The sequence below is a fragment of the Corynebacterium sp. Z-1 genome (genome assembly GCF_031844665.1).
Taxonomy (GTDB): domain Bacteria; phylum Actinomycetota; class Actinomycetes; order Mycobacteriales; family Mycobacteriaceae; genus Corynebacterium; species Corynebacterium sanguinis.
Genome location: NZ_CP134621.1, coordinates 568976 through 794371 on the forward strand (window position 1 = coordinate 568976; position 225396 = coordinate 794371).

Sequence of the window (225396 nt, forward strand, 5' to 3'; positions counted from 1 at the left end):
CGCAAGGCGGCCAAATATTTCGCGGAAGAGACGAACTGGTGAACCGCTTTCAGTTCGTTGATGACCACCGAGACTTCTACGAGGTCAAGCGGTTATGTGAGGTCCTGAAGGTCAACCGGTCCTCGTATTACAAATGGAAATCTGCTGCTCCTGCCCGCCGGCGACGCCTCGTCGCTGACGCGGCGCTGGGAGCGAGGATCAAGGCCGTGTTCAAGGCCGAGAACGGCTGTTACGGGGCGAAACGTGTAACTGCGACCATCAACGCCGATCCCGCCAACGACCGGGGCAAGGGCGGCCGTCTCAATCACAAGCGCACCGCCCGGCTGATGCGGCAGATGGGCCTTTTCGGCTACACCAGGAAACGCCGGGTGAAGACCACCGTGTCCGCGAAACGTGCGCCTAAATTCCCTGACCTTCTGAAACGCCGGTTCACCGCGGAGAAACCGAACAAGGTCTACGTCGGCGATATCACGTACCTGCCGATCGCGGACGGGTCGAATATGTACCTGGCCACGGTCATCGACTGCTATTCGCGGCAGTTGACCGGTTTCGCGATCGCCGACCACATGCGCACCGAGTTGGTCGAAGAAGCCCTCACGATGGCTCACGGGGTCCGAGGTAGCCTTGACGGGGCGATTTTTCACTCGGACCTGACCCCTTGGCGGTGGACACGCTGAAACCAGCATCTCGCTGGGAAAGTGAGGTACCTTTCCACCATGCCACGCAAGACCTACACCGAGCAGTTCAAGCGTGACGCAGTGTCGTTGTACGAGTCGACCCCCGGAGCCACGATCAACGCGATCGCCTCCGATCTCGGGGTCAACCGCAACTCCCTGCGCACCTGGCTCGACGCCTTCGGCACCGGCACCAAAACTAACGCCAACGGTGAAAAAGTCGCCAGCCCGATCGCCGCAGCCAACAGCGAACGCTCCCCGGTTGAAGGACTCTCCGATGCCGAGCGGATCCGCGTGTTGGAACGCGAGAACGTCAAGCTCCGGGAGGAACGAGAGATCCTGCGCAAGGCGGCCAAATATTTCGCGGAAGAGACGAACTGGTGAACCGCTTTCAGTTCGTTGATGACCACCGAGACTTCTACGAGGTCAAGCGGTTATGTGAGGTCCTGAAGGTCAACCGGTCCTCGTATTACAAATGGAAATCTGCTGCTCCTGCCCGCCGGCGACGCCTCGTCGCTGACGCGGCGCTGGGAGCGAGGATCAAGGCCGTGTTCAAGGCCGAGAACGGCTGTTACGGGGCGAAACGTGTAACTGCGACCATCAACGCCGATCCCGCCAACGACCGGGGCAAGGGCGGCCGTCTCAATCACAAGCGCACCGCCCGGCTGATGCGGCAGATGGGCCTTTTCGGCTACACCAGGAAACGCCGGGTGAAGACCACCGTGTCCGCGAAACGTGCGCCTAAATTCCCTGACCTTCTGAAACGCCGGTTCACCGCGGAGAAACCGAACAAGGTCTACGTCGGCGATATCACGTACCTGCCGATCGCGGACGGGTCGAATATGTACCTGGCCACGGTCATCGACTGCTATTCGCGGCAGTTGACCGGTTTCGCGATCGCCGACCACATGCGCACCGAGTTGGTCGAAGAAGCCCTCACGATGGCTCACGGGGTCCGAGGTAGCCTTGACGGGGCGATTTTTCACTCGGATCACGGCAGTGTCTATACCTCTGAGCAGTACCGGAGGTTATGTGAGCGGTTCGGTGTCACCCAGTCGATGGGTACGATCGGGACGAGCGCGGACAACTCGTTGGCGGAGTCGTTCAACGCCTCGTTGAAGCGGGAAGTCCTGAAGGACGAGCCTGTTTTCGCCAGTCAGCTGGTGTGTCGCCGGGACGTGTTCCAGTGGTGCATCCGGTACAACACCCAACGGTTGCACTCGTGGTGTGGCTACCGCTCGCCGAACGCCTTTGAAGCCGCCGAATCAGCTACACTTACTATCGCATCTTGATTAAATCCCCGTGTCCACTTTCCAGGGGTCGGGCCCCTGGGATCACGGCAGTGTCTATACCTCTGAGCAGTACCGGAGGTTATGTGAGCGGTTCGGTGTCACCCAGTCGATGGGTACGATCGGGACGAGCGCGGACAACTCGTTGGCGGAGTCGTTCAACGCCTCGTTGAAGCGGGAAGTCCTGAAGGACGAGCCTGTTTTCGCCAGTCAGCTGGTGTGTCGCCGGGACGTGTTCCAGTGGTGCATCCGGTACAACACCCAACGGTTGCACTCGTGGTGTGGCTACCGCTCGCCGAACGCCTTTGAAGCCGCCGAATCAGCTACACTTACTATCGCATCTTGATTAAATCCCCGTGTCCACTTTCCAGGGGTCGGGCCCAGGGTCGTTCGCCCGACGCCCAGTCGACGGGCCACTTCCGCTTTAGGCACGCCATCGGCCACCCACTGCTTAGCCTGCGCTACTTGAACACCGGTTAGCACCTTCGCCCGCCCCTTGTACACGCCGCGGGCTTTCGCCCGAGCGATCCCCTCTGCCTGGCGCTCTTTAATAATGGAGCGCTCAAACTCGGCGACACTGCCCATAAGGCCCAGCATCAGTTTGGCGATCGGGTCGGCCTTCGCTGAATAGGTCTGCCCCTCACGTAGGAACCTCACCGAGACACCGCGCCCCACCAAATCTTCGACAATCGTGTGCAGGTCCACCAGTGAACGGGCGAGACGATCCATGCTCGTAACAATGAGCTGATCCCCCTTACGCAGATACCGCAGTACCTCCTCTAACTGGGGACGATGCAGAGTCGAGCCACTGATCTTCTCTTTGTAGATTTGCGGCGCGCCCGCCGCACGGGGTCAAGTCCCGTGTAGTGGTGTAGCCGTCTAGCTTTCGGCTCGGTATGTAGTTCGGGGTTGTGGTTAGGCGGTTAGCTGGTGATGGTCACCATGGTCGTCTCCTGTGGGGTGCATGAGTTGTTTGGTGTGTTCGAGTGCGGACAGTGACATGTAGCGTTTTTGCTGGATCCAATCGTCGTGTTGCTCGGCAAGAACCGCCCCGACAAGCCGGATGATGGATTCGCGGTTCGGGAAGATGCCCACGACATCGGTGCGCCGGCGGATTTCCCGGTTTAACCGCTCGGTGGGGTTGTTCGACCACACCTTCGTCCACACTGGTTTCGGCGCTGCGGTAAACGCCAACACCTCATCGAGTGATTCCTCTAGATAGGCAGCGACCTGCGGGAATTTCGGTTCCAACAGGTCAACTACCTCACGGGCTTGTCCCCAGGTGGATTGGGCGTCGGGTTGCTGGAAGATGGTCTGGAACATCGCAGAGACCATCGGCCATTGTGTTTTCGGGACTTTCTCGTAGAGGTTCTTCGCGAAATGAGTGCGGCACCGCTGCCACGACGCATCAGGCAGCACTTCGGAGATAGCGTGCTGAATACCTTCATGGGCGTCACTGGTGACTAAGAAGACGCCGCGAAGCCCGCGGGCTTTTAGATCTTGGAAGAAGCCTTTCCACGACGCGTTGGATTCCGCGGTGGCGACATGCATGCCGAGCATTTCGCGGTAGCCGTCGGCGTTGACCCCGGTGGCAAGCAGTACGGAGCATTTGACCACACGCCCGCCTTCACGGACTTTGATCGTCAACGCGTCACACGACAGGTAGGCGTAGCCGCCGGGATCAAGCGGGCGGTTTTTGAAATCTGTGACCATCTCGTCGAGTTCTTCCGACATGCGCGAGACTTGAGATTTCGACATATTGACAATCCCAAGTGTTGCCACCAGGTCATTCATCCTGCGGGTGGAAACCCCTTTGAGGTAGCAGGTCGCGATCACAGTCGATAAGGCGCGTTCGGCCCGTGAGCGGCGCTCTAACAGCCAGTCCGGGAAGAACGCTCCGTGGCGCAGTTTCGGCACCGCCACATCGATCGTGCCCACACGGGTATCAAGGTCGCGGTGACGGTACCCGTTGCGGTGGTTGACCCGCTCGGCAGAAGCGACACCATATTCAGCCCCGCAAACGGTGTCAGCTTGGGCGGAGAGGATCTGGTTGATAAACCCTTGCAGCATCTGCCGCATCAGATCCGGGGAAGCCTGTGCCAGCAGATCGTCCAGATAGGTTGCAGGGTCGATAGAATGCGGAGCAGCGGTCATCGTCATGTGCCTTTCGGTGAGATGTGGTAGTTGAGTCGAAAGGTTACTGACGATGGCCGCCCCTATATCTGCCAGGGCCCACCATCAGCAAGCGTTACACCACGCTAAAGGACACTGATAATGGGAGTGCGGGACAAGAACCATCCGGAATGACCCACTAACGGACTGGCCACAATCTGATTGTGTGCCTTCGTTGCGATCTGTCTTCCGGGCTGGTTCTCGCCCCGCACCGCGATCCGGCGATTCGGTCATGACCTCATAGGAGCGTGACCTCTCACCGTGACCACCCCGGCAGGTGCCATAGTAGTAGTCCCATCAGTGTCCTGTCTGCTCGAACCCTCGGATCAGCGGCTACCTTTCATCACTTCCCTATGCGAAAGCGTTGACAGCCATGACCACAGACATCGACCTCTCCGCAAGCCCCGTCGCCGGGGTCGACACCCACACCGACACCCACACCGTCGCCGCGGTGACCCCAACCGGCCGGCACCTGGCCACCGAAACCTTCCCCACCACCAGGCCCGGTTACACACACCTCGCCGAGTTCCTCAGCAAGCACGGTGTCGGTGCCGTCGGAGTAGAAGGAACCAACTCCTTCGGTGCCGGATTAACCCGGCACCTCATAGACCGTGGCTACACGGTCGTTGAAGTCCTGCGCCCGGCCCGCAGCATTCGACGCCGGGACGGGAAATCAGATCCGGTGGATGCTTTGGCCGCCGCGCGACAGGTCCTGACCGGGGAAGGGCTGAGCACGCCTAAAGATTCCACGGGCCCGGTGGAGTCGTTACGAGCGTTACAGATCACCCGGAAACAGCTGGTGTCCACCACCGCGAAACTCATCACAACGATGAAGTCGTTGCTGGTCACAGCCCCTGATGACATCCGCACCCGCTACGCCACGATGACCAACCACGCTCTGGTCAACGCGTTGGTGTACTGCCGACCGTCGTCGGATGTTACTGATCCGCGAAATGGTGTGCTGACCAGCCTGAAGATTCTGGCCACGACCTACCGCGCATTGCGGGTGCAGTGCGATGAGCTGGAAACCCGGATCGCTGCCCTGGTGTCAGTGATCAATCCCCATGTCATCAACATCGTGGGATGTGGGGCTCTTGTTTCCGCTGATCTGCTGATCAGCATCGGCGATAATCCGGAGCGCATCCACTCCGAAGCAGCGCTGGCGCACTTATGTGGAGTGGCTCCACTGCCGGCAAGCTCTGGGCGAACCAACCGGCACCGGCTCAATCGTGGTGGTGACCGGCGGGCGAACTCAGCGTTGTACCGAATCGCTATGGTGAGGATGAAGTGTGACCAGCGCACCAGGGAGTACGTCGCCCGGCGTACCGAGGAGGGGTTGTCGAAAAGGGAGATTATTCGCTGCCTGAAGCGCGCGATCGTCCGGGAGATCTACCGGGTCATATGCACCAGGCGCAGTACGCCACAGCCCAGGGATCTTCGTCGGGATGAGTTGAAAGAACTGCGTATCGCGAAGCATCTCACCCAGGTGGTTGTAGCGAAGCATTTGGGGTGTGCCCCGGCGAGGATCAGTAACATCGAGACTGGAAAACGTCCATTGACGGAATTAGCATCGGCCTACGAAAAATTTCTGAAAAGCGCTTGACACAATATAGGAGCATCGCAACCCCGCACGGAGTTGATCAAGTTGTCGGTCCAGGTTCTGTTCCATAGAACTCACCCGGGCATAACCGACTTTTTGTCCCACAACAACGTCCTGGTGTTCATCAATCTCTAGAGGTAATGACGGTGGGCCCGACCCCTGGAAAGTGGACACGGGGATTTAATCAAGATGCGATAGTAAGTGTAGCTGATTCGGCGGCTTCAAAGGCGTTCGGCGAGCGGTAGCCACACCACGAGTGCAACCGTTGGGTGTTGTACCGGATGCACCACTGGAACACGTCCCGGCGACACACCAGCTGACTGGCGAAAACAGGCTCGTCCTTCAGGACTTCCCGCTTCAACGAGGCGTTGAACGACTCCGCCAACGAGTTGTCCGCGCTCGTCCCGATCGTACCCATCGACTGGGTGACACCGAACCGCTCACATAACCTCCGGTACTGCTCAGAGGTATAGACACTGCCGTGATCCGAGTGAAAAATCGCCCCGTCAAGGCTACCTCGGACCCCGTGAGCCATCGTGAGGGCTTCTTCGACCAACTCGGTGCGCATGTGGTCGGCGATCGCGAAACCGGTCAACTGCCGCGAATAGCAGTCGATGACCGTGGCCAGGTACATATTCGACCCGTCCGCGATCGGCAGGTACGTGATATCGCCGACGTAGACCTTGTTCGGTTTCTCCGCGGTGAACCGGCGTTTCAGAAGGTCAGGGAATTTAGGCGCACGTTTCGCGGACACGGTGGTCTTCACCCGGCGTTTCCTGGTGTAGCCGAAAAGGCCCATCTGCCGCATCAGCCGGGCGGTGCGCTTGTGATTGAGACGGCCGCCCTTGCCCCGGTCGTTGGCGGGATCGGCGTTGATGGTCGCAGTTACACGTTTCGCCCCGTAACAGCCGTTCTCGGCCTTGAACACGGCCTTGATCCTCGCTCCCAGCGCCGCGTCAGCGACGAGGCGTCGCCGGCGGGCAGGAGCAGCAGATTTCCATTTGTAATACGAGGACCGGTTGACCTTCAGGACCTCACATAACCGCTTGACCTCGTAGAAGTCTCGGTGGTCATCAACGAACTGAAAGCGGTTCACCAGTTCGTCTCTTCCGCGAAATATTTGGCCGCCTTGCGCAGGATCTCTCGTTCCTCCCGGAGCTTGACGTTCTCGCGTTCCAACACGCGGATCCGCTCGGCATCGGAGAGTCCTTCAACCGGGGAGCGTTCGCTGTTGGCTGCGGCGATCGGGCTGGCGACTTTTTCACCGTTGGCGTTAGTTTTGGTGCCGGTGCCGAAGGCGTCGAGCCAGGTGCGCAGGGAGTTGCGGTTGACCCCGAGATCGGAGGCGATCGCGTTGATCGTGGCTCCGGGGGTCGACTCGTACAACGACACTGCGTCACGCTTGAACTGCTCGGTGTAGGTCTTGCGTGGCATGGTGGAAAGGTACCTCACTTTCCCAGCGAGATGCTGGTTTCAGCGTGTCCACCGCCAAGGGGTCAGGTCCGGTTCTGTTCCACTAGCCATAAAGCAACCCTACCGAACAGCTAAAACTTGTAATTCAGATCTGTCCATTTAGGGTGTACCCTAAAAATCCATGTAGGGCTCATGTCTTGGATGTTATGGATCGCCATAGCCCGTGGTCGAGGTCTCGATTCTTCCTGCGTTAAGCTGACTTGCATGATGGAATCAAGCTTTCCGCTTCCCGAATACCGACCCTTTCCCAGTTTTGATGAGTGGGAACAGGTTGAGGTCTCACTGCAAGATGTTATTCAATCAGCGGAGAGATTGGCCCAAGTAAAAAAAGGCACCTCTAGTTCGTCCTTGGAGGCTGCATTAGAGAGAACTAGGCGTGCGGCAGCGGTTGATACCAATGCGATTGAAGGGATCTTCCAAACTGATCGAGGTTTCACTCGAACTGTGGCGTTTCAGCTCGAAGCCTGGGAAAGGCAAATGGAGGAGAAAGGCCAGCACGTCCGGCCAGCCTTTGAGGATACCCTCGAAGGGTTTGAGTATGTCCTTGACGCGGTTACAGGACAAGTTCCTATAACCCAGAAGTGGATCCGAGAACTGCATGCAGTCATACTGCGTAGTCAAGACAGCCACGAAGTCCACACCGCTGTTGGGGTTCAGAAGCAAGCTCTACGCAAGGGGGAGTATAAAACTCAGCCGAATAGCCCCACGCGTCCTGACGGGACTATTCACGCTTACGCCCCAGTCGAAGATACTCCGGCTGAGATGGCAAGATTTATATCTGAACTTGAGTCGGAGAATTTTCAAAAGGCCGATACGGTTATTCAGGCAGCCTATGCCCATTATGCTTTTGTATGCATTCATCCGTTCGCAGATGGAAACGGGAGGGTGGCTCGTACTTTAGCGAGCACTTTTCTCTACCGAGATCCTGGAGTTCCCCTCCTTATCTATCAGGATCAACGGGGAGACTATATCCAAGCTCTGGAAATGGCTGATGATGGTGATCCACGGCGACTCATCCGTTTTATTGCTGAACGAGTGACTGACACCATCAACTTGGTAATCACAGATCTCACTCGCCCTACTAGTGCGAAATCCGCAGCAGACAAGCTCGCAGAAGCATTGCGACCCACGCGTGTGCTGCCGGAATTGCACGATGCAGCTCTTCGGCTTCAGGAAACTCTTTATACAGAGATTCGATCCCCCCTAGACGAGCAGGCTAAAAAGCTGGATATGGAGTTTGACCTCTTTAGGTCCCTCAATGGCCGCCCCCCGGCTCCGCCAACGGGTTATACGGCCTTTGCGGATAAATATTGCCTATATCTATCTTTCGTGAGTAATTCTCCGAAGAGAATTGTCGAGGTCCTCCCTCTCGTGTTGGCAGCTAGAAGCGCTGAAGAGGCCACTAGTGATCTTGTGGTGGTGACTTCTGCTGACTATCGCTTCGATGCGTTTGGGCGGGAGCTTGAGCCAGTTATTACTGAAAGCTTGCGTAGCAGAGCGAAAGTTTTTGCGGATGGGGTAGTGGATCTCTTCTTGGCACAGCTAGCGGAGGCGTTTAAGCGCTAATCGGGGCGCACATTTTTGGGGATAGTCCTAGTATTCGGTTCCCTTTGCTCCCAGGCTAAAACGGCCCTTCCGGTTTTAGAGTGCGTTGATCGGTGCTGTTGCAAAGTTGGGGGGGAGAGCAGCGAAGACTCAGTTTCTCATTCTCTGATGGCCGCTGCGTGCCGGCGTTCTCAGGCCGTCTCGAAGACCCGGTTGACGATCACCGCGTCCGGGTTCGGTTGCCCGTAGGCAAACATGGTGCCTTGCCCTTTCCGCAATGAGTGCATCGCCTCCATCCCTTTCAACGTCCGATATGCAGATGTCTAAGTTCTTAAACGCGCCTTTCGGCCCGAGGATCCGCTTCAGCCGACCATGGTCGCCTTCCAGGATGTTGTTGAGGTATTTCACCTGACGGTGCTCCACCGTCTGAGGGCAGATGCCTTCTTCCTTGAGCTCGGATATTGCCTTGGCTAGGGAGGGTGCCTTATCTGTATTAATTACCCGCGGGGACCCGGCTGTCGTATTCGATCGCAGGGTCTTGGCCAGGAAATGTTTGGGACGTGCTTCCAGTAGCAGCGTTCTGACGATCCGATAGCACCCGGATGAGCACCGGATAGCGGTGCTTGGTCCGGGTGCCGGCGGGGCTATTGCGCGTCGGCGAGGTGTCGGCGCATGTTCGGCCCGTCGAGTGGGAGGATCTCGGCGCCTGCCACAATCCGGTTGAGGATCGATTCGGCGATCACCGCGTCATGCAGGGATTTGTACCAGTCCTGCGGCTCGAACTGGGAGGTGACCAGGGTCGAGCCACGGCCGTCCCGGGCCGCGAGGATGTTGAGCAGCTCCGCGGCGGTGTGCTGGTTGATGGGCGTGGTCAGGAAGTCATCGATGACCAGCAGGTCGCAGTTGTGCAGGTCGGTGAGGAAGTCCAGCCGTTTCTGCGACGCGGGGTCCATGACCGCGAGCTGGTTGGCCAGATCATCGAGTCTGAAGAACCGGGCGGTGTAGAACTTCCGGCAGGCGGCGTTGAGCAGCGCCAACGCGAGGTAGGTCTTGCCGACACTGGATTTCCCCAGGATGACCAGGTTGTGGGTCTGATCGATCCATTGACAGCTGGACAGCCGTGCAATTAGCTCACGATTGAGGTTGCGGTCGGGAAGGTAGCGGATTTCTTCTACGCAGGCATCAGGGTTTGGCGATCTGGATGCCTTGAGTAGTTTCTGGGTCCGACGTTGCTCCCTGGCCGTGATCTCCTTATCCAGGGCGTGGAAGATCTTCTGCGAGAACGTCCACTCATCGCAGGCGGGGTCGTTGGCCAGGTCGATGACGGTTTTCCCGAAGGCGGTCATCCGCAGCTGGGTGAACAACGTCATGTCGGCGTCGGTGAGGTGTCGATCCATCACGCCTGACCTCCTTCATCGTGGGCAGGATCCGTCTTTCCCAGTAGAGCGTCGAGGCTGAAGTGCTCAGGGCCAGCCAGGTGCGCACCGCGGGTGTCCCGTGAGCCCGGGGCCGGGTCGATGCGTGGGGCCGGCGGCGGCGGAGCATCTGTGGTGGTGGGCCGGGCGTGGACCTGGGCCCGCAAGGCCGCCAGGCGTTGCTTGACCGCGGTGTAGCTGACCGCCCGCGGGGAATCAGCGTCAACCAGTTGCCGGCAGGCCTGTTCCAGCAGTGCCTTGTTGTCGCCCTTGCCCAGGGCGAGGATGTTCAGGACCTGACCCCTTGGCGGTGGACACGCTGAAACCAGCATCTCGCTGGGAAAGTGAGGTACCTTTCCACCATGCCACGCAAGACCTACACCGAGCAGTTCAAGCGTGACGCAGTGTCGTTGTACGAGTCGACCCCCGGAGCCACGATCAACGCGATCGCCTCCGATCTCGGGGTCAACCGCAACTCCCTGCGCACCTGGCTCGACGCCTTCGGCACCGGCACCAAAACTAACGCCAACGGTGAAAAAGTCGCCAGCCCGATCGCCGCAGCCAACAGCGAACGCTCCCCGGTTGAAGGACTCTCCGATGCCGAGCGGATCCGCGTGTTGGAACGCGAGAACGTCAAGCTCCGGGAGGAACGAGAGATCCTGCGCAAGGCGGCCAAATATTTCGCGGAAGAGACGAACTGGTGAACCGCTTTCAGTTCGTTGATGACCACCGAGACTTCTACGAGGTCAAGCGGTTATGTGAGGTCCTGAAGGTCAACCGGTCCTCGTATTACAAATGGAAATCTGCTGCTCCTGCCCGCCGGCGACGCCTCGTCGCTGACGCGGCGCTGGGAGCGAGGATCAAGGCCGTGTTCAAGGCCGAGAACGGCTGTTACGGGGCGAAACGTGTAACTGCGACCATCAACGCCGATCCCGCCAACGACCGGGGCAAGGGCGGCCGTCTCAATCACAAGCGCACCGCCCGGCTGATGCGGCAGATGGGCCTTTTCGGCTACACCAGGAAACGCCGGGTGAAGACCACCGTGTCCGCGAAACGTGCGCCTAAATTCCCTGACCTTCTGAAACGCCGGTTCACCGCGGAGAAACCGAACAAGGTCTACGTCGGCGATATCACGTACCTGCCGATCGCGGACGGGTCGAATATGTACCTGGCCACGGTCATCGACTGCTATTCGCGGCAGTTGACCGGTTTCGCGATCGCCGACCACATGCGCACCGAGTTGGTCGAAGAAGCCCTCACGATGGCTCACGGGGTCCGAGGTAGCCTTGACGGGGCGATTTTTCACTCGGATCACGGCAGTGTCTATACCTCTGAGCAGTACCGGAGGTTATGTGAGCGGTTCGGTGTCACCCAGTCGATGGGTACGATCGGGACGAGCGCGGACAACTCGTTGGCGGAGTCGTTCAACGCCTCGTTGAAGCGGGAAGTCCTGAAGGACGAGCCTGTTTTCGCCAGTCAGCTGGTGTGTCGCCGGGACGTGTTCCAGTGGTGCATCCGGTACAACACCCAACGGTTGCACTCGTGGTGTGGCTACCGCTCGCCGAACGCCTTTGAAGCCGCCGAATCAGCTACACTTACTATCGCATCTTGATTAAATCCCCGTGTCCACTTTCCAGGGGTCGGGCCCTCAGGCAGGTGCGATACCCCTGGGCTTCGATCGGGCGGGCATCGAGCACGCTGGTGATCGCGGCGACGGTGTGGGGACCGACCTTGTGGGCCTGACGCAGGAAATACGCCCTGGACCACAGGTCCGAGGACTGCTGATGCTGATCGGGGACATGATCGGGGTCGGTGACGTAGACATGCTGGCGCGGGGAGACGGTATGGGTGGCGATGATGTCCCCGTCGCACATGACCGTCAGACGGTCGCCGGTGATCTTCACATCAACGTGGCGTCCGGCGAAGGTGTGGGGCACCGAGTACTTCACCGTGGCGATTTCGATGTGGTAATCACGGTTGACCTTGGATTTCCGCCAGGTCACCGGCTGCCAGCGGGACTCCGGCAGCCCAAGCAGTTCCGGCCGCTCATACTCATCGAACAGATCCTTGCGGCTGATCTGCTGTCCGCGGAACGGTGTTCTGGTGTTGATCGCGGTGACCTGGTCGGCCACAGCAGTATTGAGGTCATCCAGGCTGGCGAATCGCTGGCCCGCGAGCCGGCCGATCACCCAGTTGGTCACGACCTTGACCCCGGCTTCGACATTGCCTTTGTCCTGTGGTTTTACGGGACGGGTCGGTACCGCAGCGGTGCGGTGGTGCTCGAGGAAATCCCGGTAGGCGCGGTTGACGTCCCGGGCCCGGTCCCCACGAGCGATCTGGTTGGATGCGGTGGAGGCGTTGTCCGGGATGACGACCTGCGGGATACCGCCGAAGAACTCGAAGGCCTGCTGGTGGGCGTCCAACCAGTTCGGGGACTTCTCATCGAGATAACCGCGGGCGAAGACCATCCCGGAGTACGGCAACGAGGCCACGAATACCGACACCTTGGTCTTGCGCCCGGTGATGGGGTCAAAGACGGCCATCTTCGTGCCCGCCCAGTCGACCTGCATCGTGTGACCGGGAACGTGGGTGATCCGCATGGTCAGGTCGTTGACATCGACGTACTCGCCGATGATCTGGCAGAACCGCTGATAGCTGTAGTGCCGCTGGCCAGGGACGCCGTCCGTGTCGAGGTAGCCGGCCCACAACACGCGCAGCGGGAGCTTCTTCTTGCCCGAGCGTTTGGTGACCATCGCGGCCACGTCGAAGGCGACGAACTCATCCGAGGGCGCCTTGCGCCCGTCGGTGAACAAGGCGTCGAGTTCTTCCGCGGTGAGGTCTTCCACCTGGGAGGTGGAGGTAAAGCCCTGGTCCCGGCAGATTCTCTTCGCTTTGGCGATGGTGGTGTGTGAGCATCCCGCCAGGGCTTCGATCTGTCGGTAGGACAGATTCTGGATCAATAGTGACATCACCAATCGGTAGTCAGTCACGGTGTCTCCTCTTCGAGGTCCACACGCAGCCGAATTACTGCGTGTAGACCTGAGATCACCACAGACCACCAGATGCTGCTATCCGAAGCTCATACCCGCGCTATCCGATCGTCAGAACCGCGCTACTAAAAGCACGTCCCTAACACAGGAAACGCTTGGCCGCCGCGACATTGCGCTTCGGAGAGAGGTAAAAGTCCAGGGTCTGCCCACCGGCGGTGATCGCCAGATCAGAGGTAGCACCATCTGCCGCCGACCCGAATATAGGTCTCATCCACCCGCCAGGACCGGGCCTGCCAGTCGGGTACTTGCCGGTACCACCGAGTGTGCTTGTCCAGCTCAGGGGCGTATTTCTGCACCCAGCGGTGAGAATCGTGGTGTGATCGACTGGCACACCCCGCTCGGTCATCATCTCTTCGAGGTCGCGGTAGCTCACCCCGTAGCGGCAGTACCACCGCACTGCCCCCAGGATGATTTCACGGGGGAAATGCCGACCGGAGAAGATGCCCATGGCCGTGATTATTTCACGTCGATCTTCCTACTGCCCCAACTTTGCAACAGCACCTTCGTCACCGTCTTGGTGGACCTGACCCCGGTCGTGGACGGCACCGGCCCGTCCCGCCTGTTGGACATGGTCGCCGGCCGTTCGGCGAAAGTCCTCACTGACTGGCTCGACGCCCGTGACCAGGTGTTTCGGGACCGCATCAAGGTGGTCACGATGGACGGGTTTGCCGGCTACCACTCCGCGGCCGCCAGCGCGGTGCCCGCTGCCCGGACGGTGATGGACCCCTTCCACGTCGTGCGCCTGGCCGCCGACAAGCTCACCGTGTGCCGCCAACGCATCCAGCAGGCCACCACCGGGAACCGGGGCCGCACGGGCGATCCGCTGTACGGCATCCGCCGGACCTTGAACACCCGAGCCGAGCTGCTCACCGACAAGCAGAAGGTCCGCCTGTTCAAGGCGTTCACCGCCCATGATGCACACGCGGCGGTGGAGGTCACCTACGGCGTCTACCAGCGACTCATCGCCGCCTAGGAGGCCGCCGGCAAGCGGGAGGGCAAGATCGCGATGTACAAGCTCCTGCGCTCCATCCGGGCCGGTGTACCGAAAGAACTCCCCGAGCTGGCCCAACTTGGCCGGTCACTGTGGAAGCGGCACCGCGAGATCCTCGCCTACTTCGACGTGAATGCCTCCAACGGACCCGTCGAAGCCATCAACGGCCGCCTCGAGCACCTCCGCGGAATCGCCCTGGGCTCCCGCAACCTCAAGCACTACATCCTGCGGTCACTGATCCACTCCGGACAGCTCCAGAACCGGATCAACGCACTCTGATTCCGGAAGAGCCCCATAACTGTGTGGTGACCCGCGAGAGAGTGGGCCACCACACAGTTATGGGAAACACGCCCTAGCTTGGCGTCTGCGCACGCATGGCGAGCGCCAAGTCCTGTGGCCGCCGCGGGCGGCCGCTTGCTCTATGCGGGCTGCTTCTCCGCAACGACATCGAGCTGCTCGATCACGGGCTCCTCGAAGAGCTCACCCGTTTTCTCACCGAGCGCTTTCGCGACCTCACCCGACAGGTGCGCCTGGCGCCCGTCGTCGTCGGCAAATGCGTCAAAGATCCCGAACGACGAGGGTCCGAACTGTATCGCGAACCACCGGACGGTCTTGGGCTCACCCTCTACGATTGACAGCCCCTGGTTCAAGAAGTCGCGGACTTCTTCCTCCCTGCCGGGCAGTGCTTCGAGGCGCACCAGAAGCGCTTTACTGACCTTTGTTGTTGCCATCTTGGATCTATCCTTTGCTCGGTTTTGCGTTCTCTGGAATGGATTAAAACGCCGCTACAGCTGCCTCGGCGACCGTCTGATCCTGCTCGCCGCTACCCCCGCTCACTCCTACCGCCCCGACGACCAGGCCGTCGCGGCGCAGCGGGATGCCGCCAGCGAAGACCATGACCCTGCCAGGGTTCGAGTTCTGGATGCCGTAGAACTGCTCGCCGGGCTGAGCATTTTCGGCCAGGTCCTTGGTGGCGATGTCGAAGGCGCGCGCCGTAAAGGCCTTGTTGATCGAGATGTCGACGCTGCCCACCCACGCGTTGTCCATGCGAATGTGGGAAACCAAGTTAGCACCCGCGTCGACCACCGCAATGTTGCTCGGCGACCCGATCTCTTCCGCCTTAGCCTGAGCGGCGGCGATCACGCGCTGAGCGTCCTCGAGCGATACGGATTCGAGCCTGATGGTCATGAGTGCCTCCTGGTTGTGTGCCAAATGTCAATCGGGTCGACCGATGGGCTAGGGCTGTCACGCCTGAGTTCGACGTCATGCCGGCGCCTTGGCCGAGCGTACCATATCGGCTCTGGCTCGCTTGCGGAGAACGTCGACGAGTTGCTGCCTGCTCTTCAGGGGTCGCTCCCAAGCCGCTCCCGGGGGGTCGAACACATCGGGTACGTCAACAACGCCCGCCCCCGCATCACCCTGCACGCGGTGTCGACCGATGAGCGCAACAGGCAACCCGACGGCTAGGTCCGAACCCCGCACTGCGACGCGGCTTCAGCATCCCTCGCCGGGTCGCACCGCGAACGGATCCCGCTGCGGCACCTCCGCCCAACTTTGCAACAGCACCAAGAGAAGTATGACCCCTAGTATCCAGAGCATCCCCTAGTAAGGACATCCAAAAGGAGCTACCCGAATCTCCATCAAAATAGACCAGAGCTTCTTTTTGGGTGCTGCGCCGCAGTTCAAGTGGGGTTAAAATACGCCTGAAGCGGCACCTGATACTAGATGCGGGTGCCGCTTTTGTGCTGGGTAGGTAGATTGAGGTTCATGCCGACCTACACCGTCTTATCCACCGCCGGGACAATCGGACCGGGGCAGCGCCCGAAACTCGCTGAGCTGATCACCGACCTCCACCACGAAGTCACGTACGCCCCGCGCTATCTGGTTCAGGTGATCTTCAACGATCTTGCACCCGGTGAGTTATTCCTCGCCGGCCGGGAAGTTTCTCAGGACCACGTCTGGATCCGGGCGGATATCCGTTCCGGGCGCACCGAACAGCAGAAAACCGGGCTATTAAAACAGCTCACCGCCAGGGGCGCCGAGACACTGGGAATACCGGCGGCCCACCTCTGGGTCTACGTCAATGAGATCCCCGGTGCGAACATGACCGAATACGGCCAGCTCTTGCCCGAGCCCGGCGGGGAAGCTGAGTGGTTTAGCTCCCTGCCGCCACAGGTTCGCGATGTGCTGACAGGTCTGTGACCAGCGGGCCGCTAAATCTATTTGCTGCCTGTATTTGCCCACCGGACCAGGTCACCCTGGCCGAAGCGGTGCTGTTGCAAAGTTGGGGCAGTAGGAAGACCTGCGTGAAATAATCACAGCCATGGGCATCTTCTCCGGTCGTCATTCCCCCGTGAAATCATCCTGGGGGCGGTCCGGTGGTACTGCCGCTACGGGCTCAGCTACCGAGACTTGGAGGAAATGATGACCGAACGCGGCGTGCCGGTCGATCACACCACGATTCTCACCGCTGGGTCCAGAAATACGCCCCTGAGCTGGACAAGCAAACACGGTGGTACCGGCAGGTACCTGACTGGCAGGCCAGTTCCTGGCGGGTGGATGAGACCTATATCCGGGTCGGGGGAAAGTGGTGCTACCTCTACCGGGCTATTACCGCCGGTGGCCAGACCCTGGACTTTTACCTCTCTCCGAAGCGGAACGTGGCCGCAGCGAAGCGTTTCCTGGCCAAGGCACTCAGATCCAATGCGTCAGCCGGGTATCCCAGAGTGATCAACACCGATAAAGCACCCTCCCTAGCCAGGGCAATCGCCGAGTTGAAGTCAGAGGGAATCTGCCCGCCAACAGTGGAACACCGGCAGGTGAAATACCTCAACAACATCCTGGAAGGCGACCATGGTCGGCTGAAGCGGATCCTCGGGCCGAAAGGCGCGTTTAAGAACTTAGACATCTGCATATCGGACGTTGAAAGGGATGGAGGCGATGCACTCATTGCGGAAAGGGCAAGGCACCATGTTTGCCTACGGGCAACCGAACCCGGACGCGGTGATCGTCAACCGGGTCTTCGAGACGGCCTGAGAACGCCCACACGCAGCGGCGATCAGGGAATGAGAAACTGAGTTTTTGCGGCTCTCCCCCCAACTTTGCAACAGCACCTTGTTGGGCATCGTGACGACGCCGCCAGAGCGGACCTGGCACCCATGCGGCACCGCGCACCCCACTTTGGCGGAGTGCGCGGTGCGGTGGAGAACCACCCAGACTGAGCCTGACGAAACAGGCGGCGTCGCTCAGCGGGCGATCATCCCGTGGGGGTCGATGACGAACTTCTCCACGGAGCCCTGGTCGAACTCCGCGTAGGCCTGGGGTGCCTCGTCCAGGCTGATCACGCGCGGGTTGACCATCTCCGTCAGGTACGGCATCCGGTCCCACAGGATCGACATCATCAGCTGGCGGTTGTAGCGCATGATGGGCGCCTGGCCGCCGATGATGTGGGGCGACTTGATCCAGGCCTTGCCGAAGTCCACCGGGAAGGTGCCCTCCTGCTCGGCCTTCGTCTCCGCGATCGGGTCCGGCCCGTAGATGCCGATGATTCCCGTGGCTCCGCCCGGACGGGTGATGTCCAGGACCTGGTTCACGGCGGCGATCGGCTGCATCTCATCGGCCGCGGAGCCCAGGCCGTGGGCCTCGGAGCCGACGCAGTCCACCGCGCAGTCCACCATCGGCTCGCCGAGGATGTCGTTCACGGCGTCCTGCAGGTTCTCCGTGGCGGAGAGGTCGATAGTCTCGCAGCCGTGCTTGCGTACCAGCTCCAGCCGCGAGGCGTCCTGGTCGCCCACAATGATGCACGAGGCGCCCAGCAGCCGAGCGGCAGCCGCGGCGCACCGGCCCACGGGGCCGGCACCGGCGATGTAGACGGTGGAGCCGGGCTTGGCGCCGGCCTCCATGAGACCGTGGAACGCCGTGGGGAGGATGTCCGAGAGCACGGCCAGATCCAGGATCTTCTCCATAGCCTGCTCCTGGTCCGGGAAGCGCAGCAGCTGGAAGTCGGCGTACGGCACGAACAGGTACTCGGCCTGTCCGCCCTGGAAATCGCCCAGATTGAAGCCGTAGGCGGCGCACGCCTGCTCCGGGTTGGCGGTCTCACACACCTCGGTGCGGCCGGCGCGGCAGTTGCGGCAGCGGCCGCAGGCCACGTTGAACGGCACGGAGACGAGGTCACCCTCCTTCAGGAACTGGACGTCGCTGCCGACCTCCAGCACCTGGCCGGTCATCTCGTGACCCAGCACCATGCCCTCGGGCACGGGGAAGGACCCGCGGTAGATGTGCAGGTCGCTGCCGCAGATGTTGGTGGCGACGATCTTGAGGATGACGCCGTGCGGGGCGGCGGAGCCGTCGGGCATCTCCAGCTTGGGGAAGTCCAGCTCGTCGACGCGCACGTCCTTGATGCCGTGGAATACCACGGCGCGGTTCTTGGTGGTCATGGAAACTGTTGCCTTTCTGTAGGTAGGTGTCGAGGTCTTCCGAAGATGGAGGTTCCTACACGCAGCCATCCGAAAGACCTCGACGTGCCCGATGCTACCTTCACGCCCCCCGACCTGACCACCTTCACCCGTCTGGACGTCCTCGGCCTGGAGGTCACCGCCCAGCTGCTCGAGCCCGACCGCACCGTGCTCGCCTGCCGGGTCGTCGAGCCGGACGACTGGTGCCGGCGGTGCGGCTGCCAGGGCGTCCCGCGCGACACCGTGACACGGGAGCTGGCGCACGAGCCGTTCGGGTGGCGCCCACCACGCTGCTGCTGACCGTGCGCCGGTACCGGTGCACCGAGTGCGCGCACGGCTCTCCGCCTGAAGTTTGCAACAGCACCGTCTTCGGTCTCTTCCATTTCTTTCTTGATGATTCTGAATAAATCGTTACGCAACGTGGATCTTAAAAATCTTGCTGTTGACGTTGTTGTTGATGTCGATTGTGTAGCCGCCTGACTTGCTGGCTGTTCGAAAATCAAGTCGGGTTCCGTCGTCTAAGAATACTGTAGAAGGGTTTACCACCGGTTCTTGTCCCTGGGTGGTTTTCATAAAGGCCCGTGAATGTGTGGCTGTGCACCAAAGCGTCCATACTTCAGGGGGTAAGGGGACCTTTAATCCCTTTAGCTAAAGCGTTTTGTGGGGGTACCGTCGCGTTACGGTACACCTCGGGGACATGCTCGCTATTGGGAAAGATGCGGCGCAGCAGGTCGTTGGCGGGGGAAGTGTTGGCCTGCGCATTGAACTCGCGGAGAAGTTCCCACGTCGCCTGGTGCTGGGCGCTCGCCTCTGAGTCGTCGGGCAGGTACCAGCTACCGGGTGGGGTACACCCTCAGCGCCGCGCGAAGATCGCGAGCGCCGATGCCGCAAGCACCACCAATGGGGCAGCCCACGTGCCCTCGGAGAGGATGTACGCCGCAACCACGACGGCGACGACAACTGCGGCGACAACGGCAACGTTGAAATCTCTGGCCATACGGCTCACGCTACCAGCAGGGGTAGGTTGAGGGCATGCTTATCGACGCCTCCAGCCTGCCCCGGCCCCCGCAGCGCATCATACCCGGTGTCGTGCGCCTGCCGAACTTTTTGCCGCTACGCCAGCAGGCAGATCTGGTGGCTCAAGCGCGCGAGATCGCGCGTAGCGTCGCCGGTACCCCGGTGGCGATGCGCCGCCCGCTCGTGGGTAAGGGCCAGATGAAGGCGCACCTGCTCTCGCTCGGGTGGTTCTGGGCGACGAACCCCTACCGCCTGGTGAAGGAGGTTGACGGCTATCCGGTGCCGCCGGTTCCGGACAATTTCCAGGGCATCGCCAACCGAGTTCTCGCCGCCGCCCGCGAGCTGGACGAGGCGGTGGGGCAGTCGATCCGCGTGGAGACGGCTCTGGTGAACTTCTACCCGCCGGGTGCGGGCATGGGAGAACACGTCGATGCCGAGGAAGAGGCTGAAAACCCAGTGGTGAGCCTGTCCATCGGCGACGACACCCTGTTTCGGATCGAGGGCCACGAGGTGCTGCTCATGTCTGGCGACGCGCTGGTCTTCGGCGGTCCGGCGCGCCGGGCCCGCCACGGCGTTGCCGGGGCGCGAGCAGGCACCGGTCCGAACGAAACGGGCCTGGCGGAGGGAAGGATCAACATCACGATGCGTCAGGTGCGCCGTTAATGTTGGGTGGTATGAAAAAGATTGCGGTTGTCACCGGCGGTTCCGCGGGCATCGGCGAGGCGAGCGCCCGCGCGCTGGCGGCGGACGGGTGGAAGGTCTACGTCGCGGCGCGGCGGGTGCAGCGCTGCCAGCGCATCGCCGAGGAGATCGGGGGTGTGGCGGTTGAGTTGGACGTGACTGATCAGGGCAGCGTCGACAAGCTGGCGGCGAAGCTGGAGCGCGTTGACCTGCTGGTCAACAACGCGGGCGGCGCGAAGGGGGTCGACTACCTGCGCGACGCCGACGAAGAGCGCTGGCGCTGGATGTACGAAACCAACGTCTACGGCACCGTGCGGGTGATCAAGGCGCTCTACCCGGCGCTGCTCGAGGCCAGCGGACTGATCATCAACATTGGCTCGGTTGCCGGCACCGACGCCTACAAGGGAGGCTCCGGCTACAACGCCGCCAAGTTCGGGCTGCGCGGCCTCACCCGTGCCCTGCGCCGCGAGGAGGCGGACAACCTGATCCGTGTCACCGAAATAGACCCCGGCCGGGTGGAGACGGACTTCGCGCTCAACCGGCTCGAGGATGAAGAGCGCGCCGCCGCCGTCTACGAGGGCAAGCTCAACCTCACGGCCGAGGACATCGCGGAGACGGTGCGCTGGGTCGCCAGTATGCCGGCGCACGTCAACATCGACACGCTCAGCATCATGCCGCTGGACCAGGCAGAGCGCTAGTGCTCGCACTGGTTGGAGTATGGCTGGCGGCGATCGCCAGCCCGGGGCCCGACCTGTTCCAGATCATCCGGCTGGGCTCGAAGTCACGCGCTGCGGGCGTGGCGTGCGCCATCGGCATCATGATCGGCAACGCAATCTGGATCATCGCTTCATTGGTCGGCCTGAGCGCGCTGCTGCAGGCGGTGCCCGATATCCTGGCCGTGTTGCAGATCGTCGGCGGCGCCTACCTCGTGTGGATGGGCCTCGGGGGCGCGACGCTACCGCACCGGGAGGTCAACACCTCCGGGGCGCTGCGCACGGGGATACTCACCAATCTGTCCAACCCCAAGGCCGTGCTGTTCTTCGGTGCGGTCTTCGCCCAGTTCGTGCGCCCCGGCATGGGGGCTGGGGCGATGGTCGCCATCGCGCTCACGCTGATCCTCATCGGGCTTGCGTGGTTCGTGTTCTTCGCGCTCGCTGTGCGATGGCTGGTGCGGCCCATTGAAAAGTACGGCCACATCATCGACATCGTCAGCGGCATCATCTTCGTCGCGCTGGGCGTATGGATGCTGTGGGAGGGATTTGTCGGATTGAGCAGCTAAGCTACATGCTCATGGACGTCGACATCAGTTCGGACTCGATCAAGCTCGGGCAATTCCTCAAGCTAGCCAACCTCGCGGAATCGGGCGGGCAGGCCAAGGAGCTCATCGCCTCCGGCGAGGTCGCGGTCAACGGTGAGGTCGTCACGTCACGGGGGCATTCGCTTGGCGACGCCGACGTGGTCTCCGTCGCCGGCACCACCGCCACAGTCATCGCCGGCGGCGGTGGCGACGACTACTTCGACGAGCGCACCGCCAACGACGATTTCGACCCGGAGAAGTGGAGGAACCTGTAGATGCCCGCTTTCCAGGCGCTCGAGGGAATGCCGTACTGGCAGGACCTGCTCACCTCTGATCTGCGCAAATCCAGCTACTTTTACTCAAAGCTGCTCGACTGGGAGGTCTCGCACGACTCCTACGCCGTAGCACGCATGCAGGGCCTGCCCATCGCGGGTTTCGTGCCCCAGGACGAAAACGGCTGGGTGGTGTACTTCCTCACCCGAGACGTCGACGGGATCACTCGCGCGGTGCAGCAACGCGGCGGGACCGTGCTCGCCACCGCTGAGGTTTCCTTGGGCCGGATGGCGCTGTGCGCGGACCCCGCGGGCGCGGTGTTCGGCGTGATCCACCCGGCCGGCGAGGACCAGTTCGTCGCCGCCGGCGAGCCCGGCACCCCGGTCTGGTACGAGTACATCGGCGCGGAGGAAAGCCTCATCGACTTCTACGCGGACCTGTTTGATTGGCAGGTCAACCGCTCCGAGGGCTACTACACGGCCACGGTAGAGGGCGCCGCCGTGCTCGGCATGCGCGTCGACGACATCGAGCAGGGCTTTTGGGGTGTCTACCTCGGGGTGGACAACGTTGCCCGCGCCAGCCGCGGCGTTGCCGAGCTCGGCGGCGAGGTACTTATCGCGCCGCACATGTCCCCGTTTGGCCCGCTGACGGTGATCGCCGATTCCACCGGCGCCACCGTGACCCTGTGCGAGATCGATCCGCCGGTTGCCGACGACGAGGTGGGCGAGGCCGACTCCGTTCTGGACCTCTAGTCAAGGAAAAATGCACGTGAAAAAGCTTGTGGCGGCGCTGGTCGTGATGTGCCTCGCCGCGGCGCCGGCCCACGCCTATCAGGTCGACCCGAGCTACTCCAGCGACCGCACCGCCCTGGCGGTGGTGCGCCCGGACGGGAGTTGGTCGGGCTCCGACAACGCGCTCGAGGAGCGCCCGGCACTGTCGCTGTCGAAGCTCTACCTGGGGTATTGGGTGCTCTACAACGGCACGGAGGAGGACAAGGAGCTGGTCCAGGACATGATTGCTGTCTCCCACGACGGCTACGCCCAGCGTCTGGACCGGAAGTACCCAGAGGCGATCGATGAGATCGCGGAGGACTTTGATCTGACCGAAACCGCCCGCTACGGGTCGTGGGGCCGGACGGTGACCTCGGCCTACGACGTGGCAAAGTTCGTCACCGACATCCTCTGGGACCCGCGCGCCAAGCCGCTTCTCTACGGCATGACCGACAAACCGGAGACAGCCCGCGACGGTTTCGAGCAGCTCTTCGGCGTGGCCAATCTGGATGACGTGGAGGGGATTAAGTCGGGGTGGTCCGACGACAGGGTATCGCAAACCGGCAGCGTCGGCTTCGGTGAAACCGACGGTGACGTCTGGGTGGTCGCCGCCTTGACCTGGGGCGACGCCAGCGACAACACCGAGGACGTCCACGCAGGAATAATCGAGCGCGAAGAGCCGGAGCCGGAGTCGCAGTTCCAGCTCACACGGGAGAGCTGGACTCCCGGCGAGCCGGCACCGGTGGAAATTACGAAGCTGGACCTGACGTAAGGAATTCGGCGACGTCGCTGATCCTGCGCCGCGCCTCGGCAGGTGTGGAGATCTCGCCGGTGGAAAAGTACTCGCGGCCCGGCCCGGTTCCCCTGGGCACCTGCACCAGTGCGCCCTCGGGTGCGTGCGACGAATCTCGCGGGAAGCTGACAATCGTGCGATCCGCGCTGGTGGCGAACACGTCGAGGTGCAGCCACGCCACCACCTCGGCCGCGCCCTGGCTCCGTGCGAACTCGATGGCCGGCTCGACGAGCTCGCGGCTATCGACGTCCACGATTACCGCCCCGGACAGCTCTGCCGCGCCAGCGACCTCCGGCTGCCACGCAAACTCGCGGGCGCGCGGCCCGAGCGCGGTGCACGCGACAACCCACACGCCCGACGAGTGACTCGGGCGCAGCAGCGGCCCGAATTCGGTGCTCTCGAGGCCCACCTCGCCGGCAAAGGCGACGCCCGGCATCGCATGGTCGACGGCGGAGCCCAGCATCAGCATCGCGGCGTGGGTCAACCGGTCGGGAAGAAGCGCGAGGTAGCGGTCCAGCTCTCCCGCATCCGAGGGGCGCGGGTACGTCGCGTCCATGTAGGAGACGATCTGCTCGAGCTGCAGCTCATCTGGAAGGGTGCGCTTGACACCGCCGACGTTGAAGTCGGGGTTGGACTGGTCGTTGATGGGGTAGTCGTCATCAAGCGAGCCCTGCTCTAGCTTCGATGTCACCAAATCTGCACCCGATCATTCGGCGCCACCCACACCGCAGAATCCTGCGGCACGTCGAAGGCCTCGTAGAACTCGGCGATGTTGCCGGCAATGACGTTGCAGCGGAACTCGTTGGGCGAGTGCGGGTCGATGGCGAGCAGCTGGGCGGCCATCTCCGGGCGCACCTTCGAGCGCCACACGCGCGCCCACGCCAAGAAAAGGCGCTGGAAGCCGGTGTACTCACCGTCGAGGTCGTCGAAGGCGAGCGCGGGGCCGTCGTCAAGCCCGTGCTCGGCAAGGTACATCTTGTAGGCCACCACCGCGATGCCGAGACCGCCGAGGTCGCCGATGTTCTCACCGAGGGTGAAGTCGCCCTTGACCCCCGAGACGCCCTCGCGGCCCTGCAGAACGGACGGCACGAGCCCGTCGAACTGTTTGACCAGCTTCGACGTGAGCTCCTCGAAGCGCTCGCGGTCGGCGTCGGTCCACCAGGAGTTGAGGTTGCCCAGGCCGTCGTAGCGCGAACCCTGGTCGTCGAAGCCGTGGCCGATCTCGTGGCCGATCACCGCACCAATCGCGCCGAAGTTCTCCGCCGCGTCGGCCTTCGGGTCGAAGAACGGGGGTTGCAGAATCGCCGCAGGGAAGGTGATGTCGTTGACAACCGGGTTGTAGAACGCGTTGACCGTTTGCGGAGTGGTCACCCACTGGTCGCGGTTGGCGGGCTTGCCCAGCTTGGCCACGTGGAAATCGTGCTCGAAAGCCGCGCCCGTGCGCACGTTGTCCACGAGGGCAGCGCCCGAGGGGTCAAACTCGAGCTCCTCAAAGCTGCGCCACTTGTCCGGGTAGCCGATCTTGGAGGAAAACTGCGCGAGCTTCTCCAGCGCGCGCGTGCGCGTCTCCTCACCCATCCACTCGAGCTGGCTAATCCGATCGCGGTACGCCTGAATCAGGTAGTTAACCAGCTCCAGCATCATCTCCTTCGACTCGGGCGGGAAATGCTTGGCGACGTACTTTTGACCGATCTCCTCACCCACGAGCGACTCTGCGAGGCTGACCCCGCGCTTCCAGCGGTCGCGTTGCTCCGGCGCGCCGGAGAGCTTCGTGCCGTAGAAAGCGAAGTTCGTCTCCCCGATCTCTTCCGTGAGCACACCAGCGCGGGAGCGCAGAATAGTCCACGCGCCCCACAACTGCCAATCCGCCAGCGTCTCCGGGCGCAGCATTCCGGCCAACGCCTCGGTGTAGGAGGGCATCATGTTGATGATGGTGCCGCCGTCGACACGCGCGCCGCGCAGAATCTCCTGGATCAGCGGCGGCAAGTCCGCGAAATCGACCGGGTTGTAGGTGGCGATTGCGTCGCGCGAGCGCACCACATCCCAGTGGCTCGCCGCGATCTGGATCTCCATGTTGACGATCCGCTCCGCCGCCACCGCAGCCGGCAACCCGAGCAGGTGGGCGGGGCCGAGAAACTCGAGCATGGTGGCCACGTGCTTGCGGTACTGCGTGAGCAGCTCCGCGTGCTGGGGCTCGCGGTAGTACGCCTCATCCGGAAGCCCGAGACCGCTTTGCACCAGGTAAGCCACTGACTCTTCGCTGCGCGAGTCCTTCTCCACCCAGAACGAGATCGGGCCGCCGGTGCCCTCGCGCTCAAGCGCGCCGAAATTGCGCGCCAGTTCCGCGATGTCCGCGACCTCGAGGCGCTCGAGATCCCGGTTCAGCGGTTCGATGCCGGCCGCGTTGACCGCGGCGGTGTCCATGAAGGACTGAAAGATGCCGCCGCCGCGGCCGGCGCCGTCGCTCAGCAACGCACACACGTCTTCTTCAGCCTTGTCGCGCAGGGCGTAGAAGGCGCCGTCGATGCCACGGTCCGCAGGGATCTCGTGGTCTTTCACCCACTGGCCGTTGACTAGCTCAAAGAGGTCGTTCATACCACCACTCTATTCCTTCTCCTCCTCGGTATCACGGATCTTCATCTCTCCCGGGCTCCACCAGCCCCACCGCGAGTGCACGCTGTAGTCGATATCGGCTTCTTCCGGCGCCTCACCCTGCGAATTCGTCCGCAGCTCGTACTTGGCAATGGAACCCCAGTCGCGGGCCCAATCGTTGGCCAGGTAGCCGGGGATCTCGTAGGAGTAGTTCACCGCCTCCGCGGTGGCCAGGGCACCGCCGCCGAGGAAGTCCATGAACCCGGAGAGCTGCTGCTTGCCCGGCGCGTCCGGCATGACGCGGAACTCGGGGATCTCGGTCACGCCCGCGTAGTGGTTGAACGTGCGCTGGCAGGGGTACTGCAGGGCCACCGACCAGTCCAACAGGCCCGGGGTATCGGCGTCGAACACGTCACCGAGCGGAGCGAGAGTCGGCACGCGCAGCGGGGTGACCGCCATCCAGTCGCGCTCGGCCAGCGAGTCGTCCTCGCCGACGAGACGGACCACGTCGGCGTCCTCCGGCAGATCCTCAATGGGGTAGCGCAGGTTGCGCCACGCGAGCTTCGGGCCCTGGTCGAGCATGACCACATCGCCGAGCTTCTCGACGCCCCCATCAGCGCGGCTCTTTCCGTACTCGAGAACCAGGTCGGTGCCCTCCTGCTCGACCCCGTTGATGTCCTTGTGCGCGATACGCCCCGCCACCGAGGTGACCAGAAGCGGTGCGCTATCGGTCGCCTCCGGCAGCTCGAACCAGGCGGATTCGAGATACGCCGAGCCAGTGGCATCTTCGGCGTAGGAACCCATCACGGGAACCTGGTTGTAGTCCAAGTTGAAGGGCAGGCGCACGGTCGAATCGTTCACCCCGCGCAGCTCGTCCGCGCGGTTGCCCTGCGTGTTTGTTCGGCTGGTTGACTGCTCCCTGTCCGCTTGGTCGTTTTGCGTGTTCTGGGTTCCGGTCTGCGTGTCGATGGAAGCCGCCGTGGCGTTGTCATTGGCGTCGGTGCGCGCGTCCGTATTCGCCGCGATCGAGTTCTCGGGCACGATAGATGACGGCACGCCGTCGGGGTAAAAACCGCGGTTGTCGTCGGAATCGAGCGATTCAGCAAGCGGCACGCCCAGCGGGGTGAGGAAGGAATCGTTCGTATCGGTCTCCAGCAACACATCCGCGCCGAGCGCGCAGTGGTTGCCGCCGAACGTGCGCACGTTGCCCATCCCCACCGAGTAGGCGGGCGCCTGGTCCACGAAGGCCTTGATAAACGTCAGGCAAGAAAACGCAACCATCAGCACCGAGAAGACAGCGATCGGTGCGGACACCACCCCGGCGAAGCGCCCGCCGTCGACACGTTGCTGGTTGCGGGTAAAGGACTGGAAGATGCCGATCACGAACAGCAGCAGGGTGATCAGCAGCATGATCGTATTCGCCTCGACGCCCTTGAGCTGCACCGTCTTGTCCCACCACGGCACGCCGAAGGAGGACACGTACCACCAGGCGTTCCAGCCGGCGAGCGTGAGCGACATGATGAACGCCACCGCCGCGAGCGCCAGCGTGCGGTTGCGCGCCGAGCGCAGCGCAATCTGCGACAGCACGACCGCCCCGAGCGCCGCCGCGGCGGCGCCCAGGCCCGCGTAGATACCGAAGTGGTGGGTCCACTTCGTCGGGGTGAACATGAGGAAGAACGTCGACAAGCCGACGATGAGCAGAAGCCGCTGGGTCGGGCCGGGTGCCGCGCCGGGGATCTTGTTGAAGCGGAACAGCGCCCACAGGATCAGGCCGATGCTGAACAGGAAGATGAAGGTGGGGAAACGGCGCGTCATCGAGCCGTCGACAGTCTGCTCGAACAAGGTGCCGTAGCGCACCCACTCCGAATACCACTCCAGCGCCGGGCCCACCGCCGAGCGCACCGAGGTGGCCTCGAGCACGGTTGCCAGGGTCTGGTCATGAAACACCGGCACCATCACGGCGAAGCCCGCGCCCAGGAAGGGGGCGATGTACGCCAGGCGCGGCGCGGCATCGAGGCGGCTGTGCATGATGCGCAGCATCGACGGCAGCGAGACCAGGAACACGCCCACCGCCGAGAGGCCCGTCGGGCCGCAGGCCAGCGTAAACGCGGCGAAAATCGTGCCGATCGCCGCGGGGAACAGGCGATTCGTGGCAATCGCGCGCTCGAACGATGCCCACGTGGCGATCAGTCCAAGGGCGATGATCGGCTCGGGGCGGGTGCCGTTGTTGTAGGGCAGCCAGAACGCGAGGAAGACAAACGCCGCTGTCCAGAAGCTCACGCGCCGGGACTGGCCCAGGCGAGGCAGGATCTCGCGCGAGAGGATCCACCACGTCAGCACTCCGGCGATCAGCGTCGGCAGGCGCATCCACATCGACGCGGTCGAGACCAGGGAAAGCCACGACAAGATGTCGTAGAAAGGCGAGCCGAACGGTGATTCCGGCACGCCGTACCAGCGGTAGTAGTTGGCCATGTAGTCCGACTCGTTGGCCACCCGCGCCATCGTGAGCAGGTAACCGTCGTCGGAGGTGTTCGCGCCGAAGACGTGCCAGAAACCAAGGATGGCCAGCACCAAGGCGTCGAGCGGCTTGAACGTGCGCCACTCGCGGCTAAAGAAGGGGAAGCGCTTGCCGTCGAGGCCGTCGAGGCGCCACAGCGCCCACAGCGCGACCGCGGTCGAGGCCAGGCCGATCAGCATCGCCGCGAGCTTTGCTACCGACGGCGTGGAGGTGAAGCGGGAGTTGATGTCTACCTGGGCGCCCAGGCCGGCGTCGACAAGCGCCTGCGTATCGCCCTCGAGCTCGGTGTAGAGCCCGGTTACCTGGGGGCGCAGGTCGTCCTCGGTGTCTTCCGCGAACTTTGTGCCGGGGATCTCCGCGGCCGTGCCGTCGGGTGTTGCGCGCACCACGAGTTGCGCGCCCGCCGGCAGGTCTGCGACCTGCTCCGGCGTGAGCTCTAAGATCACCTCGTTGACCGAGGTGACCACAATCCCGCCCTCCGGCGAGGTGACAAACAGGCCCCTGTCCGTCGCCTTCGTCGAGGAGGTCGGCAGCGTGCCCACGATCAGTGACTCGCCCTCGCGCAGGGCATCGATGGACTCGGCGACCGGGACGGTCACCTCTAGCTGATCCGGCGCCAGCGAAATCAGCGGGGCGTTGACCGAGGACAACGAGGCGTTCTGCGGCCAGTTCAACTGCGACTGCACCTGGTTGACCGGCAGGAACGGCGTGAGCAGGAAGCTCACGAACGCGAGCAGGCCGGACACGATCGCAATGCGGGAGTAAACGGGGGCAGAGGTTTTCACGTCGTTGGACCTTACTGTGCTAGTCATCGGTTGCGGACCACCACCACAAAGGGGCCGATCTGTTCCGAGTCCCACGCGGGGGAATCAAATGACGCCGGGTTGAAGTACAGTCGCTCGTAAACCATGTTCGGTTCGTTGGGGAAAATGTCGTGCCCGACGTGGGTCTTGAGTGGTTCTTCCGGGTCGTCGAGGTTGCCGCGGAAGACGAACACGTCGGGGGCGCGCCACCGGGCGGAATCGAGGGCCTCGAGCATGGCGTCCGGGTCTTCGAGGTCGTCGTAGGAGCCCTCCGCCCAGCGCGTAAGCTCGTCGACGCGCAGGTCGTACTCGCCAAGTGGGTTGGCGTAGTGGCTGGTAAAAGCGTTGAACCCGTAGTAGGGGTTCATGGCCATGAAGTTAATCTCGTCGGTTTGCACCACCGCGTCCTCAGGCTCGTAGCCGTGCTCGGCGATGTAGGCACTGATGTCGGCGTAGTAGCGGCCCGCATCCGGCGGGAAGCGGTCGGCGCGCTCGCCGTTGCCGTCGGTGTCGGCGTACGCTTGGTCGATGTGGGCCTGGTTCTGCCCCGGGATCTGCTGGACATAAGCCAGCCCAGCAGCCACAGCCAAGATGGTCGCGGCTGCCGCCGCGCCCGGCGACGGCATCTCAAGCAAGTGCAACGCGAGAATGCCGGCGGTAGCGAACAACAGCACAATAAGCACCTCGAGGCGGAACCCCAGCAGCGTCGTTCCCACCAGGGGCGTCACCATCGAGGCCAGCGCCCACGCGTAGCACACGGCGATGGTCACTGTGAGGCCGGTGGCGAAGAAGGTGCGGATCTTGATGCACAGGTAGAAAAGGCCCAGCAGGCTGAGCAGCCCGATGAGGGAGAAAGTGAAAAACGGCAGTGGGAACGCAGTGCCCCAGACGGGCAAAAAGTGGTTCGCCGTGGAACGGGCCTGGTAGTCGCCGAAAACGAGGGCGTACAAGTACGGGCCCCACGCGATCAGCGCGATGAGGATCGAGCCAACGCCCATCACCACCAGGTGCTTGATCGGCTCCCACGAGCGCTTGTTTACCACGAAGTACACCACCGCCAGCACCACGACGGACAACGCGGTAATCGCGGTGAACAGCGTGTAGAACGTCGCCGACAGGCCGAGGTACACGGAAAGCGCCGCCGTGGTTGCCCACGAACCGTTCAGCGCCGTGCCCGCGGCGACCGCGGCTGCCGGCACAAACATGGCGACGATCGCCGCGTACGGCTCATCTGGTGTTTCGGTCAGCACGATCGCCGTGGTGGCCAGCGCGATCGCGGCAGCGACGGGAAGCGAGCCAGTCAGCGCGCGCCACACAGGGGTTAGCGCCGCCGCAGCCGCGGCCAGCGACACCAACGCCCACGGCTGGTACACCTCCCAGCCATCCACGCCCAGTATGTTCCCCATTCGTCCACCCAGCCAAAACCACCCGATGGGGTAGAAGGTGGGCAATCCGAAGTAGTTCATGTCCTGGTTGGACATGGTTTCGGTCATCCGCGACAAGAACTGTGTGCGAAATCCCTGGTCAACCTGGATGCCGTCGAGATAGAGACGCGTGGCCGCGAGCGGGATACCGAGGGAGGTGACCACGAGGCCTGCCGGTGCGAGCGTGGCGACGGCTTCTGTCAGCACCGTCCGCCAACGGGGGCGCACGCGTGACGACGCTCCGTCCCGCCACCAGGCCCACAGCAACACCGCCGTGATGGCGAGGAGCACCATTGAAGATGCGGTGGCCAGAGCCCGGGTGACCATGGAGGTGTTAAACGCGGGCAGCGACATCCTGTGGAGCGCTACCCACGCGAGAAAGGTGGCCAGTGCCCCGGCGACCACCGCTGCCGCCACCCGCCACGTCGCCGCGGGTGCTGGCAGTGCGTCGGGCCGGTGGCCTGCACCTACACTGCGAGTGTCTGTCATGGGTAACAGTGTGTCATACCCACGCGACGCTTTAGCTCAGGGCGAACGCTCCCACTCCTGTGAGCGACCGGCCCAGCGTCAGCTGGTGCACTTCGTCAGTGCCCTCGTAAGTGCGCACAGCCTCGAGGTTGGCGGCGTGGCGGAAGGGGGAATAGTCCAGGGTCGCGCCGTTGCCGCCGAGCATGGCGCGGGCGCCGCGGGCGACGTCGATGGCCATGCGAGTGTTGTCGAGCTTGCCCGCGGAGATGATTTCCGGGGTGAGCTTGCCCTGATCCGCGAGACGGCCGATGTGGATGGCCGTGTGAAATCCCTTGTTGATGCCCACGGCCATGTCGGCGAGCTTGACCTGGGTGATCTGAGAGTGGGTCAGGGGCGCGCCGAACTGGGTGCGCTCGGAGGTGTAGTCGAGGGCTGCGTTGAAGCTGTCGCGTGCGGCGCCCAGCACACCCCAGGCGATTCCATAGCGTGCCTCGTTAAGGCACTTCAGCGGGCCCTTCAGTCCCACCGCGGAGTCGGCCGGAAGGAGCGCGGACTCCGGAAGGCGGACGTTGTTAAGGTCAATGTCACACTGGACGGACGCGCGCATGGCAAGCTTTTGCGTGATCGGGGTCGCGACAAAACCCGGGGTATCGGTGGGAACGACAAAACCGCGCACTCCGCGTGCGTCGCCCACTTCGCCCGTCTGCGCCCAGATGATGGCCACGTCGGCGAGGTTGGCTAGGCCAATCCACCGCTTCATGCCGTTGAGCACCCAGTCCCCGCCGGGTTCCTGGATGGCGCGGGTGGTCATGCGCGCCGGGTCAGAACCGGCGGTCGGCTCAGTCAGTCCGAAGCAACCGACTGCTTCACCGGAGGCGAGGCGCGGCAGCCACTCGCTCTTCTGTTCCTCGGAACCGTGCTTGTCAATCGCGCTCATGGCGAGAGAGCCCTGAACCGAAACAAAGGTGCGCAGCCCGGAGTCACCGGCCTCGAGCTCCTGAGCGGCCAGGCCGTACTCGACCCGCGAGCGCCCCGGGCAGCCATGGCCCTTGATGTACATCCCCAGCACACCGAGTTTGCCGAGCTCGTCAATGATCTCGCGCGGGAAGTGCGCGCTGTCGAACCATTCGGCAATGTTCGGCCGGATCTCGGAGTCAACGAACGCACGCACCTTCAGGGCGGTCTGTTTTTCTTCCTCGCTAAATGAGCTGTGAAGGTTGGTCACGTCCACTCGCCCGAGAAAAGAATCCGAGGTGCGGGATAGTCCCTCGAGGTAGGCAACGGATCCGGGTGTGTTTGCTGCAGACAAGGGAAATGCCATCCTTTCGCACTCGAAAACAATTGGGTTAGAAGCTAAGCCTACGCATTATCGGCGCGGGGATGTGCTGCAGCACGAACGAGATCGGACCGAAGGCCTTGTGCACGAAGACGCTACGCTGCCCTTCGAGCGCGGCGGACACCGCCGCTTGGGCGACGTCCTCCTTGTTCACGGTTAGCGGGGCCTCGCCTAAGCCCTCGGTCATCTTGGTGCGCACTTGGCCCGGGCGCACGACAGTGACGCGCACTCCGGAGTCGCGTAGTGCCTCGCCGAGCTGGAGGTAGAAGTTGTCCATCCCGGCCTTGGAGGCGCCGTAGACGAAGTTCGAGCGGCGCACCTTCTGTCCCGCCACCGAGCTCAGCGCGATGATCGTGCCATGGCCCTGAGCCTTGAGGTGCTGGCCGAGCAGCACGCCGACGGACAGGGCCGCGGTGTAATTGATCTGGGCGGACTCCACGGCTGCGGCGTGGTCCTGCCACAGCTGCTCCTGGTCGCCGAGGGTGCCGAAGGCGACGACGGCCACATCCACGTCTCCGTCCTGGAAGGCGGCGTCGATGACGTCCGGGTGCGAGGAGACATCAAGCGCGTCGAAGTCGACCAGGCGCACCTGGCCCGCGCCGGCGGCCGTGACGTCGGCCACGGCGGCGTCGATACGCGGCGAATCTTGGCGCGCGGCGAGGGTGACGGTGGGGCTGCCGCCGCGGGAGGCGAGCTCTGCCACGATCGCTAGGCCGATCTCCGAGGTGCCGCCGAGAAGAAGAATGTGCTGTGCTTGTCCTACTGCGTTGAGCATGAAAGTGACTCCTTTAATTGAGCTCGAGGCGGCGCGACATGTCGGACGCGAAGACGCCGTTCGGGTCGATGTTGCGGCGGGTCTCAAGCCAGCCGGCCATGCCCGGGTACATCGCGTGGAACTTCTCGGCCGAAGTGCGCGACTCCTTGGCCAGGTAAAGGCGGCCGCCGAACTCCATGACCTGCTCATCCAAGCGGTCGAGGAAGTCGCCCAAGCCGGAACGGATGGGGAAGTCCACGCACACATTCCAGCCCTTCATCGGGTACGACAGCGGTGCGCGGTTGCCCTCGCCGAACAGCTTGAACACGTTGAGTGCGGTGTAGTGGCCGGAGGACTGGATCTGGTAGATGATGTCCTTGAACGGCTCGACGGCGTCGGTGGGCACCACGAACTGGTACTGCAGGAAGCCCTTGGAGCCATAGCCGCGGTTCCACTCACCGATCAGGTCCAGCGGCTGGTAGAACTGCGTCAGGTTCTTGACCTGGTTTTTCGCCGGCGCGCCCATGCGGTAGTAGGCCTCGCCGATGGCCATCAGGGACAGCTTGTTCATCGTCCACGAGGGGAAGATGTCCGGCACCGTCATTAGCTGCGGCGCGTTGAACTTCAACGGGTCCTTCGCCAGCTTCGGGGCGTACTCCTCGAGCTGCGCCAGGGTGGCCAGCGAGCCGCGGGAAATAGTAGAGCGGCCCGTCTTCGGCGGCGCGGAGATCGCGTCGAACCACGCGGAGGAGTAGGTGTAGTTGACCTCGGAGCCGTCGGAGTGCGCCGCGATCGTCTCGTCCAGGGTGTCGGTTCGCTCGGTGTCGGCGATGAAGTAGGCCGTCTCCGTGCGCGTCATCAGGATCCGCGCGCGCAGGATGATGCCGGTCAGGCCCATCCCGCCGACGGTGGCCCAGAACAGGGTGCCGTCCGGGTCGTCGGTGCTGCCGTGCGGCTCGAGGTGCAGCACGCGCCCGTCGGCGACGAGCAGCTCCATGGAGACGACGTGGTTGCCGAAGGAGCCCGCGGAGTGGTGGTTCTTGCCGTGGATGTCCGGCCCGATCGCGCCGCCGATGGTGACCTGACGGGTGCCCGGCAAAACGGGGACCCACAGGCCGTACGGCAGGGCGGCCTTCATGAGCTGGTCGAGGGTCACGCCCGCGTCGACGTCGACAATCCCGGTCGACGGGTCGATGGAGTGGATGCGGTTCAGCGGCTGCATGTCAATCACGAGGCCGCCGCCGTTTTGGGCGGGGTCGCCGTAGGAGCGGCCCATGCCGCGCGCGATGATGCCGCGGCTCGCGGCGGCCTTGTCGTCAGCGACCTGCGCAACGGCGCGCTTGATCACCTCGACGTCGGGGGTGGACAGCACATGGGCGGTCGACGGTGCGGTGCGCCCCCACCCGTAGAGCGATTCAACGTCTGTGTGTAGTTGCATGCGCTCAAGCCTAGTCGCCCGCTAGAGGTCCATGAGTTCACGAATCTCCGCGGGAAGCTCCTCCTGGGACGAGATCACACCGCGGCCCGCCGCCTTGTGCTCGCGCAGGATGTCGTAGACGCGGGTGCGCGAAGCGCTGTCGAGAAACGGCAGCTCTTCGGCGAAGAGGCGGACCATGAAGTCGGACAGGGGCGCCTCGACCCGCTGCGCGGCCTCGTGGATTGCGTGCGGATCATCGCCCTTGTAGTGCTTCCTCATGGTGGCCAAGTCTACGCCAGCGCTAAGCTGGGGCGACATGAGAGGCAGCGAGCACAGCGAGTACAGAGCGCCCGTGTTCGACCTCGCTCTGCTGCGCCCGCGCTCGGGCAGCCGCTCGACGTTCATGCTGCGCGTCTCCGTGCACGTCGGCGACGAGGAGGCCTACCGCTACCTTGGCATCGACGAGGCGAGCTCGCTTCACGACGTCTCCCGCGCCGTCGCCACCGCCTTCGGCCTCAGCGCGCAACCCGCGGGTTTTACCACCGAGCCAGCCGAGCCGCGGCCGGATACAGTCATCGACCCCGCCACCACGCTTAGCGACGCCCTCACCGGCGCCCGCACCACCATCTACTACCACTGGGGCCTGTGGCGCTTCGACCTCGAGCTCGTCGAGGCCTACCCGCGTGACGACGCTACCCCGCCCGCCGTGTGCATCGCCGGCTCCGGTGCCTTCGGGACGGAGGGGCTGAACATCTCCGAAATCAACCGCGACCTGATCGGCGAGGACATCGCCGCCGACGTGCTCAAGCTCACCCGCGCCGAGGTGCGCGATGCCGTCGCCCGGACCTCGATGTACGACTTCGTGCTCCTGCTCAAAGCTCTTGACTTGGGGCGCGAGACGGACCTGCCGGCGTCGGTGAGGGCGTCGATAAGCAAGCTCCCGCGCGAGCGGACCGCGGCGGGGCGCGACGCGTTTTGGGCCGTGGTGCTGGCGCTGGCTTGCTTCGCCGATGCCGAGACGACCGATAGCATCATCACCAGCACATATGCCTCGCTCGGCCACCCCAAGCTGCCCGCGCGGAAGGTGCGCCACAAATGCGCCGGATCGCTCGTGCGTCTCGCCGCGATCGGGGCCTATGGGGCGTCCGAAGTGGCGCCGGTGGAACGGCTGGATACCTTCCGCGCGCTGCTTCGTGGGTAGGATTGTTGCCCGTGTCTATGGAAGAAGCCCCGGCCAGTTACCTGACTTCAGTGAGAAGGCAGCTCGTGCCGTTTCTCATCATTGGCGTCGGTTGCGCCGTGGTCGACTTCGGCATTACCTACGGGCTGACCGAGCTCTCGCCGCTGTCGCGCGACTTGTCCAAGGTGGTGGGCTGGTGTTTTGGCACGCTGATCGCGTACGTGCTCAACTCGCGCTTCGCCTTCCAGGCCGCGGTGACGGTGAAGAAGGCGGGGGCTGTTCTGCTTCTCTACGCCTCCACGTTCGCGGTGCAGGTGCTGCTCTACAACATCACTGAGGGCCCGCTGATCGCGCTCGGTTTTGTCAACCCGTGGAAGGACGCGACCTCGTTTGTCATTGCCCAGGGCGTAGCGACGGTGACCAACTTCGTGCTCCAGCGCCGGGTGATTTTCAAGGAGGAGACGAAGATCGTCGCCTCCGCCGAGCCGCGCCGGTTTACGGACGACGGAAATCCTCCCGTGCCCCCATCCGCAGTAACCTAAGCCACTGGGCAAACTCGCGCGGGTTCTTGCGCTGCAGCAGGAAGAACCAGCCGAAACGCACCACTTCCTGCAGCTTCATCTTCCGCATCCCGCGCTGGTTGATGATGTATCCGCGGTTGCGGAACGTGAAGTAGCGCTTCGTCGGGTTGTCCGGCCACTGCGCGTGGGCCCTGCCGCCCATGATCGGGTGGAACTCGCCCGAGCCGTCCGGGTGCAGGTAGGACGCGGTCAGCGCGGTGCCGTAGCGCAGCCCCGACTGGGCCAGCCTGCGGTGGTACTCCACCTCGTCGCCGCGGATGAATAGGCGGTAGTCGGGCACGCCGATGCGCTCCATTGCTTGCGAGCTGATCAGCGCGCCGTTGAACAGCGAGGCGTACTGGGGGAGGAAATCGCCCTCCAGCTCGCTTGTGTGTCGCTTCCAGCTCAGGCCCTGGCGCAGCGGGAACGCTAGTTTTTCGGGGTCGCCCAGGTTGGCGACGATCGGGCTGACTTGGTGCAGGTCGTGGGTGGCCGCGACGCGGTAGAGCTCGGCGAGGACGTTTTCGTCGGCTGGGCGGCCGTCGTCGTCCGCGCACCACACGGCGTCCGCGCCCAGCGCCAGGGCGTGCAGGAAGCCGTAGGCGAACCCGCCGGCGCCGCCGAGGTTGGTGCGCGACGGCAGGTATACGCCCTTGTCGGGGCTGACCTCGTGCAATAACTCCTCCACGGCGGGCTCGGCCCCGTTGTCGACCACGATGATCCACTCCACCGGATGGGTCTGCGCGGCGACCTGGCGCAGCGAATGGCGCAGCAGGTCGACGCGCTTATGCGTCACGATCACAGCCGCAGTCGTTCCATCCGCGCTCAAGCTCGAAGTCATAGATTCTATTGTGCACCAGGGAACCCGCGCCGGGCCCGTCGGACTCTAATAGGGCATGACGCTTTTCGACGGCATGACCAACGCCACCCCCTGGCCCATCAAGAGCGCACCCGACCCAGGCTGCGAGCAGATCTCGGCGCGCCACTTCCTACCTACCAGCGCGCTTCGCCCGACGTGGGCAGTGCTTGCCGACGCCCGCACCCACCCGCGCTCGATCGAGTACGGCGCGCCCGCCGCCGCCCGCGCCTTGGCGCTGGCGGAGGAGCACCCGGAGTCCATCATCGTGGGCCACAGCGCGCTCGCCGTCTACGGCCTGCCGCACCTCGTGGAGGGCTGGGACACCACGCTCGTGCTTCCCCGGGCGGGGAACGCGACGGGCGACGCGCTGAGCGCGACCATCACACGGCGCGGCTGCCGCGACAGCGAGGCGTGGGCGCTGATCTTTAACGGCTACCCCTTCCGCGTCGCAAACCCAGCCGTCACCACCTGCGGCGCGCTCAAAGTTATCGGTGGCGATGAGCTGGAGAGCATTCAGCTTGTCGACGCCGCCATGCGCCACCTCTCGGTGACCGCAGGCGAACTCCGCGACGCTGCGCGCTACCGCGTCAACGGCCGGTGGCTGGAAAAGATCCTTTCCCAGTCCAGCCCTCTCGCAGACTCGCCGAAGGAGACAGAGATGCGGCTGCTCACCGTGCAGATTGCTCAGCGTTTCGGCCTTAGTTTGCAGCAGCAAATGCCCCTCTACAGTGGTTCGCGCCTGGTCACGATCTTGGACCTCGCGCTTGTGGAGCCGAAGATCGGCCTCATGTACGACGGCTCACACCACTGGGAGTACGACCAGCGGTAAAAGGACTCTCTGATCAACCTCGATGCCACCGCGCTCGGGTGGACGCCGCTGCGATTCTCCTCGGGGACGTTGCCTCAACTGCCCGAGAGGCTGAGCGCGCTGCTTCGCGCGAATGGTTTTAGGGGTTAGGTTGTGGGGTTTGGGGTGGTGAGTGCCAAATGTTGCACCGATCTCGCAACATTTGTCACTACACCGCCCCAGGATGAAACCGTTCGACCAAATCGGCGACGTACTTGCCCGCCTCGGGCCCTTCGTAGGCTTCGACGACGTCGGAGACCAGCCCGGCCTGCCGAATTTCGCCCTTGTCCACCCACAAAGCGGTGGTGCACAGCTGCGCGAGGAAGTCGTTGGAGTGGGAGGCGAAGACGAGGATTCCTGACCTGGCGACGAGTTCCGCCAGACGCACACGGGCCTTGGCCATGAAGGCGGCGTCGACGGCGCCGATGCCCTCGTCGAGAAGCAAAATCTCTGGCTCAATGGAGGTGACCACGCCGAGCGCGAGGCGCACCCGCATGCCTGTGGAATAGGTGCGCAGGGGCATGTTGAGGTAGTCGCCGAGCTCGGAGAATTCGGCGATTTCGTCGATTTTGGCGCGCATTTGTTTGCGCGACTGCCCGAGGAACAACCCCCTGATGATGATGTTTTCGTACCCCGAGATTTCGGGGTCCATGCCCACGCCGAGGTCGAAGACGGGGGCGACGCGGCCGCGCACGTCGGCGACGCCGCGGGTCGGCTCGTAGATGCCGGAAAGCAGCCGCAACAGGGTGGATTTGCCCGCGCCGTTGTGGCCGACGAGGCCCACGCGGTCGCCTTCGCGCAGGTGGAGGTTGATGTCTTTGAGCGCTTCGACAACGACGGTGTTGGAGGCGTTTTTGCCGATCGCGCCGCCGGCGGAGGAGACCACGGCCTTTTTCAGGGAGCGTGATTTGGCGTCGAAGATGGGAAAGTCGACGCAGGCGTCGTAGGTGTCAATGGAAACCACGTGTTTTCTCCTTATACCCAGTAGGGGACGCGGAAGCGCCACTGCCGCATGACGAGGAGCGCAAGCAGGAGTCCGACAACGGTGCAGGCGCCGACGATGCCCCAGTGGTACAGGTCGGTCTCCTTGCCGATGAGCGGGGCGCGCACGATCTCGAGGTAGTGGTAGAGCGGGTTGAGCTCGGCAATGCGGGCGCGCTGCGCGACCTCGCCGCCCTGGTCCTTGAGTGTCTGGGTTGTCCACACGATGGGGGTGACGTAGAACAACAGCTGCATCAGGGACTCGAGAAGCGGGGCGACGTCGCGGAAGCGTGTGGCGATGATGCCGAACAGCATGGTTACCCACACACCGTTGATCACCAGCAGGGCCAGCGCGGGGATGGCCAGCAGGGTATTCCACGACAGCGGGATGCGGAACACAACCACCAGCAGCACCCAGATCACCATGTTGTGGGCCAGGAACAGCAGCTGCCGCCACACCAGGCGGTAGACGTGCACCGAGAGCGCCGAGGGCAGCTGCTTGATCAGGCCCTCGTTTTCAATGAAGATGTCCGAGCCGTCTTTGATGCATCCGGCGATGAACCCCCAGATGATAAACCCGACGGTGACGTGGGGGAGGAACTCCCTCACCGAGATCTGGAACAGCATGGAGTACAACAGCCCCAGCGCGAGCGCCATCACGCCGGTGGCGATGGTGATCCACAGCGGGCCCAGGGTGCTGCGCCGGTAGCGCTGCTTGATGTCCTGCCAGCCGAGCTGGAGCCACAGTTCGTTTTGGCGCCAACCGCGGACGAGATCGCGAAACGCCATGGACAGCGTCGTGGACTTCGACGCGGGCGGTTCGACTGAAGCGTTGGTGGTCATGCGTGAGACGTCGCTTCGCAAGCGGTCCCGCAACTTTTGGTTCTCTTGCACATCAAACACCCTAGCTGCGAGTGTGCGTTGCAAGGTCAAGGTGTGCATAATTGGTTTGGTTAATAGGCATCGATCAGGGTCGAGGAGGTGTGTGCGTGGCCTACGACATTGCCGGAGTCCGCGGCCTCTACACCTCACTGTCCGACGGCTGGATTTACCTCAACGCGCATGATTGCCCGCAGGTTCCGGAGCGGGTGTCGTCGGCCGTTGCGCGCTCATTTCGCGTGGCCACGTCGGTTTCGCGGCCCGAGCCCGCCGCCGGAACGCACTCCAAGCCGACCTCAGGCTCGCCCGAGGCGGCCACCTTGCTTAGCGACGCCTCCGTGGCCGTCGCCGACCTCGTCGGTGCCACCCCCGAGCGCGTCGTCCTCGGCCCGGGCCTTGTGTACCTTTACGCCTCTTTGGTGGCGTCGATGCGCCCGCTTCTGCGCCGCAATTCCTCCGTGGTGCTCAACAACGTCGATCGCGTCGAGTTGACCGCGGCGCTTGGGCGCACTGAAGCGGATGTGCGGTGGGCTGCGGCTGACCTGGCCACCGGGTCGCTGCCGGGCTGGCAGTACATGGATCTTGTCGACGGCGCCACGCGGCTGGTGTCGGTGCCCGCGGCGCACCCCTACTTGGGAACGGTTGCGCCGGTCGCGGAGATCGCGGAGACGGTGCGCGCCGCTTCGCGTGCCTGGGTGCTTGTCGACGCCTCTGCCTACGCCCCGTACCGCCCCATCACCTTCGACGACTGGGGCGCAGACATTGTGGCAGTGGACCTGAAAGAAATGGGTGGTCCGGAAATCGCCGCGCTGGTGCTCCGCGACGAGAGCATGTTCGGCCGCCTGGCCGCCGTGGGCGACCCGGCGGCCAACGGCGTCGCGCGCCTGGATCTGGGGGTGTCCCCGGGGTTGGCCGGCGCCGCCGCGCCGACTATCGACCACTACGCCTCGCTTGTCGACGCCCCCACGGGCCGCTCCACCCGCCGCACGCGCCTCGTGGCCTCCATGTCGGAGACCTCCGGATACCTGGAGCGGCTGCGCGACGAGCTGCACACCTTCCTGGGCACCCTGCCCGCGGTGCACATCGTGGGTGTTTCGGGCGAGGCCGCCGCCGAGTCGGACGCGGAGGTGGACCGCATCCCGCGCTTGTCCTTCGGTGTCAAGGGCGTGCCCGCGCTGACGGTGCAGCAGCGCCTCTTCGCCCACGGGATCGTGGCGTCTCTCATGCCGCAGGGGCCGTTGACCGAGGAGATGGGTGTCGGCGAGCTCGGCGGCGCGGTCACCGTGTCGCTCAGTCCGTTCAACACCACGGCCGACATCGAGCACCTGATCCGCACCGTGGCGTCGCTGGCGTAGACGGTTTAGTCGAGCGTTAAGACAACCTTGCCGGTGTGATCGCCGGAGTCGAGGTAGTCGTGGGCGGTGGCGGCGTCGGCAAGCGGGAAAGTTTTGGACACGTTCGCCTTGATGGCGCCGCTTTCGAGCAGGGGCCAGACGTTTTCCACCATGCTGCCGACGATCTCCGCCTTCATCGGGCGCGGGCGGGCGCGCAACGTGGTGGCGTGAACGGACTGGCGGCGGGTGAGCATGCGGCCCAAGTTGAGGGTGCCCTTCGGCCCGCCCTGCAACGCGATGACGATCAGGCGGCCGTCGATAGCCAGGCTCGCGACGTTGGGCTCCAAGTAGGACCCCCCCATGATGTCGAGGATGACGTCGCAGCTGCCCTTGAGATCCTCGGAAAAGTCCTGGTCGTGGTAGTTGATCGCGATGTCCGCGCCGAGGTCGCGGCAGTATTCGAGCTTCTCGGCGCTACCCGCGGTTACGGCCACCTCGCAGCCGAGCGCCTTGCACAGCTGGATGGCAAACGAACCGATCCCGCCGGCGCCGCCGTGGATGAGGACCCGGTCGCCGCGGGAGGCGTCGGCAAGCATGCCCAGGTTCGACCAAACGGTGGCGGCGACCTCCACAACACCGGCCGTGTCAACTAGGCCGAACCCCTTCGGGATCGGCGTGAGCTGGCCCTCCGGAACCGCGACGTACTCGGCGTAACCGCCGCCGGCGAGCAGGCAGCCGACCTCCTCCCCGGTGTCGGTGCGCACCCCCGCGCACTCCAAGCCGATGATCTCGGATTCGCCCTTCGGCGGCGGGTACATACCCTTGGCCTGCATCAGGTCGCCGCGGTTCACGCCGGCGGCGGCAACCTTGACCATGACCTCGCCGTCGCCCGGGGTGGGATCGGCGACGTCCACTAGTTCGAGGGAGCGGGGGTTGTCGGGGTCAGTGAGCTGGATGGCTTTCATGCCACCCCAGATTAACGGAACTACCCGGCCCGTAGGTTACAATCGCGGCACTGGAGACGTGGCAGAGCGGCCGAATGCACCGGTCTTGAAAACCGGCGAGGGTCAAACCTCCGCGGGTTCAAATCCCGCCGTCTCCGCCAAAATTTCTCCCAGGCTAGAGTTCGTCATCGTCCTGCTCAGGGCTGTCTCCCCGGTAGTCGATGTGAAGGGGATCAGTCATGTTCCTGGGCGGGGGAGAGACGCATTGGCGGATACCGTCGATGTGTTCAGCGAGGCTGTCTGTAATTGGCGCCCACATCGGATCGAGGATGAAATCGATTCCAGATCGGCGGGCATGTTTAGCGGCAGGAACGAAGTCGCTGTCGCCAGATATCATCACTATCTGGTTGACCAGACCTCGCTCAGCGAGCGACGCTATGTCTAGGCCGATTCGCATATCCACACCCTTTTGAGAGATCTCCAGAACGAAATCATGTTCTTGGAGGTCCTCGACACTGATTGCGCCTCTGCACAGTTTCTTTAGCGGGCCATCCCGAAGTGTGTAGCCACCCTGCGTCTCCAGGGTCTCTCCTCGGCGGATTGCCACTTTCCGTTTGCTGGACAAGGCCCTAAAAAAGTCGTTGGACCAGCTAAATAATTCACTCTTGGCCAGGTTCACCTGGGTTTGGAGCAGTGGATGGTAAACCACGCGCTGCGACGGAGGACAGTCGTAATAAAAGATTCGGTAGAGGCCCGCGCGGGATTTTCTAATGTGGCGGTGGCAATATTGCACCAATTCAGCTGCCCGCGCTTCTGCGGTTTTGCGCCCGAACAGCTCAGACGCTCGCTTACGGTAAAAGCCGCCGTCAACTAGGACGGCAGTCGTTATTTGGCGCAAGGGAGCGGAATCATGGCTGTTCTGTGGTTTCCTGGGCATTAATCCTCCACCGGAAAATAGGGTTAAGGGTCAAAAAGTGTGTCCGGAATCGCCGATTTTCGGTGGTTGACCTGTAGGTTTCAGGAAAGTATTCGCTCCGGAAGCATATATCCGGCCTCAGGCCGGGACATCCACGGTGTGGCAGCCGTGATGTGCTATGCGCGACGTGGTGTGGTGTCGCAATGTCAAAGAACCAACCACGCTGCCACTGCGGCGCAGTGATGAAACGCAACGGCACCACCAGCAAAGGCACCACCAGGTGGCGCTGCAAACAATGCGGCGCCTCCAGCGTCAAACGTCGAAACGACATCACCAACGCGGCAGTGTTCACCCAGTTCATCGAGCATTGCACCACCGCAATCTCACTGGACGACCTAGCCAAACGAAACGGCGTCAGCCGCGCCACAATGAAGCGGCGCTTCAAGTGGTGCTGGCTCGCTGATGTGCCTGACCCCACCGCCGGCCACGACAAGAGGATCTACGACCAGATCTTCCTCGACGGCACCTACACCGCCGGCGGCTGTCTGATCGTCGCGGCGACGATCGACCACGTGATTGCCTGGCACTGGTGTAAACACGAAACCACGCGCGACTACCAACGACTTCTCGAGCGCATCGAAGCCCCACTTATCGCCGTTATCGATGGCGGCCAGGGAGCCTACAGCGCAATCAAGAAGTGCTGGCCGACTACGAAAATTCAACGCTGCCTCGTCCACGCCCAACGCGTTGTACGCCGCTACACCACCACCAACCCACGCACCGATGCCGGACGCACCATCTATCGACTTGCGCTGAAGCTAACCCGGATCACCACCCTGGACGAGGCAGCGCAATGGGGTGCGCAACTGCACGAATTCTCCACGATCTACCGGTCATGGATGGACGAGAAAACCCTGATCAAAGACCCCAAAACCGGTGCATGGACCCGCGTGTGGACCCACCCCAACGTGCGCAAGGCCTACAACAGCCTCAACCACCTCTTCCGGTCCGAGATGCTGTTTGTCTACCTCACCCCACCAGAAGGTGTGCTGGAGAAACACCGCATTAAATCCACCACCAACAGCCTGGAGGGCGGCATCAACGCCCAGCTCAAACTGCTCGCCAGAACCCACCGGGGCAGATCCGGTGAACGACAACGCCGCATGCTGGATTGGTGGCTCTACCTCAAAACGGAACTGCCTGACGATCCAGTACGAATCGCCAGGCAGTCCGACTGGGGCCAGGGCCAACTCGCCAAAGTATCCACCCTGACCCGAAACGAGAACCAAGCCGACCACGAAACAGGACGACCAGCCCTCTACGACAACGCTATCGACACCGACTACACCCACTCAATCGGCATCCAGAAAGGCCAAATCTAACCCCCATGCGACACGCCGAGCCAGACACACTTTTTGACCCTTAACCCGCGCTCTCCCTATACTGGAGGGTCAACGGCTAGGGCTGATGTCTGAAATGTAGCGGATCATCATCGCACTGTCAACGCCGCTGACCCGTCTGCTTAACTGCGCGCCGCATCGAGGGCGTCGATAAGCTTCTGCGCCGCGGCCTGCGGATCATCCCACTTGTCCAGGCCGAACAGACCGATGCGGAACGTGGAGAAGTTCTCGCCCTCGCCGATCTTCAGCGGCACACCCGCGGCGATCTGCACCCCAAAGGGCTTCAGCGCTGCGCCGGACTGCAGCCCGGGGGCGTCGGCGTAGAGCACGACGACGCCGTTGGATTCGTAGCCCTCGGCGGCGACCGAGACGTAGCCGCGCTCGCGTGCGGCCTCGCGTACGGCGCGGCCGAGTTCGACCTGGCGCGCGGCCAGAACGTCGAGCCCGACTGCCAGGGACTCCTTCATCACCTCGAGGTTGTGCACGATCGTGTCGGTCGGCAGCGTGGCGTGGTAGGCGGCCTTGCCGTCGCGGTAGCCCTCGAAGATCTCGAGCCACTTCGCCAGGTCGAGCGTGAAGGAGGTGGATTCGCTCGTGACGACGGCCTCTCGGGCGCGCGAGTTGAGCATGACGTAGCCGGTCGCCGGCGAGCCGGACCAGGACTTCTGCGGCGCGGAAATGAGAACGTCAACCTGCGAGGCGACCATGTCGGTGAAGTCGGCGCCAGCGGCGATGCAGTCGAGGACGAACAGGGCGTCGGCCTCGCGCGCCGCCGCGCCGAGCTCGGCGATGTAGTCCGCGCCGAGTGAGGTGCCGGAGGCGGTTTCGGTGTGGGCGGTGACCACGAGGTCGGGGCCGAACTCGGCGATGGCCTCGCGCACGCTATCCAAAGCCGGCGGCGCGTACGAGGGGGTGTCGGAGTCATCGGTGGCAACCGCGTTGAGGACCTTGACCTGGTCGGTGATGGCGCCTTTCTCAATGATCTGTGTCCACCTAAACGTGAAGTTGCCCTGGCGGATGATCAGGACCTTCTTGCCGGTCGCGAGCTGGCGCGCCACGGCCTCCATCGCCGCGGTGCCGCCCCCGGGGACAAGCGCGGCGGTATCGGCGTTGTAGGTGTCGGTGAGAATGCCGAGCAGCTCCTGCGTCGAGGTAATGAACTTCTGCGACATGTGGTTCAAGGAGCGGTCGGTGAACACCACCGAGTACTCGAGCAGGCCGTTGGGGTCGATGTCAGTGCGGGGCAGTTGAGTCATGCTCTCAAGATTAGCCCTGCACCGCGTCCCAGGCGCGCATGAACTGCTCGGCCTCCTCGCGGTTGGTCACGGTGACGCGCAGGCCCTCGGGGAAGGCGCGGGTTAAGACACCGTGGGCGGCGAGCGCGGCGCTGATGCGCTGCGCGTCGACGCCTGGCAGCCAGACGAAGTTGGCCTGGGTGCGCGCCGCCTGAACGTGGTCGGCCACCTCGTCGCGCACCGCCACCGTCTCGTCGGTGCGGGCCCGCATCGCGTCGGTTGCCTCGAGCGAGGCGATCGCTCCGGCCTGGGCGACCGCGCTGACTTGGAAGGGAATCGCCACCGCGTTGAGCGCGGCGATGATCTCGCGCGGGCCGAAGGCGTAACCGACGCGAACCCCGGCCAGGCCGTAGGCCTTGGAAAACGTGCGCAGCGCCACCACGTTGGGGTAGCGGGCAATCGCGTCGGTGCCCTCCACGGCATCCTCGTCGCGGTTGTACTCGAAGTACGCCTCGTCGAGCGCAACGGTCACGTGGGCGGGCACTTTCGCCATGAACTCGTCGAATTCCGCGTTGGTGATGACCTGCCCGGAGGGGTTGTTCGGGGTGCAGAGGAACACCAGGGACGTGGAGGCGTCGATGAGCGAAGCCATGCGATCAAGGTCGTGCTTGCCGTCGCGGGTCACGGGCACGGGGCGAGGCTGGGCGCCGACGACTTGCAGGAAGATGGGGTAGGCCTCGAAGCTGCGCCACGCGTAGATGACGTTGTTGTCGGTCGTGCACGTCGCCTGCACGAGCTGCTGCAGCAGCGCCGAGGAGCCGTTACCCACTGCAATCTCCTCGCGGCTTACGCCCAGGTGCTCAGCCAGCGTCTCCCGCAGTTCGACGGCGAACATGTCGGGGTAGCGGTTGGCACCGCGCGCAGCACTCACCATCGCCTGTGCCGCAGCCGGCAGCGGCTCTTCGCTCGACTCGTTGGACGACAGCTTCAGTGCGCTGTCGTTGCGCGTGCCGGGAAGGTATGGCGGGATGGCTTCGATGTCGGGGCGAATCATGGGGCTTAGTCTATTTGGTCGTTAGAGCGATGGTTCGGTAGTATGCGAAAAGGTCTGGAGACGTGCCAGAGTGGCCGAATGGGGCTCCCTGCTAAGGAGTTGCCCTCTTGACGAGGGCCGCAGGTTCAAATCCTGTCGTCTCCGCCAAAAAGTTACCCCCATCTGAGGGTTAAGGGTCAAAAAGTGTGTCTGGCTCGGCGTGTCGCATGGGGGTTAGATTTGGCCTTTCTGGATGCCGATTGAGTGGGTGTAGTCGGTGTCGATAGCGTTGTCGTAGAGGGCTGGTCGTCCTGTTTCGTGGTCGGCTTGGTTCTCGTTTCGGGTCAGGGTGGATACTTTGGCGAGTTGGCCCTGGCCCCAGTCGGACTGCCTGGCGATTCGTACTGGATCGTCAGGCAGTTCCGTTTTGAGGTAGAGCCACCAATCCAGCATGCGGCGTTGTCGTTCACCGGATCTGCCCCGGTGGGTTCTGGCGAGCAGTTTGAGCTGGGCGTTGATGCCGCCCTCCAGGCTGTTGGTGGTGGATTTAATGCGGTGTTTCTCCAGCACACCTTCTGGTGGGGTGAGGTAGACAAACAGCATCTCGGACCGGAAGAGGTGGTTGAGGCTGTTGTAGGCCTTGCGCACGTTGGGGTGGGTCCACACGCGGGTCCATGCACCGGTTTTGGGGTCTTTGATCAGGGTTTTCTCGTCCATCCATGACCGGTAGATCGTGGAGAATTCGTGCAGTTGCGCACCCCATTGCGCTGCCTCGTCCAGGGTGGTGATCCGGGTTAGCTTCAGCGCAAGTCGATAGATGGTGCGTCCGGCATCGGTGCGTGGGTTGGTGGTGGTGTAGCGGCGTACAACGCGTTGGGCGTGGACGAGGCAGCGTTGAATTTTCGTAGTCGGCCAGCACTTCTTGATTGCGCTGTAGGCTCCCTGGCCGCCATCGATAACGGCGATAAGTGGGGCTTCGATGCGCTCGAGAAGTCGTTGGTAGTCGCGCGTGGTTTCGTGTTTACACCAGTGCCAGGCAATCACGTGGTCGATCGTCGCCGCGACGATCAGACAGCCGCCGGCGGTGTAGGTGCCGTCGAGGAAGATCTGGTCGTAGATCCTCTTGTCGTGGCCGGCGGTGGGGTCAGGCACATCAGCGAGCCAGCACCACTTGAAGCGCCGCTTCATTGTGGCGCGGCTGACGCCGTTTCGTTTGGCTAGGTCGTCCAGTGAGATTGCGGTGGTGCAATGCTCGATGAACTGGGTGAACACTGCCGCGTTGGTGATGTCGTTTCGACGTTTGACGCTGGAGGCGCCGCATTGTTTGCAGCGCCACCTGGTGGTGCCTTTGCTGGTGGTGCCGTTGCGTTTCATCACTGCGCCGCAGTGGCAGCGTGGTTGGTTCTTTGACATTGCGACACCACACCACGTCGCGCATAGCACATCACGGCTGCCACACCGTGGATGTCCCGGCCTGAGGCCGGATATATGCTTCCGGAGCATATACTTTCCTGAAACCTACAGGTCAACCACCGAAAATCGGCGATTCCGGACACACTTTTTGACCCTTAACCCCCATCTGAGGAAACTTCAGGTGGGGGTTTCTTCATTTTCCGCGCGAAACCGGGTCTAAGATATTCGCTCGTGGATAAATCCCGCCCTGTCGGCCTTTTCGAGCCTGCGCGGCTCACCGCCGTGGTCTTCCTCGCGCTCATCTTGACCGGGACCCTCCTGCTGATGATGCCCTTCTCCACCGCGGGTCCGCAGTGGGCGCCGTTTCTGCCGTCTCTGTTCACCGCGACTTCTGCAGTCTCCCTGACAGGGCTGACTGTGGTGGACACCGGTACCTACTGGACACCACTGGGTCAAGGGATCATCCTTGCGCTGATACAGCTCGGTGGCTTGGGCATCATGTCGCTCGCATCGCTGTCCGGCCTGATACTTACCGGCCGCGTGAGCTTTCGCGCGCGCCAGACGGGTGCTGCCGAAGGGCGTCCCGTCACCCAGGGTGGGATCCGCCGCACGCTAGTTTTCACCGTGGCGTTCACACTGGTCGTCGAGCTGCTCGTTGCGGTAATTCTGACGCTGCGCTTCATGGTTTCCTACGACCAATCGTTTAGCCGCGCGGTGTGGGAGGGCGTCTTCCACTCCGTGTCGGCGTTTAACAACGCGGGGTTTAGTACGAACACCGATAACCTCGTCCCGTTCGCCGCCGACGCGTGGGTGCTCATGCCGCTGGCGGCGGCGCTGATCGGCGGCGGGCTGGGTTTCCCCGTGTGGGCGGAGTTGGTGCGCCTGACGCGGCGTTCACAAGTCCGCGTTCACCGTATTTCCATTACGGCACGCATGACACTGGCAGCGACCGTGTTCCTCCTGTTCACCGGTGCGATCTTCATGGCGTTTGCCGAGTGGAACGGGGTGTTCGGCGACATGCCCGTCTGGCAGAGGGTGCTCAACGCCTTTTTCGCCTCGGCGACGTCGCGCACGGCGGGGTTCAACACCTTTGACTACGGCGAGGCACACCCGATCACCCTGATGGGCACCGACATTCTCATGTTCATTGGTGGCGGTTCTGCCGGCACCGCCGGCGGCGTCAAGGTAACCACCGCATGCGTGCTCATCGCGGCGATGGCCGCCGAATTCCTCGGGCGCGAGGACACCTCGATCGGTCACCGCACCCTGCCGCGCTCGGTGACGCGCCAGTCGCTGGCGCTGGCCTTCGCCGGGGTCGCGGTGGTCACCGCCGGCATTGGCGCGCTGCGCATCTTCGATCCGCAGTTCAGCGGCGACGAGGTGTCGTTTGAGGTGATGTCCGCCTTTGCCACGGTGGGTCTGTCGACGGGTATCACCGCCGAGCTGTCAGCACCGTCGCAGGTTATTCTGTGTCTCATCATGTACCTGGGCCGCGTCGGCCCGACAACACTGATTGCGGCGCTGGCTGCCACGGCTGTCAGCCGCCGCTTCCGGTACCCAGAGGAAAGGCCCTTCATTGGCTAACATGTTCAAGGCGTTCGGCGGATCGAAACCCACGATTGACATTCCCCCGGTCGTAGTCATTGGGTTGGGTCGCTTCGGCGCGTCTCTCGCGCACGAATTGATGGTTCACGGCGTGGAGGTTCTCGGCATTGACACCAGCGAAAAGTTGGTTCGCGAACAAGCCCCGTATCTGACTGAGGCGGTGTGCGCCGACACAACCGACCCCGAGGCGCTGCGCCAGCTGGGCGTCGATGACGTCGACCGCGTCGTGTTGGCTATCGGCAGCCACCTCGAGGCATCCATCCTCACCGCCTCGAACCTTATGGAGATGGGCACCAAGGACATCTGGGCGAAGGCAACGTCCGAGGCCCACGAGCGCATCCTGCGCCAGATCGGCGTGCACCACGTGATTCGCCCCGAGCGCGACACCGGCCGCCGCGTCGCCCACCTGCTCGGCGGCCGGTTCCGCGACTTCGCCGAGATTGCGCCCGACTATGGCATTACCCGGTTGGCCCCGCCCGCCGCGTTGGTGGGTCGCCCACTCGTGCTTGGCGACGTCTGGCGCACGCACAACGTCCAGCTCATATCGGTGCGCGTCAGCGACGGCCGCTGGATTCCCCTCGAAGACGGCGTCAGCCTCGCTTCAACTGACTACATCGTCGCCGCTGGCAGCCCCGGCGACCTCGAGAGGTTTTCAAAGTGAAGGCTCTGGAGCGGCGTTTGAGTGGGCGTCGAGAAGCAAGCCTCGAAGAGCTCGAAGAGGTGCAGAGCGAGCTCGCCACCCTGAGCCTGCGGGAACTGACAAGCCTGCTCGGGCGCACCAGCGCCTCGCGCGGGGCGAAGATTTTGCGGTTGCTGCCGCCGGAGAGATCGGCCGCGCTTTTCGACGCCCTCACCGCGGCGCACCAGGCCGACCTCATCCGCGCGCTCGGCGACGACAAAGTGGTCAACTACTTCGGCGCAATCGGCGCAGAGGACCGCGTGGCGCTGCTCGATCACCTGCCGGTGGAGATCGCGGAGCGGCTCGTGCGCCAACTCGACGAGGACGACCAGCGCGTCACCAGCGTCGTGCTCGGCTACCGCAAGGGCACTGTGGGCCGGCGCATGTCGCCGAAGGTGCCGAACGTCACCCCCGAAATGACGGTGCGCGAGGTCGTGGGGCTGCTGCACGATCACGTTGACGAGCTGGAGACGATCTACACCATCCCCGTCGTCGACGCCGACCGCTCAGTCTGTGGGGTGCTGCGCCTGCGCTCGCTGTTTCGGGCCGCCGATGACGATCGCGTCGCGGACCTGATGGAAGACGCCAGCGTGTTCCACGCCGGCGACGACCTGGAGGACTCCGCGCGATGGCTGCTTTCCTCCGGCCGGCTCGCCGTGCCCGTGGTCGACGACGACAACCGGCTGATCGGCATCTTCACCTACGACGAAGCTCACGACGTCGCTGAAGGTGCCAACAGCGAAGACTCCGCCCGCATGGGGGCCTCCGAGGCGCTTCGCACGCCCTACCTGTCCACGCCTGTGCTGCGCCTGGTGCGCAGCCGAATCGTCTGGCTGCTGGTGCTCGCGCTGTCGGCGATCCTCACCGTCCAGGTGCTCGACATCTTCCAGGCGACGCTGGAGCAGGTCGTCGTGCTTTCCCTGTTCATCCCGCTGCTCACCGGCACCGGTGGAAACACCGGCAACCAGGCGGCAACGACGGTGACGAGGGCGCTTGCCCTTAACGACGTCCGCAAGAGCGACATCCTCAGCGTCTTGTGGCGGGAGCTGCGGGTGGGCATGCTGCTCGGCACCGTCCTCGGCTCACTGGGCTTCCTTCTGGCCACAGCATTTTTCGGGCTGGGGATCGGAACGGTGATTGGCGCGACGCTGTTAATCATCTGCACCATCTCCGCCACGGTTGGCGGGATGATGCCGATCATCGCCAAGGCGGTGGGGGCGGACCCGGCGGTGTTTTCCAACCCCTTCATCTCCACCTTCTGCGACGCGACGGGGTTGGTGGTGTACTTCCTCATCGCGAAGTCCGTGCTCGGAATTTAGCCGTGAGCAGGCGTTTTGGCGCCTCTGCGCGTGCGGTGTAATGTTTGTCTTCGTTGCCAGCGCCCGTAGCTCAACGGATAGAGCATCTGACTACGGATCAGAAGGTTGGGGGTTCGAATCCCTCCGGGCGCACCACTGTCAGACCCTCGGGAACCCCCCCCGGGGGTCTCTGGTTTTTTTAAAACACCTCGACGCGCCCGCCCAACGCCTCAATCTGCTTGAGCTGGGCCACCCAGCCCGGTCCTCCGGGGTGGACGCGCATGACGGGCCGCGAGGAGATCTTCACCGGCGAGACGGACTCGCGTCGGGCGCCCGAACGCGCCCCGATGCGCACGTAGGAACGGTTGCCGGCCTCGGCGAGTTCCTGCATGGAGGGGTTTTCTCCGGAGAGCCCGTCGCGGGCCGAGGAGAGCAAGGCGATGTACTCGTCAAGAACCGGAACGAGCGCATCCGCGTTGGTTTCGCACATGTTGCGCACCAGCGATGGATCGGTTCCGGCGACACGGGTGGCTCCCTTGAAGGAGCCGGCGGCGAGTGACTGGGCGAGCGTTCCGCCGTGGTCCCCGACTATGGCCAGTGCCTCCGCAATCACGTGGGGCAGGTGCGAGACGCGCGCGACGGCCTCGTCGTGCCGCGCGACAGAGACCGGCACCGCCTCCGCACCGGTCAGCGCTGCGAGGGCGCACACGTTTGTGAACAGCCTCGACCACGACTCGGGCACAGCCTCGCCGGCGGCGTCGAGCTCGTAGGCGAAGTCGTAGGTGACGGCCCACGCGGCGCGGTGGAACAGTCCCTCGTGGGAGGCGCCCCACCCGGAGTTCTCGGTGCCCGCCATCGGATGGCCTCCGACGTAGCGCGCCTGGAACCCGTGAGCGCGCACGAGGTCGTAAACGGGCTTCTTCACGCTGACAACGTCAGTGATTCCGCAGTGTCCGGCGTGTTCGGCAATGGCGTCGAACACGCCGGACACGGCGTCCATCGGGACGGCGACGACGAGCAGGGCATCGCTTTCTGCAGCCCGCGTCAGGGTCTGCACCAGATCGGAGGAGACGTCGAAGCCGTCCTTTTGTGCGGCGCGTGTCGCCGAGCGTGAACGCGTGTATCCGAAGACCTGCTCGCCGTGACCGGCGAGGTCGCGCATGAGGGAGCCCCCGATAAGTCCGAGGCCAAGGATACAGACGGGTGGCAGCTGGTTATGTGGGATGGTCACGCTGACAAGTCTTACACAATTCGGCCCCCTCCGACTACGCTGACTACCCATGAGCCAAGGCAGAAGTAAGGACGGTTTCGCGGAGGGGTACGCGGTCACCATCGCGCAGCACAACGGAGGTTGGCTGGTCCGAGAATTCGACGATTCCTTCCGTCGCCTGGCCACCTCCGTCGGCGCGGTGCGTGCCCTGCGCGCAGAGGGCGCCGCGTTCGCGTTGCTCAACGTGGAGGAGGACTTTTTCGTCATCGTGCGCCCGGGCCCCTCGCGCATCAGGCTTTTGCTTTCCGACGCCACGATGGCCGTCGACGACGACTTCGCGGCGGAGATCGCCGAGGAGGCGGGCATCGAGATCCCCGACATCGACCCCGCTGAGCTTGACGACGTCGACGGTTACGCGGATGGGGATTTCGCGATCTTGGCCGACCTCGGCCTCGGCGAAGAGTCGCTGAGCGTTCTCGTCGACCCGGACGACGACCCGCACGCCGTGATCGAGAGCATCGCGGCGCACCTCGGATTCGCGGACGAGCTTGATGATGCCCTTGGCTGATCGGCGCATGGCGCGTGCACTCGAGGTCGCGCGCACGACTCCGCCCGGTGATGTCCCGGTAGGCGCCGTTATCTACGACGCGCTGGGCCGTGAAGTGGGGCATGGGGTGAACCGTCGAGAAGCGAGCGGCGATCCCACCGCCCACGCCGAGGTGGAGGCGCTGCGGGCCGCTGCCCGCACACTGGGCGCCTGGCGTCTCGACGGCTGCGAGCTGGTGGTCACGCTCGAGCCGTGCACCATGTGCGCGGGAGCGATTCTCGGCGCCCGGGTCAAAAGCCTCGTCTTCGGCGCGTTCGAGCCGAAGACCGGGGCGGTGGGCTCGCTTTTCGACGCCCTGCGCGACCCGCGCCACCTCCATATTGTCGAGGTGCGCGCCGGGGTGCGGGAAGCGGAGTGCGCGGCGCTTCTCACCGAATTCTTTGCGGATTTGCGGTCTCCCGAGACGCAATTGTTATCCCCGCCCGAGGCAGGCGGTGGTAGTTTGGGCACTACAAGTTTCACCGACCGAATAATTTAAAGGAGTCAACCATGGCACTTGAAGGCAAGGGCGACCAGCTCAAGGGAAACATCAAGGAAGGCCTCGGCGAGGTCACCGATAACAAGTCCTTGGAGAACGAGGGCAAGGCAGATCAGCTCGGCGGCGACATCCGCGAGAAGGCCGCCGAGGCGGGCGACGCGATCAAGGACAAGTTCAACGATGCCGCCGCCAAGATCCAGGATGCGCGCGAGAATAAGTAATTTGGTGTCGCGGACACGCACCCGTTAATCTGTTCCTCGGTAGCGTGTCCGAGCGGCCGAAGGTGCTCGCCTCGAAAGCGAGTGTGGGTAAAACCACCGCGGGTTCAAATCCCGCCGCTACCGCCACATCGTTAAAAGAAGCCTCCGACCTGCGGGTCGGGGGCTCTTTGTTGTCATGCCTATATGATGGGCGAAACCGAGATCTCAATGCGTAAGGACGCTGATAGTGGCGAAGTTTCTCTTTCAAGTGGGGCGCTGGTCGTACCTGCACAAGTGGCAGGTCATCATCGCTTGGCTGCTCATCCTGGCCGGCACCGCCGGGGCCGCGTTCACCCTGTCGAAACCCTTCACTTCAGAGTTCGCGATTTCCGGTACCCCGGCGATTGAGGCTCTGAACACGCTGGACGCGAACTTTCCCGGCACTGGTGATATCGCGAACGCCCCGACGGTCAACCTGGTCTTCGCCGCACCCGAGGGCAAGCGGCTGGACTCGCCGGAGAACATGGAGGCGATCGATGCCACAGTGGGCTACATCGCCGACAACCTCGAGGGCATCACCGCAACGGAGCGGTTCGGAAACCCGGTTGAGGTCAACGAGGAACTGACGCGCACCATCGTGGGGCAGATGACCGAGATGGGGTTGCCCGCCGAGGCCGCGAAGGCCGACGCCTACAACGTGCGCACGTTGTCCGACGACGCAAGAATCGGGTTCACCACCTTCAATTTCGGTGCGGAATCCTCGATGACGGTGACGCAGGAGGAACGCGATGTGGTCAACGCGGCCATGGACATTGGCCGCGACGCCGGCTTGCAGGTGGAGGCCGGCGGGCCAGGTTTCGGCGAACCGATTGAGATCAAGACGACCAGCGAGTTGATCGGATTGGGCGTGGCGTTCATCGTCCTGCTGCTCACTTTTGGATCTTTGGTGGCGGCATCGATGCCCGTGGTTACGGCCGTGATCGGCGTTGGCATTGGCGCGCTTCTCATCCTCGTGGCCACCCGATTTGCCGAACTCAATGAAATCACCCCGGTGCTCGCCGTCATGATCGGCCTGGCGGTGGGGATCGATTACGCGCTATTCATCCTCTCGCGCTACCGGCAGGAGCGAAAACACCTGCCAGCCGCAGACGCCGCGGGTTTGGCCACCGGCACCGCAGGTTCTTCCGTGGTGTTCGCCGGGTTAACCGTGTTTACTGCGCTGATCGCGCTGGCGCTGGCGCAGATTCAATTTCTCACGTGGATGGGTTTGGCCGCTGCGGTCACCGTCGCCATTGCCGTTCTCATCGCCCTCACCCTTATCCCGGCGCTGCTCGGCGCGTGGGGGGACCGGTCCTTCGGCGTCAAGCTCCCAGGTGTGGCGGGCAACCCCGGTCCGGGGAAGCGCCCGGCGAAAGACTTGACCGAGCGCTCCATGGGCCGCAGCTGGGTGTCACTGGTCCAGCGGTTCCCGGCGTTGGTCATGGCCGTCGTCGTCCTCGGCTTGGGTGCTCTGTCAATCCCGGTGCTCAACCTGCAGATGGCCCTGCCTTCTGATACCACTTCAAATCTCGACACCACGCAGCGCAAGTCCGCTGATTTGATCGCCGAGGGGTTCGGGCCGGGAGTCAACGGGCAGTTCCTTGTCGTTGTGGATGCGCACAACGTCAATCCGGACGCCGAGATTCTGCAACCTTTTATGGATGCGATGCCGGATGAGGTGGGCGGGGACGCGGAGAAGGCGGCGCTGGCTTCCTTCTTGTACACCGTCAGCGAGGCGAAGAGCGTCAACGGCATCCGCCACGCCCAGCTTGTCGCGGTTAACGAGGATCTCACCGCAGCGCAGATCGCGGCGACCCCGACGGCCGGTCCGGAGCAGGAGTTCACCCTTGACGTCGCCCACGGCCTGCGCGAAACCAACAACCGAGTCGAAGACGCCACCGGAGTGACTATCGGGTTGACGGGGCTGACCGCGGTGCAGATGGATATTACGGAGGAGTTGGCCAGCGCCATGCCACTCTACCTCGGCATTGTGGTGGGGTTGGCCATTATCCTCCTTATCTTGGTCTTCCGCTCCATCATGGTTCCTCTGGTCGCGGGCCTGGGTTTCTTGTTGTCGGTGGGCGCCGCGTTCGGTGTGACCATCGCGGTATTCCAAATGGGGTTCCTCGATGTGGTCAACACTGCCGCCCCGATTATTTCGTTCATGCCGATCTTCCTCATCGGCGTCACCTTCGGCCTGGCGATGGACTACCAGGTGTTCCTGGTCACCCGCATTCGTGAGCGCTACCTCAAGGAGCGTGACAACGGCCCCGGTGCGGAACTGCGCGCGGTCGAGAGCGCCACGGTGGAGGGTTTTGCGCAGGGCGCTCGCGTGGTCACTGCCGCAGCCGTGATCATGATCGCCGTCTTCGTTGCCTTCGTGGACCAACCTCTGCCATTCATCCAGATTTTCGGGTTCGCGCTGGCGGCGGCGGTGTTCTTCGACGCCTTCTTCATCCGCATGACGCTCGTCCCCGCCACCATGTTCATCCTCGGCCGCGCAACCTGGTGGATGCCGCGGTGGCTGGACCGCATCCTGCCCGAGGTCGACGTCGAGGGCACAGAGCTGGAGAAGGAGTTCGAGCGTGGATGATTTGAGCTTCGAGGTGGGCACTGAGGTGGGCACCGAGTTGGGCACAGCGCGCACCGGTGTGATTCACACACCGCACGGTGACATTGCTACGCCTGCGTTTATCCCGGTGGCCACGAAGGCGACGGTGAAGACGCTGACGCCGGAGCAGATCCGCCAGGTTGGTGCGCAGGCAATTTTGTCCAACGCCTACCACCTCTACCTTCAGCCTGGCCCCGAGATTGTGGACGAAGCAGGGGGAGTGGCCGCGTTTGAGAACTGGCATGGGCCCACCTACACCGACTCGGGCGGGTTCCAGGTGATGAGCCTGGGTGTGGGGTACAAGAAAGTACTGGCGATGGACACCGTCCACCACAACCGCAACGACATCCGCGCGGGTGAGAAGGAACGCCTCGCCAAGGTGGACGAGGACGGCGTGGACTTCAAAAGCTTCATCGACGGCTCCCTGCACCGCTTCACACCGGAAGTGTCCATGCAGATTCAACATCAGTTGGGCGCCGACATTATCTTCGCGTTCGACGAGCTGACCACCCTGGCGGATACCCGGATTTACCAGGAAAAGTCTGTGGAGCGCACCCACCGGTGGGCAAAGCGCTGCCTGGAGGAGCACGACCGGCTGTCCCGTCAGCGCGTGGACAAGCCGCCGCAATCGCTGTGGGGCGTGATTCAAGGCGCGCAGTACGAGGACCTGCGCCGCCAGGCCACGCGCGGGCTTCTGGAACTGGACCGGCAGGCGCGCGGCGAGGGCAAGCGCGGCTTCGGCGGCTTCGGCATTGGCGGCGCGTTGGAAAAGGAGAACCTGGGCACCATCGTTGGCTGGGTCACCGACGAACTTCCCGCCGACAAACCGCGCCACCTGCTGGGCATTTCAGAGCCGGACGACATCTTTGCCGCGGTTGAAGCCGGCGCAGACACCTTCGACTGCGTCGCGCCGACGCGCCTGGGCCGCCGCGGTGGTGTGTACACCCTCGACGGGCGCCTCAATTTGACCGGGGCGCGTTTCAAACGCGACTTTGCGGGCGTCGATGCGGAGTTCGGCGGATACGTTTCCGAGAATTATTCCCGCGCCTACATCCACCACCTGCTCAAGGCGAAGGAGTTCTTGGCCGGCACGCTGTGCACCATGCATAACTTGGAGTTCATGCTGCGCCTGGTGGACAACATTCGCGCGGCGCTCCGGGATGGAACGTACGCTGAATTTAAGCGAGAGTTTCTGGGGCGCTATTACGCTCCACGTTCCGCACCCACGCAATGACTTGGTAGGTCACCGGCACGAGCACCACTTCCATCAGGGTTTTCCAGAGGAAACCGACGACGACGTAGTTGATAAACTGCGCTGGTGTTTCGATGCCGATGACAGCTGCTGCGATGGCGCAGAAAATCAGCGTGTCGAAGAACTGACCGACGATGGTGGAACCGATCAGGCGCGCCCACAGGTGGCTCGGGCCGTAGCGGTCTTTCATCTTCTGCAGCACCCACGCGTTGAGCAGCTGGCCGACAACGTAGCCCGCCAACCCGGCGATGAGGATCCGGGGCAGCGTGCCCAAAATCGAGGCGAAGGTGTCTTGCGCCTCGTAGAAGGGTGCGGGAGGAAGGGTGATGGCGATGCTGAACGACGCCACCGCTAGCAGGGTGACACCAAAACCGATGAAGACGGTGCGACGCGCTGCCTTGAAGCCGTAGACCTCTGCGATGACGTCGCCGATGATGTAGGAGATCGGGAAGAGGAAGAAGGCTCCATCGGTGATCAGGGGCCCGAGCTGCACGCCTTTTTGCGCGGTGATGTTCGAGATGATGAACACCGCGCAAAACACGGCGACAAGGATGGGGTACGGGGAGCGGGTGGCGGGATGATTCACGCGTAATATCTTAAGGCCATGGCAGCCGGACGCTACGCACCGTCCCCGAGCGGGGACCTCCACTTTGGCAACCTGCGCACTGCTGTCTTGGCGTGGCTCTTCGCGCGGCACAGCGGCCGCGCCTTCTACCTGCGTGTCGAGGATATTGACTCGGAGCGGTCTTCCCCGGAGTCCGCCCGCCGCCAAATCGAGGATCTGCAGGCGATCGGTCTCGACTTCGACCCGCCCGTGGTGTACCAATCGCAGCGCACGGCGCTGTACGAGGCTGCTTTGAACAAGTTGCCTGTGTACGAATGCTATTGCACGCGCCGAGACATCCGTGAGGCGGCCGGTGCGCCCCACGCCCAGCCCGGGATGTACCCGGGGACCTGCCGAGACCTGTCGGATGAGCAGCGCGCTTATCGACGCTCCCAGCTGGCGAAGCAGGGACGACTGCCTGCGCTGCGCCTGCGCGCCGGGGTGGTCGAGTGGACGGTGCGGGATTTCTACCGCGGCGAGGTAAAGGGTGTGGTCGATGACGTCGTGCTCAAGCGTGGAGGCAACGTCCACCAGGCGCAGGCGGGCGACTGGGCTTACAACCTCGCGGTCGTTGTCGACGATGGCGCGCAGGGCGTGGATCAGATTGTGCGTGGCGACGACCTGCTCGAATCAGCGCCGGCGCAGGCGTACCTGGCGCACCTGCTGGGGTACCCCGAGGCAGAATATGTCCACGTGCCGCTCGTGGTGAACTCCGCCGGTGCGCGGCTGGCCAAGCGCGACGGGGCCGTGACACTGCGGGAGATGGGATCTGCGGATGAGGTCGTTCGCGCAATCGCTGGCTCGTTGGGGTGCGGCAGCGCGCGAAGCCTCGCGCAGCTGCGCGAGGTGTTCGACCCCCCTGAGCTATCCCGAAACCCCTGGGTCTGGGCGCATTAGCTCCAGGCGCAGTCCGCCACGGTAGGCGATGTATTTGCCTGGTCGCGGGTAAGCCCCCACATTGCCAGAGCCATCATCCGGGGGTTCGACGGCATCTCCTGATGGGTGATAGCCACCGCCGGCGAGCACACGGTTTCGGCGTTGATGTTGACCACGTTCGCGCCTGGTACGGCTGCGAATTGGGAGGCCGAGTTTGGAGTGACTGTGGTGTCGCTTGGCGAGTACATCGAGGTGTAGGTGATTCCAGGGGTTGTGTCCGGGTAGGAATTCGCCGCGTTCATCGTTGCGGAGCCAATGAGCTGCTGAATCGCCGCGGTGCTGGCGAAGAAGGCGGACAGACGGGGCAAGGCGCGGGTGAGTGTAGCGAGTATCTCGCCGAACCCATTGAGGGTGGTGCCGTGCAGGCTCGCACCCATTGTCACCACGCGGTCGACCTTGTCCGCGTTGCCATACCGGGAGATATAGTTCTTCGCGTGCAATGCGCCTTGGGAGTGTGCAACGATGTCGACCTTTTCTGCGCCGGTTCGTGCGAGCACGCTGTCAATGAACGCCGCGACCTCCTCGGAGCTGGACTCGAGGTCTGCCGTGCCGTAGAGCGAGGGGACGATCGCCTGGGCGGTGAGCAGTTCCTTGCCGTAGTTAGTGCCGTACGTACAGAAGCCTTCTTCGCTGAGGCGATGCGCGAACTTGTCGAATTCCCACATATTGGCTGAGGTGCCATGGAGGATCACGACGGGGTAGGGGTGTTCCGCCGAGGGCACGCACGAGGGATCATTGATGACGCTTCCGCTTGTCGAGCTCGACAAAGCCGAACCGAGAGGAGCCGAGCTCGGTGTGGCGGCGGCGACTGTGCTGCTCGCGAGCAGGGCGGATGCGGCAACGGTTGTCGCGAGTGCGGGGCGGGGGCGCGAAATCATCATGGTTGACGATCGTAAGGGCGAATAAAATGCGCGGGTAGTGAAAATGTGAAAGTCAGTACAAAAGTAGACCTCTTGCGGGGGTCTGGTCGACTGGTGTGCGAAGAGCAGTGTTGGAATCTGGCCATGCACAACGCTTCAGTCGCCAGCGTGAGCGTGACGGTTGAGATTCACGCCGACCTGCCGGCAGGCTTTCCCGATTCCACGATCCGGGTGATCAAGGAAAACGCGGCGCAGCTCGGGTTTAAGTTCTCGGAGTTTAGCTGAGGCTTGTAGCCTTTCGGTGCCCGATGTCAGGTTTGCAAGAATCGACCTAGAAAGTCTGCATACCTCGACCTAGAAAGTCTGCAAAAATCCGAATAGGCTGTTGGGCGTGGATACGGGAGTAGTTCTCGGGCGGGAGTACCGTCCGCGGTTCGTCGATAAGCAGGTGGAGGAAGCACTCGCCGCACACGGAGCCGTCGTGCTTGAAGGGCCGCGCGGTTGTGGGAAGACAATGACCGGTGTCGCGCATGCGGCCTCGGCTGTGTTTATGGACGATCCTGTGACGGTCACGCTTGCCGATATTGACGCCGACTACCCGTTGATAGGGGAAAGGCCGCGCTTGATTGATGAATGGCAGCTGAGGCCCGAAGTATGGAATCAGGTGCGCCGACAGGTGGACCGAGCGGAGGGCTTCGGCAACTACATCCTCACAGGCTCTGCCATTCCGAGCGATGACATTACGCGGCACAGCGGTGCCGCTCGTTTTCTTCGCATTCGGCAGCGCACCCTCACGTGGGCGGAGAAGGGGAAATCGCAGCCGCACGTCGCGCTCAATGAGCTCTTTAGCGGGGCAGATGTTCCGACCGATCCAACCCAGTTCAGCCTTGATGACAACCTCGAGGCACTCTTAACCTCCGGGTTTCCCGCTCACATTTCGCTTTCGCCCGAACAATCGCGAGGTCCACTTCGTGCTTACCTTTCTGAGACGGCGCGCACGGACGTCTACCGTCTCCACGACTTCCGGCACGATCCGATTGTCCTCGACCAGCTCCTGGCATCCCTCGCGCGTGTGACCGCCTCAGAGGTAACCCAGGCCACCATTCGCAAGGACCTCAAGTCGGTGGCGCCCTCGATAAGTGTTGAGTCGGTCGCGATGCTCGTCGATACCTTAGAAAGGATATTTGTCATCGAATCGGTCCCTGCGTGGGCCCCCCGGTTGCGCTCAAAGGCGCGACTGAGGACCAGTAGGAAATACCACCTCGCCGACGCATCCCTGGCTGCAGCCGCTCTAGGAGCGACGGCGGAGAGCCTGCGCCGCGATCCTGAAACGCTTGGCTTTTTGTTCGAGTCGGCCGTGGTTCACGACCTTTCGGTCATGGCGGAAGCCCTCGGGGGTCGCGTGTACCACTACCGCGACTCTAACGGGTATGAGATTGATGCTGTCATCGTGCTTGATGACGCCCGCTGGGGTGCCGTCGAAGTCAAGCTTGGCTACGGCCAGGTCGATGAGGGGGTCCGCCGCCTGCGAAAGGCACTCGACCAAATCGATGCCGGCACGCCCCCATCCTTCGCAACCGTTATCACCGCGACTGGGATGAGCTACACCACCGAAGACAGAATCTGCACGTTTCCCTTCCTCGCCCTGGGGCTCTAGGGTGCCGCCTGGCGACAAGAAACCCCCGGCAAGCGCCGGGGGTTGACATTGGCGGAGGATGTGGGATTTGAACCCACGAGGGTATTGCTACCCGCACGCGTTCCAGGCGTGTGACATAGGCCGCTAGTCGAATCCTCCATTAAGCGACGCGCGAAGCGTCGGGGAATTACTTTAGCCGATTGGCATGTCGGGGCCAAAACAGCAGCTTACAGTGAAGGTACGTGGGGCTTTTGAGGTTGGCGACGTCAACGGCTAGAGTGTGGCCCTAGGATCCCACGCGGTGCTTATCTTGTGAACTCCCCCAGGGCGGGAACGCAGCAAGGGTCAGCGAGCTCTGGCAGGTGCGTGGGGTCCCCTTTTTTGTGTCTAGGGGAAGACCTCAGCGTGTTACGGGTGTCACGGCAGTTACGAAAACTCGCTGAGGTCTTCCCCTGACTGTTTGGAGATGTCACGGTGAAGCGTTTGTCGACTGTGGCCACCTGCAACAATGCGGCGGCGCGGGCTTCGACTGTGACATCCCGCGCCACGGACAAACACGTATCATGGCGGCATACTGACAACTGACGGAAGTGATGCACCCATGTCCCTGCTTGACCTAGACAAGACCGAGCTCGACCAGTTCGCCGCCGATGTCCGTGCCCGCTACGAGGAGCTCAAAGCCAAGGACTTGAGGCTCGATCTGACCCGCGGCAAGCCATCCGCGGAGCAACTCGACTTCTCCAACGATCTCCTCGCGCTGCCGGGGGAGGGTGATTACACCGACAACACCGGCGCTGATGTGCGCAACTACGGCAACCTCGCCGGCATCGCGGACATTCGCGAGATCTGGGCAGAGGTCCTCGGCATCGACCACGCCAACGTGCTCGCGGGTGATTCATCCTCGCTCAACATCATGTTCGACCTCATCTCCTTTTCCTATGCTTTCGGCAACAACGACTCGCAGCGCCCGTGGAAGGACGAGGCCAACGTGAAGTGGATCTGCCCGGTGCCAGGCTACGACCGCCACTTCACCATCACCGAGCAGTTCGGCTTCGAGATGGTCCAGGTGCCCATGTTGGAGGACGGCCCGGACATAACCGCGATCGAGGAGCTGGTGAAAGATCCTTGTGTTAAGGGAATGTGGTCGGTCCCCATCTTCGGCAACCCCACTGGCATTACCTACTCCCGCGATATCGTCGAGCGACTCGCCGCGATGGAAACAGCCGCCCCGGACTTCCGCATCGTGTGGGACAACGCCTACGCGGTGCACACGTTGACGGATGAGTTCCCGGACAACCCGGACGTTATTTCCATTGCCGCGGAAAAGGGAAACCCCAACCGGTTCTGGTACATGAGCTCGACGTCCAAGATCACCTTCGCGGGTGCCGGGGTGTCCTTCTTCGCGTCGTCGAAGGAGAACCTGAACTGGTACTCCCAGATCGCAGGGACCCGCGGGATCGGCCCGAACAAGGTCAACCAGCTCGCGCACTCGCGCTACTTCGGTGACGCCGAGGGCGTGCGCGCACTGATGCGCAAGCACGCCGGCTCCCTGGCGCCGAAGTTCGCGACGGTGCTGGAGGTTCTCGACGAGCGCCTCGGCGAGTACGACGTCGCGCGGTGGACAAAGCCTGAGGGCGGTTACTTCATCTCCCTTGACGTCATCGACGGCACCGCCGATCGGGTGTGGGAGCTGGCGAAGCAGGCGGGCATCACCTTGACCAAGGCAGGTGCCTCTTTCCCGCACGGCAAGGACCCGCGTAACCGCAACATCCGCCTCGCGCCCTCGCTGCCTCCGCTCGAGGAGGTCCGGGAGGCGATGGACGGTGTGGCCACCTGCGTGCTGCTCGCGGCCGTCGAGAAGCTCGGCGCGTGACGGGCGACGAGGCAGCCGCCTGGATTGCGACGTTTCTGCCGGGCATGAGCTTGTCGCTTGCCGACGCCCGCCCTGTCGCCCTGGGCATCATCGACGGCCTCCCCACGGCTGTGACCGCCGGGTTTTCCACCGTGGACACCGGTCTTGTGATGCAGGATGACCAGGCCACGTCCGTGCGCTGCGAGCTGATCTGCCGTGCCGACGCGCAGCCGCACGCGGTAGCTGGTGCCGTGGTGGCCGCGACCCGAATGCTGGAAACGCTCGGCGTCCCCGCGCAGCCCGGTGTGCTGTTGGACGACCTGCACCCGCAGCGCGCGCTGCAGCACGGATACCTGCGGGAACCCGAGATTTTCTCCCGGGGCACCCCGCTTTACAATGAGCCGGGTGTTATGACGCTGCTGCTCGAGTTGATCCTGCTCAGCGACGAGGAGCTCGCGATTCTGCGCGAGCGCGGTTACTCGGCTCTTCAGACGCGCCTGCGCCGCCGCGGCGCGAGCGTTGGGGAGTGGGGCCGCGAGGTGGATTAAGAAGGAAGTGGGCAGATGAGTTTTCGCGCGCGGGTCAGCACCGCCGTTTGTGTGGTGCTTGCGTTGCTGTTCGGCTCCGCACCGGTGCAGGCGGCGTCGTCGCAGGATGCGCTGCCGCAGTTCGACGGCCACGCGGGTGCGGTCCAGCGCCAGGGCAGCACCATGATGGCACCGGAGGGGACCAACGACCCGCGGTGCACAGCCGACGAGATCGTCGTGCTCGTGCACGGCACCGACGCGACCTTCTACGCGGACTACGCGCTCATTGGCGAAACGCTCGCCAGGGCCGGGTGGTGCGTTTACGGAATCGACTACGGTTACGGCGAAAACTCATACGGGTGGGCCCCGCTTGTCGACTCTGCCGCGCAGATCGACAGGTTGGTGAGCAGCGCGATGGCCACCTCGGGTGCGACGCGCGTGCACATGGTGGGGTATTCCCAGGGCGCAACCGTGACACGGTACTGGGTCAACGAGATGTCTCACGGCAGGGCCGCATCCTGGTTCGGGCTCGGCTCGCCCACCAATGGTGTGAACCTGCCCGGGATTGACCAGCAGCTGCACACGAGTTCGGCGCAGCAATCCGTCATCGCCCCGGCCTTGGTCGACCACGTGGGCGGCAGTGAGTTCATGCGCTCGCTGGCGCAGACGCCAACGATCGAGGGCGTGCGCTACGCTTCCTTCGGAAGCCGATTTGACGGTGTGCTGCTTGCCATTGACCAGCGATTGCCCGGGGCGACGAACATCGTGTTGCAAGACGTCTGCCCGGCAGATCTTTCCGGGCATTTCTTCCTCCCGTACAACCCCACCGTTATCGAGGCGATTGTGCAGTGGCTTCGCGACGGCGAGATCGGGAAGTTGCCGTGCCAGCCCAGGGCTCTCGGCCACGGCGTGGCGGACCTGGCCATCGTAAGCAACTTCGGCAATAAGCAGCTCCCGCCGCCGGTGGTCTACCCGCCGTCGCCCTGATAGCTGTCACCCCACTCGGCTAAGCTGACTGCCGTGGCTTTGTACCGGAAATACCGTCCCGCGTCATTCGGCGAGGTGATCGGCCAGGAACAGGTGACCAGGCCGCTGTCAACGGCGCTGGACAACGGGCGGATCAACCATGCGTACCTGTTTTCCGGGCCGAGGGGCTGCGGCAAGACGTCGTCGGCACGTATTTTGGCGCGCTCGCTCAACTGTGTCGAGGGCCCGACGTCGACGCCGTGCGGCAAGTGCCCTTCGTGCGTGTCGCTGGCGCCGGGCGGGCCGGGCAACCTGGACGTGATGGAACTTGACGCCGCGTCGAACGGTAGCGTCGATGACATGCGCGAGCTGCGTGAGCGCGCACTGTTCGCCCCAGCCGAGTTCCGCTACCGTGTCTTCATCATCGACGAGGCGCACATGATCTCCACGCAGGGCAACAACGCCCTGCTCAAGGTGGTCGAAGAGCCGCCGGAGCACCTCATCTTCGTCTTCGCCACCACCGAGCCGGAGAAAATGCTGGGCACGATCCGCTCGCGCACCCACAACTACCCGTTCCGCCTGCTCACCCCGCAGGCAATGCGCCAGCTGCTGGAAAACGTGGTGCGCGAGGAAGGTGTGGCGGTCGAGGATGCCGTGTATCCGCTGGTCATCCAGGTCGGCGGGGGTTCGCCGCGCGATACCCTGTCCATTTTGGACCAGCTGCTCGCCGGCTCCGGGCCCGAGGGCCTGACGTACGATCTCGCGATCCCGCTGCTGGGGGTCACGGAGCTTTCGCTTATCGACGCCACCGTTGACGCCCTGGCATCCCGCGACGCGGCCGCGATGTTCGCCACGATCGACGACGTCATCGAGGCCGGCCACGAGCCGCGCCGCTTCGCTTCCGACTTGCTCGATCGCCTGCGCGACCTGATGATTATCCGCACCGTGCCCGACGCCTTTGGCCAGGGTCTAGTCAACGCGCCGACGGAGCGGGAGGCGGTGCTGCGCGGGCAGGCGGAGCGCTTCTCCGGAAACGAGCTGGCTACCCTGGCCTCCGAGGTCAACGAGCGGATGGTGTCGCTGCGCGGGGCGACCAGTCCGCGCCTGCTGCTCGAGGTGATGATGGCGCACCTGATCACCACCCCCGAGGTCTCCGCGCCCGCGCAGTTGCCGGGTCCGGACCTGCCGACCCAGCCCGTGCAGCCGGCGCCGGTGACCAAGCAAGCCTCGGGAGCGGCCGCGGCTGCGGCAGCGGCAGCCGCCGCCGGCGAGAAGCGCGCCCCGCGCACCACGTCTACCCCGGGGCCGCAGAAGCCGCCCCCGCCGCAGAAAACGGAGAAGCCGGACAAACCCGAGCCCGCTGTTGCTGCCGCTGCTGACGAGGGCGACCTCTTTGACAAGGTCCGCGCCGATTTCACGCGCATGCGCCAGGCCGTGGGCGCGCGCAACAAGGTCGCCGAGATCATGCTCGCCGAGGCCAAACCCCTCGGCATGGAGGACGACACCCTCGTTGTCGGCCACAACACCGGCGCGCTCGCCGAGCGTATCAACGCAGAGTCCAACAACACCGACATTGCCGCTGTGTTCTCCGAGCACCTGGGCACGCCGATTAAGGTGCGCTGCGTCGTGGGCACCGACCCCAGCAAGGCGGGGTTTACACCGTCGGACGCCCCAGCCGCGCAGGTGTGGAACCCGAACGCGAAAAAGGCCCCGCGCGAGCCGGAGCCTGAGGAGCCTGCACCGGCGGGCGTCGATAAGCAGGATTGGCGCGCCGCGGCCGAGGTAGCGATGCGGGCCCAGCGCGGGCGCTCCGAGGTTCCGCTGCCGCCGGAGCCGGACGACGAGGAACCGCCCTACGAGGAACCCGCGCCGCAGCCTGCCTACAGCCGTGAGGATGAGGAGCGCGACATGGCGGAGCAGGCGCGCAAGGAGGAGGGGACGCGGGATCGTCGCGACGCAACGGCGGTAGCGATGGATCTTCTCGCCACCGAGCTCGGAGCGCGCCCGCTGTAGGGCGGGTAGATCTGCCGCCCGGACAGTTTTTCTGAGCTTGAAGGCCGCTTATGCCCGAGTTAAGCGTCGGGCAGTGGCTTTTGACGGCGCCCGTGGGCACCTTGAGACCGCGGGTCACGGTCGGTAGTCATGCGACTTCCTGGAAGTTAACTAGCGGTAAAATATTCCTAAACAGTAAATTGAGTATCAGATTACTCGCAGTTTGATATAACGCCGATCTTATTGTTGACAAGGCCATAAGCGCCATTAGGATTACTAGTGTACATTGACCTCCTAATAGGAAAAGGCTTAAGAATGAAGCGCATTCTCGCAGTATCCGGGGCTATCAGTCTCGCCCTCCTCACCGCGGCGTGTGCCGAGGGCGACACCACTACCGAGGCAACCTCGTCGTCCATGGCATCGTCTGAAGCCAACACCTCAATGGCCAACACGTCAATGGAAGAGACGACCGCGGAGGCCACGTCCGCAGAGGCTGCTGCAAACGGTGACATCGTTGACACCGCAGTAGGTGCAGGATCGTTCAACACCTTAGTGTCCGCCGTCCAAGCGGCGGGCCTGGAAGATACCTTGAGGGGCGAGGGTCCGTTCACGGTTTTCGCGCCGACCGATGAAGCGTTCGACGCATTGCCGGAGGGCACCCTCAATGAGCTTCTTGCCGATCCGGAGGGTGACCTCGCGGAAATCTTGAAGTACCACGTCGTCTCCGGTGAGGTTCCCGCAGCCGACATTGCGATGATGGACGGACAGACCATCGAAACAGTTCAGGGTGGCACTCTCACCGTGGAAGTTGACGGTGACAAGGTTGCACTGGTCGACGCCGCTGGAAACCGCGTCAACGTCGTCACCACGGATGTCGAGGCGGATAACGGTGTCATCCACGTCATCGACGGTGTCCTAAGCCCGATGTAGAAGCCAAACGGGTGGGAAAGTAGATCCGCCTGGTTAGGCAAAAAGGGGGCTCTCGCATGTTTGGCGACAGCCCCCTTTCTCAAGCTCGGCCATACCGCGGCCCGACGGTGTTAAAAACCCCGAGCGCCTGCGGGGCAAAAGAATGGAACGTGAACATGGTTAACGACGTCGAGATGGTAGTTCTAGCAGACAGAAATGGAAGACCTGCTGGCTCAGCGCCAAAAGCGTCGATTCACACGTCCAACACGCCGCTTCATTTCGCTTTCTCCTGTTTTCTTCTCGACGAGCGCGGGAAACTGCTCGTGACTCGCCGCGCCCTGAGCAAGAAGACGTGGCCGGGCGTGTGGACCAACAGCTTTTGTGGCCATCCTGCGCCGGGAGAAACCACTTTTGAGGCGGTCGAACGCCGAAACTGCCAAGAGCTGGGATGCGAGCCAGGGTCACTTCACGGGATATCGGCCATCCTCCCGGATTTTAGCTACCGGGCTGTTGATTCAAGCGGAATCGTTGAGAATGAAATCTGCCCCGTCTTCGTGGCCCACTTGAAACCAGGCGCGGCGCTGGACCCTCACCCACACGAAGTTGACTCTCATGTGTGGATTGATCCGGAAGCCCTGATCGCGGCGGTGAACGCCACGCCGTTCGCGTTCAGCCCCTGGCTCGTGGAAGAACTTGCGGATACACGTCTGCAGGAAGCTATCCTCCAGAAACGCGCGTGACGCTCCCCATTCTTACCGGCTCACGCGGCAAAAGGCGTTGAGCGGGCGTCGCTCACCACGGCGCTCTCAAAATCCGCATAAGACTAGCGAGACAACGGACCGGGTTAGTCACGGCCCATTGTCGTTGCGGTTTCCCAGTGGTTTCACGATGGCGCCAGAGGTGGGCGAGAAGTAGACTGACTGACATACCAACTAACTGTGACCCGACTTCGTAAGAAGGTGCATCCTGCCGTGACCCAACCAAACCAGCCGAGCATGCCGAACGACATGCAGGAACTCATCCGCCAGGCCGCCGAGATGCAGGCTCACCTGCAGCGCGCGCAGCAGGAATTACTCAGCACCACCGTTGAAGGCACCGCGGGCGGCGGGCTGGTCACCGTCACCATGACCGGCGGCGCTGAAATCACCGACCTGTCGATTAAGCCCGAGGTTGTGGATCCGGAGGACGTCGAGACGCTGCAGGACCTCATCCTCGCCGCCTACCGCGACGCGCACACCAAGGCCGGCCGCCTCGCCGAGGATAAGATCGGCCCGCTGGCCAACCCGGGTGGCGCCCAGCAGGGCCCCGGCGAGATCCCGTTCGGCGGCCTTATCTAAGCTGAAGCGAACACGGTTTTTACATTAAGGCGCCTGGCATGACTGCCGGGCGCTTTTTGGAGCGTTGAAGGAAGGTGCGCTGATGTTTGAAGGCCCGCTGCAGGACCTTATCGACGAGCTGTCCCGCCTGCCGGGCGTCGGCCCGAAAAGTGCCCAGCGCATCGCGTTCTACCTGCTCAAGCAGGACCCGGACGACGTCGATCGCCTCGTCGGCGCGCTTAACGCTGTGCGCGACGGGGTGACCTTTTGCCGCATCTGCTCTAACGTCTCGCGCGAGGAGGTCTGCCGCATCTGCGCGGACTCGTCGCGCGACGCGGGCCTGGTGTGCGTGGTCGAGGACGCAAAAGACATCCAGGTCATCGAGCGCACCGGCGAGTTCCGCGGGCGCTACCACGTGCTCGGCGGCGCGCTCGACCCGCTGGCCAATGTCGGGCCGAAGGACCTGTCCATCGCCGCACTTCTGCAGCGCATCGGCGCGGTGCTGCCGGATGTCGAGGGCGCGGAGGCGCCCAACGTGCACGAGGTCATCATCGCCACCGATCCGGACACCGAGGGCGAAGCCACCGCCTCCTACTTGGCGCGCCTACTCAAGGACTTCCCGGACCTGGTGGTGTCCCGGCTGGCGTCGGGCATGCCGCTCGGCGGCGACTTGGAATTCGTCGACGAGCTGACGCTCTCGCGCGCTCTGACCGGCCGGCTGACGCTGTAGGAAAACCTAGCGCAGCCGCTCGAGGCGCAGCCGGTCGATCTCGGCGAGCTCCAACGGCTCCAAATCGCTCATCGGGATCCCGAGCGCGTAGGCCAACAGCAGGTCCGCCAGCTGCGGATTGCGCGCCAGCGCCGGGCCGTGCATGTAGGTCGCGATCACGCTGCCCTGCACAACGCCCTCGACGCTTGTTTCTTCGGCATTGCCCACGCCGCGCTTGACGCTACCTAGGGGCTCGGCGTCGTCGCCAAGCACCGTGCCACCCATGTGGTTTTCAAACCCGGTCAGCGTCTCCGTCAGCCCCGCGGTGATTCCAGCGCGGGAGGGGGCCGACGCGACCTCTCCGATGGCGCGGGTGCGCATGGAGGAGGTGGTGACGTCGATAAGCCCGAGGCCATCGACGGTGTCTCCGTGGGCGCTGAAGGTGCGGCCGAGGACCTGCATGCCGGCGCAGACCGCGAAGATCGGGCGGCCGTCGGCCGCGGCGGACTGCAGCCCCGGGGAGGCGGCGAGCCGCGCGGCGGCGATGACCTGGGCGGAATCCTCGCCGCCGCCGATGGTGTAGATGTCGCAGTCGTCGGGGATGGCGTCGTCAAGCCCGATCCGCTCGACCTCAGCGCTCATCCCGCGCATCCGCGCGCGCTGGCGCAGCACCAGCGCGTTGCCGTCATCGCCGTAGGTGCCCAACACGTCCGGCAGGACAAGCCCAATGCGCACGCTTCTCGACGCTCTAACCACGGTAATCCTCCTGCTTAGCCAGGTCCTTCTTCAGGTCGCGAAACGCGGTGTAGTTAGCCAGGACCTCTACTCGCCCCGGGGGGCAGGCGCGGATCGCGTCAATGGGGTCGTGGATCAGCGAATGCTCTATGCCTGCGTACAACAAACGCACCGCAAGATCCGTGCCGCGCTCGCCGGCGGCGACCACCTTGAGCCCCTCGAAGTCCTCGAACTTGACGTCCCACAGCCAGGACAGGTCCTCGCCGTCGGCGACCTGGCCGTTGGTGGCGATCACCAGCCCGTCGGCGCTGCGGTCGACCATGCTTAAGGCCTCCTGCCACCCGGCGGGGTTTTTCGCCAGCAGCAGGTGCACCTCCCGCTCGCCCAGGTGGACGCTGGAGTAGCGGCCCGCGACGTTGTCGACGGCCTCGGTGGCGCGGACCGCCTTCTCAAACGGCACGCCGAAGGCCTCGACGGCAGCGGCGATGGCCTGGGCGGCGTTGCCCAGGTTCGCGCGCCCAGGGATGCTCAACTTCAGCTCGGTTGTGCCGTGGGGGGTGTGCAGCGTGGTGCCCTCGAGCCAGTAGGTGGGGGAGGGACGGCGGAACTCGCGGCCGTCGGCAAGCTTTTCCACGCCGTACCAGTCGCCGTCGGCCTGCACGACGTGGCCGCCGGAGCGCGGGTTGGTCACCGAATCGCCCAGCCAACCGGCCCCGGCAGCAACCCACACCACGTTGGGGTGATCGTACGCCACGGACGTCATCAGGACGTCGTCGCAGTTCGCGATCACCGTCATGTCCGGGTGCTCGTTGACGGCACCGCGCAGTGTGCGCTCGATCTTGTTGATCTCGCCGACGCGGTCGAGCTGGTCGCGCGAGAGGTTGAGCAGCACCAGTGCCTTCGGATCGAGGCGCTCGGCGACCTTCGGCACGTGCAGCTCGTCGACCTCCAGCGCGATGTGGGAAGCGCGGCGGCCCGCCATGAGCGCCGAGATGATGCCGGCGTCCATGTTGTCGCCGCCGTCGTTCGTGGCCACCGTGTGGCTCACCGCGAGTGCGCCGGCGAGCATGCGCGTGGTGGTGGACTTGCCGTTGGTGCCCGTGACCAGCACCGCGGGGCGCCCGCCGGACAGGGACTGCATGATCGAGGGGTCAATCGCACCCGCGACGAGCCCGCCGATCATGCCGCCAGCACCGCGGCCGGTCGCTCTCGAGGCGGTGGTGGCCAGCGACGCCGCCGTGACCGCAGCACGCGAACGCAGCCGGGAAAGTGGACCTCTTTTCATGCGCTCCACCCTACGCCTAACGGCGGTTAACCCAGGCGCGCCACGGCGCGTTCAAACTCCTCGACCGAGAGCACCGGGATGCCCTTGCGGTCCGCGTGCATCGCTTTGCCGAGCAGCGGCGTGCCCGTGGCCTTGGCGTCCGAGACCACGAGCGAGGTCTGGCGCGAGAGCTTCTCCACGTAGCTCAGGCCGTGGTCGAGGGCAGCCGAGATAATCTCGTCCGGGTTTGCCGCGACGTCGTCGGTGACAACGATCTCCATGCCCTCTTTTAGCCCACCGGACGCGGTGTACGGGCCCGGATTCTCGGCGGTTGCTGTGTCGTTTTCGGCATCCACGCGCACGATCGAGCGCTGCAGCCCGAAGCGGTCGGCCACGAGGTCGTCCGGCACGACCTGCGCCAGCTCACCGCTTTCGCGCAGCGCGAAGAACAGGTCCTTGATCAGCAGCGTCTGCTCGCGAGAGGTATCTTCCTCCGGGCGCAGTGCGCGCTCCACCGAGGCCGCAGGGTCCTCGGCGCTCAAACCGATCAGCCGCGCCACAGCGGCGGGGCGGATATCGAGCGGGATTTCGCCTTGACGACGCGCACTCGCCAGCGTGTCCACAATCGCGGTCGGGCGCGGCACATGCCCGACGCGCTGGCGGCGCCTGCCGCCGCGCTTCGCGCGCGACCGGTTCGCCCGGGCGGCGGCGGTCATCGCGCGCCGGGCCTCGGAGACGATGAACCCCCACGCCAGGGGGGCGTCGTGAAGCACGAGCGTTCGGTCGTCGATAAGGCGATCCAGCGTCTTTAGATGCCGCGAGAAGCGCGGTGCCTGGGCGAAGTCGCTCGGCTCAAGGCCGTGGTTGTGACGCGGGCCGGGGTCGGAGCCGGTGTTCAGCACCGAATGGAACTCCTCGCCGATCGCGCCGTCGGCGTCGAAGGTGACGGCGTCGATCGTGAGCAGCCGGCCGGTCGAGGGGTGAATGCCCGTGGTGACCACACTCACCGCCACGAACGGGAAATTGTCCGGCACGGGTTTACACCCCGCCGGTCGGCGCGGAGGTCAGGCCGCGGTTGACCGCCGACACCATCGCCTTGAGCGACGCCCGCGTGGTCGAGCCGGCGATACCCACGCCCCACACGGTCGCACCGTTGACCTCGGCGCGGATGTAGCAGGCGGCGTCGGCGTCGTCACCCGCCGAGCGCGAACGCTGCGTGTAATCCTGGACCTCGAAGTCAATGCCAATGGCTTCCAGCGCCTGCGCAAACGCAGCGACGGGGCCGTTGCCGGAGCCGCGCAGCGAGTGGTTTTCGCCATTAAAGGCCACCTCGACCTCGATGGAAGAGTCCTCGTCCTCGTTAACCGCGCCGGTGACCTCGTAGCTGACCAAGTCCAGCGGCGAATCCAGGTCCAGGTAGGTCGCGGCGAAGATGTCCCACATGTTCTTGGAGTTGACCTCGCCGCCCTCGGTGTCAGTGATGGCCTGCACCACCGCGGAGAACTCCGGCTGCATCGGCTTGGGCATGTTGATGCCGTGGTCCGTCTTCATGATGTAGGCCACCCCGCCCTTGCCGGACTGGGAGTTGACGCGGATCACGGCCTCGTAGGTGCGGCCGACGTCCTTGGGGTCGATCGGCAGGTAGGGCACCTCCCACACGGTCTCGCGCAGCTCCTCCCAGCGCACGTCGGTGGACGACGCCCCGGGGCGTACCTTCTGGGCCAGCGCGTCGAGGCCCTTGTTCACCGCGTCCTGGTGCGAGCCGGAGAACGCAGTGAACACCAGGTCGCCGCCGTAGGGGTGGCGCTCGGGAACGCGCAGCTGGTTGCAGTACTCCACGATCTCGCGGATGCGGTTGATGTCGGAGAAGTCGATCTGCGGGTCAACGCCCTGGGTGAGCATGTTCAGGCCCAGGGTGACCAAGTCGACGTTGCCGGTGCGCTCGCCGTTGCCGAACAGGCAGCCCTCGATGCGGTCCGCGCCGGCGAGGTAGCCCAGCTCGGCGGCAGCCACGCCCTCGCCGCGGTCGTTGTGGGGGTGCAGCGACAAGATGATGGAGTCGCGCTTGGCCAGGTTTCGGTGCATCCACTCGATGGAGTCGGCGTAGACGTTCGGGGTGATCATCTCCACCGTGGACGGCAGGTTGATGATCATCGGGTTGTCCGGGGTCGCGCCCATGATGTCGACCACCGCGTCGCACACCTCAAGCGCGAAGTCCAGCTCGGTGCCGGTGTAGGACTCCGGCGAGTACTCCCAGCGCCAGTGGGTGTCGGGGTAGTCGGCGGCGATGGTCTTGATCAGCTCGGCGGCGTCGGTGGCGAGCTTCTTGATCGCCGCGCGATCCTTGCGGAACACCACCTCGCGCTGCAGCTTGGAGGTGGAGTTGTAGAAGTGCACGATGACGTTCTTGGCGCCCGCGCAGGCCTCGAAGGTGCGGCGGATCAGGTGCTCGCGCGCCTGCACGAGGACCTGGATGGTCACGTCCTCGGGGATCATGTCCTGCTCGATGATCTCTCGCACGAAGTCGAAGTCCGTCTGCGACGCCGAGGGGAAGCCGACCTCGATCTCCTTGTAGCCCATCTGTACGAGCAGGTTGAACATCCGGCGCTTGCGCTCGGGGCTCATCGGGTCTATCAGCGCCTGGTTGCCGTCGCGCAGGTCCACGGCGCACCACTGCGGCGCGGAGGTGATTTTCTTATCCGGCCAGGTGCGATCCGGCAGGATGATGTCCTCTACCTCTTGCGCAAACGACAGGTAGCGCGATACTGGCATGAGGGAACCACGCTGCTTGTTCCACGCGGGCTGTCCCTCGCGGCGGGGACCAGACGGGGTGCGGATGTCGTTCGGGGCGCTAAATTGCGGGTTCAGGGGGCTCATGGTGGGTCTCAAATCCTCGTTCTCGGGTGGGTTCTTCCACGGCCGGCAACGACAATCTCCGCGGCGGGGTGCCGGCCGTGCTAAATCGTGGTGGCCTGATTCCCGCCGCGGCATAGAAGGAGAAGAGCCTTCGCCGATGACATGGGCCACATCTTACACCTTTCGTGCAGTCAGGTCACCTCTATGGCGGGGCGCTCAGATTATCTGATCTAAAGGTGCTGGTGGTCGGATGTCGGGAGGGGTTAACTGGACGGTGCTCTATGGGGCCGCTAGCAGAGTGAAGTGTGGCTGGTGTGGGGCTGGTTTCGTTGAGGTGTAGCTGCTAGACCTCAACGCGCAAGGACGCTCTAAATCACAAAGCCACACACGCCTTTAAAGACGACGTGAGAAAACCGTCACACCGTGTCCATCCTTACGCCACCGGTTTGCGCGCCAACATGCCGGTCGCCACGAGCATGCCGCCTATCGACGCCCCCATGACCAGCCACCCGAAGACCGACTCAACCTGCAAGTATTCGCCCAGGATAGACAGGCCGAGGAAGAGTGCGATGAGCGGCTCCACGATCTTCATGGCGGGCAGGGAACGCGAAAGCACCCCTGCGCCGAAGGCGTACTGCTGCACCACAGTGCCAAACAGGGAGGAAACAACCATCGCCCAGAACTGCCACGTGGAAAGCATCGCGGGCAGGCCGCCAGCGGCGAACGCGTCGACCGCCACCTTGGAAAACACCGCGAGGTAGCCGAAGACGGCGCCGCAGACGATGCCGTAGAGGAGGGCCTGGGCGGCGGGGGAGCGTCGATAAGCAAGGGCGAAAATGATCGCGCACGCAACCGCCCCGACGCCGATGACCGTCGCCCACTCCCAGTCGGGCGCGGAGCGCGCACCCGGCAGCGGGCGGCCGAGGATGACCACGACACCAACGCACGCGGTGAGCACGAAGGCCCAGAGCGTCTCGGCAGGTTCCATCCGTCGGTGTTCGACGCGCGCGGCGAGAACCAGCGTAAACATCAGCGACAGGACCAGGATCGGCTGCACCACCAGCAGTGACCCGAAGGCCAGCGCGAGCGCCTGAAGGGCGTAAGCAACGAAAGCGAGCAGTATCGACAGCCACCACTGCGGGCGGCGCATCGCGCTCAATGGAGTGCTGTTGGCCTCGGTGCGGCTGAGCCCCGCCCGCAAGATGTGGTGGCGCCACACCGTGCCCACCGCAATCGTCACCGCGGACAGAAGCGCGAACGAGATGGCGAGGGCGTTGTTGTGCACGGGCATCCACAGTAGAGGGCAAATGGCACGATGGGTATTATCGGTATGCGCATTTTAAAAAACCGCGAACCGGAAGGTGACTGAAGAAGGCATGGCTCTGATTGTGCAGAAGTACGGGGGGTCCTCCCTCGAAAGTGCCGAGCGCATTCGCGCCGTCGCCGAGCGCGTCGTGGCCACCCGCAACGCGGGCAACGACGTCGTGGTCGTCTGCTCCGCAATGGGTGACACCACCGACGAGCTGCTGGATTTGGCCAGCCAGGTCAACCCCACGCCGCCGCTGCGCGAGATGGACATGCTGCTCACCGCCGGCGAGCGCATCTCCAACTCCCTTGTCGCCATGGCGGTCGCGGCCCACGGCGTGGACGTGCAGTCGTTCACCGGCTCGCAGGCGGGCGTGATCACCACCGAGCGCCACGGCAACGCCCGCATCATCGAGGTCACCCCGGGCCGCGTCCAGGAGGCGGTGCAGCAGGGCAAGATCGCGATCGTCGCCGGGTTCCAGGGGGTCAACCGCGACACCCGCGACATCACGACGCTGGGCCGCGGCGGCTCCGACACCACCGCCGTGGCGCTCGCCGCGGCGATGGGCGCGGACGAGTGCGAGATCTACTCCGATGTCGACGGCGTCTACACCGCCGACCCGCGCATCGTGCCCGACGCCCGCAAGCTGGATCAGCTCTGCTTCGAGGAGATGCTCGAGCTCGCGGCGAGTGGCTCGAAGATCTTGGTCCTGCGCAGCGTCGAGTACGCCCGCGCCTTCAACGTGCCCCTGCGGGTACGCTCGTCTTACAGCAACGACACCGGCACGCTGGTTGCCGGAGCATTGGAGGATATCCCCGTGGAAGAAGCAGTCCTGTCCGGTGTGGCCACCGACAACTCCGAGGCGAAGATAACTATCCTCGGCATCCCGGACACCCCCGGCGAGGCGGCCAAGGTGTTCCGCGCGCTCGCGGACGCCGAGATCAACATCGACATGGTGCTGCAGAACATCTCCTCGGCCGAAGACAACAAGACCGACATCACGTTCACGCTCCCGCTTGCCGACGGCCAACGCGGTGTCGAACTGCTGCGCGCTCTCGCGTCCGCCGAGGGGTGGGACGAGGTCAGCTACAACGACAACATCGGCAAGGTGTCCCTCGTCGGTGCCGGCATGAAGTCCCACCCGGGCGTTACCGCCGACTTCACCGAGGCGCTGCGCGACGCGGGCATCAACATTGAAATGATCACCACCTCCGAAATCCGCATCACCGCCGTGGTGCGCCAGGAGGACCTGCCCGAGGCCGCGCGTGCGCTGCACACCAAGTTCGAGCTTGGCGGCGACGAGCCCGCCGTGGTGTACGCCGGCACGGGCCGCTAAGACTTCGCTCAGACCTCACAGCCAAGCAGGAAGGGGTTGTTAAACCCATGACCACCATCGCAGTAGTAGGTGCCACCGGCCAGGTGGGCCGCGTGATGCGCGAGATCTTGATCGAGCGCAAGTTTCCCGCCGACAAGGTGCGGTTTTTCGCTTCCCCGCGCTCCGCTGGCAAGCGTCTGGACTTCGGCGGCGCTGACATTGAGGTCGAGGACCTCACGCAGATTACGCCCGAGTCCGTCGCCGACGTCGACGTTGCCCTGTTTTCCGCAGGTGGCTCGACCTCCAAGCAGTACGCGCCCGTCTTCGCGGCTGCCGGGGCAACCGTGGTGGACAACTCGTCTGCGTGGCGCAAGGACGACGAGGTGCCGCTGATCGTCTCCGAGGTCAACCCGGACGCGGCGGCGCAGGTGAAGAAGGGCATCATCGCCAACCCGAACTGCACGACGATGGCCGCGATGCCCGTGGCGAAGGCCCTGCACGACGCCGCCGGGCTGCGCAGCCTGCGCGTCGCGTCGTACCAGGCGGTGTCGGGCTCGGGACTGGCGGGTGTCGATACGCTGGCGCATCAGGTTGAGCAAATCGGCGAACGAGCCCCCGAACTGACCCGCGACGGATCGCTCATGCAGCCAGAAGATCTGGGGCCCTACGTCGCACCAATCGCATACAATGTGCTGCCACTGGCTGGCAATCTGGTCGACGACGGCACCAACGAGACCGACGAGGAGCAAAAGCTGCGCAACGAGTCGCGCAAGATCCTCGGCATTCCGGATCTCAAGGTGTCGGGGACGTGCGTGCGCGTGCCCGTGTTCACAGGCCACACCATGGTTGTCCTCGCCGAGTTCGCCACCCCGATCACCCCGGATCAGGCGCGCGAGGTGCTGGCCGCGGCTCCGGGCGTGAAGCTAGTCGACGTCCCCACGCCTCTGGCCGCAGCGGGTATTGATGAGTCACTCGTCGGGCGCATCCGCCAGGATCAGGCGGTCGAGGGCAACCGTGGGCTGGTCTTCGTTGTTGCCGGCGACAACCTCCGCAAAGGCGCTGCCTTGAACACCATTCAGATCGCGGAGCTGCTGGTTTCCGCTACCGGATAGTTGCATTCCGGTAAAGAAATTCTGGTATCGCTTGATTAATAGAATGATGACGCGACAATAGGCAGCATGGCTCTACAGAATCGTCTGCGTCTCGGCGCCGGGGCAGTTGTCGCGGTCGTCACTCTGTCCTGCCCTGGTGCCGCCGGGGCTGGGGAGCCCGTTCAGACGACTGAAGTCGCCGTGGCCCAGGTCGTCGAAACCGATGCCGGCTACGAGATCACCATCGCTCCTGGCCAGACGCTGCCTCTGGAGCCAGAGGCGGAATCGATCGACGCCTACATCATCGAGGAGGGCGAGGAATCGACCCTGCCGGCGGGCTGGAGCGTTCTCACCAACTCTGACGGGCTGCGCATCACGGCACCGTCGACCGCCGCCGACGGCGAATTCGCCGTCGTCGAGGCCGTCCGCGCCGACGGAACGACAGAAGAGGTTCGCGTCGTCGTTGAGCGCGAAGAAGCGTTCCCGCAGCCCACACCTTCAAGCTCCGCCGACTCGTCGAGCTGGGTCAGTGGCCTGCTGGGCAAGGTTGCCACATTCTTCGGCTCCTAGGCGCCGTCGATGAGGTCGCGCCGAGCGCGTGCGACGCGTGAGCGGATCGTGCCGATGCGCACGCCCGCGATTCGGGCCGCCTCCTCGTAGGTGTAGCCCAAGACCTGGGTGAGCACGATAGCTTCCCGACGCTCGGCGGGCAGGGCGTCGAGAAGCGTGCGCGCGTCGATGACCTCGGACCAGGTGTTGGGGTTGTCCGGGCTGGGTTTTTGCGCCGCGACATCGTCGTACTGCGTGATTGACTTCCGCGGGCGCGCCAAGTCGTGGCGAATCGAATCGATCCACACCCGTCGCGCGAGCGTGAGCAGCCACGTGCGTGCCGACGAGCGCCCGGCGAACCTGGGCAGCGCTCCCAGCACGCGCAGGTACGTTTCCTGGGTCAGGTCGTCGGCCTGCTCGCGGCCCGCGAGGTGGGCCAGAAAGCGCCACACGTCGCCCTGCGTGGCCTCGATGAACTGAGTCAGCGCGCTTTTATCCCCCCGGCCGGCCCGCAGGGCCAGCTCGGTGACGGTATCGACAGGGTCGACAGAGTCCCGGCTGCTCACAGCAGAAAACCATACCAGCAGCAGATTCGGGCCCATGATTAGGCAAAACCGCACAGAATTCTGGTCTTCGTTGCCGAGGCGGTGGACCCGACGTACCATGGCTGTGGATATAGAAAGTCCGCTTTCAATAGCTTCACCCAAACGCTAGGAGGCCAATAACAATGGCAGAGCAATCAAAGGCAGAGGACATCGTCGCACGCGGCGAGCGCCCCGCCGGTAAAGGCAAGACCACCCGCCCGAGCGGCCAGCCGGTCGCGTCCGAGAACATCTCGATCACGGCCGGCCCGCAGGGCCCGAATGTCCTCAACGACATTCACCTGATTGAGAAGCTCGCGCACTTCAACCGCGAGAACGTTCCGGAGCGCATCCCCCACGCCAAGGGCCACGGAGCTTTCGGTGAGCTCCACATCACCGAGGACGTTTCCCAGTACACTAAGGCGAAGCTGTTCCAGCCGGGCACGGTCACTCCGATGGCTGCTCGCTTCTCCACCGTTGCCGGTGAAGCCGGCTCCCCGGACACCTGGCGCGACGTCCACGGCTTCGCGCTGCGTTTCTACACCGAGGACGGCAACTACGACATCGTGGGCAACAACACCCCGACGTTCTTCCTCCGCGACGGCATGAAGTTCGCCGACTTCATCCACTCCCAGAAGCGCCAGCCCCACACCGGCCTGCGCGACGACGAGATGCAGTGGGATTTTTGGTCCCGCACCCCGGAGTCCGCTCACCAGGTGACCTACCTGATGGGTGACCGCGGCACCCCGAAGACCTCCCGCCACCAGGACGGCTTCGGCTCCCACACCTTCCAGTGGGTCAACGAAGAGGGCAAGGCCGTGTGGATCAAGTACCACTTCAAGACCCGCCAGGGTTGGGAGACCTTCACCGACGAGGAGGCCACGGAGATGGCCGGCAAGAACGCCGACCACCACCGCCAGGACCTCTTCGACGCGATTGAGCGCGGCGACTACCCGATCTGGGACGTCAAGGTTCAGATCATGCCGTTCGAGGAGGCGGAGAACTACCGCTTCAACCCGTTCGACCTCACCAAGACCTGGTCCCAGAAGGACTACCCGCTGGTCGACGTGGGCTACTTCGTGCTCAACCGCAACCCGAAGAACTTCCACGCACAGATCGAGCAGATCGCGCTGGATCCGGGAAACCTGGTGCCGGGCGTCGGCCTGTCCCCGGACCGTATGCTGCAGGCACGCGCGTGGGCGTACGCGGACCAGCACCGCTACCGCATCGGCCCGAACTACAAGGACCTGCCGGTCAACCGCCCGATCAACGAGGTCAACACCTACGCGGAGCGCGGACCGATGGCGTACTTCTTCAACAACGAGGGTGAGCACAACTACACCCCGAACAACACGGAGAAGGGTGCAGGCTACCTGGACAACAACGAGGACTCCTCCTCGAACCACACCACCTACGGGCAGGCCAGCGACCTCTACGTCAACCCGGACCCGCACGGCACCGACCTGACGCGCGCGGCCTACGTCAAGCACGCCGAGGACGACGACTTCGGCCAGGCACGCACTCTCTACACCGAGGTGTTCGACGACGCTGAGCGCGAGCGTTTCGTGCACAACGTCTCCAACAAGATGCTTCCGATCCAGAACAAGGACATCGAGGAGCGCACCTTCGCTTACTGGGGCAACGTGGACAAGGACCTGGAGCAGAAGCTCCGCTCCGAGGTTGCACGCAAGCGCCAGGAGGCCGACAAGCAGGAGAAGGAAGAGCAGTCCTCCGTCTTCTAAACCGGTTTAGCTAAACGCCCGCCACCCTCACAACACGTAAGAAGGGGGGCGGGCTTTTTGCGGTGCAGCTGCTACGATGGCAGGGTGATCTTGCCCACATACCAGCGAAATGCCACCTCAGCATGGCCGGCTGCGCCTGGGACGAACGGGTACACGACATCGTGGGGTCCGCACCTTTCCGGACCCGGCCACGGCGCGGGTAGTGTATAGTCTGTCTATTCCTATCCAACTACCGATAGGCGCGGTGGTGTAGACGTGGCTTAGTCACAAGCTGCGGCTGCTATCTACCTCGGCGTCAAACGAGGCTCCTATGTTATTTCTCCTCCTCGCAGTACTCGGCGCAACCGTCGTCTCTGCGCCCTTTGTGGGGCGCATCCTCGGCAGGAACGCGGGCTGGCTACTCTCCTTGCCCCTACTGGGCGCGGCCGTTATCGGAGCTATGGGCTACGTCTCACCGAGCGCAGGCGACGTCCATTCCGAAACGGTCGCCTGGATCCCGTCGCTGAACGTGGATTTCGCGCTGCGCATCGACGGACTCTCGATAGTCTTTCTCATGCTGGTGCTGCTTATCGGCGCAGGCGTGCTCGCCTACTCAACCCGGTACCTGCATCAAAGCAAGCCATCTTTCTACCTCCTCATGTGCGGCTTCGCCGCGGCGATGAGCACACTCGTGCTCACCGACAACCTCGTGGTGTTCTACATCGCGTGGGAGATGACCACGCTCTGTTCCTTCTTCCTCATCGCCAACGGGGGAGAAAAGGGCTACGCGCCCGCGATCCGCACGCTGCTGGTCACAGTCGGCGGCGGTCTTCTCCTGCTCACCGCGACGGTGATCATGTGCATCACGACTGGCAGCACCCAACTCTCCGTCGTGCTCGCAGATGAGACGTGGACGCAGCGGCCCGGTCTGACCACGCTCGTCGCCCTGCTGGTGGCCGGTGCCGCGTTTACAAAATCAGCCCAGTTTCCCTTCCAAGCCTGGCTGCCCGACTCGATGGTCGCCATCGCCCCAGTCTCTGCCTACCTGCACGCCGCAGCCATGGTCAAGGCCGGGATCTACTTGATCCTGCGCTACTCGCCGATGTTCGCGGGGGTTGACGCGTGGCACATCGCCTTGGTCACGGCAGGCCTTATCACCTCGCTGTTCGGCGCGATGACGGCGGTGAAGCAATCGGACCTCAAAGCACTGCTGGCGTACTCGACCATGTCCCAGCTCGGCCTCCTGGTTGCGGTCGTGGGGATCGGTACGCAGGAAGCCCTTACCGCGGCCATCGTGCACACCATCGCCCATGCCGTGTTCAAGGCGGCGCTGTTCATGTCGATCGGCATTGTCGAGCACGAAACAGGAACACGCAACTTCCACGAGCTACGTAATCTGCGCGTGCGCATGCCGGTGACGCAGGCTATCGTGGTCATCTCCGCCACTTCGATGGCGGGTCTGCCTCCGTTGGCCGGTTTCGTGTCCAAGGAAATGCTCCTCGCCGCAGGGCTCTCCGCGCCCCACAAGGAGGCGCTGGTGACCCTGGTTACCGGTGGGATCGTGGTTACCTCTATCTTCACCTTCGCCTACTCCTACCTTTACGTGCTCGGTGTGTTGGGCGACCGGCGCAACCAACTATCCGGCACGACCAAGACGGTGGGGGAGGCGTCGCCACGCTTTTTTGCGGTGCCCGCGATCCTGGCGGCTGCGACGGTCGCGATTGGCATCTACCCGCAGATGCTCAATGACGCGGTTGCCGACGCCGTGCTCGCGACCACCGGCGAATTTGAGGACCCGCACCTCGCGCTCTGGCACGGGTTAAACCTGCCGCTCGCGCTCTCGGCGCTGGTTATCGCGTGCGGGGCGGTGCTTGCGTGGCAACGTAGGGCCGTCAGCGCTTTCCTCGACGACTTCCGCGCGCCGATCACCGGAGTCGAAGTAGTCGAATCCTTCCGTACTGGCACAATCGCGCTCGGCGAGCGTTTCACCGCGGCCACCGGAACCACATCCCAGCGTCGCCACCTCGCGGCCCCACTGTTGGGACTCGTCGTCATTGGTGTCGTGGGACTGTTTACGCTCGGCGGCGTCCCGGAGGTGGTCGGCGACCGCTACGACCCGGTGGATTGGATGTTGTTGTTCCTTGTCACCATCGGCACCGCCTCGGCGATGAAGGCACGTTCGCGCGTCACCGTGGCAATCGTCGTGGGCACTGTCGGTTTCGGGGTGACGCTGTGGTTTTACCAACTCGGTGCCGCCGATGTCGCAACGACGCAGCTCATGGTCGAAATCCTCACCGCCGTGGTCATCGTGATGATCCTGAACCGGTTGCCCGACCGTTTCCACCGCGAGAAGCGCTCCAACATCCTGTCCTCTGGTGTGCTCGCCATCGCTGTAGGAGTCTTCTCCACCCTCGGTGTTCTGGCACTGACAGGGCGGCGCGAAAAATCGGAGGCAGCGGAATGGTTTCTGCGCGAAGGGCCAATCGCTACCGGTGGCGACAACATCGTCAATGTCATCCTGGTGGAGTTCCGTGCCTTCGACACCCTCGGTGAGCTCACCGTGCTCGGCGTCGCCGGCATCACCGTGGCGGTCATGTTGCGCTCCCGCCCGCTTCAGCCACGGGGCAACGCACGGCTGAACAAGCTATCGCCAGTTTCGGACCCGGAGAACAACGTGGTCTTCCTGCGCGCGGCAGCGCGTGTGATCCTGCCGCTTATCGCGATCATCTCTGTGGTGCTGTTCTTCCGCGGTCACAACTCATCGGGTGGTGGATTCGTTGCCGCACTCGTCGGGGCAGGCGGGTTCGCGCTGCTCTACCTCATGGCGCCCACTGACCAGGCCGCCAAAGTGCGGTGGCCGTACATGACCCTCATCGGCGCTGGCATTACCATCGGCGCCGCCACCGGTCTGCTCGGCTACTTCGAGGGGTCCTACCTGACCCCGTTGCACGCCTACGTCTTCGGCATCCACCTGACCACCGCGCTCATCTTCGATCTCGGTGTCTACCTCGCCGTCCTCGGTGTCATCCTTGCAGCGATCAATCTCGCTGGCATTCCCGCAGATGACCCAGGGGAACCAAATGACGGGGTTCCCGAGGCCGGCCAGGGTGACGTCGGGCTCATCGTCGATGGAGAACAACTGCCGATACCCGCCGGCGCTCACCCCGCCGCAGAGGACGAAAGGACAAACGCATGATCCTCGCACTATCAGTGGGCATACTCATGGCGGGTGCCGTGTACCTCATGATGCGGCCCGACATGTTCCGCATCACCATCGGTTTCGTCATGCTCAGCCACGCCGCCAACCTGGTGTTCATGTCGGCGGGAGGTGTGTCGTGGCGGGGCGAGCCGTTCGGCGCACACGACGACACAACCGGTGCTGCCGACCCGCTGCCCCAGGCCTTTGTGCTCACCGCGATCGTCATTTCCTTTTCCATCACCATCGTCATGCTCATCTCATCCGTGATCGGCAAACCGGGTGACGCCACCCGAGCGGACGACGACGTCTCCCGCGAATCGCCCCGGCGCCCGGATGCGGACGATGTCGATGAGCTTTACCACGAGCTCGCGCCCGACGCCCGTGCGACACCCGAGGTAGGGGAGAAGACGCGATGATGTTTACCTACGACTTCGTGAGTACTTACCTGGCTCTCTTCGTCGCCATTCCCCTCATCTGTGCCGGAGTGCTGGTTATCGCTGCACGAGTGCAGTGGCTGCAGTACGTCGTCATGTTTGCCACGCTGGCGCTGAGCCTACTGGCCTCGGGTGGGTTAATCGCCGGCACCGCAGACGGCACCACCTACGCCAAGGGCACGGGAAGCTGGCCGTTCGGTATCGCGATCCCGTTCGCTGCCGACATGTTTTCCGCGCTCATGCTGACGACAACGGGCATCCTGGCGATCGTGTGCGCCTGGTTCGCGGTCGCGAGCGGGTACGCCCGAGAGCGTTACTTCGCCCCGCTTGTGCTGGTGCTCATGACGGGTGTCAACGGCGCGATCCTGACCGCGGATATCTTCAACTTCTTCGTTTTCCTCGAAGTGATGCTCTTGCCTTCCTACGGGTTGTACGTCTACACAATTCACCGCCGTGGCGGCAACATCATGGTTGGTGGAGTGCGGCTGTTCATTACCGCCAACCTGTTGGCATCAACCATGTTCCTCACCGGCGTGGCGCTAATTTACGGGACCGCGGGGTCGGTCAACCTCGCGCAGCTGAAAGGCGCGGCGGCGCAAGATCCGGCGGTGGCGATCGCGACGAGCGTGGTCATGCTTTCGATGCTGACCAAGGCTTCGGTTGTTCCGGTCCACTCCTGGCTGGCGCGCTCCTACCCGTACACTTCGCCGGCGGTGACCGCGCTGTTCTCGGGTTTGCACACCAAGGTTGCGGTGTACATCTTGTACCGCATCTACGCGGTGCTTTTCGACGGCGATGAGCGCTTCCTCTGGATCCTTGTCGCCCTCTTTTCCCTGACCATGCTGATCGGCGTGCTCGGCGCAGTGGGTGAGAAAGACGCCCGCTCCATTTTGACCTTCCACATGGTTTCCCAGCTCGGTTACATTCTGCTGGGACTGGCCATTTTCACTGAGATCGGGCTTGCGGCAGGCATCTTCTACCTGGTGCACCACATGCTTGTGAAGGCCTCGCTGTTCATGTCTACCGGCGCCATTGAGGTGAGGTACGGGACCGGCAAGATCGGAGCCTTGGCGGGGATGGCCCGGCGCGAGCCGTGGATGGGCGTTGCGTTTTTCGCGGCCGCCTTGTCCCTTGCGGGCATCCCGCCGTTCTCCGGTTTCGTGGCGAAGTTCTCGCTAATGCTCGCGGCGTACGAAAAGGGCGAGTTCTACGCCCTGGTAGTCATGGTTGTGGTGTCGCTGATCACGCTGTTGTCGATGCTCAAGATCTGGGACGGCATGTTCTGGGGGAGGGCAGAAAAGGCTGAGGTCGCGTCAGCTGACGACGGCCGAGCTCGTGTCGGATTCTGGCTGGGTGCCCCAGCCGTTATTCTCGCGGCGCTGACGCTGGCGATCGGACTGGGTGCGCAAGTCCTCATGGGATGGTCTGAAGTAGCGGCGCAGAATCTGTTGGACACTTCCGGTTACGTGAATGCGGTGATGAACGGATGAAAGATTTTCTAACGTGGCCGTTTAGGATCCTCGGGTTCTGGGCCTGGTACGCAAAAGAGTTTGCCGTGGCGAATGTTGCGGTGATTAAGGACGTGGTCACTGTCGGCAACGACGCGACGCCCTCGATCGTGCGGCTTGAGTGCTTAAGCTTCACGGAGGGGTTCTACACCCTGTTGGCGTCGCTGATCACGATCACACCCGGCACGCTTGTGGTGGGAGCCGGTGACAATACGAGCAAGGGAGTGCGCGTGATGTACGTTCATGCGTTGTACTACACCGACATGGACGAACTACGCGCGGACCTTCGCGAAATGGAGGAGCGCATGCTCAAGGGCCTGATGCTTCGGCCCAAGCTGAACAAGGAGGCCACGTTGTGATAGCGGTTGACATCGCGATCGTGATTTTCGGGTTGTGCGCCATGCCGGCCGGGTACCGGATGCTCGTCGGCCCGTCGCGGGCGGATCGGGCGACGGCAGCGGACTTGATGGTGTTCTTGCTCATCGGCATGGTTGCCTTGATCGGTTTCCGCAACAACTCCGGCTACACCCTAGATATCGTGCTGGTTGCGGCGCTCGTGGCGTTCTTGTCCACGGTGTCGTACGCTCGCGTGCTGCTACGGGGTGATCGCTGATGGACATCATGGACGTCATTGGTGATGTGTTGGTCATCTTCGGGGCACTCAACTTCGCGATTTGCGCCATGGGCTTGATCACGTTCCACGACTTCTATGCGCGCGTCTCCGCTGTGGGCACGGCGGCTGGGTTCGGGATCTCCTTCGTCGTTCTCGGCGTGTGGTTCAAGAATCCTTCGCTGGCGAGTTTTTTCGTCGCCCTGGTTGCGATTTTGTTGCTGTTGGGAACCTCCGCGCTGGGGTCGATGTTCATTGCGAGGTCCGCGGCGCTGCGGGGAACCCAGATGACGAATCCCGTGGCCGATGAACTTGGAGTGCTCACCCCGGAGCAGTTCGAAGCGCGCATGAACGGCCGAGGTGTCCCGGCGGAGGAGTCTTAACGGCCCCCAACGGTGCGCCTGATTCGTTTTCGCTGTTCGCGGCGTTATATTGCCTTGCATGAAATGGCGTCTTCTCGTGGCCCTGATTGTCCTGATTGCGGGGGCTTTTTTGCCGATGTCTCCGGTAAGCACGTGGTCGTCGGGCGATGAGGCGACGGGCGCGCCACAGGTTACCCCTGGCCCCGATGGGCTTGCCGACGCCCGCCGAGCCGCCGGTGAGGCTGCCGCGAATGCTAGCTTGTTGACCAGCGGCACCGGCCAGCTCAAAGACGGCGTCGTCACGCTCGACGAGGGCTCGACTGCGCTTATCGACGGCATCGCCGCCGCAAGCACGGGCGCCACGGAGCTCTCCAACGGGATGGTGGAACTGCAGGCGGGCACGGGTCAGCTTGCCGCAGGTGCGACGCGGGTGGCCGATAGCGTCGGTGGCGTGGTCGACCAGGTTGTCGGGTTCGAGGCGGTCCGCGGCCAGGTGCTGTCCACGATCGACTCAACGCTGGAGCGGATGAAAGACTCCAGGGACCCCGACGTCGTCCAGGCCCGAGAGGCGCTTGAAGGGTTGCGCGAACAGGCGCAGACCGCGCAGCTGCCGGCGGACGCGGTGTCGCAGCTCACCGAGCTGAAAAACGGCTCGCGCGAAGTGGCCAACCAGCTCTCAGTGCCTGGTTACGCCTACCACGACGGTGTGTACTCGGCGACCAACGGCGCCGCGGAGTTGGCGAGCGGGTTAAGCGAGCTCAACAACGGCGCCGCCCCGGCTCAAGAGGGCATCAAGCAGCTTCGCGACGGCTCCGAAAAGCTCGACGAAATGGCGGCAAAGACGTCGGACTCCATCGACAGCGTGCGCCGGGCGATTCCAGCCCCGGCACCCGCTACGGCGTCGGCAGGCCAGGCGGAGCAGGGTGCGCCGACCTCGGCGCTGGCGCCGTTGGCGGCGATGCTGATCGCCGCGCTGGTCACCATCGGTGGGCTGGCGCTCGCCGTCGCGGTAGCTTTCCTGCCGGGGCGGAAGTGGTGGGCCATCGCCGCGGGCACCGGTTTTCTCACGCTCATCGGTCTCGTTTTGGTTGTGGTCGTGGGCGTGTCCCTGTCCCCGCTCGCGGTTGCTACCGTGGCGCTTGCGCTTGCCGTGTCCACGCTTGCTGTGGCCGGTTTGAGCTGGATGCTGATGTCGGCCTTCGGGGCTAGGGCGGGACTGGGCAGCGCTGCCGTCCTCGCCGTGGCCCAGATCGGCATTGTTGGCTGGGTGTGGAAGTCTGCCGCGGCTGGGGCAGTGTCCTCCATCGCGGCCGCGGTGTCCAGCGCGATGCCAATGCACTGGCTCACGGCCGCGCTTTCAGCGGCCGGCAACGGGGGGTCCACCACCGCCCTGTGGGTCGGCATCGGCCTGAGTACGGTACTAGCGGCGCTGGGCCTGATCGGCCTGAACCGAACCAGGGCGTAAATTCCAGCCACGCTCCCCTTGAACGTGATATACGTTACATAACAATTTCGTGTATCTAAGGAGACGGTGGTGTGGACCAGAGCCCATTTATCGAAATCGGACTGCCGATCGCCCTTTTCGTCATCATGATCGGCATCGGGCTGAGCCTCACCAGCGCCGATTTCGTCGCCCACGCACGACGCCCGCGGGCGTCGATAGTTGGGCTCATCGGCCAGCTCACACTGCCGCCGCTGTTGGCGCTGGGTATCGCGTGGGCGTTCGGCCTCACCCCGCTGATGGCGCTCGGGGTCGTGCTCGTCGCTGCCGCGCCCGGCGGAGCAACGTCCAACCTCGCGACCTACCTGGCGCGCGGCTCCGTGGCACTGTCGATCATCCTCACCGTCGCCGCCTCGCTTGCCGCGATCATCACCCTGCCACTGTGGATGGACTTTGCCACCCGCATCATCCCCGGTGTCGAGAGCCTGGATGTGCGCATGCCGCTGGGCGAGACCTTCGCACTGCTCATCGGGGTGGTGCTCGCCCCGGTCGCGATCGGTATGGTCCTGCGCGCGAAGAGGCCGCAGCTGGCGGAGAAGATGGAGCGGTTCGTCGGCCTAGTGGGAATGATCGTCCTGGTACTGCTCATCGTGTTTATCGTCATCGATGTACGCGGCCAGATCGTGGAGCTGCTCATCGCGGTCGCACCCGTCGCCGCCGTGTTCAACCTCTGCCTGATCCTCATCGGTGGGCTCATCGGCTGGCTCGGCAGACTAGACGTCACAGACCAACTCGCGATCGCCATCGAATACAGCATCCGCAACACGACACTCGCCATGGTGCTGGCGTTTGCGGTGATGCAGAAACCGGAGGTTGGCGTCGTCTCTGCGGTGTACTCGATTGTCATGTACGTGACCATGTTCCTCGTCATCGCGGCGGGAAGGCGGATGGTGGCGCGAGACGTCGCGACGCAAGCCGCGCACAGCGATACAGTGGGCGGCGAGAGGAGCCTCGCGCATGGATCAGCAAAGACCGACGTCATACTGGGATAACCACCCCCGCTTCCAGGAGCAACCCGAGGTTGAGCCTGGGTAGGCGGAATCGCAGCGGAGCCCGACCGCCCACGAGACGATCGTGATGGCCTGTACGTTCTCAGGGTTCGGCCCGGCTTACAGCATTGACGACGACCGCGGCCAGCGTATCGGCGAGATTATGAGTTAATCAACTGCCGGTTCACCCCTGCTGAATACGCGATCACCGATGACGGCGGCGACTCGCTCACCCTGGTGCGCAGCGGCAGCAACTACAGCGTCACCGGCTGCGGCGGCACCGAGATCGCGACCGCGAGGCACGGGTTCTTCCGCCCCAAAATGGACGCGACGATTTCCGGTGCGCCGTGCAGCATTGAATTCTCCAATTCGCCGCTCACTGCGCGATTGACGCGTGGTACCCAACCCGCCGCCACCTTGCAGCGGCAGTGGGACGGGATGTTTCAAGAATTCGGACGCCCGCACAGGTACACCCCGAGCATTAAGCGCCACACCGGCGAACGGCCACGCGCCGCGATCCTCGGCATCGCCGTCGCGGTCGACATGATGGTCCTTGCCGCGCAGCAAGCCGGCTCAACGAAAAAAAGATCCGCACTGATGGCAAAAGGTGCCTTTTTCAGTGCGGATGCGGTTGGTCGGGATAACAGGATTTGAACCTGCGACCTCTTCGTCCCGAACGAAGCGCGCTACCAAGCTGCGCCATATCCCGGTGTACGTCAAGTACTCGGGATACTTTACTCGAGTGCCAACTTAGAGCCAAAACGCCAGCTCGGACGTTTTAGGCGCGCCGCTCGGTAATGCGGATCAGCGCGGCGGAAGGGCGGCAGAAGATGCGCACCGGGGCGTACTTCGAGGTGCCGAGCCCGCCTGTGACCTCCATCCACATCGACCCGTAGCGGTGCAGCCCGGAGGCACGCTCCCTGTCAATGTCGGAGTTGGCCACGATCACGCGCTCGCCGGGCAGGCAGATCTGGCCGCCGTGGGTGTGGCCCGCCAACGCTAGGTCGTAGCCGTCGGCCTCGAACGCGGAGAGCACGCGCCGGTAGGGGGCGTGCAGCAAGCCGATGGCCAGATCGGCGTCCGCGTTCGGGGCTCCGGCGATCTCTTCGTAGCGGTCGAGGTCGTGGTGCGGGTCGTCGACGCCGGCGAGCGCGAGCTTGACCCCGGAGGCCTTGAACTCCAGGCGCTGGTGCGTGGCGTCGCGCCAGCCGCGTTCCACGAATGCAGCGCGCATGCCCTCCCAGGGCAGGTCCACGTATGAGGGCTCGCGCTTGGCGTTAACGAGATACTTCAGCGGGTTGACCGGCCGCGGCGCCCAGTAGTCGTTGGTGCCGAAGACGAACGCGCCGGGGCGGTTGAGCAGCGGCTCGAGGGCGTCGAGGACGTAAGGCACCCCGCGCAGGTCCGAGAGGTTATCGCCGGTGTTGATCACGAGGTCCGGCTGTAGGGCGTCGAGGGCGCGGACCCACGCGATCTTGGTGTCTTGTCCCGGGATCATGTGCAGATCGGAGATGTGCAGGACCTTAAACGCGTCCGCGCCGCGCAGCGTGCCTGGTGGGAGCAGGGGCAGCTCGTAGGTTTTGAGCTGGAAGTTGGTCAACTCGGAGATGCCGAACGCGAGCGTCGTCAAGCCAGCTGCTGTTCCAGTTGCGAGGGTGGCCGCAAGAATATGTCGAAGCTTCATCCCACTCAAGGTTACAGGTCGCGTAACCTTAAATTCATGAGTGAGCTGAAAGACAAAATTCGCGCCGACCTGAAAGAGGCCATGAAGGCCAGGGAGAAGGAGCGCACGGGCACGATCCGCATGCTGCTGGCCGCGATCCAGGCCGCAGAGACCGAGGGCACCAAGCACGAGGTTGGTGACGACGAGATCATCGCGATCATCGCCCGCGAGATCAAGAAGCGGCGCGAGTCCGCAGAGATTTACCGCACCAACGACCGCGCGGACCTCGCCGACGCCGAGCTTGCCGAGGTTGATGTGCTCGAGGGCTACCAGCCGAAGCAGCTTGACGACGCCGAGCTTAACGCCCTAGTCGACGAGGCGATTGCCGAGACCGGCGCGGACTCCATGGCCCAGATGGGTGCCGTGATGAAGGCGGCGACGGCCAAGGCCGCCGGCCGCGCCGACGGAAAGCGCCTCTCCGCCGCGGTCAAAGACCGCCTGGGCAGCTAAAGGGGACTAGCCGAAGATCTCGTTGAGTTGGCTGCGGGCGTCGTCAATCTGGCGCTGCAGCTCCTCGAGCTCCGGCGAGGGCCGCGACGGCGCACGCGGTGGGGTCGGCTCGGTCCGCGACTCCGTCTGACGCGGTGCGGAGCCATCGGATACGTTGAGCTTGACCAGAGACCCCGGGGCGAGGTTCGGGTCCATCGGCTCTGCGGCGATAACAGTGCCGCGCGGCGCGCCGTCGCCGAAGACGGTCTGCAGAACCACGCGCAGGCCCTGCTCCTCGAGCCTGGAGCGCGCAGCCTCCGTGTCCATCCCCACGACCGAATCAAGTGCCGCCTGGCGCGTGCCGCGTTCGTACACCGCGCTCGACTCGGGTAGGCCAGCGTTCCGCGCCCCCGGCACGCCGTTTGCCATGCGGAACCAAGCATCGGCGGCCTCGTTGCCGCCAAACAAGGTGCCCTCAGAGCACTGGCGTACAGGACTGGTGCACAGCGGGGTGGTCTGCGTCCCGTCATTGTAAATGTAGGGGGCGCCCGCCAGCGCCCGGTTGAACCCGAAGAACGCCGAGGACTGGTGCGATTCGGTCGTACCCGTCTTCGCGGCGACCGGAGCGTCCCACCCAGCCGCTGCGGCGGCGCGTTTCGCCGTTCCGGACTTGATGTCTTCCGACATGCCCTGCGCCAAGGCGGCGGCGACTTCCTTGTCCACGGCCTGCTCGCAGGCGGGGCGGTCGATGTAGACCTCTTGGCCGAATTTGTCCGTCACCTTTGCGATCGGGTTCGGCTCGCACCAGCGCCCGTTAGAGGCCAGGGTTGCGCCGGCGTTGGACAGCTCCAGCGCGTTGACCGCGAGCGGGCCGAGGACAAACGAGCCCATGTTGCCCTCGACGGCGGCCTGCTCAATCGAGCGCTCGCCGTCGTAGGTGCCGTCGGCGGCATAAGACCGCAGCCCGAGGCGGACGGCCATGTCTACCGTGGGCTCCACGCCGACCTTTTGGATGAGCTCAATGAAGGTGGTGTTGGGCGACTGCGCGAGGGCGTCGCGAAGCGAGAGCTTGGGCGCGTACGTGCCGGCGTTTTCGACGCAGTAAGCACCGGGTGGGCAGTTGTCGGCGCCGCCGGCGCCCATGCCGTAAACGACGGAGCGCTCCGGGGTATCTAGCATGGTGTCCAGGCCCATTCCCTGCTCAAGGGCGGCACCGGCGGCGAAGATCTTGAACACTGAGCCGGCACCGTTGCCCACCAGGGACGACGGCTGCGGCATGATCGTCTGGTTCGCTTCCAAGTCGAGCCCGTAGAAGCGTGACGACGCCATCGCGGCGATGTCGCGCGAATCCTCGCCCGGGCGCACGACGTTGAGGACACCGGCAACGCCGGGGGTGGACGGGTCAACACTGCTGCGAATCGCGTTGACCGCGCTCATTTGAACCGTCGGGTCGAGGGTGGTCGTAATCGTGTACGCACCCTTTTCCAACTCCTCCTGAGACAGGCCCTTGCTGGCCAGGTAGGTCAGGGCGTAATCGCACATGAACCCGTTGTCGCCGGCCGCAAGGCAGCCGTCGGGAAGCAAAATGGGCTGCGGGAGGATATCCAGCGGCTCGGCGGACAGGGCGTCGGCCTCCTCCTGCGTGATCGACCCGTAGGCGGCCATGTTGTTGAGCACCGTGTTGCGGCGCTCGATCGCGCCCTCGGGGTTGGTGTACGGGTTGAGGTATTCGACGGACTGCAGCAGGCCGATCAGCAGTGCGGCCTGCTTGGGGCCCAGGTCGCGCGCGGGCACGTCGAAATAGGTGCGCGAGGCCGCTTCGATGCCAAACGAGTGGTTGCCGAAGGATACGAGGTTGAGGTAGCGGGCGAGAATCGTGTCCTTGTCCAGCGTCTTGTCCAGGTCCGAGGCCATGCGCATCTCGCGCAGCTTGCGGGGGATGGACTGCTCGGTGGCGGCGATGGCATCCTCGGCGGATTCGGCGTCGACAAGCCACAGGTAGTTCTTTACGTACTGCTGGTTGATGGTGGACGCGCCCTGCTCCACCCCGCCGGCGAGCAGGTTGGTCACCATCGCGCGGGCGAAGCCCTGCATGTCCACCCCGTCGTGCTGGTAGAAGCGCCGGTCCTCGGTGGAGACGAGGGCGTCCTTGGCGTACTGGGAGATTTCCTCGCTGGGCACCTCGTAGCGGCGCTGGTTGAACAGCCACGCCATCGGCTGGCCGTTGACGTCGGTGATCGTAGTCACGCCGGGGACGTGGCCGTCGGTGAGGTCGGAGAGGTTCGTCTGCATTGTCTGCGATGTGCGCGCGACAGCGACACCGCCGAGCCCCGCGATGGGGGCGAGGGCGGCCGCGATGACGAGGCCCGCCGCGAGTATGGCGACGAGCAGTTTTCCGAGCGAAGAGAGAGCTGACACCCCCTTACCCTAAACCACCGCGACGCGTGGGGGAACTCGCAATCCCCCCAATCCGTGTGACCAATTCGACAATTCGGCGGGGGTGTGAATACACTTACAGACACCAGTTAGTTCGGTTAAGAAAACCATTCTCGCATCGAAGGACCTCGAAGGAGACGCCATGACGGCAACGTTGGGCCGAGAAGCCCTCCAAGCGGCATCCGTGCCGCACCGCACCGCTACTACAGGGACGTCGAGGAATTACGATTCAAACGGCCAGCTTGTGTTCGACCGTGGCGAATGGGTCACCCTGGCGACGTGCCGTTCCGGCGACCCCGATGCGTTGTTCGTCCGTGGCGCTGAGCAGCGCAAAGCGGCCGCGATTTGCCGTCGCTGCCCGGTGCAGATGGAGTGCCTCGCAGACGCGCTGGACAACCGCATCGAGTTCGGCGTATGGGGCGGGCTCACCGAACGCCAGCGCCGCGCCGTGCTGCGCCAAAACAAGCACGTCACCGACTGGGCGGAGCACCTCGCCTCCGGCAGCGAGGTCGCGGGGCTCTAAGCCGGCGCGTTCACGGTAGAATCGCCCCATGACTAAATGGGAATACGCCACCGTGCCGCTTCTGACCCACGCCACCAAGCAGATCCTGGATACCTGGGGCGAGGACGGCTGGGAACTCGTCACCGTCACTCCCGGCCCGACGCCGGAGAACCTCGTCGCCTACATGAAGCGCGAGGTCTAGGCCGTGGCTGCGACGTTCACCGAGAAGCTGTCCGCCCTCGGCCTCGAGCTGCCTGAGGTCGTCGCGCCTCTTGCCGCCTACGTCCCCGCCACCCGCGTGGGAAACCAGGTGTGGACCTCGGGGCAGCTGCCGCTTATCGACGGCTCCCTGCCAGCAACAGGCAAGGTCGGAGCCGAGGTTTCGGAGGATGAGGGCTACGAGCTGGCGCGCCGCGCTTGCCTCAACGCGCTTGCCGCGATCGACGCGCTGGTCGGGCTCGACAACGTTACTCGCGTGCTCAAGGTCGTAGGCTTCGTCGCCTCCGCGCCGGACTTCACCGGCCAGCCGAAGGTAATCAACGGTGTCAGCGAGCTCATCGGGGAGGTCTTCGGCGATGCCAGTGCCCACGCCCGCTCCGCGGTCGGCGTCGCCGTGCTGCCGCTGGACTCGCCCGTTGAGGTGGAGATCATCGTCGAGGTAGCGGACGCGGCTGCATAACAGCTGTAGTCTTAGACGTATGCAGCATCCCGCTTACAGCCAACTGCGGCCGGTCACCCCTTCTGCTTCCGTCGTGCTCTGCCCGAACCCGAGCTACGCGGCGTTGGAGGGCACAAATTCCTGGGTTGTCAGGGTGCCCGGGGACGAGTTCAGCATCGTCGTCGACCCGGGGCCCGAGGACGAGGGCCACCTCAACGTGCTCAGCGCGAAGGGCGAGAAGGTGGCGCTGATCCTGCTCACCCACCGCCACCACGACCACGCGGACGGCGCGCAGCGCTTCCGCCAGCTCACCGGCGCGCCAATCCGCGCCGTTGACCCGCAGTACTGTGCGGGCGCCGAGCCGCTTGTCGACGGCGAAGTGATCTCCATCGACGGCATCTCCCCGCAATTGAAGGTCGTGGCCACCCCGGGCCACACCCGCGATTCGGTGAGCTTCTTCGTCTACTCGGCAGCGGCCGGCGAATCTGAGCTCGAGGGCATTATCACCGGAGATACGATCGCGGGTCGCCACACCACGATGATTTCCGAAACCGACGGAGACCTCGGTGACTACCTCGATTCCCTGACCCTGCTGGAGGAGCAGGGCGAGGGCGTGCGCTTGCTGCCCGGCCATGGCCCAGAGGGCGATGACGTTTCGGAGTTCGCGCGCAAGTACCTAGAGCGCCGCACCCAGCGCCTCGAGCAGATCCGCGAGGTGATCCGTGAGCATGGGGTGGACGCGGACATCAACACCTTCGTCGACGCGATCTACGACGACGTCGACCCGGTCCTGCGTGGCGCCGCCGAGCAGTCCACCCGCGTCGCGCTGCGCTACATCCGCAACCAGGGCTAACTCGGGGGCTAGCGCGCGCGCCGGGCGAGGTGCTCGGTGTCGACAATGAGCACGCTCTTGCCCTCCAAGCGGATCCACCCGCGGTGCGCGAAGGTGGCCAGCGCCTTGTTTACCGTCTCGCGCGACGCTCCGACAAGCTGCGCGATCTCCTCTTGGGTCAGGTCGTGGTTGACCCGCAGCGCGCCACCCTCCTGGGTGCCGAAGCGGTTGGCCAGCTGCAGCAGCGTCTTGGCGACGCGGCCCGGAACGTCGGTGAAGATTAGGTCCGCCAGGGAGGCGTTGGTGCGTCGCAGCCTGCGCGCGAGCACCCGCAGGAGCTGCTGGGAGATGTCCGGGTAGTCGCTGATCCACTTCTTCAACGACTCGGAGTTCATCGTCGCGGCCGAAACCTCGGTGACGCACACGGCGGAGGAGGTGCGCGGGCCCGGGTCGAAGATGGACAGCTCGCCGAACATGTCGGACGGGCCCATCACAGACAGAAGGTTCTCGCGGCCGTCGGAGGCGTGGCGCGCGAGCTTCACCTTGCCCTCAATGATGATGTAAAGCCGGTCGCCGGGTTCACCCTCATCGAAGATCGTGGTGCCACGCGGGAAGTGGACGCTTTCCATCTCCCCGATCAGCGCCGTCACGGCATCCGGCTCGACACCCTGAAAAATCCCCGCGCGCGCGAGAATGTCGTGGTCGCCCTGCATGTATGCCTCCTTAGCTCAACGGCGCTATTCCACCCGTTAGGGTAGCACTGCCGTGGGAGGTTCGTCACAAAAGGGCGAAATTGTGGCCAGTTACGAGAACAGGCTGGATTCCAGCTTTTCCATGCCGACGGCGAAGAGGCCGAGAATCACGGGGGCTAGGGCTACGAGGACAACTGTCATGGGTGAGATTCTACCGGCCTGATTGCAGCGGTCACTATAGTTGCGCCTATGACTGGACCCACCGGCTCTTCTCGCACGGCAGCGTCGCTGACTCCCCAGAGGCACCGCCGGCCCGGTTCCCACCCGGCGGCCAAGGGCGCGGAGACAGCCATCGGGCGCACCCGCCGCGCGCGCCGCATCAACCGCACGCTCGCGGCGGTGTTCCCCGACGCGCACGCGGAGCTCGACTTCACCAACCCGCTGGAGCTGCTCGTCGCCACCGTGCTCAGCGCCCAAACCACCGACGTGCGCGTCAACCAGGTCACCCCTGCGCTTTTCGCCCGCTTTCCGACGCCCTCCGCATACTCCTCGGCAAAACAGGAGGAGGTAGAGGAGATCATCCGTCCCACCGGCTTCTACCGCGCGAAGGCGGCAAACCTCATCGGGCTGGGCCGCACGCTGGTCACCGACTTCGGCGGCGAGGTCCCGACCGCACTCGAGGACCTGGTCAGCCTGCCGGGGGTGGGCCGGAAAACGGCGCACGTTGTGCGCGGCAACGCCTTCGACATGCCCGGACTGACCGTGGACACGCACTTCCAGCGGCTCGTCCACCGGCTCAAGCTCACCGAGGAAAAAGACCCGGTGGCCATCGAGCACGCGATCGCCGCGATTATTGAGAAGAAAGAGTGGACGATGTTCTCGCACCGGATCATCTTCCACGGCAGGCGCGTGTGCCACGCCCGCACCCCCGCCTGCGGAGCGTGCCCGCTGGCGTTCGACTGCCCCAGCTTCGGGGAGGGGCCGACCGACCCGGCCCAGGCCGCGGCGAAGGTGACCGGCCCCGAGCGCGACCACATCCTCGCCTTTGTGGGCAGCGGCGAAGGAGAAGCACATGAATAGGACAGCAGTACTGGGTGTGGCCGCCGCGGTGGTGGCGACCATCGTCGTGCTGGCCGGGGCCCTGGTCCTGCTGCGCCCGACCCCGGGCGGTTCTCAGGGGCAGGGGACGCCGGTGGAGGCGTCGACAAGCAGCGCGGCGGCGGTTCCCGCGCGGCCCGATTGCCCCGGGCGCGAGGTCGGCGGGGTGGAGCTTGATTGCCTCGGCGGCGGGTATGTCGATCCCGCCATCGACGTCACTGTGGTCAACGTCTGGGCGTGGTGGTGCGAGCCGTGCCGCGAGGAGCTGCCGGTGATCGAGCAGTTCGCCGCCGAAAACCCGCAGTTCAGTGTGGTCGGCGTGCACGCTGATGCGGCCGCCGCGAACGGTGCGGCGATGCTCAACGAGCTCGGTGTCGGGCTGCCGAGCTACCAGGACAGTGACAACACTTTCGCGGGCACCCTGGGGCTGCCCGGGGTGATCCCGCTGACCGTGGTGTTTCGCGGCGATGAGCAGCTCGCCGTGTTCCCGAAGGTGTTCGGCAGCGCCGCCGAGCTAGACGCCGCTGTGACAGGGGTGCTCTAAGTGGCAGACGTTGAACTCGCGCCTGAGCTCGCGCCGGGCTGGCTGACCTCGATGGTCGCCGGGATGGAGACGTCGCAACGCTCCAAGCGGGCGCAGGAGCTGCTGTCGGGCCGAACCGTGCAGCGCCCCGAGCGCGACGACGCCGCCGTGCTCATGCTGCTGACCGGCGCTAACGCCGCCGAGGCGGAGATCTTAATCACGCACCGCACGCCGACGATGCGCAGCCACTCCGGGCAGATGGCGTTTCCCGGCGGGCGTATCGACGACACCGACCTCGGGCCCGTCGACGCCGCGCTGCGCGAGGCGTGGGAGGAAACGGGCCTGGAGCGCGAGCGCGTCACGCCGCTGGCCGTGATGCCCTCGCTGACCACCGCCGGAGGGCGCCGCCGCGCGGTACGCCCCGTGCTCGCCTACTCGGCCGACCCGGGAAGCCCGTACGTGGCCAGCCCGGTGGAAACGGACGACGTTTTCTTCGCCCCGGTCACGGAGCTCCTCGCCCCCGAAAACCGCCTGGACGTCGGCTTTTCCGGGTTCACCGGGCCGGCGTTTTGGGTCAACGACTACCTCGTCTGGGGCTTTACGGGCGTGCTTCTCGACGTCCTCTTCGACGCTGCCGGATGGGCCACACCCTACGACCCCACGGTCGTGCCGCTGCGCCGGGCGCTGAAGCGTTCGCGCAACGGGGAGCGCCACTTTTAGCCCCACCCGGAGTAACATCAACTCGCACGAAGTAGGCCCGTACCGAAAAACCGAGGGAGAACCGACGCGTTGGACGCCGCTGTCATCGTCGATGTAATCCTTGTTGCCGTGATCATCGCCGCGTTCGTCAGCGGCTGGCGCCAAGGCGCGCTCAGGGCGGTGTTGTCGATGGTGGGTGTCGTCGCCGGGCTGATCGTCGGCCTGGCCATCGCGCCGCTGCTGGTCAACCTCGCCGAAACCCGGGCGGTCAAGCTCGTGATTCTGCTCGCCGTGGTGGTGCTGTTTGTGGGCATGGGCAACATGGTCGGCCTCGTCGTCGGCTCCGGGGTGCGCGAGCGGGCCCGGTTCCGCTCCACCCACGTGCTCGATTCGGTGGTGGGGTCGGCGTTCCAGGCGCTGGTGGTGGCGCTGGTCACCTGGTTCATCTCGATTCCCCTGGCCACGTCGGTCCCAGGCGCCGTCGGCGACGGCATCCGCAACTCCGCCGTCCTCGGCGCGATCGACTCGGCCGCACCCGCCGGGCTGGAGTCGCTTCCCGGGCGGCTCGCGGCGCTGCTCAACGATTCGGGCCTGCCGCCGCTGGTCTCACCCTTTGCCACGCCCGGCGGCCAGCAGGTCGACGCCCCCGACGCGGCAGCGGTCGACCCGGAGGTGGTCGACCGCGTCAGCCCGAGCGTGGTGCACGTTATGGGTGACGCCGGGGTGTGCGGGCGCAAGCTGATGGGCTCCGGCTTCGTGGCCGCCGAGGACTATGTGATCACCAACGCCCATGTGGTGGCGGGCACCGAAGCCGTCAACCTAGACACTGTGTTGGGCGTGAAACCTGCCGAGGTCGTTTACTACCGCCCGGACGTGGACATTGCGGTGCTGTACAGCGAGAGGCTGGGCCTCGAGCCCATCCCGCTGGCGCAGGAAGGCCTGGCCCGCGGCGACAACGCGGTGGTGATGGGCTACCCGCGTTCCGGGCCGTTCGAGGCCGCTCCGGCGCGCGTGCGCAGCCGGATCAACATCTCGGGCCCGGACATTTACTCCACCGGGCGCGTTGAGCGCGAGGCGTACACCCTGCGCGGCAACGTCAGGCAGGGCAACTCGGGCGGGCCGCTTCTCACACCCGAGGGCGAGGTCGCGGGCGTGATCTTCGGCGCCTCCGTCGACTCCAGCGACACCGGCTACGCGCTCACCCTTGACCAGGTGCTCAGCGCGGTGGGCCCCCTGCAGTCACACACCACGCCGGCCGACACGCAAAGCTGCGTGGTCGGTTAGCCCGCCGGCGAACTCAGCGATCGCGTCGACGAACGCCCCTGGGTTCTCGATGTGCGGCAGGTTCTTCGCGCCCGGGAGGGTGAGCGTGCGGTAGTCGCCGGTGACGCGGTCGCGCTGGCGCGCGGCGAGGCGCCGCCACAGGCTTTGGTTGGGGTGGATTAACAGGGTCGGCGCACTCACGCTCGCCCGCCGGGGCGTTGAGCTGGTGAGAAGGCGGGAGTTGTGGACGCTATGGATGAAAGCGTTGTCGATCGCGGCGGCGGTGCGTCGTAAAGTAAGCACCTCGGCGAAGCGGTCGCTGCGCTGGAACGAGGCCGTGGTGTTGATGGCCAGGTTGGCGCGGTAGGCACGCGCGCGGGCGCGGGCGAAGCGCTCGAGCAGGCGCGAGGGCAGGTGGGCGAGCGCACTGCGGCCGAGCATGGGCATGAAATCCCACGGCCGCGAGGCCATCGCCGCGCGCAGGTCCGCCGGGTGCGATGCGGAAACGGACACCAGCCCCGCGACCGTTTCCGGGTGTGTGGCAGCGCTCACCCAGGCGACCGCGCCCCCCGTGTCGACGCCGACGAGCACGGCGCGTTTATGCCCGAGGGTGGCTATCGCGCCCTTGACGTCGCCGACGGCGAGCAGCATGTCGCTGCCGGGCCGGGGCGGGGGCTTGTCCGACATGCCGTAGCCGCGCATGTCCAGCGCGGCGACGTGAAAGCCCCGCTGCGCGAGCGGGGCAACAACGTCGGAAAAATCGAACCACCCACCGAACGTGCCGTGGAGCAGCACGATCAGCGGGCAGTCCGCGTCGCCCGCGGTCACCGCGTGGAGGCGGGTGCCGCGGGTGTGGAGCATGCGGTGGGTGAAATCGCCCTCAAGCTCGACTACCGACGGGGGGAGTCGGCGTCCGGGGGTGGCCACCGCGTTACTACGCTCGAGCTAGTCGACGTTCGCCACGGTGGAGCCGCCGCGCGGCGGGACGGGGCGACCGGTCGGCGCGGATCCGCCGGTGTAGAGGGCACTGTCGTCCTCGGCGAGGTTCTTCTTCGCCTGGCCCGGGACGAGGTTCTTCAGCTCGTTAACCGACTCAATGGTGCGCTCGGGGGACTTGATCTTCTTGAACTTGCGCAGACCGACGAAGGCGAGGATGCCGGCGACGGCGAGCATGACAAGGAAGACGATGAGGAAGGCTGCCCACCACGGCACCCACAGCTGGAGCAGCGCGGCGAGGAAGAAGAAGAAAAAGAAGGTGGAGTAAAGCGCGATGACGCCGGCGCCGGCGAAGAGGCCGCCGCCGATGGCGCCCTTCTTTACCTCGCCGATGACCTCGGTCTTGGCAAGCTCGATCTCGTTGCGCACCAGGCGGGAAACCTGCTCGGTGGCGTTGGAGACCAGATCACCAATGGAGTCCTGTCCCGGCTGCGTGACGTCGGTGTCGCGCAGCGGGATGGAGTCCACCTTCGCGGAGATGGCTGTCGAACCGTTCGTGTAGAGACCCTTATTGCTCACGTTGAATACCTTCCTCGGTGGCGCTAGCCAAGTTTTTCATTAGAACATACCCAATCCTAGAGGATTATGTGTTGTTACTGTCCTTCATGATGCGCTGGGCGACCCACACGCCCGCCGCGGCGAGGGCCGTGACTCCAGCGAGCACGCCTGCGCCAATGCCGAACTCGCGCGCGTTGGGCATCTGGATCAGCGGCACGGGGTGCTTGAAAATGCGCACCTCCCACCCGTTGTCCTGGGCGTGCTTGCGCAGCGCGCGGTCCGGGTTGACCGCCACGGCGTGGCCCACCATCTCCAGCATCGGGATGTCGGTGGCGGAGTCGGAGTAGGCGTAGCAGAGCTCGAGGTCGTAGCTGTGGGAGTCGGCGAATTCGGCCACCGCCTCGGCCTTGGCGTCGCCTTTGAGGAAGCGGGTGATGTTGCCGGTGAGTTTGCCGTCGACAATCTCAAGCTCGGTGGCGACGATCATGTCCACCCCGAGCTCGCGCGCGATCGGCTCGACAAGGATGTCGGCCGAGGCGGAAATGATGATGATGTCGCGGCCGTGGCGCTTGTGGTAATCGATCAGCTCGCGGGCCTCGGCGTAGATCGCGGGCGTGACCACGCTGCGCATCGTCTCGGTGGTGATGCGGTTGATGTCCTCGACCGACCAGCCGGCGACGAGCTGGGAGAGGTAGTCCCGCGTCGAGTCCATTTGCTCGCTGGAGTGCCCGGTAAGCATGTAGGAGGCCTTGGTCATGTAGATCTCCACGGCCTCTTGGCGCGAGATCAGCCCGTTGTTGAGGAACTCCTTGCCAAAAGCAAACGCAGACGAGGTCGCGATGATGGTCTTGTCCAGGTCGAAGAAGGCGGCGGTCCGCGGTGTCGCGGCGCCCGCGCTTCCTCCGCTTAAACCATCGCGGCACTCGTCGCCAGTCATGCCCTACATTGTAGCCCCGCGCCGCGTGTGCCGAGGTAGAAAGCTACTTCGAAAAAGTTTACGAAAATTTGCGCCGAGGTGCTTGCAACTTGTTCGGGGTGTGTGTCATAATCATTCCTGCGAGGCCCCGATATACAGTGTGGCCTGCCCCGGTCCACCCCCCGAGACCGGGTTACTGACGGCCCGCGCACACCCCCCCGAGGCGCGGGCCGTCTCTTATGCCCTCAGCCGCGCGGGGTTATCCACAGCGAAGTGCGTGAAGCGTCACCCAGTCACGATGGTTATCCACAGGTTTGCGCGGGTGGTCTTGTGCAGGTCAAGCGCGTGCGCAACAGTCGGAGCTATGCCGCAGCCAACACCCATCCTCATCGCGATTGACGACGCCGCCACGCACTCCGAAGCCGTCCACCTCGCTGCCGCCTCGGGCCGCGCACTTATCGACGCCACCGCCTCGCCCGCCGCGCTCGAGCGCCACCTCGACTCGGCCTTCGCCGTGCTTATCGACGCCCCCCAGCACCTCACAGAGCTCTCGCGCACCCCACACCGGGCAGGGATCTTCGTCGTCGGACCCGACGTGGGCGCCGTCGCGGAAGCGCACGCCGCCTACCCCGCGGCCGAGGCCGCCTTCGTCCTGCCGGCCCAGGCCGCAGAGCTTTTGCGTGCCCTCGGGGCGCTCGAGCGCACCCCGCGCCTGCGCCGCGTGGAGGGCAAGGTCATCGCCGTAATCGGCGCGGCCGGAGGGGTGGGGGCGTCGACGCTGTGCGCGTCGATAAGCCGCGCGGCGGCGCGCGAGTGCGAACCCACTGTGATCGACGCCCACCGCTACTCCGGCGGCTTCGACCTGCTCGTCGGCATTGAGGAGCGTGGTGGCGCGCGGTGGGGCGAGATCTCGTTCGGGGAGGGCAGTGTCGAGCGCGGTGACGTGCGGCGCGCGCTGCCGAGCACCCCTGACGGGATCGCGGTGCTGACCTGCTCGCGTACCACGATCGCCGACCCCTTCGTGCTCGACCCATTGATGCTCGAGCGCACCGTGGCGGCGCTGGGCTCCGCGGGGCTTACCGTGGTGGATTGCCCCGTGGGGCTCGTGCCGCAGCGCTGCGACCTAGCGCTCGTGGTCACCCCCGGCGAGGTGCGCGCGGCGGCCGCGGCCGCGCGGATCTGCGCCGAGCTCGCCGCGAACAGCATCGGGTGCGCGATCGTGGCGCGGCGGCGCTCCTGGACGGGGCTGTCGGCGCGCGAGATCGAGCGCGTGACCAAGCTCGACGTCATCGCGGACGTGCCCGAAGTCGCCGGGCTGACCCGCAAGGTCGAAACCGCAGGCCTGCCGCTGCGCCTGCCCCGCCCGCTCGCACGCGCCGCCGCGAAGGTGATCGCGGAGGTCGGGGTATGAGCGCGCGGGCGACGGAGGAGATCATCACCCGCGTCAAGCGCCGGCTCGCCGCCGAGGCCGACGTCGACCCGGCGCGCCTGTCGGCCCTGATCCGCGAGGAATCGGCCGTGCTCAGCGACGTCGACGTCCTCACCATCATGCGCAGGCTGCGCGACGACACCACCGGCGCCGGGCCGCTGGAGCAGCTCCTGGCAGATCCGACGGTAACCGACATCTGCGTCAACGGCCCGCACGGCGTCTACGTCGATCGCGGCAGCGGGCTCGAGGCCACCCCGGTGCGCTTTGCCGCGGACGCGGACGTGCGCCGCCTCGCCTCCCGCCTCGCCGCTGGTTGCGGGCGCAGGCTTGACGACGCCCACCCGTTCTGCGACGGCCACCTCACCCGCGACAACGGCACCCTCCTGCGCTTCCACGCGGTCCTGCACCCCACCGCGCACGTCGGCACGTGCATTTCGCTGCGCGTGCTGCGCTCCACCACGGCCACGCTCGACGACCTCGCCGCGCGCGGGGCCTTCGACGCCGAGCGCGGCGCGGCGCTGCGCCGCATTGTGCGCGACCGGCGCGCGTTTTTGGTGCTTGGTGGCACGGGCGCCGGCAAGACAACGCTTCTGTCCGCCATGCTGGCAGAGGTCGACGCCACCGAGCGCATCGTGGTTATCGAGGACACCTTGGAGCTCACGCCGAGCCACCCGCACGTGCTCAACCTGACGTCGCGGGGCGCCAACGCTGAGGGCGCCGGTGAGATCACGTTGTCCGACCTGTTGCGGCAGTCCCTGCGGATGCGCCCGGACCGGATCGTCGTTGGCGAGATCCGCGGCGCTGAGGTGGTTGACCTGCTCGCCGCGCTGAACACGGGCCACGACGGCGGCGCCGGCACCCTGCACGCGAACTCGATCCACGAGGTGCCCGCGCGCATGGAGGCGCTCGCCGCGCTAGGCGGGCTCGACCGGCCAAGCCTGCACTCCCAGCTCGCGGCGGCCGTCGAGGTGATCCTCGTGGTCAAGCGGCGCCCCGACGGCTCCCGCGTGCTGCACCAGCTCGGGGTGCTCGAGGGCAACCCGGTGCGCGCGAAGGTGCTGTGGGACTCAGTTGCGGGCGAGGCGGACGGTTACCGGGAGGTGTTCGGGCCATGAACGTAACCGCAGCGCTTCTCGTCAGCGCCGTGATCGCGAGCCGCCCGCCTCGCCCGGCCGTGCGTCTCGACGGGGCGGCGACCCGCGCGCGGATCCACCCCGCCGCCCTGCCCGTGGCGGTGTTCGCGGCCACCCTCGCCGTCATCATGGCGGAGCGGTTCTCGCTGGTTATCGCCGTCTCGATTGCCGCGGCGACGCTGTGGCGGGTGCTCAGCGCGCGGCAGCGGGCGCGTTGGGCGGGGCGTCGACAAGCAATAGTGGCGCTGTTTTTGGGCCACGTTGTCACCAACGTGCAGGCCGGGTCCACCCTCGAGGCCGCCTGCAGCCGCGCCGCAGACCACCTGCCGGAGGACTGCCCGGCGCCCCTGGCCAACAACGTGCACCAGCTTGTCGCCGCCGCGCGTACCGGCACCGCCCCGCACGACGTGTTCGCCACCGCGCCGGCACCGGAGCTTGCCGACGTCGCCGCATTGTGGTCGCTCGCGATCCACCGGGGCCTGCCTGTCGCCGACCTGCTAGCGCGCGCCCGCGAGCGCATCGACACCGCCCAGCGCCACCGGGCGGCGACCGAGGCGGCGCTCGCGGGCCCGAAAACCACCGCCGCCGTCTTATCGCTGCTCCCGCTCGCCGGGGTGGCGATGGGGTCGGCGATGGGGGCCAACCCGCTCGGCCTGCTGCTCGGCGGCGGTCTCGGCGGGTGGCTGCTCGTCGGCGGGACCGCGCTGATCAGCGCCGGGTTTCTCACCTGCCAGCACATCATCGCGAGGGCCGCCGCATGACCGTCCTCGCCGCACTACTCATCGCCGGCGCCCTGTGCGCCTCCCCGCCGCGCCCCGCGCAGCGCCTCCACCCGGGTGACGGCGACCGCGTCCCGAAAACACCCCGCGACGGGCCGCGCACCGCCCGCTCGCCGACGTTCGACCGGCACCGAGTCGCCTCGGACATCTCGCTGTTCGCCGCTTGTTTTAGCGCCGGCCTGCCCGTCAGCGCGGCGGCGGCAGCGGTCGCCGACTCCTACGGCCCCGACAGCCCGGAGCCGCTCGCGCAGCAGTGGCGCACCGTCGCGGCTCTGTCCGTGCTCGGCGTCGAGCCGGACAAGGCGTGGGCCGACTTCCACCGCGTGCCTGGCGGCGCCGAACTGGCCAGTCTCGTCGGGCTGTCGCACTCCTCCGGTACCGCCGTCGCCGCTGGCTGCGAGCGCATCGCCTCGCGCCTGCGCGACGCGGCCGCCGATGACGCGACAGCCAGAGCCGAACGCGCGGGCGTGCTCATCAGCATCCCGCTTACCGCATTTTTCCTACCCGCCTTCTTCGTCCTCGGACTCATCCCCACGGCAATCAGCCTGGGGACCCACCTCACTCAAGGAGTACAACCATGAACCGTCTTGCAGCATCACTTTTCACCCACATCCACACGAAACTGTCCAATGACAAGGGCATGAGCACCATCGAGTACGCCTTTGGCAGCCTCGCGGCCGCAGCCCTCGCCGGTGTTCTATACATGGTGGTCAACGGCAACGGTGTGACCTCGGCCATCGAGCGCGTCATCACCGACGCACTCAGTAACACCCCGGGCTAGGACTGCGCCCATGCTTTCCGACGACCGCGGCTCCGTCACCGTCGAAGCCGCACTCTCGCTCGCGGTGCTGGTGACGCTCGCGGCCGCGATTGTCGCAGGCATTGCCACCCTGGCCGCCTACATCTCCGCCGTCGACATTGCGGGCGCGGCGGCGCGCTCCCACGCCATCGGGGTCGATTTCACCCCGGGGCGCGGCACCGTCGAGGTGCACGAATCGGCGGGATTGGTGCACGTTACCGCGGTGGTCGACGCCCCGCTTACCCCGATGTCGGCCACGGCGACGTTCCCGGTGGAGTTCCGGTGAAGGCCCGGCGCCTCGCTGGCGACGAGGGCTACGCCACGGTCACCTCCGCCGGGATCATCGCCGCCGTGACCAGTCTTATGGTCCTCGTCGTGGGTGTCGGCGCGCGCGTTGCGGACAGCCACCGCGCCCAGCTCGCCGCTGACCTCGCCGCCACGGCGGGCGCGACCGCCCACTACAGCGGGGTCGACGCCTGCCGGGTGGCGGCGGAGACGGCAGCGCACAACTCCGCGCGCCTGCGCACGTGCGAGCTTATCGACGGCGACGTGACTGTCAACGTCAGCGTGTCCATGGCCACGGCGACGGCCCGCGCCGGGCCGCTATAGCGCCGACATGGTCACCAGCGCGCCGAGCAGCTTGATCGCCGCGGCCTTGTCCAGCGGCTGGTTGCCGTTGCCGCACTTCGGCGACTGCACGCAGGAGGGGCAGCCGGTGTCGCAGCCACAGGCGCGCACCGCCTCGTAGGTGGCGGTGATCCACTCGTGGAAGCGGGTGAAGCCTTCGTCGGCAAACCCGGCCCCGCCGGGGTGTCCGTCGTAGACGAACACCGTCGGCAAAAGGGTGTCCTGGTGCAAGGCGGTGGACACGCCGCCGATGTCCCACCGGTCGCAGGTCGCCAGCAGGGGCAACAGCCCGATCGCCGCGTGTTCCGCGGCGTGCAGCGCCCCGGGGATCTCAGCGGGGATGATGCCGAGCTTGTCCAACACCAGCGGGTCGATGGTGTAGGCGACCGCGCGGGTGATCAGGCGCTGCTCGGGCAAATCGAGCGGGATGTGTTCGGAGACCGTGCCATCCGACAGGCGCACCACGTAGCCGGTGACGCGGTCAACCACCTCGACGTCAACGCTGGCCAGCCACAACCCCGGCGAGAGCTGGCGCGGCTCGCTGGCCTGTGCCAGGATGCTGATCTCCGTGGTTGAGCGCGCGTGGGTGGAGTAGTCCGGCGTGGCCGGGGAGGCCAGCGCGACGTAATCGTGCAGGTCGAGGGTGTCGATGACGTAGTACTCGCCCTGGTGGATGTACACCGCCCCGTCGTGGACCTGGCTCATTGCGCGCGATGCGTCAATGGTGCCCAGCAGGCGGCCGTCGGAGCTATCGACGATCATCACCTGCTCCCCGGCGCCACCGCGCAGGCTCACCGCGGCGTGCGCGGTCTCCGGGCTGAGCTCACCCTCGAGCCGCGGCACCGCGAACCACCCGGAATTTCTACGGCGCAACAAGCCGGCCGCGACGAGCTCGTTGACGACACCGGCGGCGTCGAACTCCTCAACGTCGGCCTCGGTCAACGGCTTTTCCACGGCGGCGCAGTAAACGTGGTCGCGCAGGATGAAGGGGTTAGCGGGGTTGAACACGCTGTTCTCCACGGGCCTGCCCAGCAGCGCGGCCGGGTGGTTGACCAGGTAGGTGTCCATCGGCTCGTCGCGGGCGATCATCACCACCGCCGCCGACTGCCCGCGGCGCCCCGCGCGGCCCGCCTGCTGCCGGAAGGAAGCGACAGTGCCGGGAAAACCGGCCATGACCACGGCGTCGAGCCCGCCGACGTCGATACCCAGCTCGAGCGCGTTCGTGGTGGCCACGCCGAGCAAGTCCCCGTTGTCCAGCGCCCGTTCGAGCGCGCGGCGGTCCTCGGCAAGGTAGCCCGCGCGATACGACGCGATGCGCTCGGCGAAGTCTGCGCGGCCCGCGACCACCAGGTCTTCGGCCGTGCGCATGGCGACGAGCTCCGCGGCGCGCCGGGAGCGCACGAAGGTAAGCGTCCGCGCGCCCTGCTCAACCAGGGTGGCCATCACGCCCGCGGCCTCGGTGGTGGCGGCGCGGCGCACGTTGTCCTCGATAAACCCCGGCTCCCACAAGATCAGCGTTTTGTCGCCGGTGGGTGCACCGTCGTCCGTCACGGCCGTGACCTCGCGACCGCACAAACGCCCCGCCTGGCCAGCGGGATCCGCGGTTGTGGCCGAGGCGAAGATCAGCGTCGGGGAGCTACCGTAGGCACGGCACATCCGCAGCAGCCGGCGCAGCACGAGCGAGACGTGCGCGCCGAACACCCCGCGGTAGGTGTGGCACTCGTCGACGACGATAAAACGCAGGTGACGCAGCAGGCGCGCCCACCTGACGTGGTTCGACAGGATGCCCGCGTGCAGCATGTCGGGGTTGGTGAACACGAAGCGGGTCTGCTCGCGGATCCCGGAGCGCGCCTCGACGGGAGTGTCCCCGTCATAGGGGGCGGGGTTGACGCCGCGCAGGCCCGGCACCTCGCGCACCAGCCTGGAGGCGGACTGCAGCTGGTCGGAGCCGAGCGCCTTCGTCGGTGTGAGGTACATCGCGCAGGCCTGCGGGTCGGCGGCCAGCGTGGTCAGGACGGGGAGCTGGTAGCATAGCGATTTGCCTGACGACGTCCCCGTGGCGACGACGACATCGCGGCCCGCAAACGCCAGGTCCGCGGCCTCGCGTTGATGGGAATAGAGGTGCGTTATGGAGGCGTCGATAAGCGAGCTCTTAAGCTCGGGCGCAACCCAGCGCGGCCACGGCGCAGTGCGCGCTAAGGAGGCGGGGACCTGCTCGACGTGGGTGATGGTGGCGGACGGAAAACGCTCGCGGAGCTGGGCGAGGATCTCGGCGCCGAAGGAAAGAGACATCGGGGCAAAAGAGTACGCCACAACATTCGACGGGGCGAACAATTCATGGCATAATGGTTGTTGGTCGCAGATTCTGTGCGCGCCTAGCTAGGTGCTCGCGAGTGTTTGTACGCGGGCACCAGGTCCATTCTTGGCCTGGTGGTTCCTCGACCGAGTTTCAACCACAATTTTTTGAAAGGCACATCAATGGCTACCGGAACTGTCAAATGGTTCAACGCTGAAAAGGGCTTCGGCTTCATCGCTCCCGACGACGGCTCTGCCGACGTCTTCGTTCACTACTCCGAGATCCAGGGCAACGGCTTCCGTACCCTCGAGGAGAACCAGCAGGTCGAGTTCGAGATCGGCGACGGCGCCAAGGGCCCGCAGGCCCAGGCTGTTCGCCCGCTCTAAGCGCTAGGCGCCTCTAACCCCCTCCGCGTGAGGGGGTTTTGCATGTCAGAGCTTGGACACCCCGCGGCGCACGTCCAGCCACTCGAACAGGCGCACCTGGAGCTTCTGGATACCGAAGCCGACGAGCGAGCCGAGGGTCACGCCTACGATCAAGGCCAGCAGCGGCCAGTCGGCGAACAGGGAACCGCCCAGGTAGCCCACGCCGACGCTGAGCAGGGCCCAGATGATCACGCCGATGGTGTCGTAGAAGAAGAAGGCGAACCAGTTGTAGCCCACCGAGCCGAGCACAATGGTGGCCACCCAGCGCGCCCAGGGAATAAACCGCGCGACGATGATCGTGGCGCCGGCGCGGCGCTTCATGTTCCTGCGTACCCACGTGATCGCGGTGCCGGCCTTCGAGTCTGGGTCGAGGCGGTTGACCACTTTGATCAGACGACTGCCGAGCAGGAAGCAGATGTTATCGCCGATGATCGCGCCGATGATCGCGGCGATGATCACCCCCATGGGGTTGGGCACGCCCACGGAGGCGGAAAACGCGCCCGCGAGGTTGAGCACCGTCTCCGAGGGGATGATCGGCGCGAGCGCGTCGCCGATGATAAGGAGCGTGACCAGCGGATAAAAGATGGGCATCTGCATCAGGTTCTCGAGGAAGCTGATGAGGGAATCGATCACCGGGGTTCTCCTTGTCGTACGCGTTCACGCTGCGGGCTCGGCGCAACTTCCCAGCGATTCTAGTGCTCCGAGTTTCCGTGCGCCTGGGAGGTTGCACCGAAGTCCCAATTTCTCTGATACAACTAAGAGAGTTTTACTCCTGCACCCGGCGCGGCCTGCCCGCCAACTCGCAAGAGACGTAATTAATAAGGTGTAGGTCGAGAAAGTGAGGTGTCACCCAGCGTGGCGGATAACGGTAAGACCCTCGTCATCGTCGAGTCGGCGACGAAGGCCAAGAAGATCCAGAAGTACCTGGGCAACGATTTCATCGTCGAAGCCTCCGTGGGCCACATCCGTGATCTCCCCGGCCGCGCGGCCGACATCCCGGCGAAGTACAAGAACGAGCCCTGGGCGAAGCTGGGCGTCAACCCGGAGGACGGGTTCGAGGCGATCTACGTGGTCAGCCCCGACAAGAAGAAGAAGGTCGCGGACCTCAAGGCCAAGCTGAAGGAGTCCGACAAGCTCCTGCTCGCCACAGACCCGGACCGTGAGGGCGAGGCGATTGCCTGGCACCTTTTGGAAACGCTCAAGCCGCAGGTCCCCGTCGAGCGCATGGTGTTTAACGAGATCACCGAGTCCGCGATCCGCGACGCGGCCGAGAACACCCGCGAGCTCGACCACAACCTGGTCGACGCCCAGGAGACCCGCCGTATCCTGGACCGCCTCTACGGTTACGAAGTCAGCCCGGTGCTGTGGAAAAAGGTCATGCCGCGCCTGTCGGCGGGGCGCGTGCAGTCGGTGGCGACCCGCGTCATCGTCGAGCGCGAGCGCGAGCGCATGGCGTTTATCTCCGCCGAGTACTGGGACCTCACCGCGACGCTGAAGGGCGCTAGCGAGTTCGATGCGAAGCTGGTGAGCGTCGATACGCGCCGTGTTGCTCAGGGCCGCGACTTCGACGACCGCGGCCGCGTGAAGTCCGCGGACGTGTACGTGGTTGACCAGGCCGCCGCCGAGGCGCTGGCCGAGGGGCTGGAAAACCGGGATATGAGCGTTGCGGACGTCGAGGAGAAGCCGTATTCGCGCAGGCCATACGCGCCGTTTATGACCTCGACGCTGCAGCAGGAGGCGGGCCGGAAGCTGCACTTCACCTCCGCCCGCACGATGCGTATCGCGCAGCGCCTGTACGAAAACGGCCACATCACCTACATGCGTACGGACTCCACCGCGCTGTCGGCCCAGGGCCTGGAAGCGGCGCGCACGGCCGCCACAGAGCTCTACGGCGCGAACTACGTCACCGCGCAGCCGCGCACGTATGCGCGCAAGGCGAAGAACTCCCAGGAGGCGCACGAGGCGATTCGCCCTGCTGGCGAGCGCTTTTCCACCCCCGGGCAGCTGGCCAACTCGCTCGACGCCGAGGAGTTCAAGCTCTACGAGCTGATTTGGCAGCGCACCGTCGCCTCCCAGATGGAAGACGCCCGCGGCACCTCGATGAAGGTCACGGTCGCGGGCGAGGCGGCCACGGGCGAGAAGGTCGAGTTCGCCGCCACCGGCCGCACGATCACGTTCCCGGGCTGGTTGCGCGCCTACTCCGATACCCAGGACAACGAGACGCACCTGCCGCAGATGAGCAAGGGAGACGTCCTGTCCACGGTGAAGATCACTGCCGACGGCCACTCCACCAACCCGCCGGCGCGCTACAACGAGGCCAGCCTGGTCAAGAAGATGGAGGACCTCGGCATCGGGCGCCCGTCGACGTACGCCTCGATTATCAAGACCATTCAGGACCGCGGTTACGTGGTGGCCCGCGGCAACGCCTTGGTGCCTACGTGGGTGGCGTTTTCGGTCATCGGGCTGATGGAGAACAACTTCGACGCGCTGGTGGATTACGACTTCACCTCCTCGATGGAGGACGAGCTCGACGAGATCGCTCAGGGCAACGAGAACCGCACGCAGTGGCTCACCGGCTTCTACTTTGGCGATGCCTCCGCCGACGACAATATGGCCGACGCGATCGCCCGCCGCGGTGGCCTCAAGCACATCATTGAGGACAACCTCGAGTCCATCGACGCCCGCCAGGTCAACTCGCTGAAGCTTTTCGACGACTCCGAGGGACGCCCCATCAACGTTCGTGTCGGCAGGTACGGCCCGTACATCGAGCGGGAGGTGGGCACGACCGCCGACGGCGAGCCCGAGTACCAGCGCGCGAACCTGCCGGAGTCCGCCACCCCGGACGAGATCACCCTGGAGATGGCGGAGAAGCTGTTCGCGATTCCGCAGTCGGGCCGCGAGCTGGGTGTCAACCCCGGCAACGGCCGCACGGTGGTGGCCAAGGAGGGCCGTTACGGCCCGTACGTCACTGAGCTCGTGCGTGACGATGAGCGCGCGACCGCCGAAGCCAACGCCGAGGAGGTCGTGGCGCAGGAGCGGGCGGAGGAAGACGCGCAGCGCGCCGCGGAGGGAAAGCGGGCGAAGAACTGGGAGACCAAGACCGCTGCCGCGCAGAAGGAAAAGCGCATCAACACGCTCGTCGACGAGCAGCTCAAGCCCGCCACCGCGTCGCTGTTTTCCACCATGGAGCCCGCCGAGGTCACCCTCGAGCAGGCGTTGCAGCTGCTCAGCTTGCCGCGAGAGGTGGGCGTGGACCCGGCGGATGGGGAGATGATCACCGCCCAGAACGGCCGCTACGGCCCGTACCTGAAGAAGGGCAGCGACTCGCGCTCGCTGGCGAACGAGGAACAGATCTTCAGCATCACGCTGGAGGAGGCCCGCCGGATCTACGCCGAGCCGAAGCGCCGGGGCCGCGCCGCGGCGAAGCCCCCGCTGAAGATGCTGGGCGATAACGACGTTTCCGGCAAGCCGATGAGCATCAAGGACGGCCGCTTCGGCCCGTACGTCACCGACGGTGAAACCAACGCCTCGCTGCAGCGCGGCGACACCCCGGAAACCATGACGGACGAGCGCGCCAACGAGTTGCTGTCAGCGCGTCGAGCCCGGGAGGCGGATGAAGGGACTCCTACCAAGAAGGCCACCAAAAAGGCAGCGAAAAAGGCTACTAAAAAAGCCGTGAAGAAGCCGAAGAAAACCACGAAGCGTGTGGTCAAGGCGAAGCACCGGAGCTAGCTAGTACCGATCCGCCAGCGTGGAGCGCACGGGGCGGGCAAGCTGCGTCATCTTGTTGCGCCCGCGCAGCTCGATCGACTTCATCAGCGTCCAGCGCTGCTGCTCAACCTCGTTGGCGGCGCGCAGGGTCGCGGCGTTGGTGAGCACGCGGCCCGGGGAGTTTTTGGCCAGGTCCGTTAGGCGCGCCGCGGCGTTTACGGCATCGCCGATGACGGTGTACTCAAACCGGTCGGAGCCGCCGATGTGGCCGGCGACGACGTGGCCGGAGGCCACCCCGATCCCGGCCTGGAGCTTGAGCCCGCGCAGTTCTTGGCGCAGTTCGCGCGCGGTTTGCAGCGCGTGGGAGGTGGCGTCGTGAAGCGCTGTGGGCGCGCCGTAGACCGCGAGCGCCGCGTCGCCCTGGAACTTGTTGATCACTCCCTTGTTGCGGTGCACGACCTCGACGACGATGGCGAAGAACTCGTTGAGGGCGGCGACGACCTCCTCGGGGGAGTGGTTCACGGCGAAGGTCGTCGAGCCGATGACGTCGACGAACACGACCGCGGCCTTGCGGTCCTCGCCTCCGAGTTCGGGTTTTTCCTCGAGCGCGCGTTGCGCGACCTCGGAACCGACGTAGTGGCCGAAGATGTCGCGCACCCGCTGGCGCTCGTTGAGCCCGCGCATCATTTCGTTGAAGCCGGCTTGCAGGACGCCGATCTCGGAGCCGTCGTAGATGTCAACCTGGGTGTCCGATTCGCCGCGGCGGACCCGGTTGATCGCCTCCTGGAGCTCCTTGATCGGGTCGACCACGCCCATGATGGCGAAGATGGTGCCGATGCTGCCGGTGGCGAGCGCGGTAAGCGAGAGTGCGGAGACGGCCGGCATGAGTTCACCGGGGGTGTTGGTGAAAAACCCGCTGCGCTGCGCCCACACCAACAGGAGGATTCCGATCAGCGGGATCGCGGTGGTGGTGAACCACGTCATGTACAGACGCGTCTTGATGGGCGGCTCGAGTGTGGAGTCCTCGAAGCGCCGCGCCAGCGCGGAGGCCGCGATGGGGCGCACCAGGCGCGCGGCCTGGACGTAGGTCAACAGGGCGACCACGAGGCAGGCCATGAGCGTGGAGATGAGAACCACGATGGTCAGGCGGGCGTCGATACGCGATGTGGCGATGGTGGCGATCGCGATGCCGATCAGCCACACCCCGACCACAATCACCGTCTGCAGCATCGGGATGCGCAAAACCAGGTTTCTGACCATGTTGGGGTCGTGGCCCTCCGGCGCGCGCTGCCACTCCAAGACGGGCCTGAACAGGAAGAACGTGACCACCACGCCCACTAAAACCGCGAACGCGACGTAAGCGATGCCCAGCACCCCGAGCCCGCCGCCGGTGATGGACAGCTGCTCGACCTCGGCCATGGGGATGAAGTAGCGGATGAACGTCATGATCGCGATCCCGCCGAGCACGTTGGTGCCCAGCACGGTCAGGGCGTACAGGGGCCACGATGTGCCCCAGAGCCACTTGAAGCCGCGCCAAATTCTGTCCACGTCGACCTACTTTAGTGGGATCGCTGTTGGCGCGGGGCAGGTAGTACTGTGGCAGTCGTGACTAGGGCAAGCGTGAGCGAGCGCCTCGCGGACATTCCCCGGGTGCGCGAGACAATCCTGCGCGCGGCCGAGGCGGCGCGCGGCGCGGGGGAGAGCTACGCCATGTCGCACGCCTGGCTGTTCACGGGTCCTCCCGGCGCGGGCCGCTCCACCACGGCTGTCGCCTTCGCCGCCGCGCTGGTGTGCACGGACCCCGATGTGGTCGGCTGCGGCCGCTGCGACAACTGCCGCGCCGTATTCGCCGGCGCCCACACCGATGTCGTGCACATTGTGCCCAAGGAGCTAGTGATTTCCGTGGAAACGGTGCGCGGGATCGTCAACCAGGCATCGCGCTTGCCGACGGTCGGCGCGTGGCGCGTCATCATCATCGACGAGGCAGATCGCTTCTCGACGGCCGCAGCCGACGCATTCCTCAAAACCGTCGAGGAACCCCCCGCGTCGACCGTGATCATCTTGTCGGCGCCATCGACCGACCCCGAGGACTTTTCCACCACGCTGCGCTCGCGCTGCCGCCACCTTTACGTCCCGGCGCCGTCGGAAAGTGAAATCGTGCGGTTGCTGACCCAGGAGGAGGGGGCGAGCGAGGAGGTCGCGCGCCTGGCTGCCGCGGCCTCGCTGCGCCACATCGGCCGGGCTCGCCGGCTCGTGCGCGAGTCCGGCGCGCAGACCCACCGCGCGCAGGTGATCAACCTGGCGGAGCTGGTCTTCCACGGCGATGCCGCGTTCAAGGCCGTGGGCGCACTGGTCGCCGCCGCCGATAAGGAGGCCGTCGCCGCGCACGCGGAGGCCGACAGCGAGGAACGCGCCGCTTTAGAACGCGCCCTCGGCATGGGCGCGAAAGGCAAAGGCGCGGCGAAAGCGCTGCGGGGGGTCGCCTCAAGCGTCAAGCAGCTGGAGACGCAGCAGAAGGCGCGCGGCACGCGGCGCACCCGCGACGTCCTCGATCTCGCACTGGTGGACCTGGCCGGCATCTACCGCGACGCGCTCGTCCTGGCCAGCGGCGCGCGGGTCGGGCTGACCCACCCCGACTTCGAGGGGCTGTCCCGTGAAATCGCGGAACGGGTGAGTGTGGAGGGCCTCGTCGCCTGCCAGGACGCCATCGCGCGGTGCCGGCAGAGCCTAGACCAGAACGTGACTCCGGTGATTGCGTTCAACGGCATGATCGGCCGCATTCGCCAGGCCTGCAACGTGAAGTGACCTGCGGGTTTTCTGGGAGGGGCGACCTGGGTTAAGCTGTTGTACCGGTGCGACTGCTCCATGCAATCGCCCGGCCACCTTAGCTCAGTCGGTAGAGCATCTCACTCGTAATGAGAAGGTCGCGAGTTCGATTCTCGCAGGTGGCTCCAATGAAGAAGCAGGTCAGCCCCACATTCCACTACCGGAAGGTGGGGCTGACTTTTTGGTGAGTACACTCTGGGTACACTATGCGCTCTTAAACTGCTGATTCATCCTCTGGGCTACCGAATCAAGGTCTGACTCGTAGAGATGGCCGTACACATCCAGCGTCATGTCGGCGGAAGCATGGCCAAGCATCCTCTGGATCACTTTGATATTTGCCCCAGAGGAGATGGCAAGGGACGCCGCAGTGTGCCTCAGGTCATGGACGGTGACTGGGGGGAGCGGAGTACCGAGAATTTCGCCGGCTTCCTTTACTGCACCAAGGAAGACTCTTGGGCCCGACCCCTGGAAAGTGGACACAGGGAATTGAACTTATGCGGTCAAGGTGAGTTTACCGCAGGTGCGGTTTTCGAACTCGAGGGGCGACAGATAATCGCACCATGAGTGTCTGCGCTTCTGGTTGTAGCGCAGACACCACGCGAAGACGTCCCGTCTGGCGTGCAGCAGTGAGTCGAAGCATTTCCGGTTTTGCAGCACCTCGCGTTTCAATGTCGCGTTGAACGACTCCGCTAGCGCGTTGTCTGCGCTGGTTCCCACCGCTCCCATCGATTGGGTCACCCCTAGCATCGTGCATCGTGAGCTAAATGCCTTCGAGGTATAGACACTGCCGTGATCTGAATGAAAAATCGCTCCTTTCAGACTGCCTCGGGCGCGCTGTGCTGAGTCCAGCGCATCGATAACCAGATCGACGCGCATGTGGTCAGCAATAGAAAATCCCACCAGCCTGCGGGAATAACAATCGATCACGGTGGCAAGATACATATTGCCGCCACCGGATACCGGCAGGTAGGTAATGTCGTCGACGAGCACGCGATTCGGCGCCGGGGCATGAAACTGCCTGCAAACAAGATCTGGAAAGACACCACGGCCAGCATCTGCCACGGTGGTGCGCACGCGACGTTTCTTCGTGAACCCCTGGATGCCCATGGTCTTCATGATGCGTGCAACGCGTTTGTGATTGACCACCGCATGCGCCCCCGAATCAGGATCGTTCAACGCCGCGGCGATGCGCTTAGCTCCGTAGAGTCCGTGTTCCTCACGGAACACAGTGCGGATACGAGCACCGAGAACAGCATCGTCAAGAACCTTCTGGCGGCGCGCGGCCTGTGTGTTTTTCCACTTGTAATAGGAAGATCGCCGCACCTTCAGCACGTGGCACATCCGCTTGACCGAATACTCGGTGCGATGGTCCCGGATGAACTTGAAGCGGATCACAAGCCCATCTCTTTCGCAAAATACTGCGCCGCCTTGCGAAGGATGTCTCGCTCTTCTTGAAGAAGCCGGTTCTGCTTCTCGAGTTGTCGGATCCGCTCTAAATCCGATGATGTCCGGGCTCGAGCTGCAGCATCAATCGCGCGGGCTTTTTTGCCCGTGCCATAGCGCTTGACCCAGGCAGCGAGACTGCCACGGTTAACACCGAGATCATGAGCAACCGAATTAAGAGACACACCGTCTGTGTCTTCATACATCGCGACCGCGTCGCGCTTGAACTCCTCAGTATAGGACTTACGAGGCATGAACTGAGACTACCCTCCTCCGGCTGTCAACCGGGGCTAGCCTATGTCCACCAACAAGGGGTCAGGTCCGCCGCTGCAGGCGCTGAATCAAGCCATTGTGTGTGCCAAGGACACAGCGGGCCTTGTTCACCATGCAGATCACGGATCGCAATACGTCAGCATTGTCTACAACGAGCGTCTAGCCGAGCACGGAATCACGGCCTCTACTGGAACGGTCGGTGACTCCTACGACAATGCCTTAGCCGAAAATGTCAACGGTTCCTACAAAAATGAACTCATTCATACCCGCACTTGGAACGATGTGGTCGACGTAGAAATCGCGACCTTCGAGTGGGTCACGTGGTGGAACGAATCAAGGCTTCACCAAAGTCTCGGCTACCGTACGCCGGCAGAAGTAGAAGAAGAGTTTTGGACTGGCAACCCAAATCACGAGAGAATGGAAATCAAGGCAAATACCTAGGAACAAAACCCGGGGCACTTCAGTACACCCAGCGAAGGGTCGCGATCTCGACTTCCCCAACCGACGCCCACGGCCGGTGGGGATAGATCAGCTCGGTCTTGTATAGACCGTTGACCGTTTCCGCCAACGCGTTGTCGTAGGAATCGCCGACGGTGCCAACGGACGGATCAATCCCAGCTTGAGCAAGCGCCTCACTGTAACGAATGGACACGTACTGCGAGCCGCGATCGCTGTGATGGACAAGTCCTTCAGCACGGAGATCACCTGCGTGATAAAGAGCATGCTCAAAAGCCTCAAGAGGCAGCTCATCGGTGCGCATGCTCGCCCTGGTGGCAACCCCGACAATCTTGCGGGAGTACGCATCGGTGATGAACGCGGCGTACGCAAACCCCGACAGGGTACGCACGTAGGTGATGTCAGCGACCCACAGCCGGTGCGGCGCTGACGCTGTGAAGTCACGATTGACCAGATCAGGACGACAATCCGGGACATCAGCCCGAAGCGTTGTGATCGGAGTGCGGCCCCTTCTGCGGCCTTGGATGCCGACGAGTTTCATCAACCGTGCCGTCTGATCACGACCGATGTCCCAGCCGGCGCGCTGCATGGCCTTCCACATCTTGCGTACCCCGTACACGCTGAAGTTGTCCTCGAAGACTTTCACCAATTCGGGGATAAGCAGCGCGTCTGACAAGCTCCTGGCCGACGGGGCTCGTGTTTTCGCTGCTCGGTAGCCACGAGAGGTGATAAACCCACATTCTGTCTGCCTTAACGTGCGACAGATGGCCTCGACCCCGAAGCGATCGCGATACGTGTCGATGTATTCGATCATCTTCTGGTGGGACGGTCGAGTTCCGCTGCGAAAAAAGCTGAAGCGGTCTTCAAGATCTCGTTTGCCCTGCGCAGCTCTTTGTTCTCTTGCCGCAGACGCTTCAGTTCGTCGTCGACCGACTCGCCAGTGCTCCGCTGAACGTCGGGGGACGCTTTGACAGGTTTCAACCAGTTGTTGAGCGTGTGCGCCGAGACGCCGAGCTTCTCGCCGATCTCCTCCGCCGCCGCCCACTTCGAGCACCCCTCAAGCTCAACGAGCTCCTCGGCTAACCGCACCGCCTTGTCCTTAAACTCGTCACTGAACTTCCTAGGCATGGTCCAATCCTCCTCTAGAAACGATCGGAACTAAACCCAGGACACTTCAGAGTGGCCTGGCCGCCGTTCTCGACGGGGTGTGGTGGTCGGGTCCCGGCCTGTCACCGGGCGAAACGGGCGATAGCGTCGGTGACTTCCTGAAACTTCGCGTCGGCCTCCTCTCCTCCTAACTGGGCGGCGTCACGGACGCAGTGTTTCATGTGGTCATCGAGTAGTCCCAGGGCAACGCTGCGTAGGGCAGCATTGACCGCGGAGATCTGGGTAAGGATGTCGATGCAGTACTGTTCTTCGTCGACCATGCTGTGCAGGCCCCGGGCCTGGCCCTCGATGCGCTTGAGGCGGGCGAGATAGCGATCCTTGTCGTTGATGTAGCCATGGGTATGACAGGTGTCGGCCCCACCCGAGGAGGAAACGGCCTGATCAGGGGTGCGAGTATCCACAATGGTCTCCTTGCTGAAAAAAGGGGGCAGGTATGTCCTGAGTCAGTTGCGGGTCGATCAGGATGGAAAGCCCGAGGGTATGGAATGAGGCGTGGGGACCTCATGGTCCCCACGCCCTGTGGCGTTATTCGGATAGGTAGTCGGCAGATTGTCAGCCCAGAGGGGCCTGCCGGGTGGGGCCGGGGGAGAGGTCAGGAGCAGGTACTTGGGGACGGAGGTCTGAGTGTTATTGGAGGGACTCAGCCGCAGGAGGAGGACACGGGGTTCCTTATCGCTAGAAAAGGATGCGGATTAGGCGGTGACCGGCTGCCGCACGGAGGGGCGAGCGGGCTGCGGTGAGGAACTGGTGTTGTCGTGGGAGGGCTTGAATCTACGCAGCGTGAGGGAGTTGGAGACCACGAACACCGAGGAGAAGCCCATCGCAATGCCCGCCAACCCCGGGTTGAGGAAACCGATCGCGGCGACCGGGATCAGCACGACGTTGTAGGCGAACGCCCAGAACAGGTTGCCCTTGATGGTGCCCAGCGTGCGACGTGACAGACGGATGGCATCGCCCGCGGAGCGCAGGTCGTTGTTCATTAAGGTGATATCGGAGGCCTCGATGGCCACATCCGTGCCCGCCCCCATGGCCAGACCCAGATCGGCCTGGGCCAGGGCGGCCGCGTCATTGACGCCGTCGCCGACCATGGCGACCTTCTTGCCCTCATGTTGCAGCTTCTCGATGACCGCGACCTTGTCCTGCGGCATGACCTCGGCACTCACGTTGGCCGCATCGATGCCCACCTCTTGGGCGACGGCGGCCGCGGCCTTCGCGTTATCGCCGGTGAGCAGGTACGGACTCAACCCCAGCCTGCGGAACTGGGCGACCGCTTCCGCTGAGGAGTCTTTGATGGCATCGCGCACCACGACCACACCGGCGGGCTGGTCATCGACGTAGACGGCCACCGGGGTCGCGCCCTGCGACTGTGCGTGGTCGAAGGCGGTGGTGAGGTCACGGGGCAGCTGGCCGGCGGGACGGCCGACGGTGACGACGTGACCCTTGACGGTGGCCGTGACGCCCCGGCCGGCGGTGCTGTCGAAGTCGGTGGCCTCCTGGATGTTCCCGGAGCGCTCGGCCTCGGTGACAATCGCCTTGGCGATGGGGTGCTCGGAGCCTGCTTCGACGGCCGCCGACAAGGCGAGGACCTCGTTGTTGGTGTAGCCGTCGGTGGCGTGGACGCCGGTGACCGACATGACCCCGTAGGTGACGGTGCCGGTCTTGTCCATGACGATGGTGTCGACCTGGCGAGTGGATTCGAGGACCTCCGGGCCCTTGATCAACAAGCCCAGCTGCGCGCCCCGGGAGGTGCCCACCAGCAGGGCGGTCGGGGTGGCCAGTCCCAGGGCGCATGGGCAAGCGATGATCAGCACCGCGACTGCGGCGGAAAAGGCCCAGTTCGCCCCGCTGCCGAGGGCGAGGTGGACGATCAGGGTGATGATGGAGACGACAATGACCGTCGGGACGAAGACCGAGGAAATCTTATCCACCAGGCGCTGGACCGGGGCTTTTTTCGCCTGGGCGTCAGTGACCAGCTTGGCCATCTGGGACAGCGTGGTCTCCGAACCTGTGCGGGTGACTTCGACCAGCAGTCGACCGGAGGTGTTGATCGTCGCGCCCGTGACCGAGGTGCCGGGGGCCGCCTCGACGGGAACGGACTCGCCGGTCAGCATCGACTCGTCGATGGCCGAGGTGCCCTCGATGACACGACCGTCGGTGGCGATCTTCTCACCCGGGCGGACGACGAAGACGTCACCGACTGTCAGCTGGGAGACCGGGACGCGGACTTCCTCACCGTCGCGGATCACCGCGGCGTCTTTCGCACCCATGTCCAGCAGGGACTTCAGCGCCGCGGAGGACTGGCCCTTGGCGCGGACCTCAAACCACCGGCCGAGCAACAGGAAGGTGATGACTACGGCGATGGTCTCGAGGTAGATGTGGTCGATGCCGTCATGGCGGGGCAGCAGGCTCGTCTCCATGACCATGCCGGGGTGCCCGGCGTTGCCGAAAAACAAGGCCCACAGCGACCACAGATACGCAGCGGTAGTGCCCAGAGACACGAGCGTGTCCATCGTGGTCGAGCGGTGACGCAGGTTGGTTAAGGTCGCCCGGTGGAACGGGGCGCCACCGTAGAAGTAGATCAGGGTGGACATGACGAGCAGGGCCCACTGCCAATTCATGAACTGCAGGGACGGGATCATCGAGATCGCGACCACCGGAACGGAGAGGATCGTCGACCCGATCAGACGCGACTTCAGGTCTGTGGCCTCGGCCTCGCGGGCCTGTTCGTGGCGGTCACCGACCACCTCGGTGTCCTCCTCCGGGCCGCTGTCCACGGCGGAGGCGTGTTGATCCCCCATGGTGAACGCGTCGTACCCGGCACCCCGCACGGTTTCGATCAGCCGATCGGCGTCGACTTTGGTGGGGTCGTAACTGACGGAGGCGGATTCGGTGGCGAAGTTGACGGTGGCCTCCACGCCATCGAGCTTGTTGAGCTTGCGCTCCACCCGCCCTGAGCACGACGTACAGGTCATGCCGGTGACGCCCAGATCGACCTGGAGTAGGTCAACCGACGGTTGTGTCTGAATCATCAGTGATCAGTCCTTCAGCAAACAGTGGTGAGGTGCATCTCCGAGGTCCCAAAAAGGCCCGCCCACAGATGCACCGTCGGGGATATCGAACCGGCATGGCTGGGCCTGATGGGCATATCCAGCAGGGTTGGCCCGGCCGTGTCTACCCGAGGCGGGGACCGAGCCCAGGGATTAGGGCTTGACGGTGTAGCCGGCTGTCGTGACAGCGGCGACAACATCGTCGTCGGTGAAGTTTTCACCCGTGACGGTCACCTGCCCGGTATCCACGGTGGCCTCCACCATGGTCACACCGGCGACCTCGCCGATCTCCTCCTCCACGGAGGACTTGCAGTGTCCGCAGGTCATGCCTTCGATGATGTACTTCTTTGTTACGGCGCTCATCAGATGGTCCTTTCCTTGATGTCCTGAAGGGCAAGAGTGGAGATGCCCCAATAACCTCCAACCTATACCCATGGGGGGTATCAGTCAAGGAGGTGTCTGCCCCTAAGCGTCCCGTTCGGCGGGCAGGACTTCCGGAACGGCCGCGATCGTTGCTGCACTTCTTGTACAAAATGTACGTTAAAGGGTATGGGCATCACGGTCACCCTCAGTCAGTTCCGCAGCGAACAAAGCCACTATCTTGATGCCGCCCAACGTGAGCCGGTCACCATCCTCAGTCGCGGGCCCCGCCGCCGGGCGGTGGTGGTCTCCCCGGACTTCTACGACCGGGCGGTTCAGACGCTGGAGGATGGCGAGGATATCCGTGCCGCAGCGGCTGCCCGCCAGGAGGCGGGCGGTGTCTCCCACGAGGAGTTCACGTCCGACCTCGAACTGGACTGACCTGCCTGTCCATACCTGTGCCGCGGTATTTGATCATCGATAAGCTTTCAACTGCGACAGCCCTTCGCACGCTGGCCCGGCAATGGCAGCAGTGATTGCCACCGCCATCGACGCCCTGGCCCACGTTCCGCCGTCTCGGCGGAGTGGAAAAGTTGCGGGGCGGCGACGGGGAGTGCTGTAGCTGGGTAGTCCACGGCCGTCAATGACGGTGAGCTGATCAGCGTCTCGGTTCCAAGGAAGACAGGCACTCATACTCGCATCGTTGAGTGGGATGTGGCCGGTCCCTTGCGTTCCTGCGCATGACGCATGACTGCCGAACCTGAACAAATAAGGAATGGACAGCTGAGGCACGCTGCATCAGGCTGCTAGCGGGGCCTTTTTTCGTTGCCCGTATCGGGTCAGACCCCGCGGCTTGTACACCGCCAGTACCGTAGCCACCAGCAATACCAAGGCTGCTGCCACGGAGTGGAGGACCGGGGAGAAATTCCGCACGGCCTCCAGCCCCACGCCCGGGTCTGCTGCCACCCGGGCAAGATACTCGAACGTCTGCATGTACAGCACCAACACACCTGTCGCCACCACAGTGAGCCCCAGCTTGAACACCACCCAGTAGTGTCGGAACAATCCCCACGTCGTCCCCAGGGATTGAAGGACTCCGGTCACCAGCGAGGCCACCGCCAGGGGAACGAGCGCCCACCACGCCACCTGCTCCATCACCCGATACGTCCCCCGGACCGCCATCTCATCCGCGCTCACTATCCCCATGACCGCCATCGCGATAAAGGCGAGCACCATCCCGAGCCAGCCGACCGAGCAGACCACATGTGCCACCAGCGCGGCCTTGCGTATTCGTGGGGTCATCACTCTCGCCATTAGAGGTGCTCCTGGACCAGGAACGCCCCCTCGGCCGGCATCCCCAACCCATGGCGACTGGGCCCATGGTTGCCGTCTCCAAACACCAGTACCAGCACGACCGAGTCATGCGCCTGAAGGCTTCGCGGTCATCCGGAGGAAAACACCGCACGATCACCACCTCGCAGACCAAGGGGCGTCTCGCCCTCGTGGCTGTAGCCGTCGGCACGGTCTCATCCGCCGGCGTCGGTGGCGCCACGGCCGCCACCTTGCAAGCCCCGGCCGAGGTCGAGGCTCCGGTCTCCCCGGAGGCTGCCACCGTCGAGGTGGATTTGGCCACCAACGACACGGCCCTGTCCTCGAGTGGGACGCAGGCCGCACCGCAGATTCTCGCGATCTCCGAATTCAAGCCGGTCGCCAACATCGACGAGCAGCTGGACAAGGCCATCCAGTACAACGCCGAGCGGGCCGAGAACGAGCGCGCTGCCCGCTCGCCCTCGGTGGTCAAGCCCGCTGAAGGCGCCTTCACCTCCGGTTCCGGCGTGCGCTGGGGAACCCTCCACGCGGGTATCGACATCGCCAACGTCGTGGGTACCCCGATCCTCGCGGCGATGGGCGGCACCGTCATCGACTCCGGCCCGGCCTCCGGTTTCGGGCAGTGGATCCGCATCCAGCACGATGATGGCTCGATTGCCGTCTACGGTCATATGGAGACTCTCGACGTGACCGTTGGGGAACGCGTCACCGCTGGTCAGAGGATCGCTGGCATGGGCAACCGGGGGTTTTCCACCGGCTCTCACCTGCACTTCGAGCTTTACCCGACTGGCAGCGGGGCGGTCGACCCGTTGCCCTGGTTCGCCGAGCACGGCGTCACCTTCTAACCTTCCCGCACTCACCAGGACCGGCCCCGACACCGGAACCGGCGGCAGTGACTGGGCGTGAGGCACCCGCCTCAGACCGCAGAGACGCTTCTCACTCATCGCCGACACAGCCCGGACTTGATAGCTTCTCCAGGCAGGGCAGACCGGGGCACAGGGGAAGCAGTCCGTGCTCGTCATATATGGGGGCGGCGAGCGTCCCGCCAACGAGGAGCAGGTGCCGTAATCCACGTTTAGCGGGATACTTCCGTAACCTGCCTTCTCCTGCGCCAGCTGACGAGGCCGGTAACCGCAGGCCATGCAAGAGCCAGCATCGCGAGAACCAACAGGGGCGTATCCCCCATGCGCGCATACGGCGTCAAACCAGTATGAAGGGGAACGGTTGCCGTCAGCAGTTCGTTCGTGCCCAGGCCACTGAGTTGTGAGACTGTGCCGTCGGGCTGGATAACTGCGGAGTATCCGGTGGGGGCAGCCTGGAGAACGGTGCGGCCAAACTCGCGGGCACGCATCCGGGATGCGGCCACTTCGATTGCAGGTACTTCCTCGGTCACAAAAGACGCGGCGTTGGTCGGTGCGAGGAGTAGCTGCCCACCATTGCGAACGGCATCGGCGACCCGGTCGGCGAAGAAGACCTCATAAGAAATGACGATCCCCAATCGTGGTGTCCCGCTGGGATCGAGCACCGCCGGTCCCTCTCCGGCAATGGCGTCGCGGGGGATGAACCGTGCGTCCTCGCTGAGTCGTTCAATCAGATTGCGCATAGGGATGTACTCGCCGAACGGCACACGATGATGCTTCTCATAGCGTCCTAACCGGGTCCCGTCCGGTCCCCACACTATGGATGCGTTCCGGAAATGTTGATCCTCGGATTCGGTAATTCCGACGACGATGTTCGTGTCGAGTTGCCTGGCCAGTTCGGCGAAAGCTGCATCGACGCGCGTCCCGTCGATTGAGCCGTCGATATTGACGACGTTTTCGGGCAGCAGAACCAGATCAGGGTCCCCGGTGATATCTTCGGCAGCCTGTAGGTGCCGGCGGGTCGTATCAAACGGATCGGTATTGACCGCGCGAAGCCCGCGGGGGCCTCCACCCTGCACGAGCACGACGTCAAGGCTGCCTTCTGCCGTATCATCTACGATCGTTGGCGCGAACGCCGGTACCGCGAGTACCACGACCACTGCGACCACGGATGCTGCACGGGCTCGTCTCGGCCCGAAGATGACAGCGGTAACAACGGCCCCCGGAACTGCGGCCAACGCGGTCACCAGGAGAGTCCCACCCAGGGGCGCTGCCGTCATGAAAGGACCATCGGTCTGGCTGTATCCGAAAGCGGACAGCGGGAAACCGCCGAACGGGAACCGGTGCTGCACAGCCTCCAATAACACCAGGGCAGCAGGGGTGAGCAGCCACCAGCCCGACCAGCGGCTGCGAAAAGCCGCCTCGTTAGGCGATACCGCGGCAACCAGCATTAACAGTAGCGCCTGAACGGCAACAACAGCAGCGTATCCGGCAGTGTTGAAGTCGGTGAGCCAGCGCAGAGCAAGAGCGTAGTGCGCCGCCCCGCCCAACCCACCGAGCCACAAACGGTTACGCAGTGGTTGACCTGCCAAAGCCAGCATGAACATAGTCACGCCCACCGGGAACAGCACCCACCAACCGCGTGGCGGCAGCGCCAGCCACCAGACCGCCGCAGCTCCCATCATGAGCGCGGTGGGACCGGCCAATCTGCGCCAGTTATCGCCGGCTATCCCCCGGGAAAGACGTGAGACTGTCACGTCTGCTGCAGTACTAGCCTTCACCGGAGATCACGGCCTTCTTCGGGCTGCTGCTCAGTTGTGAATATATGCCCAATCCTTCGAGTCATGTGACAGCAACTTTCAGTACTTTCCCAGTGGATCTGGGGGTGTCCGGCAAAGCGTTGACGAATCCGGATTTAGTTCAGGCCGGCGTAGGAGTGCAGGCCGGAGACGACCAGGTTGATGAAAAACAGGTTGAAGATTATCGTGGCCGGGGCCAGGATATTGATCCACGCGGCCTTGTGATCGCGCTACCCGGCCGTGGCACGGGCATGCAGGTAGGCGGCATAGAGCACCCAGGAGATAAAGGATGCGGTCTCCTTCGGATCCCATCCTCAAAACCGGCCCCACGAGGCCTCCGCCCAGATCGCACCCAGAACGATGCCCAACCCCAGCACGGGCAACGTAATGATGGCGGACTTGTAGGCCAGGGCGTCAAGCTTTTTCGCACTCGGCAGCGGCTTGGCCACAGCACCGAAGAAGCCACGCTCCGCACCCTTCGGCTGCCAGATACGCAGCCGCTGGGAAATATGTACGAGTACATCTCCATGATCTGCGTGGACAAGCTGCAGGTCATCGACTTCCGCCCGACACGGTGCACACCCCTGGCCCCAAGCGTTGAGGACGACGACCTCGCCTTCAAAATCAGACAGGCTGATCTCCTCACCCTTCTCCATCAGCGACGGGCCGGAGAAGTCCGGCAGCGGGGCACGTTCCTCCTTTGCGTAGATAATCTCGGTTTGGCCTCCTGGTGAGTGGAACTGGAAGGTGCCCCCGACGGCGACGGCGTTTCGGGCGCGTCGCCTGAGGAACAGGCCACCAGGGTCACGGCGGTGAGCACCGCGGCAACCGCGATGGCGGCTCTGCGGGGGTGTGCTCGGCATGGATTAGATCTCCTTATTCCGGGGCGGTGGGGAAGAAGACGGTGTTCTGGTTGTCCCGGAAGACCACAACACCGAGGAAGGTCATCGTGCTGCCCGGTGGGTGGTCTGCAGCGACTCTGCCCACCTCGGCACTCAACCCTGTTGTGGGGGTTACTCGTAGCGAAGCGAGCTGAGCATCCCGGTTTCCATGTGATAGGCGTTATGGCAGTGAAATGCCCACTCACCGGGGTTGTCAGCGATCAGGTCGGCGATCATGGTTTCACCGTGGCGGAGAAGGACGGTGTCCTTGCGTAGCCCGCCGCTGCCGGGCAGCGCCCACGTGTGGCCGTGGATGTGCATGGGATGGGGCATCATGGTCCTGTTGCGCATGACCATCCGCAGGCGCTGGCCCTCCTGCACGGTCGCGGAGGAGGATTGGCCGTCGGTGAGAATGCTCCATTCATACGGCATCATCTGCCCGCCCAGGTCGATGCTGACTTCTCGGTCTGGTGTGTCCTCGGGTAGGAGTGCACGGTCTGCTGGCTTCAGGGAGGACAGAAGCAGTCCGGTGGACGACAACTCGGGGAAGTCGACATCGGGGTGGGGGGCCTGGCCGCCGGCGGTGCGGATGACGGCGAAGGCGCGGTCGTCCTTACCCACCGCCAAAGCCGTGAGCGGGAAGATGCCGTCGCCGAGGATGACCTCGACGTCGACACGCTCGCCCATCGACAGGTAGATCGATTCGGTCTCCCAGGGCTGGACAGGGAAGCCGTCGGTGTGAGTGACGGTCATGCGGTGACCACCGAGGGCCACCTTGAAGATGGTGTCACCGCCGGAGTTGATAAACCGCAGGCGGGCCTTGTCGCCCGGGCGGGCCTCGAAGGTCCGGTGGGCACGGGGGATACGCCCGTTGATGAGGTAGTGCGGATACATCACATCGCCGGCATCCCCGCCCAGTACCCGGTCCGGGGTGCCGTGCGTCATCTGGCCGTGACCTCCCATTCCCATCCTCCCGTTATGGTCGCCCGAACCCATTCCGGTGAGCTTGTCGAGCTCATCGTCGGGAGTGCCCTGAATGCCATCGACCCAGTCGTCGAGCACGATGGTCCACTCGACGTCCTGGTCCTCAGCGTCTTGCGGGTCACGGATGATCAGTGGGGCGTGGAGGCCGCGATCAAGCTGCAGGCCGGTGTGGGAATGGTAGAAGTAGGTGCCACCGTGGGGGACTTCAAAAACATAGGAGAAAGACTCGCCAGGTTCAATGGGGTCCTGGGTCATGCCGGGCACACCGTCGGCTGCGTTGTGGAGTGCGATGCCATGCCAGTGGATGGAGGTGCTCTCAGGCAGTTCATTGGTGATATCGACCTGGAGGACGTCGCCGGCGGTGGCCTCAATGGCCGCATCCCCGGTGTCAGAGACGTATCCCCACGTCTTGGCTTCGATGCCGCCGATATCCAGGGAGAGGGGCCGGGCGGTCAGTGTCCGGCGCACCGTCGGCTCACCGAGCGCAGTGGGGGTGGGGGTGGGGCGAAGGGAGGGACCTGGTGCCGAGGCAGCGGGTCCAGGGTCGCTGGTGCAGGCGGCCACGGCCCCGGTGCCGGCGAGGACGAGCCCGCCGAGCAGAAACTGTCGTCGGGAAAACGCGTTCGTCATGATTTAACCTTCCTTGGTGCAAGATTTCAGTGACGCGGGAGACAGGCGCAGGTGAGGACCCTGCTGAGCCATCACGTCAGGCGCAGGTCTGTGACACAGGTGGCACCGTCGTCGGCGGTGGAAAACTCCGTGGTGCCGGTACGCCCCTGGTAGCTGACCTCAATCAGGCCGGTGGCATCATCGGGAAGCCAGAAGCCAATAAACCCGTTGTCGAAGGTGGTTGTCGCCTCGTCCACCAGCACCTCACCGGTCGCCTCATCGGTAATCGTGACCTGGATATCCTCATTGTCGAGTTCCCCCAGGCAGGTCGTGAGGCTGTGGTAGAAGCAGTCGTGGGTGGAGGTGAGATAGGGTGCGATCGAGACATACGTCTGATTGTCGGGAAGATCGACCACGACTTCCTGGTCATCGCTCGAGAGCAGCAGTTCATCGGCACGCACTGAGGCGACCAGATCCGTGGGACGCTCAGTGACCTTCTGCCGGTCGAGGTGATCAATGATCTCCACCGCGTCCATGGCGGCCAGGCCATGGGCAGTCAGGAATGTGTCCTGGGACACCGTCCCATCGGCGGTGGGTTCCGGGTCGGCGGCCGAACACCCCGTGAGGGCGAGGGCGAGGGCGGCTGCGATCGCTGCTCGTTTCACGTCAATCTCCTTGGATCGTGGTAAGGCCATAAGAAGACACCGCCTCAAGGTCGATGCCATACCTTTATCTAGCACGGGTGCCTGACGGACTAGAATCCAAAAACCCTGCTCACAGTCTTATAACAGGGCGAAAAGGGGGTGAATTCGGTGGGCTGGGTCACCACCGGGACACCACCCCACAGCCGTGAGCGATGTCCTTCCACCCGCCCCGGGTATGCGGTGCAGGCAGTGAAATCCCTGGTGGCGCCTGCTGAACCGACCAGGGGAGGCGATGTCGCCGGCCCGGGGTGGGGCACAGGGGTGACGGCGGTCGAAGGGTGATGTTTGAAGATTCGATGAAGTTTTCCCCGCCGGGCACTGAGCGAGGGTGGTATTCCCCCTGGCCGGAGCGATACTGGGGTCTATGGCTGACCGCACACCGACCACCGCCACGCCCCCGGGGCGGGTGCTGGTCGTCGATGATGAACAACCCCTGGCTCAGATGGTGGCCTCCTACCTCATCCGGGCCGGCTTCGATACCCGCCAGGCGCACACCGGCACCCAGGCCGTGGACGAGGCCCGTCGCTTTTCCCCCGATGTTGTGGTGCTGGATCTGGGGCTGCCCGAACTCCACGGCCTGGAGGTGTGCCGACGGATCCGCACCTTCTCGGACTGCTACATCCTCATGCTCACCGCGCGTGGCAGCGAGGACGACAAGATCAGCGGTTTGACCCTGGGGGCGGATGACTACATCACCAAACCTTTTAGCATCCGGGAACTGGTGACCCGGGTGCATGCGGTGCTGCGCCGCCCGCGCACCAGCACCACCCCACCGCAGGTGACCACCCCTTTGATCGTTGGTGACCTCATCCTTGACCCCGTCGCCCATCAGGTGCGGGTGGGGGAGACGACCGTGGAGCTCACCCGCACGGAGTTCGAGCTGCTGGTTGCCCTGGCCCTGCGCCCCGGCCAGGTGCTGACCCGCCACGACCTGGTCACCGAGGTCTGGGACACCACCTGGGTCGGCGATGAACGCATCGTCGATGTCCACATCGGCAACTTGCGTCGCAAGCTCGGCACCGACACCCGGGGCCGGGGGTTTATCGACACCGTGCGTGGCGTGGGCTACCGGGTGGGGCAGCCATGAATCACGGACCCGGCCTGACCTTCCGCTTCCTGACCGCCCAGGTGTTGGTCGTGGTGATTAGCCTGCTGGTTGCCGCGGCCGTGGCCACGATGGTGGGCCCGACCCTGTTCCATGATCATATGTTGATGGCCGGCCGGGAGGACCCCTCGCTGGAGCTGTTCCATGCCGAGCAGGCCTACCGGGACGCCAACCTGATCACCCTGGCCGTCGCCCTGCCCACCGCCTTGATCAGCGCCCTGCTGGCCAGCCTGTGGTTATCGCGTCGCCTGCGCACCCCCCTGCAGGATCTCACCCGCGCCGCTACCAGCCTGACGGCCGGCAACTATCGTATCCGCGTGTCCGTCGGAGAAGCAGGCCCCGAGGTCACCACCCTGGCGCATTCCTTCAACACCATGGCCGACCGGCTGGAACACACCGAACAGGTCCGCCGCCAGATGCTCTCTGATCTGGCCCACGAAATGGGCACCCCCTTATCGGTGCTCACGGTCTACCTCGATGGTCTCCAGGACGGGGTCGTGGACTGGAATAATGCCACCCACACGATCATGGCTGACCAACTCACCCGCCTGACCCGGTTGATGGAAGACATCGACGATGTCTCCCGGGCCCAGGAACACCGGATCGATTTGGACATGGCGGAGGAAGGGCTCGGGGATCTGCTCCATACCGCCGCTGCTGCCGCGGGGGAAGCTTATGCTGACAAAGGCGTCGTTTTACAGGTCGAGACCATTACGGACACCGCCCGGGTGCTCGTGGACCGGCAACGCTTCGGCCAGGTGATGAGCAATCTCCTGTCGAACGCGCTACGGCACACCCCGGCCGGCGGGCAGGTCCGGATCAGCGTCGACCGACAGGGGGCGTCCACCGCGCTCATCCACGTCGCCGATGACGGCGAGGGCATCCCACCTGGCCAGCTCGGACACATCTTCGAACGCTTCTACCGGGGGGATGCCGCCCGCAGCCGGGACAACGGCGGGGCCGGTATCGGCCTGACCATCTCCAAGGCATTGGTCGAGGCCCACGGCGGCACTCTCACCGCCACCTCCCCCGGACCCGGTCGCGGAGCGGTGTTTGCCCTCCGCCTCCCGCTGTCTCCTCCCGACAGTGAGGAGGCTGCTCGGTGACCACACCCTGCCCCGCGTGAGGGCCGTGCCCTCCACCCCTTGAAAATGTACCCCGGGGGGGTATATGCTAGCGAGCGTTACCGCATCCCACCGACCCGTAGGAGCTTTCCCATGATCACCTCCCCGCCCCGCCTCTTGCCGATGGCCTCCCACGGCTGCAGCTGTTGCGGACCTGCCTCACGTGCCGACACCGCCTCCACCCCTGCCGCCAGCGACTCGTCAGCAGGAGGGTCCTCCCCTAGCTACCAGGTCACCGGCCTGACCTGCGGGAACTGCGCGAAAAGCGTGACCCAGGCCCTTCAGGCCCTCCCCCAGGTCGACGACGTCCAGATTGATCTCGCTGCTGGTGGTGTTTCCACCGTCACGGTCACCGGTGTCGTACCTCCGGAGATGGTTCGCCGGGCCATCGAAGAGGCCGGCTACACCGTCTTATCCTGATCAGTTTTACCCATCATCTCGACCCCGATCGGGTTGAGCGGAAGGAACGTCATGAGCACTCCCCACCATTCCGGTGATCACCATGGTGATCACCCCGCTCCGGAAACAGACCACACCCACCACCCGGATCATGCCAGCCACGAACACCACGCAGATGCCGACACCCACGGCCAGGCGATGCCCCACGATCACCCGCACTCCGCCCTGGACGAAGACCACCACGTTCATGGTCACGGCGAACACGCCGGACACAGCACCGCAATGTTTCGGGACCGCTTCTGGTGGTCGCTGATTCTGTCCATTCCCGTCGTTATTTTCAGCCCCATGGTCGCCCACCTGCTCGGCTACCACCTCCCGGCATTCCCCGGATCCACCTGGATCCCCCCGGTGCTGGGCACGATCATCTTCGTCTACGGCGGAACGCCTTTCCTCAAGGGCGGATGGAACGAACTGAAATCCCGCCAACCCGGGATGATGCTCCTGATCGCCATGGCCATCACCGTGGCGTTTGTCGCCTCCTGGGTCACCACTCTGGGGCTGGGCGGTTTTGACCTGGACTTCTGGTGGGAGCTGTCCCTGCTGGTGACCATCATGCTGCTGGGTCACTGGCTGGAGATGCGCGCTCTCGGGGCCGCGTCCTCCGCGCTTGACGCGCTGGCTGCCCTGCTGCCGGATGAGGCCGAGAAAGTCATCGACGGGACCACCCGCACCGTGGCCATCTCCGAGCTGGTCGTCGACGACGTCGTGCTGGTGAGGGCCGGTGCCCGGGTGCCGGCCGACGGAACCATCCTCGACGGAGCCGCCGAATTCGATGAGGCGATGATCACCGGCGAATCCCGTCCCGTCTTCCGCGACACCGGTGACAAGGTGGTCGCCGGTACCGTGGCCACCGACAACACCGTCCGCATCCGGGTGGAGGCTACCGGCGGGGACACCGCCCTGGCCGGGATCCAACGCATGGTTGCCGACGCCCAGGAGTCTTCCTCCCGGGCCCAGGCCCTGGCGGATCGGGCGGCGGCGTTGTTGTTCTGGTTCGCGCTGATCTCCGCTCTGATCACCGCGGTGGTGTGGACCATCATCGGCAGCCCGGACGATGCCGTGGTGCGCACGGTCACGGTGCTGGTCATCGCCTGTCCGCACGCCCTGGGCCTGGCGATTCCGCTGGTCATTGCGATCTCCAGCGAGCGGGCCGCGAAATCCGGGGTGCTCATCAAGGACCGGATGGCGCTCGAGCGGATGCGCACCATCGACGTGGTGCTCTTCGACAAAACCGGCACCCTGACCGAGGGTGCGCACGCGGTCACCGGTGTCGCGGCAGCTGTCGGCGTCACCGAGGGCGAGCTGCTGGCCCTGGCCGCCGCCGCGGAGGCCGACAGCGAGCACCCCGTGGCCCGCGCCATCGTGGCGGCCGCGGCCGCCCATCCCGAGGCCTCCCGTCGGCAAATCCGTGCAACTGGTTTCAGCGCCGCCTCCGGCCGGGGGGTCCGGGCCACTGTCGATGGCGCTGAGATCCTCGTGGGCGGGCCGAACATGCTGCGCGAGTTCAACCTCACCACCCCGGCCGAGCTCACCGACACCACCAGCGCCTGGACCGGGCGTGGGGCCGGTGTGCTCCATATTCTCCGCGACGGTCAGATCATCGGTGCGGTGGCCGTCGAGGACAAGATCCGCCCCGAATCCCGCGCCGCCGTGAAAGCCCTGCAGGACCGCGGGGTGAAGGTCGCGATGATCACCGGCGACGCGCAGCAGGTGGCCCAGGCGGTTGGCCAGGACCTGGGGATTAATGAGGTCTTCGCCGAGGTCCTGCCCCAGGACAAGGACACCAAGGTCACCCAGTTACAGGAGCGTGGCCTGAGCGTGGCCATGGTCGGCGACGGTGTCAACGACGCCCCCGCTCTGACCCGCGCGGAGGTCGGTATCGCCATCGGGGCCGGTACGGATGTGGCCATGGAATCTGCCGGAGTGGTCCTGGCCAGTGATGACCCGCGTGCAGTGCTGTCGATGATTGAGCTCTCGCAGGCCAGCTACCGCAAGATGATCCAGAACCTCATCTGGGCCTCTGGCTACAACATCCTCGCCGTGCCGCTGGCCGCCGGCGTGCTCGCCTCGATCGGGTTCGTGCTGTCCCCGGCCGTGGGCGCGATCTTGATGTCTGCCTCGACCATCGTGGTGGCCCTGAACGCCCAGCTGTTGCGCCGCATTGATCTGGAGCCGGCTCACCTGGCTCCGACCGAGTCGAAGGAGGAACACAGTGGGTCGATATCCCCCGTAACCGTTACTGACTGACCTTGTCTCTCGACCCCTAACTCACACCACCTTTGAAAGGAACGCTCATGAAACGCAGCATTACCCTCGCCGCCTTGGTACTGACCTCCACCCTGGCGCTGACCGCCTGCAGCGACGCCACCGACAACTCCGACGATGCCGACACCACCAGCACCACGACGGCAACCGCAGAGACCAACGAGACCCACCAGGAAGACACCACCACTGCCGACGACGGTGGTCATGACATGGAGCACCCGGAAGACGGTGGCCCGCCCCCGGAGGGCATCACTGAAGCCACGGATCCGACCTACCCGGTCGGCTCCGAGGTGATGCTCACGGCTGATCACATGCCGGGCATGGACGGTGCGCAGGCCACGATCTCCGGGGCCTTCGACACCACCACCTACTCGGTCAGTTACACCCCGACTGACGGTGGTGAGCCGGTCACCGATCACCGGTGGGTCGTGCACGAGGAGCTTGTCGACCCGGGCGAGGCACCGCTCCCCGGCGGCACCAAGGTGGTCCTGAACGCCGAGCACATGCCGGGAATGCAGGGCGCGACCGCCACCATCGACTACTCCACGCAGGAAACGGTCTACATGGTCGACATTGACACTGGGGAGATGACCATGATCAACCACAAATGGGTCACCGAGAGCGAGATCCAACCCGCCGAATAGTCCACCCACCCTGAACCGCGAGACCAGACAAGGCACCCGCTCCAGAGTCGGTCATCAGTCGCTGCCGACCATGCCGCAGCACACCAGCCACACACGGAACCTGCACGCCCACAGGGCCCACGCTGAGGTAGACCTTCTGTGTCACTGCTTCTCTTAGTCAGGGGAAATATGCCCTGGAATGACCCTGGTGACAGGAGTTCATTCCAGGGCTTTGTCTCAGCCCACAGGCCCGGTCTCTTGGGGTACCTGCATCGGTGCTGTTGCAAAGTTGGGGCAGTAGGAAGAGCGAGGTGAAATAATCACAGCCATGGGTATCTTCTCGGGTCGTCATTTCCCTCGCGAGGTCATCCTGTGGGCGGTGCGGTGGTACTGCCGCTACGGGGTGAGCTACCGAGACTTGGAGGAAATGATGACCGAGCGGGGCGTGCCGGTTGATCACACCACGATTCTCACCGCTGGGTCCAGAAATACGCCCCTGAGCTGGGCAAGCAAACACGGTGGTACCGGCAGGTACCTGATTGGCAGGCCAGTTCCTGGCGGGTGGATGAGACCTATATCCGGGTCGGCGGCAGGTGGTGCTACCTCTATCGGGCGATCACCGCCGGTGGCCAGACCCTGGACTTTTACCTCTCTCCGAAGCGGAACGTGGCCGCAGCGAAGCGTTTCCTGGCCAAGGCCCTCAGATCCAATGCGTCAGCCGGGTATCCCAGAGTGATCAACACCGATAAAGCACCCTCCCTAGCCAGGGCAATCGCCGAGTTGAAGTCAGAGGGAATCTGCCCGCCAACAGTGGAACACCGGCAGGTGAAATACCTCAACAACATCCTGGAAGGCGACCATGGTCGGCTGAAGCGGATCCTCGGGCCGAAAGGCGCGTTTAAGAACCGGACATCTGCATATCGGACGTTGAAAGGGATGGAGGCGATGCACTCATTGCGGAAAGGGCAAGGCACGATGTTTGACCTCACGGGCAACCGAACCCGGACGCGGTGAACGTCAACCGGGTCTTCGAGACGGCCTGAGAACGCCCACACGCAGCGGCCATCAGAGAATGAGAAACTGAGTCTTCGCTGTTCTCCCCCAACTTTGCAACAGCACCTCGGCTGGCAGATGGCCGAGCACATGCGCACCTCGCTGGCGTCGATGCGCTGGCGATGGCCCGGGACCACGGCCACCTGCGCGAAGGCGCGGTGATGCACTCAGATCGCGGGGCCCAAGGCGGATTCAAGTGGTCGTCGCAACACCTTGATCGCGGAGGTGTTCAACGATGGCCTCGGTCGGATCCCGCGGGGTCAAGTCCTGGGAAGTGGTGTTTCTGCCCTTTTCTGCTTCCCCCGGCTGCTGCTGCGGTGTTGATGTCGCTGTCGACGATTGTGGTGGCGCTTAACGCTCAGCTGCTGCGCCGGATTGATCTGGACCCGGCCCACCTGGCTCCCACCAGTCCGAAGGAGGAACACACCACGCCTACTCCGGTATCCACCGCCGTCCACTGATCCACCACTTCTCTCCACTGCCCCCATATGACCCTGAAAGGCTCCACCATGAAGCGCACCCTTGTTCTTTCCGCTCTCGCCGTGGCCTCCACCCTGGCGCTGGCCGCCTGCGGTGAGGCCACCGAGTCAGGCAACACCGACGCCACCACCTCGGCCACCAGCACTGCGACGACTACCGCTGAGACGACCGAGACCACCACGGCGACGACTGAGGCGGACGGGGAGATCTCCGCCGATCACAACGACGCGGACATCATGTTTGCCCAGATGATGATCCCCCATCACCAGCAGGCCGTGGAGATGAGTGAGATGCTCCTGGCCAAGGAGGGTATCCCCGCCCAGGTCGTGGAGTTTGCCCAGGGGGTTATTGACGCCCAGGGACCGGAGATTGACCGGATGAACGCCATGCTCGAGGCCTGGGGCCAGCAGCCGGTCACCGACTCTGGGGGCATGGGGACCATGGACGAGATGGGTGGAATGGATCACGGCGAGATGGGTGGCATGAGCGGGATGATGAGCCAGGAGGACATGACAGCCCTTGAGGAAGCCCAGGGCACCGAGGCTGCCCGCCTCTACCTGGAGCAGATGACCGCCCACCACGAAGGTGCGGTCGACATGGCCCGTGACGAGGTTGCTGACGGCCAGAATCCCCATGCGATCACCCTGGCCGAACAAATTATCAACGACCAGGAGGCCGAGATCGCCCAGATGCAGCAGATGCTCACTGACCTATGACAGGCCCCCGTCTTTTTCTGATCCCGAGGACAGGAATCTGAAAAAGAGGGATAACCGTGACGATTGCCACCTGCTGCGGGCGATGGGTCGTTGTCACCGCAGCGGGTGCACCGGGGTGGATGTTTCTTCTCCCTCTGGTCGCACCACTGAGGAAAGGGGAAAGCTCCTGTGTCCAGACGCGACTATCCCCATTATGGGGACACCATCAAAGTAACGGGCGAGTACACACAAAATACACACCGCTCTGAGCGCTAACCGTTTCTCATTGGCGGTATTGCTTCTCTGATCTGGTCTTTTACTGTCGTCCTTGGTGGCGTTGTTGCTAGCCAACGCCAGGAAGGGTTCACTCGTAATGAGAAGGTCGCGAGTTCGATTCTCGCAGGTGGCTCATTTTCTTTTTCGGCGGTAGTACACCTGCCTACGCACATGCGCGACGACCTCGCCCGCCTCGCTGGTGACCTCGGTATCGAACCAGTGCAGGTACTTTGATCCGTCGGCCGTCTTTTCCTTGATCAGATCGTAGGTTTCGTCGGAGATCTCCATCACCGCCGTGATGGTTCCCTTTCCCGGTTTCAGGAATTTCACCTCGCCCGCGACATCCCACACGGTGTACTCCTTGCCCAGCCGTGCCATCGAGGCGAGCATGAAAAACGGGTCGGTCATCGCCATGATTGTGCCGCCGAAGGCGGTGCCCACGGCGTTGCGGTTGAACTTGGTCAGCGTGTGGTTCACCACCACACGCGAGCCGTCGTCGGCGAATTCGCGAACCCGGATTCCGGCGCCGAGAAACGGCGGCCAGAAATTCATGAACCTGCGCAGTGTTTTTGCGGAGAAGTGCATGGTGTGCACTCTACCGCTCGTCATCGCGTGTCGATGCCGGCAGCAGGCGCGGCACCACCTTGCCTGTGGCATTGCGCGGCAGCTCGGTCACGAAGTTAATGTCTCGCGGCACGGAGTGATCGGCGAGGTTGAGACGGACCCATTCACGGATTGCGTCGGAGGTCAGGGCATCTCCTGCCTCGTCGTCAGTGGGGACAACCCACACGGCGACGCGCTTGAAGGTGTCCTCGTCGTCAACACCTCCGGAATGGATCTCATCGATGCCGGGCATGCGCTCGAGAACCTCGGTGACGGACTGCGGGTGGACGTTCTCCCCGCCGACAATGATCATGTCGTCGTTGCGGCTGAGCACGTGGAGGTGCCCGTCGGTGTCGAAGTAACCCAGGTCGCCCATCTCGATGAGGCCGTCGATCTCCACGATGGGGGTCTGGGGGTTGGAATAGCCCTTCAACGCAGTTTCGTTAGTGAGGAAGATCCGCCCTACCTCGCCGGGCTTGGTCTCGCGCCCATTGTCGTCGTAAATCCGCAAGATCGTGCCCGGAGGAATGCGGCCGGCGATGGTCGGATCCGCCGCGACCATCTCCGCGTTGGCACAGGCCGCCAGGGCCAGCTCGGTGGAGCCGTAGTAGTTGGCCAGGATGGGCCCGAAGCGCTCGGTCATGCGCTCCACCAGAAGCGGTGTCAGCGCATTTCCGGACGAGGCGATGAACTTCAGGTTCGAGGTGTCGAACATCTTGTTGCCGGGGATGGCGAGCATCTGCTTGAAAAAGATCGGCGAGGACACCAGCCCGTCACAGCGGAAGTCCTGGATCTGGCGGAACACTTTCTCTGGGTCGAAGACGCGCTGGGTGATGATGGTGTTGCGCAGCGCGAGCGAGACATTGACCGCCGACCAGCCCCAGGTGTGGAACATGGAAGCGGTCAGTTGCACCGTCATCCCGGATCGCCACGGCACGGTGGAGAGGTACCCGCCGATCACGAACGGCAGGATGGGCTCCGGGCGGAGGATGCCCTTCGGCACCCCGGTGGTGCCCGAGGACATCAGGACGATGTTGCCGTGGGAGGGGAAAAGCGGCAGTTGCGGTGCGTTGTCGGCCTGCTCCACCCCTTCCGCGATGCGGGCGAGGGTGGGTTCGCTCCCGTGTGCCGTCGTGGTGTGTGCCCAGATGACCTCGATGCCGTCCATGTTCGCAGGGATCCGGTCGGCGAATTCGTCGTCGATAAACAGCACGTTGATGCGGTTCTCCGCGAAGATGCCGGCGAGCTGCTCCGGGGAGGAACCGACGTTGAGCAGGAACAGGTGCCCTCCGGTGAGGCCTTTCGCACCCATGGGTATGACCACACCGCGGCCGTTGCGGGCCATCACCGCAACACGGAGCTCTTCCACCCCCCCGGTCGCGCTTGCGAGCGAGGAGCCACGTGGCCACAGCGCGGGTCTGATCGCGTAGCTGGCGGTAGCTCAGGACCCCGTCGTCGTCGATAAGCGCGTTGCGCTCTGGGCACGCAGCGGATGACTGCTCGATCTCGCGCGCCGTGGTGAAGCGGTAGCGGCTGTAGAGGGGGAGAACCTTGAAAAGCGCGGCGGGGCTGCCTTCCGGCGACAACGCGCCCGCGCCGATGCCGGCCCGGAGGAGGCGCACCAGCGACGTGGTGGTAAAGGTCACGCGCTGCATTGGGTTCAGGGTGGGTATGGGCTTGTCTTTTCCGTCGGTGGTGCCAGTGCGTGTTCACCACCTTATCGTTGATACCGTGCGCGGTATGGACTTTCGCCAGGGTGGGGGTTAACGCTGTAACGCTGACACGGTTGGCGGCGATACTCTAGGATGCAATAGAAATGCCTGTGACGTTGTAGTTGTAGAGGAGTCCTGCATGCTCGCCCGTACCATCCGCCTCCGTGTAGTGGCCGTGTGCGCCACCGCGCTCGCTGCCTTGTCCATGGCGCACGCTCCCGCGAACGCGCAGCAGCGCAACATGGTGATTTTCGGGGACTCGGTCATCTCGGACCCGAACGCTCCGCAGTGGTTGGCCGGCAAGCTCGGGCTCGACCCGCGCGGGTCGTCGGGTGTCGGCACGTGGTGCCCGCAGAGCCCGACGAGCTGGGGGCGGCAGGCGGCGGCGCAGCTCGGGCTGGCGGCGTCCGATTACTCCTGCACGGGTACGGTGACGGTCTCGCCCGGCCCGCAGCTGTACACCCAGGTCGACCGTGCATTGTCCGACGGTGCGCTGAACCCGGGCACGGCCCGGGTGATCATCACGACCGGTTTCAACGACACCTACAACAACGAGGGCCGTCCGGATGCTGACGTGCGCCGCGACTTTGTCAACTACATGATTCCGCAGGTCAGCCGCATCCGTGCCGCCGCGCCGAATGCGCGGATCCAGTTCGTGGGTTACCCGAAGATCACCTCCGGCGACAAGGTGTGCCTGTTCCACATCGCGCCGAACGTGTCGGACTGGACGCCGTTCGCGCAGATCCAGCGCTGGGAGGATCAGGCGCAGTGGATGTCGGTCGATGCTGCCCGGGCGACGGGCACCGAGTTCCTGGATGTGAAGCCCTCGACGTGGAACAACAACATGTGCGCCCCGGACGATCAGCGGATGTGGGCCGGGTTGGTCGATTTCTACGCAGGTCCCGGCAATTTGCCGATCCACGTGAACCAGCGGGGCCACGATCACGTGGCCCGCGTCATCGCTAACTCCTAGTCGCCTCGTTACCATTGGGGGTATGAGCGAAAAAGTACAAGGAGTCATTGCACGCGAAAAAGGTAGCCCCGTCGAGGTGGTCGACATTACCCTTCCGGAGCCGGGGCCGAACGACGTTATCGTCAAGGTGCAGACCACCGGAGTCTGCCACACCGACCTCGCCTACCGCGACGGGGACATCGAGGATGCCTTCCCCTTCCTGCTCGGTCACGAGTCGGCCGGCATCGTTGAAACGATCGGCGAGAACGTCACCCACGTCGAAGTGGGCGATTTCGTGGTGCTGAACTGGCGCGCGGTATGCGGCGAGTGCCGCGCCTGCCGCAAGGGCGACGTGAAGAACTGCTTCAACACCCACAATGCGTCGGCGCGCATGACGCTTGACGACGGCACCGAGCTGACCCCCGCCCTCGGAATCGGCTCGTTCGCCGAGAAGACCCTGGTGCACGAGAAGCAGTGCACGAAGGTCAACCCCGAGGAGGATCCGGCGGCCGCCGGCCTGCTCGGCTGCGGCATCATGGCCGGCCTGGGCGCGGCGGTAAACACCGGCGACATCCAGCTCGGCGAGTCGGTCGCCGTGTTCGGCCTTGGCGGCGTCGGCCTGGCGGCCGTGGCCGGAGCCAAGCTGGCCGGGGCGTCGACAATTATTGCCGTCGACCTTGACCAGCGCAAATGCGATGCGGCCATCGAGCGCTTCGGCGCGACCCACGCGGTGTGCTCCAAGGGCAAGAGCGAGGACGAGGTGATCGACGCCGTGCGCGAACTTACCGACGGCTTCGGCCCGGACGTCACCATCGACGCCGTCGGGATCCAGCCGACCTGGCGCCAGGCGTTCTACTCCCGCGACCTTGCCGGGCGCATGGTCATGGTGGGTGTGCCCAACCAGACCGACCACGTCGACGTGCCCGCTATCGACCTCTACGGCCACGGAGGCTCGATCAAGCCGGCATGGTACGGCGACTGCCTGCCCGAGCGTGACTTCCCCGCGTACGTCGACCTGCACTTGCAGGGAAACTTCCCGCTCGGCGAGTTCGTGTCCGAGCGCATCGGCATCGGTGATGTGGAGAAGGCCTTCGAGAAGATGAAGGCTGGCGACGTGCTGCGAAGCGTGGTGGAGATTTAAGATGGCCTTGAAAATCGACCATGTGCTGACCTCCGGCGTTTTCGCCCTCGACGGCGGTGAGTGGGACGTGGATAACAACGTCTGGATCGTCGGCGATGACACCGAGGTCTACATTATCGACGCCGCGCACGATGCCGAGGCCATCGCGAAGGCGGTCGGCGACCGGAAGGTCAAGGGCATTATTGCCACGCACGGCCACAACGACCACGTGGATGCCGCACCGCTGCTAAGCAAGCTTGTCGACGCTCCCGTCTACCTGCACCCGGGCGACGACATGCTCTGGTTCGATGCGAACCCGACGGAGAAGTTCGTCGAGATGGCGGACGGGGAGGTATTCAAGATCGCGGGAACCGAACTCAAGGTGCTCTCCACCCCGGGACACTCTCCGGGTTCTGTTGTGCTTTACGCCGAGGAAGCAGGCGAGCTGTTCTCCGGAGACACCCTCTTCCAGGGCGGCCCGGGTGCGACGGGGCGGTCGTACTCCTCCTTCGACACGATCATCGAGTCGCTGCAGAAGCGGGTGCTCGACCTGCCTGCGGAGACCGTCGTGCGCACCGGTCACGGCGATCACACCACGATTGGTGAGGAGGCGCCCCACCTCGAGGAGTGGATCAAGCGAGGGTACTAGGGCGTGCTCGGCGAGTCAGGCTGCTCCGCGTTTTGCAGCGCAACGGCGCGGGCGAGCCGGGCGTAGCGCAGCTCCTGCTCGCGGAAGCGGGTCCACGTGGAAATCGTGGTGAAGAAGAACGCGACGATGAGCACGTAGAGCATGAGGTCGGTGCCGCGGTCGACGCCGAGCCAGTTGGCCAGCACTGTGACGTCGTTGGGCCGCAGGATTGCCCAGACGGCGGCCACCATTAGGCCGACGAAGCCGACCTTTACCCACGCCTTGGCATTGGCTTTGCGACGGTTGGTGAAGAAATAGAACGCAAGCGCCAGCGCCGCGATCAACAACAGGATCTGGATCATGTCAACCTCCGGGCGACGATGCCATCGGCGAGGATGTTCACGCCGTTGATGAGTGACTGCCCCTTACTCATGGAGTATTCGGTGTAGAGGATGTCCACGGGCTCCTCAGCGACGCGCCAGCCCATCGTGTCAATCATGGCGACGATCTCGGAGGCGTGGGACATTCCGTTCATGCGGATGTTCATCTCATCCGCGACCTTCTTGGTGAAGGCCCGCAGCCCGTTGTGCGCATCCGACAGGCCCAGGCGACGGGTGCGCGGGGAAAGCATGACGACGGTTTTCAACACCACGCGCTTGATCCAGGGCACCTGGGTGTTGTCCTGCCCGGCGAAACGTGTGCCCACCACGATATCGAGCGGCTCCCGGCGCAGCCGGGAAATCATCCTCACCACGTCCTTGACCTGGTGCTGGCCGTCCGCGTCGAAAGTGACGAAGTACCGCGCTCCCGGTTGGGCACGCGCGTACTCGACACCGGATTGAATCGCAGCGCCCTGTCCCAGGTTCACCGGGTGGTTGACAAGGTGCGCGCCCGCCGCGCGGATGGCTGCGGCGGAGTTGTCCTTGGAACCGTCGTTGACCGCGACGACGTTGGGGAACGTCTCGCGGGCGTGCTCGATCACCTCCTGGATGACTGGCCCCTCGTTGTAACAGGGGATGACCAGCCACGTGTCCGAGTAATCTCGCAAGTCCTGGGTATCGTTCATCTCACGCCACACGTTACCTGCTGTGGTGAAAAAGACGGGTGTACACCCGGGTAAGTACGGCTGTCGGCAGAAGCCGGTACGCGGTTCTGACTGCGAGGTTGAACCGGGCGCGCCACGGCCCGACCAGACCGTATGTCACGAGGCGGGACTGCATCTCGCGCTCTGCCGCGAACATGCCTTTACCCGTGCGGCGGGCGAACTGGGCGGGGCTGACACGGAAGTACGTCAGCGGCTCCGGCAGGTTGTGCAGCTTCTTCCCGGCGGCGATGAGGCGCGCCCAGAGGTCGTAGTCCTCCATGAAGTGCACTCCTTCATAGCCGCCGACCTCCTTGATGGTGGCGGTGCGCAGCATCGTGGAGGGGTTGTTCAACGGGGAGTTGATGCGCGCGTAGGAGGCGATTTCCTCGTGGGTTTCGGGCAGCGAGCGAACCGGCCCCGCGTCGAGGTCCGCTGTTTCGTCCTCGAACTCCCGCACCGCGGTGCCCAGCGCCGCGACGTCGGGGTGGGATTCCATGAAGGCGAGTTGCTTTTCAAAGCGGCTGGGGTGCGCGATGTCGTCGCTGTCCAGGCGGGCGATGTAGTCGAAGGAAATCGCATCTACGCCGGCTTGCGATGCCGGGCCCGACCCGACGTTTTCCGGCAGCTCGATCACGCGGACCTCTGTTCGCTTTTCCGAGTAGTCGCCCACAACGTGGCGCACCTCGTCTGAGACCGGGCCGTCGAGGACTAGGACAACCTCGTCTGCCGGGCGCATTTGGATGAATAGGGAATCCAGGGCATGGCGCAGTTCCGTCGCGCCGGTGCCACGGTAGACGGTCATCAGAGCGGAAATGGTTGGCACAGGGGTTGATCCTAGCGGGGTCAGGCGGCCTGCGGGTCGGGGTAGGGTGGTTCCTCCTCGTCAGGTTCGGGTGGGATCCAGGACAAATCCTCCGGGTCCGGAGTGAACTCGAACTCGAGGCCGAATTCCCGTTCCAGGTCAGCGATCGCCTCGGCACAGGCGTCGTAGTCGCCGTCGATCTCGTATCTGTCGCAGAGTACGTGGCAGGCGGCGTGGAAGCGTGCGACCCGCGCCCGGGCCGCGCGCAGGCCGTCCCGGTTGGTTTTCCACCGTGGCTGGGTGGGGGTGACCTGCGGGCGCAGAATTCCGGTGTCCTCGGCTATCGCCCACGACCCGGTGGAAAACAGCCAGAGAGTCTCCCCGGTAGCGGGGTCGGGGACGTAGAAGGCCCGGCGATCGGTCTTCATGTTGTGGTGGCGCTGGCACAGGCAGTACAGGTTGGGCGGGGTGGTTCTTCCTCCCTCCCCGTAGGGGATGCGGTGGTCGAGCTGGCACCGCTCGGCCGGGACGTGGCAGCCGGGGAAGACGCAGGTTCCGTCGCGGGCCCGGATATACGCCGCCATCTTCGGGGTGGGTACGTAACCGTCGACCCGCGAATCCGCGGTGGCGTCGAGGTCGGTGACGGTGCGCTCGCTGCGGCCGAAAAGTGCGTCGACGCTGTCGGCGAGCCAGCCGTAGCGAGGCATGAACGCCTGGCCGGCGACGGAATACACCTGAATCGTGGCGTGCGCCTCCGGGGCGAGCTGGCCGGTGAGCAGCTTGATGATTGTCTCCGCGAGCCCGAGCTTGTGGGCGCGCGCAGTTGCCCCGACGAACGCGTCGACTCCCGCGATGGTGGCGGTGTCCGCGGTTAGGCTGAGCCCGGCGGTACCGTCCCCGATGGGCATGAATCGCGCGGTGGGCACTTGAGATTTCTCGCGCCTACGGCGCTTGACTGGGTTGAAGTTCACCGAGGAGTCCACCTCGGCGACGAGGTGCCGCAGCACGCGCGTCAGCTTCCACACGCTGGGAAGTGGCCTGCCCCGTGTAGCCGGGGTGAACATCTCGAGCAGCAGTTCGTCGAACAGGGCGAACGTGTCCGCGTCGGTCTCGGGCGGGAGGACGCACAGCGTTCTGTCGATTGCGGCGAGCCGGGGGACGTCGACAAGCTTGTGCAGCTCGTGGAAGGAACGCAGCAGCGGTAGGTCGCGCAGGCGGCTGTAGCCGTCTATGCCGGACGTGATGAATGCCTTGCTGCGGCCGGTGAGCGACATCAGCTCCGCGACCTCGATGTCGTAGTCGTTTCCTAAACTGCCGGCATGGTCTTTGGCGTAGGGGGAGAAAATCATGTGTTCCCCCTCGATTAAGACTTTCGCACCGACACGTCTCATTGTCACCATTGTCAACCCCCTCGTGATAGCTATCATGGTAGCAAACACGTGTTCTAATAGCAAGGGGTTGAAAGTGTTAAATGCGAGATAAAGGAAAAAAGTTTTCGAACGCTAGTCGTGTGCGGCGTCGATAAGATAGCGTCCGTAACCGGACTTGAGCATCCCCCGCCCCAGCTCAACCAACGCCTCGGCGGAGATCAGCCCCTGGCGGTACGCGGCGACCTCGGGCGAGCCGATCACGGTCCCGGTGCGCTTTTGCAGCACCTCGACGTACGCGCTGGCCTCGCTCATCGAATCGATGGTGCCGGTGTCCAGCCAGACGTCGCCACGCTGCAGGCGGTGGACCTGGAGCTTTCCTCGGCGCAGGTACTCCTCGTTGACGGAGGTGATCTCCAGCTCCCCGCGCGAGCTCGGGGTAATGGCGCGGGCGATCTCCACCACGTCGTTGTCGTAGAAGTACAGCCCCACCACGGCGTACGGGGACTTCGGGGCAGCAGGCTTCTCCTCGATCGAGGTCGCCATCCCGCGCTCGTCGAAGCTGACGACGCCGTAGCGCTGCGGGTCGGAGACCTCGTAGGCGAAGATTGCGCCGCCCGAAATCTCGCGGATCCCGCCGAGGATGCTTGAAAGCCCGGCGCCCTCGAAAATATTGTCGCCGAGGACGAGGGCGACGGAATCGTCGCCGATGAATTCCTCGCCGATGATGAACGCCTGGGCCAGCCCCTCGGGCTTCGGTTGCACGGCGTAGTCAATCATGATGCCCCAGTCGGAGCCGTCGCCAAGCAGGCGTCGAAAAGCATCTGCGTCCTCTTGGGTGGTAATCACGAGGACCTCGCGGATGCCGGCGCTGATCAGGGTGCTTAAAGGGTAGTAGATCATCGGCTTGTCGTAGATCGGCATGAGCTGCTTCGAGATGCCCTTGGTAATGGGGTAGAGACGCGTGCCCGAGCCGCCCGCGAGGATGATGCCTTTCATGAATCTCCACATTAGACACCGAGTTTTCCTATGGTGGGTGAAACTACACAGCAAAGGAGCGCCCATGTTCGGTACCCGCCACTACGCCGTCGTCACCGGTGCCGCCTCCGGCATCGGACGCGCCCTCGCCCTCCAGCTGGCCGATCTCGGCTGGCGGCTTGCCATCAGCGATATCAATTCCGCCGGGCTCGAGGCCACCGCGCGCGATTGCGAGGCGCGGGGAGCCGAGCTTATCGACGCCTCCGTGGTCGACGTCGCCGACGCAGATGCCGTCGATTCCTGGGCGAGTGGACTTGCTCAGCAGCACGGACCTGCCCACACCGTCCACCACGTCGGAGGCATCTCCATCTGGGGTAGGGTGGACACGATGCCGCTTGAGAAGTGGCGCACTCTTATCGAGGTCAACCTCATGGGCACCATCCACGTGGCACGCGCCTTCACCCCGGCGATGATGAAGGCCGGCCCGCTGCCCAGGCAGGAGCAACAGGAAATCGGCCCCCGTCGATTGGTCTGCGTCTCCAGCTCCGCGGGCATCCTCGCGCTGCCCTGGCACGCGGCGTACTCGGCATCCAAGGGAGGCGTGCTGGCGATGTGCGAGGTGCTGCGCTTCGACCTCGCCCCCTACGGCATTAGAGTGCACGCCGTCGCGCCGGGCGCGGTGGACACCGGGCTGGTGCGCACCATTGACGTCGACGGGGTGGACATGGACAACCCCCGGGTACGCAAGGCGCGCGAGCTTTTCCAGGGCCACGCCATCTCGCCGGAGAAGTGCGCCGAGATCATCCTTCGCGGCGTGGAGAAGAATAAGCCGCTGATAACCACCGGCGCAGATGTGGCACTGGCGCGCTGGGCGCAGGTCAACGCACCCTGGCTCTACGCAGGAGCCATGCGGGGGATCAACCGCGCGTTTCGCTGGGTGGCGAAGGACGCGATGCTCTAGCGCTTCTCGTCCAGGGGTACCTGGAGGACGTCCATGACGGTTGCCAGGCCGTCGTAGTTGGTCACGAGTAACAGCAGGGCTGTGATCTCTTTGTCGCTGAGGTGGTCGCGCAGGCGCTCCCACACCTCGTCGGTGATCTGGCGGTGCTCGATGAGGTCATTGGTAGCATCCAGGATCACCCCCGTGCGACCGGTGAAGCCGTGCTCGGGCCGCTTGACAGCTTCGATGTCGGAGTCGCTGAGGCCGAAGCGCTTGCCCATCGTGGTGTGGTGCTCGAGTTCGTAGCGGGAATCGCGCAGCGTAGCGACGCGCAAGATGACCAGCTCGGATTGCCTGCGCGGCAAGATACCGAAGGGCATCAAGGAGCCGGAATAGAGCAGCCACGGTAAAAAGTTGCGCCTCGCCCGGCCGACCGCGCCGAACAGGTTCAGTGTCTTCGTCCCTTGTACTTGCGCGCCGATGCGGTTGGCCAGCCGCGCGAGCAGGGCGATGTCTGTGCCGCGGCCGGGACCCGGGCGGGTGGATGAGGTGATGGGCATAGGCTTCATACTTTCCACCATAAAACAATAGGAAAGCTCTCGCCCCAGATGCTGACCAGTACATGCTTGCCAGTCGGGACATCCGTACCTATGGGCCTTTCGTTAATCGACTGACAAGCATGTACTGGTCAGCATTTGGCGGTTCGGGGGGCATCAGCGCGCCGCCAGATAGATCGCCAACGCCGCGCGCCAGTTCCGCGGTGCGAACCCGGTTGCCTTGATCTTGTCCAGGCTTAAGGTGGATTCCTTCGGGCGGGGTGCTTCGGGGCCGTTGAGCTCGGCGTACTGGGCAGTAGTCACGGGGGTGACGTCGGAGGGGTCCGCGCCCACTCCGATGAACACGCTCATCGCGATCTCGTCGCGGCCCACCGCATCGCCGTCGGAGGTGATGTTGTACACGCCATACTCGGCCTTTGTCGCCAGCAGATGCGCGATGCCGTGCGCCAGATCGTCGGCATGCGTGGGCCTGCCTCGCTGGTCGGACACCACGCTGGGGCTCACGCCCTTGTCCGCGAGCCGGGCCATGGTGGCCATGAAGTTCGCGCCCTCACCGAACACCCAGGACGTGCGGATCACGTAGTGGCGCGGCGTGGCCCGGGCGGCGGTTTCGCCCGCGCTTTTCGACGCCCCATAGGCGCTGAGCGGCGATGGCAGCTCGTGCTCAGTGTGTTCTGTATTCAACCCATCGAAGACGTAGTCGCTGGAGACGTGCACCAGGGTCAGGTCGTGCTCGGAGGCGATGCGGGCAAGCCCCGCCACCGCGTCCGCGTTGACCGCCCACGTTGTGCCCCTTTCTGTTTCCGCCCCGTTGACGTCGTTGTAGGCGGCGCAGTTGATGATGGCGTGGTACTCGTTCCAATCCCGCGCAGGAGGGGCGGTGATGTCGAACTCGGCCCGGGTGCAGAATTCCGCCTCGCGCTCCGAGTAGACCTTGCGCAAGGCCCGGCCGAGCTGCCCGTTCGCGCCGGTGACAAGGATTTTCCGCGGCGGTACGGTGCGGGCGTCGGCAAGCGGTGGGTGCTTTTGGTCCGCCTCGGAGAGCTCCGTGGGCTTAAGAGGCCAGTCGATTTCGCCGTAGGAGCAGTAGGCGTAGGTACCGTTCGGGTTGTAGCGGGCGTTGACCAGGTAGGTGTAGGTTGTGGCGTCCTCAAGCGCCTGGAAGCCGTTGGCCACCCCGCGCGGGACGAACACCGCGGTGTCGGGGCCAATCTCGATTCCGAACTTCTCCCCGAAGGTGGCCGAGCCCTCGCGCAGGTCAACCCAGGCGGCAAAGACGCGCCCGGTGGCCACGGAGACCCATTTGTCCCAGGGTTCGGCGTGCATGCCGCGGGTCGCACCAATCCGGGCGTTGAAAGAGATGTTGTTTTGTACCGGGCGCAGACGCTGGCCGGACCAGTTTTCCTTGAACCAGCCGCGGTTGTCCGCGTGGAGGGTGAGCGGGTGGATCTCCAGGCCGTCGATGGGGGTGGGGGTCATGGGAGTCAAGTGTAGGACCAGTAGCGGGCGGGGCCACCGGATTGCTGCCCAAAGTACTCACCGCAGGACCACTCAGCGGCTGCATCAAGGCGGTCGAGGCACCAGACCTCCCGCGATTCGTGCCGCCACCTCGGCCACCACACGGTGCTAACTGTGATCGCGATGCCAATGAGCAAGACAATGAACCCGACAATGGTCCTATTGTCCGTTTTGCGCATACCGCTTCTCGACGTCCCCCTTCATGCCCCGCCACCAGTTCTCGTTTTCGGCGTACCACGCGATGGTGCTCTCCAACCCGGTGCGCAGGTCCGGGGCGTGCCGGGGACGCCACCCGAGCTCGCGGGTGAGTTTGGTGGCGTCCATGGTGTAGCGCTGGTCGTGACCGGGGCGGTCGGCGACGTGCTCGTACGTGCCGCCCATGATCTCGCAGATCATCTCAACGACCTGCTTGTTGGTCACGTGTGTGCCGCCGACGCCGATGTTATAGGTTTTCCCGATCTTTCCCCGCTCCAAGATGGCGAGCACGGCGTCGTTGTGGTCGTCGACGTGGATCCAGTCGCGCACCTGCGCGCCGCTGCCGTAGAGCTTGGCGGGGCGGCCGTCGATAATGTTCGTGATCTGCCGCGGGATGAACTTCTCTATGTGCTGGTACGGCCCGTAGTTGTTCGAGCAGTTCGAGATCGTCGCCTTGATACCGAAGGAGCGCACCCAGGCGCGCACGAGGTGGTCGGAGCCGGCCTTGGTTGCCGAGTACGGGCTCGAGGGGTTGTAGGCGGTGGTTTCGGTGAACTTCTCGTCCCCGCCAAGCGGCAGGTCACCGAACACCTCATCGGTGGAGATGTGGTGGAATCGGGCGTCGTAACGCCGCACCGCCTCAAGCAGAGTGAACGTGCCTACCACGTTGGTGTGGACGAAGGGGGAGGGGTCTGCCAGCGAGTTGTCGTTGTGGGATTCGGCGGCGAAGTGGACCACGGTGTCGCTCTCCGCCACTAAGTCGCCGACAAGCGGGGCGTCGGTCACCGAGCCGTGGACGAATTTCACGTCGAGTCCGTCCAAGTTGGCGCGGTTGCCGGCGTACGTCAGCGCATCGAGGACGGTGATGTGCACCCCGGGGCGTCGCTCACGCAGCAAACGGACGAAGTTGGTGCCGATGAACCCGGCGCCGCCGGTGACCAGAACGCGTTCCATGGGTCAAAACCCTACCGACGTAGACCTATTGCATGCACCGCGGCTCCGGCAAGTGGGCCTGCGTACAGGGCCGCGCACACCGAGGTGACCACCCCGTAGGGCAGGGCGAAAAGCAGCGCGAACGCGACGACGGTCGCGACCACCCAGCCGGCCACGTACACGCCGTGGCGCTCGGTGGAGAGCACGGCCACGCCGGTGATCATGAGCGCGCCCATGAACGCCGAGGCGAAGGTGAGCGCGCCCAGGGTTAACCCCGGGACGAAAAATTCCGGTTCGAAGGCGAAACGGAGAATCACCGGACCGAGCAACCAGGCGGCGGCGAAGCCGACAGCGCCCAAGCCCAGCACGGCGCCGATCGGGGCGACAAGGGCGGCGTGGATGCGCTCGCGCTGCTCCACGAACCGCACCACCAGCGCCGACTGGAAGCGCTGCAGCGGCACGAGCACGGGGGCGCGGGTGAGCAGCACCGCGTTGATGATCGCGGCGACTGCCGTGCCCCCGCCGAAGGGGAACGCTGCGTTGATGGCGACGGGGAAGCCGGTAATCAGCGCCGCCGAGGCCCCGGAGGCCACCATCGCGGAGGACACCCGGCGAGAAAACGCCGCGCGATCTACGTCCAGGGCCACGCGGATACTGTCCCGGGCAGCGCGCGAGCCACCAAGAATAACCAACCAGCTCGCTGCGCCGATTACCGTGATGATTGCGAACGCCCACAGTGACCACCCCATCGCCCACGCAACGACGGCGAGGACGAGGCGCACGCCGGAGTCGAGCGCGACCATCGCGGCGTACTGGTTCCACAGCCCAGCCCCACTCAAGATCCCGGATAGCGCCGCCTGGAACACGTAGCTGACCAGTCCGAAGGCAATAAGTCCGGTGGCGGGGGCAGGTGCCACGGGAACGACCTGGTGCATAAACAGCACGCCGCCGACGGCCGTCGCGACGGCGACCAGCGCGGCAATCAGCGCCCCGACCCGCCACGGGTTAGCGGAACCGCGCGCACCCGATTCCCGGGCGCCGGCGACGGCGCGGGTGGTCTCGTGGGTCAGGCCGTCGATAAGCCCGGTGGCGGCGAAGAACAGCGACCAGAAAGCGGCGAAGTAGCGGTAGTCCGTCTCCGCGGGCAGGACGCGCTGGGCGACCCAGAGCACCGCGAAGCCGCTGATTGCGGCGAAAAGAGTGGCGAAGGAGAGGCTTCTCACGGGCACTCCGGAAGCTCGGGCCGGTTAATCCAGGCGTCGATAACCCCCTCGACATCCGCGCCGGGGGCGTGGGCCTTCAGCGCGTTGACCAGGTCGAAGGGCTCGACGACGCTGTGGGCGTTCTTGGCCACGTAGCTGCGCACGGCGCTGAAAAAGGCGGCGTCGCCGACGAGGCGTCGTAAAGCATGCAGCGTGATCGCGCCGCGCTTGTACACGCGGTCGTCGAACATGTCGCGGGGGCCGGGGTCGGCAAGAGTGAAGCTCTGCCGCGTGAGCCTGCGGTAGTGCTGGCGCACGCTGACATCAACCGGGGTGCCTTGGTGATCCGCCCACAGCCACTCGCAGTAGCAGGCGAAACCCTCGTTGAGCCAGATGTCGCTCCACTGGGCAACACCTAGCGAGTTGCCGAACCACTGGTGCGCCAGCTCGTGGGCGATCAGGCGCTCCTCACCGCGCAGGTGGTTGACCCCGAAAATCGACATTGCGGCTGCCTCGAGGGGGATCTCCAAGTCGTCCTCGGTAACGACCACCTCGTAGCGTTCAAACGGGTAAGGCCCGAAAGTCTCCTCGAAAAAGTCCAGCATCGCCTGCTGCTTTGTAAAATCACCCGGGCCAACGTTGTACGGCAGCCACGCACTCACGTTGCGCCCGAGGTCGACCCGGGAGTACCTGCCAACCTGCACGGATGCCAGGTAGGTGGGCATGGGCCTGGTGGTGGGGTTGGTGATCACCGTGTAATCGCGGTCCGCGCGGACGTTGAAGCAGTAGGTTGCCTTCTCGTCCGGGGTGTCGTCGCAGGGGAACCAAGTGGGCGCGCCGTTGGGCTGGCTGGCAACCAGCGAGCCCTCGGTAAGTTCTTCCCAGCCCAGCAGGCCCCAGGGGGTGCGGCGCGGGCGCGGGTTGCCCCCGTAGCTGATAACCAGCTCGAACTCCTCGTCCACAGCGATCGCCTCGGCGAAGCTGATGCGCAACTTGCCGTGCGACTGCTTGAAGCGCCGCACGCGGATATCCCCGCCCGTGAGACTGCGGGAGGTGACCCGCCGTGCCACCATCGACGGCTGCAGGTCGAGAGTCATGTGGTCGAGTTCGCGCCAGTTGGTCAGCGTCAGCGTCGCAGTGCCTTCGAGGCGGTTCGGGCCGACCTTGTAGGTCAGATCGAGGACGTAGTGGTGGACGTGGAACCCCAGGTTGAACTCCACGCCCGTGTAGGCATCGACGGTGCCGGGAACGGGAGTTGAGCGCAGCCTGTGGTTTGTCATCGTCGCAATAGTGTACCCCCGCCTGTGGGCCAACGAGGACGCCCCACCCCTGGCCACGAGGTCATCCCGTGGGCTGGGGTGGGGCGTCGACTACCGGCTGAGAAAGTCTTACATGCCGAAAGCCGGTGCGATGGTGCTGTACCAGGACTTCTCGATGTCTTCGCGCCAGTACGGCCACGAGTGGGTGCCGACGTTGCGGAACTCGTACGTCGCCGGGATGCCTTCGCTCTCGAGCTTGGCGCGCAAATCGTGCGAGCACTTGTTGATGGCAGCTTCGATCACGCCGCCTTCGACCTGCAGAGTGGTCGCGCCCACGCTCGCGGCTGGTGCAGGTGCGCCCTGGCCGATGAGGTAGCTGACCTGATCCGAGCGGCCGGCCAGGCCGGTCGCCGTGGAGATGTAGAGCGCGGTGCCACGCAGCTTATCGGCGTTGAGCAGCGCGTCGTTGTGGCGGTTGTACTCGCCGCCCATCGGGCCCCACATCTGCTCCGGGGTCACTGTCTTGAAATCGCCGGTACCGGAGGCGCGGTTGATGGTCACGCGGGCGAAGTTGTAGGCGTGCGGGGAGGAGGTTGCGGCGCAGCCGGAGAAGGAGGCGGCGGCGTCGTAGAAACCGGGGTTGTGCGCTGGGAGGACGAGCGCGGAGGTACCGGACATGGAGAATCCGACAATAGCGCGGCGGTTGTCGGCGTTGAGGGTCTTCTCGATCGGGCCCGGAAGCTCCTTGGTCAGGAAGGTCTCCCATTTCTGGGGGCCATTGATGTAGGGCGACTTGACGTTCTCGTCGACCCAGTCGGTGTAGTAGGTAAACGCGCCGGCCTGCGGGATGACCACGTTGACACCCTTGCCCGCGAAGAAGTCCCTGGTGTCGTACATCTTCAGCCAGTCGGCGTTCTGCTCCGCGCCGCCAGCGCCGTTGAGCAGGTAGATCGTCGGAGCGTTGTCCACGCGCCCACCATTGTCATCGGTTGCCGGGATGACGGCGATGGGGATGTCGCGCTTCATCGACGGTGAAAAGACCTTGTAGGCCAGGACACTTTTGTCGTCGACCTGTTTGATCCAGTCCTGGGGCTTTTTGGTGGAAACCACCAGCGGCGGCTCCGCGTTGACATCCCACGGCTTGACCTCGCCGACCGCTGCACCGTCGGCCACATGCTCGGGGGTCACATCTGCGGCGTTGGCGGCGGGGGTCAGCGGTGCTGCACCAAGGGCGAGCGACAACGCTGCGGTGGCGGCGAGAACGGAGCGCTTGAGGTTCATGTGTTTCCTTCGACTTTCCTTGACAAGAAGCTTGCAATAACGAGCACGCTGGTGCGGGCCTACACCGTAGGCATCGCTGTAAACTTAACCGACGTTTCACAACAATTCGACCCCAGTGAGCAACAAATTGCTATTTTGGTCAAAATTGTTACCAAATTGGCTTAGAGTTAGCGCTAAGCTTTCGCGTGGCTCCGGTGGCGCTACCCAGACACCGTCGCTACACCGTGTAACAATGGCCGCCGCAGCTCCGACGTCGATGTCGAAGACCAAAAACCCCCAACACCTACCGAAGGAACACCATGAACCCGCTCGAATTCATTCAGCTCCAGATCAACGAGGTCCTCGGCCAGCTCATCCACGCAGGATCCTCGGCATCATCGAACCTTTCGCTGCAACTGGGCTGGTTCTAAGCCCTACCCCCAACGTGCGCCCGACAGACGCTGACTCAAAAGTCCACGTATTCTGTTGGGCGTGAGTAACGAACATTTTGACGTTGTTGTCCTCGGCGCTGGCCCCGGTGGCTATGTCGCCGCCATCCGAGCTGCCCAACTGGGCAAAAAAGTTGCTGTCGTAGAGAAAAAGTACTGGGGTGGTGTCTGCCTGAACGTGGGCTGCATCCCGTCTAAGTCTCTGATTAAGAACGCCGAAGTGGCCCACATCTTTACCCGTGAGGCCAAGACCTTCGGCATCAAGGGTGACGTGGAGTTCGATTACGCGGACGCACACGAACGCTCCCGCAAGGTCTCCGAGAAGATCGTCGGCGGCGTGCATTACCTGATGAAGAAAAACGAGATCACCGAGATCCACGGCCTCGGCACCTTTAAGGACGCCTCCACCATCGAGATCACCGAGGGCGACGACGCTGGTAAGACCGTCACGTTCGACAACTGCATCATCGCCACGGGTTCCGTGGTGCGCACGTTGCCGGGCATCGAGCTGTCCGACAATGTCGTCTCGTACGAGGAGCAGATCCTCAACCCCGAGGCCCCGCAGAAGATGGTCATCGTGGGTGCCGGCGCGATCGGCATGGAGTTCGCTTACGTCCTGTCCAACTACGGCGTTGAGGTCACTGTCGTCGAGTACATGGACCGCGTCCTGCCCAACGAGGACAAGGACGTGTCCAAGGAGATCGCCCGCGCCTACAAGAAGATGGGCGTGAAGCTGCTCACCGGCCACGCCACGACCGCGGTGCGCGACAACGGTGATTCGGTCGAGGTGGACATCGCAAAGAACGGCTCGGACAAGACCGAGACACTCACCGTTGACCGCGTCATGATCTCCGTCGGTTTTGCCCCGCGCGTCGAGGGCTTCGGGCTGGAGAACACGGGCGTGGAGCTGACCGAGCGCGGCGCGATCGCCGTCGATGACCGCCTGCGCACCAACGTCAAGGGCATTTACGCCATCGGTGACGTCACCGCGAAGCTGCAGCTTGCCCACGTCGCAGAGTCCCAGGGCATCATCGCCGCCGAGACCATCGCGGACGCCGAAACCCTCGAAATCGAGGACTACATGATGACCCCGCGCGCGACCTTCTGCAACCCGCAGGTTGCCTCCATGGGCTACACCGAGGAGCAGGCCCGTAAGAACTGGCCGGATCGCGACATCAAGGTCGCCATGTTCCCGTTCTCCGCCAACGGCAAGGCGATCGGCCTGGCCGAGTCCGCCGGCTTTGCCAAGCTGATCACGGACGGCGAGCACGGTGAGATCCTCGGCTGCCACCTCGTCGGCGCGAACGCCTCCGAGCTCCTGCCGGAGATTACCCTGGCCCAGCGCTTCGATCTGACCGCCGGTGAGATCGCACGCAACATCCACATTCACCCAACGCTCTCGGAGGCCCTCAAGGAGGTCGCCCACGGCGTCGAGGGGCACATGATTAACCTCTAAGTGCCCGCTTGACGACGCCAAAGGGGCCCGCCGAGTAAATCGGCGGGCCCCTTTGTGTCTTGAGACGTCGTAGTTAGCTACCGGACACGGCTGCGGCCAGCGCGTCCAAGCTGGTCTCCAGGAAGTCGTCGTCGAACGACTCAGACATCGACTTAACCTCGCTGCTCTCGATCTCGGAGCGGTCGTAGGTGATCTTCACCCGCGTTGCGTCAGGGCCCTCGGGCTCGAGCTCGTAGAGCCACTTGGCGCCCACCTCGACACCGGCGGTAGTGTTTTCCAGGTTCTGCCACCCCACGACCTTGTTCTCTTGGAGGGCGAAGACCTTGTTGCGGGTCTGGTAATCGCCGTCCTCCTTGGTCATGTTCATGGTGAAGGTGTCGCCCACGGACTGGAAGCGCTCGGCCTGATCGGCGGAGACGACCATTCCGGAGTTGTCCGTTTCAGCGTGGCGCTGCGGGTTGGTCAGCAGGTCGTAGATGTCGGCTGCGGGGGCGTCGATGACTCGGGTTGCGGAATTAGTCGAAGTACTCATAAGCCCCAGTGTACGGATTTATCAGTACGGGGCGATCGAGGTCGTGTGCGGGTCAACTTCAATTCCGTGCTGGATGGAGGGGAAGGCACGCTGCGCGCAGGCCTCGCGTGGGCACACGCGGCACCCCGCTCCGATCGGCGTCGCCTGGGAGACGTCGTCAAGCGCCATGCCCTCGGCGTAGATGGTGCGCTCGGCGTGGCGGGTCTCGCAGCCAAGGCCGATGGCGAAGAGCTTTTCCGTCTCGCGGAAGTGGAAGCGGTGGTGGCGCACGGTGCGCGCCACCCACAGGTAGGTGCGCCCGTCCGGCATCGTCGCGTGCTGGCGCACCGTCTCGCCGGGGCGGGTAAAGGATTCGTAGATCCCCCATAGCGGGCACGTCCCGCCGGAGGTGGAGAAGTGGTAGCCGGTCGCGGATTGGCGCTTGGAGATGTTGCCGGCGCGGTCGACGCGCACGAAGGTAAACGGCACGCCGCGCATGTTCGCGCGCTGCAGCGTCGACAGGCGGCTGGCCACGGTTTCGTAGCCGACGCCGAAGACGTGGCAGAGGTAGTCCACGTCGTAGCCGTTCTTCTCCGACTCGAAATGCATCAGTGAGTACGGCAACAGCGTCGCGGCGGCGAAGTAGGCGGCGATGCCGCGCTTGGCCAGGTTTTTCGAGGTCTCCGAGGTAAACGGCTCGGCGGCGACGTGGGCGTCGATAAACGAACTGGCCTCGAGGAAGCTGAGGGCGGAGGCGAGGCGGAAGGCGCGCTGGCCCGAGGAGAGGATGGGGGAGAGCGAAAGCACGCCTGCGTCGAGGTCGAGGTGGTGCAGAACCCCGGACTCCGACGGGCTCGTGCGCACCTCAACGTCGTGCGTCTCGGTGACGTAGCGGGTCAGCGCGCGCTCGGTGTCGAGGATGCCGAAGCGCTGCACCCCAATGCGCCCGGCCAGCTCCTCGGCCTTGTGGTCGATGTCGTCGAGGTAGTTCTGGCGGGAGTAGAAGAAGTCGCGCACCTCGTCGTGGGGCATTGTCAGCGTTTCCGGGCTGGACACCCGCGAATCCAGAGCCAGCGTGAGCTTGTCGCGGGCGTTGGAGTAGCGGCGGTGCATCTCGACGACGGACCGGGCGATGGAGGGGTGGCGGTAGACGAGCTCGGAGAGCTCTTGGAGTTCGACGTTGGCCGCGCCCAGCTCCTGGTCCGCCACGACGTCCTTGAGCTCGGCGAGGAGCCGGGAGTCGTCGTCACGCGAGAAGAAGGTGGCGTCGACGCCGAAGGCCTCGGTAATGCGCTTGAGCACCGGGACGGTCAGTGGGCGCACGTCGTGCTCGATCTGGTTGACGTAACTTGCGGAGAGCTCGAGAGTCGCAGCCAGGGAGGCCTGGCTGAGGTTTCTCTCCCGGCGCAACTGGCGCAGCCGTGAGCCGACATAAGTCTTGGACATAATCAGTATCTAACCACTGTGCAAAGATTCGTGCGAAGGCCTTGCGAAAAATCTTTACAAACAAAAGTTTGACACCCTTCGGGGTGACTGTTCAGTGGGTCAGCGCATGCGCGGGCCCGGATGTGTTCAAGGTCACAGTGTCGGTGTTAAAGGCGTGCCTGGTGTGGCGGATGAGTCGATCACAAGGGTAGAAAATGCTGCACGCAGGGGTACGAAACCCTTAGGAAACCCCCCGCGACGCACACAGTTTTCGCCGGTAAAACCCGCCGCACCTGTGGGTAGCGTCCACCCCCACAACCGTTAAGTAGGTAAAGGTCGGGCGCATTTCGTAGAGTAATAGCGACACTGGAGGTGCCATGACTGTACAAAACGCAGACCGTGACGCAATTCGACACGGAAAAATTACCGAAGCGCCGCTGCGCGAGCGGCCATCCGTCCCCACGTGGGCTCTGAAGATGATCATGGCCGTAACCGGCTTGCTCTTCGGCCTGTACGTTCTCGGCCACATGGTCGGAAACCTCAAGATCTTCATGCCGCTGCACAGCAACGGCGTAGCCCCGATCGATGAGTACGGCCACTTCCTGCGTACGATGGGCGAGCCCATCCTGCCCTACGGCGCGCTGCTGTGGCTGATCCGCATTGTCCTGCTCGTCGCCCTTGTGCTGCACGTGTGGGGCGCGTTCGCCCTGCGCGGGCGCTCGGCGAAGTCCCGTGGCAAGTTCAAGCGCACGAACCTGATGGGCGGCTGGCAGTCCACCGCCACCCGCTCGATGCTGATCACCGGCGTTATCCTGCTGCTGTTCATCATCTTCCACATTCTCGACCTCACCCTCGGCCAGGTCGTCGCTTCCGACGAGTTCGTCCACGGCGCGGTGCGCAACAACCTGCTGGCCACCTTCGCGCCGGGACGCTGGTGGGTTGTCGCGATCTACGTCATCGCTAACCTCGCCCTGCTTCTCCACCTCACGCACGGCGTGTACCTCGCGGTCTCCGACCTGGGCTGGCTGGGCAAGCGCGGACACGCCGTCATGGTGGTCCTTGCCTACATCCTCCCGGCGCTCGTGGTGATTGGAAACATCGTCATGCCGCTGGCGATCTCATTCGGCTGGATTCCCGGCTTCTCAAGGTAGACGGCTGACAAGGAGAATTACATTATGACAACCGCTCACAACTCGGCGGCAGGCCAGCAGGCCGCTTCGCCCGAAACCTTCCACGCCGCCCAGGGCGACGCCAACACGACGAACCAGGCGGGCGAGTTCCGCCAGCCCGAGTCCACCGTGCCGGGCGTTACCCCGGGCCTGATCCTGGCCAACAACGAGCCGGACAGCACCAAGGTCCGCATGAAGGACATGTGGGAGTGGCAAAAAGACCACATGAACCTGGTCTCCCCGCTCAACCGCCGCAAGTTCACCATCCTCGTCGTCGGTACCGGCCTCTCCGGCGGCGCCGCCGCGGCCGCTCTCGGCGAGCTTGGCTACAAGGTCAAGGCGTTTACCTACCACGACGCACCGCGCCGCGCCCACTCCATCGCAGCGCAGGGCGGCGTGAACTCCGCCCGCGGCAAGAAGGTGGATAACGACGGCGCGTACCGCCACACCAAGGACACCGTCAAGGGCGGCGACTACCGCTGCCGCGAGTCCGACTGCTGGCGCCTCGCCATCGAGTCCGCCCGCGTGATCGACCACATGAACGCCATCGGCGCACCGTTCGCCCGCGAGTACGGCGGCACCCTGGCCACCCGCTCCTTCGGCGGCGTGCAGGTCTCGCGCACCTACTACACCCGCGGCCAAACGGGTCAGCAGCTGCAGCTGTCCACTGCGTCCGCGCTGCAGCGCCAGATCCACCTCGGCAACGTGGAGATCTTCACCCACCACGACCTGATGGACCTGATCGTGTCCGAGGGCGCTGAGGGCCAGGGCAAGGGCACCTGCCGCGGCATCGTCACCCGCAACCTGATCACCGGCGAGATCACCCCCTTCACCGGCCACGCCGTGATCCTGGCGACCGGCGGGTACGGCAACGTCTACCACAAGACGACGCTGGCCAAGAACTCCAACGCCTCGGCCATGATGCGAGCCTACGAGCGCGGCGCCTACCTCGCCTCGCCCTGCTTCGTCCAGTTCCACCCGACTGGCCTGCCGGTCAACGCGAAGTGGCAGGCGAAGACGACTCTGATGTCGGAGTCGCTGCGTAACGACGGCCGCATCTGGACGCCGAAGGAGAAGGGCGACGAGCGCGACCCGAAGGACATTCCGGAGGAGGAGCGCGACTACTTCCTCGAGCGCCGCTACCCGGCGTTCGGCAACCTGGTGCCCCGCGACGTCGCATCCCGCGCGATCTCGCAGCAGCTCAACGCCGGCTACGGCGTCGGCCCGCTGCGTAACTCCGCTTACCTGGACTTCACCGACGCCATCGACCGCCTCGGTGTGGACACCATCCGCGAGCGCTACTCCAACCTCTTCGAGATGTACGAGGACTCCACGGGCGCTGACCCGTACCAGGAGCCGATGCGCATCGCCCCGACGGTGCACTTCACCATGGGCGGGCTGTGGACCGACTTCAACGAGATGACCTCGCTTGACGGCCTGTTCGCTGCCGGCGAGGCATCCTGGACCTACCACGGCGCGAACCGCCTGGGCGCGAACTCGCTGCTTTCCGCGTCCGTCGACGGCTGGTTCACCCTGCCGTTCACGGTGCCGAACTACCTCGCCGACCACCTCGGTGAGGAAGCCCTCGACGTTGACGCGCCCGAGGTCCACGAGGCTGTCGCCCGCACCCAGGACATGATCCAGCGCCTGATGAGCGTCAACGGCTCCGAGCCGCACGGCCCGGAGCACTTCCACGAGCAGCTCGGCGACATCCTCTACGAGCACTGCGGCGTGTCCCGCTCGGTGGAGGGCCTCAAGGCCGGCATCGAGAAGATCCGCCGCCTGCGCGAGGACTTCTGGACCAACATCTCCATCCCGGGCACCCCGAACGACATGAACCAGACGCTCGAGGCCGCGATCCGCCTGGCGGATTACATCAACCTCGGCGAGCTGATGTGCGTCGACGCGCTGGATCGCGACGAGTCCTGCGGTGCCCACTACCGCGACGACCACCTCACCGAAGACGGCGAGGCGCAGCGTGACGACGACAACTGGTGCTTCGTCTCCGCGTGGGAGCCCGCCGGCAAGGATGGCTTCATCCGCCACGCTGAACCGCTCTACTTCGATTCGATCCCTCTGATGGCAAGGAACTACAAGTAATGAAACTGACACTTGAGATCTGGCGTCAGGCCGGACCCGATACTGACGGAAACTTCGAAACCGTCCAGGTCGACGACGCGGTGGAGCAGATGTCCATCCTCGAGCTCCTCGACCACGTGAACAACAACTACGTCGAGGCTGGCAAGGAGCCGTTCACCTTCGCTTCCGACTGCCGCGAAGGCATCTGCGGCACCTGTGGCGTGACCGTCAACGGCCGCCCGCACGGCGCTGGCCAGAAAACCACCGCCTGCCTGCAGCGTCTGTTCAACTACAAGGACGGCGACACGCTGCGCATCGAGCCGTTCCGCTCGGGCGCGTTCCCGGTGATCAAGGACCTGGCCGTGGATCGTTCCGCGCTGGACCGCGTCATGCAGCAGGGTGGCTACATCTCCGTCCAGGCTGGTACCGCCCCGGACGCCGATACCCTGCACGTCAACCACGAGACCGCCGAGCTCGCGCTCGACTACGCGGCCTGTATCGGCTGTGGTGCCTGCGTCGCGGCCTGCCCGAACGGTGCTGCGCACCTGTTCACCGGCGCCAAGCTGAAGCACCTCAAGCTACTTCCGCTGGGCAAGCAGGAGCGCGGCAAGCGCGCCCGCCAGATGGTCGATGAGCTCGAAACCAACTTCGGCCACTGCTCGCTCTACGGGGAGTGCGCGGACGTTTGCCCGGCGGGCATCCCGCTCGACGCCGTCGGCGCGATCAACGCTGAGCGCGCGCGTGCAGCCTTCCGCGGCAAGGACGACTAAGAGTGCCCTATACTGGGCACCAGAAACACTAGTTACTCGAAGCGACTAGCGAGAGACGTCGAAAGGCGTCGAGAGACCTAGAGAAAAGGACACACCCCATGGCAAACACTCCCGAGTCGGTTGCAGATATCCGCAGCGAGAGCTTCCCGGATTACCAGCAGCGCATCGAGGACGCCTACATCGAGGGATACGACCCCGTCTCCCTGGGCGCCCCGCACTCCTCGCTGAACACCCATTCCTTGTGGATCGCCATGGGCCTGATCCTCGCCTCTCTCTTCGGCGTCGGTCTCGCCGTCTGGGGCGGCGCGGCGATGGTTTGGGGCATGGGCTCGGAGTCCAACATCGGCTCCCGCCTGCTCATCCTCGGTGTCATTGAGTTCGCCGTGACGATGATCGCCGCGATCGTGCTCATGTCCACGGGCCGCCGCGGGTACAAGGAGTACCGCACGCGCACCGGTCGCCTTAACTAGACGGAAAAGCGAAACTCCCCGCCCTCGCTGGCGGGGAGTTCTTTCATGTCTTAGCCCAGGTGCTTTAATCGAGGGCATGGCACAACACGCGCTTGAGGGGCCGGACCCGATCCCCTTGCCCACGCCGGACAACGAGTCGCAGCGCCGCCGGGTGCTGCGCAACCACAAGATTTTTGTCACCAGCCTGCTCGGCGTGATGGCGGTGATCTTCCTCTCCTGCTCGTGGTGGCAGTCGCAGGGCACAGCCCCGGGCTGGGTCGGCTACGTGCGCGCCGCCGCGGAGGCCGGGATGGTGGGTGGTCTGGCGGACTGGTTCGCGGTGACCGCGCTGTTTCGCCGCCCGCTGGGCTTGCCCATTCCGCACACGTCGATCATCCCGCGCAAGAAGGACCAGGTCGCCGGCGCTCTTGGTGATTTCGTCAGCGAGAACTTCCTCAACGCGCAGACGATTACGGACAAGGTGGTCCAGGCGAAGGTCCCGCAGCGAGTCGGCGCGTGGCTGGTGCAGCCGGACAACGCGGAGCGGGTCTCTGAACACGTCGGCGGGTTCACCATCCGGATCGTGCAGTCCATCGACCCGGCTGAGGCTGAGCGGGTGATCAACACCCACGTGATTAACCGCTTCGCGGAGCCGACGTGGGGCCCGCCGCTGGGCAGGGCGCTCGAGGGGCTGATCCAGGACGGCAAGGTCGAGCCGATCGTCGACGACGTCATCGCCTGGGGCCGCCGCAAGGTCGAGGGCATGGAGGAGGTCGTGGTCACCATGATCGACGAGCGCATGCCGAAGTGGGCGCCGAAGTTTGCGAAGGACCTGGTCGGGGAGCGGGTGTACCGCGAGCTGGTGGAGTTCATGCGCGAAATGGACACGGACCCGCAGCACGAGGCGCGCCGCGCCGTGCGTCGCCACATCAACCAGTTCGCCCAGGACCTGCAGTTCGACCCGGACATGATCTCGCGCGTCGAGTCGATCAAGGCCGACGTGATGGGCTCGAACGCCGTGACTTCGACGGCCGGCGGGCTGTGGGCGCAGGTTTCGCAAGCGCTTATCGACGCCTCCTCCAACCCTGCATCCCCGCTGCGGCGCAAGCTGGTGTCGTTGTGCATCGAATGGGGTGACAAGCTACAGACGGATCCGCAGGTGGCGCACAGCGCGCAAACCCGCCTCGCGGCGGTGACGAAGTACCTCGCGGAAAACGGTGCCGGTGAGATCGTCAGCATCATCTCCGAGACCATCGCGCGGTGGGACGGCAAAGAGGCCAGCGACAAGATCGAGCTCATGGTGGGCAAGGACCTGCAGTTCATTCGCCTGAACGGAACCGTAGTCGGTGCGCTGGCGGGCTTGGCCATTTACACTGTGTCTCAGCTGCTCTTTAACTAGCCCCACGAAAGTGAGCCCACGATGACTTCCAACAACGACAACAACTCAATCATGGACAGCCTGCGCGGCGCGGGCGAGGCCTGGCTGTCAGCGGGCTCCGCTGTCGGCGGCGTCGTCAGCGAGTTCGCCACGAAGCTGCGCGAGGACCGCAGTGCAACCGAGCCGACGGGGGCGCACGCCGCCGCTGATGCATCCCCGCAAGAGGGCCTGCTGCAGCAGCTGCGTGGCGCCGTCGACAATGCGCGCGGCGCGTTCAACTCCGCGGACAACGACCGTGACTTCCGCGCCGCCGCGACGACGTTCGCCACCGATGCCGAGGCCATCTTCCGCGACGTCGCGGGCTCCGTTTCCCGCGCGGGCAGCGCCGCAGCTCAGTCCGGCCAAGCTGACGAGGCGAAGGCCGCCTTCAGCAACGCGTTAGGCGAGGTGAAGGAGACCTTCAACCAGGCGGTCGCCGGTGTGCGCAACCGCGCCGAGGAGTCCGACGTGGATGCCGAGGGGGTTGTCAAGGATCTGCGCGAGCGCCTGGACACGCTCATTGCGAAGGTATCCGAGCAGGTCTCCCGCCCGGATTCGGGCGAGCAGAAGGCGGAGGATATCATTGACGGGGAAGTTATCAGTGACCATGATGGCGACAACGGCAACAGCACCGTTTAGCTTTAACCCAGAGGGAGAGTCCCGCGCGTGATGGACCTTGGCACATTGGCTTCGGTGGGCTTCATCCTCACCGTGCCGGCGCTAGTTCGCAACCTGCTGTTTATGCTGGTGGGCATCGCCGGCATCGTCGGTGCCGTTTTGGCGGCCACGACCCGCGAGGACGCTTTTGAGGCCGCCGGGCGCCAGGGCAAGTGGGTGTGGGTCGCCATCGTCGGCGGCGCCGCGGCCGTCTGCCTGCTGCGTTTCCCATTCATTGCGTGGTTCGGTGCGGTGGCGATCGGCGTCTACTTCTTCGACGTCCGCCCGCACCTGAACAACATCATCCGTGGTAACCACGGCTGGTAAGCTAGTGGATGACCTCGAGTGGCTGGCCATGCGGACGGGTATAACCGCCCTCGGTGGCCGGCCCTTTAACGTTTCCGAGCGGCATCAGGCGGGCGTGGTGGTCGAGCCGACGCGGGTGCAGGCGGCGAAGCACACCGGCGTGCCCGTCATCGCCGTGGTGGGATGGCAGGACGGGCGCCACCACAGCGTGATCAAGGCGGCGGAGGCGCGCCTGGCCGTCGAGATGGGCGCTGCCGAGGTGTGGCTCGCCGTCGACGCGGACGCCGAGGGCGACAACGAAGTGTTAGCCGATGTCCTCGCCGTGCGCCAGGCCGTCGAGGCGCCCGCCAGGCTCGGGCTGCTTTACGACGCCCGCCCTTCGGTGATCCGGGCTGGGGAGCTGGTGGGCGTCGATAAGCTTGTGTGCCCAAGCGGTGCTGAGCTGCCCCGCACGACGCTGGACGTGGCCGCAATCGGGGTCGACGACAGCGTCGAGGCGGTCGTCGACGCGCTCGAGGCCGGCGCCGCGGTGGTGTTTACAGAGCCTCGCTGATCTGGTTCAGGTTGACGTCATGGCCGTTGAGCGAGACCAGCAGGCCGCCGTCGATAACGGTGACATCGCGCACGCGCATCGGCCCGAACACGGCGTCCTGCATGCCCTCGCGAAGGGCCTGCGAGAGGCTCTCCGCAACCCCGCCCGGCAGGTCGATGCCGAACAGGCTGGTGGAGTCGGCGGAAAAGGTGAGCTCGTCGCCGTCCATTTGCGGGCGCAGGTTGATCCTGGCGAGCCCGTTGTTGAACTGGATGGCCACGGTTCCGGCATCCGGGTTCGACTCCACGCCGGAGATGTTGACTAAATTCTTGAGGGTCGCGGCGGGTAGGCCGTCGACCTGCGAGAGGGCCGCAGATGCCTGCTGCTGCAAAATGGCCTGGATAAACGCGTCCGGCAGCTCGGTCGTGACATCGAGGGTGTCGGCGACGAAGCCGGAGTCTGACTGGCGGACCTTGTCTACGTTGACCGTCGCGGCGGGCTGGCCCGTGAACGAATCCCCGTCGAGCACCAACGTCGAGGGGACTGAGAGGGTCATGTGGGGGACGGTGCCGGCAAGCAGGCCGAACGTGAGCGGTTGAGGCCCGAACGCGACCTGGGGGTTAGCCGTCGTCGGAACGGGGGCGGCGTTGGCGAACTCCGTTTCAATCCGGTTGGACACATAGGCGCGCAGCCCAAATTCTGCGACGACGATCAGGATGAGGATTACCGCGAGTACTCCGACGAAGATTTTCCAGGCGAGCGAGCCTTTGGTGCGAGTCATGCGGCTATCATACGTCCACCGCGACATGCTCCCAATCGATCGTAAATATATTGTCCCGCAGCCGGCGGCGCACGGGGTGCAGTGGCCAACCGCTGCCGATGAGCTCCTCGCGGGCGCGGGCCCACCGGACGCGGGGGCCGTGGGGTGCCCAGCCGGCGGCGTGGTCCCACGCCGCGTCGGCGGCGGACAGAAGCTCATGGATGCTCTCACCTGGGACGTTGCGGTGGATCAGTATCTTGGGCAGCCGCTCCGCGACGTCGGAGGGCCGGGTGACGTCCTGCGGGTCCCAGGCCAGGGTGAGGGAGCGGGGGCCGGTGGCATCCAGCAGCACCCACGCCGCACGCCGGCCCAGCTCATCGCAGGTGCCCTCAACAAAAAGTCCGCCCGGGGCGAGGCGGGAGGTCACCGACTCCCACACTGCGGGCACGTCGGCGACGTCGTATTGGCGTAGCACGTTGAACGCGCGCACTAGGTGCGGGGTGTAGCCGGCGAGTTCGAACCCGCCGAGTTCGAAGCGCACGCCGTCGCGCGGCTGAAGAACTCTCTCGGGGTGGATCTCCAGCCCCACGACCTCAACGCGCGGGTTGATCTGGCGCAGCCACCTGGCCCACTCCACGGTGGTGGTGTGCGAGGCGCCGTAGCCCACGTCCAGTGCGAGCGGGGCGGGCACGGATCGGAGCAGCTCGCCGACCTGCGGGTTGAAGCGGGTCCACCGGTCGGAGCGGCGCAGCCGGTTGACGCCCGTCGTGCCCCGGGTGATCACGCCAAACGGCCGGTCGCGCCCAGACTGCGCGCGCAGGTTGTGGGCGTGACCGGCCATGGAGGGTTGAAAAAGGTTTAGAGGTTCTCGCTGATCCACTGCTCGGTGAGCTTGCCCTCGTTGGAGAAGATCTCCTCGAGCGCTTCGCCGACCTTCGGCTCAAGGGCGGCGCCCATGAACGGGATGGAGACCTTGGCCTCGTTGGCGTAGGCAAGGGTGGTGGTCTCGCCGGCGCCGGTGAGCACGATGTCGCCGGAAAAGTCGACCGGGGTGCCCTTGACATCACCGGCGTAGTCGAGCTTCGCGGTTTCGCCCTCGAGCGCGCCGATGTTCACGGTGCGCTTGAGATTGAGGTCCTGGGAGATCATCGCCTGGGCGGCCTCGGGCAGGATCGTCTGCGGCAGGACCTCGAAGAGGACAACGGAATCGCCGTTGAACTCGTTGAGGCTGCCCGGCTCCGGGGAGAGGTTGGCCGCGATGAACTCCCAATATTCCTTGGTGCTCAGCGCCTGGTGCACCTTGGCGGCGGGGTGATTGATGGTAACGGTTACTTCGCTGTGTGCGGTCATGGGTCACAGACTACCGTTAAGGGGGTGACTGATTCATCTTTTGCCTCGCTTACCACTTTGCGCATCGGCGGCAGCCCCCGCGATCTCGTCCGCTGCACGAGGGCCGACGAGCTCGCCGAGACGGTGGCGCGCCTCGATGCGGCAGGCGAGAAGCTGCTTGTCGTTGGCGGCGGCTCGAATCTGGTCGTTGCCGACGGCCCGCTCGACCTGACAGCGGTCATCGCGGGCAACGAATCGCTTTCGCTTATCCACGCCTCCACGCTCCGCATCGGCGCCGGCACTGTCTGGGATGACGTGGTGGCTTTTGCCGTGGACCACGGCCTGGGTGGCATTGAGGCGCTCAGCGGCATCCCCGGCTCCGCGGGCGCCACGCCCGTGCAGAACGTGGGCGCCTACGGCGCGGAAATCTCCGACGTGCTCACCCGCGTGCGCCTGTATAACCGCGAGACGGGCGCCGACGAGTGGGTGCCGGCCGAGTCGCTGGATCTGGCGTATCGCTACTCCAACCTGAAGTTCACCGCCCGCGCGGTCGTGCTCGAGCTCGAGCTCCGCCTTGAGCCGGCGGAGCTGTCCGCGCCGCTGCGCCACCTCGGCGGGCAGCGCCTCCCCCTGGCGCAGGCGCGCGAGAACATCATCGCCACCCGCCGCGCCAAGGGCATGGTGCTTGACGACAGCGACCACGACACCTGGTCCGCGGGCTCGTTCTTCACCAACCCGATCGTTCCAGCCTCGCTTGCCGACGCCATCGCCAACGACACCGGCGAGGACACGATGCCGCGCTTCGCGCAGCCCGACGGGCGCGTCAAGCTCTCCGCTGCGTGGCTCATCGAGCGCGCCGGGTTCCCGCGGGGCTACCCGGGCCACGGCGCGCCGGCGCGGCTGAGCACGAAGCACACCCTGGCGCTGACCAACCGCGGTGACGCCGCGGCGAGCGATATTGTGGCGCTGGCCCGGGACGTGCGGGCGGGCGTCGACAAGCGATTTGGCGTTGTTCTCGAGCCGGAGCCCGTGTGGGTGGGCGTGGAGATCTAGTCCTCGAGCTGAGCGAGCAAGTCCGCTTGGACCTCGCGGCGGCGGATCTTGCCCATGGGGTCGCGGGCGAGCTCCTCGAAGTGGTAGAACGTGCGCGGCACCTTGTAGGCGGTGAGGTGCTTCTTCGCGTAAGCGCGCAAGCCCTCGGAGTCCAACTTGGCACCGTCGGTGAGGGTGACGCAGGCAACGACATCCTCGGAGCCGTCCGGGCGGGGTCGGCCGACGACGGCGACGTCCTCGACATCCTTGTGCGCGCGGATGACCTCCTCGACCTCGGCGGGGTAGACGTTGAACCCGCCGGTGATGATGAGCTCCTTGATGCGCGAGACGAGCTTGACAAAGCCGTCCGACTCCATGATTCCCATGTCACCGGTGCGGAACCAGCCGTTGTGGAACGCCTGTTCGGTGGCCTCGGGGTTATCCAGGTAGCCGCCGAACACCTGGGGGCCGCGGGCGAGGATCTCGCCGGCCTCGCCGTAGGGCATGTCCTCATCCAGGTTCTCCGGGTTGGCGATGCGGATATCGGTATCCGGGAAGGGCAGGCCGATGTAGCCGGGGCGACGATCCGCGCTTTCGGGGTTGCCGATGAGGATCGGCGAGGTTTCGGTCAGGCCGTAGCCCTCCACGAGGCGGCCGCCGGTGAGCTTTTCCCACTCGTCGATCACCGCGACCGGGAGCGAGGAAGCACCGGAGAAAGCAATGTTGAGGCTCGAGATGTCGACGTTATCTTCCTTGGCCTGCGCGACGATGCGCTCGAACAGTGTGGGCACGCCCGGCATGAAGGTCGGCTTGTACTTCTTAATGGCCGACATGATGAGGTCGATCTTCGGGGCAGGCAGGAGAATCACTTCGCTGCCGATCTTCATCGCGAGGGTCAGGGAGAACGTCAGGCCGAAGGAGTGGAAGAACGGCAGGGTGGCCACCATCCGCTGGTCGCGCTCCTGGAAGTCCTTGACCCACGCGATGCCCTGGGTCACGTTGGCGCACAGGTTGGCGTGGGTCAGTAGCGCGCCCTTGGGGCGACCCGTCGTGCCGGAGGTGTACAGGATCAGCGCCGGGGTGTCGGGGGAGACCTCGGCTTCCTCGAGCTGGTCGGCGTTGTTTACCAGCGCGGAGCTGACCAGCGCCTCCCACGGCACGGTGGAGGTCGCGGGCGCGGTGAGCTCGGCGCGTGCCTCACGGAGACGCTTCAGCGGCAGGCGCAGGGCGAGGCGCATTGGCAGGGGCATCGCCTGGGTCATGTCGACGCTGACGACGGTGGTGATATCGGTGTCGTCGCGCAGTTCGTTGACGGTGCCCGCGACCTTGTCCCACACGATGGCCACTCGGGCGCCGTGGTCGGCAAACTGCGGGCGCAGCTCGGCGGCGGTGTAGAGCGGGTTGTGCTCGGCGACGACCGCGCCGAGCAGCTGTGCGGCGAAGAAAGCCACCACGTGCTGCGGGCAGTTCGGCAGCATGATCGCCACGCGGTCGCCCGCTTTGACGCCGAAGGATTTCAGCCCGGCGGCGGCGCGGCGGACCTCGCTATCAAGCTCGGCGTAGGTCATCGTGCGACCGAAGAAACGGGTCGCTATCTTCGACCCGTTTGCCGTGATGTTGTCGGCGTAAATCTTCGTGAGCGTCGCTGTGCTGTAATCCAGGTTGGGGGCGGTCCACTCGGTGTAGGAATCGAGCCAGGGTTTGTCTGCGTGAGAAGCCATGCCCCCAAGTATAGGGACTACGGTTACCGCCCCGTAGCTTAGTGCTTCGCGGTGCCCTCCTCCAGCATTTGCAGCAGGGTCTTCTGCACATGCTTGCGGCGGATCTTGCCCGTCTGATCGCGGTTTAGGTCCTCGAAGTGGTAGAAGGTGCGCGGCACCTTGTACGGGGTGAGGCGCTCGCGCGCGTACGACTGGAGACTATCCGGGTCCAGTGGCGCACCCTCGTGCAGGGTGACGCAGGCGACGACGTCCTCGGAGCCGTCGGGGCGCGGGCGGCCGACGATCGCGATGTCGTTGATGTCCGGGTGGTGCTTGAGCACCTGCTCCACCTCGTCGGGGTAGACGTTGAAGCCGCCGGTGATGATCATCTCCTTGATGCGGGCAACCAGGCGGATAAACCCGTCTTCCTCCATCACGCCCATGTCGCCGGTACGGAAGAAGCCGTTGTGGAAGGCCTTTTCGTTGGCTTCCGGCTTGTTCAGGTAGCCGGAGAAGACCTGCGGGCCGCGGGCCAAAAGCTCGCCCGGCTCGCCGTCCGGCATGGTCTCGTCGGGGTTATCCGGGTTGGCGATGCGGATTTCGGTGTCGGGGAAGGGCACGCCGATGTAGCCGGGCCGGCGGTTGCCGTCGAGCGGGTTGGCTGTGAGAATCGGCGCGGTCTCCGTCAGGCCGTAGCCCTCCACCAAACGGCCGCCGGTGACCTTCTCCCACTTCTCCAGCGTGGCGGTGGGCAGCGTCGCCGCGCCCGAGAAGGAGTAGCGGATGGACGTGATGTCCTTGTTGTTGTCGATGGCCCAGTCGGAGATGCGTTCGTAGAGCGTCGGCACGCCCGGCAGCATGGTCGGCTTCGTCTTCTCGATCGCGGAGAACATCAGCTCCGGCTTCGGCGCGGGCACGAGAATGGACTGCGCGCCCACCGCGAAACCGATGGCGAAGTTGAGCGTCAGGCCGTAGACGTGGAACAGCGGGAGCACGGCGAAGATGCGCTCGTCCTGATCGCCGAAGTTGCCGAACCACTCCAGGCCCGCGACGACGTTGGCGTTGATGTTGCCGTGCGTTAGCGGCGCGCCCTTCGGCGCCCCCGTGGTGCCGGAGGTGTAGAGGATGAACGCGATGTCATCCTGGGTGACGCGCACGTCCGCGCGCTTCGGCTCGTTGCTCAGAAGCTGCGCGAAAGGGATGGTGCCCTCGGCCGGGCCGGTCAGCTCCTCGCGCTTCTTCTTGATCGAGCCCAAAGGAAGGCTGAGCACCGTGCGCAGGTGCCACGGCATGGCGTCGATCATGTTGACGGTGATGACCTTTTCAAGCTGGGTCGTGCGAGCCAGCTCCTTGTACACCGGCGCGGCCTTGTCCCACGCGATGACGACCTTCGCACCGTGGTCGTCGAACTGATCCTTGAGCTCGTAGGCGGTGTAGAGCGGATTGTGCTGGACAACCGTTGCCCCGAGGCTGTGCACCGCGAGAATGGAAACGACGTGCTGCGGGCAGTTCGGCAGAGCGATGGCCACGCGGTCGCCCTGCTTGACGCCGAGGCCGCTGAGTCCGGTGGCGACGCGGCGGACCTGGTCTTCGACCTCGCCGTAGGTGAGCTCCTTGCCCATAAACCACGTGAACTTCTTGTTGCGGTGCTTTGCTACCGCGTCGTTGAAACGGGAGACGAGAGTGTCATCTCCGTAAGACAGCTGGCGGTCGGTCCACTCCGCGTAGTGCTGCAGCCAGGCCTTGTTTTCAAAAGCTCCCATAGCGAGCGCGCTCCTTGTATGTCGTTGCCGTTGATTAGTTCATTCTACCTAAGGTCTCCGGCATATCTTACAAGCTCAGTGTGGGCGTGTGTAGGAAATCCGCGACATATCTTTTGTACGTGGTTAAGCGAGCTAGCTCTTTTCCTCGCCGACCTTGGTGTCGTCGCCCTCTTCGAGCATCTCAATGAGGGTTTCCTGAACCTCGCGGCGGCGGATCTTGCCCGTCATATCGCGGGCGAGCTCCTCGAAGTGGTAGAAGGTGCGCGGCACCTTGTACGCGGTGAGGCGCTCGCGGGCGTATTCGCGCAGCGCATCCGACTCGATGACGGCGCCCTCGCGCAGGGTCACACACGCCACCACGTCCTCGGAACCGTCCTTGCGCGGACGTCCGACGACGGCGATGTCATCGATGTCGGGGTGCTCCTTCATCACCTGCTCCACCTCATCCGGGTAGATGTTGAAGCCGCCGTTGATGATCATTTCCTTGATGCGGGAGACTAGGCGAATGAAGCCGTCCTCCTCCATCACGCCCATGTCACCGGTGCGGAAGAAGCCGTCGTGGAACGCGTCCTCGGTCGCCTCCGGCTTGTTCAGGTAGCCCTTGAACACCTGCGGTCCGCGGGCCAGCAGCTCGCCCGGCTCGCCGTCCGGCATGGTCTCGTCCAAGTTGTCCGGGTTGGCGATGCGGATCTCGGTGTTCGGGAACGGCAGGCCGATGTAGCCCGGGCGGTGGTTGCCGTCCATCGGGTTGGCGGTCAGGATCGGGGAGGTCTCGGTCAGGCCGTAGCCCTCGACGAGGCGGCCGCCCGTGATGCTCTCCCACTTCTCAATCGTCGATTCCGGCAGCGTCGACGCACCAGAGAAGGAGTTGCGGATCGTCGGGTACGTCTTGTCGTTGTTCAGCGCCGCCTCCGCGATCTTCTCGTAGAGGGTGGGCACGCCCGGGAAGAACGTCGGCGGGTTTTTCTTCATCGCCATGGCAATCAGCGGCGGCTCCGGGGCTGGCACCAGGATCAGCTCGGCACCGGTGCCGATGGCGAGGCCCATGGTCAGGGCCAGGCCGTAGACGTGGAACAGTGGGAGGATCGTCATGATCTTCTCCTGCTCCTTGCCCAGGTCCTTGACCCACACGAGGCCGGACTTGAGCATTGAGTTCAGGTTGCCGTGGGTGAGCTGGGCGCCCTTCGGCGGGCCGGTGGTGCCCGAGGTGTAGAGGATCAGGACGGTGTCATCCTGCGTAATCTCCTCCGGAGCCTCAAAGGGCTTGTCAATCAGCAGGGACGACCACGGCATCGTCGCTGGGGCGTCGCCGGTGAGCCGCTCGCGCAGCTCCTTGGCCTTCGGCAGCGGCAGTGAGAGGGCGATGCGGTACTTCAGCGCCATCTCGTCGATCATGTTGACCGAGACGATGGTGGACAGCGGGGAGTCCTTGCGCAGCTTCGAGATCGTCGGCGCAACCTTGTCCCAGACAATGGCGATCTTCGCGCCGTGGTCCTGGAACAGGGGGAGAAGCTCGGAGGCGGTGTAGAGCGGGTTGTGCTCCACGACGGTCGCGCCGAGGCGCATCACGGCGCTAAAGGCGATGATGTGCTGCGGGCAGTTGGGCATGACGAGCGCGACGCAGTCGCCCTTCTTCACACCCAGCTCCTGCAGGCCAGCCGCGGCCTTGAGGACCTGCTCGTTGAGGTCCGCGTACGTCATGGTCTTTTCGAAGAACCAGGTCGCCGTGCGGTTCGAGTGCTTGGCCAGGTTGCGTTCGTAGACGTCAACAAGGGTATCCTCGCCAAGCTCAACCTCGTGCGGTGTCCAGGGTGCGTAGTGTTTCAACCACGCCTTTTCTTCGAATGCGCCCATAAGAGACTCCTTCGGGTTTTCGGTCGGCATTGATGGGTTGTTTATTAGTATAGGGAAAATGCGGTGGCCCGCATCACAATTCGCGCGAAAGGTGACCTCTAGCCCCCCCACCCGGCGATGCTTCGCCTTGCGAGCCGCTCAAAATGCGGTAAAAAATGTGGGAAGGGGTGCACACATTTACAGGGGGAACTGTCATGTACGATGCCGCGCGCTATGGCGAGCACAGGTTTAACCAGGCCAACCAGGAGCTTTTGCCGCCGCCGGGACTCGACCAATCAACGCTTCTCAACCCGGTCACCGCGCCGCCACAGCGCGGTTGGCGGCGCATGCTCCACACCGCCTCCGGTGGGCGGATCAACCCAGGCGGCTCCCGCAAGGAGTTGCAGGAGCAGCAGCTTATCGACGCCATCCGCGCCCCGTTGCGCGGCGATTACCGCATCGCCGTGATGTCGCTGAAAGGCGGGGTGGGCAAGACAACCACCACCGTGGTACTCGGGGCAGTGTTCGCCCAGCTGCGTGGCGACCGGGTGATCGCCATCGACGCCAACCCGGACCTGGGCACCCTGGCTCAGCGTGCCGCGGTGCCCACCCCAGCGACGATCCGCGACCTGCTCGCCGCGCGCGACACATCGCGCTACGCGCAGGTGCGGGCATTTACGCACCAGGCGGCCTCGCGCCTCGAAGTCATTGGCTCCGAGCGCGACCCGGCAGTCAGCGAGGCGTTTAGCGAGGCCGACTACCGCCGAGCCGTGGACATCCTGCAGCACCACTATAACGTCATCCTGACCGACTGCGGCACCGGGCTGATGCACTCCGCCATGGCGGGCGTGCTCGACCTGGCCAACTCACTGATCTTGGTGACCTCGCCGGCGCTCGATGGCGCGCAGTCCGCGGCGGCCACGCTGGACTGGCTGAGCCTGCACGGCCACGACCAGCTCGCCGCCAATGCGGTGGTGGTTGTCTCGACCAATGCTCCAGGTAGCCCGACTATTGACATTTACCAGCTCGCGGAGCACTTCGCGTCGCGCACCCGCGCCGTGCACGTCATCCCCTACGACCGCCATTTGGCGGAGGGCGCCGTGGTCGAGCTTGACCGTCTCCACCCGAAAACGGTGCAGGCCTACCGGCTGCTGGCAGCGGAGGTCGCCGCCGACTTCGACTCCTGGCACCGCCACGCTGCCTACTAGACCAAAAGCGCCTCTAGAATTGGGCTGCATGCGCGTCGCGATGATCTCCATGCACACCTCCCCGCTCGAGCAACCGGGCACCGGGGACGCTGGCGGCATGAACGTCTACGTTCTCAACATCGCGCGCGAGCTCGTGCGCGGCGGCCTCGAAGTGGACATCTTCACGCGGGCGACCCGGCCCAGCCGGGGTGAAATCGTCGAGGTCAGCGAGGGTCTGCGCGTGATCAACATCGTCGCCGGGCCTTACGAGGGGCTGGCGAAGGAGGATCTGCCCACCCAGCTCGCCGCCTTTGCCGGCGGGATCCTGCAGTTCTCCCGCACGTACGACCTGTCCTACGACCTGATCCACTCGCACTACTGGCTCTCCGGCCAGGTGGGGTGGCTCATGGCCGACCTCGCGCGGGTGCCCCTGGTCCACACGGGGCACACGTGGGCGGCGGTGAAAAACGCGCACCGCTCCCCGGACGCCGAGCCCGAGGGCGAGGCGCGCCGCATCTGCGAGCAGCAGCTCGTGGACAACGCGAACACCGTGGTGGTCAACACCCCGGACGAGATCGCGGAGCTGGCGCGGCACTACGACGTCGACCCGGCGAAGATCGCCGTGGTCACCCCCGGCGCCGACACGGAGCTTTTTACCCCCGGGTCGAACCGCAACACGGAGCTGGCGCGGCGCCAGCTGGGCATCCCGCTACACGCCAAGGTCGTCGCGTTCGTTGGCAGGCTGCAGGATTTCAAGGGCCCCCAGGTGCTGATCCGCGCGGTAGGGGAGATGGCGCGCCGCGACCCGGCGCGCGACGTGCACGTCATTATCTGCGGTGGGGCGTCGGGAAGCGATGCGAGCGTGGAGCGCTACCGCGCGCTCGCCCGCGAGGAAAACATCGCGCGTCGGGTGCGCTTCCTGGGCCCGCGGCCCCCGGAGGAGCTGGTGGCGATCTACCAGGCGGCCGACATCGTCGCGGTGCCCAGCTACAACGAGTCCTTCGGCCTGGTCGCCGTCGAAGCGCAGTCGACGGGCACCCCCGTGGTCGCGGCCCGCGTCGGCGGGCTCCCGCTGGCCATCGCCGAGGGCGAGACAGGGCTGCTTGTCGACGGGCACGGCACCGAGGCGTGGGCCGACGCGCTTTGCCAGCTGCTTAACGACGACGCCCGGCGCATCGAGATGGGCGCGGCCGCGGTGGGCCACGCGCGCCGCTTCAGCTGGGCAGCCTCGGCGCGAAGTCTGAGCCGGGTCTACGAGGACACGCTCGCCGAGTTCGTCCCTGGTGGTGCGCCGAGGGCGCCGTTTGGCGGCTAATCACGGCAACAGGGGGCCGATTTTCGTGGCATGCTAGACGCATGAGCAACGGAAAGCTGATTCTCCTACGGCACGGACAAAGCACATGGAACAAGTCCAACCAATTCACCGGCTGGGTCGACGTTGACCTGACCGAACAGGGTGAGCAGGAGGCGGCCAACGCGGGCCAGCTTCTCGTGGACAAGGGCATCCTCCCCGGCATCGTGTTCACCTCGCTGCTGCGCCGCGCGATCCGCACCGCGAACATCGCGCTTAACGCCGCTGACCGCCACTGGATCCCCGTCGAGCGCAACTGGCGCCTCAATGAGCGCCACTACGGCAAGCTGCAGGGCCTGAACAAGGCCGAGATCCGCGAGGAGTTCGGCGAGGAGCAGTTCATGACGTGGCGCCGCTCCTACGACACCCCGCCGCCGGAGCTTGCCGACGACAACGAGTTCTCCCAGGCCAACGACCCGCGCTACGCCTTTTTGCCGCAGGTGCCGCGCACCGAGTGCCTCAAGGACGTCGTGGAGCGCTTCTTGCCGTTCTACGAGGACGTTATCTTGCCAGAGGTTCTGCAGGGCAAGAACGTCATGGTCGCCGCTCACGGCAACTCCCTGCGCGCGCTGGTCAAGCACCTGGACAACATCTCGGACGAGGACATCGCGGGCCTGAACATCCCGACCGGCATGCCGCTGGTCTACGAGATCGGCTCCCGCGGCGCGGTACTCAACCCGGGCGGCACGTACCTCGACCCGGAGGCAGCCGCCGAAGGTGCTGCGGCTGTGGCAAGCCAGGGCAACCAGAAGTAACCGCGACTTGTCACCCGCCTTAGCGTTCGTCCTCGGGGCGCTCGCCGCCGCCGTGGTGCTGCTGCTTGTCTATTGGATTGAGCGGCGCGCGAAGACCGCGTCAAAGCCTGAGGACGAAGATAACAACGTCAGCACCATGAGCAAGGTCCTGCACTTGGCCATCCAAGGCTCCACGACCGGGTTCTTGGTGGTCAACCGTGCGGGCCGGGTGATTTTGTCCAACCCGCGCGCGCACGAGATGTCCATCGTGCACAGCCGCACGGTCAACCCGCGGGTAATGGAGACGGCGCGCGAGGTCTTCGAGGACCTAGAGACCCGCACCATTGACCTCGACCTGCCGAAACGCGCCACAGGCAGCCTCGTGCGCAGCGTGCGCGCCGTGGTGAAACCGCTGACGCTGACGGACACCTCCTTCGTCATCGTCTACGGCACGGACGAGTCCGAGAACGTGCGCATGGAGTCCGCGCGCCGCGACTTCGTGGCCAACGTCTCGCACGAGCTAAAAACCCCGGTCGGTGGAGTCTCCCTGCTGGCCCAGGCGCTGCTGCAAGACCCGGGTGACCCGGAGATGGTGACGTACTTCGGCGAGAAGCTGCTCAAGGAATCCCACCGCATGGGCGACATGATCACCGACCTGATCAGCCTTTCCAAGCTCCAGGGCGCCGAGGCGCTGCCCGAGTTAACGCCCGTGCGTGTCGACGACGTCATCGACGACGCGATCCAGCGCAACCAGGTCACCGCGGACAACAGGGAAATCGAGCTGACCCGCTCCGGCCACACCGGCATCAAGGTGATGGGGGACCGGGCGCTGCTCACCGCCGCGGTGTCGAACCTGGTGTCCAACGCGATTAACTATTCGCCAAACAACCAGCCGGTGACCATCACCCAGAAAGTGGTGCGGGACTCGGTGATTTTGATCCGCGTCACCGACCGCGGCATCGGGATTGCGCCCGAGGACCAGAAGCGCGTTTTCGAGAGGTTTTACCGCGTGGACAGGGCGCGCTCGCGCTCGACGGGAGGCACGGGTTTGGGTTTGGCCATCGTCAAGCACGTCGTGGCCAACCATGGCGGTAACATCAAGTTATGGTCGAGGCCCGAAACGGGATCCACGTTCACCATTGAGCTGCCGATATACACCCCCGAGGCTCAGGTCACTCTGGCCGATCGGGAGACGGAGCAGCCCGGCGCGCAGTCTGCCGAGCCCCAGCCGGGTTTGAAGCAGGCGGTCACCCGGGTTGCGACGCGCCGTAAGGAAAGGGAGAAGCAATGACGACGATTCTCATCGTTGAAGACGAAGAATCCTTGGCCGACCCGTTGGCCTACCTGCTGCGCAAGGAGGGGTTTGAGGCGATCGTGGCCCCGGATGGGCAGAGCGCGCTGAGCGAGTTCGACAGCAACAGCGTCGATTTGGTTCTGCTTGACCTCATGCTGCCCGGGATGAGCGGAACCGACGTGTGCAAGAAGATCCGCGCGACCTCCGCGGTGCCGATCATCATGGTCACCGCCCGCGACTCCGAGATCGACAAGGTCGTCGGCCTGGAGCTCGGCGCCGACGACTACGTGACCAAGCCCTACTCCAGCCGCGAGCTCATCGCCCGGATCCGCGCCGTGCTGCGCCGCGGGCCTGAGGTGGCGGACGAGGAGCTCGAGGCAGACGAGCGCATCCTCGAGGGCGGCCGCGTGAGAATGGACGTCACGCGCCACACCGTGTTCGTTGACGGCGAGCCGGTCTCCATGCCGCTCAAGGAGTTCGACCTACTGGAGTACCTGATGCGCAACGCCGGCCGCGTCCTCACCCGCGGCCAGCTCATCGAGCGCATCTGGGGCGCCGACTACGTGGGCGACACCAAGACCCTCGACGTCCACGTCAAGCGCCTGCGCACCAAGATTGAGGCCGCGCCCTCGCGCCCCACCCAGCTGGTCACCGTGCGCGGTTTGGGCTACAAGTTCGAGGCTTAGCCCGCCGGGTGCGTCGCTTTGGCGTCGTCAGGCAATGCGGCGCGAGCAGCGCAATGCTTCTCGACGACCCCGTACGCCGCCGCCCCGATCAGCGCAGTTAGCTCGTCCCGCATAGAACGCCACACGGGCGTTGCGCCCGGGGTGTGGGTGTTGGGCGCGCCCGTGCACCACCAGTCGAAGTCCTCGCCCCCTCCGCCCCACTGGCGCCGGTCGTATTCGCCGATGGTGGTGCGCAGCACCTGCTCGCCGTCGGAACGTTCGACCCACTCGTCCTCGCGCGACAACGGCACCTGCCAGCACACCTCGGGCTTGGAGCCGACGATGTTGCACCCCTCCGCTAGCGCCCACTGGTGCAGCGCGCAGCCCGGGCCCGTCTCGGCGTCGGCGCGGTTGGCAAAGATGCAGGCACCGTCCACGCGCGTCGTTTTCAGGCCCGGTTCGTCCTCATCGTCGTCCCACTCCAGCCACGGCTCGAGCACTACCGGGTCGGCGGCCTCGATGTAGGAGTCGACATCGTGGGGGCGCAGCTGCCAGTACTTGGCGGGCATTTTGGCGACGGCGTTGTAGAGGTCGTCGCGGTCGGACTCGTCGGAGAGGTAGGCGCCGTGGATGCAGCAACCGACCACCGGGAAGCTCTCGTCGATGCCGTGGCACTCCGGGGTGCCGAACCGGCAGCTCCACGTCGATTCCAGCCAGGTGAGATCGACCACGATTAGATGCTTCGGGTCGTCCGGGTTGGTGAACTCGAACCACTCGCGGGGGAAATCCGGGGCAACCTCGCGCCCCGCGAGGATGGACTTCCCGGCGGGGGAGGAGGCGGGAAAACCGAGATAAACGGGGCTTCGGGTTGGTTGATTCACACTTGAGTACCGTAGACCCATTACTCTGGGTGTGTGCGACTAGGTGTATTAGATGTAGGCAGCAATACCGTCCACCTCGTGGCGGTCGATGCCCACAGTGGCGGGCGCCCGACTCCGATGAGCGATTGGAAGCAGCCCCTGCGGCTCGTTGAGCTCCTCGATAAGGACGGGGCGATCGAGGACAGGGGCGTCGATAAGCTCGTGAGCGCTGTGCAGGAGGCGAAAGACCTCTCGACGAACCTGAAGTGCGAGGAGTTCCTCGCGTTCGCCACCTCCGCCATTCGCTCCGCCACCAACTCCGACGACGTGCTGCGCCGCGTAGAGAAAAAAACCGGCGTGGACCTGCGGATCCTCACGGGCGAGGAGGAGGCGCGCCTGACGTTTCTCGCCGCGCGCCGCTGGCACGGCTGGTCCGCTGGCCGGATCACCAACATCGACATTGGCGGCGGCTCGCTGGAAATGTCGACCGGCACCGAGGAAACCCCCGACCTTGCCGTCTCCCTGGATCTCGGCGCGGGCAGGCTGACGCACCAGTGGTTCGACACCGACCCGCCGGAGCGCAAGAAGATCAACCTCCTGCGCGACTTCATCGACGCCGAGCTCGCCGCGCCCGCCGAGCAGTTCCGGGCGCTCGGGGGCAGCGGGTTGGCCGTGGGCACGTCGAAGACGCTGCGCACGCTCGCGCGCCTGACCGGCGCCGCACCGTCCTCAGCTGGGCCTTTTGTCAAGCGCACGCTCACCGCGCCGGGTCTGCGCCAGCTCATCGCCTTCATCTCACGCATGACGGCGGCGGACCGCGCGGAGCTCGAAGGCATCAACGCGGACCGCTCCCACCAGATCGTTGCGGGCGCGTTAGTGGCGGAAGCCGCAATGAGAGCCTTAAATATTGATAAGTTGGAAATCTGCCCGTGGGCGTTGCGCGAAGGCGTGATCCTGCGATGGATCGACCAGGGACCGAACTACGAAGGAGAGAGCTAATGTCTGACGACTCTCAGCTCACTGTCGCGGAGCTTCTCTCGCGAGCCCAGAAAGAAAACCCGGGCGCCGAACAGCCGCGCCGGCGCCGCCGCCGCAGCCTCGACGAAGGCGGCGTGTCGGTTGCTGAGCTCACTGGCTCCCTGCGCAAGGTCGAGGCGCGCCCTGTGGAGTCGAAGCACTCCAGCGTGCCCATCGACCCGGTTGAGCCGGAACCGGTCAAGCCCATCGAAGCAGTTGAGCCGGAACCCGTGGACGCGTCCGAGACCACCGTTATCAAGAAGGTGGAGGTGGAGCCGAAACCCGCGGCCGCTGCGACTACTACCACCACATGGTCGAAGTTCGAGCGCTCGGCGCAGGAGCCCGCCGAGGTCACCGGCGAGATCCCGGTCGTCGCGGATGCCCCCGCCCCCGCACCTGCGCCCGTTTACGACGAGTCCGTCTACGCTGAGCAGCCCGAGTTCCTCCCGGAGGCGGAGGCTGAGGCCGAGGCCGCGGTCAACCCGATCATGCTCGTTCTGTTCGTCTTTTTGGGCCTGATCGCGGGCGTGCTCGGTTTCATCGCCTTCCAGTGGGTGTGGGCGAACCTGCCGCTGGCGGTCGCCCTCATCCTGGCGCTGGTGGTCACCGCGGCCGTGGTGTTTGGTGTGCGCGCGATGCGCACCGGCAAGGACGGGCTGACGATGACGCTGGCTGGCCTGGCTGCGCTCGTCGTCACGCTCGGCCCTGGGTTGATCAGCGGCCTGTAACCGCGGCTGCGGGCGCACACGGGGTTGTGGCATCGTGGGTGCCGTGGATACAGCAAAGAACGCACACGACACTTCCGCCCAGGCCCAGGTAGAGCAGCTGGGCAAGATCGCCGTCATCGGCGGCGGCAACATCGGGGAGGCGCTCATCGCCGGGCTTGTCGTCGCCGGGGTGGAGCCCACGTCAATATTCGCGACCAACCGCTCGCCGGAGCGCTCTGCGCAGCTCGCTGAGCGCTACGGAATCATCACGGGCAGTGACAACTCCGAGGCCGTGACGGACGCCAGCATCTGCTTTCTGTGCGTCAAGCCGGGTCAGATCCTCGAGGTGCTCGAGGAGATCAGCGACACGATCGCCCGCCACGACGAATCCACCGCGGTGGTGTCGATGGCCGCGGGCATCACGCTCGCCTCGATGGAAAGCGCCGTCTCCGCCGCCGGCACCCCCTTGGTGCGCGTCATGCCGAACACCCCCATGCTGGTGGGTAAAGGCGTTCACGTCGCGGCGAGCGGGCGCTACGTCGACGAGGATAAGCGCGCCCAAGTACTCGAGGCGCTGGCTGTGACCGGGCACGTCGTCGAGGTGCCGGAGAAGCTTATCGACGCCGCTACGGCCGTCTCGGGCTCCGGGCCGGCCTACTTCTACTACTTCACCGAGGCATTGATCGACGCCGGGGTGTCGCTGGGGTTGCCGCGCGATGTCGCCCGGGAGCTCGCCGTGGCCACCGCCTCGGGCGCCGGCGAGATGCTGCTGGGCGAAAAGACCCCGGCGCAGTTGCGTTACGACGTCTCCTCACCGGCGGGCACGACGGCTATGGCGATCCGCGAGTTGGAGGAATCGGGGGTGCGTGGTGCGCTGTACCGCGCCACGGAAGCAGCGGCGAAGCGCTCGGCTGAACTGGGCCAATAGCCTTCTAGCCCCAGGAATCACAACCGTGTCTTTGGATTAACTACGAAAACTTGGGAACATTCTGTGCGCTTAAGTCGCACCTTGCCCTCGGTTCACGCTAGTCTAGTTAGAGCACGTGCGTGATCGTCCTGTGGGAGGGGAAGCCTACAGCGCGACCGTGCTGAAGGGTAAATAAATTATGGCTAACGAAGAAAAGGGTAAGTTCCTCACTGTTGCTGAGGTTGCCGACATCATGCGTGTCTCCAAGATGACGGTGTACCGCCTGGTACACGCTGGCGACCTGCCCGCTGTGCGGGTGGGACGCTCATTCCGCGTCAACGAGAACGCTGTTACCGAGTATCTCGACTCCTCGGTCTACAACGTCGGTTAACGGCCCTACCACCCCCCGCTTCGGCACCCTCCTCGCACCTGTGCGGGTGGGTGCCGAAGCCTTTTTGGTGGCATAAGCGCCCGGCTGTATGCTGGTAGGCATTCGTGCCAGCGTGCGCGTGGGTTCATGTTGGCCCTTTACGAGAGTGCACCTCGTGAAAAGGGCCCCGCGTGTGATCAACACCCCATTCGCTGCGACCTACGCCCGCCGGCAGGTATGTACATACAACTAGGAAACGAGGAAACCACATGGGTTCAGTTATCAAGAAGCGCCGCAAGCGCATGTCGAAGAAGAAGCACCGCAAGATGCTGCGCCGCACGCGTGTTCAGCGTCGTAAGCTCGGCAAGTAAACATGCCGCTTTAGGCCCACAGCCCTTACCCAAGGGCCGTGGGCCTTATTTCGTGCGCCACAGCGCCCACGCCCCCGCGGCAGCAAAGACCACGGCCACCGTCGCCGGAACCGCCGCCTTGCGCACGGAGCGGTAGTCGCGGATCTCCCACCCCTTATCCTGGGCGTGCTTACGCAGCGCGCGATCGGGGTTGACGGCCACGGGCGTGCCCACCATCGACAACATGGGGATGTCGTTGATGCTGTCCGAGTACGCGGTGCACTGCTTTAAGTCGAGCTGCTGCAGCGCCGCGAGCGCGGCCACTGCGTGGCGCTTTCCGGGCCCGTGCAGGATGTCGCCGACCAGCCGCCCGGTAAACAGGCCGTCTTCCGCCTCCGCGACGGTGCCCAGCGCGCCCGTGAACCCGAGGCGCGCGGCGAGCGCCTGGCCGATCTGCACCGGGGTGGCCGAGACGAGCCACACCTGCTGGCCAGCGGCGAGGTGCATGTGGGCCAACTGCAACGTCGGGTCGAACGCCCGGCCAAGGATTTGGTGGTCGACTATGTCGTCGGCTAGCTCGAGCAAATCGCTGACCTTCTTGCCGCGGGCCAGGCCCAGTGCGTGGGCGCGGCCGCTGGCGATGTCGGAGGTTTTCTCCGAGCCGAAGACGCGGTAGCGCAACTGCTTGGTCAGTCCGGGCAGCAGCTCGCGCAACGTGATCATGCGTTTCTTCGCCAGCCCCCGGCCGAGCAGCACGAGCGACGAGCCCTGGATCAGGGTGTTGTCGATATCGAAAAACGCTGCCGCCTCGGCGTCCTGCGGCACGTCGGGGTCCGGCTGGGTGACCCTCGCCGCGCCGGCGGTGGCGAATGCGCCGCCAACGGTGTCGACCCCAAGGGTGAACTCGTCGATGCTGAGCCCAAACGTTTCTTCAATGGCGGCGGCAGCTGCGGCTTCGCCGGCGGCGCGCTGTGAGGCGTCGTCAAGCGGCGGCACAGCGAGCTCTTCCAAGAAGCGGCGGACGTTGCCATGCGACGCCGACCACTGCGCGAGGAATTCCCTGCCTGGGCGGTGTGCGGAGTCCGCGCTCATAGTCGTCTACAGCCTTTCGTCGGGGACGGAGTAGCGTAAACAACCGTACCGTGACCAAGGCCCGTTAAGGAGCACTGTGAAAAACGTCGAGCTGATGGTTCGCGCCACATGCGGTTCCTGCGACCGCGTCGCGCGCCAGATCGCCCCGATCGTCGAGGCGGCGGGCGCGACGCTGACGCTTGTCGACGTCGACACGGACGCCGAGATCGCTGCCGAATACGGCGACCGCGTGCCCGTGGTCGTGATCGACGGCGAGGAGTTCGCCTGCTGGGAAGTAGACAACGCCGACCTCGCCGCCGAGCTCGCAAGCTAGCTGGGCTATCCTTTAGTTTGATCTCGAGAAAGTATTTTCCGGAGGAGTTTGTGTGAGTGTTCTCGTCGTAGGGATGTCGCATCGCTCGGCACCCGTCGCGTTACTTGAGCGCCTCAGCATGGACGACACCGTGCAGACGGAGACGACAACCGCGTTGGTCAGCCAGCCCTCGCTGTCCGAGGCGATGATTATCTCGACCTGCAACCGCCTCGAAGTGTATGCGGTAACCAATTCCTTCCACTCCGGCGTCGAGGACGTGCTCAGCGTGCTCGCGGACAAGTCTGGGGTGGAGGAAGGGGAGCTGCGCTCCTACCTGTATGTCCGCTACGCCGACGCGGCGGCCGAGCACATGATGACGGTCGCCTCCGGCCTGGACTCGATGGTGGTGGGAGAGCAGCAGATCATCGGCCAGGTCCGCTCCAGCTACCAAGATGCCACCGTGCGCGGCACAGTCGGCCCCGGCCTGCACTCGCTGGCGCAATCCGCGCTCTATACCGGCAAGCGCGTGCACACGGAAACGGAGATCGACGACGCCGGCGCCTCCATGGTCACCCTCGCACTGGAGGAAGCGATGAAGATTATGGGCGTGGAGGATTTCACGGGCAAGACCGCCTTAGTCCTCGGCGCCGGGGCCATGGCCTCGCTGGCGGCGACGCACCTGGGCAAACGCGGGATTAACAACCTGATCATCGCTAACCGCACCCGCTCGCGCGCCGAACGCCTCGCCGAGCACTCCCGCGAGGCGGGCGTGCCGGCGGAGGTCGTGGACTTCAACTCCCGCGCCGGGGCGCTGGCCCGGGTCGACATCGCCGTTTCCGCGACCGCGAGCGATGAGTTCACCATCACGGCGGAAGACATCTCCGGGCCCGTTATGCTCGCTGACTTGTCGCTGCCGCGCGACATCGAGGACGCCGTCACCGAGCGCGACGGCGTGCACCTGGTCAACATCGAGTACCTGCACCAGCGCATGCGCGAGAGCGACGACAAGGATTCCCGCTCGCGCGCCGCCGCCGAGGCGATCGTCGCCGAGGAGGTCAGCAACTTCAGCTCCCGCCAGCGCGTGCGCGAGGTCGGGCCCGCCGTGGCGCAGCTGCGCAAGGCGGCCAGCGAGGTTACCGACGGGGAGCTCGCCCGGCTGCGCGCGCGGGTGCCGGACCTAAGCGAGGAGGACTTCGACCAGGTCTCCCGCACGGTTCGGCGGGTCGTCGACAAGATCTTGCACACGCCGACGGTGAAGATCAAGGAGCTCGCGGCGACCTCGGATACGGTGAGCGTGGAAACGGCCATCGAGGAGCTCTTCGGCTTAGGCCGCAGCTCCGTGGCGATCGACGCGCAGCGCCTGCCCAAGCTCAGTGAGATCACGGAATAAGCTTTTAACAGGGGAGAAAAGGACACCTTATGCTGCACATTGGAACCCGAGGCTCGCACCTGGCCACGACGCAGGCCGGCCACGTCCGCGACGAGATCATCGCCGCCGGCCACGACGCCGAGCTGACCATCGTGACCACGCCCGGTGACCTGTCGCAGGCCCCGGTCGAGCGTATCGGCGTAGGCGTGTTCACCTCCGCCCTGCGCGACGCGCTGTTCCGCGGCGAGGTCGAGATCGCGGTCCACTCGTTCAAGGACCTGCCCACGGCCGACGAGCCCCGCGCCCACATTGTGGTCCCGACCCGCGAGGACAACCGCGAGGCGCTGATTGCCCGCGACAACATGCAGCTTGCCGACCTCCCGCAGGGTGCGCGCGTGGGCACCTCCGCACCGCGGCGCATCTCCCAGCTCAAGGCGATGCGCCCCGACTTGGACATCCGCCCGCTGCGCGGCAACATCGAATCCCGCATGGGGCGAGTCACCAGCGGCGAGCTAGACGCCATCGTGCTCGCCTACGCGGGCCTGTCGCGCGCCGGCTACGGTGATCGCGCCACGCAGCTTTTCGACGCCACCACGTTCCTGCCCGCCCCTGCCCAGGGAGCTCTAGCCGTGGAGTGCCGCAGTGACGACGCCGCAACGCGCGCGGTGCTCGACCCGCTGATGGACACCACCGCCGCGCTGCAGATCTCCGCAGAGCGCCACGTGTTGGCCACCCTCGAGGCCGGGTGCACGGCGCCGGTCGCCGCGCACGCCGCGTACGACGACGGTGTGCTGACGCTGCGCGCCGGGGTGTTCGCCCTCGACGGCTCGCGCCAGCTGGTGGAAACGGGCTCGGTCCGCCTCCCGGATGTGCTTGACCGCGAGGCGGCGCGGGGGCTCGGGCGAGAGCTCGCCTCGACGCTTCTTGAGTCGGGCGCGGCCGAGCTCATGACGTAGCGCCACGGGGAGGGTAAACGGCCGGGTTTTTGATTCCCGGCGGATTCACTTTAAGGTGTAACTACCATACGTCGAGAAATCCCGGAGCATGCGGGGTCCGTTTAGTCGGCCCCGGCTGCCGGGGTTACGCTTACGCCTTTTTTAAAGAAAAGAACCTTTTTATGACTCTGCCCTCCACCACGCCCCAGCCGGGGAAGATCATCTTCGTTGGCGCAGGCCCGGGCAACCCAGATCTGCTGACGATCCGCGCCCGCGAGGTGATGGAGTCTAACTCTATCGCCGTCGTTGACCCCGATGTCCTTCAGGGGGTGCGTGACGTTATCGCCTCCAAGCTGCCGGTGCCGCAAGCGAAGCTCAAGGAAGCCAACGAGCGTTATGAGCAGATGTGTGCCGAGGCCCGCGAAGCCGGCGCGCGCCGCAAGCCGCCGCGCCCGGCCGACCCGACCGCCGCGGAGATCCAGGAGGTGGGCAACCTGGGCGCGGGCATCGTCGAGATCTTAAAGGGCGGGCTGGAGCGTGCGGTCGCCGCGATTGAGCGCGGTGAGGCCGGCGACGGCGACGTGATCCGCCTGGTCAGCGGCAACCCGCTGACCCGCGACGCTGTGAAAGAAGAGATCTCGGCCGTGGCGTCGGCCGGGTTAGAGTTCCAGGTCGTGCCCGGCATGTCTCTGCCGTCGACGGTGCCCTCGTTTGCTGGCATCGCTCTCGGTTCGACGTACACCGAGGCGGACCTGTCGAATGAGCCCGTCGACTGGGAGGGCCTGGCCCACGCCCCGCAGCCCCTGGTGCTGCAGGCGGTGGCGGAGCAGTTGCCGCTCATCTCCGCAGAGCTCATCGAGCGCGGTTTCTCCCCCTCGACGTCGCTGACGGTGACCACGAACGGCACGACGCGCCTGCAGCGCACCTTCGACGCGACGCTGGAGACGATCGGCAAGATCGACGCCGACTTGGAGGGCAACCTGGTTGTCACCATCGGCACGGCGGTTGACGACCGCTCCAAGTACTCCTGGTGGGAAAACCGCCCCCTGTACGGCTGGCGGGTGCTGGTCCCGCGCGCGAAGGAGCAGGCAGGGCCGATGAACGCGCGGCTGTCCACCTACGGCGCGATCCCGCAGTCGGTGCCGACGATTTCCATGGAGCCGCCGCGCAACCCGGCGCAGATGGACCGCGCGATCAAGGGCATCGTCGAGGGCCGGTACCAGTGGATCGTGTTCACCTCGACCAACGCGGTGGACGCGGTGTGGGACAAGTTCGAGGAGCTCGGCCTCGATGCCCGATCGTTCGCCGGCGTTCACCTCGCCGCCGTGGGGCAGAAGACCGGCGATGCGCTGCGCGCCCGTGGCATGCTGCCGGAGCTCATCCCGCACCGCACGAAGCAGAACGCCCACGGCCTGGTGGAGATTTTCCCCGAGTACGTCGAGGACATCGACCCCGTTTCGCGGGTGCTCTTGCCGCGCGCTGACCTCGGCACGGACGTGCTCGTCGACGGCCTGGTCGACCTCGGCTGGGAAGTCGACGATGTGGTCGCCTACCGGACCGTGCGCGCGGCGCCGCCGCCGCTCGAGGTGCGTGACATGATCAAGTCGGGAGGCTTCGACGCGGTGTGCTTCACCTCGGCCTCCACGGTGAAGAACCTCGTCGGCATCGCCGGCAAGCCCCACCAGCGCACGATCATCGCCGCGATCGGCCCGATGGCGGCCGCCGAGGCGCGCGAACAGGGCCTGCGTGTCGACGTCGTGCCCGAGGTCGCCGACGTGCCTTCGCTTGTCGACGCCCTCGCTGAGCACGTCGCCGGCCTGCGCGCCACCGGCCAGCTGCCGCCTCCCCGCAAAAAGCGCCGCGTGCGTCGGAAGGCTGCCGGCGAGTAGTGTCCGCCCAAGGGCCTAGACTGGGTTCCGTGTCTTTTGCTAACGAGATCCGCCGCCGCCCACGCCGCCTGCGCACTACCCCCGCCATGCGGGAGCTTGTCGCCGAGACGCGGGTGGGCGCCAGCGATCTGATTTACCCGATGTTCTACGCCGACGGCCTGGACTCCAAGCGCGAGATTTCGTCCATGCCGGGCCAATACCAGCACACGCTGGACTCCCTCAAGGCCACCGCGTACGAGGCTCTCGAAGCGGGGGTGCGCTGTATCGACCTGTTTGGCGTGCCGCTCGATTCCGACAAGGACGCCACCGGCTCGGTCGGCTGGGCCGAGGACGGGGTGCTCAACCGCGGCATCCGAGCCCTGCGCGAGGAGTTCGGCGACGACCTCGTGATCATGGCCGATACCTGCCTTGACGAGTTCACTGACCACGGCCACTGCGGGATTGTCGACGAAAAGCGCCAGGTCGTGCTTAACGACGCCACCCTCGACTGCTATGCGCGCATGGCCGTGGCCCAGGCGCGCGCCGGTGCGCACGTGGTCAGCCCCTCAGGCATGATGGACGGCCAGGTGAGCGTGATCCGCAGCGCGCTCGACGCCGAGGGCTTCACCGACGTTGCGATCATGGCCTACTCCGCGAAGTACGCTTCTGCCTTCTTTGGGCCGTTTCGTGAGGCCGTGGGGTCGTCGTTACGCGGCGATCGCCGCACCTACCAGCAAGATCCCGCGAACGCGCGCGAGTCCTTGCTGGAGGCGCAGCTCGATATCGATGAGGGCGCGGACTTCGTCATGGTCAAACCGGCGATGGCGTACCTCGACGTTCTGGCCCGCATCGCCGAGTTCTCCCCCGTGCCGGTGGCGGCGTACCAGGTCTCCGGTGAGTACGCGATGATTCAGGCCGCGGGCCGTAACGGCTGGGTCGATCTGGAGGCGACGATGCTGGAGTCGCTGACCTCGATCAAGCGCGCCGGCGCGGACCAGATCCTGACCTACTTCGCCGTCGACGCCGCGAGGATCCTGCGATGACCTCGATCCCGCCGCTGAAGCCGCAGAACCCGGACAGCCCGAGCCATATCAGTGGCGTCGGGAAGAAGCCGCGCGGCGCGGACACGATGCGCTACCTGCTGGGGAGTTGGTCGGTGATGGTGTTCGGCGAGCTCGTGCACCAGCTGACCAACTCCGTCGGCCTGATCCTCGACCCCTCGGCGCTGCGCCAGGCGGCCGCCGACGCCGCCCGCAACCGCGGCCAGGAGGTCTCGGACATGATGCTGACGATGAGCACGTATACCTCGATCGCCATCATGACGCTGTTTCAGCTGCTCATCATGGTCCTGCTGGCGTTCGCCCTGCGCGCGGTGGCGCGTGGCCAGAAATGGGCCGATGCGGCGCGCCGCCTCTTGACGGTGTTTTCCATCTTCTTTGTCATCCGCACCCTGCTGGTGGTCATCGCCCCGGCGGCGGTGGCGGGGGCGACGCAGCTTCCCGTGGGCTTTACGGCGGTTCTCGGCGTTGTCCAAATCATCATCGGTGTGGCGGCGGCGTGCGGGCTGATCTACGCTTCCCGGAAGGAAATCCACGAGGCATTGTCCCACGACACCAAGAAGGACGGGTAGGGCAGTGGCAGGCATGTTCCCCACAATGGTGGGAGGTACCAACGACCCCAACCGCCGTCCCGCGCGCCCGTACACGGGCGAGGAGTGGCCGCCCGCCCTACGCACCTCCTACTGGCTCATCATCGCGGCAGCGGTGTTGATGCTGGTCACGGGAATGGTCCTGTTGACCGCGGGCTTCCCGGAGGCCGGTGATGAGCAGTTCCGCGAGGCGTTTATGCGCAACACGCGCGTCACCGCGCTGGGCAACATCGTGCTGGCGTTGTGCATGGTCGTTGCCGCGGCACAGTTTCCCAAGGGGCTCAAGGGGGCCCGCGGGTGGGCGTGCGGGTTTATCGCGGTGGCGATCTTCATCAACCTCGCCGCGTTTGTCATCCAGGTCACCTCGTGGGCGTCGTTTGCCATCGTGGTCGCGCTGACCTTCGCGGTGTTTTTCATGTTCCGCCCCGCCGCTAACCAGTTCGTGGAGCGGCCGTGAGGGAGGCACTTGAACGCTCGATCGCGGAGGCTCGCCAGGCCGCGATTGTGGCAGGGTTCGACCCGGACACCCCGCACGAGGTGGGCGATGAGGCGGGGACTTTCCCACGCACTTCCTACGCTTTCGAGCTCACCGGCCTCGAGGACGCCCCGCAGCTGTGCGATATCGAAGAAGCGCTAGAGCGTATCGACGGCGTCTCGGCACGTCTCGTCTACCCCTCAGCGACGGCGTGGATCACCGCCCCCGAGGGCATGGACCCGGCACGTATCACCGCGGTCATCGCGGAGTTCGGCGTGCAGGCGCGGATGACGGACTCGACGCTGCGCCGCCGCGCCGTGGGCAGGCGCGCAACCGACCACCCGATGCCACGCCGCGGCACCCGCGGCATGACGGGCAAGATGCGCCGACTGCGCCGCTTCGAAGAGTTGTCCTTGAGCGAGAAGCGGGCGGCGGGATTCATGCGCGGCGACTTCGAACGCTCGCCGCGCTCCCAAACCGACCTGCTGTTTACCGCCCGCGACCTGGTCACCCCGCTGCGCATGTGGGTCGCGGTCCTGCTCACCATCCCCGTGCTGGTGATGAGCTACGTGCCCCAGGCGCAGTTTGCCGGCTGGCAGTGGGTGTGCCTGGCGCTTGCCACCCCGGTGGCGCTGTGGTGCGCTTGGCCGTTCCACCGCGCGATGGCCGGAGGCGTGCGCCGCGGCATTTCCGCGCTCGACGGGGCGAGCTCGATCGCGGTGATCGCCTCGTTCCTGTGGGCCCTGTGCGCGCTGCTGTTTACACGCGCGGGAGACATCGGCTGGCAATCCAGCGGCGAATGGCTGCCCACCCGCCGCGGTGACGGCATCGAGCTCTTCCTCGACGTCGCTTGCGGTGTCACAGCCCTGTTGCTGGTGGGCCGCTACAACTCAATCCGCGTGCGCTCTTACCTGCTTGAGGACATGGAGCGGCGCCGGCCCGACCCGAACCGCGAGTTCACGGTCATCCGGCGCGGCCGCACCTCCGGCAAGGTGGTCAAGGAGCAGCTTCCTGCCTCCGAGCTCAACCGCGGTGACGACGTGGTCCTGGGCCCCGGCGACATCATTCCCGTCGACGGCGACATCGTCGGCGGCTCGTGCATGCTGCGCTCGCCGCTGATCAACACGCGCGAATTGCTTGAAGCCAAAGTCGGTTCGCGCATCTACTCCGGTGAGCTGATCAAGTCCGGCACGGTGAAGGTGCGCGTCGCGCGTACTGGCCACGCCACGCGGTGGGCCGTCGTGCACAAGTGGGTCGAGGATGCCTCGAAGCGCGAGAACGTTGCCACCATGCTCTCGACGCGCTCGGCCAGCCTGCTCATCCCCGCGGCCTACTTCATTGCCGGGGCGGATTTCCTGATCTGGTTGCTGATCACGGGCGACTTCAACAAGGCCTTTTCCACCGCGCTGGCCATCCTCGCGGTGGTCGCCCCGGTCGCGCTGGCGATCTCGCCGGCGCTGGCGCTGCGCCTCGGCATTGAATCGGCCGCCCGGAACGGCATTTTGCTTCGCGACGGCCACACGTTCCGCGTGCTGGAGACGACGGACACGGCGGTGTTCAACCGGGTGGGCACCCTGGCCACGCCGGAGATGCAGGTGGAAACGGTGACCGCGGAGCGCGGTGAGGACCCCGACATTGTGCTGCGCGTCGCGTCCGTGCTGGCGGTAGAGTCGGACAACCCGATGGCGAAGGCGCTGGTCAAATCCGCCCGCGAATCCCGGGACACGCGCTCGAAGGACGCGTCGCTGCCGACGTGGATCGAGCTGAGCAACGAGGTCGACAGCGCCGACGGGGAGTTCGCTGGCCGGCTCACGCTCACGTTTGAGGAAGACGACGGCGAGGAGCGCACGGAGGTCATCGAGGCCTCGCTGTGGCGCCCGACGGACCTGTCGCGTCTGCGCGGCCGCTTGGCCGTCGCCGCGACCAGCGGCGGCACCCCCATCGTGGTGCGCTACAGGGGCAAGGACCGCGGCGTGATCACCTTCTACGACCCGGCGAAGCCCGACGCCATCGACGCCGTTGAGCGCCTCGAGGACATGGGCGTGGAAACGGTGATGCTCACCCGCGACACCTACCCGGTGGCGCGGCGCTTCGCCGACTTCCTCGGGGTGTCCAACGTGCTCGCGGGCGTGCGCGCCGCCGACAAGCCGGGCGCGGTGCGCGCTCTGCACACCCAGGGCGCGACGGTGGCGATGGTGGGCGACCACACGGTCATGGGCGTGCTACGCGTTGCCGACGTGGGCATCCTCTACGCCAGCGACAAGGCCATCGACAGCCGCCTGAGCAAGGTCGCCGAAAACGCCGAGGTCGTGCTCTTGCGTGACGACGTCATGGCGGTGCCTCAGCTCATCGCCTTGGCGCGCCGGGTGTGCGGCATCATCGACTCGAACATGCTGTTCGCGTGGATTTACAACATCGCCGCCATCGCGCTGGCGGTCGCCGGCGTGCTGCCCCCGATGGGCGCGACGCTGGTGATGCTGGGCTGCACGCTCATCATTGAGGCACGCTCGGCTCGGGCGCGTCGCTTCCCGCTGTAGACTCCACCTATATGACTAGTCGTGAGTTGACACACGCCCCGATCATCGACGCAGCCTACGGGCGTACCCCGACGCGGACCCCGGTGTGGTTCATGCGCCAGGCGGGCCGCTCGCTGCCCGAGTACCGGCAGGTGCGCGAAGGAATCGCTATGCTGGACTCCTGCTTCATACCGGAGCTGCTCGCAGAGATCACCCTCCAGCCGGTGCGCCGCCACGACGTTGACGCCGCGATTTTGTTCTCCGACATCGTGGTGCCGCTCAAGGCCGCCGGCGTGGATGTAGAGATTGTCCCCGGCCGCGGTCCCGTGATGGGGCAGGCGGTGCGCAGTCGGGAGGACGTCGATAAGCTGCCCGTGCTCGAGGGCGACGTCGAGGAGGTCGCGCGCGGCATCCGCATCATCCTCGACGAGCTCACCGACGCCCAGGCGCTGATCGGGTTCGTCGGCGCGCCGTTTACACTGGCCAGCTACCTCGTTGAGGGCGGGCCGTCGAAGAACCACGAGAAGACCAAGGCGATGATGCACGGCGAGCCTGAGACGTGGCACGCGCTGATGGAGAAGCTGGTGCCCACGATCGTGGCGTTCTTGCGTACGCAGGTCACCGCGGGCATCGACGCGATGCAGCTGTTCGATTCCTGGGCCGGGTTCCTCACCGAGCGCGACTACCGCGAGCACGTCCTGCCCTACTCCGTGGAGATTCTGCGCTCCGTCGAGGGCGAGATCCCGCGCATTCACTTCGGCGTGGCCACCGGCGAGCTGCTCGGCGCGATGAGCGAGGCGGGCAGCGAGGTCATGGGTGTCGATTGGCGCGTGCCGCTGGACGTGGCCGCGCGGCGTTTCGCCACACCACGGGTGCTGCAGGGCAATCTGGATCCCGCGATCCTCTTCGCCGGGCCCGAGGTGGTGCGCGGCGAGGTGCGCCGCATCAAGGAGGAGGCGGCGCGCGCGATCGAGCGTGGCGACGCCACCGGTCACATCTTCAACCTCGGCCACGGGGTGCTGCCGACGACGGACGCGGATGCGATTACCGAGGCCGTCGCGATGATCCACGAGGAGGCATAGGGTGTGTATCGCGATCATCGGGGCGGGGCTGGCCGGGCTGACCGCGGCCTACGAGCTGCGCGATCACGACGTCGACGTCTACGAGGCCACCGACCGCATCGGCGGCAAGTTGCACACGGTCGCCTTCGAGGCGGGCCCGACCGACATGGGCGCGGAGGCGTTTCTGGCGCGCCGAGCCGACATGGTCGACTTCGTCGCTGAGCTCGGTCTGACCGGCTCGCTGGTGGAGCCCTCGGGGCTCGGCTCGCTCGTCTACACCGGCGGCAGCGCCAAACCGCTGCCGCGCGGCGGCGTGATGGGCATCCCGTCGTCTGGGCAGGCGGTCGCGCACCTAGTTTCCGCCGAGACCGCCTCGCGTATCGACGCCGAATCCACCGCCCCGGGCTTCACCTGGGACACAGAGGGCGACCGCAGCGTCGGCGAGCTCGTGCGGGCCCGTTACGGCGACGAAGTCGCGGACCGGGTTGTCTCCGCGCTGCTGGGCGGCGTGTACTCCTGCAGCGCCGACGACCTCGGCGTGCGCGCGACCGTGCCGCAGCTCGCCGCCGAGCTCGACCGGCTGGCCACCGGCGGCGCCCCGGTGCACCTGTCGACGGCGGTGAAGAACCTGGAGGAGTCCCGCGCCCAGCTCGCTGGTACCCAGGGGGCGGTGTTCAACTCCTTCCGCGACGGCTACCAGGAGCTTTACGAGGCACTCGCGGAGCAATCCGGTGCGGACATCTACGTCGACTCGTTCATCTCCGGCATCACCCGCGAGGGCGAGGGCTACCGGCTCACCGGCGGTGAGGACGCGGTCTACGACACCGTCATCCTCGCCGTGCCGGCCCCCACCGCCGGGATGCTGCTGCGCGCCGCGGCGCCGGAGGCCGCGTCCGAGCTGGCCGGGATCAAGCTGGCGAACTCCGTGGTCGTGGGCATGCGCTTCGCCACCGAGGAGGGCCTGCCGCACAACTCGGGCGTGCTGATCGCCGCCGACGAGGAGGGCCTTACGGCCAAGGCGTTCACGCTGTCCTCGAGGAAGTGGCCGCACCTGGCTGCGCGCGGCGGCGCGCTCGTGCGCGCGAGCTTCGGCCGCTTCGGCGACGACATCGCGCTGCGCGCCGACGAGGACACGCTTGTCGACGCCGCCCTGGACGACCTGCACAAAGTCACCGGCTTCGACGGCCGCGCCGCGGGCCTAGAGGAGATCTACGTGCAGCGCTGGCTCGGGGGCCTGCCGCGTTTCGACGCCACCCACCTCTCCACCGTCGCCCGCGTGCGCGCGCGCCTCGCAGCGGTCCCCGGTATCGACGTCGTTGGCGCATGGGTGAGCGGAGTGGGCGTGCCGGACGTCGTCGCGCACGCGCGCCGGGTGGCGGCAGACATTGCCGGAGCCTAAACCCGTGTAAGTTCATAGCGCGTGAGCACAGAAGATCCAGCCGACGCCCCAGAAGCCGCACCCGAAAAGGAGTGGTGGGAGGACGAATCCCTGCCGTGGAACGGCAAGCCCACCCGCGAGGACTACTGGTGCCTGGGCTGGTTTGCCTTCGTCGGGGTGTTCGGCATGGCGATGATCCCGCTGCGCGCGTGGCTGCTCGGCCTGGATCCGCCGGTGATGTTGGCGCTGACGGGGTCACGTATCGGGGCGGCGTCGACAGGCGCGCTGGCCTCGGTGGGCGAGGCGGCCAACTGGCTGTTTTTCCTACTCATTGGCTCTGTTATGGCGATTAAGTTCGACTGGATCTACTGGTGGGCCGGCAAGCTGTGGGGCCGGGGCATCCTCGATGTCCAGGCCAGCCAGTCGAAGCGCGCCGCGCGCAACATCGCCCGGGTGGAGCGCTGGGCGCTCAAGCTCGGCTGGTTGGGGATTTTCCTCGCGTATCTGCCGATTCCTCTGCCGATCGCGTTTGTCGTGTTCGTCCTGGCGGGGATGACGGGCATGCCGCTGTGGAAGTTCATGGTGATGAACTTCATCGCGAAGACGCTGTGGTCGTTTATCTACTTCGGGCTCGGCTGGGAGATCGGCGAGCCGGTGGTGTTTGTCCTCAACCAGTACGCGCGGGTGGCCAACTGGATCGCCATCGCTTTGTTGGTTGTCATCATGTTCACTGCCTTCCGCAATCAGGGCAAGAAACGGGTGGCCTAGACTGGTCATCATGACTGTGCATAATCCCGCTACCGCCCGCTCGTCCGAACTGTTCGCCCGCGCACTCAAAGTCACGCCGGGTGGCGTGAACTCGCCGGTGCGCGCGTTCGGCTCGGTGGGCGGCCAGGCTCGCTTCATCGAGCGAGCTAGCGGGGCGAAGCTTATCGACGTCGACGGCAACGAGTACGTCGATCTGGTCAACTCCTGGGGCCCGATGCTGTGCGGCAACGCGCGCCCCGAAATTCTCGAGGCGGTTGAAAAGGCTCTGGTGGACGGACTGTCCTTCGGTGCGCCGACCGAGGCCGAGGTGGAGATCGCCGAGATGATCGTCGAGCGCACCTCCGTGGAGAAGGTGCGCATGGTCAACTCGGGCACCGAGGCGACGATGTCCGCCGTGCGCCTAGCGCGCGGGTTCACGGGCCGGCCGAAGATCATCAAGTTCGACGGCTGCTACCACGGCCACGTCGACGCGCTGCTGGCCTCGGCGGGCTCGGGCTTGGCGACGTTTTCCCTGCCGGATTCGCCCGGCGTCACCGGCGCCCAGGCCGCCGACACGATCGTCGTCGCCTACAACGACCTCGAGGCGGTGAAGAACGCGTTCGCGGAGAACCCGGGCGAGATCGCCGCGGTGATCACGGAGGCCGCGGCGGGCAACATGGGCACTGTCGCCCCGTCGGAGGGCTTCAACGCGGCGCTCAAAGAGATCGCCCACGACAACGGCGCGCTGCTCATCATCGACGAGGTGATGACGGGGTTCCGCACATCGTATTCGGGCTGGTACGGCGTCGATGGCGTGGCGGGTGACCTGACCACCTTCGGCAAGGTGGTTTCCGGCGGGCTGCCGGCCGCCGCGTTCGGCGGGCGCGCGGACATTATGGACAAGCTCGCCCCGCTCGGGCCCGTCTACCAGGCAGGAACGCTCAGTGGTAACCCGGTGGCGATGGTGGCCGGGATGGCGTCGTTACGCCTCGCGAGCGAGGACATCTACCCGGTGCTGCTGCGCAACGCGGACACCCTGGAGGAGTTGATCCACACCGCGCTGGACCGCGAGGGCGTGGCGCACCACGTGCAGCGGGCGTCGACAATGCTCTCGATCCGCTTCGCCGAGGGGCCGGGATCGAACTTCGAGGAGATGAAGGCCGCGGACACCTTCCGCTACCCGGCGTTCTTCCACGCGCTGCTGGAAGGCGGAGTTTACGCCCCGCCGAGCGCGTTCGAGACGTGGTTCGTCTCCACGGCGCTGACCGCAGACGACATGGCGCGCATCGAGCGCGCCCTGGCGACGGCAGCCAAGGCCGCTGCTGAGGCTCGCGCATGACCCGCACGATCGTCCACCTCGTGCGCCACGGCGAGGTCTATAACCCAATGAAGCTGCTCTACGGGCGCATGCCCGGGTTCCACCTGAGCGCACGCGGTCGCTCCATGGCGGCGGTGACGGCCCAGTTCTTCGCCGACCGGGACGTGACCTACCTCGCGTCGAGCCCGCTGCAGCGCGCCCAAGAGACGGCGGCGCCGATCGCGGAGGTCACCGGCTGCGAGGTGGACACGCTTGACGACGTCATCGAGTCCCTCAACACCTTCGAGGGCCTGCGCACCAAGGGGTGGCGCTCCCAGCTGTGGTACCCGCCGCGCTGGCGGCACATGGTTAACCCGCTTGAGCCCAGCTGGGGGGAGCCCTACGAGGAGATCCTGGAGCGCATGCTGCGCGGTGTTGAGCACGCGCGCGCTGAAGCAGAAGGCCACGAGGCCGTTGTGGTCAGCCACCAGCTGCCCATCGTCACGGTGCAGCGCCACGTGCAGGGCAAACGATTGCCGCACCTGAGCCGCGAATGCGACTTGGCGAGCGTGACCTCGCTTGTGTTTGAGGGCGCAGATGTTGTTGACTGGTCGTACAACCGACCAGCGAAGGACGTCTAGATGCTGAAGCGACTCGCCGCGCCGTGTGCTGCGGTACTGCTCGTGGCTGGCTGCGCGGCCCCCGATAACGGCGCGACCTTTTCCTTCCACTCGCCAGGTGGGCAGGTGGAGATCTTCTACGACGAGGCCGAACGTGCCCCGTTGAGCAACGTCGGCGGTGAATCGCTCATGGAGCCCGGCGAGCAGATCAACTTGAGCGATTACGAGGGTAAGATCGTCGTGCTCAACGCCTGGGGCCAGTGGTGCGCGCCGTGTCGTGCGGAGGTAGACGACCTCCAAGCGGTTCACGAGGCGCTGGGGGATCAGGGCACGGTGCTGGGCATCAACGTGCGCGACTACAACCCGGACATCGCCCGCGACTTCGTCATCGACAACGGCGTGACCTACCCGTCGATCTACGACCCGCCGTTCAAAACGGCCGCCAGCCTGGGCGGAGTGCCCAGCTCCGTGATCCCGACGACGGTGGTGCTGGACAAGCAGCACCGCCCCGCCGCGGTGTTTTTGCGCGAGGTGACCGCCGACGACGTGCTGGCCGTGACGGACAAGCTCGAGGGGGAGTAGGTGGGCGAGTTCTTCTCTGAGCTCGTGCTCACGGGCCCGCTGCTGCTCGGGCTGCTCGCAGCCGCCCTCGCCGGGCTGGTCTCGTTCGCCTCCCCGTGCGTGATCCCGCTGGTGCCGGGCTACCTGAGCTACCTCACCGGAGTTGTCGGCGGCGAGATGGAGTACGGGGACAAAGGCCCGCGCGTCGCATCACGCAAGTGGGCCGTGACGGGTGCCGCCGGGCTGTTTGTCGCCGGGTTCACCGTCGTGTTCCTGCTGGCCACCGTCTCGGTGTTCGGCGCGATTAGTCTGATCACGCTCAACGCGGATGTGCTCATGCGCGCCGGGGGAGTGGTCACTATCCTGATGGGCCTGGTCTTTATCGGCGCGGTTCCGCTGCTGCAGCGCGACACGCGGGTTGCGCCGCGCAAGTGGACCACCATCTTCGGCGCGCCCCTGCTCGGCGGGGTGTTCGCGCTCGGGTGGACGCCGTGCCTCGGGCCCACGCTGGCGGCGATCATTTCGGTGTCGGTAGGCACCGAGGGTGTCGGCGCTGCGCGCGGCGTCGCGCTCGTGGTCGCCTACTGCCTGGGCCTCGGCCTGCCCTTTCTGTTGCTGGCGCTCGGCTCGGCGAGGGCCGTGGCGGGCGTGGACTTCCTGCGCCGCCACTCGCGCACGATCCAGCTCATCGGTGGGATCCTCATGATCATCGTCGGGCTGCTGCTTGTCACCGGAGCGTGGAATCACTTCATCTCCTGGTCGCGCCAGCTAGTCGTCGGATACGGAGCGACCTTTATCTAATGAAGACTGTTAATCGTTGGGCGCGCGCGACCTGGCACTGGCTGACCAGCATGCGCACCGCGCTCGTGCTGCTGTTCATGCTCGCGCTCGCCGCCATCCCGGGCGCGCTGTTGCCCCAGCGCTCGGTCAGCGCCACGCTTGTCGACGACTTCCTCGCCGCTAACCCCACCATGGGCCCCATCTACGACCGGCTGCAGCTCTTCAACGTATTCGGCTCGACGTGGTTCATCGCGATTGTCACGCTGCTGATGGTGTCGTTGGTCGGCTGCATCATCCCGCGCACGATCGAGCACTGGCGCGCGTTCCGCGCGACCCCGGCGCGTGCCCCGAAGTTTTTGCGGCGCATGCCGATGCACGCTCAGGGGGTCGTCGATAAGCCAATGGCGGACGTCGAGCGCGACGTCAAGGCCGTGCTCAAGCGCTGGAACATGGCCACGTACACGCCCGAGGAGGACCGCGCCGGGGTGTACTCCATCTCTGCCGAGCGCGGGTACACGCGCGAGCTGATGAACCTGCTGTTCCACATCGGGCTCGTCGGCATGATCCTCGCCTTCACCGCTGGCCGCATGGTGTTTTACGAGGGCCAGGTCATCGTGGTCACCAACTCGGCGTCCGAGTACGCGGTGCCGGTGGAGCAGTCGCGCGAGTTCTGCAACACCTCGCCGGCCAACTTCGACGTCTTCCGCGCCGGCCCGCTTTTCGACGGCACCGGGCTGACGCCGTTCTGCTTCGAGTCGCACAACTTCACCGCCGACTACCTCAATAATGGCCAGGCAAACGGGTTCGCCTCCGACATCTCGTACACGGATGACGTAACCGCGGACAAGGCGCAGTGGGAGGACTACACGCTGCGGGTCAACCACCCGCTGCGTATTAACGGCGACCGCGTCTACCTCCAGGGCCACGGCTTCGCCCCGCAGGTCACGGTGACGTGGCCGGACGGGGAATCGCGCACGCAGATGATCCAGTTCCGCCCGACCGACGTGCAGAACTTCCTGTCCTCAGGCGTGATGCGCTTCGACCCGCCCGCCGGGATGTACCCGGACCTGACGGAGCGGCGCGAGAACCAGCTCGCCGTCGAGGGCGTGTTCGCCCCGACCGCGCAGTGGACCGGCCCGAACGGCGACCAGCTGCAATCCGCCTTCCCTGCGATGACGGACCCCGCGATGGCGGTGGACATCTACGTCGGTGATGCGGGCCTGGACACGGGCCGGCCGCAGAACATCTTCGTCCTGGATCAGACGCTCATCGCCGACGGCCGGCTGCAAAAGGTCGACCGCGTCAACCTCACCCCGGGCGAGGAGGTCACCATCGACGGCGGGATCACCGTGCGTTTCGACGGCGCCGCCGAGTACGCCAACTACCAGATCTCGCGCGACCCCACTCAAATCTGGGCCCTGGCCACCACGATTGTCATGCTCGGCTCGCTGATCGGCTCGGTGACCATCAAGCGCCGCCGCGTCTGGGTGCGCCTTGCTCCCGAGGGCGGCTCGACCCGCGTTGAACTCGCTGGTCTGGCGCGCACCGACCGCGCCGGCTGGGGCACGGAGTTCGACGAGATCGCCGATCGCGTCCTAGGCCGCGGCTCGGCCGAGGACGACGACGAGGAAAGTGACCTAGAAGACCTTGGTTAATGTCGCAGCACTGGGGTAAGTTTGCCCTATGCTCGTCGACTCCACCATGGCGGACCTGTCGGACCTGACGTTCCGCACCGCATTCGTCATTTACCTGGTCGCCCTCATCATGTCCTGCGTCTACTACGGGCGTATGTTCGGCGTGATCGACATGCGCCGCGAGCGCGCGCGAACCGCCCAGAAAGTCGCCGTCGGCGCGGGCGGCCCCGACGTGGTGGTGGACAGCGCGGTTGACTTCGACAAGGCCGAGTTCGACCAGGCCGAGTTCGACCGCCGCGTTTCGGGTGCCCGCAAGTGGGCGAACATGACGCAGGCGCTCGTCTGGTTCGGCATCCTGCTGCACTTGGCGTCGTTTGTTACCCGCGGTTTCGCCGCGCGTCGGTTCCCGCTGGGCAACCTGTACGAGTACATCTTGTTCATGTCCGCGGTGGTGATGGTCGCCGCCGCGGTGGTGATTCAGCGCAGGGGCTGGCACACGCTGTGGCCGTGGGTGCTCTCGCCGATGATCATCGCGATGTTCCTCAACTCCACGGTGTTCCACATGGCGGCGGCGCCCGTGGTGCCGGCGCTGCAGTCGTACTGGCTGCCGGTGCACGTGTCCTCGGTGTCTATCGGCGCGTCGATCGGCATCGTCTCCGGCCTGTTCGCCCTGCTGTACCTGTTGCGTATGTGGCAGCCGCGCGGCGAGGAGCGTGGCTTCTTCGGCGCGATTGCCAAGCCCCTGCCGAGCGCGAAGACGCTGGACCAGATCACGTACAAAACAGCGATTATCACCCTGCCGCTGTTCGGCATCGGCATCGTGTTCGGCGCGATCTGGGCCGAGGTGGCGTGGGGCCGCTTCTGGGGCTGGGACGCGAAGGAAACGGTCTCGATGATCACCTGGATCCTCTACGCCGCTTACCTGCACGCGCGCGCCACCGCCGGGTGGAAGAACGTCCGCGCGGCGTGGATCAACGTGTTCGCACTGGCTATGACGATCTTCAACATGACCTACGTCAACACCGTCATCGCCGGACTGCACTCGTACGCGGGGCTAAACTAAATGAAGGTCCTCGTCACCGGCGGTGCCGGTTACATCGGGTCAACGGTCGCGTCCTGCTGCGCCGATAGTGGCATCACGCCCGTCATCCTCGACGACTACTCCACCGGCCTGCGCACGTTCGCGCAGCGCTTCGCCCACTACGAGGGCGACATCGCCGATGTTGCGCTGCTCAACCGCGTCGTCGACGAGCACCCGGACATTGAGGCTGTGATTCACTGCGCGGCCAAGATCGTGGTTCCGGAGAGCGTCGAAAAGCCGCTGTACTACTACGACAACAACGTCGCCAGGGCGATTTCGCTTATCGACGCCCTCTCCGCCCGCGGCATCGAAAAGTTCCTGCTCAGCTCAACCGCCGCCATGTACGAGCCCGGCGAGGACTTCATGGTCAGCGAAACCAGCACCGTCAACCCGACGAGCCCGTACGCGGCGTCGAAGTGGATGCTCGAGCACGTGCTTGCCGACGCCGCCGCGGCCGGCAACATCCGCGCCACCGCCCTGCGCTACTTCAACCCCATCGGCGCCGACCCGCAGATGCGCACCGGCCTGCAAAACCCCGCGCCCTCCCACGCGCTGGGCAAGATGATCACCGCCCAGCAAGCGGGGCAGCCCTTCCACGTCACGGGCGTGGATTGGCCGACCCGCGACGGCTCGGGCCTGCGCGACTACGTCCACGTCTGGGACCTCGCGCGCGCCCACGTCGCTGCGCTGCAGGCAACGCTGGCCGACTACGAGGTGATCAACCTGGGCACGGGCACCGGCACCACGGTGTTTGAGCTGGCTGAGGCCGTGGGCGAGGTCACCGGCAGCCCGCTGGATGTCCGTCCCGCGCCGCGTCGTGACGGCGACGTCGTCGGCAGCGCCGCGCGCACCGACAAGGCCGCCGAGGTGCTGGGCTGGGAGCCGCAGTTCTCGCTAGACGACGGCGTGCGGCACTCCCTCGAATGGGCCGAAAGGCTGCCGGGTGTGCTGCGCAGCGAGGCAGAAAGGTAGGAAGTCATGGCAGGTCCGCGAAATAAGGCAGGTAAGCCGGCGAGCGAACATCCCGTGCTGATCTCGCTCGGGGAGCAGATCGCATGCGCCCGACGCGCTGCGGGGCGTCTCCAGCAGGAGGTTGCCGACGCCGCGGGCGTGTCCCGCTCGACGCTGCACACCATTGAGCACGGCGGTGCCGGGGTGCGCTGGGAGAAGGTCGCGGCCGTCGCAGCCGCGCTCGGCCTGGCGATGACCTTCCAGCCCGTTTAGTCCTCGTCCTCGAGGCGTTTGCGGCGCTGTTCCTCTTCGCGCTTGCGACGCTCCGCTTCTTCGCGTGCGCGGCGCTCCTTGAACCGCTCCTTTTCGATGTTCCAGAGGAACTCTTCGTCGTCGTCCGGTCCCTTGATGGCCGGCGGGGCCTCGGTGTTGTTGCGGGCGGAGCTGCCCGGGCCGAAGGCGCGCCACAGCATCCACACCGCGAGGATGACGAGCAGCACGAGCAAGATTCTTCCCATGCCTACAACATACTGGGTGGGGGCATTGGGTAGGGTAACGCAGTGTGAGTGAAGTAGATGCCCCCGAGGTTGACCCGAGTGCCCGCGCCCGCGCGAACAAGGCCATCGCGGTGTACGGCGGGTTGCGCCTGCTGCTGTTCATCGGCCTCACCATCGGGATCCAGCTCCTCGCTGTCGCCATTGGCGCTCCCGTGCCGCTGATCATGTCTGCGCTGCTCGCGCTTATCGTCGCGTTCCCGCTGTCGATGTTCCTGTTCTCCCGCCAGCGCGTCGCGGCCGTCGAGACGTTGGCCACGTGGCGCGCCCAGCGCGACGCCCGCAAGCGCTGGATCCGTGATGAGCTGGCGGAGCGCTAAAGCACCGCGGCGATGACCAGCATCGCCGGCATGGACAAGAACGTGGTCAGGAAGACTGTGTCGCGGGCAACGATCTCGCCGACGCGGTAGTTGGCGGTGTAGTTGTACACGTTTTGTGCCGTCGGCAGCGCCGCGAGGATGACCGCCGCGTAGAGGTGGTTGCCTTCGAGGCCCGCTGCGGTGGCGATTGCCCAGGCGACTATCGGCATGACCGCGAGTTTCAGGGCGGTTGCGGTGAGCGTCGGCAAGCGATCTGGCCCATGGGTCAGGACTCGGGTTCCCTTGAGCGAGGCGCCGAAGCTCATCAGGATCAGCGGGATGGACGCGCCGCCGAGGATCTTGATCGGCGCCATGATCGGCTCGGGGATGGTCAGATCCGTCGCGGAGACGACGAAACCGGCGATCGCGGCGAGCACCATCGGGGCCGTCAGGCCCGCGACGATCGAATCGCGTACGTGCCGCCCGCCCCCCGCGTTGAGCCCGGCGATGACAAACGGCGACAGCACCGCCATCTGCATCACCAGCGCCGGCACGACGTAGGTCGCATCCCCGATGACGTAAATCGCGATGGGCAGGCCCATGTTCACCGAGTTGAAATAGCTTGACGACGCCGCCCCCGCCATCGTCGTGGGCACATCCTGCTTAAACGCGGCCGCGGAAATTATCCAGAAGATGGCCATCGTGGCCAGCGTTGCGCCGAACACCACGAAGTTGACCGGCGAGAGGAATGCCGACGTGTCCGACGTGGCGACGGAAGAAAAAATCAGCGAAGGGGTCGTCGCCCAGAACGCGACCCGGTTGAACTGCAGCCGCGCCTCGCCCTGGCCAATGACCCCGCGCTGAGCCAGCACATAACCAACACCGATGACGGTGAAGATGATGGAAAAGCCGGTAAGAACGTCGAGCACTCTTACCAGCTTATCCCTAGGCGGTCAGGTCCTTGACCTCTGCATCCGCCGCCTGCTGCACTGCCGCGGTTCCCTTGATCGCGGTCGCCTTGGAGTTGTAAGCCTCGCCCGTCGCGACGACCTCACCGTCGCCCGCCTTGAGGCGGAAGCGGAACTTCCCGGAGCGGTCCTCGTAAACCTCGAATTTTCCTGCCATGACATGCACCTTTTTAGTTGCGTAGTGAAGTAGTTTTCATGGGACGCTACTCCAGCTGGGCCGCTCTGCGGGCGCTTGATGGCTGGGTGTTTTGTGGAGTTGTTTCCGGATCGGTGGGGTGGGGTGCTGCAGTGGTGGCGTGGGATGCCGCACCACTCGTGGACCGAATGACTCTGCAGCTGCAGAGTGGGGTGGGAGTCTGCGATGGAGGAATTGGGGGGTTTAGGTTCGTGATCGGTTCACTCTGCCACGGAAAAGTGGTGGAGCTCGTGGGGTGGTGACCGGAAGACTCTGCAGCTGCAGAGTGAGGTGGGAGTCTGCCGCGGCGGAGTTGGGTTCCGTACGGCTTGAGGGTTGGTCCACTTTGCCACGGCGGAGTTGGTGCCTAGTTGGGTGGTGGCCGGAAGACTCCGCAGCTGCAGAGTGGACTCGGACTCTGCCACGGCAGAGTCGCGTGCCGCACGGATCGCATGTCAAAATAACTCTGCAGCTGCAGAAAACGATAGAACACATGTGCGATAATCTCCTATCCCGTGTCGCATACCGCTGCTACTCTGACCGCATAGATCGAACGCAATTACGGGGGTAAGAAAATGTCGGTTACGTACCAGGGCGGTCCACACACCACTCAACGGCGAGCTGAGATCGTCAAGCGAATCAAGAGCAACCAGTCGTGGGCGATCACGTCGCGCGCGGAAATGCTAATCGCGCTGGGCGAGTTCGACGAGCTCGGCTTGTGCGAATCATTCGGCGAAACCAGCACGGCTGGATGGCTCACGCGCGAGACTCGCATCGCAGTCTCCACGGCGTTCGAATACGTCAGCGTGGCGCGCAAGCTCGCGTATTTCCCGCTGCTCACCGCCTCTTTCCGCGCCGGCCGCTTGAGCTATTCGACGGTCAGGTATCTCCTGCGATACCTCACCCCCGAAACGGAGGCGGAGCTGGTGATGTTGGCCGAGAAGCTCTGCTTTGCGGAGCTGAAACGCGCGCTTGCGGGCGTCGATAAGCAGGAAGATCAACTGGAAGCGCCCAAATATCACCACGACGTGCGTATCGACGACAACGGCGACGTGGTCATCTCTGCCAGGCTCAACGCGGCGGATGGGGCGGCGTACATGGCTGCATTGAAGATTGCGCAGCTCGCGTACTACGGCCTCGACGACCTCGGCGACGAAGACGACGAGGAAGCGATCGAGACCGAACTCGAGCGCCGCCGAGGACAGTCGGAGGCGCACCCGGCTTCCGAGTGCACGTCGGATCACCCGCGAAGCATCTCGGCGCACTTCACGGGCAATTACTCGCGCGTTGGCCCTCCGACGAAGGACGACATGTACGCCTCACTGCTCGCGATGATTCATATGGTGAGGACGAATCCCGTGAGCGAGCTCCGCGCGCCGGGTGCGCACGTGAACATCATGATGACCACCAACGGCCGCGCGTGGCTTCCCGGCAACGTCGAGGCGCCATCAAAAGTGCTGGAAGCCTACGTCAACAACGCATTCGTGCGCCTGCAGATGCTGGACAAGAATGGTTTAACGCTTCATCTTGGCCGGAAATCGCGCTTCGTCAACAACGCCCAGTTCCGCGCACTCCTCGCGGTGTGGGGGTTCGAGTGCGCGATGCCGGGGTGCAACCATGCGAGGTTCCTCCAAGTGCACCACATCGAAGAATGGGCCGAAGGGGGCGAGACGAACCTGGAAAATTTGATCCCACTTTGTTCCGCCTGCCACTCGCGGGTCACCAACGGATACGTACACATCACCACAAACGGGCGAACAATCGAGTTCCGCTTCCGTGGCGGGCGCAGATTCGTCTCCCACGGCGGAGGACTTCCGGAGAAAGTCACGCCCTTTACCGGGCCCCTCGTTGCGGCAACCGCGGAAAACAGGGAGAACCACCCGCGGGGACGGGACTTCGCCGACTAAACCAAGGGGTAATACATGGGCGCGTACCACATGCCGCCGCCCACGACGAGCGCGACGGCGGTGGCCACGGTCCACACAAGCATCGCCTTGCCGTTGAGCCCGAGCACCGGAATCAGGGCCGGCCCCTGCGCGCCGCGCAACACCTTCAACACCGATGCCAGCGCGAGGGGCAACGCGAGCAGGGCCGCGAGAGTGGGCAGGGAGAAAATCGCGAGGACGAACGTCATGACAAAGGGCGTCATGGTCAACGCGGCGAAGAGTCGGCGCGCTTTGGCGTCGCCAAGCCGCACCGCGAGCGTGTTCTTCCCGGCTACGGTGTCCGTAGGGATGTCGCGGATGTTGTTCGCCAGATTCACGGCCGCGGAGATGGAACCCACCGCCACCGCGCAGAGGAAACCGACCACGCTGACACGGCCGGATTGGGTGAACTCGGTACCCATAACGGCGACGAGACCGAAGAAGATGAACACCGCGAGCTCGCCAAGGCCCTGGTAGCCGTAGGGATTTTTGCCGCCGGTGTAAAACCACGCGGCGGCGATACAGACTGCGCCTACCAGAATTAGCCACCACGCCGACATCACCGCGAGGATGATCCCCGCCACCGCAGCGACAAAAAACGCAATGAAGGCCGCGGCCTTCACCTGCTCGGGCGCGGCCAGGCCGGACGCGGTCAGGCGGGTCGGCCCGGTGCGATCGTCGTCGGTGCCGCGGATGCCGTCGGAGTAATCGTTGGCGTAGTTAACACCTACGATCAGGGCCCACGACACGATCAGCGCCAACACGGCGCGGCCCAGGTGCGCGCCACCGAAAAAGGCGGCGGCGCCGGTCCCGGCGATCACGGGAGCGAACGCATTTGCCCAGGTATGGGGCCGTGCGGCGTCGTAAAAGTCCCGCGCGGTAGCGGAATAGGAGTCAGAGGTCATGGCTTCTATCATGCCCGCCGACAGCGCCGCGGGCACCGAATGCGACTAAGGTTGGCCGTCATGTGGATCGACTACGCAGCTCGCCAAGCGATAATTTCGCTTGGCGCTTTTGTGCGTGCGCCGCGTCTAAAGCTCGCGGCTGAAGCTTCGTCGCTGTCGTTCCCTCAAGAAGGCTCCACCGTCATATCCTTGACTACTCACGGCGATCGCATGGCGACTTCTGTGGCTTCGATTGCGTCGCTCCTGGTGGGCACGCAGCTTCTTCCAGTGTTCCTCTGGCTGGATCGCGCCGACTTTGAGTCGGACTGGCCCGAGGGACTGCGGGGTTTGGTTGATCGGGGACTTCAGGTACGTTGCTCGGACGGTGCTTTTGGTCCACACTCGAAGTATTTTGGCACTTTTGCCCAGTTCGCTGGGACCGACACGCGCGTGATCACGGTCGACGACGACATGATGTATCCGCGCTGGTTTGCCCAAAAACTCCTCAACGCCTCCGACGCTGACCCACACCTTGTTGTGGCGTACCGAGCGCACGAGATTGCCTTCGACGGTGATGAGCTGGATATATACCGGCGCTGGAAGCGGGTCTTTACAACAGCGCCCTCGCACCGCCACTTCGCCACCGGGGTGTCCGGGGTGGTGTACCCGCCGTCGATGGTCGACTACGTCGCCGACCAGGGCACCGATTTTCTCGAGTGCGCCCCGAACGCCGACGACGTGTGGCTCAACGCCTGCGCACTGCGCTCTGACCACAGAGTGCGCCAGGTTTTTCCTCACCCACGCGAGTTTTCCATCGTGCCGGGTTCGCAGCGCACCGCGCTGGTGCACAAGAACCTCCGCGGCGGGGGCAACGACAAGCAGATCGAGGCAACGTACACGCGTGACGACGTCGAAAAGCTCCTGCATGAGCCCTAAAGCCGTCGTCGTCGGCGCCGGCATCAACGGGCTGACCGCCGCGCTGAACCTCGCGCGCGCCGGCTGGAGCGTCGAGGTGCTCGAACGCGAGGACACAATCGGCGGCAAATGCCGCTCCGCACAGCTCTTCCCGGGCACGGTCAGCGATCTCGGGGCCGCCGCGTTCCCGTTCGGCGCGCAAACACTCGACGCCGACTGGGTGCGCGCGCCGCGCCCGGTCGCGCATCCGCTGGCCAGGAACACTGCGCTTATCGACGCCCTCGGGCGCGACCAGAAAGCCTGGGACGCGCTGCACCTTCCGGTGGCGCGGGACGTCGACAAGCATCTCGCGAACATCCTCGGGCCCACCATGCTGCGCGTCCCGCCGCACCCGGTGGCGATGGCGCGCTTCGGCGTGCGCGGCGCGCTGCCCGCGACCGCGCTGGGCAACCTGCTGTTTCGCACCGAGGAGGCGAAAGCGCTGCTCGTGGGCAACGCCGTGCACTCCATGAGCTCGCCAACGCGCCCGCTGACCGCCGCGTTCGGGGTGCTCTTCGGCGCACTCGCGCACGCCAACGGGTGGCCCGTGGCGCGCGGCGGGGCCCAGACCGTGGCCGAGACCCTGGCGGCGCAGGCGCGCGACGCTGGGGTGACAATCCGCACCGGGGTGGAGGTGGAAACGCTGCCGCAAGCCGATGCGGTGGTGCTCAACATGACAGCACGCGAGGCGCAGCGCTTCGGGGCGCGCCCGCTGCACCCGGGGCCGGGGGTATTCAAGGTCGATTGGCTGCTGAATAACCCCGTGCCGTGGCGCGACCCGCGCGTCGGGCAGGCCGCAACGGTGCACGTCGGCGGCACCGCTGCGGAGATCGCCCACGCGGAGAAGCAGATCGCGCGCGGGTTGATGCCGAACCGGCCGTTCGTCATGGTGTGCCAGCAGTACGTCGCCGACCCCTCGCGCGGAACCACACTGTGGACCTACGCCCACGTCCCGCACGGTTACACTGGCGACGCCACGGGCCACATCGCGCGCCAGATCAAGCGCTTCGCCCCCGGGTTCCGCGACTGCGTTGAAGACACCCACGTCACGGGCTACATCGAGGACATCGCCGGAGGGGAAATGAACGTGCGGCAGATGGTGTTTCGCCACCCCCACCACGTCGCAGGCGGGGTGTTTCTGGCCAGCGGGTCGACGGCGCCGGGTGCCGGGGTCCACGGCATGGCCGGGCTGTGGGCGGCCCAGGCGGTGCTTAAAAGAGCTCAGTGACGGCCGCGCGGTCGACCTTACCCGGGCCGAGCAGCGGCAAAGCGGGCACCACCTTGACCTCCTTGGGCACCTGCCAGCGGGGTAGCTCCTCGAACGCGTCCATGAGCGAGGCCAGCTCGGCAGAGCCGGTGTAGGCGGCGCAGATGCGCTGGCCAAGGCGCTCGTCAGCGACCCCGACCACGCACGCGGCGGTCACGCCGGGGATGCGAAGCATGAAGTTCTCCAGCACCTCGGGGTGCAGTTTCAACCCGCCGGAGTCGATGACGTTGTCCAGGCGACCGGAGACGGTGAGGAGGCCGTCGACAAGCAAGCCCGCGTCCGAGGTGGCGAACCAGCCGGGCTCGGCGAACGCCTCGTGGCCGGGCAGGTTGCGATACCCGCGCGCAATCGTCGGGCCACCCAGCAGGATGCGGCCGCCAGCGATGCGGACCTTCGCGCCGGGCAGCGGCCGGCCGTCGTAGACGCAGCCGCCCGCGGTTTCGGAGGAGCCGTAGGTGGTCACGACGTTAACCCGCAGGTCGCGGGCGGAACGCAGCAACGTGGGGTTGGTCGCGGCGCCGCCGACCAGCACTGCGCGGAAAAGGCGCAGGGCCTCGATGCCCTCGAGGGTGGACAGTGCCTTAGCCAGCTGCATCGGTGTCAGTGAGGTGTAGCAACGCTCGCCGGTTGCCGCCAGGGCGCGGGCGCGCGCGGCGAACTCTGCGACGCGGAAGCCCTGGGAAAGATCCACGAACTCCGGCTCGACGCCCGCGACGAGACTGCGCACCAGGACCTGCAGGCCCGCGATGTAGCTCGCCGGCATGGCCAGCAACCACTGGCCCTCGCCGCCGAGGAACTGGTGCGTCGCATCCGCGCTGGACACCAGGTTCGCGCTGGTCAGCTGCGCGCCCTTCGGGCGGCCCGTGGAGCCGGAGGTGGACACGACCAGCGCGACGTCGGCGTCAATCGGCTCGCCGACGCCCTGGGTGTTACGCAGCAGGTTCGCGCGCGCCGGGTCGTCGGTAGGCACGGGCAGCAGGCTGCGGTGGCCGGCGAGGGCCTCCTCGAGGTCGTTGAGAATGGCCAGCGGGTCGCGCTGGTCGACGGGGAGGACTTCGAGGCGGTGCACGCAGGTGATTCTAGCGGGGGAGGGGAAACCGCGAGCACGCAGCGCGGATCGCCAAAGGTATTACCCCCGGGGAACCATGCGGGGCGCGACTGCGACAACTTTCCCGTCCCTTCGAACCGAAAGTTGAGGTCGTGTCGACCATTGTTCAGTCCAGCTCGACGGCGAGTGGGTTGCCAGCGCTGACGCGCCGCATCCACTTCTACGCCGGGTTCTTCATCGCGTCCTTCGTCTTCGTCGCCGCGCTCGGCGGCGGCCTGTATGCGCTTGCCCCGACCTTGGAAAACGTCTTCTACAAGAACGTTCTCACGGTCCCGGCGGACGACGGTGAGGTGGCGCTCGCAAGCCAGATCCGCGCGGCGCAGGGAACGCACCCCGAGATGGAGGTGGCGCAAGTGTGGCCGTCGTCAAGCCCAAGCGAACCCACGCGAGTGCTGCTTATCGACGAGTCCATCGCGGAAAACGAAGAACTGCGCAGCGTCTTGGTCAACCCGCACGGCGGGCAGGTGATCGGCGACGCACCCAGCTACTCGGGCCTCGGCGAGCTGCCCCTGCGGCACTGGATCCTGGGGGCTGCACAAAAACCTCCACATCGGTGAACCCGGCAGGCTCTACGCGGAGCTCGCCGCAAGCTGGCTGTGGGTCGTTGCCCTGGGCGGGCTATTCCTGTGGTGGCGCGTCACCCGCACGCGGGTGCTGACCGGGTTGGAAAAGCGCACGTCGCGGCGCGGGCGGGTGGTTAACCTCCACGGTGTCGTGGGCACCTGGCTGCTCGTCGGCACGCTCGGGCTGTCTGTAACCGGCGTGACGTGGTCCGTGCTTGCCGGGGAAAACGTGGGCAAAACCGTCGAGTGGATAGGTGCGAAGGCCGAGCCGATTGAGACCGAGATTGACCGGCCGGGCGAAAAGTTGAGCCCGGCGGAGGTGGCGGACCAAGCCGCGGTCGTGCTCGATACCGCGACAGCACAGGGGCTGACCGGGCAACTGCGGCTTTTCGTGCCCAAGGACGGCTCCCACGCGTGGCAGGCGAGCGAGCGGTGGGTGCCGTGGCGAGTCACCTCGGATGCTGTGAGCGTCGACGCTCTGCCGTTAAGCGAGCTCCCCCTGTTTTCCAAGCTCATGTCCTGGGGCATCTACCTGCACATGGGCATCATGTTCGGGCTGCCGCTCCAAATCGCCCTGGCGCTGCTGGCGCTCGGGATCTGCGCAATGACCGTGATGGGCTACGTGATGTGGTGGCGCCGGCGCCCGAGCCACACCGGTGTCGCCGGGGTGCCGGGGCGCACGAGACTGACGCGCACCGACTGGGTGATTGTGGCGATCTTCGGGGTGGTCGTTGGGCTGTTCCTGCCCCTGTTCGGACTGAGTTTTGCCGCGATGCGCGTCGCGGATCGGCTCCTGGCGGCGCGGGCGGCGCAGCGGTCGGCGTGGTCCGCCTAAACCCGGACACAGAAACCCACACAGTACGAAAATGCAGCGAGTTTAGGCTGAGCACCCGCGCTCTGAGGCGTCCGGGTTTAGGGTGAGCGCCCGCGCCCTAGTAGAAGTACGGGAACTCGTCCCAGTTCGGGTCGCGCTTGTGCAAGAACGCGTCGCGGCCCTCGACGGCCTCGTCCGTCATGTAGGCCAGGCGCGTTGCCTCGCCGGCGAACACCTGCTGGCCCATCAGGCCGTCGTCGGTGAGGTTGAACGCGAACTTCAGCATGCGCTGGGCGGTGGGGGACTTGGTGTTGATCTCCCGCGCGGCCGCGATCGCCTCCTCCTCGAGTTGGCCGTGGTCGGCAACGATGTTGACCGCGCCCATGCGCTGCATATCCTCTGCGGTGTAGGTCCGGCCAAGGAAGAAGATCTCGCGCGCGAACTTCTGCCCCACCATCTTGGCCAGGTACGCCGAGCCGTAGCCGGCGTCGAAGGATCCGACGTCGGCGTCCGTCTGCTTGAAACGCGCCTCCTGGCGTGAGGCGATGGTCAGGTCGCAGACGACGTGGAGGGAGTGCCCGCCCCCGGCGGCCCAGCCGTTCACCACGGCGATGACCACCTTGGGCATGGTGCGGATCAGGCGCTGTACCTCGAGGATGTGAAGGCGCCCGCCCTCGGCCTTCACCCGAGCGGAATCCACCTCACCGGAGTCGGAGGCGTACTGGTAACCGGAGCGGCCGCGGATGCGCTGGTCGCCTCCCGAGCAAAACGCCCAGCCGCCGTCCTTGTCTGAGGGCCCGTTGCCAGTGAGCAGCACCGTCCCCACCGACGGGTCGCGCCGGGCGTGGTCGAGCGCGCGGTACAGCTCGTCGACGGTGTGCGGACGGAACGCGTTGCGCACCTCGGGGCGATCGAAGGCGATGCGCACGGTGCCGTTGGCGCGCCCGCCGCCGTTGTGGCGGTGGTAAGTGATGTCGGTGAAATCGAAACCGTCGACGACATCCCACTGCGAGGGGTCGAAGGGCTGGTCGGTGGAGTAGCTCATGCTTACACTTTGCCCCATGACACCGAGTATCGACGACATTCTCGACCGCGCCCACGTTGTTTCTCTGCCGATGGCGGTGCGTTTCCGGGGCGTCGATACGCGTGAGGCCCTGCTTATCGACGGCCCCGCCGGCTGGGGCGAGTTCTCGCCCTTCCTCGAGTACGGCCCGGAGGAAGCCGCGCACTGGCTCGCGGCGGGCATAGAGGCCGCGTTCGAGGGGCTACCCGCGGCGAGCGGCTGGGTGGAGGTCAACGGCACCGTCCCCGCAGTGGGCCCCGCCGAGGTGGAGAAGGTCCTCGAAAGGTTTCCTGGTGTGGGCACCTTCAAAATCAAGGTTGCGGAAAAGGGGCAGTCGCTTGACGACGACCTCGCCCGCGTGAACGCTGTCCGCTCCCTGCGGCCCGGGGCGGTGCTCCGGGTGGATGCCAACCGGGGCTGGAGCGTGGACGAGGCCGTCGAGGCGGCGCACCGGTTGGGCGAGCTCGAGTACATCGAGCAGCCGTGTTGCACCGTGGAGGAGCTCGCCGAGGTGCGAGCGCGGGTGGCGACACCGATTGCCGCCGACGAGTCGATCCGGCGCGCCTCCGATCCACACCGGGTGGCGAAGCTCCGGGCGGCGGATGTGGCCGTTGTCAAGGCCGCGCCGCTCGGCGGCGTGCACCGGCTCCTGCGCGTCGGGGAGGAGCTGGGGCTCGACCTCACGGTCGCCAGCGCCCTAGACACCGCCGTCGGTGTGGGCGCGGGCCTCGTGGCTGCCAAGCTGGCCGGTTCTCGGGCGGCGGGGTTAGCCACCCAGAGGCTGTTCGTCGAAGACGTCTGCGAACCGCGGGAGATCGTCCACGGCCAGCTTGAAGTGCGATTGGCTACCCCCGATCCGGAGCGACTGCAGGGGTTGCGTGCCCGTCCGGAAAGGAGAGAGTGGTGGTTCCGCAGGGTACGCGAGTCCTACGCCCACCTATAGGGGGGAGGGGATTCGGAGTATTTATGTTAAGGAACATAAACTGTGATCGCCATTACCTGAAAACTTAAGGAACGCCCGTGTCTACCACCGTCTCCGAGCGCTAGACGATCCTGTCCGACGGCGATCTCGCTAAATCCCCGGACCCGAAGGACTGGCGGCGCCAGCTGATCGGACTCATTGCCGGGCTACTGCTCGCCGCGATCGTCTACTTCATCTTCCCGGAGGGTGCGCCGGAAACCGTCGCCCAGTCCACCGGTGCGAAGGAGGGAGCCGAATATACCGCCGAGGCCATGCGCGTTGTCGCGGCCACCACCGTTCTCATGGGCGTGTGGTGGATGACGGAGGCTATCCCGCTCGCCGCGACCGCACTGCTGCCGATCGCGATCTTCCCGCTCGCCGCTGTCGCCCCGTTCTCCGCCGTCGCCTCGCCCTACGCGTCGTCCACGATCTTCCTCTTCCTCGGCGGGTTCCTCATGGCGCTGGGTCTGCAGCGGTGGAACCTGCACCGCCGGTTGGCGCTCGCGGTGGTCTCCGTGGTGGGCACGAGCCCGAAGCGCATCATCCTCGGGTTCATGATCGCCACCGGGTTCATGTCCATGTGGGTGTCCAACACCGCGACTGCCGTGGTCATGCTACCGATTGGCGTCTCCGTGCTCACCCTGACCGCCGAGTCCGTCGGGGGAATGTCCAAGCAGAAGAACTTCGCCACCGCGCTGATGCTGGCTATCGCGTACGCGGCGTCGATCGGTTCGCTTGGCACCCTGATCGGCACCCCGCCGAACGCGCTTCTTGCCGGGTACATGAAGGAGGCGCACGACATCACGATCGGTTTCGGCCAGTGGATGCTCGTGGGCATGCCGGTCGCGATCGTCTTCACCGTGGTCGCCTGGCTGGTTCTCATCACCGTGTTCAAGCCCGAGGTCGACGAAATCCCCGGCGGCAAAGCGCTCATCCAGGAGGAGATCCAGAAACTGGGCAAGTGGAACTTCGCCCAGGTCGCAGTGGGAATAATCTTCCTCGCAGCGGCACTGGCGTGGATTGTTATCCCGCTCGCACGCGACTACTTCGGCTGGGAATTCCCGTACGACGACGCCGTCGTGGGCATCATCGCAGGCTTGCTCATGTTCGCCCTCCCCGTGGAGAAGAGCGGAAAGCGCGTCATCGACTGGGACACCGCAACCGATGTGCCGTGGGACGTCCTCATCTTGTTCGGCGGCGGCCTCTCCTTGTCCGCCATGTTCACCTCCACCGGTTTGTCCCTGTGGATCGGCGAGGCCGCGAAGAACCTCGCCGCGCTGCCGATCTTCCTGCTGATCCTCGCGGTTTCGGCCCTGGTGCTCGGTTTGACGGAGCTGACCTCCAACACCGCGACCGCAGCGACCTTCCTGCCCATCATGGGCGGCGTCGCGGTGGGCATCGGTTTGACCGGTGGCGGCGAGATCAACGTGCTGTTGCTCGCTATCCCGGTTGCCCTGTCGGCAACCTGCGCGTTCATGCTGCCCGTGGCGACCCCGCCGAACGCCATCGCCTACTCCTCCGGTTACGTCACCATGGGTGAGATGCTCAAGGGCGGTATCTGGCTCAACCTGATCGCCCTGGTTCTGATCACGCTGGCCACCTACTTCATTGCCGTGCCGGTGTTCGGCTTGACGTTCTAGCTGCTGGGTTTGTCGCGCGGCGCGCTAATCTAGGTGCATGAATTCCAGGGACCCGTTCGAGGACGAAACGCGCCAGTTTGGCCGGCAGCCGCGCCGCCCCCAGCAGCACTTCCCGGCGCAGCCCCAGTACTCGCCCGAGCCGCAGTGGGAGGAGCCCGTCTACTACGAGCCGGAGTCAGAGGGCACGAGCTCCAACACAGCCGCGATCGCGCTTGGCATCATTGCAGCTCTAGCCACCGCGGCCGCCGTGCTGTTCATGGTGCTGTGGCGCAGCGCCGCCGAGGAGGCGAACCAGCCGCCGGTAACTGTCACCGAGACCACGACGGCGACCACCACCTCGACGACCACGACGACGCGCCTTCCCGGCATCCCGACGCAGCTCCCCACCGAGCTGCCGACCGAGCTCCCCACGGAGCTGGCGCCGGAGATTCGCGACGAGGTCGGCGGGCTGCTCGACAGCCTGCTCAACGGATAAGTGGGTCGCGCAATGGATTCCATGGAACTCGCCACCTACGTCGTCGATACGCTGGCGCGCCACGTTACTGATGTCGTCCTCAGCCCCGGGTCGCGCAACTCGCCACTGGCCTACGCGCTGCTTGCACGGGGTGATATTCGCGTGCACGTGCGTATCGACGAGCGCGCCGCCGCCTTTACCGCACTCGGGATGGCGCGGTTGCAGCGCCGCCACGTGGGCGTGGTCATGACCTCCGGCACCGCGGTGGCCAACGCGTACCCGGCGGTCGTCGAGGCGCACATGTCGCACACCCCGGTGGCCGTGATCAGCGCTGACCGCCCCGCGCGGCTTTTGGGCACGGGCGCGTCGCAAACGATCTGGCAGGAGGGGATCTTCGGGCGCTACGCCGCCACCCAACAGGTGTCCTCGCTGGAGTCTGACATCTCGTTTGAGCCGGACCAGGTGCACATCAACGTCGCCCTGGACACCCCGCTCGTGCCCGCCGCTCTGCCCGCCGCGCACGGCGAGCCGCGGCGCGTCGGCCCGGGCCGCTTCGACGGGGCCCGGTGGTGCGACCACGGCGAGGTCGAGGTGGACCTAAGCCGCGACACGCTGGTCATCGCGGGCGACGAGGCGTGGGAGGTGCCGGGGCTCGAGCACGTGCCGACGATCGCCGAGCCGACGGCGCCGACGCCCTTCCACCAGGTCCACCCGCTGGCGGCGCGGTTCTTCGCGCAGTCGGCGGTGTCGATCAGCCACGACGGCGGGGACTTCGCCGCCTCCACGAAGCCGGAGCAGGTGATCGTGGTGGGCCACCCCACGCTGCACCGCGAGGTGATGGCGCTGCTCGACGACCCGGAGATCACCGTCATCGGGCTCTCGCGCACGGACACCTTCACGGCGCAGCCGCAGGTCCGCGCGTCCCGGGTCAAGGCCGTAGGCCAGCTCAGTGACACGTGGCTGAAAATCTGCGAGGCCGCCGGCGAGGTCGGGGCGCAGACCGTGCGCGACGCGCTGGCCGACGAGCAGTTTGGGTTTACGGGCCTCCACGTCGCCGCGGCGGTCGGCGACACGCTCGCCGTGGGCGACACGCTGGTCCTCGGCGCGTCGAACCCGGTGCGTGACGCCTCCCTGGTGGGCCTGCCCTTCGATGGCGTGAGCACCTTCTCCGCCCGCGGCGCAGCGGGCATTGACGGCACCGTCTCCCAGGCGGTCGGCGTCGCCCTAGCGACCCAGGCGCTGCACCCTGACGAGGTCCGCGCGCCGCGCACGGTGGCGCTGATGGGGGACGTGACCTTCCTCCACGACGTCGGCGGCCTGCTCATGGGGCCGGGCCAGCGCCGCCCGAGCAACCTGACCATCGTCGTGTCCAACGACAACGGCGGCGGTATCTTCGAAACCCTCGAGGTCGGCGCGCCCGAGGTCCGCGGCAGCTTCGAGGAGGCCTTCGGCACCCCGCACGACGTGGACCTCGAGGCGATCGCGCAGGCCTACGACGTGAGTTACGTGCGCGCGGACAGCCTCGCGCAGCTTATCGACGCCCTCACCGACGATGCCCTCGCCCCCATCACCCTGATCGAGGCGCGGACAACCCGGACCACGCGCCGGGCGCTTGCGGAGCGGTTGCGCGCTTGAGCGACATCAACTGGCGCCGCCGCCTGCTGCAGCTCGTGATCGCCCTCTACGCCTGCGCCATGCTGGGCGTCGTGGCTATGATCGCGGGGCCCGCGCTCAACGACGCCCTCATCATGGACAGCCCCGGCCGCGGCATGGCCACGGTCACCGAGGTGGGGGCGCTGCGCACCTCCGTGGAATACCAGGACGAGCAGGGGCGCTACCACTCGCCGCGCTACGGCCTGCTCTACCCCTCGGGCCTGGGGGAGGGCCAGCGCGTGTGGGTGACCTACTCCACCGCGGACCCGGAGCTGGTCAAGGTGGAGGGGCGCGGCTGGACCTTGGCCATCATCCCGGCGCTGTCGGTGGCGGTGGTGTCGACGCTGGTGGCGGTTGCGGCCTTCTATGGGGTAAACGCTGCGTTTGGGCGTCGAGAAGCGAAAATGCGACTGTAACCGAGAATTCACTTCTTCTTTATTCACTAGACAAAATCTTGTGGGATGCTGTCAGCATGCGTGTTGGAATCGTCGCGGAATCCTTTTTGCCGAACATCAACGGAGTCACCAACTCGGTGCTCCGCGTCCTCGAGTACCTCAAGGAAGAAGGCCACGAGGCCATCGTCATCGCCCCTGGCGCGCGCGATTTCCAGGAGGAGGTGCCGGACTACCTCGGGTTTGAGATCGTCCGCGTGCCCACGGTGATGATCCCGCTGGTGGACTCGCTACCCATCGGTGTGCCCACGACCACGATCACCTCCGCGCTGGCCGATTTTGAGCCGGACGTGATCCACCTCGCCAGTCCCTTCGTCCTCGGCGGGGCCGGCATGCTCGCCGCCCTGCAGCTCGGGGTGCCCACGGTGGGGCTGTACCAGACGGACGTTGCCGGATTCGCCACCCAGTACCACGCCGCGGTGCTGGCCAACGTCGCCTGGGACTGGACCCGCAACATCCACAGCAACTGCGAGCTCACCCTCGCCCCGTCATCGGAGGCAATCCGCGAGCTCGAGGATCACGGCATCGGCAACGTTTACCACTGGGGCCGCGGCGTGGACACCACGCTGTTTCACCCGTTGAAGCGCTCCGACACGCTGCGCCGCCAGTGGGACCCGACCGGGCGCAAGAAGATCGTCGGCTTCGTCGGCCGCCTCGCCTCCGAAAAGGGCGTGCACCGCCTCGCCCCGCTGGTCAGCGAGCCGGGCGTGCAGCTCGTCATCGTCGGCGACGGCCCCGAGCGCAAGGCCCTGCAAAACACGCTGCCCAACGCCGTATTCACCGGCGCCCTCTCCGGCGAGGACCTCGCCCGCGCCTACGCCAGCCTGGACCTGTTCGTGCACACAGGCGAGTTCGAGACGTTCTGCCAGGCTATCCAGGAGGCGCAGGCCTCCGGAGTGCCCACCGTCGGCCCCCGCGCCGGCGGCCCGATCGACCTGATCAAGGAGGGCTACAACGGCCTGCTTCTTGACGTCGAGAGCTTCGAAGCCACCCTCGTCGACGCCACGCGCTACCTGCTTGACGACGCCCGCCACGCCGAACTGCAATCCAACGCTCGCGAGTCCGTCGCAGACAAGACCTGGCACGCGCTGTGCGAGCAGCTCATGGGCTACTACACGCAGGCCATCACCGGCTACAACCGCACGTCGGTGACCCTGTTCGGCCGCTCGATCACGCTGCCGCGCTGGGTACAGCGGGCCCGCAACAAGCGCCGCAGCGCATCTGCGTAAAGTGGGGCCCTATGGCCAAGGCAGATCTGGATAAGAAGCCCTACGACGTTGCGGGCATGTTCGATGACGTGGGCGAAAACTACGACATCACCAACACGATCCTGTCGTTCGGCCTCGACAGGCACTGGCGCCGCCGCACCCGCGAGCGCCTCGGGCTGCAACCCGGCGAGCGGGTGCTCGACCTCGCCGCCGGCACCGCCGTCTCCACCGTTGAGCTGGGCAAGTCGGGCGCGTGGGTCGTCGCGTGCGACTTTTCCCAGGGCATGCTCGCGGCAGGGCGCCACCGCGCGGTTCCCAAGGTCGTCGGCGACGCCATGCACCTGCCCTTCAAGGACAACACCTTCGACGCGGTGACCATCTCCTACGGGCTGCGCAACGTCCACGATTTCGAGGCCGGTCTGCGCGAGATGGCCCGGGTGACCAAGCCCGGCGGGCGCCTGGCCGTCAACGAGTTCTCCACGCCGATCGTGCCGGGCTTCCGCGCCCTGTACAAGAACTACCTGCCGCTCGCGCTACCGGCCCTGGCCAGGGTGTTTTCCTCCAACCCGGACGCCTACCAGTACTTAGCCGAGTCCATCCGCGCCTGGCCGGACCAGTCGGACCTGGCGCGCGCGATCAACCGCAACGGCTGGGAGGACGCCGGCTGGCAGGACCTCACCGGCGGGATCGTCGCCCTGCACAGCGCCGTCAAACCCGGCTAGGCCACGCTCCACAGCGGCTCGCGGGCCGGGGTCAGCTCGCCGGCCTTGCGCCACGCCCACGAAACCAAGTCCCGGTCCTGCTCGGTGACCAAGTTGCCCATCAGCCTCGCGGCCGCGGGCATGAGCCGCTTGCCGACGACCCCACGCAGCGCAACCGGGCCCACCACGGGCAAAAACTGCGGGTAGGTCAAAAGGCGCGCAGCCGTGCGCGCCAGCATGAAGGCGTCGCCGTAGGCGCGGCGCAGCTCGAGCGGCCACGTCAGCGTGAGGTCGGCGCCGGTGGTGATCAGCTCGACGGCCATGCGCGCGGTTTCCAGGCCGTAGTCGATGCCCTCGCCGTTGAGCGGGTTTACACAAGCCGCGGCGTCGCCGATGAGCGCCCAGTTGCGTCCCGCCACGTTGGACACCGCCCCGCCCATGGGCAGCAGCGCGCTGGCGACCGACTCCTCCGGGCCTAGGCCCCAGTCGCGGCGCTGCTGGGAGGCGTAGACCGACAGAAGCTTCTTCGTGTTCACTTTCGCGGGGCGCTTATCGGTGGACAGGGCGCCGCAACCGAGGTTGACGGTGCCGTCGCCGAGCGGGAAGATCCAGCCGTAACCGGGCTGGATGGCGCCATCGGTGTCGCGCAGCTCCACGTGTGAGTGCATCCACGGCTCCTCCGAGCGCGGCGAGGTGCAGTACGAGCGCGCGGCGATGCCGTACACCTCGCCGCGGTGCCAGACGCGGCCGAGCGTTTTGCCGAAGGTCGAGCGCACCCCGTCGGCGACAATCACCCACTTCGGTCGCAGCGTGCCCAGCGGGGTGGTGATCGCTGAGATCGCGCCGCCGCTAAACTCCGCCGAGGTCGCGGGGCAGTTGTGGAAGACCTCGGCGCCGCTGGCGCGGGCGGCGTCGAGCAGGGTGGCGTCGAAAAGCGAGCGCGGGCTCGCCGAGCCTTCAGTGCCGAACGGGCCGGCCGGCCAGGCAGCCGTGACGTCGCCGCCGAAACCGTGCAGCTTCAGGCCGCGGTTGCGGTAGGCGGGCACCTCGAGGCCGAGCTCGCGCAGGGAGTGCACCGCGCGCGGGGTGAGCCCGTCGCCGCACGTTTTGTCGCGGCCGCGCTCGGCGGCGTCGATAAGCGCCGTACGAAACCCCGCCCGCTGTGCGGCGACCGCGGCGGCCGACCCGGCTGGGCCGGCGCCGACAACGACGCACTCGAACTCATTGGCTGTGATAGTCACGATCATCCATTGTGGCAGACGCGCGACCCGTTACTGCGC

General features: G+C 65.1%; 215 protein-coding genes, 7 tRNA genes, 1 other RNA gene and 14 pseudogenes (1 of these 237 running past the window's edge). 145 read left to right on the top strand and 92 right to left on the bottom strand.

Going from position 1 to position 225396, the window contains the following annotated elements; all coding sequences use genetic code 11:
- From RIU96_RS02735 to RIU96_RS02745, 3 genes and pseudogenes are all read left to right on the top strand, one after another.
- Positions 1-650: pseudogene (locus RIU96_RS02735) on the top strand (IS3 family transposase) (its annotated part extends 300 nt beyond the left edge of the window); the annotation flags it as partial.
- Positions 651-716: 66 nt separating this feature from the next.
- Positions 717-1966, top strand: a protein-coding gene (locus RIU96_RS02740) for an IS3 family transposase (RefSeq protein ID WP_136652982.1) whose coding sequence is annotated in 2 segments (ribosomal slippage) — positions 717-1044 and positions 1044-1966 — 1251 coding nt in all. Because the reading frame shifts where the segments join, the coding sequence is not laid out codon by codon here.
- 40 nt (positions 1967-2006) lie between these two features.
- A pseudogene (locus tag RIU96_RS02745) lies at positions 2007-2309 on the top strand (integrase core domain-containing protein); the annotation flags it as partial.
- On the opposite strand, the gene RIU96_RS02750 reads toward RIU96_RS02745, so the two are convergent.
- Positions 2249-2791, bottom strand: a complete 543-nt coding sequence (locus RIU96_RS02750) for a recombinase family protein (protein WP_309485199.1) — start codon at positions 2789-2791, stop codon at positions 2249-2251. The pseudogene RIU96_RS02745 and the gene RIU96_RS02750 overlap by 61 nt on opposite strands.
- Positions 2792-2878: 87 nt before the next feature.
- Positions 2879-4117, bottom strand: a complete 1239-nt coding sequence (locus tag RIU96_RS02755) for an IS256 family transposase (RefSeq protein ID WP_181729863.1) — start codon at positions 4115-4117, stop codon at positions 2879-2881.
- Positions 4118-4508: 391 nt separating this feature from the next.
- On the opposite strand from RIU96_RS02755, the gene RIU96_RS02760 reads away from it, so the two are divergent.
- Positions 4509-5738 carry an IS110 family RNA-guided transposase gene (locus tag RIU96_RS02760; RefSeq protein ID WP_311205098.1) on the top strand — a complete coding sequence of 410 codons (1230 nt, stop codon included), beginning with the start codon at positions 4509-4511 and terminating at the stop codon, positions 5736-5738.
- On the opposite strand, the gene RIU96_RS02765 is transcribed toward RIU96_RS02760, so the two are convergent.
- Both RIU96_RS02765 and RIU96_RS02770 read right to left on the bottom strand, forming a co-directional pair.
- Positions 5700-5804, bottom strand: a complete 105-nt coding sequence (locus RIU96_RS02765; protein ID WP_258562585.1) for a hypothetical protein — start codon at positions 5802-5804, stop codon at positions 5700-5702. The genes RIU96_RS02760 and RIU96_RS02765 overlap by 39 nt on opposite strands.
- A gap of 115 nt (positions 5805-5919) precedes the next feature.
- Positions 5920-7169, bottom strand: a protein-coding gene (locus RIU96_RS02770) for an IS3 family transposase (RefSeq protein WP_136652982.1) whose coding sequence is annotated in 2 segments (ribosomal slippage) — positions 5920-6842 and positions 6842-7169 — 1251 coding nt in all. Because the reading frame shifts where the segments join, the coding sequence is not laid out codon by codon here.
- Between the two features lie 243 nt (positions 7170-7412).
- Here RIU96_RS02770 and RIU96_RS02775 point away from each other — a divergent pair.
- On the top strand, positions 7413-8774 hold the full coding sequence (locus RIU96_RS02775; protein ID WP_181730037.1) for a Fic family protein: 1362 nt from the start codon (positions 7413-7415) through the stop codon (positions 8772-8774).
- A gap of 170 nt (positions 8775-8944) precedes the next feature.
- Here RIU96_RS02775 and RIU96_RS02780 read toward each other — a convergent pair.
- The 3 genes and pseudogenes from RIU96_RS02780 to RIU96_RS02790 form a co-directional block, all read right to left on the bottom strand.
- Positions 8945-9317, bottom strand: a pseudogene (locus tag RIU96_RS02780) (DDE-type integrase/transposase/recombinase); the annotation flags it as partial.
- An 80-nt stretch (positions 9318-9397) separates the two neighbouring features.
- Positions 9398-10150: an ATP-binding protein gene (locus RIU96_RS02785; RefSeq protein WP_201740600.1), complete on the bottom strand. Its 753-nt coding sequence runs from the start codon at positions 10148-10150 to the stop codon at positions 9398-9400.
- Positions 10150-10500, bottom strand: coding sequence for a hypothetical protein (locus tag RIU96_RS02790; RefSeq protein WP_311205099.1), 351 nt, complete (start codon positions 10498-10500; stop codon positions 10150-10152). The genes RIU96_RS02785 and RIU96_RS02790 overlap by 1 nt, the downstream gene beginning before the upstream one ends.
- 30 nt (positions 10501-10530) lie before the next feature.
- On the opposite strand from RIU96_RS02790, the gene RIU96_RS02795 reads away from it, so the two are divergent.
- Positions 10531-11780 (top strand): IS3 family transposase gene (locus tag RIU96_RS02795; protein ID WP_136652982.1). Its coding sequence is split into 2 segments (ribosomal slippage): positions 10531-10858 and positions 10858-11780, totalling 1251 coding nucleotides; the frame shifts between segments, so codons are not numbered across the junction.
- Here RIU96_RS02795 and istA read toward each other — a convergent pair.
- Entirely contained in the window at positions 11767-13158 is a 1392-nt protein-coding gene (istA, locus tag RIU96_RS02800; RefSeq protein ID WP_311205100.1) for an IS21 family transposase, read from the bottom strand. The two genes, RIU96_RS02795 and istA, sit on opposite strands and share 14 nt — an antisense overlap.
- Before the next feature lie 145 nt (positions 13159-13303).
- Positions 13304-13666: pseudogene (locus tag RIU96_RS02805) on the bottom strand (IS6 family transposase); the annotation flags it as partial.
- Positions 13667-13711: 45 nt separating this feature from the next.
- Between RIU96_RS02805 and RIU96_RS02810 the strand changes: the two are divergent.
- Positions 13712-14488, top strand: a pseudogene (locus RIU96_RS02810) (ISL3 family transposase); the annotation flags it as partial.
- 140 nt (positions 14489-14628) lie between these two features.
- On the opposite strand, the gene RIU96_RS02815 reads toward RIU96_RS02810, so the two are convergent.
- Positions 14629-14940, bottom strand: a complete 312-nt coding sequence (locus tag RIU96_RS02815) for a putative quinol monooxygenase (protein WP_181729444.1) — start codon at positions 14938-14940, stop codon at positions 14629-14631.
- A gap of 43 nt (positions 14941-14983) precedes the next feature.
- Complete coding sequence (locus RIU96_RS02820) at positions 14984-15397, bottom strand: GlcG/HbpS family heme-binding protein (protein WP_181729445.1); 414 nt, start codon at positions 15395-15397, stop codon at positions 14984-14986.
- A 579-nt stretch (positions 15398-15976) separates the two neighbouring features.
- On the opposite strand from RIU96_RS02820, the gene RIU96_RS02825 reads away from it, so the two are divergent.
- Both RIU96_RS02825 and RIU96_RS02830 read left to right on the top strand, forming a co-directional pair.
- On the top strand, positions 15977-16411 hold the full coding sequence (locus RIU96_RS02825; protein ID WP_181729446.1) for a tautomerase family protein: 435 nt from the start codon (positions 15977-15979) through the stop codon (positions 16409-16411).
- 121 nt (positions 16412-16532) lie between these two features.
- Positions 16533-17245: pseudogene (locus tag RIU96_RS02830) on the top strand (IS6 family transposase).
- Between the two features lie 209 nt (positions 17246-17454).
- Here RIU96_RS02830 and RIU96_RS02835 read toward each other — a convergent pair.
- Positions 17455-18648, bottom strand: coding sequence for an alcohol dehydrogenase catalytic domain-containing protein (locus RIU96_RS02835; protein ID WP_131386843.1), 1194 nt, complete (start codon positions 18646-18648; stop codon positions 17455-17457).
- Positions 18649-18732: 84 nt separating this feature from the next.
- On the opposite strand from RIU96_RS02835, the pseudogene RIU96_RS02840 reads away from it, so the two are divergent.
- Positions 18733-18995, top strand: a pseudogene (locus RIU96_RS02840) (ISL3 family transposase); the annotation flags it as partial.
- A gap of 524 nt (positions 18996-19519) precedes the next feature.
- Here RIU96_RS02840 and RIU96_RS02845 read toward each other — a convergent pair.
- Positions 19520-19663: a hypothetical protein gene (locus RIU96_RS02845; protein WP_181729556.1), complete on the bottom strand. Its 144-nt coding sequence runs from the start codon at positions 19661-19663 to the stop codon at positions 19520-19522.
- A gap of 35 nt (positions 19664-19698) precedes the next feature.
- On the opposite strand from RIU96_RS02845, the gene RIU96_RS02850 reads away from it, so the two are divergent.
- The 6 genes from RIU96_RS02850 to RIU96_RS02875 are packed head-to-tail and all read left to right on the top strand — an operon-like array spanning position 19699 to position 23476.
- A complete protein-coding gene (locus tag RIU96_RS02850; protein WP_259787812.1) occupies positions 19699-20346 on the top strand; it encodes an alpha-ketoglutarate-dependent dioxygenase AlkB in 648 nt (215 codons plus the stop codon).
- An 11-nt stretch (positions 20347-20357) separates the two neighbouring features.
- Positions 20358-21062: an SDR family oxidoreductase gene (locus RIU96_RS02855; RefSeq protein WP_181729554.1), complete on the top strand. Its 705-nt coding sequence runs from the start codon at positions 20358-20360 to the stop codon at positions 21060-21062.
- Positions 21062-21643: a LysE family translocator gene (locus RIU96_RS02860; RefSeq protein ID WP_006839164.1), complete on the top strand. Its 582-nt coding sequence runs from the start codon at positions 21062-21064 to the stop codon at positions 21641-21643. Before RIU96_RS02855 ends, RIU96_RS02860 begins: the two co-directional genes overlap by 1 nt.
- A gap of 5 nt (positions 21644-21648) precedes the next feature.
- Positions 21649-21936, top strand: a complete 288-nt coding sequence (locus RIU96_RS02865) for an RNA-binding S4 domain-containing protein (protein WP_006839165.1) — start codon at positions 21649-21651, stop codon at positions 21934-21936.
- The gene (locus tag RIU96_RS02870; RefSeq protein WP_136649909.1) at positions 21937-22686 is read left to right on the top strand and encodes a VOC family protein; all 750 of its coding nucleotides are present in this window, start codon (positions 21937-21939) and stop codon (positions 22684-22686) included.
- A gap of 10 nt (positions 22687-22696) precedes the next feature.
- A complete protein-coding gene (locus tag RIU96_RS02875; RefSeq protein WP_006839167.1) occupies positions 22697-23476 on the top strand; it encodes a hypothetical protein in 780 nt (259 codons plus the stop codon).
- Here the strand turns inward: RIU96_RS02875 and RIU96_RS02880 are convergent.
- Genes RIU96_RS02880 through RIU96_RS02915 form a run of 8 tightly spaced genes read right to left on the bottom strand, consistent with a single transcriptional unit; the run spans position 23454 to position 35088 of the window.
- Entirely contained in the window at positions 23454-24188 is a 735-nt protein-coding gene (locus RIU96_RS02880) for an alpha/beta hydrolase (protein ID WP_258562565.1), read from the bottom strand. The two genes, RIU96_RS02875 and RIU96_RS02880, sit on opposite strands and share 23 nt — an antisense overlap.
- Complete coding sequence (locus tag RIU96_RS02885; RefSeq protein ID WP_181729553.1) at positions 24185-26092, bottom strand: M13 family metallopeptidase; 1908 nt, start codon at positions 26090-26092, stop codon at positions 24185-24187. The genes RIU96_RS02880 and RIU96_RS02885 overlap by 4 nt, the downstream gene beginning before the upstream one ends.
- A 9-nt stretch (positions 26093-26101) precedes the next feature.
- Positions 26102-29419, bottom strand: coding sequence for an arabinosyltransferase domain-containing protein (locus tag RIU96_RS02890; RefSeq protein ID WP_181729552.1), 3318 nt, complete (start codon positions 29417-29419; stop codon positions 26102-26104).
- On the bottom strand, positions 29416-31323 hold the full coding sequence (locus RIU96_RS02895) for an arabinofuranosyltransferase (RefSeq protein ID WP_258562564.1): 1908 nt from the start codon (positions 31321-31323) through the stop codon (positions 29416-29418). Before RIU96_RS02895 ends, RIU96_RS02890 begins: the two co-directional genes overlap by 4 nt.
- A 31-nt stretch (positions 31324-31354) precedes the next feature.
- Positions 31355-32611, bottom strand: a complete 1257-nt coding sequence (locus RIU96_RS02900; protein WP_258562563.1) for an acyl-CoA dehydrogenase family protein — start codon at positions 32609-32611, stop codon at positions 31355-31357.
- Between the two features lie 37 nt (positions 32612-32648).
- Positions 32649-33413, bottom strand: a complete 765-nt coding sequence (locus RIU96_RS02905; RefSeq protein WP_181729550.1) for a decaprenylphospho-beta-D-erythro-pentofuranosid-2-ulose 2-reductase — start codon at positions 33411-33413, stop codon at positions 32649-32651.
- 13 nt (positions 33414-33426) lie between these two features.
- Positions 33427-34830 (bottom strand): decaprenylphosphoryl-beta-D-ribose oxidase, encoded by a 1404-nt coding sequence (locus RIU96_RS02910; protein WP_181729549.1) that lies wholly within the window; start codon positions 34828-34830, stop codon positions 33427-33429.
- A 21-nt stretch (positions 34831-34851) separates the two neighbouring features.
- The gene (locus tag RIU96_RS02915) at positions 34852-35088 is read right to left on the bottom strand and encodes a hypothetical protein (RefSeq protein WP_136649917.1); all 237 of its coding nucleotides are present in this window, start codon (positions 35086-35088) and stop codon (positions 34852-34854) included.
- 37 nt (positions 35089-35125) lie between these two features.
- Between RIU96_RS02915 and RIU96_RS02920 the strand changes: the two genes are divergently transcribed.
- Positions 35126-36010 (top strand): plasmid pRiA4b ORF-3 family protein, encoded by an 885-nt coding sequence (locus RIU96_RS02920; protein ID WP_144690136.1) that lies wholly within the window; start codon positions 35126-35128, stop codon positions 36008-36010.
- A gap of 65 nt (positions 36011-36075) precedes the next feature.
- Positions 36076-36531, top strand: coding sequence for a GtrA family protein (locus RIU96_RS02925; protein ID WP_311205101.1), 456 nt, complete (start codon positions 36076-36078; stop codon positions 36529-36531).
- Here the strand turns inward: RIU96_RS02925 and RIU96_RS02930 are convergent.
- On the bottom strand, positions 36485-37390 hold the full coding sequence (locus tag RIU96_RS02930) for a galactofuranosyltransferase GlfT1 (protein WP_136649919.1): 906 nt from the start codon (positions 37388-37390) through the stop codon (positions 36485-36487). The two genes, RIU96_RS02925 and RIU96_RS02930, sit on opposite strands and share 47 nt — an antisense overlap.
- Before the next feature lie 55 nt (positions 37391-37445).
- On the opposite strand from RIU96_RS02930, the gene RIU96_RS02935 reads away from it, so the two are divergent.
- On the top strand, positions 37446-38237 hold the full coding sequence (locus tag RIU96_RS02935) for a hypothetical protein (RefSeq protein WP_144690134.1): 792 nt from the start codon (positions 37446-37448) through the stop codon (positions 38235-38237).
- 187 nt (positions 38238-38424) lie between these two features.
- Here the strand turns inward: RIU96_RS02935 and RIU96_RS02940 are convergent, their stop codons facing one another.
- Complete coding sequence (locus RIU96_RS02940) at positions 38425-39219, bottom strand: galactan export ABC transporter ATP-binding subunit Wzt/RfbE (protein WP_144690132.1); 795 nt, start codon at positions 39217-39219, stop codon at positions 38425-38427.
- An 11-nt stretch (positions 39220-39230) separates the two neighbouring features.
- A complete protein-coding gene (locus tag RIU96_RS02945; protein WP_311205102.1) occupies positions 39231-40130 on the bottom strand; it encodes a galactan export ABC transporter permease subunit Wzm/RfbD in 900 nt (299 codons plus the stop codon).
- Positions 40131-40225: 95 nt separating this feature from the next.
- Here RIU96_RS02945 and RIU96_RS02950 point away from each other — a divergent pair, with 95 nt between their 5' ends.
- Positions 40226-41470 (top strand): aminotransferase class V-fold PLP-dependent enzyme, encoded by a 1245-nt coding sequence (locus RIU96_RS02950; RefSeq protein WP_311205103.1) that lies wholly within the window; start codon positions 40226-40228, stop codon positions 41468-41470.
- A 5-nt stretch (positions 41471-41475) separates the two neighbouring features.
- Here RIU96_RS02950 and RIU96_RS02955 read toward each other — a convergent pair whose 3' ends face one another.
- Positions 41476-42414, bottom strand: a complete 939-nt coding sequence (locus RIU96_RS02955; protein ID WP_144740840.1) for an NAD(P)H-quinone oxidoreductase — start codon at positions 42412-42414, stop codon at positions 41476-41478.
- Between the two features lie 52 nt (positions 42415-42466).
- Between RIU96_RS02955 and RIU96_RS02960 the strand changes: the two genes are divergently transcribed.
- Positions 42467-42554 (top strand) — tRNA-Ser (locus tag RIU96_RS02960).
- 14 nt (positions 42555-42568) lie between these two features.
- Here the strand turns inward: RIU96_RS02960 and RIU96_RS02965 are convergent.
- Positions 42569-43330: an NYN domain-containing protein gene (locus RIU96_RS02965; RefSeq protein ID WP_040422119.1), complete on the bottom strand. Its 762-nt coding sequence runs from the start codon at positions 43328-43330 to the stop codon at positions 42569-42571.
- A 182-nt stretch (positions 43331-43512) separates the two neighbouring features.
- Here RIU96_RS02965 and RIU96_RS02970 point away from each other — a divergent pair, with 182 nt between their 5' ends.
- Entirely contained in the window at positions 43513-44691 is a 1179-nt protein-coding gene (locus RIU96_RS02970; RefSeq protein ID WP_144780175.1) for an IS1249 family transposase, read from the top strand.
- Positions 44692-44831: 140 nt separating this feature from the next.
- Here the strand turns inward: RIU96_RS02970 and RIU96_RS02975 are convergent, their stop codons facing one another.
- Positions 44832-45965 (bottom strand): aminotransferase class V-fold PLP-dependent enzyme, encoded by a 1134-nt coding sequence (locus RIU96_RS02975; RefSeq protein WP_006839184.1) that lies wholly within the window; start codon positions 45963-45965, stop codon positions 44832-44834.
- Positions 45966-45975: 10 nt separating this feature from the next.
- Positions 45976-46998 carry a histidinol-phosphate transaminase gene (locus tag RIU96_RS02980; protein ID WP_144740837.1) on the bottom strand — a complete coding sequence of 341 codons (1023 nt, stop codon included), beginning with the start codon at positions 46996-46998 and terminating at the stop codon, positions 45976-45978.
- A gap of 56 nt (positions 46999-47054) precedes the next feature.
- Here RIU96_RS02980 and RIU96_RS02985 point away from each other — a divergent pair.
- A tRNA-Ser gene (locus RIU96_RS02985) sits at positions 47055-47145 on the top strand.
- 66 nt (positions 47146-47211) lie between these two features.
- Here RIU96_RS02985 and RIU96_RS02990 read toward each other — a convergent pair.
- Positions 47212-48390, bottom strand: coding sequence for an IS1249 family transposase (locus tag RIU96_RS02990; RefSeq protein WP_144780175.1), 1179 nt, complete (start codon positions 48388-48390; stop codon positions 47212-47214).
- Between the two features lie 231 nt (positions 48391-48621).
- Here RIU96_RS02990 and RIU96_RS02995 point away from each other — a divergent pair, with 231 nt between their 5' ends.
- The 4 genes from RIU96_RS02995 to RIU96_RS03010 all read left to right on the top strand — a co-directional run bounded on the left by RIU96_RS02995 (position 48622) and on the right by RIU96_RS03010 (position 52128).
- Positions 48622-49974 (top strand): TrkH family potassium uptake protein, encoded by a 1353-nt coding sequence (locus tag RIU96_RS02995; RefSeq protein WP_259813170.1) that lies wholly within the window; start codon positions 48622-48624, stop codon positions 49972-49974.
- Between the two features lies 1 nt (position 49975).
- The gene (locus tag RIU96_RS03000) at positions 49976-50656 is read left to right on the top strand and encodes a potassium channel family protein (RefSeq protein WP_006839187.1); all 681 of its coding nucleotides are present in this window, start codon (positions 49976-49978) and stop codon (positions 50654-50656) included.
- Complete coding sequence (gene mgtE / locus RIU96_RS03005) at positions 50653-51993, top strand: magnesium transporter (RefSeq protein WP_144740831.1); 1341 nt, start codon at positions 50653-50655, stop codon at positions 51991-51993. Before RIU96_RS03000 ends, mgtE begins: the two co-directional genes overlap by 4 nt.
- Positions 51994-52052: 59 nt before the next feature.
- A tRNA-Arg gene (locus RIU96_RS03010) sits at positions 52053-52128 on the top strand.
- Between the two features lie 43 nt (positions 52129-52171).
- Here RIU96_RS03010 and RIU96_RS03015 read toward each other — a convergent pair.
- A complete protein-coding gene (locus RIU96_RS03015; protein ID WP_259813136.1) occupies positions 52172-53203 on the bottom strand; it encodes a prephenate dehydrogenase in 1032 nt (343 codons plus the stop codon).
- Between the two features lie 49 nt (positions 53204-53252).
- On the opposite strand from RIU96_RS03015, the gene RIU96_RS03020 reads away from it, so the two are divergent.
- From RIU96_RS03020 to tgt, 6 genes are all read left to right on the top strand, one after another.
- Positions 53253-53750 carry a tRNA adenosine deaminase-associated protein gene (locus tag RIU96_RS03020; RefSeq protein WP_006839243.1) on the top strand — a complete coding sequence of 166 codons (498 nt, stop codon included), beginning with the start codon at positions 53253-53255 and terminating at the stop codon, positions 53748-53750.
- A gap of 7 nt (positions 53751-53757) precedes the next feature.
- On the top strand, positions 53758-54267 hold the full coding sequence (locus RIU96_RS03025) for a nucleoside deaminase (RefSeq protein ID WP_311205104.1): 510 nt from the start codon (positions 53758-53760) through the stop codon (positions 54265-54267).
- 11 nt (positions 54268-54278) lie between these two features.
- On the top strand, positions 54279-54488 hold the full coding sequence (locus RIU96_RS03030; RefSeq protein WP_144690923.1) for a CsbD family protein: 210 nt from the start codon (positions 54279-54281) through the stop codon (positions 54486-54488).
- Between the two features lie 38 nt (positions 54489-54526).
- A tRNA-Ser gene (locus RIU96_RS03035) sits at positions 54527-54614 on the top strand.
- Positions 54615-54714: 100 nt separating this feature from the next.
- Entirely contained in the window at positions 54715-57099 is a 2385-nt protein-coding gene (locus RIU96_RS03040; RefSeq protein ID WP_259813132.1) for an MMPL family transporter, read from the top strand.
- Complete coding sequence (gene tgt / locus RIU96_RS03045) at positions 57092-58351, top strand: tRNA guanosine(34) transglycosylase Tgt (protein ID WP_259813130.1); 1260 nt, start codon at positions 57092-57094, stop codon at positions 58349-58351. Before RIU96_RS03040 ends, tgt begins: the two co-directional genes overlap by 8 nt.
- Here tgt and RIU96_RS03050 read toward each other — a convergent pair.
- Positions 58296-58955 (bottom strand): queuosine precursor transporter, encoded by a 660-nt coding sequence (locus RIU96_RS03050; RefSeq protein WP_259795196.1) that lies wholly within the window; start codon positions 58953-58955, stop codon positions 58296-58298. The genes tgt and RIU96_RS03050 overlap by 56 nt on opposite strands.
- 18 nt (positions 58956-58973) lie before the next feature.
- Between RIU96_RS03050 and gluQRS the strand changes: the two genes are divergently transcribed.
- Positions 58974-59870, top strand: a complete 897-nt coding sequence (gluQRS, locus tag RIU96_RS03055; protein WP_144773777.1) for a tRNA glutamyl-Q(34) synthetase GluQRS — start codon at positions 58974-58976, stop codon at positions 59868-59870.
- On the opposite strand, the gene RIU96_RS03060 is transcribed toward gluQRS, so the two are convergent.
- Entirely contained in the window at positions 59867-60790 is a 924-nt protein-coding gene (locus RIU96_RS03060; RefSeq protein WP_259813127.1) for an esterase/lipase family protein, read from the bottom strand. The genes gluQRS and RIU96_RS03060 overlap by 4 nt on opposite strands.
- A gap of 123 nt (positions 60791-60913) precedes the next feature.
- Here RIU96_RS03060 and RIU96_RS03065 point away from each other — a divergent pair, with 123 nt between their 5' ends.
- Together RIU96_RS03065 and RIU96_RS03070 are read left to right on the top strand one after the other, a co-directional pair.
- A complete protein-coding gene (locus tag RIU96_RS03065; RefSeq protein ID WP_259813125.1) occupies positions 60914-61054 on the top strand; it encodes a hypothetical protein in 141 nt (46 codons plus the stop codon).
- 106 nt (positions 61055-61160) lie between these two features.
- The gene (locus RIU96_RS03070; RefSeq protein WP_259813123.1) at positions 61161-62426 is read left to right on the top strand and encodes an ATP-binding protein; all 1266 of its coding nucleotides are present in this window, start codon (positions 61161-61163) and stop codon (positions 62424-62426) included.
- A 49-nt stretch (positions 62427-62475) separates the two neighbouring features.
- Here RIU96_RS03070 and RIU96_RS03075 read toward each other — a convergent pair.
- A tRNA-Ser gene (locus tag RIU96_RS03075) sits at positions 62476-62564 on the bottom strand.
- Positions 62565-62690: 126 nt separating this feature from the next.
- Between RIU96_RS03075 and ffs the strand changes: the two genes are divergently transcribed.
- From ffs to recR, 9 genes are all read left to right on the top strand, one after another.
- Positions 62691-62789: signal recognition particle sRNA small type (ffs, locus tag RIU96_RS03080), an RNA gene on the top strand.
- Positions 62790-63006: 217 nt separating this feature from the next.
- Complete coding sequence (locus RIU96_RS03085; RefSeq protein WP_144690803.1) at positions 63007-64278, top strand: aspartate aminotransferase type Ic; 1272 nt, start codon at positions 63007-63009, stop codon at positions 64276-64278.
- Positions 64275-64805: a hypothetical protein gene (locus RIU96_RS03090; protein ID WP_311205105.1), complete on the top strand. Its 531-nt coding sequence runs from the start codon at positions 64275-64277 to the stop codon at positions 64803-64805. Before RIU96_RS03085 ends, RIU96_RS03090 begins: the two co-directional genes overlap by 4 nt.
- Before the next feature lie 15 nt (positions 64806-64820).
- Positions 64821-65771, top strand: coding sequence for an esterase/lipase family protein (locus RIU96_RS03095; RefSeq protein WP_259787782.1), 951 nt, complete (start codon positions 64821-64823; stop codon positions 65769-65771).
- A gap of 33 nt (positions 65772-65804) precedes the next feature.
- The gene (locus RIU96_RS03100; RefSeq protein ID WP_259807766.1) at positions 65805-67763 is read left to right on the top strand and encodes a DNA polymerase III subunit gamma and tau; all 1959 of its coding nucleotides are present in this window, start codon (positions 65805-65807) and stop codon (positions 67761-67763) included.
- 294 nt (positions 67764-68057) lie between these two features.
- Positions 68058-68672, top strand: a complete 615-nt coding sequence (locus RIU96_RS03105; RefSeq protein ID WP_259807767.1) for a fasciclin domain-containing protein — start codon at positions 68058-68060, stop codon at positions 68670-68672.
- A gap of 155 nt (positions 68673-68827) precedes the next feature.
- Positions 68828-69391, top strand: coding sequence for an isopentenyl-diphosphate Delta-isomerase (gene idi, locus RIU96_RS03110; RefSeq protein WP_186309933.1), 564 nt, complete (start codon positions 68828-68830; stop codon positions 69389-69391).
- 231 nt (positions 69392-69622) lie between these two features.
- A complete protein-coding gene (locus tag RIU96_RS03115) occupies positions 69623-69988 on the top strand; it encodes a YbaB/EbfC family nucleoid-associated protein (RefSeq protein WP_375543098.1) in 366 nt (121 codons plus the stop codon).
- Positions 69989-70070: 82 nt separating this feature from the next.
- On the top strand, positions 70071-70697 hold the full coding sequence (gene recR / locus RIU96_RS03120) for a recombination mediator RecR (protein ID WP_136651421.1): 627 nt from the start codon (positions 70071-70073) through the stop codon (positions 70695-70697).
- Positions 70698-70703: 6 nt separating this feature from the next.
- On the opposite strand, the gene RIU96_RS03125 is transcribed toward recR, so the two are convergent.
- The 5 genes from RIU96_RS03125 to RIU96_RS03145 form a co-directional block, all read right to left on the bottom strand.
- Complete coding sequence (locus RIU96_RS03125; RefSeq protein ID WP_144690793.1) at positions 70704-71432, bottom strand: type 1 glutamine amidotransferase; 729 nt, start codon at positions 71430-71432, stop codon at positions 70704-70706.
- The gene (locus tag RIU96_RS03130; protein ID WP_259813083.1) at positions 71425-72696 is read right to left on the bottom strand and encodes a Mur ligase family protein; all 1272 of its coding nucleotides are present in this window, start codon (positions 72694-72696) and stop codon (positions 71425-71427) included. The genes RIU96_RS03125 and RIU96_RS03130 overlap by 8 nt, the downstream gene beginning before the upstream one ends.
- A gap of 26 nt (positions 72697-72722) precedes the next feature.
- Positions 72723-73709, bottom strand: coding sequence for a BRCT domain-containing protein (locus RIU96_RS03135; protein WP_144690790.1), 987 nt, complete (start codon positions 73707-73709; stop codon positions 72723-72725).
- Positions 73710-73713: 4 nt separating this feature from the next.
- The gene (gene leuA / locus RIU96_RS03140; protein WP_259790247.1) at positions 73714-75552 is read right to left on the bottom strand and encodes a 2-isopropylmalate synthase; all 1839 of its coding nucleotides are present in this window, start codon (positions 75550-75552) and stop codon (positions 73714-73716) included.
- A gap of 412 nt (positions 75553-75964) precedes the next feature.
- A complete protein-coding gene (locus tag RIU96_RS03145; RefSeq protein ID WP_259790250.1) occupies positions 75965-76822 on the bottom strand; it encodes a DMT family transporter in 858 nt (285 codons plus the stop codon).
- A gap of 85 nt (positions 76823-76907) precedes the next feature.
- On the opposite strand from RIU96_RS03145, the gene RIU96_RS03150 reads away from it, so the two are divergent.
- The 3 genes from RIU96_RS03150 to RIU96_RS03160 all read left to right on the top strand — a co-directional run bounded on the left by RIU96_RS03150 (position 76908) and on the right by RIU96_RS03160 (position 79813).
- Positions 76908-78173, top strand: a complete 1266-nt coding sequence (locus tag RIU96_RS03150) for an aspartate kinase (RefSeq protein WP_144740789.1) — start codon at positions 76908-76910, stop codon at positions 78171-78173.
- Positions 78174-78220: 47 nt separating this feature from the next.
- Positions 78221-79264, top strand: coding sequence for an aspartate-semialdehyde dehydrogenase (locus RIU96_RS03155; RefSeq protein ID WP_311205106.1), 1044 nt, complete (start codon positions 78221-78223; stop codon positions 79262-79264).
- A gap of 66 nt (positions 79265-79330) precedes the next feature.
- Positions 79331-79813 carry a hypothetical protein gene (locus tag RIU96_RS03160; RefSeq protein WP_311205107.1) on the top strand — a complete coding sequence of 161 codons (483 nt, stop codon included), beginning with the start codon at positions 79331-79333 and terminating at the stop codon, positions 79811-79813.
- Here the strand turns inward: RIU96_RS03160 and RIU96_RS03165 are convergent.
- On the bottom strand, positions 79810-80358 hold the full coding sequence (locus RIU96_RS03165) for an RNA polymerase sigma factor (protein WP_311205108.1): 549 nt from the start codon (positions 80356-80358) through the stop codon (positions 79810-79812). The genes RIU96_RS03160 and RIU96_RS03165 overlap by 4 nt on opposite strands.
- A gap of 161 nt (positions 80359-80519) precedes the next feature.
- Between RIU96_RS03165 and RIU96_RS03170 the strand changes: the two genes are divergently transcribed.
- The 10 genes from RIU96_RS03170 (at position 80520) to RIU96_RS03215 (ending at position 91351) form a co-directional block, all read left to right on the top strand.
- Complete coding sequence (locus RIU96_RS03170; protein WP_311205109.1) at positions 80520-82115, top strand: catalase; 1596 nt, start codon at positions 80520-80522, stop codon at positions 82113-82115.
- A gap of 310 nt (positions 82116-82425) precedes the next feature.
- The gene (locus tag RIU96_RS03175) at positions 82426-85290 is read left to right on the top strand and encodes a DUF4040 family protein (protein ID WP_144779475.1); all 2865 of its coding nucleotides are present in this window, start codon (positions 82426-82428) and stop codon (positions 85288-85290) included.
- On the top strand, positions 85287-85709 hold the full coding sequence (locus RIU96_RS03180; RefSeq protein WP_144740775.1) for a sodium:proton antiporter: 423 nt from the start codon (positions 85287-85289) through the stop codon (positions 85707-85709). The genes RIU96_RS03175 and RIU96_RS03180 overlap by 4 nt, the downstream gene beginning before the upstream one ends.
- Positions 85706-87217 carry a monovalent cation/H+ antiporter subunit D family protein gene (locus tag RIU96_RS03185; RefSeq protein WP_144779473.1) on the top strand — a complete coding sequence of 504 codons (1512 nt, stop codon included), beginning with the start codon at positions 85706-85708 and terminating at the stop codon, positions 87215-87217. The genes RIU96_RS03180 and RIU96_RS03185 overlap by 4 nt, the downstream gene beginning before the upstream one ends.
- A complete protein-coding gene (locus RIU96_RS03190; RefSeq protein ID WP_144317527.1) occupies positions 87214-87594 on the top strand; it encodes a Na+/H+ antiporter subunit E in 381 nt (126 codons plus the stop codon). The genes RIU96_RS03185 and RIU96_RS03190 overlap by 4 nt, the downstream gene beginning before the upstream one ends.
- Positions 87591-87848: an MrpF/PhaF family protein gene (locus tag RIU96_RS03195; RefSeq protein ID WP_144317526.1), complete on the top strand. Its 258-nt coding sequence runs from the start codon at positions 87591-87593 to the stop codon at positions 87846-87848. Before RIU96_RS03190 ends, RIU96_RS03195 begins: the two co-directional genes overlap by 4 nt.
- Positions 87848-88228 (top strand): cation:proton antiporter, encoded by a 381-nt coding sequence (locus tag RIU96_RS03200; RefSeq protein ID WP_144740769.1) that lies wholly within the window; start codon positions 87848-87850, stop codon positions 88226-88228. The genes RIU96_RS03195 and RIU96_RS03200 overlap by 1 nt, the downstream gene beginning before the upstream one ends.
- Positions 88229-88286: 58 nt before the next feature.
- Positions 88287-89672 (top strand): hypothetical protein, encoded by a 1386-nt coding sequence (locus RIU96_RS03205; protein WP_144740766.1) that lies wholly within the window; start codon positions 88287-88289, stop codon positions 89670-89672.
- Positions 89673-89743: 71 nt separating this feature from the next.
- The gene (locus RIU96_RS03210) at positions 89744-90700 is read left to right on the top strand and encodes a bile acid:sodium symporter family protein (protein ID WP_311205110.1); all 957 of its coding nucleotides are present in this window, start codon (positions 89744-89746) and stop codon (positions 90698-90700) included.
- Between the two features lie 234 nt (positions 90701-90934).
- Positions 90935-91351: a hypothetical protein gene (locus RIU96_RS03215; RefSeq protein ID WP_144317522.1), complete on the top strand. Its 417-nt coding sequence runs from the start codon at positions 90935-90937 to the stop codon at positions 91349-91351.
- On the opposite strand, the gene RIU96_RS03220 is transcribed toward RIU96_RS03215, so the two are convergent.
- Together RIU96_RS03220 and RIU96_RS03225 are read right to left on the bottom strand one after the other, a co-directional pair.
- Positions 91330-91406: transfer RNA gene (locus tag RIU96_RS03220), tRNA-Pro, on the bottom strand. The genes RIU96_RS03215 and RIU96_RS03220 overlap by 22 nt on opposite strands.
- Positions 91407-91475: 69 nt before the next feature.
- Positions 91476-92419: pseudogene (locus RIU96_RS03225) on the bottom strand (metallophosphoesterase).
- Here RIU96_RS03225 and RIU96_RS03230 point away from each other — a divergent pair.
- Positions 92418-92870 carry a GatB/YqeY domain-containing protein gene (locus tag RIU96_RS03230; protein WP_144740755.1) on the top strand — a complete coding sequence of 151 codons (453 nt, stop codon included), beginning with the start codon at positions 92418-92420 and terminating at the stop codon, positions 92868-92870. The pseudogene RIU96_RS03225 and the gene RIU96_RS03230 sit on opposite strands and share 2 nt — an antisense overlap.
- Positions 92871-92876: 6 nt before the next feature.
- Here the strand turns inward: RIU96_RS03230 and RIU96_RS03235 are convergent, their stop codons facing one another.
- A complete protein-coding gene (locus RIU96_RS03235; protein ID WP_144740752.1) occupies positions 92877-95267 on the bottom strand; it encodes a transglycosylase domain-containing protein in 2391 nt (796 codons plus the stop codon).
- A gap of 160 nt (positions 95268-95427) precedes the next feature.
- On the opposite strand from RIU96_RS03235, the gene RIU96_RS03240 reads away from it, so the two are divergent.
- The 4 genes from RIU96_RS03240 to RIU96_RS03255 are packed head-to-tail and all read left to right on the top strand — an operon-like array spanning position 95428 to position 97298.
- Complete coding sequence (locus RIU96_RS03240; protein ID WP_144740749.1) at positions 95428-95808, top strand: WhiB family transcriptional regulator; 381 nt, start codon at positions 95428-95430, stop codon at positions 95806-95808.
- 28 nt (positions 95809-95836) lie between these two features.
- A complete protein-coding gene (locus RIU96_RS03245) occupies positions 95837-95989 on the top strand; it encodes a Sp36 family protein (protein WP_144317517.1) in 153 nt (50 codons plus the stop codon).
- Positions 95990-95992: 3 nt separating this feature from the next.
- Positions 95993-96466, top strand: a complete 474-nt coding sequence (locus RIU96_RS03250; protein ID WP_144740746.1) for a RidA family protein — start codon at positions 95993-95995, stop codon at positions 96464-96466.
- A gap of 19 nt (positions 96467-96485) precedes the next feature.
- A complete protein-coding gene (locus tag RIU96_RS03255) occupies positions 96486-97298 on the top strand; it encodes an MBL fold metallo-hydrolase (RefSeq protein WP_144740743.1) in 813 nt (270 codons plus the stop codon).
- An 8-nt stretch (positions 97299-97306) separates the two neighbouring features.
- On the opposite strand, the gene glxR is transcribed toward RIU96_RS03255, so the two are convergent.
- A complete protein-coding gene (gene glxR, locus RIU96_RS03260; RefSeq protein ID WP_144317514.1) occupies positions 97307-97990 on the bottom strand; it encodes a CRP-like cAMP-activated global transcriptional regulator GlxR in 684 nt (227 codons plus the stop codon).
- Positions 97991-98218: 228 nt separating this feature from the next.
- On the opposite strand from glxR, the gene nth reads away from it, so the two are divergent.
- The 4 genes from nth to RIU96_RS03280 all read left to right on the top strand — a co-directional run bounded on the left by nth (position 98219) and on the right by RIU96_RS03280 (position 101573).
- Positions 98219-99049, top strand: a complete 831-nt coding sequence (nth, locus tag RIU96_RS03265) for an endonuclease III (protein ID WP_144740740.1) — start codon at positions 98219-98221, stop codon at positions 99047-99049.
- Complete coding sequence (locus RIU96_RS03270; protein WP_186366103.1) at positions 99042-99611, top strand: TlpA family protein disulfide reductase; 570 nt, start codon at positions 99042-99044, stop codon at positions 99609-99611. Before nth ends, RIU96_RS03270 begins: the two co-directional genes overlap by 8 nt.
- Positions 99612-100310, top strand: coding sequence for an NUDIX hydrolase (locus RIU96_RS03275; protein ID WP_186309942.1), 699 nt, complete (start codon positions 99612-99614; stop codon positions 100308-100310). It abuts the gene before it with no gap.
- 69 nt (positions 100311-100379) lie between these two features.
- Positions 100380-101573 (top strand): MarP family serine protease, encoded by a 1194-nt coding sequence (locus RIU96_RS03280; protein WP_144740737.1) that lies wholly within the window; start codon positions 100380-100382, stop codon positions 101571-101573.
- On the opposite strand, the gene RIU96_RS03285 is transcribed toward RIU96_RS03280, so the two are convergent.
- From RIU96_RS03285 to RIU96_RS03295, 3 genes are all read right to left on the bottom strand, one after another.
- Positions 101529-102479 (bottom strand): alpha/beta fold hydrolase, encoded by a 951-nt coding sequence (locus RIU96_RS03285; protein ID WP_375543097.1) that lies wholly within the window; start codon positions 102477-102479, stop codon positions 101529-101531. The two genes, RIU96_RS03280 and RIU96_RS03285, sit on opposite strands and share 45 nt — an antisense overlap.
- A gap of 18 nt (positions 102480-102497) precedes the next feature.
- Positions 102498-103067: a phage holin family protein gene (locus RIU96_RS03290; protein ID WP_136651399.1), complete on the bottom strand. Its 570-nt coding sequence runs from the start codon at positions 103065-103067 to the stop codon at positions 102498-102500.
- 64 nt (positions 103068-103131) lie between these two features.
- Positions 103132-103983, bottom strand: coding sequence for an HAD family hydrolase (locus tag RIU96_RS03295; RefSeq protein WP_136651398.1), 852 nt, complete (start codon positions 103981-103983; stop codon positions 103132-103134).
- A 343-nt stretch (positions 103984-104326) separates the two neighbouring features.
- On the opposite strand from RIU96_RS03295, the gene ssd reads away from it, so the two are divergent.
- The 7 genes from ssd to RIU96_RS03330 are packed head-to-tail and all read left to right on the top strand — an operon-like array spanning position 104327 to position 108711.
- Positions 104327-105373 carry a septum site-determining protein Ssd gene (gene ssd / locus RIU96_RS03300; RefSeq protein ID WP_144690934.1) on the top strand — a complete coding sequence of 349 codons (1047 nt, stop codon included), beginning with the start codon at positions 104327-104329 and terminating at the stop codon, positions 105371-105373.
- A complete protein-coding gene (locus RIU96_RS03305; RefSeq protein ID WP_136653487.1) occupies positions 105370-106506 on the top strand; it encodes a TadA family conjugal transfer-associated ATPase in 1137 nt (378 codons plus the stop codon). The genes ssd and RIU96_RS03305 overlap by 4 nt, the downstream gene beginning before the upstream one ends.
- Positions 106503-107285, top strand: a complete 783-nt coding sequence (locus tag RIU96_RS03310) for a type II secretion system F family protein (protein WP_311205111.1) — start codon at positions 106503-106505, stop codon at positions 107283-107285. Before RIU96_RS03305 ends, RIU96_RS03310 begins: the two co-directional genes overlap by 4 nt.
- Complete coding sequence (locus tag RIU96_RS03315) at positions 107282-107884, top strand: type II secretion system F family protein (protein WP_144317507.1); 603 nt, start codon at positions 107282-107284, stop codon at positions 107882-107884. Before RIU96_RS03310 ends, RIU96_RS03315 begins: the two co-directional genes overlap by 4 nt.
- On the top strand, positions 107881-108084 hold the full coding sequence (locus RIU96_RS03320; RefSeq protein ID WP_006839298.1) for a DUF4244 domain-containing protein: 204 nt from the start codon (positions 107881-107883) through the stop codon (positions 108082-108084). Before RIU96_RS03315 ends, RIU96_RS03320 begins: the two co-directional genes overlap by 4 nt.
- A gap of 10 nt (positions 108085-108094) precedes the next feature.
- Positions 108095-108388, top strand: coding sequence for a hypothetical protein (locus RIU96_RS03325; protein ID WP_006839299.1), 294 nt, complete (start codon positions 108095-108097; stop codon positions 108386-108388).
- The gene (locus tag RIU96_RS03330) at positions 108385-108711 is read left to right on the top strand and encodes an Rv3654c family TadE-like protein (RefSeq protein ID WP_144317506.1); all 327 of its coding nucleotides are present in this window, start codon (positions 108385-108387) and stop codon (positions 108709-108711) included. Before RIU96_RS03325 ends, RIU96_RS03330 begins: the two co-directional genes overlap by 4 nt.
- Here the strand turns inward: RIU96_RS03330 and RIU96_RS03335 are convergent.
- Positions 108706-111021 (bottom strand): DNA 3'-5' helicase SftH, encoded by a 2316-nt coding sequence (locus RIU96_RS03335; RefSeq protein ID WP_144690938.1) that lies wholly within the window; start codon positions 111019-111021, stop codon positions 108706-108708. The genes RIU96_RS03330 and RIU96_RS03335 overlap by 6 nt on opposite strands.
- A gap of 186 nt (positions 111022-111207) precedes the next feature.
- On the opposite strand from RIU96_RS03335, the gene RIU96_RS03340 reads away from it, so the two are divergent.
- Positions 111208-111411: a cold-shock protein gene (locus RIU96_RS03340; RefSeq protein WP_006839303.1), complete on the top strand. Its 204-nt coding sequence runs from the start codon at positions 111208-111210 to the stop codon at positions 111409-111411.
- A gap of 45 nt (positions 111412-111456) precedes the next feature.
- Here RIU96_RS03340 and RIU96_RS03345 read toward each other — a convergent pair whose 3' ends face one another.
- Positions 111457-112083: a DedA family protein gene (locus RIU96_RS03345; protein WP_144317504.1), complete on the bottom strand. Its 627-nt coding sequence runs from the start codon at positions 112081-112083 to the stop codon at positions 111457-111459.
- Positions 112084-112305: 222 nt separating this feature from the next.
- Between RIU96_RS03345 and topA the strand changes: the two genes are divergently transcribed.
- Positions 112306-115182: a type I DNA topoisomerase gene (topA, locus tag RIU96_RS03350; RefSeq protein ID WP_311205112.1), complete on the top strand. Its 2877-nt coding sequence runs from the start codon at positions 112306-112308 to the stop codon at positions 115180-115182.
- Here topA and RIU96_RS03355 read toward each other — a convergent pair whose 3' ends face one another.
- Positions 115183-116709: an adenylate/guanylate cyclase domain-containing protein gene (locus RIU96_RS03355; RefSeq protein WP_144773277.1), complete on the bottom strand. Its 1527-nt coding sequence runs from the start codon at positions 116707-116709 to the stop codon at positions 115183-115185.
- Between the two features lie 57 nt (positions 116710-116766).
- Here RIU96_RS03355 and RIU96_RS03360 point away from each other — a divergent pair, with 57 nt between their 5' ends.
- Together RIU96_RS03360 and RIU96_RS03365 are read left to right on the top strand one after the other, a co-directional pair.
- Positions 116767-117966, top strand: coding sequence for a DNA polymerase III subunit delta' (locus tag RIU96_RS03360; protein WP_144823362.1), 1200 nt, complete (start codon positions 116767-116769; stop codon positions 117964-117966).
- A 73-nt stretch (positions 117967-118039) separates the two neighbouring features.
- Positions 118040-118115 (top strand) — tRNA-Thr (locus RIU96_RS03365).
- 76 nt (positions 118116-118191) lie between these two features.
- Here the strand turns inward: RIU96_RS03365 and RIU96_RS03370 are convergent.
- Together RIU96_RS03370 and RIU96_RS03375 are read right to left on the bottom strand one after the other, a co-directional pair.
- Positions 118192-118467 (bottom strand): tyrosine-type recombinase/integrase, encoded by a 276-nt coding sequence (locus RIU96_RS03370; protein ID WP_144690942.1) that lies wholly within the window; start codon positions 118465-118467, stop codon positions 118192-118194.
- Positions 118468-118479: 12 nt separating this feature from the next.
- Positions 118480-119684, bottom strand: a protein-coding gene (locus RIU96_RS03375) for an IS3 family transposase (RefSeq protein ID WP_390885488.1) whose coding sequence is annotated in 2 segments (ribosomal slippage) — positions 118480-119393 and positions 119393-119684 — 1206 coding nt in all. Because the reading frame shifts where the segments join, the coding sequence is not laid out codon by codon here.
- A gap of 118 nt (positions 119685-119802) precedes the next feature.
- Here RIU96_RS03375 and RIU96_RS03380 point away from each other — a divergent pair.
- A pseudogene (locus RIU96_RS03380) lies at positions 119803-120144 on the top strand (integrase core domain-containing protein); the annotation flags it as partial.
- Between the two features lie 19 nt (positions 120145-120163).
- On the opposite strand, the gene RIU96_RS03385 reads toward RIU96_RS03380, so the two are convergent.
- The 5 genes and pseudogenes from RIU96_RS03385 to RIU96_RS03405 form a co-directional block, all read right to left on the bottom strand.
- Positions 120164-121144 (bottom strand): IS3 family transposase, encoded by a 981-nt coding sequence (locus RIU96_RS03385; protein WP_258562515.1) that lies wholly within the window; start codon positions 121142-121144, stop codon positions 120164-120166.
- Positions 121093-121287 (bottom strand): annotated as a pseudogene (locus RIU96_RS03390) (IS3 family transposase); the annotation flags it as partial. The pseudogene RIU96_RS03390 and the gene RIU96_RS03385, both read right to left, overlap by 52 nt.
- 101 nt (positions 121288-121388) lie before the next feature.
- Positions 121389-121727, bottom strand: coding sequence for a metal-sensitive transcriptional regulator (locus tag RIU96_RS03395; RefSeq protein ID WP_301717096.1), 339 nt, complete (start codon positions 121725-121727; stop codon positions 121389-121391).
- Positions 121728-122018: 291 nt separating this feature from the next.
- Complete coding sequence (locus tag RIU96_RS03400; RefSeq protein ID WP_136648810.1) at positions 122019-124355, bottom strand: heavy metal translocating P-type ATPase; 2337 nt, start codon at positions 124353-124355, stop codon at positions 122019-122021.
- Between the two features lie 171 nt (positions 124356-124526).
- Positions 124527-124736 (bottom strand): heavy-metal-associated domain-containing protein, encoded by a 210-nt coding sequence (locus RIU96_RS03405; RefSeq protein WP_034997583.1) that lies wholly within the window; start codon positions 124734-124736, stop codon positions 124527-124529.
- A gap of 186 nt (positions 124737-124922) precedes the next feature.
- Here RIU96_RS03405 and RIU96_RS03410 point away from each other — a divergent pair, with 186 nt between their 5' ends.
- Positions 124923-125174, top strand: a complete 252-nt coding sequence (locus tag RIU96_RS03410) for a type II toxin-antitoxin system prevent-host-death family antitoxin (RefSeq protein ID WP_136648811.1) — start codon at positions 124923-124925, stop codon at positions 125172-125174.
- A 357-nt stretch (positions 125175-125531) separates the two neighbouring features.
- On the opposite strand, the gene RIU96_RS03415 is transcribed toward RIU96_RS03410, so the two are convergent.
- On the bottom strand, positions 125532-126047 hold the full coding sequence (locus tag RIU96_RS03415; RefSeq protein WP_220184549.1) for a DUF2269 domain-containing protein: 516 nt from the start codon (positions 126045-126047) through the stop codon (positions 125532-125534).
- 107 nt (positions 126048-126154) lie between these two features.
- Between RIU96_RS03415 and RIU96_RS03420 the strand changes: the two genes are divergently transcribed.
- Entirely contained in the window at positions 126155-126907 is a 753-nt protein-coding gene (locus RIU96_RS03420) for a M23 family metallopeptidase (RefSeq protein WP_136648812.1), read from the top strand.
- A 230-nt stretch (positions 126908-127137) separates the two neighbouring features.
- Here RIU96_RS03420 and lnt read toward each other — a convergent pair whose 3' ends face one another.
- From lnt to RIU96_RS03445, 5 genes and pseudogenes are all read right to left on the bottom strand, one after another.
- Complete coding sequence (gene lnt / locus RIU96_RS03425; protein WP_311205113.1) at positions 127138-128679, bottom strand: apolipoprotein N-acyltransferase; 1542 nt, start codon at positions 128677-128679, stop codon at positions 127138-127140.
- 158 nt (positions 128680-128837) lie between these two features.
- Positions 128838-129218 (bottom strand): annotated as a pseudogene (ccsA, locus tag RIU96_RS03430) (cytochrome c biogenesis protein CcsA); the annotation flags it as partial.
- Between the two features lie 42 nt (positions 129219-129260).
- Positions 129261-129584 (bottom strand): annotated as a pseudogene (locus RIU96_RS03435) (TlpA family protein disulfide reductase); the annotation flags it as partial.
- Positions 129585-129734: 150 nt separating this feature from the next.
- On the bottom strand, positions 129735-131216 hold the full coding sequence (locus tag RIU96_RS03440; protein WP_144742200.1) for a multicopper oxidase family protein: 1482 nt from the start codon (positions 131214-131216) through the stop codon (positions 129735-129737).
- A gap of 71 nt (positions 131217-131287) precedes the next feature.
- Positions 131288-131860 (bottom strand): CueP family metal-binding protein, encoded by a 573-nt coding sequence (locus RIU96_RS03445; RefSeq protein ID WP_136648814.1) that lies wholly within the window; start codon positions 131858-131860, stop codon positions 131288-131290.
- Between the two features lie 403 nt (positions 131861-132263).
- Between RIU96_RS03445 and RIU96_RS03450 the strand changes: the two genes are divergently transcribed.
- The 8 genes and pseudogenes from RIU96_RS03450 (at position 132264) to RIU96_RS03485 (ending at position 139724) form a co-directional block, all read left to right on the top strand.
- Positions 132264-132986 carry a two-component system response regulator CopR gene (locus tag RIU96_RS03450; RefSeq protein WP_311205002.1) on the top strand — a complete coding sequence of 241 codons (723 nt, stop codon included), beginning with the start codon at positions 132264-132266 and terminating at the stop codon, positions 132984-132986.
- Positions 132983-134110, top strand: a complete 1128-nt coding sequence (locus RIU96_RS03455) for a two-component system sensor histidine kinase CopS (RefSeq protein WP_311205114.1) — start codon at positions 132983-132985, stop codon at positions 134108-134110. The genes RIU96_RS03450 and RIU96_RS03455 overlap by 4 nt, the downstream gene beginning before the upstream one ends.
- A gap of 111 nt (positions 134111-134221) precedes the next feature.
- Complete coding sequence (locus tag RIU96_RS03460) at positions 134222-134548, top strand: heavy-metal-associated domain-containing protein (RefSeq protein ID WP_136648817.1); 327 nt, start codon at positions 134222-134224, stop codon at positions 134546-134548.
- 51 nt (positions 134549-134599) lie between these two features.
- Complete coding sequence (locus tag RIU96_RS03465) at positions 134600-136834, top strand: copper-translocating P-type ATPase (RefSeq protein WP_136648818.1); 2235 nt, start codon at positions 134600-134602, stop codon at positions 136832-136834.
- Positions 136835-136881: 47 nt separating this feature from the next.
- Positions 136882-137496 carry a YdhK family protein gene (locus tag RIU96_RS03470; RefSeq protein WP_136648819.1) on the top strand — a complete coding sequence of 205 codons (615 nt, stop codon included), beginning with the start codon at positions 136882-136884 and terminating at the stop codon, positions 137494-137496.
- A gap of 307 nt (positions 137497-137803) precedes the next feature.
- Positions 137804-138518 (top strand): annotated as a pseudogene (locus tag RIU96_RS03475) (IS6 family transposase).
- 333 nt (positions 138519-138851) lie between these two features.
- Positions 138852-138989, top strand: coding sequence for a hypothetical protein (locus tag RIU96_RS03480; RefSeq protein WP_170228597.1), 138 nt, complete (start codon positions 138852-138854; stop codon positions 138987-138989).
- 48 nt (positions 138990-139037) lie between these two features.
- On the top strand, positions 139038-139724 hold the full coding sequence (locus tag RIU96_RS03485) for a DUF305 domain-containing protein (protein WP_136648821.1): 687 nt from the start codon (positions 139038-139040) through the stop codon (positions 139722-139724).
- A 387-nt stretch (positions 139725-140111) separates the two neighbouring features.
- Here the strand turns inward: RIU96_RS03485 and RIU96_RS03490 are convergent, their stop codons facing one another.
- Both RIU96_RS03490 and RIU96_RS03495 read right to left on the bottom strand, forming a co-directional pair.
- The gene (locus RIU96_RS03490) at positions 140112-140564 is read right to left on the bottom strand and encodes a DUF4442 domain-containing protein (protein ID WP_170228615.1); all 453 of its coding nucleotides are present in this window, start codon (positions 140562-140564) and stop codon (positions 140112-140114) included.
- Between the two features lie 10 nt (positions 140565-140574).
- Positions 140575-142237, bottom strand: a pseudogene (locus tag RIU96_RS03495) (AMP-binding protein).
- 196 nt (positions 142238-142433) lie between these two features.
- Here RIU96_RS03495 and RIU96_RS03500 point away from each other — a divergent pair.
- The 3 genes from RIU96_RS03500 to RIU96_RS03510 are packed head-to-tail and all read left to right on the top strand — an operon-like array spanning position 142434 to position 145015.
- Positions 142434-143267, top strand: a complete 834-nt coding sequence (locus RIU96_RS03500) for a GDSL-type esterase/lipase family protein (RefSeq protein ID WP_136648822.1) — start codon at positions 142434-142436, stop codon at positions 143265-143267.
- Between the two features lie 22 nt (positions 143268-143289).
- Entirely contained in the window at positions 143290-144387 is a 1098-nt protein-coding gene (locus RIU96_RS03505) for an S-(hydroxymethyl)mycothiol dehydrogenase (RefSeq protein WP_136648823.1), read from the top strand.
- A gap of 1 nt (position 144388) precedes the next feature.
- The gene (locus RIU96_RS03510) at positions 144389-145015 is read left to right on the top strand and encodes an MBL fold metallo-hydrolase (RefSeq protein WP_136648824.1); all 627 of its coding nucleotides are present in this window, start codon (positions 144389-144391) and stop codon (positions 145013-145015) included.
- Here RIU96_RS03510 and RIU96_RS03515 read toward each other — a convergent pair.
- The 5 genes from RIU96_RS03515 to rfbA all read right to left on the bottom strand — a co-directional run bounded on the left by RIU96_RS03515 (position 145012) and on the right by rfbA (position 149246).
- Positions 145012-145356, bottom strand: coding sequence for a DUF2304 domain-containing protein (locus RIU96_RS03515; RefSeq protein ID WP_136648825.1), 345 nt, complete (start codon positions 145354-145356; stop codon positions 145012-145014). The two genes, RIU96_RS03510 and RIU96_RS03515, sit on opposite strands and share 4 nt — an antisense overlap.
- Positions 145353-146060 carry a polyprenyl-phospho-N-acetylgalactosaminyl synthase PpgS gene (locus RIU96_RS03520; RefSeq protein WP_136648826.1) on the bottom strand — a complete coding sequence of 236 codons (708 nt, stop codon included), beginning with the start codon at positions 146058-146060 and terminating at the stop codon, positions 145353-145355. Before RIU96_RS03520 ends, RIU96_RS03515 begins: the two co-directional genes overlap by 4 nt.
- A gap of 13 nt (positions 146061-146073) precedes the next feature.
- Positions 146074-146901, bottom strand: coding sequence for a glycosyltransferase (locus RIU96_RS03525; protein ID WP_136648827.1), 828 nt, complete (start codon positions 146899-146901; stop codon positions 146074-146076).
- 20 nt (positions 146902-146921) lie between these two features.
- Positions 146922-148229, bottom strand: coding sequence for an HNH endonuclease signature motif containing protein (locus RIU96_RS03530; protein WP_186366505.1), 1308 nt, complete (start codon positions 148227-148229; stop codon positions 146922-146924).
- Between the two features lie 153 nt (positions 148230-148382).
- Positions 148383-149246: a glucose-1-phosphate thymidylyltransferase RfbA gene (gene rfbA, locus RIU96_RS03535; RefSeq protein WP_144689064.1), complete on the bottom strand. Its 864-nt coding sequence runs from the start codon at positions 149244-149246 to the stop codon at positions 148383-148385.
- 64 nt (positions 149247-149310) lie between these two features.
- Between rfbA and RIU96_RS03540 the strand changes: the two genes are divergently transcribed.
- Positions 149311-150186 (top strand): SDR family oxidoreductase, encoded by an 876-nt coding sequence (locus RIU96_RS03540; RefSeq protein WP_144689063.1) that lies wholly within the window; start codon positions 149311-149313, stop codon positions 150184-150186.
- Here RIU96_RS03540 and RIU96_RS03545 read toward each other — a convergent pair.
- From RIU96_RS03545 to RIU96_RS03570, 6 genes are all read right to left on the bottom strand, one after another.
- On the bottom strand, positions 150183-150734 hold the full coding sequence (locus tag RIU96_RS03545) for a carboxymuconolactone decarboxylase family protein (protein ID WP_259807450.1): 552 nt from the start codon (positions 150732-150734) through the stop codon (positions 150183-150185). The genes RIU96_RS03540 and RIU96_RS03545 overlap by 4 nt on opposite strands.
- Before the next feature lie 144 nt (positions 150735-150878).
- The gene (locus tag RIU96_RS03550; protein ID WP_144780034.1) at positions 150879-152201 is read right to left on the bottom strand and encodes a sugar nucleotide-binding protein; all 1323 of its coding nucleotides are present in this window, start codon (positions 152199-152201) and stop codon (positions 150879-150881) included.
- A gap of 198 nt (positions 152202-152399) precedes the next feature.
- Positions 152400-153389 carry a dTDP-glucose 4,6-dehydratase gene (gene rfbB, locus RIU96_RS03555; RefSeq protein WP_259812471.1) on the bottom strand — a complete coding sequence of 330 codons (990 nt, stop codon included), beginning with the start codon at positions 153387-153389 and terminating at the stop codon, positions 152400-152402.
- Between the two features lie 11 nt (positions 153390-153400).
- Positions 153401-154591, bottom strand: coding sequence for a hypothetical protein (locus RIU96_RS03560; RefSeq protein WP_181729433.1), 1191 nt, complete (start codon positions 154589-154591; stop codon positions 153401-153403).
- Positions 154588-155850, bottom strand: a complete 1263-nt coding sequence (locus tag RIU96_RS03565) for a M1 family metallopeptidase (protein ID WP_181729434.1) — start codon at positions 155848-155850, stop codon at positions 154588-154590. Before RIU96_RS03565 ends, RIU96_RS03560 begins: the two co-directional genes overlap by 4 nt.
- A gap of 108 nt (positions 155851-155958) precedes the next feature.
- Positions 155959-157110, bottom strand: coding sequence for an alpha/beta hydrolase (locus RIU96_RS03570; RefSeq protein WP_181729435.1), 1152 nt, complete (start codon positions 157108-157110; stop codon positions 155959-155961).
- Between the two features lie 471 nt (positions 157111-157581).
- Here RIU96_RS03570 and lpdA point away from each other — a divergent pair, with 471 nt between their 5' ends.
- On the top strand, positions 157582-158994 hold the full coding sequence (gene lpdA / locus RIU96_RS03575) for a dihydrolipoyl dehydrogenase (RefSeq protein ID WP_181729436.1): 1413 nt from the start codon (positions 157582-157584) through the stop codon (positions 158992-158994).
- 73 nt (positions 158995-159067) lie between these two features.
- On the opposite strand, the gene RIU96_RS03580 is transcribed toward lpdA, so the two are convergent.
- Both RIU96_RS03580 and ramB read right to left on the bottom strand, forming a co-directional pair.
- A complete protein-coding gene (locus RIU96_RS03580; protein WP_186309849.1) occupies positions 159068-159526 on the bottom strand; it encodes an SRPBCC domain-containing protein in 459 nt (152 codons plus the stop codon).
- A 21-nt stretch (positions 159527-159547) separates the two neighbouring features.
- Positions 159548-160951, bottom strand: a complete 1404-nt coding sequence (gene ramB, locus RIU96_RS03585; protein WP_144689055.1) for an acetate metabolism transcriptional regulator RamB — start codon at positions 160949-160951, stop codon at positions 159548-159550.
- Positions 160952-161307: 356 nt separating this feature from the next.
- Between ramB and RIU96_RS03590 the strand changes: the two genes are divergently transcribed.
- The 8 genes from RIU96_RS03590 to RIU96_RS03625 all read left to right on the top strand — a co-directional run bounded on the left by RIU96_RS03590 (position 161308) and on the right by RIU96_RS03625 (position 168330).
- Positions 161308-162081, top strand: a complete 774-nt coding sequence (locus tag RIU96_RS03590) for a succinate dehydrogenase cytochrome b subunit (RefSeq protein WP_136648840.1) — start codon at positions 161308-161310, stop codon at positions 162079-162081.
- 24 nt (positions 162082-162105) lie between these two features.
- On the top strand, positions 162106-164199 hold the full coding sequence (locus tag RIU96_RS03595) for a fumarate reductase/succinate dehydrogenase flavoprotein subunit (RefSeq protein ID WP_311205115.1): 2094 nt from the start codon (positions 162106-162108) through the stop codon (positions 164197-164199).
- A complete protein-coding gene (locus tag RIU96_RS03600; protein WP_144772736.1) occupies positions 164199-164948 on the top strand; it encodes a succinate dehydrogenase/fumarate reductase iron-sulfur subunit in 750 nt (249 codons plus the stop codon). Before RIU96_RS03595 ends, RIU96_RS03600 begins: the two co-directional genes overlap by 1 nt.
- 98 nt (positions 164949-165046) lie before the next feature.
- The gene (locus tag RIU96_RS03605) at positions 165047-165418 is read left to right on the top strand and encodes a hypothetical protein (protein ID WP_311205116.1); all 372 of its coding nucleotides are present in this window, start codon (positions 165047-165049) and stop codon (positions 165416-165418) included.
- Positions 165419-165494: 76 nt separating this feature from the next.
- A complete protein-coding gene (locus RIU96_RS03610; RefSeq protein ID WP_136648843.1) occupies positions 165495-166796 on the top strand; it encodes a DUF445 domain-containing protein in 1302 nt (433 codons plus the stop codon).
- 21 nt (positions 166797-166817) lie between these two features.
- Entirely contained in the window at positions 166818-167453 is a 636-nt protein-coding gene (locus RIU96_RS03615; RefSeq protein WP_259787818.1) for a CGLAU_01105 family protein, read from the top strand.
- A gap of 30 nt (positions 167454-167483) precedes the next feature.
- A complete protein-coding gene (locus tag RIU96_RS03620) occupies positions 167484-167798 on the top strand; it encodes a DUF2516 family protein (RefSeq protein WP_144822624.1) in 315 nt (104 codons plus the stop codon).
- Positions 167799-167802: 4 nt separating this feature from the next.
- A complete protein-coding gene (locus RIU96_RS03625) occupies positions 167803-168330 on the top strand; it encodes a hypothetical protein (RefSeq protein ID WP_311205117.1) in 528 nt (175 codons plus the stop codon).
- Here RIU96_RS03625 and RIU96_RS03630 read toward each other — a convergent pair.
- From RIU96_RS03630 to RIU96_RS03640, 3 genes are read right to left on the bottom strand one after another with little or no spacing between them, the layout of a single operon-like run.
- The gene (locus tag RIU96_RS03630; RefSeq protein WP_259787820.1) at positions 168314-169090 is read right to left on the bottom strand and encodes an LmeA family phospholipid-binding protein; all 777 of its coding nucleotides are present in this window, start codon (positions 169088-169090) and stop codon (positions 168314-168316) included. The genes RIU96_RS03625 and RIU96_RS03630 overlap by 17 nt on opposite strands.
- Positions 169091-169097: 7 nt before the next feature.
- Positions 169098-169910, bottom strand: a complete 813-nt coding sequence (locus RIU96_RS03635; protein WP_259787821.1) for a class I SAM-dependent methyltransferase — start codon at positions 169908-169910, stop codon at positions 169098-169100.
- Between the two features lie 17 nt (positions 169911-169927).
- Positions 169928-170419: a DUF2505 domain-containing protein gene (locus tag RIU96_RS03640; protein WP_311205118.1), complete on the bottom strand. Its 492-nt coding sequence runs from the start codon at positions 170417-170419 to the stop codon at positions 169928-169930.
- Between RIU96_RS03640 and RIU96_RS03645 the strand changes: the two genes are divergently transcribed.
- The gene (locus tag RIU96_RS03645) at positions 170408-171451 is read left to right on the top strand and encodes a UDP-N-acetylmuramate dehydrogenase (protein WP_311205178.1); all 1044 of its coding nucleotides are present in this window, start codon (positions 170408-170410) and stop codon (positions 171449-171451) included. The genes RIU96_RS03640 and RIU96_RS03645 overlap by 12 nt on opposite strands.
- On the opposite strand, the gene RIU96_RS03650 is transcribed toward RIU96_RS03645, so the two are convergent.
- The 3 genes from RIU96_RS03650 to RIU96_RS03660 form a co-directional block, all read right to left on the bottom strand.
- Complete coding sequence (locus RIU96_RS03650) at positions 171448-173151, bottom strand: long-chain-fatty-acid--CoA ligase (protein ID WP_311205119.1); 1704 nt, start codon at positions 173149-173151, stop codon at positions 171448-171450. The genes RIU96_RS03645 and RIU96_RS03650 overlap by 4 nt on opposite strands.
- 38 nt (positions 173152-173189) lie before the next feature.
- Positions 173190-174893: a long-chain-fatty-acid--CoA ligase gene (locus RIU96_RS03655; protein WP_311205120.1), complete on the bottom strand. Its 1704-nt coding sequence runs from the start codon at positions 174891-174893 to the stop codon at positions 173190-173192.
- Positions 174894-175025: 132 nt separating this feature from the next.
- The gene (locus RIU96_RS03660) at positions 175026-176747 is read right to left on the bottom strand and encodes a long-chain-fatty-acid--CoA ligase (protein WP_144822635.1); all 1722 of its coding nucleotides are present in this window, start codon (positions 176745-176747) and stop codon (positions 175026-175028) included.
- 194 nt (positions 176748-176941) lie between these two features.
- Between RIU96_RS03660 and RIU96_RS03665 the strand changes: the two genes are divergently transcribed.
- Genes RIU96_RS03665 through RIU96_RS03685 form a run of 5 tightly spaced genes read left to right on the top strand, consistent with a single transcriptional unit; the run spans position 176942 to position 181978 of the window.
- Positions 176942-177934 carry a MinD/ParA family ATP-binding protein gene (locus RIU96_RS03665; protein WP_144822637.1) on the top strand — a complete coding sequence of 331 codons (993 nt, stop codon included), beginning with the start codon at positions 176942-176944 and terminating at the stop codon, positions 177932-177934.
- 28 nt (positions 177935-177962) lie between these two features.
- Complete coding sequence (gene mshA / locus RIU96_RS03670; protein WP_144779443.1) at positions 177963-179228, top strand: D-inositol-3-phosphate glycosyltransferase; 1266 nt, start codon at positions 177963-177965, stop codon at positions 179226-179228.
- Between the two features lie 41 nt (positions 179229-179269).
- Positions 179270-180019 (top strand): phosphoglyceromutase, encoded by a 750-nt coding sequence (locus RIU96_RS03675; protein ID WP_144779441.1) that lies wholly within the window; start codon positions 179270-179272, stop codon positions 180017-180019.
- Between the two features lie 7 nt (positions 180020-180026).
- Positions 180027-181289: a sensor histidine kinase gene (locus RIU96_RS03680; RefSeq protein ID WP_136648856.1), complete on the top strand. Its 1263-nt coding sequence runs from the start codon at positions 180027-180029 to the stop codon at positions 181287-181289.
- A complete protein-coding gene (locus RIU96_RS03685) occupies positions 181286-181978 on the top strand; it encodes a response regulator (RefSeq protein WP_144779439.1) in 693 nt (230 codons plus the stop codon). The genes RIU96_RS03680 and RIU96_RS03685 overlap by 4 nt, the downstream gene beginning before the upstream one ends.
- Here RIU96_RS03685 and RIU96_RS03690 read toward each other — a convergent pair.
- On the bottom strand, positions 181975-182859 hold the full coding sequence (locus RIU96_RS03690) for a DUF3109 family protein (protein ID WP_136648858.1): 885 nt from the start codon (positions 182857-182859) through the stop codon (positions 181975-181977). The two genes, RIU96_RS03685 and RIU96_RS03690, sit on opposite strands and share 4 nt — an antisense overlap.
- A gap of 12 nt (positions 182860-182871) precedes the next feature.
- Here RIU96_RS03690 and RIU96_RS03695 point away from each other — a divergent pair, with 12 nt between their 5' ends.
- The 5 genes from RIU96_RS03695 (at position 182872) to RIU96_RS03715 (ending at position 186189) form a co-directional block, all read left to right on the top strand.
- On the top strand, positions 182872-183816 hold the full coding sequence (locus RIU96_RS03695; RefSeq protein ID WP_136648859.1) for a Ppx/GppA family phosphatase: 945 nt from the start codon (positions 182872-182874) through the stop codon (positions 183814-183816).
- Positions 183816-184562: an Rv0497 family membrane protein gene (locus RIU96_RS03700; protein ID WP_136648860.1), complete on the top strand. Its 747-nt coding sequence runs from the start codon at positions 183816-183818 to the stop codon at positions 184560-184562. The genes RIU96_RS03695 and RIU96_RS03700 overlap by 1 nt, the downstream gene beginning before the upstream one ends.
- Before the next feature lie 97 nt (positions 184563-184659).
- Positions 184660-185469 (top strand): pyrroline-5-carboxylate reductase, encoded by an 810-nt coding sequence (proC, locus tag RIU96_RS03705; protein ID WP_259787846.1) that lies wholly within the window; start codon positions 184660-184662, stop codon positions 185467-185469.
- Between the two features lie 178 nt (positions 185470-185647).
- Positions 185648-185839 (top strand): helix-turn-helix domain-containing protein, encoded by a 192-nt coding sequence (locus tag RIU96_RS03710; protein WP_136648862.1) that lies wholly within the window; start codon positions 185648-185650, stop codon positions 185837-185839.
- 248 nt (positions 185840-186087) lie between these two features.
- Positions 186088-186189: a 30S ribosomal protein bS22 gene (locus RIU96_RS03715; RefSeq protein WP_003855542.1), complete on the top strand. Its 102-nt coding sequence runs from the start codon at positions 186088-186090 to the stop codon at positions 186187-186189.
- A 45-nt stretch (positions 186190-186234) separates the two neighbouring features.
- On the opposite strand, the gene RIU96_RS03720 is transcribed toward RIU96_RS03715, so the two are convergent.
- A complete protein-coding gene (locus tag RIU96_RS03720; protein ID WP_136653458.1) occupies positions 186235-187260 on the bottom strand; it encodes an HAD family hydrolase in 1026 nt (341 codons plus the stop codon).
- A 94-nt stretch (positions 187261-187354) separates the two neighbouring features.
- Here RIU96_RS03720 and RIU96_RS03725 point away from each other — a divergent pair, with 94 nt between their 5' ends.
- The 19 genes from RIU96_RS03725 to RIU96_RS03815 all read left to right on the top strand — a co-directional run bounded on the left by RIU96_RS03725 (position 187355) and on the right by RIU96_RS03815 (position 206746).
- Entirely contained in the window at positions 187355-187573 is a 219-nt protein-coding gene (locus RIU96_RS03725; protein WP_136653468.1) for a glutaredoxin family protein, read from the top strand.
- 52 nt (positions 187574-187625) lie between these two features.
- Positions 187626-188942, top strand: a complete 1317-nt coding sequence (locus RIU96_RS03730; protein WP_136653456.1) for a glutamyl-tRNA reductase — start codon at positions 187626-187628, stop codon at positions 188940-188942.
- A 29-nt stretch (positions 188943-188971) separates the two neighbouring features.
- The gene (gene hemC / locus RIU96_RS03735; protein ID WP_136653454.1) at positions 188972-189877 is read left to right on the top strand and encodes a hydroxymethylbilane synthase; all 906 of its coding nucleotides are present in this window, start codon (positions 188972-188974) and stop codon (positions 189875-189877) included.
- A gap of 161 nt (positions 189878-190038) precedes the next feature.
- Positions 190039-191745: a bifunctional uroporphyrinogen-III C-methyltransferase/uroporphyrinogen-III synthase gene (locus RIU96_RS03740; RefSeq protein ID WP_311205121.1), complete on the top strand. Its 1707-nt coding sequence runs from the start codon at positions 190039-190041 to the stop codon at positions 191743-191745.
- Between the two features lie 29 nt (positions 191746-191774).
- Positions 191775-192767: a porphobilinogen synthase gene (gene hemB, locus RIU96_RS03745; protein ID WP_259789875.1), complete on the top strand. Its 993-nt coding sequence runs from the start codon at positions 191775-191777 to the stop codon at positions 192765-192767.
- Positions 192764-193354: a hypothetical protein gene (locus RIU96_RS03750; RefSeq protein WP_136653451.1), complete on the top strand. Its 591-nt coding sequence runs from the start codon at positions 192764-192766 to the stop codon at positions 193352-193354. Before hemB ends, RIU96_RS03750 begins: the two co-directional genes overlap by 4 nt.
- 13 nt (positions 193355-193367) lie before the next feature.
- A complete protein-coding gene (locus RIU96_RS03755; protein ID WP_136653464.1) occupies positions 193368-193829 on the top strand; it encodes a hypothetical protein in 462 nt (153 codons plus the stop codon).
- Complete coding sequence (locus RIU96_RS03760) at positions 193826-196384, top strand: heavy metal translocating P-type ATPase (RefSeq protein WP_136653449.1); 2559 nt, start codon at positions 193826-193828, stop codon at positions 196382-196384. The genes RIU96_RS03755 and RIU96_RS03760 overlap by 4 nt, the downstream gene beginning before the upstream one ends.
- Before the next feature lie 11 nt (positions 196385-196395).
- Positions 196396-197445 carry a uroporphyrinogen decarboxylase gene (gene hemE / locus RIU96_RS03765; protein ID WP_144317465.1) on the top strand — a complete coding sequence of 350 codons (1050 nt, stop codon included), beginning with the start codon at positions 196396-196398 and terminating at the stop codon, positions 197443-197445.
- A 1-nt stretch (position 197446) separates the two neighbouring features.
- On the top strand, positions 197447-198823 hold the full coding sequence (locus RIU96_RS03770) for a protoporphyrinogen oxidase (RefSeq protein WP_311205122.1): 1377 nt from the start codon (positions 197447-197449) through the stop codon (positions 198821-198823).
- A gap of 21 nt (positions 198824-198844) precedes the next feature.
- Positions 198845-199570: a DedA family protein gene (locus tag RIU96_RS03775; RefSeq protein ID WP_136653443.1), complete on the top strand. Its 726-nt coding sequence runs from the start codon at positions 198845-198847 to the stop codon at positions 199568-199570.
- 10 nt (positions 199571-199580) lie between these two features.
- Positions 199581-200888, top strand: coding sequence for a glutamate-1-semialdehyde 2,1-aminomutase (gene hemL / locus RIU96_RS03780; protein ID WP_136653441.1), 1308 nt, complete (start codon positions 199581-199583; stop codon positions 200886-200888).
- The gene (locus RIU96_RS03785; protein WP_136653439.1) at positions 200885-201487 is read left to right on the top strand and encodes a histidine phosphatase family protein; all 603 of its coding nucleotides are present in this window, start codon (positions 200885-200887) and stop codon (positions 201485-201487) included. Before hemL ends, RIU96_RS03785 begins: the two co-directional genes overlap by 4 nt.
- 3 nt (positions 201488-201490) lie before the next feature.
- A complete protein-coding gene (locus RIU96_RS03790) occupies positions 201491-202048 on the top strand; it encodes a TlpA disulfide reductase family protein (RefSeq protein ID WP_246062856.1) in 558 nt (185 codons plus the stop codon).
- Complete coding sequence (locus tag RIU96_RS03795) at positions 202049-202828, top strand: cytochrome c biogenesis CcdA family protein (RefSeq protein ID WP_136653435.1); 780 nt, start codon at positions 202049-202051, stop codon at positions 202826-202828.
- On the top strand, positions 202828-204462 hold the full coding sequence (locus RIU96_RS03800; RefSeq protein ID WP_136653433.1) for a cytochrome c biogenesis protein ResB: 1635 nt from the start codon (positions 202828-202830) through the stop codon (positions 204460-204462). The genes RIU96_RS03795 and RIU96_RS03800 overlap by 1 nt, the downstream gene beginning before the upstream one ends.
- A 28-nt stretch (positions 204463-204490) precedes the next feature.
- A complete protein-coding gene (gene ccsB / locus RIU96_RS03805) occupies positions 204491-205504 on the top strand; it encodes a c-type cytochrome biogenesis protein CcsB (RefSeq protein WP_136653431.1) in 1014 nt (337 codons plus the stop codon).
- Complete coding sequence (gene galE / locus RIU96_RS03810) at positions 205505-206494, top strand: UDP-glucose 4-epimerase GalE (protein ID WP_144689045.1); 990 nt, start codon at positions 205505-205507, stop codon at positions 206492-206494.
- 6 nt (positions 206495-206500) lie between these two features.
- Complete coding sequence (locus RIU96_RS03815) at positions 206501-206746, top strand: helix-turn-helix transcriptional regulator (RefSeq protein WP_136653427.1); 246 nt, start codon at positions 206501-206503, stop codon at positions 206744-206746.
- On the opposite strand, the gene RIU96_RS03820 is transcribed toward RIU96_RS03815, so the two are convergent.
- Positions 206743-206991, bottom strand: coding sequence for a hypothetical protein (locus RIU96_RS03820; protein ID WP_136653425.1), 249 nt, complete (start codon positions 206989-206991; stop codon positions 206743-206745). The genes RIU96_RS03815 and RIU96_RS03820 overlap by 4 nt on opposite strands.
- 44 nt (positions 206992-207035) lie before the next feature.
- Between RIU96_RS03820 and RIU96_RS03825 the strand changes: the two genes are divergently transcribed.
- Positions 207036-207347, top strand: a complete 312-nt coding sequence (locus RIU96_RS03825) for a DUF4229 domain-containing protein (protein WP_136653423.1) — start codon at positions 207036-207038, stop codon at positions 207345-207347.
- On the opposite strand, the gene RIU96_RS03830 is transcribed toward RIU96_RS03825, so the two are convergent.
- Together RIU96_RS03830 and RIU96_RS03835 are read right to left on the bottom strand one after the other, a co-directional pair.
- Positions 207344-208255: an AEC family transporter gene (locus RIU96_RS03830; RefSeq protein WP_311205123.1), complete on the bottom strand. Its 912-nt coding sequence runs from the start codon at positions 208253-208255 to the stop codon at positions 207344-207346. The genes RIU96_RS03825 and RIU96_RS03830 overlap by 4 nt on opposite strands.
- Positions 208256-208271: 16 nt before the next feature.
- Positions 208272-208451: a YegP family protein gene (locus RIU96_RS03835; protein ID WP_136653419.1), complete on the bottom strand. Its 180-nt coding sequence runs from the start codon at positions 208449-208451 to the stop codon at positions 208272-208274.
- A gap of 593 nt (positions 208452-209044) precedes the next feature.
- On the opposite strand from RIU96_RS03835, the gene RIU96_RS03840 reads away from it, so the two are divergent.
- Positions 209045-210376, top strand: coding sequence for an HNH endonuclease signature motif containing protein (locus RIU96_RS03840; RefSeq protein WP_136653417.1), 1332 nt, complete (start codon positions 209045-209047; stop codon positions 210374-210376).
- On the opposite strand, the gene RIU96_RS03845 is transcribed toward RIU96_RS03840, so the two are convergent.
- The gene (locus RIU96_RS03845) at positions 210373-211299 is read right to left on the bottom strand and encodes a 1,4-dihydroxy-2-naphthoate polyprenyltransferase (protein ID WP_136653415.1); all 927 of its coding nucleotides are present in this window, start codon (positions 211297-211299) and stop codon (positions 210373-210375) included. The genes RIU96_RS03840 and RIU96_RS03845 overlap by 4 nt on opposite strands.
- A gap of 210 nt (positions 211300-211509) precedes the next feature.
- Here RIU96_RS03845 and RIU96_RS03850 point away from each other — a divergent pair, with 210 nt between their 5' ends.
- Together RIU96_RS03850 and RIU96_RS03855 are read left to right on the top strand one after the other, a co-directional pair.
- Positions 211510-212214: a glycosyltransferase gene (locus RIU96_RS03850; RefSeq protein WP_259787835.1), complete on the top strand. Its 705-nt coding sequence runs from the start codon at positions 211510-211512 to the stop codon at positions 212212-212214.
- A complete protein-coding gene (locus RIU96_RS03855) occupies positions 212204-213460 on the top strand; it encodes a phytoene desaturase family protein (protein ID WP_136653411.1) in 1257 nt (418 codons plus the stop codon). Before RIU96_RS03850 ends, RIU96_RS03855 begins: the two co-directional genes overlap by 11 nt.
- Here RIU96_RS03855 and menE read toward each other — a convergent pair.
- Entirely contained in the window at positions 213444-214568 is a 1125-nt protein-coding gene (menE, locus tag RIU96_RS03860; protein WP_136653409.1) for an o-succinylbenzoate--CoA ligase, read from the bottom strand. The genes RIU96_RS03855 and menE overlap by 17 nt on opposite strands.
- 131 nt (positions 214569-214699) lie before the next feature.
- Here menE and RIU96_RS03865 point away from each other — a divergent pair, with 131 nt between their 5' ends.
- Positions 214700-215164, top strand: coding sequence for a PepSY domain-containing protein (locus tag RIU96_RS03865; RefSeq protein ID WP_259793855.1), 465 nt, complete (start codon positions 214700-214702; stop codon positions 215162-215164).
- Entirely contained in the window at positions 215157-216005 is an 849-nt protein-coding gene (locus tag RIU96_RS03870) for a PepSY-associated TM helix domain-containing protein (protein ID WP_260849491.1), read from the top strand. The genes RIU96_RS03865 and RIU96_RS03870 overlap by 8 nt, the downstream gene beginning before the upstream one ends.
- A 97-nt stretch (positions 216006-216102) precedes the next feature.
- On the opposite strand, the gene RIU96_RS03875 is transcribed toward RIU96_RS03870, so the two are convergent.
- Entirely contained in the window at positions 216103-217029 is a 927-nt protein-coding gene (locus RIU96_RS03875) for a 1,4-dihydroxy-2-naphthoyl-CoA synthase (RefSeq protein WP_136653407.1), read from the bottom strand.
- 16 nt (positions 217030-217045) lie between these two features.
- Between RIU96_RS03875 and RIU96_RS03880 the strand changes: the two genes are divergently transcribed.
- The 7 genes from RIU96_RS03880 to RIU96_RS03910 all read left to right on the top strand — a co-directional run bounded on the left by RIU96_RS03880 (position 217046) and on the right by RIU96_RS03910 (position 224137).
- On the top strand, positions 217046-217990 hold the full coding sequence (locus tag RIU96_RS03880; protein WP_144317450.1) for an o-succinylbenzoate synthase: 945 nt from the start codon (positions 217046-217048) through the stop codon (positions 217988-217990).
- 107 nt (positions 217991-218097) lie between these two features.
- Positions 218098-219648 (top strand): SLC13 family permease, encoded by a 1551-nt coding sequence (locus tag RIU96_RS03885; RefSeq protein WP_144689042.1) that lies wholly within the window; start codon positions 218098-218100, stop codon positions 219646-219648.
- Between the two features lie 37 nt (positions 219649-219685).
- A complete protein-coding gene (locus RIU96_RS03890; RefSeq protein ID WP_144689041.1) occupies positions 219686-220123 on the top strand; it encodes a hypothetical protein in 438 nt (145 codons plus the stop codon).
- 12 nt (positions 220124-220135) lie between these two features.
- Positions 220136-221737 carry a 2-succinyl-5-enolpyruvyl-6-hydroxy-3-cyclohexene-1-carboxylic-acid synthase gene (menD, locus tag RIU96_RS03895; RefSeq protein ID WP_144779410.1) on the top strand — a complete coding sequence of 534 codons (1602 nt, stop codon included), beginning with the start codon at positions 220136-220138 and terminating at the stop codon, positions 221735-221737.
- Complete coding sequence (locus tag RIU96_RS03900) at positions 221734-222171, top strand: DUF3592 domain-containing protein (RefSeq protein ID WP_311205124.1); 438 nt, start codon at positions 221734-221736, stop codon at positions 222169-222171. Before menD ends, RIU96_RS03900 begins: the two co-directional genes overlap by 4 nt.
- A gap of 56 nt (positions 222172-222227) precedes the next feature.
- Complete coding sequence (locus RIU96_RS03905) at positions 222228-223436, top strand: glycosyltransferase family 4 protein (protein ID WP_311205125.1); 1209 nt, start codon at positions 222228-222230, stop codon at positions 223434-223436.
- Positions 223437-223447: 11 nt separating this feature from the next.
- Positions 223448-224137 carry a demethylmenaquinone methyltransferase gene (locus RIU96_RS03910; protein WP_301716974.1) on the top strand — a complete coding sequence of 230 codons (690 nt, stop codon included), beginning with the start codon at positions 223448-223450 and terminating at the stop codon, positions 224135-224137.
- On the opposite strand, the gene RIU96_RS03915 is transcribed toward RIU96_RS03910, so the two are convergent.
- Positions 224134-225357, bottom strand: coding sequence for a geranylgeranyl reductase family protein (locus tag RIU96_RS03915; RefSeq protein WP_309485244.1), 1224 nt, complete (start codon positions 225355-225357; stop codon positions 224134-224136). The genes RIU96_RS03910 and RIU96_RS03915 overlap by 4 nt on opposite strands.
- Positions 225358-225396 lie beyond the last annotated feature (39 nt).

Bases quoted from the DNA above. Each gene is read 5' to 3' on its own strand.
- RIU96_RS02890 (WP_181729552.1), bottom strand. From the start codon at position 29,419: ATGACTAGCACAGTAAGGTCCAACGACGTGAAAACCTCTGCCCCCGTT.
- RIU96_RS03190 (WP_144317527.1), top strand. From the start codon at position 87,214: ATGAAAGATTTTCTAACGTGGCCGTTTAGGATCCTCGGGTTCTGGGCC.
- galE (WP_144689045.1), top strand. From the start codon at position 205,505: ATGAAGGTCCTCGTCACCGGCGGTGCCGGTTACATCGGGTCAACGGTC.
- RIU96_RS02865 (WP_006839165.1), top strand. From the start codon at position 21,649: ATGCTCATGGACGTCGACATCAGTTCGGACTCGATCAAGCTCGGGCAA.
- ramB (WP_144689055.1), bottom strand. From the start codon at position 160,951: ATGTCCAAGACTTATGTCGGCTCACGGCTGCGCCAGTTGCGCCGGGAG.
- RIU96_RS03785 (WP_136653439.1), top strand. From the start codon at position 200,885: ATGACCCGCACGATCGTCCACCTCGTGCGCCACGGCGAGGTCTATAAC.
- RIU96_RS03755 (WP_136653464.1), top strand. From the start codon at position 193,368: ATGTTCCCCACAATGGTGGGAGGTACCAACGACCCCAACCGCCGTCCC.
- RIU96_RS03340 (WP_006839303.1), top strand. From the start codon at position 111,208: ATGGCTACCGGAACTGTCAAATGGTTCAACGCTGAAAAGGGCTTCGGC.
- RIU96_RS03270 (WP_186366103.1), top strand. From the start codon at position 99,042: ATGAATAGGACAGCAGTACTGGGTGTGGCCGCCGCGGTGGTGGCGACC.
- RIU96_RS03610 (WP_136648843.1), top strand. From the start codon at position 165,495: ATGGCACAACACGCGCTTGAGGGGCCGGACCCGATCCCCTTGCCCACG.
- RIU96_RS02835 (WP_131386843.1), bottom strand. From the start codon at position 18,648: ATGACCACCAAGAACCGCGCCGTGGTATTCCACGGCATCAAGGACGTG.
- RIU96_RS02775 (WP_181730037.1), top strand. From the start codon at position 7,413: ATGATGGAATCAAGCTTTCCGCTTCCCGAATACCGACCCTTTCCCAGT.
- RIU96_RS03750 (WP_136653451.1), top strand. From the start codon at position 192,764: ATGACCTCGATCCCGCCGCTGAAGCCGCAGAACCCGGACAGCCCGAGC.
- RIU96_RS03030 (WP_144690923.1), top strand. From the start codon at position 54,279: ATGGCACTTGAAGGCAAGGGCGACCAGCTCAAGGGAAACATCAAGGAA.
- RIU96_RS02990 (WP_144780175.1), bottom strand. From the start codon at position 48,390: ATGTCAAAGAACCAACCACGCTGCCACTGCGGCGCAGTGATGAAACGC.
- RIU96_RS03245 (WP_144317517.1), top strand. From the start codon at position 95,837: ATGACTAAATGGGAATACGCCACCGTGCCGCTTCTGACCCACGCCACC.
- RIU96_RS03690 (WP_136648858.1), bottom strand. From the start codon at position 182,859: ATGGGTCTACGGTACTCAAGTGTGAATCAACCAACCCGAAGCCCCGTT.
- RIU96_RS03840 (WP_136653417.1), top strand. From the start codon at position 209,045: ATGTCGGTTACGTACCAGGGCGGTCCACACACCACTCAACGGCGAGCT.
- RIU96_RS03665 (WP_144822637.1), top strand. From the start codon at position 176,942: ATGTACGATGCCGCGCGCTATGGCGAGCACAGGTTTAACCAGGCCAAC.
- RIU96_RS03710 (WP_136648862.1), top strand. From the start codon at position 185,648: ATGGCTAACGAAGAAAAGGGTAAGTTCCTCACTGTTGCTGAGGTTGCC.
- RIU96_RS03725 (WP_136653468.1), top strand. From the start codon at position 187,355: ATGGTTCGCGCCACATGCGGTTCCTGCGACCGCGTCGCGCGCCAGATC.
- RIU96_RS02855 (WP_181729554.1), top strand. From the start codon at position 20,358: ATGAAAAAGATTGCGGTTGTCACCGGCGGTTCCGCGGGCATCGGCGAG.
- idi (WP_186309933.1), top strand. From the start codon at position 68,828: ATGGTTAACGACGTCGAGATGGTAGTTCTAGCAGACAGAAATGGAAGA.
- RIU96_RS02955 (WP_144740840.1), bottom strand. From the start codon at position 42,414: ATGAAAGCCATCCAGCTCACTGACCCCGACAACCCCCGCTCCCTCGAA.
- RIU96_RS03065 (WP_259813125.1), top strand. From the start codon at position 60,914: ATGCACAACGCTTCAGTCGCCAGCGTGAGCGTGACGGTTGAGATTCAC.
- RIU96_RS03465 (WP_136648818.1), top strand. From the start codon at position 134,600: ATGAGCACTCCCCACCATTCCGGTGATCACCATGGTGATCACCCCGCT.
- RIU96_RS02915 (WP_136649917.1), bottom strand. From the start codon at position 35,088: ATGAGGAAGCACTACAAGGGCGATGATCCGCACGCAATCCACGAGGCC.
- RIU96_RS03500 (WP_136648822.1), top strand. From the start codon at position 142,434: ATGCTCGCCCGTACCATCCGCCTCCGTGTAGTGGCCGTGTGCGCCACC.
- RIU96_RS03565 (WP_181729434.1), bottom strand. From the start codon at position 155,850: ATGACAAACCACAGGCTGCGCTCAACTCCCGTTCCCGGCACCGTCGAT.
- RIU96_RS03820 (WP_136653425.1), bottom strand. From the start codon at position 206,991: ATGGGAAGAATCTTGCTCGTGCTGCTCGTCATCCTCGCGGTGTGGATG.
- RIU96_RS03850 (WP_259787835.1), top strand. From the start codon at position 211,510: ATGGCGACTTCTGTGGCTTCGATTGCGTCGCTCCTGGTGGGCACGCAG.
- RIU96_RS03515 (WP_136648825.1), bottom strand. From the start codon at position 145,356: ATGATCCAGATCCTGTTGTTGATCGCGGCGCTGGCGCTTGCGTTCTAT.
- RIU96_RS02850 (WP_259787812.1), top strand. From the start codon at position 19,699: ATGCTTATCGACGCCTCCAGCCTGCCCCGGCCCCCGCAGCGCATCATA.
- RIU96_RS03510 (WP_136648824.1), top strand. From the start codon at position 144,389: ATGGCCTTGAAAATCGACCATGTGCTGACCTCCGGCGTTTTCGCCCTC.
- RIU96_RS03105 (WP_259807767.1), top strand. From the start codon at position 68,058: ATGAAGCGCATTCTCGCAGTATCCGGGGCTATCAGTCTCGCCCTCCTC.
- hemC (WP_136653454.1), top strand. From the start codon at position 188,972: ATGCTGCACATTGGAACCCGAGGCTCGCACCTGGCCACGACGCAGGCC.
- RIU96_RS03095 (WP_259787782.1), top strand. From the start codon at position 64,821: ATGAGTTTTCGCGCGCGGGTCAGCACCGCCGTTTGTGTGGTGCTTGCG.
- RIU96_RS03460 (WP_136648817.1), top strand. From the start codon at position 134,222: ATGATCACCTCCCCGCCCCGCCTCTTGCCGATGGCCTCCCACGGCTGC.
- RIU96_RS03880 (WP_144317450.1), top strand. From the start codon at position 217,046: ATGACACCGAGTATCGACGACATTCTCGACCGCGCCCACGTTGTTTCT.
- RIU96_RS03415 (WP_220184549.1), bottom strand. From the start codon at position 126,047: ATGGCGAGAGTGATGACCCCACGAATACGCAAGGCCGCGCTGGTGGCA.
- RIU96_RS03595 (WP_311205115.1), top strand. From the start codon at position 162,106: ATGACAACCGCTCACAACTCGGCGGCAGGCCAGCAGGCCGCTTCGCCC.
- RIU96_RS02815 (WP_181729444.1), bottom strand. From the start codon at position 14,940: ATGGCAACAACAAAGGTCAGTAAAGCGCTTCTGGTGCGCCTCGAAGCA.
- RIU96_RS03060 (WP_259813127.1), bottom strand. From the start codon at position 60,790: ATGATGATTTCGCGCCCCCGCCCCGCACTCGCGACAACCGTTGCCGCA.
- RIU96_RS02895 (WP_258562564.1), bottom strand. From the start codon at position 31,323: ATGACAGACACTCGCAGTGTAGGTGCAGGCCACCGGCCCGACGCACTG.
- RIU96_RS03740 (WP_311205121.1), top strand. From the start codon at position 190,039: ATGACTCTGCCCTCCACCACGCCCCAGCCGGGGAAGATCATCTTCGTT.
- RIU96_RS03630 (WP_259787820.1), bottom strand. From the start codon at position 169,090: ATGACTCGCACCAAAGGCTCGCTCGCCTGGAAAATCTTCGTCGGAGTA.
- RIU96_RS03905 (WP_311205125.1), top strand. From the start codon at position 222,228: ATGCGTGTTGGAATCGTCGCGGAATCCTTTTTGCCGAACATCAACGGA.
- RIU96_RS03170 (WP_311205109.1), top strand. From the start codon at position 80,520: ATGGCAGAGCAATCAAAGGCAGAGGACATCGTCGCACGCGGCGAGCGC.
- RIU96_RS03470 (WP_136648819.1), top strand. From the start codon at position 136,882: ATGAAACGCAGCATTACCCTCGCCGCCTTGGTACTGACCTCCACCCTG.
- hemE (WP_144317465.1), top strand. From the start codon at position 196,396: ATGACTAGTCGTGAGTTGACACACGCCCCGATCATCGACGCAGCCTAC.
- recR (WP_136651421.1), top strand. From the start codon at position 70,071: ATGTTTGAAGGCCCGCTGCAGGACCTTATCGACGAGCTGTCCCGCCTG.
- RIU96_RS03150 (WP_144740789.1), top strand. From the start codon at position 76,908: ATGGCTCTGATTGTGCAGAAGTACGGGGGGTCCTCCCTCGAAAGTGCC.
- RIU96_RS03130 (WP_259813083.1), bottom strand. From the start codon at position 72,696: ATGAAAAGAGGTCCACTTTCCCGGCTGCGTTCGCGTGCTGCGGTCACG.
- rfbA (WP_144689064.1), bottom strand. From the start codon at position 149,246: ATGAAAGGCATCATCCTCGCGGGCGGCTCGGGCACGCGTCTCTACCCC.
- RIU96_RS02905 (WP_181729550.1), bottom strand. From the start codon at position 33,413: ATGCTCAACGCAGTAGGACAAGCACAGCACATTCTTCTTCTCGGCGGC.
- RIU96_RS03505 (WP_136648823.1), top strand. From the start codon at position 143,290: ATGAGCGAAAAAGTACAAGGAGTCATTGCACGCGAAAAAGGTAGCCCC.
- RIU96_RS03255 (WP_144740743.1), top strand. From the start codon at position 96,486: ATGCAGCATCCCGCTTACAGCCAACTGCGGCCGGTCACCCCTTCTGCT.
- RIU96_RS02975 (WP_006839184.1), bottom strand. From the start codon at position 45,965: ATGACTCAACTGCCCCGCACTGACATCGACCCCAACGGCCTGCTCGAG.
- RIU96_RS03175 (WP_144779475.1), top strand. From the start codon at position 82,426: ATGTTATTTCTCCTCCTCGCAGTACTCGGCGCAACCGTCGTCTCTGCG.
- RIU96_RS02755 (WP_181729863.1), bottom strand. From the start codon at position 4,117: ATGACCGCTGCTCCGCATTCTATCGACCCTGCAACCTATCTGGACGAT.
- RIU96_RS03420 (WP_136648812.1), top strand. From the start codon at position 126,155: ATGCGCCTGAAGGCTTCGCGGTCATCCGGAGGAAAACACCGCACGATC.
- RIU96_RS02875 (WP_006839167.1), top strand. From the start codon at position 22,697: ATGCACGTGAAAAAGCTTGTGGCGGCGCTGGTCGTGATGTGCCTCGCC.
- RIU96_RS03600 (WP_144772736.1), top strand. From the start codon at position 164,199: ATGAAACTGACACTTGAGATCTGGCGTCAGGCCGGACCCGATACTGAC.
- RIU96_RS02935 (WP_144690134.1), top strand. From the start codon at position 37,446: ATGACGCTTTTCGACGGCATGACCAACGCCACCCCCTGGCCCATCAAG.
- RIU96_RS02885 (WP_181729553.1), bottom strand. From the start codon at position 26,092: ATGAACGACCTCTTTGAGCTAGTCAACGGCCAGTGGGTGAAAGACCAC.
- glxR (WP_144317514.1), bottom strand. From the start codon at position 97,990: ATGCAGGGCGACCACGACATTCTCGCGCGCGCGGGGATTTTTCAGGGT.
- RIU96_RS03455 (WP_311205114.1), top strand. From the start codon at position 132,983: ATGAATCACGGACCCGGCCTGACCTTCCGCTTCCTGACCGCCCAGGTG.
- RIU96_RS03205 (WP_144740766.1), top strand. From the start codon at position 88,287: ATGAAATGGCGTCTTCTCGTGGCCCTGATTGTCCTGATTGCGGGGGCT.
- RIU96_RS03875 (WP_136653407.1), bottom strand. From the start codon at position 217,029: ATGAGCTACTCCACCGACCAGCCCTTCGACCCCTCGCAGTGGGATGTC.
- RIU96_RS02930 (WP_136649919.1), bottom strand. From the start codon at position 37,390: ATGACTTCGAGCTTGAGCGCGGATGGAACGACTGCGGCTGTGATCGTG.
- RIU96_RS03655 (WP_311205120.1), bottom strand. From the start codon at position 174,893: ATGGGAGCTTTTGAAAACAAGGCCTGGCTGCAGCACTACGCGGAGTGG.
- RIU96_RS03520 (WP_136648826.1), bottom strand. From the start codon at position 146,060: ATGAACGATACCCAGGACTTGCGAGATTACTCGGACACGTGGCTGGTC.
- RIU96_RS03650 (WP_311205119.1), bottom strand. From the start codon at position 173,151: ATGGCTTCTCACGCAGACAAACCCTGGCTCGATTCCTACACCGAGTGG.
- menD (WP_144779410.1), top strand. From the start codon at position 220,136: ATGGATTCCATGGAACTCGCCACCTACGTCGTCGATACGCTGGCGCGC.
- RIU96_RS03450 (WP_311205002.1), top strand. From the start codon at position 132,264: ATGGCTGACCGCACACCGACCACCGCCACGCCCCCGGGGCGGGTGCTG.
- RIU96_RS03640 (WP_311205118.1), bottom strand. From the start codon at position 170,419: ATGACCGCACACAGCGAAGTAACCGTTACCATCAATCACCCCGCCGCC.
- RIU96_RS03715 (WP_003855542.1), top strand. From the start codon at position 186,088: ATGGGTTCAGTTATCAAGAAGCGCCGCAAGCGCATGTCGAAGAAGAAG.
- RIU96_RS03660 (WP_144822635.1), bottom strand. From the start codon at position 176,747: ATGGGCGCATTCGAAGAAAAGGCGTGGTTGAAACACTACGCACCCTGG.
- RIU96_RS03025 (WP_311205104.1), top strand. From the start codon at position 53,758: ATGGCGCGTGCACTCGAGGTCGCGCGCACGACTCCGCCCGGTGATGTC.
- RIU96_RS03615 (WP_259787818.1), top strand. From the start codon at position 166,818: ATGACTTCCAACAACGACAACAACTCAATCATGGACAGCCTGCGCGGC.
- RIU96_RS03160 (WP_311205107.1), top strand. From the start codon at position 79,331: ATGGCTCTACAGAATCGTCTGCGTCTCGGCGCCGGGGCAGTTGTCGCG.
- RIU96_RS02845 (WP_181729556.1), bottom strand. From the start codon at position 19,663: ATGGCCAGAGATTTCAACGTTGCCGTTGTCGCCGCAGTTGTCGTCGCC.
- RIU96_RS03145 (WP_259790250.1), bottom strand. From the start codon at position 76,822: ATGCCCGTGCACAACAACGCCCTCGCCATCTCGTTCGCGCTTCTGTCC.
- RIU96_RS03230 (WP_144740755.1), top strand. From the start codon at position 92,418: ATGAGTGAGCTGAAAGACAAAATTCGCGCCGACCTGAAAGAGGCCATG.
- RIU96_RS03570 (WP_181729435.1), bottom strand. From the start codon at position 157,110: ATGAACCTCAAGCGCTCCGTTCTCGCCGCCACCGCAGCGTTGTCGCTC.
- leuA (WP_259790247.1), bottom strand. From the start codon at position 75,552: ATGAGCCCCCTGAACCCGCAATTTAGCGCCCCGAACGACATCCGCACC.
- ssd (WP_144690934.1), top strand. From the start codon at position 104,327: ATGCCGCAGCCAACACCCATCCTCATCGCGATTGACGACGCCGCCACG.
- RIU96_RS03335 (WP_144690938.1), bottom strand. From the start codon at position 111,021: ATGTCTCTTTCCTTCGGCGCCGAGATCCTCGCCCAGCTCCGCGAGCGT.
- RIU96_RS03700 (WP_136648860.1), top strand. From the start codon at position 183,816: ATGTCTGACGACTCTCAGCTCACTGTCGCGGAGCTTCTCTCGCGAGCC.
- RIU96_RS03440 (WP_144742200.1), bottom strand. From the start codon at position 131,216: ATGACGAACGCGTTTTCCCGACGACAGTTTCTGCTCGGCGGGCTCGTC.
- RIU96_RS03405 (WP_034997583.1), bottom strand. From the start codon at position 124,736: ATGAGCGCCGTAACAAAGAAGTACATCATCGAAGGCATGACCTGCGGA.
- RIU96_RS03085 (WP_144690803.1), top strand. From the start codon at position 63,007: ATGTCCCTGCTTGACCTAGACAAGACCGAGCTCGACCAGTTCGCCGCC.
- RIU96_RS02970 (WP_144780175.1), top strand. From the start codon at position 43,513: ATGTCAAAGAACCAACCACGCTGCCACTGCGGCGCAGTGATGAAACGC.
- RIU96_RS02820 (WP_181729445.1), bottom strand. From the start codon at position 15,397: ATGACCATCAGGCTCGAATCCGTATCGCTCGAGGACGCTCAGCGCGTG.
- RIU96_RS03815 (WP_136653427.1), top strand. From the start codon at position 206,501: ATGGCAGGTCCGCGAAATAAGGCAGGTAAGCCGGCGAGCGAACATCCC.
- nth (WP_144740740.1), top strand. From the start codon at position 98,219: ATGACTGGACCCACCGGCTCTTCTCGCACGGCAGCGTCGCTGACTCCC.
- RIU96_RS03855 (WP_136653411.1), top strand. From the start codon at position 212,204: ATGAGCCCTAAAGCCGTCGTCGTCGGCGCCGGCATCAACGGGCTGACC.
- RIU96_RS03020 (WP_006839243.1), top strand. From the start codon at position 53,253: ATGAGCCAAGGCAGAAGTAAGGACGGTTTCGCGGAGGGGTACGCGGTC.
- RIU96_RS02980 (WP_144740837.1), bottom strand. From the start codon at position 46,998: ATGATTCGCCCCGACATCGAAGCCATCCCGCCATACCTTCCCGGCACG.
- RIU96_RS03720 (WP_136653458.1), bottom strand. From the start codon at position 187,260: ATGAGCGCGGACTCCGCACACCGCCCAGGCAGGGAATTCCTCGCGCAG.
- hemL (WP_136653441.1), top strand. From the start codon at position 199,581: ATGACTGTGCATAATCCCGCTACCGCCCGCTCGTCCGAACTGTTCGCC.
- RIU96_RS03410 (WP_136648811.1), top strand. From the start codon at position 124,923: ATGGGCATCACGGTCACCCTCAGTCAGTTCCGCAGCGAACAAAGCCAC.
- RIU96_RS03540 (WP_144689063.1), top strand. From the start codon at position 149,311: ATGTTCGGTACCCGCCACTACGCCGTCGTCACCGGTGCCGCCTCCGGC.
- RIU96_RS03485 (WP_136648821.1), top strand. From the start codon at position 139,038: ATGAAGCGCACCCTTGTTCTTTCCGCTCTCGCCGTGGCCTCCACCCTG.
- RIU96_RS02825 (WP_181729446.1), top strand. From the start codon at position 15,977: ATGCCGACCTACACCGTCTTATCCACCGCCGGGACAATCGGACCGGGG.
- RIU96_RS03490 (WP_170228615.1), bottom strand. From the start codon at position 140,564: ATGCACTTCTCCGCAAAAACACTGCGCAGGTTCATGAATTTCTGGCCG.
- RIU96_RS03530 (WP_186366505.1), bottom strand. From the start codon at position 148,229: ATGATTTTCTCCCCCTACGCCAAAGACCATGCCGGCAGTTTAGGAAAC.
- RIU96_RS02785 (WP_201740600.1), bottom strand. From the start codon at position 10,150: ATGGATCGACACCTCACCGACGCCGACATGACGTTGTTCACCCAGCTG.
- rfbB (WP_259812471.1), bottom strand. From the start codon at position 153,389: ATGGAACGCGTTCTGGTCACCGGCGGCGCCGGGTTCATCGGCACCAAC.
- gluQRS (WP_144773777.1), top strand. From the start codon at position 58,974: ATGGCAGCCGGACGCTACGCACCGTCCCCGAGCGGGGACCTCCACTTT.
- RIU96_RS02965 (WP_040422119.1), bottom strand. From the start codon at position 43,330: ATGCCCAGGAAACCACAGAACAGCCATGATTCCGCTCCCTTGCGCCAA.
- RIU96_RS02910 (WP_181729549.1), bottom strand. From the start codon at position 34,830: ATGCAACTACACACAGACGTTGAATCGCTCTACGGGTGGGGGCGCACC.
- RIU96_RS03545 (WP_259807450.1), bottom strand. From the start codon at position 150,734: ATGAAGCCTATGCCCATCACCTCATCCACCCGCCCGGGTCCCGGCCGC.
- RIU96_RS02790 (WP_311205099.1), bottom strand. From the start codon at position 10,500: ATGCTGGTTTCAGCGTGTCCACCGCCAAGGGGTCAGGTCCTGAACATC.
- RIU96_RS02920 (WP_144690136.1), top strand. From the start codon at position 35,126: ATGAGAGGCAGCGAGCACAGCGAGTACAGAGCGCCCGTGTTCGACCTC.
- RIU96_RS03320 (WP_006839298.1), top strand. From the start codon at position 107,881: ATGAACCGTCTTGCAGCATCACTTTTCACCCACATCCACACGAAACTG.
- RIU96_RS03000 (WP_006839187.1), top strand. From the start codon at position 49,976: ATGTTCAAGGCGTTCGGCGGATCGAAACCCACGATTGACATTCCCCCG.
- RIU96_RS03605 (WP_311205116.1), top strand. From the start codon at position 165,047: ATGGCAAACACTCCCGAGTCGGTTGCAGATATCCGCAGCGAGAGCTTC.
- RIU96_RS03155 (WP_311205106.1), top strand. From the start codon at position 78,221: ATGACCACCATCGCAGTAGTAGGTGCCACCGGCCAGGTGGGCCGCGTG.
- ccsB (WP_136653431.1), top strand. From the start codon at position 204,491: ATGCTCGTCGACTCCACCATGGCGGACCTGTCGGACCTGACGTTCCGC.
- RIU96_RS03685 (WP_144779439.1), top strand. From the start codon at position 181,286: ATGACGACGATTCTCATCGTTGAAGACGAAGAATCCTTGGCCGACCCG.
- RIU96_RS03580 (WP_186309849.1), bottom strand. From the start codon at position 159,526: ATGAGTACTTCGACTAATTCCGCAACCCGAGTCATCGACGCCCCCGCA.
- RIU96_RS03315 (WP_144317507.1), top strand. From the start codon at position 107,282: ATGACCGTCCTCGCCGCACTACTCATCGCCGGCGCCCTGTGCGCCTCC.
- RIU96_RS03845 (WP_136653415.1), bottom strand. From the start codon at position 211,299: ATGACCTCTGACTCCTATTCCGCTACCGCGCGGGACTTTTACGACGCC.
- RIU96_RS03890 (WP_144689041.1), top strand. From the start codon at position 219,686: ATGAATTCCAGGGACCCGTTCGAGGACGAAACGCGCCAGTTTGGCCGG.
- RIU96_RS03310 (WP_311205111.1), top strand. From the start codon at position 106,503: ATGAACGTAACCGCAGCGCTTCTCGTCAGCGCCGTGATCGCGAGCCGC.
- RIU96_RS03800 (WP_136653433.1), top strand. From the start codon at position 202,828: ATGAAGACTGTTAATCGTTGGGCGCGCGCGACCTGGCACTGGCTGACC.
- RIU96_RS03910 (WP_301716974.1), top strand. From the start codon at position 223,448: ATGGCCAAGGCAGATCTGGATAAGAAGCCCTACGACGTTGCGGGCATG.
- RIU96_RS03620 (WP_144822624.1), top strand. From the start codon at position 167,484: ATGGACCTTGGCACATTGGCTTCGGTGGGCTTCATCCTCACCGTGCCG.
- RIU96_RS03635 (WP_259787821.1), bottom strand. From the start codon at position 169,910: ATGGCCGGTCACGCCCACAACCTGCGCGCGCAGTCTGGGCGCGACCGG.
- RIU96_RS03240 (WP_144740749.1), top strand. From the start codon at position 95,428: ATGACGGCAACGTTGGGCCGAGAAGCCCTCCAAGCGGCATCCGTGCCG.
- RIU96_RS02760 (WP_311205098.1), top strand. From the start codon at position 4,509: ATGACCACAGACATCGACCTCTCCGCAAGCCCCGTCGCCGGGGTCGAC.
- RIU96_RS03200 (WP_144740769.1), top strand. From the start codon at position 87,848: ATGGACATCATGGACGTCATTGGTGATGTGTTGGTCATCTTCGGGGCA.
- RIU96_RS03590 (WP_136648840.1), top strand. From the start codon at position 161,308: ATGACTGTACAAAACGCAGACCGTGACGCAATTCGACACGGAAAAATT.
- RIU96_RS03675 (WP_144779441.1), top strand. From the start codon at position 179,270: ATGAGCAACGGAAAGCTGATTCTCCTACGGCACGGACAAAGCACATGG.
- RIU96_RS03185 (WP_144779473.1), top strand. From the start codon at position 85,706: ATGATGTTTACCTACGACTTCGTGAGTACTTACCTGGCTCTCTTCGTC.
- RIU96_RS03180 (WP_144740775.1), top strand. From the start codon at position 85,287: ATGATCCTCGCACTATCAGTGGGCATACTCATGGCGGGTGCCGTGTAC.
- RIU96_RS03835 (WP_136653419.1), bottom strand. From the start codon at position 208,451: ATGGCAGGAAAATTCGAGGTTTACGAGGACCGCTCCGGGAAGTTCCGC.
- RIU96_RS03305 (WP_136653487.1), top strand. From the start codon at position 105,370: ATGAGCGCGCGGGCGACGGAGGAGATCATCACCCGCGTCAAGCGCCGG.
- RIU96_RS03480 (WP_170228597.1), top strand. From the start codon at position 138,852: ATGTCGCTGTCGACGATTGTGGTGGCGCTTAACGCTCAGCTGCTGCGC.
- RIU96_RS02765 (WP_258562585.1), bottom strand. From the start codon at position 5,804: ATGGAACAGAACCTGGACCGACAACTTGATCAACTCCGTGCGGGGTTG.
- RIU96_RS03550 (WP_144780034.1), bottom strand. From the start codon at position 152,201: ATGACCCCCACCCCCATCGACGGCCTGGAGATCCACCCGCTCACCCTC.
- RIU96_RS03325 (WP_006839299.1), top strand. From the start codon at position 108,095: ATGCTTTCCGACGACCGCGGCTCCGTCACCGTCGAAGCCGCACTCTCG.
- RIU96_RS03400 (WP_136648810.1), bottom strand. From the start codon at position 124,355: ATGATTCAGACACAACCGTCGGTTGACCTACTCCAGGTCGATCTGGGC.
- RIU96_RS03295 (WP_136651398.1), bottom strand. From the start codon at position 103,983: ATGACTGGCGACGAGTGCCGCGATGGTTTAAGCGGAGGAAGCGCGGGC.
- RIU96_RS02870 (WP_136649909.1), top strand. From the start codon at position 21,937: ATGCCCGCTTTCCAGGCGCTCGAGGGAATGCCGTACTGGCAGGACCTG.
- mshA (WP_144779443.1), top strand. From the start codon at position 177,963: ATGCGCGTCGCGATGATCTCCATGCACACCTCCCCGCTCGAGCAACCG.